Origin of the sequence: Micromonospora sp. NPDC047527 (assembly GCF_040643015.1) — a bacterium.
GTDB lineage: Bacteria > Actinomycetota > Actinomycetes > Mycobacteriales > Micromonosporaceae > Micromonospora.
The window spans coordinates 1-227,395 of the sequence record NZ_JBEYTK010000005.1 but is presented as its reverse complement, the minus strand read 5'-3'; the positions used below and the strand labels follow the sequence as shown (position 1 = coordinate 227,395).

The 227,395-nt window shown below is 71.3% G+C and carries 213 protein-coding genes, 4 tRNA genes, 1 other RNA gene and 2 pseudogenes (1 of these 220 cut by a window edge); 139 read left to right on the top strand and 81 right to left on the bottom strand.

Annotated elements, in window-relative coordinates; all coding sequences use genetic code 11:
• The 3 genes from ABZ808_RS20745 to ABZ808_RS20735 all read right to left on the bottom strand — a co-directional run.
• A protein-coding gene (locus tag ABZ808_RS20745; protein WP_357008842.1) for an FAD-dependent oxidoreductase crosses the window boundary here: on the bottom strand, window positions 1–1,166 show its 5' portion. Its footprint begins 241 nt before the window's first position; 1,166 of the gene's 1,407 nt are visible here — the first part of the coding sequence; it begins with the start codon at window positions 1,164–1,166; the stop codon falls past the left edge of the window.
• Entirely contained in the window at window positions 1,151–2,497 is a 1,347-nt protein-coding gene (locus tag ABZ808_RS20740; protein WP_357008840.1) for an aspartate aminotransferase family protein, read from the bottom strand. The genes ABZ808_RS20745 and ABZ808_RS20740 overlap by 16 nt, the downstream gene beginning before the upstream one ends.
• A gap of 1,691 nt (window positions 2,498–4,188) precedes the next feature.
• Window positions 4,189–4,701 (bottom strand): Lrp/AsnC family transcriptional regulator, encoded by a 513-nt coding sequence (locus tag ABZ808_RS20735; protein ID WP_357008837.1) that lies wholly within the window; start codon window positions 4,699–4,701, stop codon window positions 4,189–4,191.
• Between the two features lie 216 nt (window positions 4,702–4,917).
• On the opposite strand from ABZ808_RS20735, the gene ABZ808_RS20730 reads away from it, so the two are divergent.
• From ABZ808_RS20730 to ABZ808_RS20695, 8 genes are all read left to right on the top strand, one after another.
• A complete protein-coding gene (locus ABZ808_RS20730) occupies window positions 4,918–6,102 on the top strand; it encodes a spermidine/putrescine ABC transporter substrate-binding protein (RefSeq protein WP_357008834.1) in 1,185 nt (394 codons plus the stop codon).
• A gap of 5 nt (window positions 6,103–6,107) precedes the next feature.
• Window positions 6,108–7,259 carry an ABC transporter ATP-binding protein gene (locus ABZ808_RS20725; protein ID WP_357008832.1) on the top strand — a complete coding sequence of 384 codons (1,152 nt, stop codon included), beginning with the start codon at window positions 6,108–6,110 and terminating at the stop codon, window positions 7,257–7,259.
• Window positions 7,256–8,164: an ABC transporter permease gene (locus ABZ808_RS20720; protein WP_357008830.1), complete on the top strand. Its 909-nt coding sequence runs from the start codon at window positions 7,256–7,258 to the stop codon at window positions 8,162–8,164. Before ABZ808_RS20725 ends, ABZ808_RS20720 begins: the two co-directional genes overlap by 4 nt.
• The gene (locus ABZ808_RS20715; protein WP_357008827.1) at window positions 8,165–9,001 is read left to right on the top strand and encodes an ABC transporter permease; all 837 of its coding nucleotides are present in this window, start codon (window positions 8,165–8,167) and stop codon (window positions 8,999–9,001) included.
• Window positions 9,002–9,035: 34 nt separating this feature from the next.
• A complete protein-coding gene (locus ABZ808_RS20710; protein ID WP_357008825.1) occupies window positions 9,036–10,457 on the top strand; it encodes an FAD-dependent oxidoreductase in 1,422 nt (473 codons plus the stop codon).
• Window positions 10,457–11,638 (top strand): saccharopine dehydrogenase C-terminal domain-containing protein, encoded by a 1,182-nt coding sequence (locus ABZ808_RS20705; RefSeq protein ID WP_357008823.1) that lies wholly within the window; start codon window positions 10,457–10,459, stop codon window positions 11,636–11,638. Before ABZ808_RS20710 ends, ABZ808_RS20705 begins: the two co-directional genes overlap by 1 nt.
• Entirely contained in the window at window positions 11,635–12,687 is a 1,053-nt protein-coding gene (gene speB, locus ABZ808_RS20700; RefSeq protein WP_357008821.1) for an agmatinase, read from the top strand. Before ABZ808_RS20705 ends, speB begins: the two co-directional genes overlap by 4 nt.
• Window positions 12,688–12,822: 135 nt before the next feature.
• A complete protein-coding gene (locus ABZ808_RS20695) occupies window positions 12,823–13,635 on the top strand; it encodes a DUF559 domain-containing protein (RefSeq protein WP_357008818.1) in 813 nt (270 codons plus the stop codon).
• A gap of 156 nt (window positions 13,636–13,791) precedes the next feature.
• Here ABZ808_RS20695 and ABZ808_RS20690 read toward each other — a convergent pair whose 3' ends face one another.
• The 3 genes from ABZ808_RS20690 to ABZ808_RS20680 are packed head-to-tail and all read right to left on the bottom strand — an operon-like array spanning window position 13,792 to window position 16,967.
• Entirely contained in the window at window positions 13,792–14,139 is a 348-nt protein-coding gene (locus tag ABZ808_RS20690) for a DUF779 domain-containing protein (protein ID WP_357009545.1), read from the bottom strand.
• On the bottom strand, window positions 14,136–15,641 hold the full coding sequence (gene adh / locus ABZ808_RS20685; RefSeq protein WP_357008815.1) for an aldehyde dehydrogenase: 1,506 nt from the start codon (window positions 15,639–15,641) through the stop codon (window positions 14,136–14,138). The genes ABZ808_RS20690 and adh overlap by 4 nt, the downstream gene beginning before the upstream one ends.
• Before the next feature lie 48 nt (window positions 15,642–15,689).
• The gene (locus ABZ808_RS20680) at window positions 15,690–16,967 is read right to left on the bottom strand and encodes a transcriptional regulator (protein WP_357008812.1); all 1,278 of its coding nucleotides are present in this window, start codon (window positions 16,965–16,967) and stop codon (window positions 15,690–15,692) included.
• A 153-nt stretch (window positions 16,968–17,120) separates the two neighbouring features.
• Between ABZ808_RS20680 and ABZ808_RS20675 the strand changes: the two genes are divergently transcribed.
• The 6 genes from ABZ808_RS20675 to ABZ808_RS20650 all read left to right on the top strand — a co-directional run bounded on the left by ABZ808_RS20675 (window position 17,121) and on the right by ABZ808_RS20650 (window position 22,478).
• The gene (locus ABZ808_RS20675; RefSeq protein WP_357008809.1) at window positions 17,121–17,786 is read left to right on the top strand and encodes a response regulator transcription factor; all 666 of its coding nucleotides are present in this window, start codon (window positions 17,121–17,123) and stop codon (window positions 17,784–17,786) included.
• Entirely contained in the window at window positions 17,783–18,847 is a 1,065-nt protein-coding gene (locus ABZ808_RS20670) for a HAMP domain-containing sensor histidine kinase (protein ID WP_357008806.1), read from the top strand. The genes ABZ808_RS20675 and ABZ808_RS20670 overlap by 4 nt, the downstream gene beginning before the upstream one ends.
• 102 nt (window positions 18,848–18,949) lie before the next feature.
• A complete protein-coding gene (locus ABZ808_RS20665; protein ID WP_357008803.1) occupies window positions 18,950–19,948 on the top strand; it encodes a pyridoxal-phosphate dependent enzyme in 999 nt (332 codons plus the stop codon).
• A complete protein-coding gene (locus ABZ808_RS20660) occupies window positions 19,945–21,072 on the top strand; it encodes a D-alanine--D-alanine ligase family protein (RefSeq protein ID WP_357008800.1) in 1,128 nt (375 codons plus the stop codon). The genes ABZ808_RS20665 and ABZ808_RS20660 overlap by 4 nt, the downstream gene beginning before the upstream one ends.
• Window positions 21,069–21,746, top strand: coding sequence for a M15 family metallopeptidase (locus ABZ808_RS20655; protein ID WP_357008798.1), 678 nt, complete (start codon window positions 21,069–21,071; stop codon window positions 21,744–21,746). Before ABZ808_RS20660 ends, ABZ808_RS20655 begins: the two co-directional genes overlap by 4 nt.
• A 57-nt stretch (window positions 21,747–21,803) precedes the next feature.
• Complete coding sequence (locus ABZ808_RS20650; protein ID WP_357009542.1) at window positions 21,804–22,478, top strand: hypothetical protein; 675 nt, start codon at window positions 21,804–21,806, stop codon at window positions 22,476–22,478.
• Window positions 22,479–22,502: 24 nt separating this feature from the next.
• Here ABZ808_RS20650 and gabT read toward each other — a convergent pair whose 3' ends face one another.
• A complete protein-coding gene (gene gabT, locus ABZ808_RS20645; protein WP_357008795.1) occupies window positions 22,503–23,774 on the bottom strand; it encodes a 4-aminobutyrate--2-oxoglutarate transaminase in 1,272 nt (423 codons plus the stop codon).
• Window positions 23,775–23,777: 3 nt separating this feature from the next.
• Window positions 23,778–25,214 (bottom strand): gamma-aminobutyraldehyde dehydrogenase, encoded by a 1,437-nt coding sequence (locus ABZ808_RS20640; protein WP_357008792.1) that lies wholly within the window; start codon window positions 25,212–25,214, stop codon window positions 23,778–23,780.
• A gap of 141 nt (window positions 25,215–25,355) precedes the next feature.
• Between ABZ808_RS20640 and ABZ808_RS20635 the strand changes: the two genes are divergently transcribed.
• Entirely contained in the window at window positions 25,356–26,795 is a 1,440-nt protein-coding gene (locus ABZ808_RS20635; RefSeq protein WP_357008790.1) for an aldehyde dehydrogenase family protein, read from the top strand.
• 1 nt (window position 26,796) lies between these two features.
• Here ABZ808_RS20635 and ABZ808_RS20630 read toward each other — a convergent pair whose 3' ends face one another.
• On the bottom strand, window positions 26,797–28,029 hold the full coding sequence (locus ABZ808_RS20630) for an SUKH-3 domain-containing protein (RefSeq protein WP_357008788.1): 1,233 nt from the start codon (window positions 28,027–28,029) through the stop codon (window positions 26,797–26,799).
• A gap of 79 nt (window positions 28,030–28,108) precedes the next feature.
• Between ABZ808_RS20630 and ABZ808_RS20625 the strand changes: the two genes are divergently transcribed.
• From ABZ808_RS20625 to ahcY, 11 genes are all read left to right on the top strand, one after another.
• Window positions 28,109–28,531, top strand: a complete 423-nt coding sequence (locus tag ABZ808_RS20625; protein WP_357008786.1) for a YbaB/EbfC family nucleoid-associated protein — start codon at window positions 28,109–28,111, stop codon at window positions 28,529–28,531.
• Window positions 28,528–28,860 (top strand): hypothetical protein, encoded by a 333-nt coding sequence (locus ABZ808_RS20620; protein WP_357008783.1) that lies wholly within the window; start codon window positions 28,528–28,530, stop codon window positions 28,858–28,860. Before ABZ808_RS20625 ends, ABZ808_RS20620 begins: the two co-directional genes overlap by 4 nt.
• Before the next feature lie 15 nt (window positions 28,861–28,875).
• The gene (locus ABZ808_RS20615; RefSeq protein ID WP_357008780.1) at window positions 28,876–32,904 is read left to right on the top strand and encodes a toxin glutamine deamidase domain-containing protein; all 4,029 of its coding nucleotides are present in this window, start codon (window positions 28,876–28,878) and stop codon (window positions 32,902–32,904) included.
• On the top strand, window positions 32,876–33,172 hold the full coding sequence (locus tag ABZ808_RS20610; RefSeq protein ID WP_357008777.1) for a hypothetical protein: 297 nt from the start codon (window positions 32,876–32,878) through the stop codon (window positions 33,170–33,172). The genes ABZ808_RS20615 and ABZ808_RS20610 overlap by 29 nt, the downstream gene beginning before the upstream one ends.
• A 279-nt stretch (window positions 33,173–33,451) precedes the next feature.
• Complete coding sequence (locus tag ABZ808_RS20605) at window positions 33,452–34,516, top strand: hypothetical protein (protein WP_357008775.1); 1,065 nt, start codon at window positions 33,452–33,454, stop codon at window positions 34,514–34,516.
• 69 nt (window positions 34,517–34,585) lie between these two features.
• Entirely contained in the window at window positions 34,586–35,971 is a 1,386-nt protein-coding gene (locus ABZ808_RS20600) for a phosphomannomutase/phosphoglucomutase (RefSeq protein WP_357008772.1), read from the top strand.
• A 61-nt stretch (window positions 35,972–36,032) separates the two neighbouring features.
• Window positions 36,033–36,218, top strand: coding sequence for a Trm112 family protein (locus ABZ808_RS20595; RefSeq protein ID WP_357008769.1), 186 nt, complete (start codon window positions 36,033–36,035; stop codon window positions 36,216–36,218).
• Window positions 36,215–37,411, top strand: a complete 1,197-nt coding sequence (locus ABZ808_RS20590; RefSeq protein ID WP_357008767.1) for an SIS domain-containing protein — start codon at window positions 36,215–36,217, stop codon at window positions 37,409–37,411. Before ABZ808_RS20595 ends, ABZ808_RS20590 begins: the two co-directional genes overlap by 4 nt.
• Before the next feature lie 49 nt (window positions 37,412–37,460).
• A complete protein-coding gene (locus tag ABZ808_RS20585; protein ID WP_357008764.1) occupies window positions 37,461–38,468 on the top strand; it encodes a cation diffusion facilitator family transporter in 1,008 nt (335 codons plus the stop codon).
• A gap of 3 nt (window positions 38,469–38,471) precedes the next feature.
• Window positions 38,472–39,635, top strand: a complete 1,164-nt coding sequence (gene manA / locus ABZ808_RS20580) for a mannose-6-phosphate isomerase, class I (RefSeq protein WP_357008761.1) — start codon at window positions 38,472–38,474, stop codon at window positions 39,633–39,635.
• A 275-nt stretch (window positions 39,636–39,910) separates the two neighbouring features.
• Window positions 39,911–41,410 (top strand): adenosylhomocysteinase, encoded by a 1,500-nt coding sequence (gene ahcY / locus ABZ808_RS20575; RefSeq protein ID WP_357008758.1) that lies wholly within the window; start codon window positions 39,911–39,913, stop codon window positions 41,408–41,410.
• Between the two features lie 67 nt (window positions 41,411–41,477).
• Here ahcY and ABZ808_RS20570 read toward each other — a convergent pair whose 3' ends face one another.
• Window positions 41,478–41,636, bottom strand: coding sequence for a hypothetical protein (locus ABZ808_RS20570; protein WP_357008755.1), 159 nt, complete (start codon window positions 41,634–41,636; stop codon window positions 41,478–41,480).
• A 345-nt stretch (window positions 41,637–41,981) separates the two neighbouring features.
• On the opposite strand from ABZ808_RS20570, the gene mtrA reads away from it, so the two are divergent.
• The 5 genes from mtrA (at window position 41,982) to raiA (ending at window position 47,848) form a co-directional block, all read left to right on the top strand.
• On the top strand, window positions 41,982–42,671 hold the full coding sequence (gene mtrA / locus ABZ808_RS20565; protein ID WP_007455837.1) for an MtrAB system response regulator MtrA: 690 nt from the start codon (window positions 41,982–41,984) through the stop codon (window positions 42,669–42,671).
• Window positions 42,672–42,722: 51 nt separating this feature from the next.
• Complete coding sequence (mtrB, locus tag ABZ808_RS20560; RefSeq protein WP_357009539.1) at window positions 42,723–44,441, top strand: MtrAB system histidine kinase MtrB; 1,719 nt, start codon at window positions 42,723–42,725, stop codon at window positions 44,439–44,441.
• Window positions 44,438–46,255: an LpqB family beta-propeller domain-containing protein gene (locus ABZ808_RS20555; RefSeq protein ID WP_357008752.1), complete on the top strand. Its 1,818-nt coding sequence runs from the start codon at window positions 44,438–44,440 to the stop codon at window positions 46,253–46,255. The genes mtrB and ABZ808_RS20555 overlap by 4 nt, the downstream gene beginning before the upstream one ends.
• Before the next feature lie 4 nt (window positions 46,256–46,259).
• On the top strand, window positions 46,260–46,967 hold the full coding sequence (locus tag ABZ808_RS20550; RefSeq protein WP_357008749.1) for a ComF family protein: 708 nt from the start codon (window positions 46,260–46,262) through the stop codon (window positions 46,965–46,967).
• Window positions 46,968–47,212: 245 nt separating this feature from the next.
• Window positions 47,213–47,848 (top strand): ribosome-associated translation inhibitor RaiA, encoded by a 636-nt coding sequence (gene raiA / locus ABZ808_RS20545; RefSeq protein ID WP_357008745.1) that lies wholly within the window; start codon window positions 47,213–47,215, stop codon window positions 47,846–47,848.
• A gap of 90 nt (window positions 47,849–47,938) precedes the next feature.
• Here raiA and ABZ808_RS20540 read toward each other — a convergent pair whose 3' ends face one another.
• Both ABZ808_RS20540 and ABZ808_RS20535 read right to left on the bottom strand, forming a co-directional pair.
• Complete coding sequence (locus ABZ808_RS20540) at window positions 47,939–49,018, bottom strand: GNAT family N-acetyltransferase (protein WP_357009536.1); 1,080 nt, start codon at window positions 49,016–49,018, stop codon at window positions 47,939–47,941.
• Window positions 49,019–49,047: 29 nt separating this feature from the next.
• Entirely contained in the window at window positions 49,048–50,196 is a 1,149-nt protein-coding gene (locus ABZ808_RS20535; protein ID WP_357008742.1) for a GNAT family N-acetyltransferase, read from the bottom strand.
• A gap of 159 nt (window positions 50,197–50,355) precedes the next feature.
• Here ABZ808_RS20535 and secA point away from each other — a divergent pair, with 159 nt between their 5' ends.
• On the top strand, window positions 50,356–53,283 hold the full coding sequence (gene secA / locus ABZ808_RS20530) for a preprotein translocase subunit SecA (RefSeq protein ID WP_357008739.1): 2,928 nt from the start codon (window positions 50,356–50,358) through the stop codon (window positions 53,281–53,283).
• A 474-nt stretch (window positions 53,284–53,757) separates the two neighbouring features.
• On the opposite strand, the gene ABZ808_RS20525 is transcribed toward secA, so the two are convergent.
• Together ABZ808_RS20525 and ABZ808_RS20520 are read right to left on the bottom strand one after the other, a co-directional pair.
• Window positions 53,758–54,339 (bottom strand): Rv3235 family protein, encoded by a 582-nt coding sequence (locus ABZ808_RS20525; RefSeq protein WP_357008736.1) that lies wholly within the window; start codon window positions 54,337–54,339, stop codon window positions 53,758–53,760.
• Window positions 54,340–54,815: 476 nt separating this feature from the next.
• Window positions 54,816–55,043: a helix-turn-helix domain-containing protein gene (locus tag ABZ808_RS20520; protein ID WP_357008733.1), complete on the bottom strand. Its 228-nt coding sequence runs from the start codon at window positions 55,041–55,043 to the stop codon at window positions 54,816–54,818.
• Window positions 55,044–55,272: 229 nt separating this feature from the next.
• On the opposite strand from ABZ808_RS20520, the gene ABZ808_RS20515 reads away from it, so the two are divergent.
• Window positions 55,273–55,782 (top strand): hypothetical protein, encoded by a 510-nt coding sequence (locus ABZ808_RS20515; RefSeq protein ID WP_357008730.1) that lies wholly within the window; start codon window positions 55,273–55,275, stop codon window positions 55,780–55,782.
• Window positions 55,783–55,849: 67 nt separating this feature from the next.
• Here ABZ808_RS20515 and ABZ808_RS20510 read toward each other — a convergent pair whose 3' ends face one another.
• Window positions 55,850–56,959 (bottom strand): hypothetical protein, encoded by a 1,110-nt coding sequence (locus ABZ808_RS20510; RefSeq protein WP_357008727.1) that lies wholly within the window; start codon window positions 56,957–56,959, stop codon window positions 55,850–55,852.
• Between the two features lie 348 nt (window positions 56,960–57,307).
• On the opposite strand from ABZ808_RS20510, the gene pruA reads away from it, so the two are divergent.
• The 10 genes from pruA (at window position 57,308) to ABZ808_RS20460 (ending at window position 66,090) form a co-directional block, all read left to right on the top strand.
• A complete protein-coding gene (pruA, locus tag ABZ808_RS20505; protein ID WP_357008724.1) occupies window positions 57,308–58,936 on the top strand; it encodes an L-glutamate gamma-semialdehyde dehydrogenase in 1,629 nt (542 codons plus the stop codon).
• Window positions 58,937–59,112: 176 nt separating this feature from the next.
• Window positions 59,113–59,628 (top strand): PadR family transcriptional regulator, encoded by a 516-nt coding sequence (locus ABZ808_RS20500; RefSeq protein ID WP_357008722.1) that lies wholly within the window; start codon window positions 59,113–59,115, stop codon window positions 59,626–59,628.
• Window positions 59,629–59,692: 64 nt separating this feature from the next.
• Window positions 59,693–60,814 carry a peptide chain release factor 2 gene (gene prfB, locus ABZ808_RS20495; RefSeq protein WP_357008719.1) on the top strand — a complete coding sequence of 374 codons (1,122 nt, stop codon included), beginning with the start codon at window positions 59,693–59,695 and terminating at the stop codon, window positions 60,812–60,814.
• A 118-nt stretch (window positions 60,815–60,932) separates the two neighbouring features.
• Window positions 60,933–61,613 carry a cell division ATP-binding protein FtsE gene (gene ftsE / locus ABZ808_RS20490; RefSeq protein ID WP_357008716.1) on the top strand — a complete coding sequence of 227 codons (681 nt, stop codon included), beginning with the start codon at window positions 60,933–60,935 and terminating at the stop codon, window positions 61,611–61,613.
• 67 nt (window positions 61,614–61,680) lie between these two features.
• Window positions 61,681–62,556, top strand: coding sequence for a permease-like cell division protein FtsX (gene ftsX, locus ABZ808_RS20485; RefSeq protein ID WP_357008713.1), 876 nt, complete (start codon window positions 61,681–61,683; stop codon window positions 62,554–62,556).
• Window positions 62,557–62,707: 151 nt separating this feature from the next.
• The gene (gene smpB, locus ABZ808_RS20480; protein ID WP_357008710.1) at window positions 62,708–63,187 is read left to right on the top strand and encodes an SsrA-binding protein SmpB; all 480 of its coding nucleotides are present in this window, start codon (window positions 62,708–62,710) and stop codon (window positions 63,185–63,187) included.
• Window positions 63,188–63,291: 104 nt separating this feature from the next.
• Window positions 63,292–63,667: a transfer-messenger RNA gene (gene ssrA, locus ABZ808_RS20475) on the top strand.
• A gap of 83 nt (window positions 63,668–63,750) precedes the next feature.
• Entirely contained in the window at window positions 63,751–64,428 is a 678-nt protein-coding gene (locus tag ABZ808_RS20470) for a hypothetical protein (RefSeq protein ID WP_357008707.1), read from the top strand.
• A 227-nt stretch (window positions 64,429–64,655) separates the two neighbouring features.
• A complete protein-coding gene (locus tag ABZ808_RS20465) occupies window positions 64,656–65,096 on the top strand; it encodes a hypothetical protein (RefSeq protein ID WP_357008705.1) in 441 nt (146 codons plus the stop codon).
• A 37-nt stretch (window positions 65,097–65,133) separates the two neighbouring features.
• On the top strand, window positions 65,134–66,090 hold the full coding sequence (locus ABZ808_RS20460) for a hypothetical protein (protein ID WP_357008702.1): 957 nt from the start codon (window positions 65,134–65,136) through the stop codon (window positions 66,088–66,090).
• Window positions 66,091–66,111: 21 nt separating this feature from the next.
• Here ABZ808_RS20460 and mdlC read toward each other — a convergent pair whose 3' ends face one another.
• Complete coding sequence (mdlC, locus tag ABZ808_RS20455; protein ID WP_357008699.1) at window positions 66,112–67,707, bottom strand: benzoylformate decarboxylase; 1,596 nt, start codon at window positions 67,705–67,707, stop codon at window positions 66,112–66,114.
• 533 nt (window positions 67,708–68,240) lie between these two features.
• On the opposite strand from mdlC, the gene ABZ808_RS20450 reads away from it, so the two are divergent.
• The 3 genes from ABZ808_RS20450 (at window position 68,241) to ABZ808_RS20440 (ending at window position 70,103) form a co-directional block, all read left to right on the top strand.
• On the top strand, window positions 68,241–68,831 hold the full coding sequence (locus ABZ808_RS20450; RefSeq protein WP_357008696.1) for a YqgE/AlgH family protein: 591 nt from the start codon (window positions 68,241–68,243) through the stop codon (window positions 68,829–68,831).
• Between the two features lie 87 nt (window positions 68,832–68,918).
• Window positions 68,919–68,991 (top strand) — tRNA-Ala (locus tag ABZ808_RS20445).
• Window positions 68,992–69,278: 287 nt separating this feature from the next.
• Window positions 69,279–70,103 carry an LPXTG cell wall anchor domain-containing protein gene (locus ABZ808_RS20440; RefSeq protein ID WP_357008693.1) on the top strand — a complete coding sequence of 275 codons (825 nt, stop codon included), beginning with the start codon at window positions 69,279–69,281 and terminating at the stop codon, window positions 70,101–70,103.
• Window positions 70,104–70,189: 86 nt separating this feature from the next.
• On the opposite strand, the gene ABZ808_RS20435 is transcribed toward ABZ808_RS20440, so the two are convergent.
• On the bottom strand, window positions 70,190–70,312 hold the full coding sequence (locus ABZ808_RS20435) for a 50S ribosomal protein L36 (protein ID WP_357008690.1): 123 nt from the start codon (window positions 70,310–70,312) through the stop codon (window positions 70,190–70,192).
• A gap of 137 nt (window positions 70,313–70,449) precedes the next feature.
• Here ABZ808_RS20435 and ABZ808_RS20430 point away from each other — a divergent pair, with 137 nt between their 5' ends.
• The gene (locus tag ABZ808_RS20430) at window positions 70,450–71,349 is read left to right on the top strand and encodes a lytic polysaccharide monooxygenase (RefSeq protein WP_357008687.1); all 900 of its coding nucleotides are present in this window, start codon (window positions 70,450–70,452) and stop codon (window positions 71,347–71,349) included.
• A 64-nt stretch (window positions 71,350–71,413) separates the two neighbouring features.
• Here the strand turns inward: ABZ808_RS20430 and ABZ808_RS20425 are convergent, their stop codons facing one another.
• Both ABZ808_RS20425 and ABZ808_RS20420 read right to left on the bottom strand, forming a co-directional pair.
• Entirely contained in the window at window positions 71,414–72,298 is an 885-nt protein-coding gene (locus ABZ808_RS20425; protein WP_357008685.1) for a kelch repeat-containing protein, read from the bottom strand.
• 221 nt (window positions 72,299–72,519) lie between these two features.
• Window positions 72,520–72,948, bottom strand: coding sequence for a DoxX family protein (locus ABZ808_RS20420; protein WP_357008682.1), 429 nt, complete (start codon window positions 72,946–72,948; stop codon window positions 72,520–72,522).
• Between the two features lie 111 nt (window positions 72,949–73,059).
• Between ABZ808_RS20420 and ABZ808_RS20415 the strand changes: the two genes are divergently transcribed.
• Window positions 73,060–73,635: a TetR/AcrR family transcriptional regulator gene (locus ABZ808_RS20415; protein WP_357008679.1), complete on the top strand. Its 576-nt coding sequence runs from the start codon at window positions 73,060–73,062 to the stop codon at window positions 73,633–73,635.
• 97 nt (window positions 73,636–73,732) lie between these two features.
• Here the strand turns inward: ABZ808_RS20415 and mgrA are convergent, their stop codons facing one another.
• Window positions 73,733–74,728: an L-glyceraldehyde 3-phosphate reductase gene (gene mgrA, locus ABZ808_RS20410; RefSeq protein WP_357008676.1), complete on the bottom strand. Its 996-nt coding sequence runs from the start codon at window positions 74,726–74,728 to the stop codon at window positions 73,733–73,735.
• Window positions 74,729–74,799: 71 nt separating this feature from the next.
• On the opposite strand from mgrA, the gene ABZ808_RS20405 reads away from it, so the two are divergent.
• The 5 genes from ABZ808_RS20405 to ABZ808_RS20385 all read left to right on the top strand — a co-directional run bounded on the left by ABZ808_RS20405 (window position 74,800) and on the right by ABZ808_RS20385 (window position 80,306).
• Window positions 74,800–75,780 carry an aldo/keto reductase gene (locus ABZ808_RS20405; RefSeq protein ID WP_357008673.1) on the top strand — a complete coding sequence of 327 codons (981 nt, stop codon included), beginning with the start codon at window positions 74,800–74,802 and terminating at the stop codon, window positions 75,778–75,780.
• A 5-nt stretch (window positions 75,781–75,785) separates the two neighbouring features.
• Window positions 75,786–76,283 (top strand): hemerythrin domain-containing protein, encoded by a 498-nt coding sequence (locus ABZ808_RS20400; RefSeq protein WP_357008671.1) that lies wholly within the window; start codon window positions 75,786–75,788, stop codon window positions 76,281–76,283.
• 27 nt (window positions 76,284–76,310) lie between these two features.
• On the top strand, window positions 76,311–77,771 hold the full coding sequence (locus tag ABZ808_RS20395; RefSeq protein WP_357008668.1) for a sigma 54-interacting transcriptional regulator: 1,461 nt from the start codon (window positions 76,311–76,313) through the stop codon (window positions 77,769–77,771).
• A gap of 2 nt (window positions 77,772–77,773) precedes the next feature.
• A complete protein-coding gene (locus ABZ808_RS20390) occupies window positions 77,774–79,726 on the top strand; it encodes a VWA domain-containing protein (protein WP_357008665.1) in 1,953 nt (650 codons plus the stop codon).
• Between the two features lie 109 nt (window positions 79,727–79,835).
• Window positions 79,836–80,306 (top strand): hypothetical protein, encoded by a 471-nt coding sequence (locus tag ABZ808_RS20385; RefSeq protein WP_357008663.1) that lies wholly within the window; start codon window positions 79,836–79,838, stop codon window positions 80,304–80,306.
• A gap of 119 nt (window positions 80,307–80,425) precedes the next feature.
• Here the strand turns inward: ABZ808_RS20385 and ABZ808_RS20380 are convergent, their stop codons facing one another.
• The 3 genes from ABZ808_RS20380 to ABZ808_RS20370 are packed head-to-tail and all read right to left on the bottom strand — an operon-like array spanning window position 80,426 to window position 81,979.
• Entirely contained in the window at window positions 80,426–81,139 is a 714-nt protein-coding gene (locus ABZ808_RS20380) for an RICIN domain-containing protein (protein WP_357008660.1), read from the bottom strand.
• A gap of 45 nt (window positions 81,140–81,184) precedes the next feature.
• Window positions 81,185–81,469, bottom strand: coding sequence for a DUF427 domain-containing protein (locus tag ABZ808_RS20375; RefSeq protein ID WP_357008656.1), 285 nt, complete (start codon window positions 81,467–81,469; stop codon window positions 81,185–81,187).
• Between the two features lie 39 nt (window positions 81,470–81,508).
• Entirely contained in the window at window positions 81,509–81,979 is a 471-nt protein-coding gene (locus ABZ808_RS20370) for a YbaK/EbsC family protein (protein ID WP_357008653.1), read from the bottom strand.
• Between the two features lie 94 nt (window positions 81,980–82,073).
• Here ABZ808_RS20370 and ABZ808_RS20365 point away from each other — a divergent pair, with 94 nt between their 5' ends.
• The 10 genes from ABZ808_RS20365 (at window position 82,074) to ABZ808_RS20320 (ending at window position 92,619) form a co-directional block, all read left to right on the top strand.
• Complete coding sequence (locus ABZ808_RS20365) at window positions 82,074–83,471, top strand: FAD-binding oxidoreductase (RefSeq protein ID WP_357008650.1); 1,398 nt, start codon at window positions 82,074–82,076, stop codon at window positions 83,469–83,471.
• Window positions 83,468–84,811 carry a class I SAM-dependent methyltransferase gene (locus ABZ808_RS20360; protein ID WP_357008647.1) on the top strand — a complete coding sequence of 448 codons (1,344 nt, stop codon included), beginning with the start codon at window positions 83,468–83,470 and terminating at the stop codon, window positions 84,809–84,811. Before ABZ808_RS20365 ends, ABZ808_RS20360 begins: the two co-directional genes overlap by 4 nt.
• A 100-nt stretch (window positions 84,812–84,911) precedes the next feature.
• Window positions 84,912–85,469, top strand: coding sequence for a helix-turn-helix domain-containing protein (locus ABZ808_RS20355; RefSeq protein ID WP_357008644.1), 558 nt, complete (start codon window positions 84,912–84,914; stop codon window positions 85,467–85,469).
• Window positions 85,462–86,325: an SRPBCC domain-containing protein gene (locus tag ABZ808_RS20350; RefSeq protein ID WP_357008642.1), complete on the top strand. Its 864-nt coding sequence runs from the start codon at window positions 85,462–85,464 to the stop codon at window positions 86,323–86,325. Before ABZ808_RS20355 ends, ABZ808_RS20350 begins: the two co-directional genes overlap by 8 nt.
• 243 nt (window positions 86,326–86,568) lie before the next feature.
• Window positions 86,569–87,666 (top strand): hypothetical protein, encoded by a 1,098-nt coding sequence (locus ABZ808_RS20345; RefSeq protein WP_357008639.1) that lies wholly within the window; start codon window positions 86,569–86,571, stop codon window positions 87,664–87,666.
• Window positions 87,667–87,686: 20 nt separating this feature from the next.
• Window positions 87,687–87,965 (top strand): hypothetical protein, encoded by a 279-nt coding sequence (locus ABZ808_RS20340; protein WP_357008636.1) that lies wholly within the window; start codon window positions 87,687–87,689, stop codon window positions 87,963–87,965.
• A gap of 102 nt (window positions 87,966–88,067) precedes the next feature.
• On the top strand, window positions 88,068–88,301 hold the full coding sequence (locus tag ABZ808_RS20335) for a zinc-ribbon domain-containing protein (protein WP_357008634.1): 234 nt from the start codon (window positions 88,068–88,070) through the stop codon (window positions 88,299–88,301).
• A 360-nt stretch (window positions 88,302–88,661) separates the two neighbouring features.
• Complete coding sequence (locus tag ABZ808_RS20330; RefSeq protein WP_357008632.1) at window positions 88,662–90,917, top strand: EAL domain-containing protein; 2,256 nt, start codon at window positions 88,662–88,664, stop codon at window positions 90,915–90,917.
• A 50-nt stretch (window positions 90,918–90,967) separates the two neighbouring features.
• Complete coding sequence (locus ABZ808_RS20325) at window positions 90,968–91,726, top strand: MerR family transcriptional regulator (protein WP_357008629.1); 759 nt, start codon at window positions 90,968–90,970, stop codon at window positions 91,724–91,726.
• Window positions 91,727–91,818: 92 nt separating this feature from the next.
• Window positions 91,819–92,619 (top strand): hypothetical protein, encoded by an 801-nt coding sequence (locus ABZ808_RS20320; RefSeq protein ID WP_357008626.1) that lies wholly within the window; start codon window positions 91,819–91,821, stop codon window positions 92,617–92,619.
• 7 nt (window positions 92,620–92,626) lie between these two features.
• Here ABZ808_RS20320 and ABZ808_RS20315 read toward each other — a convergent pair whose 3' ends face one another.
• Entirely contained in the window at window positions 92,627–93,862 is a 1,236-nt protein-coding gene (locus ABZ808_RS20315; RefSeq protein ID WP_357008623.1) for a serine hydrolase, read from the bottom strand.
• Window positions 93,863–94,082: 220 nt separating this feature from the next.
• On the opposite strand from ABZ808_RS20315, the gene ABZ808_RS20310 reads away from it, so the two are divergent.
• Window positions 94,083–94,367, top strand: coding sequence for an antibiotic biosynthesis monooxygenase (locus ABZ808_RS20310; protein WP_357008620.1), 285 nt, complete (start codon window positions 94,083–94,085; stop codon window positions 94,365–94,367).
• A 48-nt stretch (window positions 94,368–94,415) separates the two neighbouring features.
• On the opposite strand, the gene ABZ808_RS20305 is transcribed toward ABZ808_RS20310, so the two are convergent.
• On the bottom strand, window positions 94,416–95,969 hold the full coding sequence (locus tag ABZ808_RS20305; RefSeq protein ID WP_357008617.1) for a gluconokinase: 1,554 nt from the start codon (window positions 95,967–95,969) through the stop codon (window positions 94,416–94,418).
• Window positions 95,970–96,184: 215 nt separating this feature from the next.
• On the opposite strand from ABZ808_RS20305, the gene ABZ808_RS20300 reads away from it, so the two are divergent.
• The 5 genes from ABZ808_RS20300 (at window position 96,185) to ABZ808_RS20280 (ending at window position 101,144) form a co-directional block, all read left to right on the top strand.
• Window positions 96,185–97,348, top strand: a complete 1,164-nt coding sequence (locus ABZ808_RS20300; protein WP_357008615.1) for a hypothetical protein — start codon at window positions 96,185–96,187, stop codon at window positions 97,346–97,348.
• A 45-nt stretch (window positions 97,349–97,393) separates the two neighbouring features.
• Window positions 97,394–97,927, top strand: coding sequence for a hypothetical protein (locus ABZ808_RS20295; RefSeq protein WP_357008612.1), 534 nt, complete (start codon window positions 97,394–97,396; stop codon window positions 97,925–97,927).
• A gap of 49 nt (window positions 97,928–97,976) precedes the next feature.
• Window positions 97,977–99,251 (top strand): RNA polymerase sigma factor, encoded by a 1,275-nt coding sequence (locus ABZ808_RS20290; RefSeq protein ID WP_357008609.1) that lies wholly within the window; start codon window positions 97,977–97,979, stop codon window positions 99,249–99,251.
• A 115-nt stretch (window positions 99,252–99,366) separates the two neighbouring features.
• Window positions 99,367–99,750 carry a YciI family protein gene (locus ABZ808_RS20285; RefSeq protein ID WP_357008606.1) on the top strand — a complete coding sequence of 128 codons (384 nt, stop codon included), beginning with the start codon at window positions 99,367–99,369 and terminating at the stop codon, window positions 99,748–99,750.
• A 155-nt stretch (window positions 99,751–99,905) separates the two neighbouring features.
• Window positions 99,906–101,144 (top strand): hypothetical protein, encoded by a 1,239-nt coding sequence (locus tag ABZ808_RS20280; RefSeq protein WP_357008604.1) that lies wholly within the window; start codon window positions 99,906–99,908, stop codon window positions 101,142–101,144.
• A 13-nt stretch (window positions 101,145–101,157) separates the two neighbouring features.
• On the opposite strand, the gene ABZ808_RS20275 is transcribed toward ABZ808_RS20280, so the two are convergent.
• Together ABZ808_RS20275 and ABZ808_RS20270 are read right to left on the bottom strand one after the other, a co-directional pair.
• Window positions 101,158–101,586: a VOC family protein gene (locus ABZ808_RS20275; RefSeq protein WP_357008601.1), complete on the bottom strand. Its 429-nt coding sequence runs from the start codon at window positions 101,584–101,586 to the stop codon at window positions 101,158–101,160.
• Window positions 101,587–101,731: 145 nt separating this feature from the next.
• Window positions 101,732–104,818 (bottom strand): DUF3427 domain-containing protein, encoded by a 3,087-nt coding sequence (locus ABZ808_RS20270; protein ID WP_357008599.1) that lies wholly within the window; start codon window positions 104,816–104,818, stop codon window positions 101,732–101,734.
• 740 nt (window positions 104,819–105,558) lie between these two features.
• Between ABZ808_RS20270 and ABZ808_RS20265 the strand changes: the two genes are divergently transcribed.
• The gene (locus tag ABZ808_RS20265; RefSeq protein ID WP_357009534.1) at window positions 105,559–108,138 is read left to right on the top strand and encodes an ATP-binding protein; all 2,580 of its coding nucleotides are present in this window, start codon (window positions 105,559–105,561) and stop codon (window positions 108,136–108,138) included.
• A 75-nt stretch (window positions 108,139–108,213) separates the two neighbouring features.
• Here ABZ808_RS20265 and ABZ808_RS20260 read toward each other — a convergent pair whose 3' ends face one another.
• Both ABZ808_RS20260 and ABZ808_RS20255 read right to left on the bottom strand, forming a co-directional pair.
• Window positions 108,214–108,753: an isochorismatase family cysteine hydrolase gene (locus tag ABZ808_RS20260; protein ID WP_357008597.1), complete on the bottom strand. Its 540-nt coding sequence runs from the start codon at window positions 108,751–108,753 to the stop codon at window positions 108,214–108,216.
• Window positions 108,750–109,910 carry a helix-turn-helix domain-containing protein gene (locus ABZ808_RS20255; RefSeq protein WP_357008595.1) on the bottom strand — a complete coding sequence of 387 codons (1,161 nt, stop codon included), beginning with the start codon at window positions 109,908–109,910 and terminating at the stop codon, window positions 108,750–108,752. Before ABZ808_RS20255 ends, ABZ808_RS20260 begins: the two co-directional genes overlap by 4 nt.
• Window positions 109,911–110,142: 232 nt before the next feature.
• On the opposite strand from ABZ808_RS20255, the gene ABZ808_RS20250 reads away from it, so the two are divergent.
• The 4 genes from ABZ808_RS20250 to ABZ808_RS20235 are packed head-to-tail and all read left to right on the top strand — an operon-like array spanning window position 110,143 to window position 111,954.
• Window positions 110,143–110,370 (top strand): hypothetical protein, encoded by a 228-nt coding sequence (locus tag ABZ808_RS20250; RefSeq protein ID WP_357008593.1) that lies wholly within the window; start codon window positions 110,143–110,145, stop codon window positions 110,368–110,370.
• A complete protein-coding gene (locus ABZ808_RS20245; RefSeq protein ID WP_357008590.1) occupies window positions 110,367–110,657 on the top strand; it encodes a hypothetical protein in 291 nt (96 codons plus the stop codon). Before ABZ808_RS20250 ends, ABZ808_RS20245 begins: the two co-directional genes overlap by 4 nt.
• Entirely contained in the window at window positions 110,654–111,709 is a 1,056-nt protein-coding gene (locus tag ABZ808_RS20240) for an FAD-binding oxidoreductase (RefSeq protein ID WP_357008587.1), read from the top strand. The genes ABZ808_RS20245 and ABZ808_RS20240 overlap by 4 nt, the downstream gene beginning before the upstream one ends.
• Window positions 111,706–111,954, top strand: a complete 249-nt coding sequence (locus ABZ808_RS20235; protein WP_357008585.1) for a DivIVA domain-containing protein — start codon at window positions 111,706–111,708, stop codon at window positions 111,952–111,954. The genes ABZ808_RS20240 and ABZ808_RS20235 overlap by 4 nt, the downstream gene beginning before the upstream one ends.
• A gap of 164 nt (window positions 111,955–112,118) precedes the next feature.
• On the opposite strand, the gene ABZ808_RS20230 is transcribed toward ABZ808_RS20235, so the two are convergent.
• On the bottom strand, window positions 112,119–112,661 hold the full coding sequence (locus ABZ808_RS20230) for a hypothetical protein (RefSeq protein ID WP_357008583.1): 543 nt from the start codon (window positions 112,659–112,661) through the stop codon (window positions 112,119–112,121).
• Window positions 112,662–112,708: 47 nt separating this feature from the next.
• Between ABZ808_RS20230 and ABZ808_RS20225 the strand changes: the two genes are divergently transcribed.
• Complete coding sequence (locus ABZ808_RS20225) at window positions 112,709–112,951, top strand: hypothetical protein (protein WP_357008580.1); 243 nt, start codon at window positions 112,709–112,711, stop codon at window positions 112,949–112,951.
• A gap of 24 nt (window positions 112,952–112,975) precedes the next feature.
• Here ABZ808_RS20225 and ABZ808_RS20220 read toward each other — a convergent pair whose 3' ends face one another.
• The 3 genes from ABZ808_RS20220 to ABZ808_RS20210 all read right to left on the bottom strand — a co-directional run bounded on the left by ABZ808_RS20220 (window position 112,976) and on the right by ABZ808_RS20210 (window position 115,672).
• Window positions 112,976–113,863, bottom strand: coding sequence for a cellulose binding domain-containing protein (locus tag ABZ808_RS20220; RefSeq protein ID WP_357008577.1), 888 nt, complete (start codon window positions 113,861–113,863; stop codon window positions 112,976–112,978).
• A gap of 103 nt (window positions 113,864–113,966) precedes the next feature.
• Entirely contained in the window at window positions 113,967–114,587 is a 621-nt protein-coding gene (locus ABZ808_RS20215) for a hypothetical protein (RefSeq protein WP_357008574.1), read from the bottom strand.
• A complete protein-coding gene (locus ABZ808_RS20210; RefSeq protein ID WP_357008571.1) occupies window positions 114,584–115,672 on the bottom strand; it encodes a helix-turn-helix domain-containing protein in 1,089 nt (362 codons plus the stop codon). Before ABZ808_RS20210 ends, ABZ808_RS20215 begins: the two co-directional genes overlap by 4 nt.
• Before the next feature lie 165 nt (window positions 115,673–115,837).
• Here ABZ808_RS20210 and ABZ808_RS20205 point away from each other — a divergent pair, with 165 nt between their 5' ends.
• A complete protein-coding gene (locus ABZ808_RS20205; RefSeq protein ID WP_357008568.1) occupies window positions 115,838–116,473 on the top strand; it encodes a hypothetical protein in 636 nt (211 codons plus the stop codon).
• A gap of 23 nt (window positions 116,474–116,496) precedes the next feature.
• Here the strand turns inward: ABZ808_RS20205 and ABZ808_RS20200 are convergent, their stop codons facing one another.
• The 4 genes from ABZ808_RS20200 to ABZ808_RS20185 all read right to left on the bottom strand — a co-directional run bounded on the left by ABZ808_RS20200 (window position 116,497) and on the right by ABZ808_RS20185 (window position 118,927).
• Window positions 116,497–117,078, bottom strand: a complete 582-nt coding sequence (locus ABZ808_RS20200) for a dihydrofolate reductase family protein (protein ID WP_357008565.1) — start codon at window positions 117,076–117,078, stop codon at window positions 116,497–116,499.
• A gap of 65 nt (window positions 117,079–117,143) precedes the next feature.
• Entirely contained in the window at window positions 117,144–117,974 is an 831-nt protein-coding gene (locus tag ABZ808_RS20195) for a helix-turn-helix domain-containing protein (protein WP_357008562.1), read from the bottom strand.
• A gap of 142 nt (window positions 117,975–118,116) precedes the next feature.
• Window positions 118,117–118,485 carry a DUF4180 domain-containing protein gene (locus tag ABZ808_RS20190; RefSeq protein ID WP_355631636.1) on the bottom strand — a complete coding sequence of 123 codons (369 nt, stop codon included), beginning with the start codon at window positions 118,483–118,485 and terminating at the stop codon, window positions 118,117–118,119.
• Window positions 118,478–118,927, bottom strand: coding sequence for a helix-turn-helix domain-containing protein (locus ABZ808_RS20185; RefSeq protein ID WP_357008559.1), 450 nt, complete (start codon window positions 118,925–118,927; stop codon window positions 118,478–118,480). Before ABZ808_RS20185 ends, ABZ808_RS20190 begins: the two co-directional genes overlap by 8 nt.
• Before the next feature lie 180 nt (window positions 118,928–119,107).
• On the opposite strand from ABZ808_RS20185, the gene ABZ808_RS20180 reads away from it, so the two are divergent.
• Window positions 119,108–122,434: an AAA family ATPase gene (locus ABZ808_RS20180; protein WP_357008555.1), complete on the top strand. Its 3,327-nt coding sequence runs from the start codon at window positions 119,108–119,110 to the stop codon at window positions 122,432–122,434.
• Between the two features lie 27 nt (window positions 122,435–122,461).
• Here ABZ808_RS20180 and ABZ808_RS20175 read toward each other — a convergent pair whose 3' ends face one another.
• Complete coding sequence (locus tag ABZ808_RS20175; protein ID WP_357008552.1) at window positions 122,462–123,415, bottom strand: alpha/beta hydrolase; 954 nt, start codon at window positions 123,413–123,415, stop codon at window positions 122,462–122,464.
• A gap of 50 nt (window positions 123,416–123,465) precedes the next feature.
• Window positions 123,466–123,771, bottom strand: coding sequence for an antibiotic biosynthesis monooxygenase (locus ABZ808_RS20170; RefSeq protein ID WP_357008549.1), 306 nt, complete (start codon window positions 123,769–123,771; stop codon window positions 123,466–123,468).
• Between the two features lie 158 nt (window positions 123,772–123,929).
• On the opposite strand from ABZ808_RS20170, the gene ABZ808_RS20165 reads away from it, so the two are divergent.
• A complete protein-coding gene (locus ABZ808_RS20165) occupies window positions 123,930–124,835 on the top strand; it encodes an AraC family transcriptional regulator (RefSeq protein ID WP_357008546.1) in 906 nt (301 codons plus the stop codon).
• A 69-nt stretch (window positions 124,836–124,904) separates the two neighbouring features.
• On the opposite strand, the gene ABZ808_RS20160 is transcribed toward ABZ808_RS20165, so the two are convergent.
• Genes ABZ808_RS20160 through ABZ808_RS20150 form a run of 3 tightly spaced genes read right to left on the bottom strand, consistent with a single transcriptional unit; the run spans window position 124,905 to window position 127,355 of the window.
• Entirely contained in the window at window positions 124,905–125,765 is an 861-nt protein-coding gene (locus ABZ808_RS20160) for an ABC transporter permease (RefSeq protein WP_357008543.1), read from the bottom strand.
• Window positions 125,762–126,775, bottom strand: coding sequence for an ATP-binding cassette domain-containing protein (locus ABZ808_RS20155; protein ID WP_357008540.1), 1,014 nt, complete (start codon window positions 126,773–126,775; stop codon window positions 125,762–125,764). The genes ABZ808_RS20160 and ABZ808_RS20155 overlap by 4 nt, the downstream gene beginning before the upstream one ends.
• Window positions 126,776–126,800: 25 nt before the next feature.
• Window positions 126,801–127,355 (bottom strand): NAD(P)H-dependent oxidoreductase, encoded by a 555-nt coding sequence (locus ABZ808_RS20150; RefSeq protein ID WP_357008537.1) that lies wholly within the window; start codon window positions 127,353–127,355, stop codon window positions 126,801–126,803.
• 132 nt (window positions 127,356–127,487) lie between these two features.
• Here ABZ808_RS20150 and ABZ808_RS20145 point away from each other — a divergent pair, with 132 nt between their 5' ends.
• Window positions 127,488–128,003, top strand: coding sequence for a GNAT family N-acetyltransferase (locus ABZ808_RS20145; RefSeq protein ID WP_357008534.1), 516 nt, complete (start codon window positions 127,488–127,490; stop codon window positions 128,001–128,003).
• A gap of 24 nt (window positions 128,004–128,027) precedes the next feature.
• Here ABZ808_RS20145 and ABZ808_RS20140 read toward each other — a convergent pair whose 3' ends face one another.
• A complete protein-coding gene (locus tag ABZ808_RS20140; RefSeq protein WP_357008531.1) occupies window positions 128,028–128,879 on the bottom strand; it encodes an aldo/keto reductase in 852 nt (283 codons plus the stop codon).
• A gap of 97 nt (window positions 128,880–128,976) precedes the next feature.
• Complete coding sequence (locus ABZ808_RS20135; protein ID WP_357008527.1) at window positions 128,977–129,945, bottom strand: LysR family transcriptional regulator; 969 nt, start codon at window positions 129,943–129,945, stop codon at window positions 128,977–128,979.
• 51 nt (window positions 129,946–129,996) lie between these two features.
• Here ABZ808_RS20135 and ABZ808_RS20130 point away from each other — a divergent pair, with 51 nt between their 5' ends.
• The gene (locus ABZ808_RS20130) at window positions 129,997–130,911 is read left to right on the top strand and encodes a serine hydrolase (RefSeq protein WP_357008524.1); all 915 of its coding nucleotides are present in this window, start codon (window positions 129,997–129,999) and stop codon (window positions 130,909–130,911) included.
• Between the two features lie 154 nt (window positions 130,912–131,065).
• Window positions 131,066–132,043 (top strand): MBL fold metallo-hydrolase, encoded by a 978-nt coding sequence (locus ABZ808_RS20125; RefSeq protein WP_357008521.1) that lies wholly within the window; start codon window positions 131,066–131,068, stop codon window positions 132,041–132,043.
• Between the two features lie 37 nt (window positions 132,044–132,080).
• Here the strand turns inward: ABZ808_RS20125 and ABZ808_RS20120 are convergent, their stop codons facing one another.
• From ABZ808_RS20120 to ABZ808_RS20100, 5 genes are all read right to left on the bottom strand, one after another.
• Window positions 132,081–132,620: a DUF1697 domain-containing protein gene (locus tag ABZ808_RS20120; protein WP_357008518.1), complete on the bottom strand. Its 540-nt coding sequence runs from the start codon at window positions 132,618–132,620 to the stop codon at window positions 132,081–132,083.
• Between the two features lie 72 nt (window positions 132,621–132,692).
• The gene (locus ABZ808_RS20115) at window positions 132,693–133,256 is read right to left on the bottom strand and encodes a heme-binding protein (RefSeq protein WP_357008515.1); all 564 of its coding nucleotides are present in this window, start codon (window positions 133,254–133,256) and stop codon (window positions 132,693–132,695) included.
• A 32-nt stretch (window positions 133,257–133,288) separates the two neighbouring features.
• Window positions 133,289–134,038 carry a hypothetical protein gene (locus ABZ808_RS20110; RefSeq protein ID WP_357008512.1) on the bottom strand — a complete coding sequence of 250 codons (750 nt, stop codon included), beginning with the start codon at window positions 134,036–134,038 and terminating at the stop codon, window positions 133,289–133,291.
• Between the two features lie 2 nt (window positions 134,039–134,040).
• A complete protein-coding gene (locus ABZ808_RS20105; RefSeq protein ID WP_357008510.1) occupies window positions 134,041–134,835 on the bottom strand; it encodes an ABC transporter permease in 795 nt (264 codons plus the stop codon).
• Window positions 134,832–135,728: an ATP-binding cassette domain-containing protein gene (locus tag ABZ808_RS20100; RefSeq protein ID WP_357008507.1), complete on the bottom strand. Its 897-nt coding sequence runs from the start codon at window positions 135,726–135,728 to the stop codon at window positions 134,832–134,834. The genes ABZ808_RS20105 and ABZ808_RS20100 overlap by 4 nt, the downstream gene beginning before the upstream one ends.
• 132 nt (window positions 135,729–135,860) lie before the next feature.
• Between ABZ808_RS20100 and ABZ808_RS20095 the strand changes: the two genes are divergently transcribed.
• From ABZ808_RS20095 to ABZ808_RS20080, 4 genes are all read left to right on the top strand, one after another.
• Window positions 135,861–137,108 carry a histidine kinase gene (locus tag ABZ808_RS20095; protein ID WP_357008504.1) on the top strand — a complete coding sequence of 416 codons (1,248 nt, stop codon included), beginning with the start codon at window positions 135,861–135,863 and terminating at the stop codon, window positions 137,106–137,108.
• A complete protein-coding gene (locus ABZ808_RS20090; RefSeq protein WP_357009531.1) occupies window positions 137,087–137,827 on the top strand; it encodes a response regulator transcription factor in 741 nt (246 codons plus the stop codon). Before ABZ808_RS20095 ends, ABZ808_RS20090 begins: the two co-directional genes overlap by 22 nt.
• Before the next feature lie 76 nt (window positions 137,828–137,903).
• Entirely contained in the window at window positions 137,904–139,328 is a 1,425-nt protein-coding gene (locus ABZ808_RS20085; RefSeq protein WP_357008501.1) for a DUF234 domain-containing protein, read from the top strand.
• A 145-nt stretch (window positions 139,329–139,473) separates the two neighbouring features.
• Complete coding sequence (locus tag ABZ808_RS20080) at window positions 139,474–139,911, top strand: hypothetical protein (protein WP_357008498.1); 438 nt, start codon at window positions 139,474–139,476, stop codon at window positions 139,909–139,911.
• A 99-nt stretch (window positions 139,912–140,010) separates the two neighbouring features.
• On the opposite strand, the gene ABZ808_RS20075 is transcribed toward ABZ808_RS20080, so the two are convergent.
• On the bottom strand, window positions 140,011–140,790 hold the full coding sequence (locus ABZ808_RS20075) for a D-Ala-D-Ala carboxypeptidase family metallohydrolase (protein ID WP_357008495.1): 780 nt from the start codon (window positions 140,788–140,790) through the stop codon (window positions 140,011–140,013).
• 304 nt (window positions 140,791–141,094) lie between these two features.
• Between ABZ808_RS20075 and ABZ808_RS20070 the strand changes: the two genes are divergently transcribed.
• Both ABZ808_RS20070 and ABZ808_RS20065 read left to right on the top strand, forming a co-directional pair.
• Complete coding sequence (locus ABZ808_RS20070; protein ID WP_357008492.1) at window positions 141,095–141,736, top strand: hypothetical protein; 642 nt, start codon at window positions 141,095–141,097, stop codon at window positions 141,734–141,736.
• 44 nt (window positions 141,737–141,780) lie between these two features.
• On the top strand, window positions 141,781–142,245 hold the full coding sequence (locus tag ABZ808_RS20065; protein WP_357008489.1) for a PPOX class F420-dependent oxidoreductase: 465 nt from the start codon (window positions 141,781–141,783) through the stop codon (window positions 142,243–142,245).
• 12 nt (window positions 142,246–142,257) lie between these two features.
• On the opposite strand, the gene ABZ808_RS20060 is transcribed toward ABZ808_RS20065, so the two are convergent.
• Complete coding sequence (locus ABZ808_RS20060) at window positions 142,258–143,490, bottom strand: serine hydrolase domain-containing protein (protein WP_357008486.1); 1,233 nt, start codon at window positions 143,488–143,490, stop codon at window positions 142,258–142,260.
• A gap of 96 nt (window positions 143,491–143,586) precedes the next feature.
• Between ABZ808_RS20060 and ABZ808_RS20055 the strand changes: the two genes are divergently transcribed.
• The 3 genes from ABZ808_RS20055 to ABZ808_RS20045 all read left to right on the top strand — a co-directional run bounded on the left by ABZ808_RS20055 (window position 143,587) and on the right by ABZ808_RS20045 (window position 145,791).
• Window positions 143,587–144,180: a pentapeptide repeat-containing protein gene (locus ABZ808_RS20055; RefSeq protein WP_357008483.1), complete on the top strand. Its 594-nt coding sequence runs from the start codon at window positions 143,587–143,589 to the stop codon at window positions 144,178–144,180.
• Window positions 144,181–144,373: 193 nt separating this feature from the next.
• Window positions 144,374–145,345, top strand: coding sequence for a hypothetical protein (locus tag ABZ808_RS20050; RefSeq protein WP_357008480.1), 972 nt, complete (start codon window positions 144,374–144,376; stop codon window positions 145,343–145,345).
• Between the two features lie 116 nt (window positions 145,346–145,461).
• Window positions 145,462–145,791 carry a hypothetical protein gene (locus ABZ808_RS20045; protein WP_357008476.1) on the top strand — a complete coding sequence of 110 codons (330 nt, stop codon included), beginning with the start codon at window positions 145,462–145,464 and terminating at the stop codon, window positions 145,789–145,791.
• A 140-nt stretch (window positions 145,792–145,931) separates the two neighbouring features.
• On the opposite strand, the gene ABZ808_RS20040 is transcribed toward ABZ808_RS20045, so the two are convergent.
• Window positions 145,932–146,663 carry an aquaporin gene (locus tag ABZ808_RS20040; RefSeq protein ID WP_357008473.1) on the bottom strand — a complete coding sequence of 244 codons (732 nt, stop codon included), beginning with the start codon at window positions 146,661–146,663 and terminating at the stop codon, window positions 145,932–145,934.
• 109 nt (window positions 146,664–146,772) lie between these two features.
• Between ABZ808_RS20040 and ABZ808_RS20035 the strand changes: the two genes are divergently transcribed.
• On the top strand, window positions 146,773–147,846 hold the full coding sequence (locus ABZ808_RS20035; protein ID WP_357008470.1) for an NAD(P)-binding domain-containing protein: 1,074 nt from the start codon (window positions 146,773–146,775) through the stop codon (window positions 147,844–147,846).
• Window positions 147,847–148,041: 195 nt separating this feature from the next.
• Window positions 148,042–148,323, top strand: a complete 282-nt coding sequence (locus ABZ808_RS20030) for an adhesin (RefSeq protein WP_357008467.1) — start codon at window positions 148,042–148,044, stop codon at window positions 148,321–148,323.
• A 5-nt stretch (window positions 148,324–148,328) separates the two neighbouring features.
• Here the strand turns inward: ABZ808_RS20030 and ABZ808_RS20025 are convergent, their stop codons facing one another.
• Window positions 148,329–149,399 (bottom strand): hypothetical protein, encoded by a 1,071-nt coding sequence (locus ABZ808_RS20025; RefSeq protein ID WP_357008463.1) that lies wholly within the window; start codon window positions 149,397–149,399, stop codon window positions 148,329–148,331.
• A gap of 91 nt (window positions 149,400–149,490) precedes the next feature.
• Between ABZ808_RS20025 and ABZ808_RS20020 the strand changes: the two genes are divergently transcribed.
• The 4 genes from ABZ808_RS20020 (at window position 149,491) to ABZ808_RS20005 (ending at window position 154,540) form a co-directional block, all read left to right on the top strand.
• A complete protein-coding gene (locus ABZ808_RS20020; RefSeq protein WP_357008460.1) occupies window positions 149,491–150,384 on the top strand; it encodes a sulfotransferase domain-containing protein in 894 nt (297 codons plus the stop codon).
• A 262-nt stretch (window positions 150,385–150,646) separates the two neighbouring features.
• Entirely contained in the window at window positions 150,647–151,039 is a 393-nt protein-coding gene (locus ABZ808_RS20015; protein ID WP_357008457.1) for a cupin domain-containing protein, read from the top strand.
• 42 nt (window positions 151,040–151,081) lie between these two features.
• Complete coding sequence (locus ABZ808_RS20010; protein WP_357008454.1) at window positions 151,082–152,878, top strand: glycoside hydrolase family 15 protein; 1,797 nt, start codon at window positions 151,082–151,084, stop codon at window positions 152,876–152,878.
• 270 nt (window positions 152,879–153,148) lie between these two features.
• Window positions 153,149–154,540 (top strand): pectate lyase, encoded by a 1,392-nt coding sequence (locus ABZ808_RS20005; RefSeq protein WP_357008452.1) that lies wholly within the window; start codon window positions 153,149–153,151, stop codon window positions 154,538–154,540.
• Between the two features lie 51 nt (window positions 154,541–154,591).
• Here the strand turns inward: ABZ808_RS20005 and ABZ808_RS20000 are convergent, their stop codons facing one another.
• Together ABZ808_RS20000 and ABZ808_RS19995 are read right to left on the bottom strand one after the other, a co-directional pair.
• Window positions 154,592–155,782 carry a threonine synthase gene (locus ABZ808_RS20000; RefSeq protein WP_357008449.1) on the bottom strand — a complete coding sequence of 397 codons (1,191 nt, stop codon included), beginning with the start codon at window positions 155,780–155,782 and terminating at the stop codon, window positions 154,592–154,594.
• A 14-nt stretch (window positions 155,783–155,796) separates the two neighbouring features.
• On the bottom strand, window positions 155,797–156,846 hold the full coding sequence (locus ABZ808_RS19995) for a DNA polymerase ligase N-terminal domain-containing protein (protein ID WP_357008447.1): 1,050 nt from the start codon (window positions 156,844–156,846) through the stop codon (window positions 155,797–155,799).
• Window positions 156,847–156,941: 95 nt separating this feature from the next.
• Here ABZ808_RS19995 and ABZ808_RS19990 point away from each other — a divergent pair, with 95 nt between their 5' ends.
• From ABZ808_RS19990 to ABZ808_RS19975, 4 genes are all read left to right on the top strand, one after another.
• The gene (locus tag ABZ808_RS19990; protein ID WP_357008445.1) at window positions 156,942–157,730 is read left to right on the top strand and encodes an aldo/keto reductase; all 789 of its coding nucleotides are present in this window, start codon (window positions 156,942–156,944) and stop codon (window positions 157,728–157,730) included.
• A 125-nt stretch (window positions 157,731–157,855) separates the two neighbouring features.
• On the top strand, window positions 157,856–158,008 hold the full coding sequence (locus tag ABZ808_RS19985; protein WP_357008442.1) for a hypothetical protein: 153 nt from the start codon (window positions 157,856–157,858) through the stop codon (window positions 158,006–158,008).
• Complete coding sequence (locus ABZ808_RS19980; RefSeq protein WP_357008439.1) at window positions 158,008–158,973, top strand: N-acetylmuramoyl-L-alanine amidase; 966 nt, start codon at window positions 158,008–158,010, stop codon at window positions 158,971–158,973. Before ABZ808_RS19985 ends, ABZ808_RS19980 begins: the two co-directional genes overlap by 1 nt.
• A gap of 85 nt (window positions 158,974–159,058) precedes the next feature.
• A complete protein-coding gene (locus ABZ808_RS19975; protein WP_357008437.1) occupies window positions 159,059–159,652 on the top strand; it encodes a hypothetical protein in 594 nt (197 codons plus the stop codon).
• 46 nt (window positions 159,653–159,698) lie between these two features.
• Here the strand turns inward: ABZ808_RS19975 and ABZ808_RS19970 are convergent, their stop codons facing one another.
• Window positions 159,699–160,565: an aldo/keto reductase family oxidoreductase gene (locus ABZ808_RS19970; RefSeq protein WP_357008434.1), complete on the bottom strand. Its 867-nt coding sequence runs from the start codon at window positions 160,563–160,565 to the stop codon at window positions 159,699–159,701.
• Between the two features lie 136 nt (window positions 160,566–160,701).
• Here ABZ808_RS19970 and ABZ808_RS19965 point away from each other — a divergent pair, with 136 nt between their 5' ends.
• Window positions 160,702–161,229, top strand: a complete 528-nt coding sequence (locus ABZ808_RS19965; RefSeq protein WP_357008431.1) for a helix-turn-helix domain-containing protein — start codon at window positions 160,702–160,704, stop codon at window positions 161,227–161,229.
• Window positions 161,230–161,267: 38 nt separating this feature from the next.
• On the opposite strand, the gene ABZ808_RS19960 is transcribed toward ABZ808_RS19965, so the two are convergent.
• On the bottom strand, window positions 161,268–162,398 hold the full coding sequence (locus tag ABZ808_RS19960) for a cellulose binding domain-containing protein (protein ID WP_357008428.1): 1,131 nt from the start codon (window positions 162,396–162,398) through the stop codon (window positions 161,268–161,270).
• Between the two features lie 300 nt (window positions 162,399–162,698).
• Between ABZ808_RS19960 and ABZ808_RS19955 the strand changes: the two genes are divergently transcribed.
• Both ABZ808_RS19955 and ctaD read left to right on the top strand, forming a co-directional pair.
• Entirely contained in the window at window positions 162,699–163,811 is a 1,113-nt protein-coding gene (locus ABZ808_RS19955) for an FAD-dependent monooxygenase (RefSeq protein WP_357008425.1), read from the top strand.
• Between the two features lie 128 nt (window positions 163,812–163,939).
• A complete protein-coding gene (ctaD, locus tag ABZ808_RS19950; RefSeq protein WP_357008422.1) occupies window positions 163,940–165,700 on the top strand; it encodes a cytochrome c oxidase subunit I in 1,761 nt (586 codons plus the stop codon).
• Window positions 165,701–166,273: 573 nt separating this feature from the next.
• Here ctaD and ABZ808_RS19945 read toward each other — a convergent pair.
• Genes ABZ808_RS19945 through ABZ808_RS19930 form a run of 4 tightly spaced genes read right to left on the bottom strand, consistent with a single transcriptional unit; the run spans window position 166,274 to window position 172,193 of the window.
• Window positions 166,274–167,539 carry an MFS transporter gene (locus ABZ808_RS19945; RefSeq protein ID WP_357008419.1) on the bottom strand — a complete coding sequence of 422 codons (1,266 nt, stop codon included), beginning with the start codon at window positions 167,537–167,539 and terminating at the stop codon, window positions 166,274–166,276.
• A gap of 40 nt (window positions 167,540–167,579) precedes the next feature.
• Window positions 167,580–168,161, bottom strand: a complete 582-nt coding sequence (locus ABZ808_RS19940; protein ID WP_357008416.1) for an isochorismatase family protein — start codon at window positions 168,159–168,161, stop codon at window positions 167,580–167,582.
• A 50-nt stretch (window positions 168,162–168,211) separates the two neighbouring features.
• On the bottom strand, window positions 168,212–169,498 hold the full coding sequence (locus ABZ808_RS19935) for a nicotinate phosphoribosyltransferase (protein WP_357008413.1): 1,287 nt from the start codon (window positions 169,496–169,498) through the stop codon (window positions 168,212–168,214).
• A gap of 16 nt (window positions 169,499–169,514) precedes the next feature.
• A complete protein-coding gene (locus ABZ808_RS19930) occupies window positions 169,515–172,193 on the bottom strand; it encodes a LuxR C-terminal-related transcriptional regulator (protein WP_357008410.1) in 2,679 nt (892 codons plus the stop codon).
• 196 nt (window positions 172,194–172,389) lie between these two features.
• Between ABZ808_RS19930 and ABZ808_RS19925 the strand changes: the two genes are divergently transcribed.
• From ABZ808_RS19925 to rdgB, 9 genes are all read left to right on the top strand, one after another.
• Entirely contained in the window at window positions 172,390–173,937 is a 1,548-nt protein-coding gene (locus ABZ808_RS19925; RefSeq protein WP_357008407.1) for a hypothetical protein, read from the top strand.
• Window positions 173,938–174,085: 148 nt separating this feature from the next.
• The gene (gene clpS, locus ABZ808_RS19920) at window positions 174,086–174,376 is read left to right on the top strand and encodes an ATP-dependent Clp protease adapter ClpS (RefSeq protein WP_357008405.1); all 291 of its coding nucleotides are present in this window, start codon (window positions 174,086–174,088) and stop codon (window positions 174,374–174,376) included.
• Window positions 174,377–174,378: 2 nt separating this feature from the next.
• Entirely contained in the window at window positions 174,379–174,873 is a 495-nt protein-coding gene (locus ABZ808_RS19915) for a DUF2017 domain-containing protein (RefSeq protein WP_357009528.1), read from the top strand.
• A 52-nt stretch (window positions 174,874–174,925) separates the two neighbouring features.
• On the top strand, window positions 174,926–175,414 hold the full coding sequence (locus ABZ808_RS19910) for a M67 family metallopeptidase (RefSeq protein ID WP_357008402.1): 489 nt from the start codon (window positions 174,926–174,928) through the stop codon (window positions 175,412–175,414).
• A 68-nt stretch (window positions 175,415–175,482) separates the two neighbouring features.
• Window positions 175,483–175,836: a MoaD/ThiS family protein gene (locus ABZ808_RS19905; protein WP_357008399.1), complete on the top strand. Its 354-nt coding sequence runs from the start codon at window positions 175,483–175,485 to the stop codon at window positions 175,834–175,836.
• 11 nt (window positions 175,837–175,847) lie between these two features.
• Entirely contained in the window at window positions 175,848–176,813 is a 966-nt protein-coding gene (locus ABZ808_RS19900) for a pyridoxal-phosphate dependent enzyme (RefSeq protein WP_357008396.1), read from the top strand.
• A 226-nt stretch (window positions 176,814–177,039) separates the two neighbouring features.
• On the top strand, window positions 177,040–177,783 hold the full coding sequence (locus tag ABZ808_RS19895; RefSeq protein WP_357008393.1) for an MBL fold metallo-hydrolase: 744 nt from the start codon (window positions 177,040–177,042) through the stop codon (window positions 177,781–177,783).
• Between the two features lie 87 nt (window positions 177,784–177,870).
• On the top strand, window positions 177,871–178,596 hold the full coding sequence (gene rph / locus ABZ808_RS19890) for a ribonuclease PH (protein WP_357008390.1): 726 nt from the start codon (window positions 177,871–177,873) through the stop codon (window positions 178,594–178,596).
• A gap of 106 nt (window positions 178,597–178,702) precedes the next feature.
• Window positions 178,703–179,320 (top strand): RdgB/HAM1 family non-canonical purine NTP pyrophosphatase, encoded by a 618-nt coding sequence (rdgB, locus tag ABZ808_RS19885; protein ID WP_357008387.1) that lies wholly within the window; start codon window positions 178,703–178,705, stop codon window positions 179,318–179,320.
• Between the two features lie 30 nt (window positions 179,321–179,350).
• Here the strand turns inward: rdgB and hutH are convergent, their stop codons facing one another.
• The 6 genes from hutH to ABZ808_RS19855 all read right to left on the bottom strand — a co-directional run bounded on the left by hutH (window position 179,351) and on the right by ABZ808_RS19855 (window position 187,365).
• On the bottom strand, window positions 179,351–180,889 hold the full coding sequence (gene hutH / locus ABZ808_RS19880; RefSeq protein WP_357008384.1) for a histidine ammonia-lyase: 1,539 nt from the start codon (window positions 180,887–180,889) through the stop codon (window positions 179,351–179,353).
• Entirely contained in the window at window positions 180,886–182,070 is a 1,185-nt protein-coding gene (hutI, locus tag ABZ808_RS19875) for an imidazolonepropionase (RefSeq protein ID WP_357008381.1), read from the bottom strand. The genes hutH and hutI overlap by 4 nt, the downstream gene beginning before the upstream one ends.
• Window positions 182,067–183,428 carry a formimidoylglutamate deiminase gene (locus tag ABZ808_RS19870; RefSeq protein ID WP_357008378.1) on the bottom strand — a complete coding sequence of 454 codons (1,362 nt, stop codon included), beginning with the start codon at window positions 183,426–183,428 and terminating at the stop codon, window positions 182,067–182,069. Before ABZ808_RS19870 ends, hutI begins: the two co-directional genes overlap by 4 nt.
• 154 nt (window positions 183,429–183,582) lie before the next feature.
• The gene (locus tag ABZ808_RS19865) at window positions 183,583–184,785 is read right to left on the bottom strand and encodes an allantoate amidohydrolase (protein ID WP_357008376.1); all 1,203 of its coding nucleotides are present in this window, start codon (window positions 184,783–184,785) and stop codon (window positions 183,583–183,585) included.
• 53 nt (window positions 184,786–184,838) lie between these two features.
• Window positions 184,839–186,497, bottom strand: a complete 1,659-nt coding sequence (hutU, locus tag ABZ808_RS19860; protein ID WP_357008374.1) for a urocanate hydratase — start codon at window positions 186,495–186,497, stop codon at window positions 184,839–184,841.
• Between the two features lie 16 nt (window positions 186,498–186,513).
• Complete coding sequence (locus tag ABZ808_RS19855) at window positions 186,514–187,365, bottom strand: MurR/RpiR family transcriptional regulator (protein WP_357008372.1); 852 nt, start codon at window positions 187,363–187,365, stop codon at window positions 186,514–186,516.
• A gap of 145 nt (window positions 187,366–187,510) precedes the next feature.
• On the opposite strand from ABZ808_RS19855, the gene ABZ808_RS19850 reads away from it, so the two are divergent.
• From ABZ808_RS19850 to ABZ808_RS19820, 7 genes are all read left to right on the top strand, one after another.
• On the top strand, window positions 187,511–188,881 hold the full coding sequence (locus ABZ808_RS19850; RefSeq protein WP_357008370.1) for a hypothetical protein: 1,371 nt from the start codon (window positions 187,511–187,513) through the stop codon (window positions 188,879–188,881).
• Window positions 188,882–188,886: 5 nt separating this feature from the next.
• Window positions 188,887–190,026 (top strand): glycosyltransferase, encoded by a 1,140-nt coding sequence (locus ABZ808_RS19845; protein ID WP_357008368.1) that lies wholly within the window; start codon window positions 188,887–188,889, stop codon window positions 190,024–190,026.
• Window positions 190,027–190,041: 15 nt separating this feature from the next.
• Complete coding sequence (locus tag ABZ808_RS19840; protein WP_357008366.1) at window positions 190,042–191,253, top strand: glycosyltransferase; 1,212 nt, start codon at window positions 190,042–190,044, stop codon at window positions 191,251–191,253.
• A 66-nt stretch (window positions 191,254–191,319) separates the two neighbouring features.
• Complete coding sequence (locus tag ABZ808_RS19835; protein WP_357008364.1) at window positions 191,320–192,474, top strand: glycosyltransferase; 1,155 nt, start codon at window positions 191,320–191,322, stop codon at window positions 192,472–192,474.
• Window positions 192,471–193,553 carry a glycosyltransferase gene (locus ABZ808_RS19830; RefSeq protein WP_357008362.1) on the top strand — a complete coding sequence of 361 codons (1,083 nt, stop codon included), beginning with the start codon at window positions 192,471–192,473 and terminating at the stop codon, window positions 193,551–193,553. Before ABZ808_RS19835 ends, ABZ808_RS19830 begins: the two co-directional genes overlap by 4 nt.
• A gap of 34 nt (window positions 193,554–193,587) precedes the next feature.
• Complete coding sequence (locus ABZ808_RS19825) at window positions 193,588–194,640, top strand: glycosyltransferase family 4 protein (RefSeq protein ID WP_357008359.1); 1,053 nt, start codon at window positions 193,588–193,590, stop codon at window positions 194,638–194,640.
• On the top strand, window positions 194,637–196,133 hold the full coding sequence (locus tag ABZ808_RS19820; protein WP_357008357.1) for a flippase: 1,497 nt from the start codon (window positions 194,637–194,639) through the stop codon (window positions 196,131–196,133). Before ABZ808_RS19825 ends, ABZ808_RS19820 begins: the two co-directional genes overlap by 4 nt.
• A gap of 27 nt (window positions 196,134–196,160) precedes the next feature.
• On the opposite strand, the gene ABZ808_RS19815 is transcribed toward ABZ808_RS19820, so the two are convergent.
• Window positions 196,161–197,867 carry a hypothetical protein gene (locus ABZ808_RS19815; RefSeq protein ID WP_357008355.1) on the bottom strand — a complete coding sequence of 569 codons (1,707 nt, stop codon included), beginning with the start codon at window positions 197,865–197,867 and terminating at the stop codon, window positions 196,161–196,163.
• A gap of 518 nt (window positions 197,868–198,385) precedes the next feature.
• Here ABZ808_RS19815 and ABZ808_RS19810 point away from each other — a divergent pair.
• Together ABZ808_RS19810 and ABZ808_RS19805 are read left to right on the top strand one after the other, a co-directional pair.
• On the top strand, window positions 198,386–200,107 hold the full coding sequence (locus ABZ808_RS19810; RefSeq protein WP_357008353.1) for a hypothetical protein: 1,722 nt from the start codon (window positions 198,386–198,388) through the stop codon (window positions 200,105–200,107).
• 148 nt (window positions 200,108–200,255) lie between these two features.
• Entirely contained in the window at window positions 200,256–201,572 is a 1,317-nt protein-coding gene (locus ABZ808_RS19805; protein ID WP_357008350.1) for a glycosyltransferase, read from the top strand.
• Window positions 201,573–201,604: 32 nt separating this feature from the next.
• Here ABZ808_RS19805 and ABZ808_RS19800 read toward each other — a convergent pair whose 3' ends face one another.
• Window positions 201,605–203,122, bottom strand: coding sequence for a sugar transferase (locus ABZ808_RS19800; RefSeq protein ID WP_357008348.1), 1,518 nt, complete (start codon window positions 203,120–203,122; stop codon window positions 201,605–201,607).
• A gap of 125 nt (window positions 203,123–203,247) precedes the next feature.
• Entirely contained in the window at window positions 203,248–204,339 is a 1,092-nt protein-coding gene (locus ABZ808_RS19795) for an LCP family protein (RefSeq protein WP_357008345.1), read from the bottom strand.
• 129 nt (window positions 204,340–204,468) lie between these two features.
• Here ABZ808_RS19795 and ABZ808_RS19790 point away from each other — a divergent pair, with 129 nt between their 5' ends.
• From ABZ808_RS19790 to ABZ808_RS19775, 4 genes are all read left to right on the top strand, one after another.
• On the top strand, window positions 204,469–205,302 hold the full coding sequence (locus ABZ808_RS19790) for a class I SAM-dependent methyltransferase (RefSeq protein ID WP_357008342.1): 834 nt from the start codon (window positions 204,469–204,471) through the stop codon (window positions 205,300–205,302).
• 4 nt (window positions 205,303–205,306) lie between these two features.
• Entirely contained in the window at window positions 205,307–206,125 is an 819-nt protein-coding gene (locus tag ABZ808_RS19785) for an MOSC N-terminal beta barrel domain-containing protein (protein WP_357008340.1), read from the top strand.
• A gap of 62 nt (window positions 206,126–206,187) precedes the next feature.
• A complete protein-coding gene (locus ABZ808_RS19780; protein ID WP_357008337.1) occupies window positions 206,188–206,520 on the top strand; it encodes a hypothetical protein in 333 nt (110 codons plus the stop codon).
• A 53-nt stretch (window positions 206,521–206,573) separates the two neighbouring features.
• A complete protein-coding gene (locus ABZ808_RS19775; protein ID WP_357008334.1) occupies window positions 206,574–207,611 on the top strand; it encodes an expansin EXLX1 family cellulose-binding protein in 1,038 nt (345 codons plus the stop codon).
• Window positions 207,612–207,640: 29 nt separating this feature from the next.
• Here ABZ808_RS19775 and ABZ808_RS19770 read toward each other — a convergent pair whose 3' ends face one another.
• From ABZ808_RS19770 to bcp, 4 genes are all read right to left on the bottom strand, one after another.
• Window positions 207,641–208,168: a GNAT family N-acetyltransferase gene (locus tag ABZ808_RS19770; RefSeq protein WP_357008331.1), complete on the bottom strand. Its 528-nt coding sequence runs from the start codon at window positions 208,166–208,168 to the stop codon at window positions 207,641–207,643.
• Window positions 208,169–208,257: 89 nt separating this feature from the next.
• Window positions 208,258–208,343 (bottom strand) — tRNA-Leu (locus ABZ808_RS19765).
• Entirely contained in the window at window positions 208,329–209,252 is a 924-nt protein-coding gene (locus ABZ808_RS19760) for a hypothetical protein (RefSeq protein WP_357008327.1), read from the bottom strand. The genes ABZ808_RS19765 and ABZ808_RS19760 overlap by 15 nt, the downstream gene beginning before the upstream one ends.
• Window positions 209,253–209,282: 30 nt before the next feature.
• Window positions 209,283–209,759 carry a thioredoxin-dependent thiol peroxidase gene (bcp, locus tag ABZ808_RS19755; RefSeq protein WP_357008325.1) on the bottom strand — a complete coding sequence of 159 codons (477 nt, stop codon included), beginning with the start codon at window positions 209,757–209,759 and terminating at the stop codon, window positions 209,283–209,285.
• Between the two features lie 165 nt (window positions 209,760–209,924).
• On the opposite strand from bcp, the gene ABZ808_RS19750 reads away from it, so the two are divergent.
• The 4 genes from ABZ808_RS19750 to ABZ808_RS19735 are packed head-to-tail and all read left to right on the top strand — an operon-like array spanning window position 209,925 to window position 212,607.
• On the top strand, window positions 209,925–210,641 hold the full coding sequence (locus tag ABZ808_RS19750; RefSeq protein WP_357008323.1) for an energy-coupling factor ABC transporter permease: 717 nt from the start codon (window positions 209,925–209,927) through the stop codon (window positions 210,639–210,641).
• Window positions 210,638–211,060, top strand: a complete 423-nt coding sequence (locus tag ABZ808_RS19745) for a PDGLE domain-containing protein (RefSeq protein ID WP_357008320.1) — start codon at window positions 210,638–210,640, stop codon at window positions 211,058–211,060. The genes ABZ808_RS19750 and ABZ808_RS19745 overlap by 4 nt, the downstream gene beginning before the upstream one ends.
• A gap of 15 nt (window positions 211,061–211,075) precedes the next feature.
• The gene (cbiQ, locus tag ABZ808_RS19740; protein ID WP_357008317.1) at window positions 211,076–211,846 is read left to right on the top strand and encodes a cobalt ECF transporter T component CbiQ; all 771 of its coding nucleotides are present in this window, start codon (window positions 211,076–211,078) and stop codon (window positions 211,844–211,846) included.
• Window positions 211,843–212,607, top strand: a complete 765-nt coding sequence (locus ABZ808_RS19735; RefSeq protein ID WP_357008315.1) for an ABC transporter ATP-binding protein — start codon at window positions 211,843–211,845, stop codon at window positions 212,605–212,607. The genes cbiQ and ABZ808_RS19735 overlap by 4 nt, the downstream gene beginning before the upstream one ends.
• Before the next feature lie 97 nt (window positions 212,608–212,704).
• Here the strand turns inward: ABZ808_RS19735 and ABZ808_RS19730 are convergent, their stop codons facing one another.
• The 4 genes from ABZ808_RS19730 to ABZ808_RS19715 are packed head-to-tail and all read right to left on the bottom strand — an operon-like array spanning window position 212,705 to window position 215,634.
• Window positions 212,705–213,793 carry a hypothetical protein gene (locus ABZ808_RS19730; protein ID WP_357008313.1) on the bottom strand — a complete coding sequence of 363 codons (1,089 nt, stop codon included), beginning with the start codon at window positions 213,791–213,793 and terminating at the stop codon, window positions 212,705–212,707.
• Window positions 213,790–214,506: a thioredoxin domain-containing protein gene (locus tag ABZ808_RS19725; protein ID WP_357008310.1), complete on the bottom strand. Its 717-nt coding sequence runs from the start codon at window positions 214,504–214,506 to the stop codon at window positions 213,790–213,792. Before ABZ808_RS19725 ends, ABZ808_RS19730 begins: the two co-directional genes overlap by 4 nt.
• Window positions 214,499–215,023 (bottom strand): MauE/DoxX family redox-associated membrane protein, encoded by a 525-nt coding sequence (locus ABZ808_RS19720; RefSeq protein ID WP_357008307.1) that lies wholly within the window; start codon window positions 215,021–215,023, stop codon window positions 214,499–214,501. The genes ABZ808_RS19725 and ABZ808_RS19720 overlap by 8 nt, the downstream gene beginning before the upstream one ends.
• Before the next feature lie 32 nt (window positions 215,024–215,055).
• On the bottom strand, window positions 215,056–215,634 hold the full coding sequence (locus ABZ808_RS19715; RefSeq protein WP_357008304.1) for a sigma-70 family RNA polymerase sigma factor: 579 nt from the start codon (window positions 215,632–215,634) through the stop codon (window positions 215,056–215,058).
• Between the two features lie 201 nt (window positions 215,635–215,835).
• Between ABZ808_RS19715 and ABZ808_RS19710 the strand changes: the two genes are divergently transcribed.
• From ABZ808_RS19710 to ABZ808_RS19700, 3 genes and pseudogenes are all read left to right on the top strand, one after another.
• A complete protein-coding gene (locus ABZ808_RS19710; protein WP_357008302.1) occupies window positions 215,836–217,500 on the top strand; it encodes a copper resistance protein CopC in 1,665 nt (554 codons plus the stop codon).
• Between the two features lie 17 nt (window positions 217,501–217,517).
• Entirely contained in the window at window positions 217,518–218,255 is a 738-nt protein-coding gene (locus tag ABZ808_RS19705) for a YcnI family protein (protein ID WP_357008299.1), read from the top strand.
• Window positions 218,256–218,936: 681 nt separating this feature from the next.
• Window positions 218,937–219,239 (top strand): annotated as a pseudogene (locus ABZ808_RS19700) (hypothetical protein); the annotation flags it as partial.
• A 259-nt stretch (window positions 219,240–219,498) separates the two neighbouring features.
• Here ABZ808_RS19700 and ABZ808_RS19695 read toward each other — a convergent pair.
• Entirely contained in the window at window positions 219,499–220,776 is a 1,278-nt protein-coding gene (locus tag ABZ808_RS19695; RefSeq protein WP_357008296.1) for a glycosyltransferase 87 family protein, read from the bottom strand.
• 72 nt (window positions 220,777–220,848) lie between these two features.
• Between ABZ808_RS19695 and orn the strand changes: the two genes are divergently transcribed.
• Window positions 220,849–221,439, top strand: a complete 591-nt coding sequence (gene orn / locus ABZ808_RS19690; RefSeq protein WP_357008293.1) for an oligoribonuclease — start codon at window positions 220,849–220,851, stop codon at window positions 221,437–221,439.
• A gap of 111 nt (window positions 221,440–221,550) precedes the next feature.
• Window positions 221,551–221,623: transfer RNA gene (locus ABZ808_RS19685), tRNA-His, on the top strand.
• Window positions 221,624–221,741: 118 nt separating this feature from the next.
• On the opposite strand, the gene ABZ808_RS19680 is transcribed toward ABZ808_RS19685, so the two are convergent.
• Window positions 221,742–223,028: an Ig-like domain-containing protein gene (locus ABZ808_RS19680; RefSeq protein WP_357008290.1), complete on the bottom strand. Its 1,287-nt coding sequence runs from the start codon at window positions 223,026–223,028 to the stop codon at window positions 221,742–221,744.
• Window positions 223,029–223,267: 239 nt separating this feature from the next.
• Window positions 223,268–224,542, bottom strand: coding sequence for an Ig-like domain-containing protein (locus ABZ808_RS19675; protein ID WP_357008287.1), 1,275 nt, complete (start codon window positions 224,540–224,542; stop codon window positions 223,268–223,270).
• Window positions 224,543–224,730: 188 nt separating this feature from the next.
• On the opposite strand from ABZ808_RS19675, the gene ABZ808_RS19670 reads away from it, so the two are divergent.
• The 5 genes and pseudogenes from ABZ808_RS19670 to ABZ808_RS19650 form a co-directional block, all read left to right on the top strand.
• A tRNA-Lys gene (locus ABZ808_RS19670) sits at window positions 224,731–224,806 on the top strand.
• A gap of 273 nt (window positions 224,807–225,079) precedes the next feature.
• Window positions 225,080–225,712 (top strand): hypothetical protein, encoded by a 633-nt coding sequence (locus ABZ808_RS19665; RefSeq protein ID WP_357008284.1) that lies wholly within the window; start codon window positions 225,080–225,082, stop codon window positions 225,710–225,712.
• A 161-nt stretch (window positions 225,713–225,873) separates the two neighbouring features.
• Window positions 225,874–226,161: pseudogene (locus ABZ808_RS19660) on the top strand (transposase); the annotation flags it as partial.
• A gap of 67 nt (window positions 226,162–226,228) precedes the next feature.
• Complete coding sequence (locus ABZ808_RS19655) at window positions 226,229–226,600, top strand: IS3 family transposase (protein WP_357008282.1); 372 nt, start codon at window positions 226,229–226,231, stop codon at window positions 226,598–226,600.
• A 369-nt stretch (window positions 226,601–226,969) separates the two neighbouring features.
• A partial coding sequence (locus ABZ808_RS19650; RefSeq protein WP_357008279.1) for a transposase family protein occupies window positions 226,970–227,395 on the top strand: 426 nt, incomplete at its 3' end.

The following is a 227,395-nucleotide window of genomic DNA, read 5'->3' as shown; positions in this document are numbered from 1 at the left end:
TCCCCGACGTAGCCGCCCGCCCAGGCCAGCCCGCTGGCCCGGTCGAAACCGACCGAGGCGTTCCAGTCCCGGGCCACGCCGAGCGGGCCACCCCAGGTGTGTGTCAACGGCACGTCCGGGCCGAGCACCGGGAAGAGCTCCCCGAGGGTCCGCCGCAGCGCGGCGAACACCCGGGGCTCCCGGTCGTAGCCGGGCAGGATCCGGGACCCGAGATGGTACGGCGCGCCGCGCCCGCCGAACGCCAACCGACCGTCGGCGGTGCGCTGGCCGTAGATGATCACGTGCCGGTAGTCGGAGAACGTCTCCCGCCGGGCCAACCCGATCTGTGCCCACGTCTCGTCGGCGAGTGGCTCGGTGGCCACCATCAGCGAGTACACCGGCGCCACGGCCCGCCGCTGACCGGGCAGCGTGGGCGTGTACCCCTCGGTGGCCCGGACCACCACCGGCGCCCGTACCGTCCCGGCCGCCGTCACCGCCGCGCCGGCCCGGATCGCGACGACCGGGGTGCCCTCGTGGATGGTCACCCCGAGCCGTTCCACCGCTCGGGCCAGGCCGCGGACCAGCTTCGCCGGGTGCACGGCCGCGCAGTGCGGGGTGTACGTCCCACCGCGTACCCCCTCGGCGGCGCACCGGACGGCGGCCTCGTCGGCGCCGAGGAGCGCCAGGTGCTCCGGGCCGAAGCCGAACGTGCGGGCCTCGTCCACGGCGGCCCGAGCACGGGCGAGCTGTGGGCCGGTGCGCGCCAGGGTGATCGTGCCACCGTCGGCCCAGTCGCAGTCGATGCCCTCGGCCACGACCACCCGGCCCACCTCGCGCACCGTCTCGTGCAGCGCCCGCTGCATGGCGACGGCAGCGTCCCGGCCGTGTCGACGGGCCAGCCCGGTCAGCGACGTGGGGAAGAGCGCAGAGCACCAGCCGCCGTTGCGGCCGGACGCGCCGTACCCGGCGATCTCCTTCTCCAGCACCGTGACGCGAAGTGCCGGGTCGGCCCGAGCCAGGTGGTACGCCGTCCACAGCCCGGTGTAGCCACCTCCCACGATCACCACGTCGGCGTCCGCGTCGCCGGGCAGCGCGGGCCGTGGGGTCAGTGGTTCGTCCAGGGTGGACAGCCAGTACGACGGGCCCCGGTAACGCCCGGCGGGATCGCCGCTCAGAGTCGCGTCCATGCCTCGGTGAGGACCGCGCGCAGGATCTGCTCGATCTCGTCGAAGTGCCGCTGCTCGGCGATCAGCGGCGGCGCGAGCTGAATGACGGGGTCGCCCCGGTCGTCGGCCCGGCAGTAGAGCCCGGCCTGGAACAGCGCGGTGGACAGGAAGCCGCGCAGCAGCCGCTCCGACTCGGCCTCGTCGAAGGTCTCCCTGGACGTCTTGTCCTTGACCAACTCGATGCCGTAGAAGTAGCCGTCACCCCGGACGTCGCCGACGATCGGCAGGTCGTGCAGCTTCTCCAGAGTGGCCCGGAACGCGTCCTCGTTGGCCCGTACGTGCCCGATGAGGTCCTCGCGGGCGAACACCTCCAGGTTGGCCAGGGCCACCGCGCAGGAGACGGGGTGGCCGCCGAACGTCACCCCGTGGGCGAACATGCCGGTCTCGGTGAGGAACGGCTCCATCAGCCGGTCGCTGGCGATCATCGCGCCGAGCGGGGCGTACCCGGAGGTGATGCCCTTGGCCGTGGTGATGATGTCGGGCTGGTAGCCGTAGCGCACCGCGCCGAAGTACTCGCCCAGCCGGCCCCAGGAGCAGATCACCTCGTCGGAGACGAGCAGCACGTCGTACGCGTCGCAGATCTCCCGGACCCGCTCGAAGTAGCCGGGAGGGGGTGGGAAGCAGCCGCCGGAGTTCTGCACGGGCTCCAGGAAGACCGCGGCAACCGTGTCCGGCCCTTCGCGCTCGATGGCCCGGCCGATCTCGTCGGCGGCCCAGCGGCCGAACGCCTCGGGGTCGTCGCCGTGCTCGGGCGCCCGGTAGAAGTTGGTGTTCGGCACCTTGATCCCGCCGGGCACCAGCGGCTCGAAGTCACTCTTGATGCCGGGCAGGCCGGTGATCGACAGCGCGCCCATCGAGGTGCCGTGGTACGCGATGTACCGGCTGACCACCTTGTACTTGTTGGGCTGGCCGGTGCGCTTGAAGTAGGCCCGAGCCAGCTTCCACGCCGCCTCGACCGCCTCCGAACCGCCGGTGGTGAAGAAGACCCGGTTCAGGTCGCCGGGGGTGAGCGAGGCGATCTTCTCGGCCAGCTCGATGGCCTTCGGGTGGGCGTACGACCAGAGCGGGAAGTAGGCCAACTCGCCGGCCTGCTTGGCGGCGGCCTCGGCCAGCTCGGTGCGGCCGTGGCCGGCGTTGACGACGAAGAGCCCGGCGAGGCCGTCCAGGTAGCGGCGGCCCTGCGCGTCCCACACGTACGCGCCCTCGCCGCGCACGATGGTCGGCACCTCACCGGCGGAGTAGCTCGCCATCCGGGTGAAGTGCATCCAGAGGTGGTCGGTGGCGTTGGCCATGTCAGCCCCATCGGTCGTCGGGCCGGTCAAAGGGGTGACACCGGCCGCTCTGCCCACGGTTATCGCACAGTCTCGGGCCTCAAGGCAAGTGTTATCGGTGGCGTGATGGCGCAGTCACGACGGATTCAGCGAACGGATGTCTGAAGCTCAACGGAATCCGCATCGGATGGGCGGGGCGGGTGGCGAGCCTGTAGCGGGCCGGTGGCGGGCGGTGGGCCTGTGGCGGGCCAGTGGCGGATGGCGGGCCGGTGGCGGGCGGTGGGCCGGTGGCGGGCCGGCGGTGGGCCGGTGGCGGGCGGCGAGGTGGTAGGGCGACTGGGCGGCATCCCCTGGAGGGCGGCGGTGCGGTGGCTGCGGCCTTTGGAGCTGAATCGTTTACGACATCACGGCTGCGTTGGGCTGCTCGCTGCTGGCCCTCCGGTGCCGGGCGCGTCGGGCTGGGGCCCATTGCGATGTGGGCCCCGTTGGTGTGGGGCGCATCGGGGTGGGCCCCGTCGGGGTGGGCCCCGTCGGGGTGTGGCCCGTCGGGGTGTGGCCCGTCGGGGTGTGGCCCGTCGGGGTGTGGCCCGTCGGGGTGTGGCCCGTCGGGGTGTGGCCCGTCGGGGTGTGGCCGGTCGGGGTGTGGCCCGTCGGGGTGTGGCCCGTCGGGGTGGGCCCCGTCGGGGTGGGCCCCGTCGGGGTGTGGCCCGTCGGGGTGTGGCCCGTCGGTGTCGGGCCCGTTCGTGTCAGGCCGTCGGTATTGGGCCCGTTGGCATTGGGGTCCGGCGGTGTCGGGCCCGTCGGTGTCGGGCCCGTTCGTGTCAGGCCGTCGGTATTGGGCCCGTTGGCATTGGGGCCCGTCGGTGTCGGGCCCGTCGGTGTCGGGTCCGGTGGCATTGGGTCCGGTGGCATTGGGTCTGGTGGCGTCGGGCCCGTCGGTATCGGGCCCATTGGCGTCGGGTCGGTGGCGGTCAGGCCCGTCGGTAGCGGGCCCGTCGGTAGCGGGCCGGTTGGCGCCGGGTCCGGTGGCGTCAGGCCCCCTTTGGCGCCCGGCCCGCTGTTGCCCACCCTGCTCTCGGCCGATTCGTTTACGACATCAGCTCCAAAGCGCCCGCAGGAGGTGGTGCCTCCCCTTGGCCGGCGTCTCGATCCACTCCAGATCGCCGATGTTGCGGTGTCGAGGCGGGGTGATACCGCCAGGTCGGCGATGTTGAGTGGATCAACTGTGTGGATCAACCGTGGGCCGCGGGGGACGCCTTTGGGGGCGATCGAGGGCGTCCTGAATGCGCGCCAAACCGTCCTATCGCAACACGCCGGTAGACGGGGGACTTCGGCACCCAGCGTGGCTGGCGTGCACCGAGCCGAGCGGCGCTTTGCACCGAGCCGGGCGGCGTTTTACACCGAGCGGAGCGGCAGTCTGCGCCGAGCGGAGCGGCAGACGGGGGACTTCGACACCGAGCCGAGCGGCAGTCTGCGCCGAGCGGAGCCGTGGTGTGCGTCCGGCTAGGCGGGAGGAGGATCCGAGGGCGAACTAGGCGTTGCGGCTGGCGATGGCCGAGGCGGGGGAGACGGTCGAGTCGCTGGCCGAGAAGGTCCGCGTCGACCCCAGGACGGCGGCGCGGACACCCCGATTTCCGGAATGCCGAGTGGATCACGCGGAGCTATCGTGCTGCGAGCGGGCGGCGCCGAGCCCCGAGTCGACCAGGGGCAGGTCAGGCCGTACCCCAGGTGTAGGTCTGCTTGCGCAGCTTGAGGTAGACGAACGCCTCGGTGGAGAGCACCCCGGGCACCGAGCGCAGCCGTTGCAGGATCTCCAGCAGGTGGTCGTCGTTGCGGCAGACCACCTCGGTGAGCAGGTCGAACGACCCGGCGGTGATGACCACGTAGTCGACCTCGTCCAACTCGGCCAGCCGGTCGGCCACGGACTCCAGGTCGCCGTCGGTACGCAGGCCGATCATCGCCTGGCGTGGGAAGCCGAGCTGAAGCGGATCGGTCACGGCGACGATCTGCATCACACCGGAGTCGAGGAGCCGCTGCACCCGCTGGCGCACGGCCGCCTCGGAGAGCCCGACCGCCTTGCCGATGGTGGCGTACGGACGGCGGCCGTCCTCCTGGAGCTGTTCGATGATTTGCTTGGCGACGTCATCGAGCAGAGCGTGATTGGCACCTTCACGGACAGCGACGCGTCGACCGCCGTTGCCGTTCTCGTGCTGCCGGTTCGTCATCGTGCGCTCCCCATGTCCCGAATCGTGATGTCGCGCGTGTATCTCCGCGTAGTCTGGCGTATTTCGTCGTGCATCGCTATTCCCGCAACGGAATCCCTTGTAAGGAAGGTCACCTCATGTCAGGATCAGTCGTCCACGACACCTGATTCTCCCGACCCTTCCGCCGGCGCGCCTCCCCCGTCCCGCCCGCCGACGATGACCCCCTTAGGAGTCGTCATGCGTACTCCCCTCCGGCCTCTCTCCCGGCGTGGACTGCTCACCGGCACTCTCGGTTCGGCCGCACTGCTCACCATGGGCGGCAGCCTCGCCGGCTGTGGCACCAAGGGCGCGCAGCAGACCGAGGCCGGCTGCGTCAGCGAGGACCTTTCCGGCACCGAGAAGAAGCTTGCCTTCTCCAACTGGCCGCAGTACATGGACGTCGACGAGAAGGACGAATCCAAGCGGCCGAGTCTGGACGAGTTCATCACGAAGACCGGCATCCAGGTCACTTACACCGAGGACATCAACGACAACAACGAGTTCTTCGGCAAGGTGCAGAACCAGCTCGCCGCCTGCCAGAGCACCGACCGGGACATCATCGTCCTGACCGACTGGATGGCGGCGCGGATGATCCGGCTCGGCTGGATCCAGAAGCTCGACCCGGCGAAGCTCCCGAACGTCCAGGCGAACCTGTTGCCGTCGCTGCTCAACCGCTCCTTCGACACCGAGAACCGGATCTCGATCCCGTGGCAGTCCGGCCTCGCCGGGTTGGCGTACAACGGCAGCGTCACCAAGGAGGTGCGGACCGTCGACGAGTTGCTGACCCGGCCCGACCTCAAGGGCAAGGTGACGGCGCTCAGCGAGATGCGCGACACCATGGGCCTGCTGCTCGGTGCGGGCGGGCACAACCCGGCGAACTTCACCGGCGCCCAGTTCGACGACGCGCTCAACAAGCTCAAGAAGGCCGTCGACTCCGGGCAGATCCGCAAGTTCACCGGCAACGACTACGCACCGGATCTGGCCAAGGGCGACATCGCCGCGTGCATCGGCTGGTCCGGCGACGTCATCCAGCTTGCCAGTGAGAACGAGAAGGTGAAGTTCGTCGCGCCCGACTCCGGTGTGATGCTCTTCAGCGACAACATGATGGTTCCCAACAAGGCCACCCACAAGGGCAACGCCGAAGCGTTGATCAACTATTACTACGAGCCGGCCGTCGCCGCGAAGCTCGCCGCGTACGTCAACTACATCTGCCCGGTCAAGGGCGCGCAGGCCGAGATGGAGAAGATCGACCCGGAGCTCGCCGCCAACCCGCTGATCTTCCCGGACGAGGCGCTGCTGTCGAAGTCCAGGGTGTTCATGTCCCTGGACGAACGGCAGGAGAAGGAGTACGAAGGCAAGTTCCAGCAGGTCATCGGGGCGTGACGGGGATGGCGCGCGAGACACCGGCCGGCGATCTGCGCCTGGCCAACCTCACCAAGCGGTTCGGCATCTTCACGGCCGTCGACGATCTGAGCCTCACCATCGAGCAGGGTTCGTTCTTCGCACTGCTCGGCGCGTCCGGCTGCGGCAAGACCACCACGCTGCGGATGATCGCCGGGCTGGAGGAGCCGACCAGCGGCCAGGTACTGCTCGGCGATCGGGACATCGCCCGGCTGCGGCCGTACAAGCGGCCCGTCAACACGGTTTTTCAGAGCTACGCGCTCTTTCCGCACCTCACGATCTTCGAGAACGTGGCCTTCGGGCTGCGTCGGCGGGGCATCCGCCCGGTCGACGACGAGGTCCTGCGGATGCTGTCGCTGGTGCAGCTCGACGGCTTCGGCAGCCGCCGCCCGGCCCAGCTCTCCGGTGGCCAGCAGCAGCGGGTCGCGCTGGCCCGTGCGCTGATCAACCAGCCGCAGGTGCTGCTGCTCGACGAGCCGTTGGGCGCGCTCGACTTGAAGCTGCGCCGGCAGATGCAGATCGAGCTGAAGCGGATCCAGACCGAGGTGGGCATCACCTTCGTGCACGTCACCCACGACCAGGAGGAGGCCATGACGATGGCCGACACCGTCGCGGTGATGAACGCCGGCCGGATCGAGCAGCTCGGTGCCCCGGCCGACATCTACGAGTTCCCCGCCACCGCGTTCGTGGCGAACTTCCTCGGCCAGTCCAACCTGCTCGCCGCCGAGGCCGCCGGCACCACCGGGGGCGACGTCGCGGTGACGGCACACGGCTCGCGCTTCTCGGTGCCCGCCGGCCGGGCACGGGCCGACCGGGGGCCGGTCCACCTGGGGGTACGCCCGGAGAAGCTGCACCTGGTCGGTTCCGCCGACCAGGTGCCCGCCGGCCACCAGCACGTCACAGGGGTCGTCACGGACGCCTCCTACGTGGGGGTCAGCACGCAGTACCTGCTGCGCACCGACTGGGGCACCGAACTGTCGGTCTTCGCGGCCAACAGCGGAGTGGGGACCCAGGTGCCGGTCGGCAGCCAGTCGGTGGCGTACTGGGATCCGCGGCACGCGTTCCTGCTGCCCCGCGACGCCGCCGACACCGACCGGACCTCGCCGGTGCTCGACGAGCCGGTGGGCGCGCCGTCATGACCCTCCTGGCTCCCACCAAACCGGGGCAGCCGCCGCCCCCGCCACCGCCCGCCCGGCCCGGGCGGTACCGGCTCCTGCCGTACCTGTTGCTGCTGCCCGGCGCGGCCTGGCTGTTGGTGTTCTTCGGCGTACCGCTGCTGCAACTCGCCGCGGCGAGCCTCTACGACCCCAGCGGCTCGCTCTCCACCGGGTACGCGATGACGTGGGCGTTCGGCAACTACCCGGACGTGGTGCAGGCGTACTGGCCGCAGTTGCTGCGCTCGTTCGGCTACGCCGGCCTGGCCCTGGTGCTGGCGCTGCTGCTCGGCTACCCACTGGCGTACGCCATCGCGCAGAAGGCCGGCCGGTGGAAGAACCTGCTGTTGGTGTGCGTGGTCGCGCCGATGTTCACCAGCTTCCTGGTCCGTACCTTGGCCTGGAAGACGATCCTGTCGGACAACGGCGCGCTGGTCGGTCTGCTGCGTGACGTGCACCTGCTCGGCCCGGACGGCCGGCTGCTGGCCACGCCGTTCGCGGTGGTGCTCGGCCTGACGTACAACTTCCTGCCGTTTCTGGTGCTGCCGCTGTACGCGAGCCTGGAGCGGCTGGACCACCGGCTGCTGGAGGCGGCGAGCGACCTGTACGCGAGCGGGTTGCAGGCGTTCCGTCGGGTGACCCTGCCGCTGTCCATGCCCGGCCTGGTCGCCGGCACGCTGCTGTTCTTCATTCCGGCCAGCGGCGACTACATCAACGCCGAACTGCTCGGCACCCCGAACGAGTACATGATCGGCAACGTCATCGATTCGGCGTTCCTGGTGCGGCTGGACTACCCGCAGGGCGCCGCGCTGTCGTTCCTGCTGATGGCGGCGATCCTCGCGGTGGTCTTCGGCTATCTGCGCAGGGCCGGCACGGAGGAGGTGCTCTAAATGAGAGTGTCCCGCTGGCTGGCTGACCGCTGGGTGATGATCGTGGCGCTACTGGTGCTCGGCTATCTGGCGCTGCCGATCCTGGTGGTGGCCGGGTTGTCGTTCAACCGCCCGTCGAGCCGCCTGTCGTACGACTTCAACGAGTTCACGCTGGACAACTGGCGTCAGCCGTGTGCCACCTCGGACATGTGTGACGCGGTCGTGCGCAGCGTGCAGATCGGTTTCATCGCCACCGTGGTCGCGACCGTGCTCGGCACCCTGATGGCGTTCGCGCTGGTCCGGCACCGCTTCCGGGGCCGGTCGGGCATCAACGTGCTGATCTTTCTGCCGATGGCCACCCCGGAACTGGTGATGGGCACGTCGCTGCTGGCCCTGTTCGTCTCCGCCGGGGTGCCGCAGGGCTTCTGGACGATCGTCATCGCGCACGTGATGTTCTGCGTGTCGTTCGTCGTGGTGACCGTGAAGGCGCGGCTGGCCGGGATGGACCGGCGGTTGGAGGAGGCCGCCATGGACCTCTACGCCAGCGAGTGGCAGACGTTCCGGCGGATCACCCTGCCGCTGGTGTTGCCCGGCATCGTGGCCGCCGCGCTGCTGGCCTTCTCGTTGAGCTTCGACGACTTCATCATCACGAACTTCAACGCCGGCACCACTGTCACCTTCCCCATGTACGTCTGGGGCGCTGCCCAGCGGGGCATCCCGCCGCAGGTCAACGTCATCGGCACCGCGATGTTCGCGATCGCGCTGCTGCTGGTCGGGCTCAGCTCGTTGCGCGGCCGGCGGGCTCGCCGTGCCAACCTGCTGGCCCGTACGGCGCCTCAACCGCGCCGGTCGTCATGACCCCGGCCGCGGGTGGTCTGACAGGTCTGCGGTCATGACCCTCTCGCAGGCCGGCAGGGCGCTCGCCGACGCGGCACCCGTGCCGTACTGGCTGGACCGCCCGGACCGCCCCGATCCGCTGCCGCCCCTCGTTGGCCCGCAGACCGCCGACCTGCTGGTGATCGGCGGCGGCTACGGTGGGCTCTGGGCCGCCCTGCTGGCCAAGCAGGCCGATCCCGACCGCGACGTGCTGCTGGTCGACGCCGGCACCTGCGGCTGGGCCGCGTCCGGGCGCAACGGCGGGTTCTGTGCCGCCTCGCTCACCCACGGGCTGGCCAACGGCGTCGACCGGTTCCCCGACGAGGTCGGCGAACTGGAACGCCTCGGCCGGGAGAACCTGGACGCCATCGCCGCCACCGTCGCCGAACACGACATCGACTGCGACTTCGAACGTACCGGCGAGCTGGCCGTCGCCGTCGAGCCGTACCAACTCGACGGGCTGGCCGCCGACGCGGAGCTGGCCCGCCGGTACGGCCACCGGGTGCGGCTGCTCGACCGGGACGAGGTGCGCGCCGAGGTCGACTCGCCGACGTACCTGGGTGGGATGTTCGATGCCGACCGGGTGGCGATGGTGGACCCGGCGAAGCTGGCGTGGGGTCTGCGCCGTGCCTGCCTCGACCTCGGCGTGCGGGTGCACGAGCACACCCGGGTCACCGGCCTGCGCGCCGACGGCGCCGCGCTGCGTGCGCGGACGGCCGGCGGGCGGGGCGCCGCACCCGGTTCGGTGCGGGCCCGGCGGGTCGTCCTGGCCACCAACGCGTTTCCGCCGCTGCTGCGTCGGCTGCGCGCGTACGTCGTGCCGGTGTACGACCACGTGCTGATGACCGAGCCGCTCACGCCGGCCCAGCGGGACGCGATCGGCTGGCGTAACCGGCAGGGGCTGGCCGACACGGCCAACCAGTTCCACTACTACCGGATCACGGCCGACGGGCGGATCCTCTTCGGCGGCTACGACGCGGTCTACCACTACGGCAACCGGGTCGCGCCGGAGCTGGAACAGCGGCCGGCCACCTTCACCACCCTCGCCAACCACTTCTTCACCACGTTTCCGCAGCTCGCCGACGTGCGTTTCAGCCACCGCTGGGGCGGCGTCATCGACACCTGCACCCGGTTCTGCCCGTTCTACGGCACCGCCTACGACGGTCGACTGGCGTACGCGGCCGGCTACACCGGCCTCGGCGTCGGTGCCACCCGCTTCTCCGCGCGGGTGCTGCTCGACCTGCTGGACGGCGGGGACACCCCGCTGACCCGGCTCGACCTGGTACGCCGCAAGCCGCTGCCGTTCCCGCCGGAACCGGTCCGCGCGCTCGGCATCAATCTCACCCGCCGGTCGATGGCCCGGGCCGACGCGCGCGAGGGTCGGCGTGACCTGTGGCTCCGTACTCTCGATCGCCTTGGTTTGGGGTTTGATTCCTGATGCGTGTCCTTCTCGTCGGCGCCGGTGGCGTCGGCTCCGCCGCTGTATCCATCGCCGCCCGACGGTCCTTCTACGAGACGATCGTGGTCGCCGACTACGACCTGGACCGGGCCCGCCGCGCGATCACCGGTCACGGTGACCGGTTCGTCGCCGCCCAGGTGGACGCCTCGTCGACCGACGCGGTCGCGGCACTCTGCCGGGAGCACCGGATCACCCACGTGCTCAACGCCGTCGACCCACGCTTCGTCATGCCGATCTTCGACGGCGCGTTCGCGGCCGGCGCGGACTACCTGGACATGGCGATGTCGCTGTCGCACGCCGCGACCGGCGTGAAGCTCGGTGACGACCAGTTCGCCCGGGCCGACGAGTGGTCCGCGGCCGGGCGGCTGGCCCTCGGCGGCATCGGCGTCGAGCCCGGCCTGTCCGACGTGTTCGCCCGGTACGCCGCCGACGAACTCTTCAGCGAGATCGACGAGATCGGCGTCCGCGACGGGGCAAACCTCACCGTCGACGGCTACGACTTCGCGCCCTCCTTCTCGATCTGGACCACGATCGAGGAGTGCCTGAACCCGCCCGTGGTCTGGGAGAAGGGCCGTGGCTGGTACACCACGTCGCCGTTCTCCGAGCCCGAGGTCTTCGACTTCCCCGAGGGCATCGGGCCGGTCGAGTGCGTCAACGTGGAACACGAAGAGGTGCTGCTCATCCCGCGCTGGATCGACGCCAAGCGGGTCACCTTCAAGTACGGCCTCGGCGACGAGTTCATCGGGGTGCTCAAGACCCTGCACAAGCTCGGGCTGGACGCGGTCACTCCGGTGCGGGTGCGTGGCGTCGACGTGTCCCCGCGCGACGTGGTGGCGGCCTGCCTGCCCGACCCGGCCACCCTCGGCGCGCGGATGCGCGGCAAGACCTGCGCCGGCACCTGGGTTCGGGGCCTCGGCCCGGACGGGCAGCCCCGGGAGGTCTACCTCTACCACGTCGTCGACAACGAGTGGTCGATGCGGGAGTACGGGCACCAGGCAGTGGTGTGGCAGACGGCGGTCAACCCGGTCGTCGCGCTGGAGCTGCTCGCCAGCGGCGTCTGGTCCGGTGTCGGGGTGCTCGGCCCGGAGGCGCTGGCCCCGACGCCCTTCCTCGACCTGCTGACCGCCTACGGCTCGCCGTGGGGAATGGAGGAGCGATGAGCCGCTACGGGGCCATGTACGGGCCGGACATCACCTTCCTCGGCGTGGACCGGTGCACGCTCGACGACCCCGCCTCGTACGCCGACGCCGACGCGGTGATCGTCGGCGCGCCCTTCGACGGCGGCACCTCGCACCGACCCGGCACCCGGTTCGGGCCGTCGGCCATCCGCCAGGCGTGCTACCTGGCCCACGACGGCTCCCGCCCGTCCCTCGCGCTGCGCGTCGACGCACTGCGCGACCTGCGGGTGTACGACGCCGGCGACGTCGAGATGTTCTCCGGCGACATCGAGAGGTCGCTGTCCGCGTTGGAGGCGGCGGTGTATGCCGTCTCGTCCTCCGGTGCGATCCCGGTCGTGCTCGGCGGGGACCACTCCATCGCGCTGCCCGACGCGACAGGCGTGGCCCGACAGCACGGACACGGCCGGGTGTCGCTGGTGCACTTCGACGCCCATGCCGACACCGGCGAGATCGAGTTCGGCTCGCTACACGGTCACGGCCAGCCGATGCGCCGGCTCATCGAGTCCGGCGCGGTACGCGGCGACCGGTTCCTCCAGATCGGGCTGCGCGGCTACTGGCCGGGCCCGGAGACCCTGTCCTGGATGGCCGAGCAGCGGATGCGGTCGTACGAGATGACCGAGCTGGTCTCGCGAGGGCTGGAAGAGTGTCTGACCGAGGCCTTCACGATCGCGGTGGACGAGTGCGAGGGCGTGTTCCTCTCCGTCGACGTGGACGTGGTCGACCCCGGAATGGCACCCGGCACCGGCACCCCGGAACCGGGCGGCCTGACCTCCCGGCAACTGCTCGACGCCGTCCGCCGGGTCTGCTACGAGCTGCCCGTGGTCGGGGTGGACGTGGTCGAGGTCGCCCCGCCGTACGACCACGCCGACATCACCGCGTACCTGGGGAACCGCGTGGTCCTGGAGGCGCTCTCGGCCATCGCCCGCCCCGCCCTCCCCCGCGATCTTGCACTTTCTGCCCCGGCTTTTCGTATCTTCCGGGCAATTCGGCGACAGGAAGCGCAAGATCGCGGGGCGGTCGGGGTGGGCTAGCAGAGAGGGCGAGGCTTTGGGACTTGTCCACACGGGATGGCGTTATCCACAGCCCGCTTTCGTGGGGTCTCGGGGGGCGGTGTGGGCCGTCAGGCTGGCGGCGTGGCTACTCAGATGTGGCGTACGGATGCGCTGATGCGAGCCCTTACCGTGCGGCGGATTCGCACCCGACTCGCCCGCGAGGAGTTGCTGCGGGTGCGTCGCGGCGTCTACGCCGACCAGCCCTGCGGCGACGGAGACCAGCTACGTGCTCTCCTGCTCCGGCTGCCCGGGGAGGCCATGCTGACCAGGCAGAGCGCGGCGCGGCGACACGGCTTTGGCGTGCTGCGGGAGGACGTGGTCCACATCCAACTGCCCGCCTCGATACCCAAGCCCCGGCTCCCCGGGTTGGTCGTACACCACTCGATTCTGCCCGTGCATCCGGTTCTCGTTGATGGCGTGCCCTGCGTTCCGGCGGCCCGTTGTGCGGTGGATCTCGCACGCGCCGTCCGGCGACTGGACGCGCTGCCCGTGCTCGACGCGGCACTGCGGACAGGCAGGGTCACCCAGGAGGATCTGCTGAGGGAGGTGTCGGCCCATCGCGCGCTGCGCGGCGTCCGGCAGGTGCGCGAACTCGTGCCGTTGGCGGACGGTCGGGCGGAGTGCCGGCAGGAGAGCCAGCTCCGCCTAACGTTAATCGATGGACGGCTGCCGCCGCCGGAGCCGCAGCTATGGGTGCACGACCGTCACGGCATCCGTCTCTATCGGCTAGACCTGGGGTACCGCGAGCGCCGGGTCGGTATCGAGTACGACGGCTCATCTCATCTGGACCGTGATCGCCTCCGGCGCGACCGGGAACGCGTCAACTGGCTCGACGCGAACGGTTGGCGCATGCGCTACTTCACCGACCGCGACCTCTACCAGCGCCCCAGTTACATAATCGCGACCGTCCGTGCAGCCCTCTCGTAACCCCACCCCACCCCGCCCACCCCGGTGCCCTTCCCGCCCCTTCTCTCACGCCGATCTTGCAGTTCCTGCCTCGACTATTGGTGCAGAAGTGGCACATCGGCGACACGAACTGCAAGATCGCGCGGGGGGTGAGGGTGAGGGTGAGGGCGGGGTGGGTTAGGGGGCTAGGTGGGAGCGGATTAGGAAGCGGACGCCGTCGGGCGCTTCCAGGGAGAAGCCACTGCCTCGGCCGGGGACCACGTCGACGGTCAGCCGCGTGTGTTTCCACAGCTCCCACTGCGACTTCGACATCCAGAACTCGACCGGCTCGGACACCCCGTCGACCGTGAGCGAGGCGAGCAGGATGTCGGACGAGCCGGTACGGAACTCGCCGGCCGGGTAGCACATCGGTGCGCTGCCGTCGCAGCAGCCGCCGGACTGGTGGAACATCAGCGGCCCGTGCCGCCCCCGCAGCGACCGGATCAACTCGGCCGCCGCGGGGGTGAGCGAGACGACGGGCATCAGAAGAAGCCGAGCTTCTTGGTGGAGTAGCTGACCAGCAGGTTCTTGGTCTGCTGGTAGTGCTCCAGCATCATCTTGTGGTTCTCCCGGCCGATGCCGGACTGCTTGTAACCGCCGAACGCGGCGTGCGCCGGGTACGCGTGGTAGCAGTTCGTCCACACTCGACCTGCCTGGATGGCTCGCCCGGCCCGGTACGCGGTGTTCATGTCCCGCGTCCACACGCCGGCGCCCAGCCCGTACAGGGTGTCGTTGGCGGTCTTGACGGCGTCGTCGAGGTCGGCGAAGGAGGTCACCGAGACCACCGGGCCGAAGATCTCCTCCTGGAAGATCCGCATCGAGTTGTCGCCCTCGAAGATGGTGGGCTGGACGTAGTACCCGCCCGACAACTCGCCGCCCAGGTCGGCGCGGGCGCCGCCGGTCAGCACGCGGGCGCCCTCCTGACGGCCGATGTCCAGGTAGGACAGGATCTTTTCCAACTGGTCGTTGGAGGCCTGCGCCCCGATCATCGTGTCGGTGTCCAGGGGATGGCCCTGCACGATCTGCTCGGTGCGGGCGACCGCGGCGGCGAGGAAGTCGCTGTAGTGGCCCTGCTGGATCAGCGCCCGCGACGGGCAGGTGCAGACCTCGCCCTGGTTGAGGGCGAACATGGTGAAGCCTTCGAGGGCCTTGTCGAAGAAATCGTCGCGAGACGCGCTGACGTCGTCGAAGAAGATGTTCGGGCTCTTGCCGCCCAACTCCAGGGTGACGGGTTTGATGTTCTCACTGGCGTACTGCATGATCAGCCGCCCGGTGGTGGTCTCGCCGGTGAACGCCACCTTCGCGACCCGGGCCGAGGACGCCAGCGGCTTGCCGGCCTCCACGCCGAAGCCGTTGACGATGTTGAGCACGCCGGGCGGCAGCAGGTCCGCCACCAGCGACAGCCAGTAGTGGATGGACGCCGGGGTCTGCTCGGCCGGTTTGAGCACCACGGCGTTGCCGGCGGCCAGCGCGGGCGCCAGCTTCCAGGTGGCCATGAGGATCGGGAAGTTCCACGGGATGATCTGCCCGACCACGCCGAGCGGCTCGTGGAAGTGGTACGCCACGGTGTCGTCGTCGAGTTCGCCGAGCGAGCCCTCCTGCGCCCGGATCGCCCCGGCGAAGTAGCGGAAGTGGTCGATGGCGAGCGGGATGTCGGCGGCGAGGGTCTCCCGGACCGGCTTGCCGTTCTCCCAGCTCTCGGCGATGGCCAGCGATTCCAGGTTCTCCTGCATGCGGTCCGCGATCCGGTTGAGGATCAGCGCCCGCTCGGCCACCGAGGTGCGCCCCCAGGCGTCGGCCGCGCCGTGGGCGGCGTCCAGTGCCTTCTCCACGTCGGGGGCGGTGCCCCGGGCGACCTCGGTGAAGGTCTGCCCGGTGACCGGGGTGGGGTTCTCGAAGTAGTCACCACCGTGCGGCTTGACGTACTCGCCGCCGATGAAGTGGTCGTAACGGGACTGCCAGTGGGTGGGCGCGTCGTAGCGCGTCATGGTTACCTCCGCCGTCGTTGTGCGGGTGTGCCGACGGCGACGGTAGTTTCAGGAACGTTGCAGCCACGTTGCGCGCGGAAGGTCGTACTCCTCGGCGAGCTGGTCGATGCGCGCGAGCGCGAGCGGCCGACGCGCCGCGCCCGCCGGCAACGCCCGCGCCAGGGCCTGCCACGCGGCCAGGTCGTCGACGCCGGCTGGTGTCGCGGTCCAGGCCGCGAGCAGCGCCGGGTCCGCGGCGGCCAGCACGGCCGCGCGGAGCTGACCGTCGATCAGCCGGCGCAGTCGCGTGACTCCCGGCGCGTCCGACCCGGGCAGCAACGGCCCGGGGTACGCGTCGAGCGCTCCCGCCGGATCGCCCTGGTCCAGCCGTGCGGCAACGGTGGTGAAGTCGGCCCGGACGGTGCCGCGTAGCCGGTACGGGCGGGAGTCGAGCAGCTCCGGCCCGAGCGCCCGGCGCAGCCGGGACAGCTCGGCGCGCAGGGTGACCGGGTGCAGCCGGTCGTCGCCGTAGAGGTCGAGGCCGAGTTGCTCGCCGGTGCGGCCCTCGGGATGGTGCAGCAGCAGCACCAACAGCTCGCTGTGCCGGCGACCGAGCCGGATGCGCCGTCCGTTGACACGCAGCTCCGCCTCGTCGCGGCCGAGCGCGGTCACGAAGGCGACGCCCGGCTCAATCGGCCAGGCGGCGGCGAGCTGCGCTTCGGCGGCCCGGGCGGTGGCCCGGACCAGCGCCAGGCTCTGCGGGTTGGCCAGGTGGTCGCCGCCGGTGATGTCGACGGCGCCGAGCAGCAGCCCGGTGGTTGGGTCGTGGATCGGCGCGGCGGCGCACGTCCAGCGCTGCACCGGCCGGCTGAAGTGCTCGGTGGCGAAGATCTGCACGCTGTGGTCGACGGCCAGCGCGGTGCCGGGAGCGTTGGTGCCGGCGTGCGTTTCGTCCCAGCGTGCGCCGGGCACGAAGTTCATCCGCTCGGCGTGCCGGAGCACCCCCGGATGCCCCTCCACCCAGAGCATCCGCCCGTACGCGTCGCAGACCGCCATCAGGTGCTCACCGTCCTGCGCGATGCCGCCGAGCAGGTCCCGGAAGAGCGGCAGCACCCGGGCCAGCGGATGCGCGGCCCGGTACGCGGCCAGCGCGTCGTCGGTCAGGTCGACCGGCGGGGTGGCCTCTGGGTCGAGCCGCGCCGAACGTTCCCAGGAGCGGCGGACCACCTCGCGGACCCGGTGCGGCGGGGCGCCGGCGGTGAGAAATGCTTCGTGGGCGGCGCCGACCTGCGCGATCCGCTCCGCCGGATCGACGCCGAACTCCAGGGCGAGCCACGGGTCAGCCATCGGCGACCTCCTAGGACCCCATCGTGACGCAGCTCACCCTCGATCGCCAACCGGCAGGTCGGGTGGAAGATGGCGCGGGTGAGGTGCTTACAAAACCCTTAACCCTGGTCTGGGACGGTATGCGGGCGAGGCGAACCACGGGGGAGCGGAATCGTGCGGGTGTTGGTGGCGGACGACGAGAGGCTGTTGGCGGACACGGTGGCCGAGGGGCTACGGCGGCTCTCGATGGCCGTCGACGTCTGTTACGACGGTGCCGGGGCGCTGGAGCGGATCGGGGTGAACCGCTACGACGTGGCGGTGCTGGATCGGGACATGCCCGGCCACACCGGCGACGAGGTGTGCCGCAGCATCGCCGGTTCCGCCGTCGGCACCCGGGTGCTGCTGCTCACGGCGGCGGCCGGCATCCGGGACCGGGTGGAGGGCCTCGACCTCGGCGCCGACGACTACCTCACCAAGCCGTTCGCCTTCGCCGAGCTGGTCGCCCGGGTGCAGGCCCTCGGGCGGCGGTCCACCCCGGCGCTTCCGCCGGTGCTCGCCCAGGATGGCGTGGTGCTGGACGTCGCCCGGCACCACGCCACCCGGGACGGCCGCCCGCTGGCGCTCAGCCCGAAGGAGTTCGCCGTGCTGCACGTGCTGCTGCGTGCCGGCGGGCAGGTGGTCAGCGCCGAGGAGTTGTTGGAGCAGGCCTGGGACGAGTTCGCCGACCCGTTCACCAACGCCGTACGGGTCACCGTCATGACGCTGCGCAAGAAGCTCGGCGACCCGCCGGTCATCCACACCGTGCCGAAGGCCGGCTACCGCATCGGAGGTCCGGCGTGAGCTGGACCCCCCGTCGCCGGGTCCTGCTGGTGGGCCTGCTGGCGCTGCTCGCCGGGCCGGTGCTGCCGACCGTCGGCAACTGGCTGGCCGGGCTGATCTGGGATCGTGGCCTGCTGCTCTGCGGCCTGCCGCTGCCCGGCGTGATGGAGTCCTGCACGCAGGCGGGCCGTGGCGCGTTCGTGCTCCCCGTGCTGTCCGTGCTGGTCGTGACGCTGGGCGCCCTGCTGGCGCTCTGGTTCGGGGCGACGTGGTGCATGCGCCCGCTGCGTAACCTCGCCGAGCCGATCCGGCACCTCGGCCCGCAGAACCTCGGCCACCGGATCCGGCCCCGGGGCAACGACGAGTTGGCCCAGTTGGCGCGGGCCATCGACGAGATGATGGAACGCGTCTCCGCCGGGTACGAGGGGCAGCGTCGGTTCGCGGCGAACGCCTCCCACGAGCTGCGTACCCCCCTCGCCGTGCAGCGGACCCTGATCGAGGTGGGCATGGCCCGGTCGCTCACCCCCGAGCAGTTGGAGCTGCTGACCGGCCAACTGCTGGAGACCAACGAGCGCAACGAGCGGCTGATCGAGGGCCTGCTGGCGCTCAGCGAAAGCGACCAGGGCCTGCGGGCGCGCATCCCGCAGCGGCTCGACCACCTGGTCGCCGGGGTGCTCGCCGGCTATCAGGACCGGGCGCGGGAGGCCGGCGTCAGCATCGAGAGCCACCTTGCGCCCCGGGTCGTCGTCGGCGAGCGGGTGCTGCTCGAACGCCTGGTCACCAACCTCGTGGAGAACGGAATCAAGTACAACCGGCGCGGCGGCTCGCTGACCGTCAGGGTCGGTCCGACGCCGGCGCTCTCCGTGGTCAACACCGGCCAGCCGGTGCCGGCGGAGGCTGTCGCCGGCCTCTTCGAACCGTTCCGTCGCCTCGCCCGGGACCGCACCTCGCACGGCGGAGGTGCCGGCCTCGGCCTGGCCATCGCCCGCTCGATCACCCAGGCACACGAAGGCACCATCGCCGCCCGACCCGCCGAGCACGGCGGCCTGCGGGTGGACGTCCAACTACCCACCTCGCCCTAGCACCCACCACCGTTCGGGGTCCCGCATCGCGGCAACCCCACCTTCGGCGTGCTCGGAGAACGACCGTCGCGGTCGTAAGCCGGGCCGTGGCAAAGGAGTCCGATGTCATCCACCGTTGGCCCCGTCCGGGCCGATGTCGAGGAGGCCGCCCGCTGGCTCAGCGGGCGGGTGATCCGTACGCCCGTGCTGCGCTCCCCGGCGATCGATTTGCTGGCCGGTGCCCGGGTCCTGCTCAAGGCGGAGAACCTGCAGACCGGCGGCTCGTACAAGATGCGTGGCGCGCTGCGGGCGGTCGGCCGGCTCGCCGCGGCCGGCCACACCGGGGTGATCGCGCAGAGCACTGGAAACCACGCGGTGGCGGTGGCGTTGGCGGCCCGCCAGCACGGGCTCACGGCCACCGTGGTGTTGCCGGTCGACGCGGCGGCGACGAAGGTCGACCGGGCCGGTGCGGCGGGGGCTCGGGTGGTGTTCGCGGGCACCAGCGTCGACGAGCGGGTGGCGGTGGCACACGCGCTCCGCGACCAGACCGGTCACCCCGTTGTCGACGCGTACGACCACCCGGATGTGATCGCCGGGCAGGGCAGCGCCAGCCTGGAGTTGATCGAGCAGGCCGAACGTGCCGGCACCCCGCTCGACGCGATAGTGGTGCCGGTCGGTGGTGGCGGTGGGGTGGCGGGCGCCTGCCTGGCCGCCGCCGGCACCGGCATCGAGGTGTACGGCGTCGAACCGGTCGGCTGCGACTCGTTGGCGCGCAGCCTGGCGGCCGGCGAGCGGGTTCCGGTCGCGCCGGCCAGCACCATCGCCGACGGGCTGCGGCCGTCCTGCGTGGGTGAGCTGCCGTTCGCGATCCTGCGGACCGCCCTGCGCGGCGTGGTCCGCGTCGACGACGAGCAGATTGCGGCGGCGTTCCGGCTGCTCCTGATGGAGCTGAAGGTGCTCGTCGAGCCGTCCGGGGCCGCTGGCCTGGCCGGCGCGCTCCGACTGCGGGAGCGGACGGTCGGCGTGGTGTTGACCGGCGGAAATGTGGAGGCGGCGTTGGTGGCCCGGTTGGCGGCGCCACGGCTCGCGGAGTTGACGACTGTGGAAGGAGCGGCGGCATGAGCGCCCCGACTCGGATCGGAATTCTGTTCGGCGGCCCGTCGGCGGAGCACGAGGTCTCCTGCGCCTCGGCGCTGGGCGTTGTCCGTGCGCTGGCCGGCGGTGGGTACCGCACGGTCGCCATCGGCGTCACCCGCACCGGGGGGTTCCGGCTGCTGCCCGACGCGCTGCTGACCGAGTTGCGCGACCGGCCCGCCGCCGATCGGGCCATCGACGACCGGCTGACGGTGACCGGGCCGGCGGTCGAGCTGCGGGCCGGCCCTCGCTCGGGCAGCGTGCAGGTGTGCGCCAGCAACGCGCCGGGCGCGGTGCACGCGGAACTCGACGTGATCTTCCCCGTGCTGCACGGCCCGTTCGGCGAGGACGGCGTGGTGCAGGGGTTGCTGGAGCAACTGGACGTGCCGTACGTCGGGTGCGGCATCCTCGCCTCCGCCGTGGGCATGAACAAGGTGGCGATGAAGCGGGCGTTGCGGGCCGAGGGCATCCCGGTGACACCGTCCGTGGCCTTCGACGCGTACACCTTCCGGGAGACCGCCGACCCGGAGAAGCTGGTGCTCGGGCTGCGCCGGCCGCTGTTCGTCAAGCCGGCCAGCATGGGATCGTCGATCGGCATCTCCCGGGTCGGCGAGGGTGACGACCTGGCCGCAGCGGTGCGGGAGGCGCTGCGACACGACCAGCACGTCATGGTCGAGCAGGGTGTCACCGGCCGGGAGTTGGAGTGCGCGGTGCTCGGCGGCTGGCGACCGGAGGCGTCCGCGGTGGGCGAGGTGCGCGTCGCCGGCGGCTGGTTCGACTACCAGCAGAAGTACTTCGGCGACAGCGATCCGATGATCGTTCCGGCGGTGCTGCCCGACGAGGTCACCGAGCGGGTCCGCGAGCTGTCGCTGCGCGCGTTCGCCGCGATCGGGGGGTGGGGTCTCGCCCGGGTGGACTTCCTCTACGACGAGACGACCGGCGACCTGTACGTCAACGAGCTGAACACGATGCCCGGCTTCACCGCGCACTCCATGTACCCGAAGGTGTGGGCGGCGGCCGGCGTCGGCTATCGCGAGGTCGTGGATCGGTTGGTGGCGCTGGCGCGTACCCGACATGCGGAACGACCGGCGACCACCGGGAGTGTCCGGTGATCCTGCTCTCCGACCCTCGGGTGGCGGCGGTGCGCAGCGCCGACGACGGCGACCCGCTGGTGGACCTGCGTGAGCTGCCGGAGCTGCGGCTGGACGGGCGGGCGGCCGACGACACAGGGGCGTACGCCCGGCTGCGCGCCGGTGTCGCGGACCGGTTGCTGGCCGCGCAGCGCGCCCTGCCCGCCGGGGTGCGCCTGCTGGTCATCGAGGGGTACCGGCCGTATCGGGCGCAGTTGTCCATCTTCACGGGCTACCGCGACGAGTTGCGCCGACGGCACCCGGACTGGTCGCCGCAACGGCTGCACCGGGAGACCACCAAGTTCGTCTCGCCGGTCGAGGTGGCCCCGCACACCACCGGCGGCGCGGTGGACCTGACCCTGTGCACCGCCGACGGCGTGGAGTTGGATCTCGGCACGGCCGTCGACGCCACCCCGGAGGACAGCGCCGACGCCTGCTTCACCGACGCACCCGCCATCGGGGCCACCGCCCGCCGGCACCGGCAGCTCATGGTGGACGCGCTCGGCGGTGCCGGGCTGGTGAACTACCCGACCGAGTGGTGGCACTGGTCGTACGGGGACCGTTACTGGGCGCTGATGACCGGGGCGTCGCACACCCGGTACGGGCCGGTTGACCTGGCCGTCGCGCGATCGATACCCGTGCCGGCTGAACGGTAGGGCGCTCCGGTCCGTACCACGCGGTGAAGGACACCACCGAGGACGGGAGTGACGACGATGAGGGTGCAGCGCAGGCACGTGCTGGCGGCGACCGTGGCGGTGCTCGCCGCGGCGGGTGTGGCGGTGGGCACCGGGTTCGGGTTCGCCGGCACCAGCCCCGCGCGGCCGTCCGTCTGCTCCGGCTCGGTCACGTTCTCGGCGGAGGCCGGCGCGCCGGCGGCGACCAGCGACCGGTTCCCGGTGGGCACCCGGCTGCGGGTGACCAACCTGGACAACAACCGGGCGGCCACTCTGACGGTGACCGGCCCGTCGGGCAGTTGTGTGCTGCTCAACGCCGCCGCCATGGAGCTGGTCCGCGAGCCGGGCAAGAACGTGATCCGCCGCAACGTGGTGGAACGGCTAGACGGTGCGGCGCCGCCGGTCGGGCAGCCCGCCCCCGGTTCGGTGCGTCCCGGTGCCGCCTCGCCCGGCGCGTCGGGTCCGGCACCCGGTTCGGCCTGCACCGGTGCGATCACCTTCTTCGCCGAGGGTGGCGTGCCGGCGGCGACCAGCGGGCAGTTCCCGATCGGCACCCGGCTGCGGGTGACCAACCTGGACAACAACCGGGCGACCACGGTGACGGTGACCGGCCCGTCGGGCAGTTGCGTGCTGCTCAACACGGCCGCCATGGACCAGATCCGCGAGCCGGGCAAGAACCTGGTCCGCCGCAACACGGTCGAGGTGCTCCGTTGAGGTCGCCAGGGGCCTCGCTCCGGTTCAGCCGAAGGCGGCGTCGAGGATGTCGGCGCCGCGGGTGAGCTGATCGTCGGAGATCACCAGCGGGGGCAGGAAGCGCAGCACGTTGCCGTAGGTGCCGCAGGTCAGGGTGAGCAGGCCTGCGGCGTGGCAGGCGGCCGAGATCGCCGTCGTGGCGGCCGGGTCGGGCACGAGTGAGCCCGGCTGGACCAGCTCGACGGCGAGCATCGCGCCCCGCCCGCGTACCTCGGCGACTCGGGGATCCCGCTCGGCGATGGCCCGTAGCCGAGGTGCCAGCACCGACTCGATCCGGCGGGCCGCGCCGGCCAGGTCCAGCTCGTGCAGGGTCTCGATGGTGGCCAGCGCGGCGGCGCAGGCGACCGGGTTGCCGCCGTACGTGCCGCCGAGCCCGCCGACGTGCACGGCGTCCATCAGCTCGGCCCGACCGGTCACCGCCGCGAGGGGCAGACCACCGGCGATGCCCTTGGCCAGGGTGATCAGGTCGGGCTCGACGCTCTCGTGCTCGCAGGCGAACCAGTCGCCGGTACGGCAGAAGCCGGTCTGGATCTCGTCGGCGACGAACACCACCCCGGCCGCCGTCGCCCAGGCTCGCAGCGCCGGCAGGAAACCGGGCGCGGGCACCACGAAACCGCCCTCACCCTGGATCGGCTCGATGAGCAGCGCGGCGACGTTCTCCGCGCCGACCTGCTTCTCGACCATCTCGATCGCCCGCGCCGCCGCCTCGGCGCCGGAGAGCCCGCCGTCGCGCAGCGGGTACGACATCGGCACCCGGTAGATCTCCCCGGCGAACGGCCCGAACCGGTGCTTGTACGGCATGTTCTTCGCGGTCAACGCCATGGTCAGGTTGGTCCGACCGTGGTACGCGTGGTCGAACACCACCACCGCTGGCCGCCCGGTTGCGTGTCGGGCGATCTTGATGGCGTTCTCCACCGCCTCGGCGCCAGAGTTGAACAGGGCCGAGCGCTTCTCGAAGCCGCCCGGCGTGAGCGCGTTGAGTTGCTCGCACACCGCCACGTACGACTCGTACGGCGCGACCATGAAGCAGGTGTGGGTGAACCGCTCGACCTGCGCGCGGACCGCCTCGACCACCCTCGGGGCCGAGTTGCCGACGCTGGTCACCGCGATGCCGGCGGCGAAGTCGATCCACTCCCGCCCGTCGACGTCGGTGAGCGTCCCGCCGCTGGCGTGCTCGACGTACGAGCCGATGACGCTGCCCACGCCCCGGGCGACCGCCGAGCCCCGGCGCTTGTTCAACTCCTCCGAAGTCGCCATGGGTCAGCCCTCGATGTTGTGCATGACGTGCTTGATCCGGGTGTAGTCCTCCAGGCTGTAGACCGAGAGGTCCTTGCCGTGGCCGGAGTGCTTGAAGCCGCCGTGCGGCATTTCCGAGACGAACGGGATGTGCGTGTTCACCCAGACGCAGCCGAAGTCGAGCCGCCGGGTCATCCGCATCGCCCGCCCGTGGTCCTTGGTCCAGACCGACGCGGACAGGCCGTAGTCGACGCCGTTGGCCCAGCGCACCGCCTCGTCCTCGTCGGAGAAGCGCTGCACGGTGATGACCGGCCCGAACACCTCGTCCTGGATGATCTCGTCGGCCTGGCGCAGCCCGGAGACCACGGTCGGCGCGTAGAAGTAGCCGCGCTCACCCTGCCGGGACCCACCGGTCTGGATCGCCGCGTGGTCCGGCAGCCGGTCCACGAAGCCACTGACCCGGGCGAGTTGGTTGGCGTTGTTCAGCGGACCGTAGAGCACGTCGGCGTCGTCCGGGGCGCCGGTCTTCGTGTTGCGGGCCTGCTCGGCGAGCGCCGCCACGAAGTCGTCGTGGATGCCCGGCCCGGCCAGCACCCGGGTCGCGGCCGTGCAGTCCTGCCCGGCGTTGAAGTAGCCGCCCATCGCGATGGCCTCGGCCGCCGCCGCCACGTCCGCGTCGTCGAAGAGCACCACCGGGGCCTTGCCGCCCAACTCCAGGTGGGTGCGCTTCAGGTCGGGCGCCGCGGCGGAGGCGACCTCCATGCCCGCGCGGGTCGAGCCGGTGATCGACACCAGCTGCGGGGTCGGGTGCGAGACGAGGGTACGACCGGTGTCCCGGTCGCCGCAGACCACGTTGAACACCCCCGGCGGGAAGAACTCGGCGGCGATCTCGGCGAGCAGCAGCGTCGACACCGGCGTGGTGTCCGACGGCTTGAGCACCACCGTGTTGCCGGCGGCGAGCGCCGGGGCGATCTTCCAGACCGCCATCATCAGCGGGTAGTTCCACGGGGTCACCTGGGCGCAGACGCCGATCGGCTCGCGCCGCACGTACGAGGTGTGCCCGGCCATGTACTCCCCGGCGGACCGACCCTCCAGGAGCCGGGCGGCGCCGGCGAAGAACCGGAACTGGTCCACCGCAGGCGGCAGCTCCTCCTCGGCGGTGAGCTGGCGCGGCTTGCCGGTGTTGCGGACCTCGGCGTCGACCAGTTCGGCCGCGCGGGCCTCCACGGCGTCGGCGAGCCTGAGCATCGCCCGCTGCCGCTCGGCCGGGGTGACGTCCCGCCAGCTCTCGAACGCGGTGGCGGCGGCGGTCATCGCCGCGTCCACGTCGGCAGGGCCGGAGACCGGGGCCTGGGCGAACACCTCACCGGTGCAGGGGTCGACCAGGTCGGCGTACCCGCCGTCGACCGTGTCGACGTAGGAGCCGTTGACGAAGTTGCGCAGCTGCTGCTGGTCACTCATGACGGGATCTCTCCGAAGGGCCGAGGGTGCGGTCTGCGGCGGTTATCGCAATCTGTCTGCCATCTTGGCTACTGAATTCGCGGCAGACAAGGCCTCTGGCGACTGTTTCCGTCGACTGCTCTCTCGTCTACGCTGCTCGGCGTGGAGCCCAGAGCCTTCTTCGTCGCCTCCCGCCCCGCCCACGGTGTGGGCGAGCTGACCGTCCACCACCCGTACGACGGTCGCCCGGTGGGGCGTACCACCCTCGCCACGGCCGACCAGGTCGAAGCCGCCGTCGCCGCCGCGGCCGGGGTGGCCGCGCAGGCCGCGGCCCTGCCCGCGCACGCCCGCGCGGCGGCCCTGGACCACGTGTCCCGACGGCTCGCCGAACGCGCCGACGAGGTCGCGGCCCTGATCACCGCCGAGAACGGCAAACCGGTGAAGTGGGCGCGGGCCGAGGTGGGGCGGGCGGTGTCGACCTTCCGGTGGGCCGCCGAGGAGGCCCGGCGCTTCTCCGGCGAGTTGCAACGCCTCGACACCGACCCGGCCGCCACCGGGCGGATCGCGCTGGTCCGGCGTGTGCCGAAGGGGCCGGTGCTCGGCATCGCGCCGTTCAACTTCCCGCTCAACCTGGTCGCGCACAAGGTCGCGCCGGCCATCGCCGTCGGCGCGCCGATCATCGTCAAGCCGGCCCCGGCGACCCCGCTGTCCGCGCTGCTGCTCGGCGAGCTGCTGGCCGAGACCGAGCTCCCGGCGGGAATGTTCTCGGTGCTGCCGCTGCCCAACGACCGGGCCGCCGAACTGGTCACCGACCCCCGGCTGCCGGTGGTGTCGTTCACCGGGTCCGGGCCGGTCGGCGCGGCCATCCGCCGCCAGGTGCCCCAGAAGCACGTGACGCTGGAACTGGGCGGGAACGCGGCGGCGGTGCTCTGCGCGGACTGGGCGTCGGACGAGGATCTGGAGTTCGCCGCGCAGCGGATCGCCACGTTCGCCAACTACCAGGCCGGCCAGTCGTGCATCGCCGTCCAGCGGGTGTACGTGCACCACACGCTCTTCGCCGACTTCCTTCCCCGGCTGGTGGCGGCGGTGCGCGGGCTGCACACCGGCGACCCGACCTCCGAGCTGACGGATGTCGGGCCGATGGTGAGCGAGGACGCCGCTCGCCGCGTCGAGACGTGGGTAGCCGAGGCCGTCGCGGCCGGCGCGACAGTCGAGGTGGGCGGCGCGCGGGACGGTGCGACGTACCCCCCGACCGTGCTCACCGGCGTGCCGGCGGACGCCAAGGTCGTCGCCGAGGAGGTGTTCGGGCCGGTGCTCGTGGTCGCCCCGGTCGCCGACGACCAGGCCGCGTTCGTCGCGGTCAACGACTCGGCGTACGGGTTGCAGGCCGGCGTGTTCACCCGACGTCTGGACGTGGCCTTCGCCGCCGCCCGGACGCTGGAGGTGGGTGGGGTGATCGTCGGCGACGTGCCGTCGTACCGGGCCGACCAGATGCCCTACGGCGGGGTGAAGGGCAGCGGGGTCGGCCGGGAGGGGCTGCGCAGCGCGATGGACGATTACACCGAACCGAGGGTCATGGTGCTGACCGGGCTCGCGCTCTGAGTTAGCCGGCCGCCTGCCAGGTGCCGTCGTCGCGGACCCGGGCGGGCGCGCGGCCGAGCAGCAGGGTGGTCAACGCCGCGTCGATGGTGTCGCCGAGGAACCACTCACCGGCCTGGTCCAGCGCGAAGACCCGGCCGCGCTCGTCGACAGCCAGGATGCTGTCCTGCTGCTCGGTGCCGATCGGAAAGAGCCGCACCCCGAGCACCGCGCCGAAGTCCGCGAGGGTGTCGGCGGTGTGCGCGATGGTGTGCGGGCGGATGTCGAAGCGGGAGATCCACACCTGCTCGCCCCGGCCGCGCCGAGCGCCCACCAGGCTGGGGAAGGCGGTCAGCGCCTCCACGGCGGCGGGGAAGACCGTGTGCCCCGGCACGGCCGTGACGTCCCGCACGGCGGCGGCGGCCATGAGCTGGTCCCCAATATGCGGTCGCCACCCCGCCGCCACCAGCGCGTTGGCCACCTCCGGCGGAAAGCGACCGGGGTCGGGGTCGGGCTCTGCCGGCGCACGCCACGTCTCGGTGTAGCCCCGAGCCGACTCCGGCAACACGTTGGCGCGTACCAGGAAGTCGACGCACGAGTCGCAGGGCCGGTCGGCGACGCCCCCGGCGGGGTCACCCGGCTCACGGATCCGGAAGATCTCGAACCGGGCGCCGTCCAGCAGTGCCGCTGCCTCGGCCCGACCCATCGGCGCGATGCCCTCGGCGGCCCGGCGGTGGTCGTACTCGTGGAGGACGTCGGAGACCACGATCAGCTCGGCATGCGCCTCACCACCCCGGACCAACTCGCCGGGAGGCAGTTGGTCCAGGTAGGAGCGCACGAGCGGGTGATGGTTCAACGGGACGTCGCCCTTGGTGCCCTGGGCCGTCCAGATCCGCCCGTCGATGGTCAGATGAGCGGCCGTGTTCGGGGTGGGAAGTCGATGGATTTCCCGGGACAGCAGCGTGGACGGGTCGACAGTGCGGGGAGCGGTCGGGCCGGTCGGCTGACTGCGGCGATACATCTCCGCCACCACCGTGCTCGGCACCCGGGGCCAGGTGGTGACCGTGCCGGTCTGCTTGTCGATGACGGTCGTCGGCAGGTCACCGGGGATCGTCCGGACCTCGGTGGGCACGACGGACGTGATGACGTAGCCCAGGTCGAACTCGTCGACCGTCGCTGTGCACTCGTAGCCGAGGCGTTGCGAGTCGCGGCGTGCCCAGGTGGCCGCGAGCTGCTCGGCCTGCTGACGGTCGATCACACACTGAAACTACCGGACCACACGGATCGATGGCGGCCGGTATCGTCTCGCTCTACCGACGGTGACGGGAGGAGCGGCGGTGACCGAACGTGTGGACCGGGGTGCCAATCGCGAGCTGCGGGCCCGATTCGACGATGTCTACGGGCAATACCAGCAGCTCAGGTCCGATTTGGACAACCTGCGGACGCGGCTCGCCGAGCTGCGGGTGACCCGCCGGTCCGCCGACGGGCAGGTGACGGCGACCGTCGGTTCCCGGGGGGAGCTGGTCTCGCTCGACCTGACCCCGGCCATCTACCGAGACCGGGACGCCGCAGCACTGAGCCGAAAGATCTCCGAGACGATCAGCGCCGCCACGGCCGCCGCCACCGCCGCCACCCGTGACCTGGTCGCCGAGACCGTGCCGGCCGGGTCTGGCTCGGTGGACTTCCTGCGTACCGGGGATTTCGGCGCGCTGCTCGGCCGCGCCGACGCCGTTCTCGGGCGCGGCGAGGGGCCGGCATGACCGACGGGCAGCTCTGGCTCGATCCGGCCCGCACGCGACGCGGTGGCGCCGATCTGGCACTCGCCGGCGAGGCGGTGACGGCCCGCCGAGTTGTCGAAGGTGGCGCGATCGAGGCCGCCAGCGCTGCCCGACCCTGGGGTCGCGACGACATCGGCGGTGCGTTCGAGCGCAACTACCGGGGGTTCGAGCAGACCGTGCTGCGGGCCTGGGCGGGCGTCGGGCACCGGCTCACCGACCTGGGCAGCGACGTGGTTCGCGCGGTCGACGCCAGCGTGCAGACCGACGGGGCGAGCGCCGCCCGGTTCGGTCGGGCCGCCGACCAGCGCTGACGGCGGGCGAAACCGATGAGCGTGCTGCCGAGCCCCATTCCGCACCCACTCGACTACGCACCCTGGGACGTGCCGGGCTGGATCTACGAGGCCCTCGACTGGGTCGTCGGGGTGCAGTGGCCGGAGGGCAACGAGCGTGCCGTCTGGGACGTCGCCGACCAGTGGTACGCGGTCGCCACCGTGCTCGCCGGCCCGCACGCCGACGCCGCCACGGCCGCCGTCGAGGTCTGCAGCGGGTACGGCGGTGTCGGAGCCGTCGACGCCGCGTTCGAGGCGGCCTGGCGGCGGATCGCCGAGGGCGCAGACGCCCCGCTGCCCGTGCTGCTCGCGGTCACCGCCGACCTGGGCCGGCTGGTCGAGGAGTGCGGGTGCGACATCGAGGGCGCCAAAATCGAAGTCTGGATCGAGCTGGGCATCCTCGTCATCGAGCTGCTCTCGGTGGCGGTGGTGGCGGTGCTCACCGCCGGTGCCGCGACCCCGGCCGCAGGCGCGGCGATCACCGCGACCCGGCTGCTGATCCAACAGATCTTCAAGCGCCTGATGGGTCAGTTGGCCGCCAAGTCCCTCAAACACGGGCTCAAGGAGGCCGGCGAGCGTGCGGCCAAGGAGGTCGCGAAGGGCGGGGTGCGCGGGTTCGCCAAGCGCGCCACCCGGGAAGGGCTGGAAGAGGCGGCGGAGGAGGCCGGTGTCACCCTCGCCACCCAGGCGTACCAGAACTCCACCGGGCGGGCACACGGCCTGGACGTCACCGACCTCGGCGCGTCAGCGGTAGGCGGGCTCGCCGGCGGGGCGGTAGCGCCGCTCGCCGGCCTGGGCCGGCACGCGACCGGGCGAGCGGCACGGGTCGGGGAGCACCTGGGGCGCGAGATGACCGGCGAGGTGCTCGCCGACAGCGCCGCCAGCCTGGCTACCGGTCAGGGGCTGACCTCGCTGGAGGACGCGGCGCGTGCTGCCGCCTCCGGGGCGACCGGTTCGGCGACCGCCCAGACCGACCACGCGTTGCAGGCGAGGCTCCAAGCGCAGACCAACGCCCTGGCCGGGGCGCCCCTCGCCGGCCCCTTGCTCCCGCCCGTCGTCCCCGTTGCCCCTGCCGTGGATGGCCCGTCTTCGGGGTCGTCGCCGGTGGTGTCCTCGTCTCCGGGGTCGTCGCCTGTCGTGTCCTCGCCTTCGGTGTCGTCTTCGTCGGCGGCGGGTGTTCCCGCGCAGGCGGGGGTGGGTGTGTCGGCCTCGCCGGTGATGACGGCGCTCGACCACGCGACGCCGCTCGGCGCTGAGGTGACAGTGTCCGCGGCCACCGACGGTGCCGGGCCGCCGCAGCCCACCGCGTCGGACCTGAGCCGCTCGTCGTCCAGCGGTGTCGAGCTGTCCAGCATGGACGACGGGCCGGTCCGAGCGGCGCTCCCGACCGAGACCGCCGTACCGGCCGGGCCGATCGCCACCGACCCCACGCTCTCCTCGGTGGCGCCGGTGGCGCCGGTGGCGCCGGTGGCATCGGTGGGGCCGGCGGCGCCGGTGGCCGTGGACCCGGCGCTCGCTGGCAGCCCGGCCGGCGCGTCGCACGGGACCACCCCGGGTGCGGTCGCCCCGAGCAGCAACAGCCCGGCAGCCTGGCCCACGTCGGCCGGCACGAACACCTTCGCGCCGCCGGTCGCACACGCGGGCCCCACCTCGACGGCCCCGCCGTTGACGGTGACCGGCACGGCTGCCGGTGCGCCGAACGGTGCCGTCACCCGAGGGGTCGCGGCGGAGGCGGTAGGCAGCACGGTCACCGGCGCGGCCGTGGGCCACCACCCCGCGCCGTCGCGCGAGGCGTCGGCGCCGGCCCGCGTACCCCCTCATCCGGCCCGTGGTCGGGCGTCGGTCCCCGACGACGTGGTGGCGTTCGGCGAGCCGGTGGTGCCCGCACGGGACGACCACGACTGGTACGCGGCCCGCTGGGCGGCCGAGGCGGAAGCCGCCGAGCGGCGGCGCTACCAGGGCCACTACGAATCACAGCGGACCGGGTTCGAGAACAACCGCCGGCAGGCGGAGGCCACCCGACTGCGCTCCCGGGCCGCGGAGCACGATCGCAGAGCCATCGAGTACGCCACCTACGCCCGACAGTTGCACCAGGCCGGTCACCGGCAGTGGGCCGACGGCTGGCAGCGGGCCGCGAACGACGAGGCGCGGGCGTACGCCCAGTGGCGTGACCTCGCCGGCGCGGTGCTGGCCGGCACCACGGCGCCCGCGGTCGTGGACATCGACGCCGCAGGCTTCGAGCACGCCAACAGAGACGTGGGTGCCCTCGCGCTCGGCGCGGTGGAGACGGCCGGCCGGTCCGCGTTGACCGGCGACGACGGTCCGCCGCCGATCGACGACTCCCGACCGTACGGGCAGCCTGGAGGGCTGCGGCCCCCGTTGGCCCTGCACCAGGTCGACGTCGAACGTCAGATGCCCCGCGAGCGGAATGGCGCCGTCACCCGTACCGCCGACCCTCGCCGGGGCGGCTGGTTCCGGCTGTTGAACGACGGCGGCCCCCGCGCCGACGCCACCCGGGGCATCAACTGCCTGGACTGCACGCTGTCGCTGTTCGAGACGTGGGTGCACGGGCGACCCCGGGTGTCGGCGCCACGGACCTTCGACGGATATCTCAACGGTGACACCCGACGCCCGATCCGCGGCGAGGCGGGCGGCCCGGGCCGGGTGGAAGATGTGACCGGCGGACGCTTCCAGCAGGTCCTCGCCCCACCACCCGGCCAGCGGTCACACCCCGAGCAGGCGCGGCAGGCCGCCGACCGGGGTTACCGCAACCTGCACGACCAACTGCTACTGGGTGGCCACGGCAGCTACGCGTTCCTGGTCACCGAATGGCCGCACGGCGGTTCGCACGCCTGGGTGGCGCTCAACCAGAACGGCACGGTGCTCTACGTCGACCCGCAGACCGGCGCCATCCGGGACCGGCCGCTCTACCCGGACGTGGTCGGCATCGACGCGCTCGTGCTGAGCGGCGACGGCCGGCCGATGCCGCTCGGCGGTCTGCCCCGGGGCCGATTCAGCGAGCGCCCCGACCTGCCGGACCACCCACCGGCGCACGACAACGGCAGCCACGGCGACCCGTACATCAACCGCATGTACCTGCTCCTGGACGGCCCCGGCTCGGTGCCGCAACCAGTCACGCCAGAGGGTGGCGCGACCGCAGCTGATGGGCCGGATCCGCTAGGTGTTGATCTGGCGCAGCTCACGGCAGCGGAGTTGGCGACGTTGACGGACCTCCGCGATCGCGCACTCGCCGCTGCCGATCCAGTCGAAAACGTCCTGGCTCTGGTAGCGCAGAACGTGACGGAGACCGTGGGTCTGAGCGAGCCGGTGCGGCTGCGCGACCGCGAGTTTCGTGTCAAAGGGCTGGATTCGCTGGCGAGGAAGTACCTCGACGAGGCGCGCGGTGTGAACATCGGAGTCGAGGAATTCGCGGAGACGGTCAATGATGTCTTGAGATTCCTGTTGGAGATGCCGCCCGGCGTGGACTATCGGCGAGGCGTTCACCTGATACTCGCGGGCCTCGTGGAGGCGGGCTTCTCAGTCCCGCGCTCGGACGTCAAGAACTTCTGGCGGGCCGGTAACAGGTTCTACGGTTTCAACTGCACCGTCCGGACGCCCGATGGCTTCCTTCTCGAGTTGCAGCTGCACACGCGGGAGTCGCGGGATGCCTGGATGCGGACCCATGGCGACTACGAGATCCTGCGCCGAGTGTCGAGCAGGCCGGAGGAGCATGTGCAGGCGTTCCTCCGGATGCTTGCCACGAACCGCGAGGGCCGGATGTCGGAGAGCGTCCCTCCCGGCCTGGAGGAACACTTCCCGACCAAGGACGCCAGCTTTGCCAAGTGGTTGAGTCGCAACGGGGACGCCTGGCAGAAGTATCGATCGTGGCTCGACCGCCAAGGGACCAGCTTTTCGCAGGTAGTGCAAGAGTTGGGGCTCGGATCGCGCGACTTCCCGGTGGCGGAGGACGTCGCTGTCACGTTGGAGAAGGACATTGTTGACGTATTACGTGATCTACCGGAATGACGAGAGGGTGGGAGGGCCGGCCGGGCTGTTCGTGATGGACGTCGGTGTCGGTGACGCCATCCTTTGGGATCACCGCAGTCGAGGCTGGGCCTTCGATCCGAGTCTTGTGGTGCGCTTCGTGAACGATCATCGAAACGCTGACCGTTACGAAACCGTCGATCGCGCGACGGCCGAGAGCGTGGCCGAGACCGTTACCGGTGGCACCGCCCTGCCCGACGAGGCAGGGATCCGCGCCATGTTCGTGGCGGGTGACAGCGGTCAGCGGTGATTCGAGGAGCAGCCTCGTGCGGCGAGCGGGCCACCTCGCGCCGAGAATGATCGACTCCAGGTCGGCGACGTTGGGGCATCCGGGTCGTGGGATAGCGCCATTTCGGCGACATGGAGTGGATCATGGCGAGGGGCCCGACCGGCAATGGAATGGCAGGCCGGCGGGTGCGTCGTAAACCGTAACGCCGCACACATTTGGGCCGCTCTATGACCGGGGGTGGAGGTGGCCTGGTAGTAGCCTGGCCGCGGACCCCACCCGGGGAGGAACGGTGAGGTGATCATGTCGGTGCGTCGACGCGCGGCACGGCTCGCGACGGTCTGCGGTCTGGTGGGCGGCCTGGTGATGCTCGGTGCGTCGCCGGCGCTGGCCGCCGATGACTCGGTCCGGGTCGGATCTGCCAGCAGCTTCGCGGCCGGTGGGTCGGCGCAGGGGGTGAACGTCGCGGTGCGCAAGCGCTCCGACGGGTGCGTCCTGCTGCGTACCGCCCTGGGGCTTCGCCTTGAAGGTCTTGAGCCGGGCCAGGTGACGGTTCAGGTCAACGCGGGCGGGCACTGGTTCCCGGTGCCCGTGTCCGGCGGGGGCGGCAGCGTGACGACCGAGCAGACGTCGCCGACGAAGCCGACCCTGTGCAAGGGCAAGGGGATCACGGTGCGTTACCGGGTGGCGTTCGCCGCCGGTGCTCCGGGCGGTCGGCTCGTGGTGACCGGCGTGGGTGCCAGCGCGGCCGGCGAGGAGCTGGCTCGGGGCACCGACACGGCGAGGGTGGCCGGCGTGCGGGTCTCCGCGTCGCCCACGCCGTCGGAGAAGCCGACGCCCACCCCGAGCCCCACTGAGGTCACGACGCCCGCCGATGCGGTGAATCCGGCCGCGTTGGGTGCCGTCTCCGCCGCGCCCAGCACCGTGGCGGCCGCCTCCGAGTCGTCCGGTGGGGGTTCGCCGGTGATGTTCTTCGGCATCGCGATGGTGGCGGTCGGGTTGCTGCTCATCGTGCTGCTGTTCCGCCGCTCGCGGCAGGACCGGACGCCGACCGACGAGCCGGGTCCGCTGCCCGGCAACCCCGGTGGCACCACCTACCGGTCCGGGGGTGGGTCGCCGGCCGCGTCCGGTCGCCCCGGCTCGGTGTACGGCCAGCAGCAGCCGGCCGACGGCTACGGCGTGGTGCCGTCGCCCCGGCCCGCCACCGGCGGGGTCTACGGGGCCCGACCCGCCGCGCCGGCGCCGGACGCGACGCAGCCGATGCCGGGTGCCGCGGGCACTCCGGGTGGTCGGCCGCTCCCCGGTGACCCGCCTCCGCCCGAGGACGGCGGCGATCACACCGTGTTCATGCCCCGGCTCCCCGGCTGAGCGGGGTCCAGGGCGGGCGCTCCGTTACGCTCAGGTTCGTTGGAAACCTGCGGCCAAGGAGCGGAACTAGTGTCTGATCTGTCCCAGATCGTGAAGGCGTACGACGTCCGAGGGACGGTGCCGGACCAGTGGGACGAACGGGCCGCCGAGGCGCTCGGGGCCGCATTCACCCAGTTGCTCAACACCACCGACGAGCCTGGTGACGCCGTGGTCGTCGGGTACGACATGCGGGCCAGTTCGCCCGGTTTGGCCGCCGCCTTCGCCGCTGGGGTCCGGGCCGAGGGCCGCTCGGTGATCGAGATCGGGCTCGCCTCCACCGATCTGCTCTACTTCGCCTCCGGCTCCCTCGACCTGCCCGGTGCGATGTTCACGGCCAGTCACAACCCGGCGCAGTACAACGGCATCAAGATGTGCCGCTCCGGTGCCCGGCCGATCGGCCAGGACAGCGGGCTGGCGCAGATCCGTGAGCGGGCGCAGGCGCTGCTGGATTCGGGCGCGTCGCGCCCGGCGGGTGAGCCGACCCAGCCGGCCGAGCGGCGTGACCTGCTGCCCGACTACGCCTCCTACCTGCGCAAGCTGGTCGACCTCTCCGGCATTCGGCCGCTGAAGGTGGTGGTCGACGCCGGCAACGGAATGGGCGGCTTCACCGTCCCCACGGTGCTGGGCGACGCCGCTCTGTCGGCACTGCCGCTGGAGATCGTGCCGCTCTACTTCGAGCTGGACGGCACCTTCCCCAACCACGAGGCCAACCCGCTGGACCCGGCGAACCTGGTCGATCTGCAGCGCGCGGTGGTCGAGCACGGGGCCGACATCGGGCTGGCTTTCGACGGCGACGCCGACCGGTGCTTCGTGGTGGACGAGCGCGGCGAGCCGGTCTCGCCGTCGGCGATCACCGCCCTGGTCGCCGCTCGGGAGCTGGCCAAGCACCCGGGTTCCACGGTGATCCACGGTCTGATCACCTCCAGCGCGGTCGCCGAGATCATCCGTGAGCACGGTGGTGAGCCGGTGGTCGCCCGGGTCGGGCACTCCTTCATCAAGGCGGAGATGGCGCGGACCAACGCCGTCTTCGGCGGCGAGCACTCCGCGCACTACTACTTCCGGGACTTCTGGTTCGCCGACACGGGAATGCTCGCCGCGATGCACACCCTGGCCGCGCTCGGTGAGCAGTCGCTGCCGCTGTCCGTGCTGGCCGGCGAGTACGAGCGCTACATCGCCTCCGGCGAGATCAACTCGACCGTGGTCGACCAGGCCGCGGCGGTGGCCGAGGTCCGCGCCGCGTACCCGGACGCGACGGCCGACGAGATGGACGGGCTGACGCTGCGTTTTCCCGACGGCGCCTGGTTCAACCTGCGCGCCTCCAACACCGAGCCGTTGCTGCGGCTCAATGTCGAGGCGCCCACCCGCGAGCGGATGATCTCGCTGCGGGACGACGTGCTCGACCGCGTTCGCCGATAAGATCGCCTGCGCCGGTCGGCACCGCCGCCGGTGACCCCGCACTCGTGGAAGGAGCCGCGCCATGGCCCTGGATCCGCAGTTGCTTGAGATCCTTGCCTGTCCGGACACGCACCACGCCCCGCTGACCTACGATGCCGAGGCGCAGACGCTGACCTGCACCGAGTGTGGCCGGATCTTCGAGATCCGCGACGACGTGCCGGTGCTGCTGCTCGACGAGGCGCGCGGCGGCCCCGGGCAGTCCTCATGATCGACGGTACGGCGGGGGTCAGCGGGCGCCGCGACGCCGACGAGGCCCTGCTCGACAACCCGGCGGCGCTGGCCGAGCACGACCCGGGCGACATGCTGCGGCACACCGCGTCGGCGGGCGCGCAGGTTCGCGAGAGCGCGGCGCTGGCCGCCGAGGCGAACCTGGCGGTGCTGGCCGACGACGGGCGGCCGCGGGCCGTGGTCATCGCCGGCATCGGCACCGCCGGGCGGACCGGTGACGTGTTGGCCACGGTGGCTGGGCCGCGCTGCCCGGTCCCGATCATCGGACACCGCAGCGCGGGCGTACCCGGTTGGGTGGGCGCCGCCGACGTGGTGATCGCGGTGAGCGCGTCCGGTCGCAGCCCTGAGGCGCTGGGCGCGGCCGAGGCCGCGCACCGGCGGGGCGCCCGGCTGGTCGCGGTGGGCGCCCCGGATTCGCAGTTGCAGGCGGTGGCCGAGCGGGCCCGTGCGCCGTTCATTCCGGTGCCCCGGCGCGCTCCGGCGCGAGCGAGTCTCTGGGCGTTGACCGTGCCGGTCCTGCTCGCCGCCCGCGCGCTCGGGCTGGTCAAGGTCAACGAGGCGGATCTGGCGGAGACTGCGGCGCGGCTGGACGCGGACGCGGACCGCTGCCGCTCCAGCGCGGAGTCGTTCGTCAACCCGGCGAAGTCGCTGGCGCTGGGCCTGGCCGGCTCGATCCCGATCGTCTGGGGTTCGTCACCGCTGGCCACCGTGGCCGCTCGCCGGTTCGGCGACACCCTGTCCGCGAACGCCCGCTACCCGGTGGTCACCGGGGCGCTCGGCGAGGCCGGCCGGGGTCGGGTGGGGCTGCTGGACGGCGTCTTCGGCGGCCTGGCAGAGGGGGAGCGCGACATCTTCGCCGACCGGGCGGAGGACGACGGCGAGGGCACCCGGCTGCGGCTGGTGCTGCTGCGCGACGGCGGGCTCAACGCCGAGGACGACACCGACGAGCCGCTCGCGGTCGAGGAGCGGCGTGCGGACGCGGTGCAGACCCTCGCGGAGCGCCGCGGTGTGCGCTGCGACGTGGTGACGGCCGAGGGCGGGTCGGCGTTGGAGCGGCTGGCGTCGCTGATCGCTGTGCCGGACTTCGCTTCGATCTATCTTGCTCTGGCCCATGGGCTCGACCCGATGGCCGTTCCGGCCATCACCGAGATGAAGGAGCTTTCGAACCAGTGAACGAACGTAGGGCGTCTCAGGTCGCCGCGACGCGAGGCGGAGTGGTGGCGTGAGCGCGACCGGTGGGACGAAGGCAATCGTCGCCGCTCTGCTGGCAAACGTCGGCATCGCCGTCACCAAGTTCATTGCGTTCCTGCTCTCCGGCTCGTCGTCGATGCTGGCCGAGTCGGTTCACTCGGTCGCGGACTCCGGTAACCAGGCCCTGCTGCTGCTCGGCGGCAAGCGGGCGAAGCGGGCGGCCACCCCGGAGCACCCCTTCGGGTACGGCCGGGAGCGCTACATCTACGCGTTCATCGTGTCGATCGTGCTGTTCAGCATCGGTGGTCTGTTCGCCCTCTACGAGGCTTACCACAAGTGGAGCCACGAGGGCGGAATCGAGTCGTGGCACTGGCTGCCGGTGGTCGTGCTGGTGGCGGCGATCATCATGGAGTCGTTCTCCTTCCGGACGGCCATCAAGGAGTCCAACCTCGTCCGGGGCAAGCAGTCCTGGGTGCGTTTCATCCGGCGGGCCAAGGCGCCGGAGCTGCCGGTGGTGCTCCTGGAGGACTTCGGCGCGCTGGTCGGTCTGGTGTTCGCGCTCTTCGGCGTGTCGATGACGCTGATCACGGGCAACGGTCGGTGGGATGCCGCCGGCACCGCGATGATCGGCATCCTGCTGGTGCTCATCGCCGTCGTGCTGGCCATCGAGACCAAGAGTCTGCTGCTCGGTGAGGGTGCCGAACAGCAGGATCTGGACGCCATCGAGCGGGCGATCACCGACGGCCCCGAGGTGGAGCGGATCATCCACATGAAGACGCTCTACCTCGGTCCGGAGGAGCTGATGGTGGCCGCGAAGATCGGCGTACCGTCCTGGGAGAGCGCTCCCGAGCTGGCCCGTGGCATCAACGCCGTGGAGGCGCGGATCCGCGTCGCGGTGCCGATCGCCCGGGTGATCTACCTGGAGCCGGACATCTTCAGCGTCGCCGCCGAGAAGGCGGGCACCGGCGCCGCCGCGGACACCGCCGTACCGCCGCCGCAGGACGCGTCGGGCGAGGCGGCCGGGCGGCCCAGGGACTGACGAGTGGAACCGCTGTATGGACCGATCCGCGACTACGCCTGGGGTTCCCGTTCGGCCATCGCGCTGTTGCAGGGGCGGCCGGTGCCCAGCGAGGGCCCGGAGGCGGAGCTGTGGCTGGGCGCCCACCCGGGCGCCCCGGCCAGGGTCGAGCGCGCCGGCCTGCGGGTGAGCCTGTGCGACCTGGTGCGGGACGAGCCGGGGCGGTGGCTGGGCCAGCGGGTGTCCGACCGGTTCGGCACCCGACTGCCGTTCCTGCTCAAGGTCCTCGCCGCTGATGCGCCGTTGAGCCTGCAGGCCCACCCGGATGCCGAGCAGGCCCGGGTGGGCTTCGCGGCGGAGGCGGGCCGCCCCGAGGCGGAGCGCAACTACTCCGACCCGCACCACAAGCCGGAGTTGCTGGTGGCGCTCACGCCGTTCGAGGCGCTCTGCGGCTTCCGGCCCCCGGCGGAGTCCGCCGAGGCGCTCGCGGCGTTCGGCGTACCGGCGTTGGCGCCCGTGGTCGAGGCGCTGCGGGCCGGGCCGGCGGGGTTGCGGACGGCGGTGCGGACGCTGCTCGGTTGGCCGGTCGCGGAGCGTGACGGGCTGCTGCGATCCGCGCTGGCGGCCTCGATCGACGGCCCGGACGCCGACCTGGCCCGCCGGCTGGCGGTGGCCTATCCCGGCGACCCGGGTGTGCTAGTGGCGCTGCTGCTGCACCACGTGCGCCTGGTGCCGGGGGAGGGGATCTGGATGCCCGCGGGCAACCTGCACGCCTACCTGAGCGGCTGCGGTGTGGAGATCATGGCGGCCAGCGACAACGTGCTGCGCGGTGGCCTGACCCCGAAGCGGGTGGACGTCGACGAGTTGCTGCGGGTGCTGCGGTTCGAGGTGCTCCAGGATCCGGTGCGTGCCGCCCAGCCGGTTGCGCCGGGGGTGGACTGGTGGCCGGTGCCGGTGGACGACTTCGCGCTGCACCGGGTGCGGGTTGGCGCCGCCGTGCCGGAGGTCACGCTGCCGCTGCCGGGCCCCCGGGTGGTGCTGTGCGGTGCGGGCTCGGTCACGGTGGACGACGGGGCAGGTGCGCTGGCGCTCGTGTCCGGTCAGGCGGCGATCGGCACGGCGGCCGGGGAGCCGCTGCGGGTCAGCGGCGACGGCGAGGCGTACGTGGCGACGTCAGGGCTGCGCTGACGCGACCTGGCCGCGAGGCACAAGTCCGACTTTTCCGGAATAGCTTGACGCTGCGTTCTCCGAGTGTGACTCTATGAGTACGCAGCGTTATCGCGACGACGGTCCGACAACGTGCGGGGAACCAAACCGGGGGGATGCGCGGGGCGGGCGGAAGTGGGCGGCAGGACTGTCCATCACCGACCGCCCCGTGCGCTGTCCGCGTACCGTCCCCTGCGCCCGTCGCTGGCGCGCGTAAGGTGGAAGGTCGGCGTAGACATCGTTCGACAGGAGCTTTCATGACCAGCACCCTCCCGGCGTCCGCCAGCGGTACGCCGTCCGAGGCTCGGCCGAGCACGCTCGCCGAGGGCGACTTCAAGGTGGCGGATCTGTCGCTCGCCGAGTTCGGGCGGAAGGAGATCCAGCTCGCCGAGCACGAGATGCCCGGCCTGATGGCGATCCGTCGGGAGTTCGCCGAGGCGCAGCCGCTCGCTGGCGCGCGGATCACCGGCTCGCTGCACATGACCATCCAGACCGCCGTCCTGATCGAGACACTGGTCGCCCTCGGCGCGCAGGTCCGCTGGGCGTCCTGCAACATCTTCTCCACCCAGGACCACGCCGCCGCGGCCATCGTCGTCGGCCCGGACGGCACCCCCGAGGCACCCGCCGGCGTCCCGGTGTACGCCTGGAAGGGCGAGACGCTGCCGGAGTACTGGTGGTGCACCGAGCAGGTGCTCGCCTGGCCCGACGGGCAGGGCCCGAACATGATCCTCGACGACGGCGGCGACGCCACCCTGCTGGTGCACAAGGGCGCCGAGTTCGAGAAGGCCGGGGTCGTGCCGCCGGTCGAGTCCGCCGACTCCGAGGAGTACGGCGTCATTCTCGAACTGCTGCACCGCTCACTCGCCGAGGACGGCCAGCGCTGGACCCGGATCGCCGCCAGCATCAAGGGCGTCACCGAGGAGACCACCACCGGCGTGCACCGGCTCTACGAGATGCACCGCGCCGGCACCCTGCTCTTCCCGGCCATCAACGTCAACGACTCGGTGACCAAGAGCAAGTTCGACAACAAGTACGGCTGCCGGCACTCGCTGATCGACGGCATCAACCGGGCCACCGACGTGCTGATCGGCGGCAAGATGGCCGTCGTGATGGGCTACGGCGACGTGGGCAAGGGTTGCGCCGAGTCGCTGCGTGGCCAGGGCGCCCGGGTCGTGGTGACCGAGGTCGACCCGATCTGCGCGTTGCAGGCGGCGATGGACGGCTACCAGGTCGCCACCCTGGACGACGTGGTCGAGCTGGGCGACATCTTCATCACCGCCACCGGCTGCTTCGACGTCATCACCAACGAGCACATGGCCCGGATGAAGCACCAGGCCATCGTCGGCAACATCGGCCACTTCGACAACGAGATCGACATGGCCGGCCTGGCCAAGCGTTCCGACGTCGAGCGGATCAACATCAAGCCGCAGGTCGACCTGTGGCGCTTCGCCGACGGGCACGCCATCATCGTGCTCTCCGAGGGCCGCCTGCTGAACCTGGGCAACGCGACCGGTCACCCGAGCTTCGTGATGTCGAACTCGTTCGCCAACCAGACGATCGCCCAGATCGAGCTGTTCACCAAGACCGAGGAATACCCGGTCGGCGTCTACGTGCTGCCCAAGCACCTGGACGAGAAGGTGGCCCGTCTGCACCTGGGCGCGCTCGGCGCCAAGCTGAGCACGCTGACCAAGGAGCAGGCCGCGTACCTGGGTGTTTCCCAGGAGGGCCCGTTCAAGCCGGACCACTACCGCTACTGACCGACACCTTCGAACCGGGTCGGCTGTTCGCAGCCGGCCCGGTTCGTCGTCTCCGCCTCCGGCGTGCTCAGCCCGATCGGGGGCCGCGGCGGGTGGGGCGGAACCACGTCCACACGCACCAGGCCAGCCAGCCGACCGACACGACGGTGGCCAGGGCCCGCAGGCGCAGCGCGCTGAGCAGCAGCACGACGGCCAGCACCGTCAGCCACGGCAGGAATCCCCTCACGGCGGCGATCCTTCCACAGCGTCTCGAGGTGGCCTGCCGTCGGGCGGTCCAGGGAACTGTTCGCCTCCCCGCCCGGGGTGCGCGAGGGTGGGGACCACGGGGGTCGGGCGCTCGTCGGCCGACCTCCGTCGTGATCGCGACAGCGCGACCGGCCGGAGGTAGCGGTGGCGCCGGGCGGCGCCGAAGGGGGATCATGGTGGCGGCCCGGTGCGGATCTCTGCGCGCCGAGCCCCCGCACCCCGTGGCGCCGCCGCCGCGGGTCGGGATGCACGTGTTACCGGCGGCGCTATCCGTGCCGGGTGACGCCGGTCCCACCGAACTGAATGGGGATGCAATATTAATCCCATGAGAGCCCGGGTCCTGGTGGTCGACGACGACCCCGCACTCGCCGAGATGCTCGGCATCGTGCTGCGTAGCGAGGGTTTCCTGCCCTCGTTCGTGGCCGACGGCGAGCGGGCGTTGGCGGCTTTTCGCGACAGTCGTCCAGATATCGTCCTGCTCGACCTGATGTTGCCCGGAATGAGCGGCATTGACGTTGCCCGGTCGATCCGGGCCGAATCCGGCGTGCCGATCGTCATGCTGACCGCCAAGAGCGACACCGTCGACGTGGTGCTCGGCCTGGAATCCGGGGCCGACGACTACGTGGTCAAGCCGTTCAAGCCCAAGGAGCTGGTCGCCCGGATGCGTGCCCGGCTGCGCCGGGGCGAGGACGTGGCACCGGAGATGCTGACCATCGGGCCGCCCGGCAACCAGATCACCATCGACGTGCCGGCCCACACGGTCAGCCGCAACGACGAGGAGGTGAAGCTGACTCCGCTGGAGTTCGACCTGCTGGTCGCGCTCGCCCGTAAGCCGCGTCAGGTCTTCACCCGCGAGGTGCTGCTGGAGCAGGTCTGGGGCTACCGGCACGCGGCCGACACCCGTCTGGTCAACGTGCACGTGCAGCGACTGCGCGCCAAGATCGAGCCGGACCCGGAGCGGCCGGAAATCATCCTCACCGTGCGGGGCGTGGGCTACAAGGCGGGGACCGGATAGCCTGGTCACACTGTGTCGATCCCCCCGCCTACGCACCCCCAGAGCACGGCCATCCGCCCGCCCGGCGCTGGCCGGGAGCTCTGGCGTGCGGTGAGCGGGCGGGCCGCCCGGGTGGTGGCCCGGGTGCACAAGACCTGGCGCCGCTCACTCCAGGTCCGGGTGGTGACCATCACGTTGGTCGCGTCCAGCCTGCTGGTCGGCGGTTTCGCGTACCTGATCGCTGACAAGATCACCACGATCCTGCTGGACAACGCCCGCACGGACGTCCGGCAGCGGGTGGAGGGCGGCGCGAGCTACGCGGCCAAGCAGGTCTCCCTCTACGGCCAGCCGCAGGAGGCGCAGCTCCAGGAGACCATCGACAACACGGTCAACTACCTGGCCGGCGGCGACCCCCAGCAGACCAGCGGGGTGGTGGTGGCGATCACCGCCGAGGGCTACCCGGCCATCATCCAGGCCCGCACGGCGCCCGCGGCGAACGTCCAGCCGCTGATCAGCAAGGAACTGCGGGCCGCGGTCGCCAGCGGCCAGGTGGCCAGCCAGATCCGCACCGGTCGGCTCACCGGCGATCCGACCAAATACCTGGTGTACGGCTCGCCGGTGCCGACCCGCTTCGGTCAGATCGAGCTCTACTACCTCGTGCCGTTGACGCGGCAGGACGCCACCGCGGCCGATGCCCGAGCCACAGTCGTCGCCACCGGCGTCGCCCTGGTGATCCTGCTGGGCCTGCTCGCCGCCCTTGTCACCCGGCTTGTCGTAAACCCGGTCCGGGTTGCCGCGCGCACCGCCCAGCGGCTCTCCGCCGGCCTGCTCGACCAGCGGATGGTGGTCAACGGCGAGGACGACCTCGCCCTGCTCGCCGCCTCGTTCAACCAGATGGCGACCAACCTGCAACGGCAGATCCTCCGCCTGGAGGAGATGTCCCGGTTGCAGCGTCGGTTCACCTCCGACGTGTCGCACGAGCTGCGTACCCCGTTGACCACGGTCCGGATGGCGGCCGACCTGATCTTCGCTGAGCGCGACGAGTTCGACCCGGCGGTGGCCCGCAGCGCCGAGCTGCTCCAGGCCGAGCTGGACCGCTTCGAGGAACTGCTCACCGACCTGTTGGAGATCAGCCGGTTCGACGCGGGGTTCGCCATGCTGGACGCCGAACCGACCGATCTGGTGCCGGTGGTGCACCGGGTGGTCGACCGGCTGGCTGGCCTGGCCGAGCGGGTGGGTGTCCCGATCGAGTTGGACCTGCCGGGCACGCCGGTGATCGCCGAGGTCGACCCGCGCCGCGTCGAGCGGGTGTTGCGCAACCTGGTCGGCAATGCCGTCGAGCACGGCGAGGCCCGACCGGTGCTGATCACGCTCGGCATCGACGAGACCGCAGTGGCGATCACCGTCCGCGACCGCGGTGTGGGGCTCAAGGTGGGCGAGGAGAAGCTGGTGTTCAACCGGTTCTGGCGGGCGGACCCGTCCCGTGCCCGGCAGACCGGGGGCACCGGGCTGGGCCTGTCGATCAGCCTGGAGGACGCCCGTCTGCACGGCGGTTGGCTGGAGGCGTGGGGCGCACCGGGGCAGGGCGCCCAGTTCCGGCTCACCCTGCCGGCCCGTGCCGGTGACCGGCTGACCACCTCGCCGCTGCGCCTGGTGCCCGCCGACGCGGCGCTGCCGTTCGGCGGCCCTCGCGACGGCGGCCCGCTGGCCATCGGGCCCGGCACGGGCGGCGCGCTGGCGGTCGGCCCGGCACCGACCGGCGACGAGCAGCCCGCGGAGGTGCGCTCGTGAAGGCCCGGCCCCTGCTCGGCGCGTTCGGTGCGGCGCTGCTGCTCAGCGCCGGGTGTGGCATCCCGGCCCGGTCCGACGTGCGGGTGGACGGCAAGGCCGGCACCGCTACCGAGGCCGGGTCGGTCAACGGCCGACGCAGCGAGCCGCCGTCGCGTACGGCCAGCGGCAGCGACACCGAGGCGTTCGTGCGCAACTTCCTGTCCGCCGCCGCGGGTGAGCCGGACCGGGCCTACGAACGCGTCACGCAGTTCATCGCCCCGGAGCACAAGTCTCGCCTCCAGGTGAAGAAGGGCAGTGAGGTCGCGCTGACCGTGGTCCGGCTGGGGGACACGGTCTTCACCCTCAACAGCGACTCGACCACCACCGTCAAGATCGCCGTGCAGCAGATCGGCGTGCTCCGGACCAACGGCACCCTGGCTCCGCCGGTGGCGACCGAGACGGAGTACGAGTTCCGGCTGCGCAGCGCGGCGTTCGGCAGCACCGAGAACGACGAACGCGCCGGCCTGTACGTCCTGGACGCGCCGAACGTCCTGCTACTCAGTGACGTGGCGCTCCAGCAGTACTACCAGGACGAGTCGATCTACTTCTGGAGCTCCGACCGCACCCGGCTGGTGCCGGACCAGCGCTACCTGCCGCTGGCGGTGCCGGACGAGCGGCGGGTCAACGAGGTGGTGAAGTGGCTCGTCGGTGGGCCGTCCGAGTGGCTGCGCTCCGGCGTCGTCGGGCTGCCCGACGGCACCGAGTTGATCAACAACGCCACCGGTGCGAACAACCGGTGGGAGGTCAACCTGGATATGTCCGGTGACGACCAGAACAGGGTCGACCAACTGGTCACGCAGCTCGCGTGGTCGCTGGGCGACCTGCCGGGCGAGTTGGAGCTGAAGATCCGCAACAACTCGCAGCCCGTGCAGAATCTGAACGAGCGCCGGGTCGCCGTGCCGCTCTACCCGGTGACGGAGAGCCCGCAGCGGTTCGGCGTCTACGAGGGCGCGATCCGTCCGCTCGACTTCGTCGGCGAGCTCAGCGGACCCGTGCCGGTGGCGGACGAGGTCAATCGCAACATCGTCTCCGCCGACCTGGCCCGGGCCAACAGTCGGATCCTCGCCGCGATGGTGGTGACCAGCGGCAAGGATCGGCAACGACTCGCGGTGGGCGCCGGCGGCGCTCCGGTGGCCGTGGTCAACCGGAGCGGCAGCGAGTACGCCTCGATCAGCCGCCCGGTCTGGCTGCGGACGGTCGACGCCCGCCCCGCGCAGGGCCTGGTGGTGGCCGACGGTCGCCTCTACCGCTTCGACGAGGCCGCCCGGATGTACGAGGTGCCCCTCAACCTGCCCGCGGCCGGCGTCACGGCGGTGGCCGCCGCGTTGGACGGTCAGCGGATCGCGTTGATCGCGGGCGGCCAGGTCTACGTCGCGGCGGTCAACCTGGACGGCGCCGGGAGCGGGGTGTCCATCGGCCCGCCCCGGGCGCTGGTCACCTCACTGACCGGCCTGACCGCGGTCGACTGGATCAGGGAGGATCGGCTGGTGGTGGCCGGGTCGGCCGGCCAGCCGGCGATCTACGAGACCAGCGTGGACGGGGCCCTGGAGACACCGCTGCGCACCGACGTGGGTGCCAAGGTCAACCACCTGGCGGCGTACCCCTCCAACCGCAGTGTGCGAACGCCCAGCGGGGCATACATGTACGAGGCGAACCGGGTGGCCTACCGCAGCAGCCCGTTCGAGCGGATCGAGCCCAACCGCGTACGGGACATCACCCCGCCGCCGGCTGGCGTGCGCCCGAGCAACCCGTCCGCCCCGTTCTTCCTCTACTGACACCATGCGCGGGCTCTGGGCGGACCTCGCCGACCTGGTCCTGCCCGCCGACTGCGCGGGCTGTCGGCAGCGCCACCCGGGCCTGCGGCACGGAGTCTGCCCGGCCTGCGTGACGGCACTGGCCGCGTTGCGTCCCCGGTCGGTTCGTCCCACTCCCGCCCCGCCTGCCCTGCCGCCCTGCGTCGCCCTCGGCCCGTACGCCGGTCCGCTGCGCGAGGCCCTGCTGGCGTACAAGGAGCACGGCCGGCACGGGGTTGCCCGCCCGCTCGGCGGGCTGCTCGCCGAGGTGGTCGCGGCGGCGGTCGGTGAGGTCCGTCCGCTGGCGCTGGTGCCGGTGCCGGACACCGCTGCGGCGGCCCGGTCCCGCTACGGCGACCACCTGGGCCGGTTGGCCCGGCACTGTGCGGCCCGGCTGAGCAGGGGTGGTTGGCCGGTACGGGTGCACTGGCCGCTGCGTGCTCTGCCCCGCCCCGACTCGGTGACCCTGGACAGCGCCGGCCGCGCGGCGGCGGCCGAGGCGGCGTTCCGGCCCCGGCCCGGCGCGGCGCGCGGTCGCGGCGTGCCGGGCGGCGCGCCAGTCGTGGTGCTGCTCGACGACATCGTCACCACCGGGGTCACCCTCGCCGCGGCGGCCCGGGTGCTGGCCGCCACCGGGTGGGCACCGAGTGTCGCCGCAGTGCTCGCGGCGACCGAGAAGAGACACCACTCGTAACCGACCGTGTTTCCGTTTCACCCGTTGGTGTATGAGCTGCGGAAAATCCGGGGTGGTCTTGGCGACATGGGGTGACGGCCAGACGAACACGAGTTAGCGTTTCGCTGTCGGGGGTAGGAGGTCTTTCCATCCCGCCCTCGGCGGTGAGAGGAGGCGTAGCCGTACTGACCGGTCGACGCCAGCGGGTCTCCCCACGGCGCGCGACCGGGCTACCGGATCGAAGACGGCCGAACAAAGGAGGTCACGTGGACATCGTGGTCAAGGGCCGCAACGTCGAAGTGCCGGACCATTACCGGGTGCATGTAGCCGAGAAGCTCGCAAAGGTCGAACGCTACGACCACAAACTGATTCGCATCGATGTCGAGCTGTTTCACGAGCGCAATCCGCGCCAGGCCGACCACTGCCAGCGGGTGGAGATCACCTGCGTGTCACGGGGCCCGGTGATCCGGGCCGAGGCCTGCACGAACGACTTCTACAGCGCGCTCGACGCGGCCATCGCGAAGCTCGACACCCGACTGCGCCGCGCGGCCGACCGCCGTCGCGTACACCGGGGTCGGCACGCGCCGATCTCCGTCGCCGCCGCCACCGCCGGCCTGCCGGTCGCGGACCTGGTGGCCGCCCCGCTGAGCGCGCCGGGTGACGGCGCCCGTGGCGGCACCGCCGTCGCGGAGCGGGTGGAGGAGGAGCGCGACCAGCAGCCGTGGCACATCGCCCGGGAAAAGGTGCACCCGGCGGAGCCGATGACGATCGACGACGCGTTGTTCGAGATGGAACTGGTCGGCCACGACTTCTACCTGTTCCAGGACAAGGAGTCCGGCCGCCCCAGCGTCGTCTACCGGCGCCACGCCTACGACTACGGCATCATCTCCCTCGCTACCTGATCGAGGGCCTGACCCGCGTCGATCATGGAGTTGTGGTGGGCGGCTCGCACCGTTTCACGGCCTGTGTACCCCACCACAACTCCATGATCGTCAGCGGAGGTCGGCGGGTAGCAGCGCGAAGGTCAGGTCGTCGAGGCGGGTGCCGGCCAGGCCGGGAAGCCGGGCCCGTTGCAGGGCCTCGCGCTGGAACCCGACCCGCTCCAACACCCGGTGCGAGGCGATGTTCTCCGGCACTGTGCCGGCGGTGATCCGAGCCATCCCGGCCGGGCCGAACGCCCAGCCGGCGAGCAGCCGGACCGCGCGGGTTGCGTACCCGCGGCCCCGCCACTCGGGCAGCAGCGCGTAGCCGATCGACCCTTCGCCGCTGCGCACGTCCGAGTACGACAATCCGCAACTGCCCGCCGGCTCGCCGGTGGCCACGTCGGTGATCAGCAAGCGGGCGATCTCGCCGGTCAGCCACCCGCTCTCCGCGACCCGACAGCGCCGCTCGATCGCCTCCCACGTCGGCGGCACCGGCGGCGCCTGGTTCGCCACCACCTCGGGTCGGCTGTGCAGCCGGTACATCAACTCCGCCTCGTCCGGCCCGACCCGGCGCAGGGCCACCACCTGGTCGGTGAGCACCCCGTCGGGCAGGTCGGGCAGCAGGCGAGCGGTCGGGCCGGGCGGGTCCTCGGCGAGGCGTACCCAGGCCAGCAGGTCGTGCCGCCCACCGTTCCGGTGCTGGCCGGCGGACCGGCGCAGGCCTTCGTACCGGAAACCGGCGGCCAGGGCGACCCGCTGGCTGGCCGCGTTCTCTAACTCGGTCAGCAGTTCCAGCCGCAGCGTCCCGGTCGCGAAGGCGTGCTCACCCAACGCGCGGGTGGCGGCGGCGGCCACCCCACGCCCGCGTGCCGTCGGCCGTACCCAATAGCCGATCTCGGCCTGGCTCCGGCCCGGCACCGGGTTGTTCAGGCCGACCCCGCCGAGCAGCCGGTCGGTGCCCGGGTCCGCGATGGCGTACGCGGCGCCGCCCCCGGCCCAGACCGCGGGCGCCCCCGCGTCCAACCACCAACGGGCGTCGACCTCGGTGTACGGCGTCGGCAGGCTCGACACGAAACGCTGGCTGAGCGGGTCCGCGCAGCCGTCGACCACGTCCGCGACGTCGTCGGCCCGGAACGGCCGTAGTCGCACCCCGTGCGCCTCGACGACCGGCTGCCCTGTCACGTCAGATCCTCGGCGAGCAGCGCGGCCACCCAGACGTCCATCCGCTCGCCGCGGTGCTGTAGGCCACCCCGGGCGGTTCCCTCGAACGTGAATCCGGCCTTCTCGGCGACCCGGCGGGAGGACTTGTTGCCCACGTTCGCCTTCCACTCGATCCGCGCCAGGCCCAGCGTGGTGAACCCCCAGGCGCTGAGCGCGATCAGCGCCGCCGGCAGGTAACCCCGGCCGCGGAATGCCGGAGCGGTCATGAAACCCACGTCGGCGAGCAGCGGATCGGCTGGGGAGAGGCGCAGGTCGAGCGAGGCGACGTACCGGTCGGCCTGGTCCGCGATCACGAAACAGGCGGCGTCCCCCCGAGCCCAGGCATCCTGACCGAAGCCCTGGTACCACTGCGCGTCGGCGCGCTCGTACGGATCCGGAACCGTGGTCCAGCGGATCGTCTCCGGGTCCTGGCAGGTCTGCACCACGGCGTCCAGATCCTGCTCCTCCATCGGCCGGATTCGCAGCTCGCCGACCGGGGCCGTGGCGAACAGGGTCGGCTGGGGGCGGCCGAAGACGGCGGCCCGGCGAGCCACCAGAGTGCCCCGGCCGGCCGGACCGGCGGATCCGGGCTCGGGCACCTCGCCGGGCAGCAGCGAGCCGATCCAGGCGTCCGGGCCGCCGTCCGGCAGGTCGGCCAGCCGAACCCGACCGTCGATCCGGAACCCGGCGCGGAGCGCGACCAGCCGGGAGGCGTGATTGCCCACCTCCGCCTGCCAGATCAGCCGGCGTAGGCCGAGCGTCCGGAACGACCAGCGGGCCACCGCCCGGGTGGCCCGGACCATCACTGCCCGCCCGCGCGTCTGGGGAGTCGTCCAGTAGCCGATCGTGCCGGTGCCGTCACCGGTGATGGAGGTCAGACCGCACGAGCCGAGCAACTCCCCGGTCGCCGGGTCGCAGACCGCGAACGGCGCCCCGGTGCCCTCCGCCCAGGCCCGCCGGCTGAGTTCGGTGACGAAACCGTGTGCGTGTTCCGGTCGGTATGGGCGCGGTACGGTAGTCCAGCGCTGAATGTCGCGGTCCTGGCACGCACGGTGCACGGCGTCGGCGTCCGCCTCCTGCCAGGGCCGCAGCAGCACGCCGTCCTCGGTGATCTCCACTGGCTCCACCCGTGCATCGTGCCGGAACGTTCGCCGACGGCGTAACCGGATATCGTCGCCAGCACGCGAGTTATGTCGGGTTCGGCGGGATGGACCACCGCCACCAGTGACCATTGCGCCGAGGGAGCGCCTACGATGGTTCGAGACTGTCTAGGGGAGCGTTGATCCGTGTCGATTCTGGAAAAGGTCCTTAACGCGGGCGAGGGCCGCATGGTGCGGCGGCTCAAGGCCATCGCCAATGCCGTCAGCTCGATCGAGGACGACTACATCAACCTCACCGACGAGGAACTGGCCGGCATGACCGAACAGTTCCGGGAGCGGCTCGACGAGGGCGAGACCCTCGACGACCTGTTGCCGGAGGCGTTCGCGGTGGCCCGCGAGGCGGCCGCCAGGGTGCTCGGCCAGCGCCCGTACGACGTCCAGGTGATGGGCGGGGCGGCGCTGCACTTCGGCAACATCGCCGAGATGAAGACCGGTGAGGGTAAGACGCTGACCTCGGTCATGGCCGTCTACCTCAACGCGCTGTCCGGCAAGGGCGTCCACGTGATCACCGTCAACGACTACCTCGCCCAGCGTGACGCGGCGTGGATGGGTCGGGTGCACGAGTTCCTCGGGCTGACCGTCGGCGTGGTGCTGCCCAACCGGCCGGCCACCGAGCACAAGGCCGCCTACGAGTGCGACATCACCTACGGGACCAACAACGAGTTCGGCTTCGACTACCTGCGCGACAACATGGCCTGGTCGAAGGATGAGCTGGTCCAGCGCGGCCACAACTTCGCGGTCGTCGACGAGGTCGACTCCATCCTGATCGACGAGGCACGCACCCCGCTGATCATCTCCGGCCCGGCCGAGCACTCGGCCCGCTGGTACGGCGAGTTCGCCGGTGTGGTGGCCCGCCTCCAGCCCGGCACCGACGGCGAGGGCGACTACGAGGTCGACCACTCCAAGCGCACCATCGCGGTGACCGAGCGCGGCGTCGCCAAGGTCGAGGACCGGCTCGGCATCGACAACCTGTACGAGTCGGTGAACACTCCGCTGGTCGGCTACCTCAACAACGCCATCAAGGCCAAGGAGCTCTACAAGCGCGACAAGGACTACATCGTCAGCGACGGTGAGGTCCTGATCGTCGACGAGTTCACCGGTCGCATCCTGCACGGCCGTCGCTACAACGAGGGCATGCACCAGGCGATCGAGGCCAAGGAGGGGGTGGAGATCAAGCAGGAGAACCAGACCCTGGCCACCATCACCCTCCAGAACTACTTCCGCCTCTACGAGAAGCTGTCCGGGATGACCGGTACGGCGCAGACCGAGGCGAGCGAGTTCAACAAGGTCTACAAGGTCGGCGTCGTGACGATCCCGACCCACCGCCCGATGGTTCGCGAGGACCGGCCGGACGTCATCTACAAGACCGAGAAGGCCAAGTTCAACGCGGTAATCGAGGACATCGCCGAGCGGCACCAGATGGGCCAGCCGGTGCTGGTCGGCACCGTCTCGGTGGAAAACTCCGAGATCCTGTCCCAGTTGCTGCGCCGACGGGGCATCCCGCACAACGTGCTGAACGCCAAGTTCCACGCGCGGGAGGCCGAGATCGTCGCCCAGGCCGGGCGTAAGGGCGCGGTCACCGTGGCCACCAACATGGCCGGCCGTGGCACCGACATCCTGCTCGGCGGCAACCCCGAGTTCCTCGCGGCGAACGAGCTGCGCCAGCGCGGCCTCGACCCGCTGGAGAACGAGGAGGAGTACGCCAAGGCGATGGAGGAGGTCCTTCCCACGTGGAAGCAGGCCTGCGACGCCGAGGCGGACGAGGTCTCCGCTGCCGGCGGCCTCTACGTGCTGGGCACCGAGCGGCACGAGTCCCGACGGATCGACAACCAGCTGCGCGGTCGCGCCGGCCGGCAGGGTGACCCGGGCGAGTCCCGCTTCTACCTGTCCCTGCAGGACGAGCTGATGCGGCGCTTCCGGGCCGGTGCGGTCGAGGCGGTGATGGAGCGCTTCAACATCCCGGAGGACGTGCCCATCGAGTCCAAGATGGTCACCCGGCAGATCAAGAGCGCCCAGGCCCAGATCGAGGGCCAGAACGCCGAGATCCGCAAGAACGTGCTCAAGTACGACGAGGTGCTCAACAAGCAGCGCAAGGTCGTCTACGCCGAGCGGCTGCGGGTGCTCAACGGCGAGGACCTGTCCGAGCAGGTCCGCAACATGATCGACGAAACGGTCGAGGCGTACGTGCGGGGTGCCACCTCCGACGGTTACGGCGAGGACTGGGACCTTGAGCAGCTCTGGTCCAACCTCAAGCAGCTCTACCCGGTCGGCGTGACGATCGAGGAGATGGAGGAGGAGGCCGGCGGCTCCCGGAGCGGCATGGACGCCGACTTCCTGATCGCCCGCCTCAAGGAGGACGCGCACGCCGCGTACGACCGCCGCGAGGAGCAGCTCGGCGCCGAGGGGGTGCGTCAGCTCGAGCGGATGGTCCTGCTCCAGGTGATCGACCGCAAGTGGCGTGAGCACCTCTACGAGATGGACTACCTCCAGGAGGGCATCAACCTCCGGGCGTACGCCCAGCGCGACCCGGTGGTGGAATACCAGCGCGAGGGCTTCGACATGTTCGCCACCATGATGGACGGCATCAAGGAGGAGACTGTCGGTTTCCTCTACAACATGGATGTCCAGGTCACCGAACCGGAAGCCGCCGAGGAGTCGGACGAGGTCACGCTGCTCGACAAGCCGGTCGAGATCCGGGCCAAGGGCCTCAACCGGGCGCCGCAGCGGCAGGGCCTGCAATATTCCGCCCCGACCATCGACGGCGAGTCCAGCCCCGGCGCGGTCGCCGTCGAGCAGGCGGAGCAGCAGGCGCCGGCGCTCGGCGTGGGTCGTCCGGCACCGGGTGCCCCGGCGGCACCGGGTCGCAATGCTCCGTCCTCGCCGCAGCGGCCGGGCTCCGGGCTGCGCGGTCCGGCGGTCCCGTCGGCAGCTTCCCGTCGGGCAGCTCCCAACCAGGCCGAGGCGAGCAACGGCCCGTCCCGCAACGCGCCGTGCCCCTGTGGCTCGGGTCGCAAGTACAAGCGCTGCCACGGTGCCCCCAACGGCGGCAACTGACCGACAGCACGTCCCGACAGGCCCCGGCCCATCAGGCCGGGGCCTGTCGGCGTCTCCGGCCTTCCGAACGGCGCCGCCGGGTTCGGCGCGCACCTCGTGTGGTCGGCCACCAACGCCGGACAGTGCACCGGCGCACGTACGACGCCGCTGGGTTCGGCGCACCTCGCGTGGTCGGCCCTCAACGCCGGACGGTGCACCGGCGCACGCACGGCGCCGCTGGGTTCGGCGCACCTCGCGTGGTCGGCCCCAACGCCGCCGGCCACGCACGACGCCGCGCCTCTGCGCCGGTGTTCCCGGGTTGGGTGCCCTGCTCGATGAAGATCGTCACGGTTTCCCGGAAGTCGGTGTATCCGCCCTTGCCCGATGGCCCGACTTCCAGGAAGTCGAGGTGATCAGGGGAGCGGTATCCGGTGTTGGGGCCGCGAACAGCCCTGGCCAGGAGGCGGCTCGTAGGGCGCCGTGTGGGGGCCGCTGTCAGAGGACGTGCAGGGCGGTGCAGAGCCAGCGCCCCCGGCGGTGCTCCAGGCGCAGCGCCATGGCCCAGCTCTGACCGCCCGCGCCGGTGAGGACGGCAGCCGCCTCGACCGCAGCCTCCCGAGGCTCGCAGAGTCGCAGCCGGAGCAGTCGGACCGCTGGCCGGGCGGCACGGCGGCGGCTCGGCCCCGCCCGCCCGGTCGCCCGCGCGAGTTCGGTGAGCAGTTCGACGGCACGGCCCGGGTCGAGCAGTGGGCGGATCTGCGCCGGTGACCGGTAGCCGTTGACCACCTCCAGGCACATGCCGACGAAGCGGTGCGCGGCCCGCGTCGCCTCGGGGGCGGTCGCCGGTGGCAACGGGGCGCCGGGGTGGGTGGTGGGTCGGGTGGGCACTCGGCGGAGGACCGCGCGCCGCTCCGCGGGCCGGACCGGGTCCGGTCGGTTCGCGGCGAACAGGTCGAGGGCGAGTTGGCCGTGCGTGGGCGCCGGCCAGTACGTCTCGTCCGGGTATGGCGGGTCGATGGGCGGGACCGCGCGCAGCCGCACGGGTGGTCGGGAGGGACCGGGTCGCCGCTCGCTCATCGCTGCCCCCTATGATCTTGCGTTTGCTTTCGTTTGCCTCCGACAGTTCCGATTCTGAGCGATAGAACGGCCCCGGTCAATGCTCAAGAGGGGAATCGCCTGCCACGCGGGCGTGATCGACTCCAGATCGCCGATATTGCGGCATCCGAGCAGGTCGGACGCCCCAATGTCGGCGATCTGGAGTGGATCACGCCAGCCCGGCACGCCAGCCAAGCGCGGCACGCCAGCGCGGCACGCCAGCGCGGCACGCCAGCCCGGCACGCCAGCCCAGCCCGGCAAGCCAGACCAGGTCAGCCCGGCACGCCAGCGCGGCGGCGGGCCGGCGGGCAGAGCAGCAGGTTGGCGGGCTGGGCTGCAGGTGGCGGGCGGGCCGGTGGAACGGCAGGTCGGGGCGGCGCCATCGCGCCGGCGAGCCGAGTCGGGCGGGACCTGACTGGGCGGGACCTGACTGGGTGGGAGTGACCTGCGGCTCGCGGCTACTCGGGCTCGCGGTCGACGAGGGGGTTGCCGCGAACCCAGTCGGCGGTCTCGGCGTACTTCTGGGCGATGTACTCCTCCAGCCGGGCGCGCTCGACCCGCCACTGCCCGCGCCCGCCGATCTTGATCGCCGGCAGCTCCCCGCTGCGGACCATGTGGTAGACCTGCGAGTCCGACACGTTCAGCTCGGTGGCCACGTCGGAGAGCAGCAGGAACCTCGGCTCCACAGACAACTCCCGGGGTTGATGTCGTTTGCCTCAGTTTGCCACCGACAAGCCCCACCGCCCAACACCGGCCGGCCGAATGCAGGCCAAACAGCGGCGGACACACCGGCGGACACACCGGTGGAAAACTTCCTCCGACCGCAGGCGAGGTGTATGACGGTCACGGCGTGCGGCATGATCTGCGCCCGTGCCGGCGGCCGCCGGTGGAGGACTGTGAGCGGGGAGACGACCGGTGACCGACGAGCTTGTCCGGGTGTACGTGCCGGCGACCGTACCGATGCTGGCCCGCCTGCGCGAGCAGGGGCTGACCGCCGAACGGGCGCACGCCGTGACCCCGGCGCTGCGTGAATGGTACGCCGAGGGCGACGAGGAGGAGTTGGAGTACGTCGCGTTCACCCGGGCCGCCCAGGACGCGCTGCACCTGCTCCGGGCCGACCCGGCCGCGCCCCGCCGCCGAGTGGTCGTCTCGGTCGACCTACCCCCGGCCGCGCTCGGTCGGGGCGACGATGAGCTGGGCTCCAGCACGGTGATGTTGGCCGGCACTGTGCCGCAGGGCGCTGTCGCGGCGATCCATGTCGACGGCGCGGACGCCGTCGAGGAGGTCGCCGCGGCGGCCGACGTGGTTGCCGAGGCCGCAGCCGGGGACCCGGACGCGCAGTTCACCGTCGACGGCGCCGAGGACCACGAGCTGGAGTGGTACGACGTGTCGGAGCTGGACCTGCTGCTACGCGCCGCGGACTGACCCGGGGACGGGCCAGCGTGGGCCACCGGCAGACACCGTAGTGGCCGGCCAGCGCGTGCAGTAGCTGTCAGCGGGCCGGATCGACCCGGGCCGGACCGGCGTCGACGGCGTCCGGATCGGCCGCGTCCGACTCGCCCGCATCGGCCGTCTCAACCGGGCTGACGGGTGCGGTCGGGTCCGGAGCGGCGTCCGGGCCGTTGGCCGAGATGGGCTCATCGTCGGGGGTCGGCCCGAGGGTGCGGCCGAACGCGATGAGCGCGGTCAGCGCCCCCACGAACAGCACCCAGATGCCGTTGTCCACCCGTGAGGTGCCCAGCGAGGTCTGTGCCACCGCGTCGGCCTCGCTGAGCGCGCTGGCCAGGTCCAGGAGTGACCGGCCGCCGATCCGGATGATCACCTCGGCGAGCAGCAGGAGGAGCCCCGGCCCGGCGCCGGCGAGCAGGTACGCCGGCCAGCGCAGCGCCGCCGCGCTCGGGTCACGCCGCAGGGCTCGCCGCCGCGCCCAGGTGAGGTAGCCGAAGGCGAGCAGCCCGGCCAGCAGCCCAGCCACGAGCGACTCGGTGCGCGAGACCCACTTGGCGGCGTCGACCAGGGACTGCTGGGTGTCGCCCGCGCCGAAGAGGTTGAACAGCGGGTCCCGGGCGCGGCTGAACGCCACCACGAAGATCAGCGTGCCCAGCGCGGCCGTCACCACGGCCCCGACCGCCGGGGCCGTCCGCGCACCGGCGGCCGCGCCGCCGATGATCGCGGCGGCCGCCGTGGTGCCGGCGATCACGTTGGTGGTCGAGGTGTCGAAGTACGTGAGGTTGATCGCCAGCGCGGCGGCCAGCCCGACCAGCATTCCGGCGCCGATCGCGCCGACGAACCGCAGGGTGATCGAGTCGCCGTACCGGCGGGACAGCAGGTTGCCGAAGGCCAGGGCGGTGGCGGCCCCGGCCACCAACGCGGCCGAGATCACGCCGGGCAGGGCGAACGCGGACAGGCTGATCGCGGTGATCCCCTCGGCGGCCGAGGTGATGGCCTCCCGGGTCGACCAGAGCATCGCGGCCAGCCAGCCGAGCGTCAGCAGCGCGAGCACCGCCGCGCCGGGCGCGGGCGCCGACCGACCCTCGGGGGTGGCGTCGACCGCCGGCTGGTCCGACTCCGCGGCTGGGACGCGGCCGGGCTGCTTGGTCATCGTCTCCCCTTCGAGGCGGCAGGTCACCGCCATTCAGGGTACGCGGACCCGGCGGAGTGCCCGTCGACCCTGGGTACGACCAGCTTGGCGCTCGCAAGGCAGCCACCCGCCGTGCCGGCGTCCCGGGTGTACGGGTCACCCGATCGAGACCGGGCGGTAAGGGTTGAAGGGCGGACCGGTCCTTGGCGACAGGGCGGTGGTGGAGGTGAGGTGACCAGGGCCGCATGGAAGAATCAGGGGAGGTCCCGTCGCTGCCCGGCCACCCTGTGCGGCGTCCGGTGCCCGGCCGTCCGGTCGGTGCCCGTGGGTCCGATTTCGCCATCGCTGTCGACATCGCCAGGAGCGTTGATGGATGCCGTGTTCTCCGTACCCGAGCCGCGCAACGAGCCGGTTCGCAACTACGAGCCGGGCAGCGGAGACCGGGAGCGGCTCCAGCGGCGGCTGACCGAGCTGGCCGCCGAACGCATCGACCTGCCGATGACCATCGGCGGCGAGCAGCGGATGGCCGCCGGTGACCCGATCAACGTGGTGCAGCCGCACAAGCACGCCCACGTGCTCGGCGTGACCGCGCACGCCACCCACGACGACGCCCGCGCCGCGATCAAGGCGGCCAAGGACGCCGCCCCGATGTGGCGGGCGCTGCCGTTCGAGGAGCGCGCCGCGATCTTCCTGCGGGCCGCCGAGTTGCTCGCCGGCCCGTGGCGCGACACCCTCAACGCCGCCACCATGCTCGGCCAGTCGAAGACCGCGATCCAGGCGGAGATCGACGCGGCCTGCGAGTTCATCGACTTCCTCCGGTTCAACGTGCACTTCGCCCGCCGCCTGCTCGAGGAGCAGCCGGCGTCGTCGCCCGGCGTCTGGAACCGCTTCGACCACCGCCCGTTGGAGGGCTTCGTCTACGCGGTCACCCCGTTCAACTTCACGGCCATCGCCGGCAACCTGCCGTCGGCGCCGGCCCTGCTGGGCAACACCGTGATCTGGAAGCCGGGCCCGACCCAGCAGTTCGCCGCGCACTTCACCATGCGGCTGTTCGAGGCCGCCGGCCTGCCGCCCGGCGTGATCAACATGGTGACCGGCCGGGGCGAGGAGGTCTCCGACGTCGTGCTCGCCGACCCGGACCTGGCCGGGATCCACTTCACCGGCTCGACCAAGGTCTTCCAGCAGCTGTGGCGGACCGTCGGCGACAACATCGCGCGCTACCGGGGCTACCCCCGACTGGTCGGCGAGACCGGCGGCAAGGACTTCGTGGTCGCGCACACCAGCGCCGACGTGGACGCCCTGCACACCGCGCTGATCCGTGGCGCCTACGAGTACCAGGGCCAGAAGTGCTCGGCGGCCTCCCGGGCGTACGTGCCGCGCTCGCTCTGGGAGGGTGGGCTGCGGGACCGCCTGGCCGCCACCGCGGACTCGCTGACCTACGGCGACGTGGCCGACTTCGGCAACTTCGGCGGCGCGGTGATCGACGACCGGGCGTTCGCCCGGCACACCGCCGCGTTGGAGCTGATCGCCGGTGACGACTCCTGCCGGGTGCTGGCCGGCGGCACCGCCGACGACTCGGTCGGCTACTTCGTCCGGCCGACGCTCTTCGAGTGCGCCGACGCCGCCCACGAAACCTTCACCACCGAGTACTTCGGGCCGATCCTGGGCGTGCACGTGTTCGACGACGCGCGCTTCGACGATGTGGTCGCGCAGGCCGAGTCGATCGCCCCGTACGCGCTGACCGGGTCGGTCTTCGCCACCGACCGCCGGGTGATCGACGCGGTCGGCGAGCGGATGCGGTACGCGGCGGGCAACTTCTACATCAACGACAAGCCCACCGGGGCGGTCGTCGGGCAGCAGCCGTTCGGCGGCGCCCGGGCCAGTGGCACCAACGACAAGGCGGGCTCCTGGCTCAACCTGGTCCGTTGGCTGTCACCGCGGACGATCAAGGAGACCTTCGTTCCGCCGACCGACCACACGTACCCCCACATGGGCTGACCTGCCACACCCCGCCGGCGGTGCGCGCAGCGCTGTCGGCGGGCGGCCCGGTCGCCGCAATCCATCGATAGTCCTCAACGGACAGTCTGCCGCCGACAGTGCACTTAGGAAGACCTGTCGAGTGGCAAACCGCCAAATCCTGGACGCCGGCAGCGCAAAGTGGCAGCGTAACGGGCATGGCGGAATCCGGAGTCAACCCCACGGCGGCGGCCCTGCTCGGGCTGCTCCACGAGGGTCCAATGACAGGCGGCCAGTTGATGGCCGCCGCAGAGCGCCGACTGGCGCCGTACTGGTCGATGACCCGCAGTCAGGTCTACCGGGAGTTGCCGGTGCTGGCCGAGCGGGGTTACGTGCGGCTCGGCAAGCCGGGCCCGCGGATGAGCCAGCCGTACGCGCTCACCGCCAGCGGAAAACGGACATTTTCCCGCTGGTTGGCGGAGAACCCGGGGCGGGACACCATCCGCAACCCGATCGCGCTCCGGATGGCCTTCGGCAACCTGCACTCCGCCAGCCAGCTCAAGAGCCTGTACGCCTCCGCCAACGAATACCACACCGAGGCCCTGGCGCAGGTACGGGAACAGGTCAAGAACGCCAAACGGGACGGCGAGACGTACGACGCCAGCGCGCTGGAGTTCGCGGTCGCCTACCACCGAGCGGCGCTGTCGTGGCTGAAGTCCGCCCCCGTCGGGTGATGATCGGCGGGTTCCCGCATACGGAACGAGCTGCTCCGGCCGCGGCACAGTACGCTTGTCTGTTGTGACCGCTGCCGATTACGCCGAACAGCTCAAGGAACTCGACGCGACCCTGCGCAACATCGAGGCCGTCCTCAACCTGGACCGCCTGCACGAGGACAAGGCCCGCCTGGAGCAGGAGGCGTCCGCCCCTGACCTGTGGGACGACCAGGCCAAGGCGCAGCAGGTGACCTCGCAGCTGTCGTACGTCAACGGCGAGATCAGCAAGCTGGGCAGCCTGCGCTCCCAGCTCGACGACGCCCGGGTGCTGCTGGAGCTGGCCGAGGCCGAATCCGACCCGGGTGTGCTGACCGAGGTCGAGGTGGAGATCACCGGGCTGACCAAGGCCATCCAGGAGATGGAGGTCCGCACCCTGCTCTCCGGCGAGTACGACTCCCGGGAGGCGCTGATCGCCATCCGGGCCGGCGCCGGTGGCGTGGACGCGGCGGACTTCGCCGAGATGCTGCTGCGGATGTACCTGCGCTGGGCGGAGCGGCACGGCTACCCGACCGAGGTCTACGAGACCTCGTACGCCGAGGAGGCGGGCCTGAAGTCGGCCACCTTCGCGGTCAAGGTGCCCTACGCGTACGGCACCCTCAGTGTCGAGTCGGGCACCCACCGGCTGGTCCGGATCAGCCCGTTCGACAACCAGGGCCGCCGGCAGACCAGCTTCGCGGGCGTCGAGGTCCTGCCGGTGACCGAGCAGACCGACCACATCGACATCCCGGAGAACGAGGTACGGGTCGACGTCTACCGTTCCTCCGGCCCCGGTGGGCAGAGCGTCAACACCACCGACTCGGCGGTCCGGCTCACCCACATTCCGACCGGCATCGTGGTGACCTGCCAGAACGAGAAGTCCCAGCTACAGAACAAGGCCTCCGCGCTGCGGGTGCTCCAGGCCCGCCTGTTGGAGCGCAAGCGCCAGGAGGAGCAGGCCAAGCTGGAGGGTCTCAAGGAGAACGCCGCCGGTTCGTGGGGCGACCAGATGCGCTCCTACGTCCTGCACCCGTATCAGATGGTGAAGGATCTCCGAACCGAGCAGGAGACCGGCAATCCGAGCGCGGTCTTCGACGGCGACTTGGACGGTTTCATCGAGGCTGGCATCCGCTGGCGCAAGCAGCGGCAGCTCGCCGGCAACGGTGCGTGACGGCTCGCGGGCGGAGCGCGTCATCGATCTCCAGGTAGAGGCCTGAATCGACGACGCGCGCCGCTTCTGCGGGGCGTGGGGCTTGGCTAAGTTGTTACACCGCGTAGACTCACCACCCGTGATTCAGCTTGAGCAAGTGACGAAGACGTACCCGAAGGCGTCCCGGCCTTCGCTCGACAACGTGTCCGTCTCGATCGAGAAGGGCGAGTTCGTCTTCTTCATCGGTCCATCCGGCTCCGGCAAGTCCACGATCATCAAGATGCTGCTGCACGAGGTCGCCCCGAACAAGGGGCGGGTCATCGTCAACAGCAAGGACGTCACCTCGATGCGTTCCTGGAAGCGACCCCACTTCCGGCGCTCGATCGGCTGTGTCTTCCAGGACTTCCGGCTGCTGCCGAACCGCACCGCGTACGAGAACGTGGCGTTCGCCCTTGAGGTGATCGGCAAGACCAAGGCGGTTGCCCGCCGGGTCGTGCCGGAGGTGCTGGAGCTGGTCGGGCTCGGTGGCAAGGAGCACCGCTACCCGCACGAGCTCTCCGGTGGTGAGCAGCAGCGGGTCGCCGTCGCCCGGGCCTTCGTGAACCGCCCGCTGATCCTGCTGGCGGACGAGCCGACGGGAAACCTGGACCCGGACACCTCGATCGAGATCATGCGCCTGCTGGACCGGATCAACCGCACCGGCACGACCGTCGTGATGGTCACCCACGACTCCAACATCGTGAACCAGATGCGCCGCCGCGTCATCGAGATCGAGAGCGGCCGCATCGTGCGTGACCAGGCCCGCGGCGTCTACGGGTGAGCCGGCGCTCCACCCCTGCGCAGCCTGACGACGAACACTTCATGCCGGAGACCCGGAGGAAATCCCGATGCGCGTGAAATACGTCCTGTCCGAGGTACTGGTCGGACTGTGGCGCAACGTGACCATGACTGTCGCGATGATCATCACGATGGCGGTCTCGCTGACCATGCTCGGTGCCAGCGGTCTCATGTACCGCCAGGTTGACGACATGAAGGACCTCTACTACAAGAACATCGAGGTTTCGATCTTCTTGAACCAGGAGGTGAGCGAGCAGCAGCGCACCGACCTGAACGCCCAGCTGGACGGCGACCCCCTGGTCAAGGCTGTCACCTACGTCAACAAGGACGAGGCGTACAAGAAGTTCCAGGAGATGTACCAGGACGCACCGGACCTGGTGAACGCGGTCAAGCCGGACCAGCTGCCCGAGTCGTTCCGGCTGAAGCTGGTCAACCCGGAGCAGTACAAGGACATTTACGACAAGTACAAGGACACCGAGGGCGTCGACGAGATCGTCGACCAGAGTCGACTGTTGGACAAGATCTTCGACGTCCTCACCGCGATCCAGAACATCGCCCTGGCCGCCGCGATCGTGATGGCCGTCGCCGCGCTGCTCCTGGTGGCCAACACCATCCAGGTCGCCGCGTACAGCAAGCGGCGTGAGGTGGCGGTCATGAAGCTGGTCGGCGCGTCCAACTGGTTCATCCAGGCGCCGTTCGTGCTGGAGGCCGTCGTGGCCGGCCTGATCGGCTCACTGCTCGGCCTGGTGGCCCTGGTCGCGGCGAAGTATCTGCTCTTCGACGGATCGCTCAGAGCGTTGCAGGGCCTGATGTCGCCGATCAGCTGGGGTGACATCCTGTTCGTCTTCCCGCTGATGGCCGGCGTCGGTGGCCTGATCAGCGCCGCCACCGCCTGGATCACCCTCCGCTTCTACCTGCGGGTCTAGGCACCGTACGGGTCGTCCCGTCGTCTCCCGGGGACCCTCCCGCGGCCGGAAATAAACGGCGCGGGAGGGTCCTTGTCATTCAGGTAGCATGATCGGTTGTCCGGCCGGGGTGGCCCCGGCCACGGACGTCGGAGGAGAGGGGGTGGCACCGATGCCACGGGAAAAGGGGCGCAAGGTGGTCGCCTCCAACAAGAAGGCACGCCACGACTACTCGATCCTCGACACGTACGAGGCGGGCATGGCGCTCACCGGCACCGAGGTCAAGTCGCTGCGGGCCGGGCGGGCGTCGCTGGTCGACGCGTTCGCCCAGGAGCGCGACGGCGAGTTGTACCTGCACGCGATGCACATTCCGGAGTACACCCAGGGCACCTGGACCAACCACGAGCCCCGGCGTACCCGCAAGTTGCTGCTCAACCGCGGTGAGATCGACAAGCTGATCGGCAAGACCCGCGAGGGCGGGCTGACGATCGTCCCGTTGCAGGTCTACTTCTCCGACGGCTGGGCCAAGGTCGAGATCGCCCTGGCCAAGGGCAAGAAGTCGTACGACAAGCGTCAGGACCTCGCCAAGCGGGACGCGGACCGGGAGATCGCCCGGGTGTCCGGTCGGCGCGGCAAGGGCATGGGTGACTGATTCATCCCGTCTGTCCGGGTCGGCGCGTCGGCCCGGGGCTCGGGATGAAAGCTGTTGCGCCAGGCGTTAGTCTTGTCAGTGCCGCCACATCGGCGGCCTGTCGAGGGGGTGACTGGTTTCGACTTCGTACGCAGCGACAGGGGAAGCGAGCCGAGGAAGCCGACGTCGTCTCGAGAATCGGTCGTCGGAAACTTATAAGCGCCAAGAACACTCGCGCTGACTTCGCTCTCGCCGCCTGAGGCGAGTAGCTAAGTCTGTCGGCCTGGGAACGCCTTCGTCCCAGTAGCCGGCATCAGCTAGGAGGCTGGCCAATCGGACCCGGTCGCGGGGTCCGTGCGGCGAGATTAATCAGCGACTGGGCCCGTCACACCAACTTGCTCGCGTGAGCGGTGGGGCCGAGTAGAGGCACAGCGAGCTGCGCTCGGAGAAGCCCTGACAAACCGGCGAAGGACCCGGGTTCGATTCCCGGCACCTCCACCACCTCGAAGCGAAGCGCCCCGGCCACCGGCCGGGGCGCTTCGTCGTTCCGTGACGGCGGCCCTTTTTCGCCTACGCTGCCCGCTGTGACGAACCAGGAGCTGCGTCTGTCGGTCGGCGCGTCCCCCGGCCAACGCACCGTCTCGGTGGTGGCCGGTGTCTTCGCCGCCGCGGTGGGCGTCGCGTTCGTGGTGCTGCCGCTGATCGCCGACGGGCTGCTGCGCCGCCTCACCGGCACGGGCAACGGGCTCGCCTCCTACGAGGACGCCCGTGACCTGCCGCCGGGGATGCTGCCGTCCGGGCTACGGGAACCCGCCGACGGGGACCAGCCGGGTATCGGCCCGCTGGCGGGGCTGTGCGGGCTGCCACTCGTGCTGCTCGGCGTCTACCTGGTGCTGCGGGTGCTGCGAACGGCCGCCTGGCTGGACGGCAGCCGGGTGCGGGTGCGGGGACCGTTTCGCAGCCGTACCGTCGATCTCGCCGCCGCCCGCATCGACACCCCCACGGTGTCGTACCGCGCGGCGGGGGACGAGCCGCCGGCCCGCGGGCACCGGCTGTCGGTCGTCATCGCCACTGATCGGGACAGCGGGCACCGCGTCGCGGTCCCGCTGCGGGGCATGGGGCTGCCCACCCTGCCCCCTTCCGAGTTGCGGGCGCTCGCCGACGCGATCACGACGGGCCGGCCCGATGACCGGCCGGACGGCGTCGCGCACGCCGTCGCCGCCGACCTGCGCCACCTCGCGGAGCACCAGCCCGGCACGTGACGGGGTGCGCCGCTGACGCCGTGTCTAGGGGGCGTCACTGGGCCTCGATCGGGTGCGGCCGGGACGGGAGTGGCCGATGTGCCTGATGGGGCGGATGAGGCGGCCAGGGCCTCTGGACAGGCGCGTACGGGCGGGTTCACCATCGCGGTATGGGGTAGCAGCGCAGCGCGGGAGGTGCCATGGTCACCGGTCCGGTCCAGCAGCCGTCAGTCACCACCCGGTCCTCCGTGACCCAGCCATACCCGGCCGGGCTGCCCGGTCAGCCGCGCCCCGCCGGGCTCGCCGGTGACGTGCACGCACTTGCCCGGGCCGTCGCCAACGCCACGACCGAGCCGCGCTGGCGGGAGAACGTGCTGCTCCGGCTGCGTCCGGTCGGGCAGGGCTTCGCCGAGCACGTCCGGGTCACCGAGGGGCCTGGCGGCCTCTACCGGGAGTTGCTCACCCACTCGCCCCGGCTGGACCACCGGGTTCGGCTGCTGACCCGGGAGCACTCCGCGATCGTCGCCGCGATGGTGGCCGTGCAGCGGGTCGCCGAGCGGCCCGAGGCCAGCCTCGACGAGTTACGACACCGGGCGAGCCACCTGTTGCGGGTGTTGACCCGGCATCGGCGGCGGGGTGCCGACCTGCTGTGGCAGGCGTACCAGATGGATCTGGGGGGCGAGACCTGACGGGAACCGGGGTGCCGGCGGACACGTCGAACCTGGCATGCGTCGAGAGGCCCTACTGCTCGTACTCCCGCTGCTCTGCACGCTGGGCTGCGCCGCGACCGGCGTCGACCCGGCCGAGCGGCCCGCCGGCCCGGAGCACCGCGCGGAGGCGTTCGACCGGCGGGCCACCGAGGTCGCCGAGGCGTGGCGACCCGGCCCCGACTGGCGCACCGGGTACGTCCCGTTGCAGGGGCCGACCGTGCTCCCCGGCGACCCGCGCTTCACTCCCGACACCGAGTCGGCCTTCCGCGCCGGTTGGTACCGCGCCCAGATCCCCATCCCGTCGGCCGGTGTGGGTGACGGGGAGATCCGATTCCCGGACGGCCGGTTGACCCTGCCGCTGGTCAGCGCGTCCGAGGCGTACCGGCAGCTCGACCAGGGTGACCCGCTGCCCTGCCCGGGGCGGCCCAAGCGGCCCGGCCTACCCACCCCGGGCGGCCCCACCGTCGAACCAGGACCGGATGGTTGGTCCACCAGCGCGACACAGACCGCCTGCCTCGCGTTGACCGTCACCGGTGTCACGCTCGGCGCCGTGCCGGTGCGTACCAGTCGGGGTGAGGCTCAGGTCCCGGCCTGGCTGTTCGCGGTCGAGGAGTTGGCCACCCCGGTGGCCCGGCTCGCGGTCGCGCCGACGGCGGTCGCCCCGGCCCCCGAGCCCACCGCGCCGGCACAGCCGCTGGCGGACGGGCTGGTGGCCGCCCAGGACCTGGTGGCGGTCGACGGGGCACGGCTGACCGTCCGGCTCGGCGTCGGCGCGTGCGACACCGGGATCACCCCGCTGGTGCGGGAACGACCGGACGTGGTGGTGGTCGGCGGTGGAGTCACCCGGCCCACTGGCGAATGCATCGACCTGCTCAAGTCCGAGCCGGTCACCGTCACCCTGACCGCCCCGCTGGGGGCGCGGCCGGTGCTGGACGTCTTCACCGGCGCTCCACTGTCGATCGCGGCCCGGTGATCCGGCGCCGGCGCGCCAGGATCAGAGGATCTTGGGTACGTCGGTGCTGATCGGCACCGGCAGCACGGTGGGACCGTCGGCGCGCAGGCCGGTCGCGAGCGCCGCGCCGAGATCGTCGGGAGTCTGCACCACCTCGGTGGTGCAGCCGTAGCCGGCCGCTATCGCGGTGACGTCCAACCCCGGCAGGTCCAGCCCAGGCACCCCGGGCGTGTCCTTCAACTCGGCGAACGCCTTGAGGATCGCGTACTGCTGGTTGACCGGGACGATGACCACCACGGGCAGTGACAGTCGCGCGGCGGTCCACAGCGCCTGCACCGAGTAGTGGAACGAGCCGTCGCCGATCACCGCCACCACCGGGCGTCCGCGCCCGGTGTCCCGCTCGGCCAGCGCCACCCCGACCGCCGCCGGCAGGCCGTAGCCGAGGCCACCGCTGGCCATCGTGAAGTACGACGCCGGTTGGGTGATCCGCAGCCGGCGGCGCAGCGCGGACAGGTTGGACGGCGACTCCTGGACCAGCACGCCGTCCTCCGGCCAGTGCGTCGCCAGCGCGGCGAACAGGGCGTCGGCGCTCAGCGGCGCGGTGATCTCCGGGGGTGCCGGAGCGGCCCGGGGCGTCGGGGGCTGTCGGTCGGCTGGAGGAACCAGGTCGAGCAGTGCGGTCAGGGTCAGCCCGGGATCGCCGAGCAGGCTGTCCCCGACCGGAGCCCGCGCGGCCTCGTCCGGGTCGTCCGTGACGTGCAGCAGCCGGGCGCCCTCGGGCAGGTGGCCGCCCGGCACGTACGGGTAGTAGCGGAACACCGGGGCGCCGATGACCAGGACGGTGTCGTGCCCGCCCAGTGCCTCGGCCAACGGGCCGATCGCGAACGGCAACACCCCACGGAAGCTCGGGTGGTCCTCCGGAAAGACGGCCCGCTCCGGTGCGGGAGCGGACCAGACCGGCGCGGCCAGCCGTTCCGCCAGCGCGACCGCCGCCGACCAACTGCCGGAGCGGTCCACCCCGGGACCGAACACCAGCGCGGGGTTGCGGCTGTCGGCCAGCACCCGGGCGAACTCGGCCAACCGCTGGGGGTCCGGCCCGAACCGGGTGGCCACCGAGCGCGACGCGGGTGCCGCCTCGGCCGGCTGCGCCCAGTCGTCCATCGGCAGCGAGAGGAAGACCGGCCCGGCCGGCGGCTGCACGGCGGTCGCGTACGCCCGCAGCAGCGCCGCCGGGATGTCCTGCGCGCGGACCGGTTCGTAGCTCCACTTGACGTACGGCTCGGGCAGCTCGACGGCCCGACGGCTGGTCAGCCGGGGTTCGAGCAGCAGCATCTCCCGGGTCTGCTGGCCGGCGGTGACGATCAGTGGGGTCTTGTTGTGCCAGGCGGTGACGAGGTTGCCCATGCCGTTGCCGGTGCCGGGGGCGGTGTGCAGGTTGACGTGCGCGGGCGCACCCGTGGCCTGGGCGTACCCGTCGGCCATCGCGACGGCCGTGGCCTCGTGCAGGGCGTGGACGTAGTGGAAGTCGTCCGGGAAGTCCCGCAGGAACGGCTCCTCGGTGGAACCGGGATTGCCGAAGACGGTGGTCATGCCGAGGCTGCGGAGCACGTCGTACGTCGCGTCCCGGACCGTTGCCATCGCCACCTGCCTCCGTGTCGCGTGCGCGCAGGGACGATCGCGGTCGCCCTCTCGACCAGCCGAATCTATCGGGATGTGCCGGACCTTTCGGTCGTTTCTCCGGCGTCGGTGGTGCCGCTCGTCCGGTGAACCGGGGCCGGGTCGCGCACGGGCCGGCCCAGGGCGGTGCGAAAGGCAGGGAAAGTCGCCGGGGATCAACGCAATCGACAAGTAGCCAGCATCGCCGACGCACGTCCCGCGAAAGCGGCGCTCCGGAGCCCTCGACGGCCGCTCGTACGGAGTTTCCAGGTCATGCGGGGTGACGTCGAGGAGGGCGTGCGGGCCGGATCCGTCGATCATCGCGACTCGGCCGTCCGTGCCACCGAACCTTCGTCTTAACTGTCTGATCACCCGCCGGTCAGACCTTAGCCAGCGCCCGGGACGCAAGCTATGGTGCCAGGCATGGCGTTGACAGCGCGGCTGAAGCTGGCGCACCGTGCGGATCCCCCGGGTGGCGGGTCCCCGGTCCGGGCTCACGATTGACGGTAGGTGGGATGCAGGGAGAGGGCCAGGCGATCGGCGGACGGGCGATGGAGTCGATGACCGGGCGGCTGCTGGTCGCGACTCCGGCGCTCAAGGACCCGAACTTCGACCGTACGGTGGTGCTGCTGGTGGCCCACGAGCCGGGCGGCGCGCTCGGCGTGGTGCTGAACCGGGCCACCGAGGTGCCGGTCGCCGAGGTGCTGGGCGACTGGAGCGACCTGGCCCGCGACCCGGCGGTCCTCTTCGAGGGCGGGCCGGTGCAGCCCGACTCGGCCATCTGCCTGGCCCGCATGCGGCAGCCGCTGCGCCGGCTCAAGGGCTTCCATCAGGTCTCCGGGGCGGTCGGCACGATCGACCTCTCGATCGACCCGGAGAAGCTGCGGGAGAGCATCGGCGGCATCCGGGTGTTCGCCGGCTACTCCGGCTGGGGCAGCGGGCAGTTGGAGCAGGAGATCGCCGACGGCTCCTGGTTCCTCCTGGACGCCCTGCCCGGTGACGCCTTCGTCGACCGCCCGGACGACCTGTGGCCGATGGTGCTGCGCCGGCAGGGCGGCATGATGGCCGCCGTGGCCCACTTCCCGCCGGACGTGGCGCTCAACTGACCCCGGCCCGCCGGGGACCCCGCGAGATGACCATGCCCGCCGGTCTGTGTATAGTTTCCCAGTGCCCGGGCGACCGGGTGACAGCAAGGGGCCGTGGCGCAGCTGGTAGCGCACCACACTGGCAGTGTGGGGGTCAGGGGTTCGAGTCCCCTCGGCTCCACCCTTGGAGATCAGGGCGTTCGTCAGACATGACGGGCGCCCTGACTCGTTTCCAAACGGCGACCGTGGCCGACAGGCAAGCGCTGCCGCCGGCCCCGCCCCAGCCTTCCTGGCATCGAGAACCACGTGCCGCGCATCCCCCACGATGCGTCGATGTTGTCCCACCTGGCCCGGCTTTGCCCGATAGATGGGGACAGGGCGCGGAAGGTAGCAGCTGTACCGTGTCGCGGTCGTCTTCATTCATGCACGGGGGTTTCTATGACGATCCGCCGATACACCGGGTTTGCCGTGAGCGCCACGATCCTTGCGCTCGGTCTCGCCGCCGCACCAGCCGCCGCCGCTGCTCCGAATCAACCCGACCCGGCGAAGCTCGCCGCCGGCGGGGAGAAGGACCCGCAGACGGGTAAGAACCGCAAGTATCTGGTCGGTCAGGGCGCGGACGTGCCCGCTGTGCTGGGCGTGACGAACGCGGGCGACGCCCCGGTCGAAGGCCTCGTCGTCCAGGTGCGGATCCTCAACGATCTGGATTACACCAAGAAGTACGAGAACTGCTGGTACGCGGTCGACAGCAACCAGGAGACGGCCTGGTGCGCGTTCGACCAGAAGCTCGCGCCGGGCGAGAGTCTGGCCGTCACCGGGGTGGGGATCTCCACCAAGACGGACGCTCGGGCTGAGAAGATCTCCTCGATCATCCACCAGTGGTTCAGCAAGGAGTACGCCGACGCGCGCGGCGGCGTACAAGCGCTGGCCGACCAGTGGGCTGGCCAGGGCACGAAGGCGGTCCGCGGCACCGACGCCGCGCTGACGTTGGCGGCTCCCGCCGGGCAACTCGGAGGGCTGAACGGCCCGATCGGTTTTGTCGGCGTCGAGCTGGTGACGCCGAGCCCGACCGCCAGCCCCACGCCGACCGCGACGCCGACCGTCGCGCCGACCGCCTCGCCGTCCGTCACGCCGTCCGTCACGCCCTCGGCCAGTTCGAGCGGTGAGGGCGGTGGGCTGCCCGTGACCGGTGCCGGCACCACGACCGTCGCCGGCGTGGGGGGAGCGCTCCTGCTCCTCGGCGGTGCCGGCTACCTGATCGCCCGCCGCCGCCGTACGCGTTTCGTGGCGTAGCCGGAAACGACGGAGACGCGACAACGCCCCGACCGGAAAGTTACCCGGTCGGGGCGTTGTCGACTGTATGTCCGCTAAGGGCGTTGTCAGCCCTGGCGGCTCTTCCACTGCGGGTTCGCGCGGTTCACCACGACCACCCGGCCGTGCCGGCGGACCACCACTGAGCCCGGCTTCTGCTTGAGCGCGCGCAACGAGGTGCGTACCTTCATGTCTGCCTCCTCGGCCTGGGGTCTGGCCTCGATCCGTACCGTCTATCGGAACGCCCTGGCCGCACCCACGATTCCCGGCCACGCGGCGTCGAACCTTTGCCTCCCCGCGCTCGTACCACTGGCGGGAGGTCAACGTCATGACCGTACGCCGGCTGCTCGCCACGGTGCTTGTCGCTGCCGCGACCGTGCCACTGGCCGCCACGCCCGCAGCCGCGCACGGCGCACCGACCGACCCGATCAGTCGGGCGGCGGCCTGCGGCCCCGAGGGCCGGTACGCGGCCACCAGTGCCTGCCGGGCGGCGGTCGCGGCGGGAGCCGCCGTGCGGGAGTGGGACAACGTGCGGGTGGCCGCGATCAACGGCCGGGACCGGCAGCGGATCCCGGACGGTGAGTTGTGCAGCGGTGGGCTGTCCGCGTACCGGGGACTGGACCTGCCCCGGACCGACTGGCCGAGCACCGAGCTGACCGCCGGAGCGACGTTCACCTTCCGGTACCGGACCACGATCGAGCACCGGGGAACCTTCCGGCTCTACGTCACCCGGCCCGACTACGACCCTCGTAGACCGCTGACCTGGTCGGATCTGGAGTCGCGCCCGTTTCTGACGGTGACCGACCCGCCGGTGCGGGCCAGGGCGTACCAACTGGCGGGCCGGCTGCCGGCGGGCCGCAGCGGCCGGCACCTGATCTACACGATCTGGCAGAACTCCAACACCCCGGACACCTACTACTCCTGCTCCGACGTGGTGTTCCGGGCGGCGCGGAGCGGCACGGCGAAGAGCGCGCCGGCTGTCCCGCGTACCACGGCGAGTCGGCCGGCCGCCGCCGCGTCGACGGTGGCGGCGGCGGCCGACCCGGGCGTGCCCGTGGCGTCGGTACGCGACCTCGGCGCGCGGTGGCCGGTGCTGGCCGGCGCGGCCACCGTGCTGGTCCTCGCGTTGCTGATCGGCGTCGGCCGGCGTCGGCGCGGAGCCGTCGCGCCGGTCGGGCGGCAGTGCGAGGTACGCAACCACCGGGCCGGGCGGCGCCGGATCTGGTGACCCGACCCGCCCGACACCCGGCGGCGCTCAGCCCAGGTGCCGGTCGAACGGCACCTGGCCGGTCTCACCTGAGGTTCAGCTCCAACGTGTCGGCGCTTGCCCCGCCGCCGCAGGTGAGCGCCCCCGCCACGAAGTAGCCGCGATCGCCGACCCGGGCGGCGCCCAATCCGTGCCGGCCCTGCGGCAACGGCGACAGCGTGGTCCAGCGGTCCTTGCGGGGGTCGTACGCCGTCACGTCGTCGTAGGTGGTCTCGTCCGGCCTGCACTCGCCGCCGGCGTACACGATCCGGCCGTTGAGCACGACTGCGGCTCCGGCGGAGCGGGGCGTCGGCAAGGGGGCTGCCCTGCTCCACCGTCGGGTCCGGGTGTCGTAGACGTCATGGCGTGCGAGGCTGTCCTCCCCGTCGGCGACCCGGCCGCCGAACACGTGCACGCGATCGCCGAGGACGGCGACTCCCGCGTGGTCGCGCGGCTCGACCGGCAGTGGCTCGGCCGTGGACCAGCTGCGCCGCGCCGGATCGTACGTCAGGTGGGTCCGGACAGTGCCGTACCCCATGGAGATCGGCGGATCCGGCAGGGTCACGACCGTGTGGGAGTCCCGTCCGCCGAGCAGGTGCAGCTTTCCGTTCACCGCCGCGACGCCGACCGAGCCCAGCTTCTGGGGCATGTCCGGCAGCCGGCTCCAGGCGTTGCGCAGCGGGTCGTAGGCGTAGGCCACCTGCTGCGGATGCATGTGCACGATGTCGGTGAAGCCGCCGAAGGCGTACAACTTTCCGTTCAGCCCGGCCACGCCGACGTGCGTGAGGGGGCGCGGCAGGGGCGCGTGCTGCCGCCACCGGTCGGTACGCGGGTCGTAGCTGGTGACCAGGGTCGTCGCCCACGTTGGCTGCTCGTCGCCGTCCTGCACGGTGCCACCGACGACATAGACGCGGCCGTCGAGCGCGGCCACCCCTACCTCCGCCCGTGCCGTGTTCATTGGCGCCCTGTCGCTCCACACAGCTCGATCATGGCCGGCGGGTGATTTTGCCTGCGCGCTGTCGGCCGACGTCACCTGCCCGAGGCCGGCGACGGACAACGCCGCTGCCGCCAACGTCGCCGCGACGATGCGATAGTTCCTCTTCAACTCTGCTCCAAGATGGGTAGTGGTCGACGGCTCGGTGGTGCGGTGTGTCATGCCCGAGGCGCGATCGGGGCCTTCGAGCGACGCCCCCAGGCGACGAAGAGCGCGAGCACGATGAACAGGACGTTGACGGGCGTGTCCGCGGCCTCTCCCCGGGAGAGGTGGAAGACGATCGCGGAGGCTTGCAGCGCGACGCACCCGAGAGCCGCGAGCACTGTCACTTCGGGCCTGATTCGGGTGAGCGAGGGCAGGAGCACGCCGATCCCGCCGAGGATGTCGAGTGCGGCGGTCGCGTAGAACAGGCCCGGTGGGACCTCGCCTGCCCAGGCGAACGCCTCGGCGACCCGCTCGATGGGCGTGACGATTTTCCAGACGCCGCCGCCCGCGAAGATCAGCGCGAGGGCTCCCTGGGCGGTCCACAGGCCGATGGTGAGTGCGCTGACGGGCGGTGTCCGCAGCGTTTGTGCAGGGTCGGTCATCACGAGTTCCTCTCGGGGAAGCATGCCTCCGAACCTAGCCTAGTTGTTCAGTAATAGACAAGGTGTTCAGAAGTTGTCGGATGGTTTGGCTGTTCGGTAGGGTCGGTGGTCGTGGAGCAGGAAGCCGACAGCGTCGATCCGAGGGTTCAGCGGACCCGGCGGGATGTCGTCGACGCGGCCACGGCGCTGTTCCTGGAGCAGGGTTGGGCGGCGGTGACTCACGCCGAGGTCGCGCACCGGGCGGGCTACTCCAAGGCGACCATCTATGCGCACTGGCCAACGCGCCTGGACCTGGTTCGGGCGTCGGTCGATCAGATGTGTGCCGCAGTCGGGCACCCCCAGTTGACCGGCGACCTACGCCACGACCTGATAGCCGGCTTGCTCGACTTCGGGCAGGACCTCGCCGACGGGCACCTGGTCAGGGTTTTCGGCGGGCTCCTTGAGCGGGCCGGCAGTGACCCCATCGTCGATGAACTGCGCGAGCGGCTCTACGCGGCCGGGACCCGGTCACTGGACTCGGCCCTCCGCTCTCACCTGCGGGCCGAGGATGTCGAGCCTTCGCTGGCGCTCCTGGTGGGCGGGGTGCTCGTGCGCGCGGGTTTCCAGGTTCAACCGGCGGATCGGCCCTTCGTCGAAGACCTCGTCGATCGGGTCCTGGCCGCGGCGAGGCGGGACGACGCGCGATAATCGTCCGGCCGTTGCCGGGACGTCCTGCCCAACAACCGTGTTGGCCGGCACCCCGGGAAGGGTGCCGGCCAACGTCGTATCGCGGTATCGCGGGCGCTCAGCCCAGCAGTCGGTCGATCTCGGCCAGTTCGTCGGCGGTGAAGTCGAGGTTGCCGACGGCGGCGACGTTGGCCTCCAACTGCTCGACGCTGCTCGCCCCGATGATCAGGCTGGTCATCCGCGGGTCGCGCAGCGCCCAGGCCAGCGCGAGTTGGGCCAGTGACTGGCCGCGCCGCTCGGCGACCGCGCCGAGCCCTCGGATGGTGGCCATCTTCTCGTCGCTGAGGTCGCTCTCGTTGAGGAAGACGCTGGTGCGCACCCGCGAGTCGGCCGGGATGCCGCCCAGGTAGCGGTCCGTCAGCAGGCCCTGGGCCAGAGGGCTGTACGCGATGCAGCCGGCACCGACCTCCTCCAGCGTGTCGAGCAGGCCGTCGGACTCGGTCCAGCGGTTGAGCATCGAGTACGACGGCTGGTTGATCAGCAGCGGCGTGCCGAGGTCGCGCAGGATCGCGGCGGCGCGGGCGGTCTGCTCCGAGTTGTAGTTCGAGATGCCGACGTAGAGCGCCTTGCCGGAGCGGACGATGGCGTCCAACGCGCCCATCGTCTCCTCCAGCGGGGTGTCCGGGTCGAACCGGTGCGAGTAGAAGATGTCGACGTAGTCCAGGCCCATCCGGCTCAGCGACTGGTCCAGCGACGAGATCAGGTACTTGCGCGAGCCCCACTCGCCGTACGGGCCGGGCCACATGAGGTAGCCGGCCTTGCTGGAGATGACCAGCTCGTCCCGGTACGGCTTCAGGTCGGTGGCGAGCATCCGGCCGAAGTTCTCCTCGGCAGAGCCGGGCGGCGGGCCGTAGTTGTTGGCCAGGTCGAAGTGGGTGACACCCAGGTCGAACGCGCGCCGGACAATGTCGCGCTGCCGGTCGAACGGGCGGTCCGGGCCGAAGTTGTGCCACAGCCCGAGGGAGACGACGGGCAGCCGCAGGCCACTGCGTCCGCTGCGCCGGTAGGTCATGCTGTCGTAGCGGTCATCCGCGGCGAGGTAGGTCACGATCATGAGCGTAGACCCGGTCCCGGGTACGCGGGATCGCGCGTTAGAACCCGGACAACGGGGGTAGTTTCGACACCATGCGGTTCATCCCCCTCGACACCCCCAAACCGCTTTCCAAGATCGGACTGGGCACCTGGCAGTTCGGCTCCCGGGAGTGGGGTTACGGCCCCGACTACGAGCAGCGGGCCGCGCAGATCGTCCGACGCGCCGTCGAGCTGGGCGTGACCGTCTTCGACTCCGCCGAGGTCTACGGGTTCGGGCGCAGCGAGCGGATCCTCGGCGCGGCCCTCGGCGACGACCGGCCCAAGGTCACCGTCGCCACCAAGATCTTCCCGGTGCTGCCGGTGGCCGCCGTGGTGCAGCAGCGAGCCGTCGCCTCGGCGGCCCGGCTCGGCGTCACCACCCTCGACCTCTACCAGGTGCACCAGCCCAACCCGCTCGTCGCCGACCACTCCACCATGCGCGGCATGCGGGCGTTGCAGGACGTCGGGCTGGTCGCCGAGGTCGGCGTCAGCAACTACGGGCTGCGTCGCTGGCAGGTCGCCGAGGCCGCGCTCGGCCGGCGGGTGCTCAGCAACCAGGTCCGCTACAGCATGCTGGACCGCGCGCCCGAACAGGACCTGCTGCCGTACGCCCAGCAGACCGGCCGGGTGGTCATCGCGTACAGCCCGCTGGCCCAGGGCTTTCTCTCCGGCCGGTACGACGCCAAGAACCCGCCGACCGGCGCGATCCGGCGGGCCAACGCCTACTTCCTGCCCGAGAACCTGGAACGGGGCGCTGCCCTCATCGACACCCTGCGCCAGGTCGCCGACGCCCACGACGCCACCCCCAGCCAGATCGCCCTCGCGTACCTGCTGCGCCACCCCAACGTGCTTGCCATCCCCGGCGCGTCCGGCGTGGAGCAGATGGAACGCAACGCCGCAGCCGCCGACATCGACCTCGCCGACGACGAGTACGCGGCGCTGGCCGAGGCCGCCAAACGGTTCCGTCCGGTCACCGGGCTCGCCGCAGTGCCCCGGATGCTGCGCGCCCGGTTCGCCGACCCATCGGGAAAGTGAGCACAGTGGACGACATCACCGCGCTGATCCTGGACGACCACGCCTCCTTCCGGCGTGGCTTCGCCCGACTCGACGACGCCCGCGACGAGCAGGAACTCCTCGCCGTCTGGGACGCCCTCGCCCTGCACCTGGACATCCACGCCGAGGCCGAGGAGGCGATCCTCTATCCCCACCTGGTCAAGCACGGCGACGACGGCGAGGACGAGACCACCGACGCGATCGGCGACCACAACAAGATCCGGGATGCCATCGCCGAGGCCAAGCTGCACCCGGTCGGCTCGAAGCCCTGGTGGGAAGCCGTCGGCACGGCCCGCCGGGAGAACAGCGAGCACCTGGCCGAGGAGGAGGACGAGGCGCTGCCCGACTTCCGCCGCAACGCCAGCGTCGAGCTGCGTGCCGAACTCGGCCAACGGTGGCTGACCTTCTACGGCGAGCACAAGAACGGGCGCAACCTGCCCTTCCGGGACAAGGACCCGCAGGCGTATGTGGCCGACCACCGCTGAGCGTCGTGGTGCCGCGCCTGAGCTAGCGTGGGTCGGGTGACTGCGCCTACCCCGGTAATCCCGGTTCCACCGGCCGACCTGCCCAGCACGCTCGGCGCGCTGCGGGCGGCCGGTCACCAGTACCGCACCGTCAAGCAGGAACTCCGTGCCAACCTCCTCGCCCGGATGCGCTCCGGCGAGGCCCGCTTCCCCGGCATCGTCGGCTACGACGACAGCGTGCTGCCCGAGGTCGAGCGGGCGCTGCTCGCCGGGCACGACATGGTGCTGCTCGGCGAGCGGGGCCAGGGTAAGACCCGCCTGATCCGCTCGCTGGGCGCGCTCCTCGACGAGTGGACCCCGGTCATTCCGGGCTCGGTGCTCAACGAGCACCCGATGCACCCGCTCACCGCCGCGTCCCGCGCCCAGGTCGCCGAGGCCGGCGACGACCAGCCGGTCGGCTGGCTGCACCGCTCGATGCGGTACGGCGAGAAGCTCGCCACCCCGGACACCAGCGTCGGTGACCTGATCGGTGACGTCGACCCGATCCGGATCGCACAGGGCCGCACCCTCGGTGACCCGGAAACGATCCACTTCGGGTTGGTACCCCGTACCAACCGGGGCATCTTCGCCGTCAACGAGCTGCCCGACCTGGCCGAGCGGATCCAGGTGGCGCTGCTCAACGTGCTGGAGGAGCGGGACATCCAGGTTCGTGGCTACCAACTGCGGCTGCCGCTGGACCTGCTCCTGGTGGCCAGCGCCAACCCGGAGGACTACACCAACCGGGGCCGGATCATCACGCCGCTCAAGGACCGGTTCGGCGCGGAGATCCGTACCCACTACCCGATCGACCTGGAGTTGGAGCTGGCGCTGATCCGGCAGGAGGCCGACCTGGTCGCCGAGGTGCCGGAGCACGTGCTGGAGGTCCTGGCCCGGTTCGCCCGCGCGGTGCGGGAGTCGCCGTCGGTGGACCCGCGCTCGGGCGTCTCGGCCCGGTTCGCGATCGCCGCCGCCGAGACGGTCGCCGGTGCCGCGCTGCGCCGCGCCGGCCTGCTCGCCGCCGCCGACACCCCGGAGGGTCGCCCCGAGGCCGCCGTGGCCCGTGTCGGTGACGCCGTGTCGGTGACCAGCACCCTGCGCGGCAAGGTGGAGTTCGAGAGCGGTGAGGAGGGGCGGGAGATCGAGATCCTCGCCCACCTGCTGCGTACCGCGACCGCCGAGACGTTCCGGGCGCACCTCGCCGGGCTGGACCTGTCCGGCTTCACGGCACTCGTCGAGGAGGGCGCGGCGATCGAAACCGGCGAACTGGTCGGCGCCGGCGAGCTGCTGCGCCAGGTGGGCACCGTGCCCGGCCTGGCCAAGGTGCTGGACCGGCTCGGCCTGGGTGACGCACCCACCCCGGAGGAGGCCGCCGCCGCCGTCGAGTTCGTGCTGGAAGGGCTGCACCTGACCCGCCGGCTCGGCAAGGACGTCACCGACTCGGGGCGCACCGTCTACGGCGGCCGGGGCTGACCGTGGCCGGCAACCGGTTCCGGTACGGGCAGTGGCGCGGCGGACCCGATCCGCTCGCACCCCCGTACGACGTGCAAGAGGCGGTGGACGCGGTCGGCGCCGAGGTGCTGGCCGGCGGCAGCCTGCGCGAGGCGCTGCGCAACCTGCTGCGTCGTGGCCCACAGGGACGTGGCGGGCTGGACGACCTGGCCGCCCGGGCGCGGCGGCTGCGCCGGGAGGCGCTTCGTCGTGGCGACCTGGACGGCGCGGTGACCCGTGCGCAGGCACTGCTCGACCAGGCCCTCGCCGCCGAGCGGGACGAACTGCGGGGCCGCGACGACGATGACGCGCGGTTCGCCGAGTCGGTGCTGGACAACCTGCCCCGGTCCACCGCGCGGGCGGTCGAGGAGCTGTCCGGCTACCAGTGGGCCAGCGAGGACGCCCGTCGCTCGTACCAGCAGATCCTCGACCAGCTCCGTGACGACGTGCTCGGTCAGCGGTTCGCCGGGCTGCGCGACGCGGCACGCGCCTCCGCCGACCCGGCCGTTCAGCAGCGGCTCGCCGACATGATGCGGGACCTGAACGACCTGCTGGCCCGGCACGGGCGCGCGGAGGACACCACCGACGCGTTCGCCGAGTTCATGCGCCGGCACGGTGACTTCTTCCCGGAGCGGCCGGAGACCGTCGACGAGCTGATCGACGTGCTGGCCCGCCGTTCGGCGGCCGGCGAGCGGCTGATGAACTCGCTCTCCGACCGGCAGCGCGCCGAGCTGGCCGGTCTGATGCAGCAGTCGCTGGGGGACCGTCTCGCCGGGGAGTTGTCCGCGCTCGACGCGAACCTGCGGGCGTTGCGGCCCGATCTGCGGTGGGGACGCGGGGAGCGGGTCCGGGGCGAGCAGCCGTTGGGCTACGCCGACGCGGCCGGGGCGCTCGGAGAGATCGGCGAGCTGGACGACCTGCTGGACCAGCTCGACCAGGACCACCCCGGGGCCACTCTGGACGACGTGGACGTCGACGCGGTGGCTCGCACGCTGGGCCGGGACGCCGCGGATGACGTCCGCCGGCTGCGCGAGCTGGAGCGGGAGCTGCGCCGGCAGGGCTGGGTGAGCCGGGACGCGGACGGGCTCACGCTCAGCCCGAAGGCACTGCGCCGGCTCGGCGGGACCGCGCTGCGGCGGGTCTTCGCCGAGTTGACCGCCGGGCCGCGCGGGCAGCACGACCTGCGCTCGGCCGGTGCCGCCGGCGAGGTCAGCGGCGCGTCCCGACCCTGGGAGTACGGCGACGAGCAGCCCCTGGACGTCGTCCGCACCCTGACCCGGGCGGTCACCCGGACCGGGCCGACCGTTCCGGTGCAGCTCGCGGCGGACGACTTCGAGGTGGTGGAGACCGAGAAGAGGGCCTCCGCGGCGGTGGTGCTCTGCGTCGACCTGTCGTACTCGATGATCTCGCAGGGTCGTTGGGGGCCGATGAAGCAGACGGCGCTGGCGCTGGCGCACCTGATGGAGACGCGTTTCCCGCAGGACGCCCTGCAGATCGTGGGCTTCGGCCGGGAGGCGATGACGCTCACCCAGCAGGAGTTGGCCGCCGTGGAGCCGGACCTGGAACAGGGCACCAACCTCCAGCACGCGCTGCGACTGGCGGGTCGGCACCTGCGCCGGCACCCGGACGCCGAGCCGGTGGTGTTGGTCGTCACCGACGGCGAGCCGACCGCCCACCTGGACCCGGATGACGGGGAGGCGCTGTTCCACTGGCCGCCGCTGCCGGAGACGATCGAGGCGACCGTCCGCGAGGTGGACCGGCTCAGCCGTTACGGCGCCACGCTCAACCTGTTCATGCTCGGCGACGACCCGGGCCTGCGCCGCTTCGTCGACGCGGTGGCCCGCCGCAGCCGAGGCCGCATGTTCACCCCGGACACCGACGACCTGGGCGAGTACGTGGTGTCCGACTACCTCCGCTCCCGCCAGTCCCGCCGCTAACCGCCCTCCTTGTCGATGGAGTTGTGGTGGGTGACAAATGGCTCTCGTCCGGGTGAACCGGGCACCACAACTCCATGATCGACGGGGTGGGGGCGGGTTGACTGGGGGGATGGAGAGCGGGGGGTTGCGGCGGGCTTATGGCGCGGTCTTCGCCGAGCTTGACGCGGGGGAGTTCGGGGCGGCGCCGTCAGGGCAGCTCAGTGCTGAGCAGATCGTGGCGCATCTCGTCGCCAACGACGAGCTGATGATCCAGGCCACCGAGGCACTGCTGGCCGGGTCGCCGTTCGCCTACTACGAGCTGGAGGAGGACGTGCACCGTCCGCAGCTCGACGCGTTGGCCGCCGAGCAGGGCGGCCTGCGTGGTCTGACCGCGCTGCTGCACGGCACCAGTGAACGGCTCTGCGCGTTGGTGGATCAGCTCGGCCTGGAGGCGGAAACCCCGGTCGAGACCCACCTGCGGGAGGGCTTCGACCTCAACGTCGACGAGTCGCTGCCCTGGTCCCGCACCCTGGACCTGCACACCCGTGTCCACCTCCCCAAACACCAGGCCCAGCTACACGTGCTCCGCACCAACCCCTAACCCTCGCCGATCTTGCACTTCCTGCCTGGATAAAGAGGGCATATGGGGCAAGTCGCCGACCGAAAGTGCAAGATCGCGGGGAGAGGTGGGGCGGGGGTGGAAGGCGCGACGCCGATGCGTCAGCCGAGGGTCCACTGCTGGACGGGCCGACCGTCGCAGGGCCGCTGCCGGACCTCGTCCCCGGCCTCGGCGCCGTCGTCGTCGGCCTGCGCGCACTTGCCGCTGTGTGCGGCCACCAGCAGCACCGGGCCGGTGCCGGTGGCGGTCAGTCGCCACTGCTGGTTGGGCCTGCCGTGGCAGGGGAACTGCATCATCCGGGCGCCGTCGTCCCCGCTGCCGCCCTCCACGTCGAGGCACTGCCCGTAGGCGGCGTTGGTCAGCGTCACGACGTCCGCGGCGGCCGGGTTGACCACCCACTGCTGCTCCGGGCCGCCGGTGCAGGCCGCCAGCTCCGCCTCGGCCTTCTCGCCGTCGCCGTCGAGCGCGAGGCAGAGCCCGGAGGCGGCCCGCACCATCGTCGGCCCGGTGGGCGGGCCGGCCGGGGTGGTGGGCGACGGGGTCGGCGACGGCTCGACCGAGGCGGTCGGGCTCGGCTCGGCCGCCGGGGTGGTGGGCGCCGGCACGCTGGACGGCGCGCCGACCGTCGCCGGCACCACCGGCTCGTCGTCACCGCCGAACAGCCCGGTGGCGAAGACCACCCCCACGAGTACGCCGATCAGCCCGACCGCCAACGCCAGCCGCAGCAGCGGGTCGCTCAACAGGCCGGAGTTTGGCGCCCGGCGACCGCCGTAGACGGTGCCGGCGGGCGCGGGGCGTTCCTCGGGCGCGGACATGGGGCCATCCTCACCCACGGCGGCGCGCCGGAGCCAACCCAGCGGTCAGTCGACGACCCGGACGTCCTTCCAGAACGCCACCCGGTCGCGCACCATCTCGGCGTCCGGCTTGGGCTCCGGGTAGTACCAGACCGCGTCCTGGCTGGTGCTGCCCTCGTGTTCGAGGGTGTAGTAGGAGGCGGTGCCCTTCCACGGGCAGACGGTGTGCGTCGCGGACTCGCGGATCAGGTCGTCGCGCAGGGCGGAGCGGGGGAAGTAGTGGTTGCCCTCGACCAGCACGGTGTCGTCGCTCTCGGCAATGACCAGGTCGTTCCACACGGCTTTCGGCATGTCCCCAACAGTAGGCCGCCCCACCGACGACGACAGGGTTCAGCGGGTGGGCTGTGGGTCGGTGACGTCGGCCACGGTGGCGCCGAGCGTGGTGATCGCGGCGTCGGCGTCGACCGCGATGGCGAGACCACGTTCGCCTGCGCCCAGGGTGATCTCCCGACCGCGCAGCCGCTCGTCGGCGATCACCGGCCAGGCCGTGCTCGCGCCGAACGGGGTGATGGTGCCGCGCTCGTAGCCGGTGGCGGCCAAAGCGCCCGCCGCGTCCGGCATGGAGAGACGGTGCACCCCCAGCAGGGCCCGCAGCTTGGGCCAGGAGACGACCCGGTCGCCGGGGGTGAGCACGAACAAATGGTCGTCCGCACCCCGGCGCACCACGATCGTCTTGACCACGTCCGGTACGGCCACGCCCCGGGCGGCGGCGGCCTCCGCCAGGCTGCCGACCGCGCCGTGGCTGACCAACCGGTACGGGAGCCCGGCGGAGTCCAGGGCGGTGATCGCGGGCGACGGCATGACCGCCACGGTAGCGGCCGGACCTGGCACGGGACGAGAAATGGCCGCCGCTGACATCCCCACGAATTTCCGGGTGCGGGCGTAAGGTGATCACATGCGCGCTGAGCGTGTGGATCACCCCATTGACCATGATCAAGCGGTGGACACGTTGCGGCGGTCGTACGCCGCGGTGCCCACGGGCGAGCCTGTCCGGCTGGCCAAACGCACCTCCAACCTGTTCCGCCCCCGGTCCGCTCCCCGGACCCCGGGCCTCGACGTAAGTGGCCTCAACCGTGTGCTGTCGGTCGACGCGACCGCCCGGACCGCCGACGTGCAGGGCATGTGCACGTACGAGGATCTGGTCGACGCGACGTTGCCGCACGGGCTGATGCCGTTGGTGGTGCCGCAGCTGCGCACCATCACCCTGGGCGGGGCGGTGACCGGCCTCGGGATCGAGTCGACGTCGTTCCGCAACGGCCTGCCGCACGAGTCGGTACGGGAGCTGGACATCCTCACCGGCTCCGGCGAGATCGTCACGGCCCGGCCCGACGGCGAGCACGCCGACCTGTTCACCGCGTTCCCCAACTCGCTGGGCAGTCTCGGCTACGCCACCCGGCTGCGCATCGAGCTGCAACCGGTCGGCCGGTACGTGGCGTTGCGCAACGTCCGGTTCACCCGGCTGGAGGCGCTCACCGACGCGATCGCCGAGGTGACCGCCAGCCGGTCCTGGGCCGGCGAGCCGGTCGACACGCTGGACGGGGTGATGTTCAGCCCCGGCGAGGCGTACCTGGTGCTGGGCACCTTCACCGACACGGCCGACCCGCCCAGCGACTACACCGGCCAGGCGATCTACTACCGGTCGCTGCGCCGGCGGACCCGGGACGTGCTCACCGCGTACGACTATCTCTGGCGCTGGGACACCGACTGGTTCTGGTGCTCGGCGGCGTTCGGCGCGCAGCACCCGGTGGTGCGGCGGCTCTGGCCGGCGCGTTACCGGCGCAGCGACGTCTATCACCGGCTGGTCCGGCTGGAGCACCGGCACCAGGTGGCGGCCCGGGTCGACCGGTTGCGCGGCCAGCCGGCCCGGGAGCGGGTCGTGCAGGACGTGGAGATCCCGCTGGACCGTATGGCTGACTTCCTGCGTTGGTTCGCCGGCGCGGTGGGGATGACCCCGGTGTGGCTCTGTCCGTTGCGATTGCGCGAGCCGGCGGGTCCCGGTTCCGCGCGCTCCTGGCCGTTGTATCCGCTCCGGCCGGGGCAGGACTACGTCAACATTGGGTTCTGGGGGAGCGTGCCGATCGCGTCGGGCGCCGCTGACGGCGACGTCAACCGCACGATCGAACGCAGGGTGTCGGAGTCGGGCGGTCACAAGTCGCTCTACTCCGACGCGTACTACGACCGGGACGCGTTCGACCGCCTCTACGGCGGCGACACGTGGCGCGCGGTGAAGGACCGCTACGACCCGGACCACCGGCTGACGGGACTGTACGAAAAGGCGGTAGCACGAGCATGAGCCTGACCGACAGAGATCAGGGGGCGGCCAGCGCCCCTGCCACCCCGCCGGCGGGGGGCCGGCCCACGGGTCCGACCGTGGCGGACGTCATCCGCGCGGTCACCGCCGGGCCGCTGCCGGTGCGGATCACCGGGTACGACGGCAGCGCCGTCGGCCCGGCCGACGCCGGCATCACCCTGGCGATCCGTTCCGAGCGGGGGCTGTCGTACCTGCTCACCGCACCTGGCGATCTGGGCATGGCCCGGGCGTACGTCAGCGGCGACCTGGCGTTGCAGGGGGTGCACCCGGGCGACCCGTACGAGGCGTTGCGGGTGCTCAAGGACGAGCTGCGGCTGCGCCCGCCGTCGCTCACCGACGGGCTGGCGATGGTCCGTGGGCTGGGCTGGGAGCGGCTGATGCCGCCGCCGGCCCCGCCGCAGGAGGCGCTGCCGCGGTGGAAGCGGGTGATGAACGGGCTGGTCCACTCGCGGGTCCGCGACAGCACTGCCATCTCGCACCACTACGACGTCTCGAACGCCTTCTACGAGAAGGTGCTCGGCCCGTCCATGACGTACACCTGCGCGGTTTTCCGGTCTCCGGACGACACGTTGGAGCAGGCCCAGGCGGCGAAGTACGACCTGGTCGCGGGCAAGCTGGCGTTGCAGAAGGGGATGCGGCTGCTGGATGTGGGCTGCGGCTGGGGCGGCATGGTCCGGCACGCCGCACGCGAGTACGGCGTCAAGGCGCTGGGGGTGACCCTGTCGAAGGCGCAGGCGCAGTGGGCGCAGGCCGCGATCGAGCGGGAGGGGCTGACCGGGCTGGCCGAGGTGCGGCACATGGATTACCGGGACGCGCCGGCGGAGCAGTTCGACGCGGTCTCCTCGATCGGGTTGACCGAGCACATCGGGGTGCGCAACTACCCGGCCTACTTCGGGGCGCTGCGGTCCCGGCTGCGTGCGGGTGGGCGGTTGCTCAACCACTGCATCACGCGGGCGGACAATCGGGCGCCACACCGCTCGGGCGCGTTCATCGACCGGTACGTCTTCCCGGACGGTGAGCTGGCCGGCCCGGGTCGGCTGATCAGCGAGGTGCACGACGCCGGGCTGGAGGTGCACCACGAGGAGAACCTGCGCCAGCACTACGCGCTGACGCTGGCCGCCTGGTGTCGCAACCTGGTGGAGCACTGGGATTTCTGCGTCTCGGAGGTGGGCGCGGGCACCGCCCGGGTGTGGGGGCTGTACATGGCCGGGTCGCGGATGGCGTTCGAGCGCAACGGCATCCAGTTGCACCAGGTGCTGGCCACCCACAACGGCCCGGACGGCGTGAATGGCTATCCGCTGCGGCCGGACTGGCTGGCCTGACCGGGGCTTGACCGTCGCCTGAAGCCGCGCCGAGAAAATCGGCGCGGCTTCTCGCGAAGCGATTGACAAACAAATTTTGTACGTACAAACTGGTTTTGCCATGAGAGATGTCCTGTACCTGGAGCAGATTGAGCAGGCCGAAGTCCTGCTCAAACCGCAGCGCGTCGAGGTGCTGCGGCAACTGGCCGAACCGCGCACCTGCACCGAGGTCGCGGCCCGACTCGACCAGACGCCACAGCGCGTCTACTACCACGTCAAACAGCTCGTCGCTGCCGGCCTGGTCGAGCTGGTCAACGAGCGCAAGGTCCGCGGCATCACCGAGGGCATCTACCAGGCCGCCGCCCGGTCCTACTGGCTCTCGCCTCGGCTGGTCGGCCGGATCGGGCTGCGCCGTGCCCGCGACGAGCTGAGCCTGGGCTTCCTGCTCGACCTGATGGAGGACGTCCAGGCCGACATCGCCGCCCTGGACCGGACGGCGCCCGAGCTGCCCTCGATCGGGGTCTCCGGCGAGATCCGGGTGCCGGCCGAGCAGCGCCAGCAGTTCCTGCACGACCTGCAAACCGCACTTCAGGACCTGTTCACCCGCTACGGCGGCAGCGAAGGAGATGCCTTCAAGATCGCCGTCGCCTGCTATCCGAAAGGGAACGACAATGAGTGAACCGTTGAAGGTGCAGGCCCGCCTCTTCGCGCCCGTCGGGCGCGTCCGCCAGGCCCTGACCGACCCGGCCGAGCTGCGAATCTGGCTGGCCGAGCACGCCGAGGTCGAGCTGCCCCGGCGGTACGAGTTCTGGGGCCGCTACACGCCCGAGGGTGACGCCCCGCATCAGCGCCTGCTGCACGCCGACGACGACACACTGCGCTTCGGCTGGCTGCTCGACGGGGTGGAGACCACCACCGAGTTCCAGTTGACCGCCGAGGGCGCCGACAGCACCGTGCTGACGTTGACGCAGAGCCACTTCGACTTCGCCGAGGCGATGAGCGGCTCCAGCATCCGTGGTGTCCTCCAGACGTACTGGGCGCTGGCCATCGCCAACCTGGCCTCCCACCTGGAGGGCCGGTCGCTCCTGCCGCGCACCGACTTCACCTCCGCCGACCTGCGCGGCGAGCTGGTCATCGCCGCCCCCGCCGACAAGGTGTGGGAGTCGTTGACCGACTCCGAGCAGGCCAGCGCCTGGTTCGGCTACCCGATCGGGATCGAGCCGTGGGTCGGCGGCCGGTATGCGATGGGCGGCTTCGAAACCGGGTACGCGGCCAAGATCGTCGACCTGGAGCCCGGCCGCAAGATGTCGGTCGACTGGGGACCGACCGGCGTCACGCACTGGGAGCTGGCCGAGTCCGGCGGTCGGACCACGCTGACCTTCGTGCAGAGCGGCTTCGACGAGGGCAACCCCCCGTACGCGGCCTGGAGCGGGTCGGTGGCCGGGCTGGCCGAGCTGCGCCGCTTCCACGAGGTGCCGGCCTGGCAGCCGATCTGGCTCGACACCGAGGTGCCCGGCCTGGAGCCCGCCAACTGATTCACCCGTCAACGACGCCTCCACCCTGGATAGTTTGTGCCGTCGGCCGGATGTCCAGGGTGGAGCGTCGGGTGATAGGGCTCGTTGACTGTCTGCCCGGCCGGTAAGATCCGCGGAGTTTCTGCAGGACGGCGGCCAAGGCGGTGTGGGTGGCACATCCAGAGCGTGCGGACCGGGCCCCCGAGGGCGGCGACGAGGCCGGGACGGTGTGTGGGCTGACCGACCCGGGACTGGAGCTGCCCGGTGGGCCTGCAGCTGCCTTCTGAGCTCGCCGAAGCCCTCAACTGGGTAGGTTTCACCTGGCCGGAGGCCGACGAGGAGCTACTGTTCGAGGCCGCCCAGGCGTGGATGTCCTTCGCCGGCAAGCTGCGCACGACGGCTGCCCAGGCGAACGCCGGAGCGAGCGCCGTGAGCGCGACCAATCGGGGGCGTGATATCGACGCCTTCGAGGCGCGGTGGCGCGACGAGGAGGGTCCACCCCGCCGTATCGAGGACGGCGCCGAGGCCGCGGAACTCATCGCCGCCGCGCTGCTCGTGATGGCCGTGATCACGTTGGCCCAGAAGATCCTCACGATCGTTCAGCTGGCGATCCTGGTAATCCAGGTTGCCATGGCCCTGGCGGCAGCCGCCCCCACCCTCGGTGGCTCGCTGGCACAGATCCCGATCGCGATCGGCGTGGCCCGGGTCGCGATCCGCCGGATCATCAAGGAGGTCGTGGAACGGGTCGTCAAGGAGATCATTCCGCGAATGCTCCGCCGCGCCAAGACGTTGCTGCGCCGGTTCGACCGCAAGGGCCCCAAACGTCGGCCGGAGCGACCCGGCGTGCCCGGGCCACTGCAGGAGGTCCGTTACCAGGGGCGACCGATGCGGGATGACTACCGGTACGAGACCATGGGCGACCACCCGGGGAATCCCTTCCGACCCAAGTCGGTGCGTCGACTCAGCGAGGCGGAACTGGAAGATCACCGGGTGTACGTCGACTCGGACGGCGTCCTGCGCCAAGCACTGGACGGCCAGCCTTTCGACACCCGTGCCGCGTCCACGCACTGGAGCCAGGACGGCGGCCGGGCCATCTTCGTCATGGACGAACGGGGCAACATCTACGCCTCGAACTACCAGGAGGTCGGTAACTTCCACCACTCGACCCTGGGCAACGGCCGCCCGGTCGCGGCAGCCGGCGAGATCGCGGTCGTCGACGGTAGAGTGCAGTACGTGACCTCCGCCAGCGGGCACTATCGACCCGATCCTCAACAGATGCGGCAGGTCACCGACGAGTTGAGCCGTAACGGCGTCAACGACATCCCGCTCTTCGGCTTCGACGGCCGTACCCGGTTGAATTGACCCGTCGGAAAGGGTGCGGAATGAGCGACCATGACTGGAAGGGCGTCACCAACCAGATCCTGTACGGGGTGATGTTCACCCCGCAGTTGGACGACGCCGCCGCCAGCCAGATGGCCGCGGCGATGATGGAGCGGCGCTACTTCGGTGACGGCCCGGACGTGTACGCGGACGCGATCGCCCAGGCACAGCGATACACCGGCCTGCTGACCGACGACATCGAGACGCCGCACAGCGAGCAGGGGTTCCGCGATTTCCTGCGCAGGCTCGCGGGCGAGTTGAACGAACGACGAGGGCAGTAGACCAGCCGCCGCGCCAGCCGTGAGGCAGGCGTCAGCGGCGGTCGTTCTGATCCGCCGGCTGGATCCGGTGACTTTTCGCGGTGCAGTGGGTATTGGCGTTCGATGTTCTTCATCTTCGGTCTGCGGACCAAGGTCGACCGGTCCGGGGTCGTGCAGCAGGTCTGCCGCCACTGCGGCAACCACGCCGCTCAGGTGATCAGCCGCCGATCGACCAAATTCTCCCTCTTCTTCGTTCCCCTCATCCCGATCCGCACCCGGTACGCGTCGCAGTGCACGTTCTGCGGAGCGCAGTACGAGATCTCCAAGTCCGACGCCGAGCGCCTCCCGGTCGGCTGACCCGTCGATGGAACGCTTCCTCTGCTGGTTGATCCGCCGGCCACCGCCCCCGGCCGGCGCTGCGGTGCACACCGCCTCGCGCCCGCCCTGCACCCCCGGCCGGCGGAAACGCCGCCGCGCCCGCCGCCCGCTGGCCGGCACCAGGCTGCCCCGCTCACCCTGGAACCGTTCCACCGGCCGCTGACCGGACCCGCCGGGCGCGCACCGGCTGTCCGGAGACCCTGACTGGACGGCCGCTCGTGGCTGGACCGGCGTCAACCTTCGGCCCTGGCGGCGTACTCGGGCGGTGGTTAGGCTTTCGGGGTTTGCCGTGGACCGGTCCTCCCGAGGGTGCACGCACGACGACGAGCCGGAGCGACCGTGTCCCGACAGGACGTGCAGCAGGCTGCGAGGGCGCGTAGCCCCGCCGGTGCGTTCGTCGCGGCTGCGGTCATCGTCCTGGAGGCGTGCTGGCTGCTCGCCGCGCTGCCCGGCGCCGCGCTGGTCAGTGACCTCGGCGGGATGCTGGTGGCCGGCTGGGCGACGGCCGCGTGCGTCGGGGTGGCCCGTCGACATCCGGCACCGCTGCGCCGGTTCTGGACACTGCTGGCGGTCACCATGGCGCTCGCCGCGCTCGGCCGGGCGATCTGGACGGTGCAGCGGCTCGTCGGTGGCGACCTGCCGCACACCCCGCTGGTCGGGGCGGTCTTCGTCGCCGGCATCTTCACCGGCACGGCCGCGCTGCTCAGCTCGCCGTCCGCGCCTCGGAGCGCCGTCGGGCGGGCCCGTACGTTGCTGGACGGGGTCATCGTCGCGCTGGCCCTGGTGCCGATCGCCTGGGTGCTGGTGTTCCGCGGGGTCGCCGCCGCGGAGTTGGCCGACCCGGCGCGCACACTGGGGCTGCTCTACCCGATGTTCGACCTGATGCAGCTCACCATCCTGGTCGCGGTCTCCGGCCCGGTCCGGCCGATGTGGCGGCCGATGAGCGTGCTCGCGGCGAGCCTCACCCTGCGCGTGGTCGCCGACATTGTCTACGTGTCGCTGGTCGCCCGCGGCGACTACGCCGCCGGGCATCCGATCGACCTGTGCTGGCCGCTGAGCTACCTGCTGATCGGCCTGGCAACCAGGAACCCGCCGCCGCCGGACTGCGACGGCACCGACGACACCGCCGAGTCGCCGCTGCCGCCCTGGTGGCGGGTGGCGTTGCCGTACCTGCCGGTCGGCGGGGCGATCATCGCGGTGGTGCTGGCCCGGCGGCCCACCGGCCAGACCCCACAACTGATCTTCGTGACGATGATGGTGCTGCTCGCCGCCCTCGCCGTACGACAGGGGTTGGCGGCCAACGAGAACCTGCGGCTGGTGGTCCGGCTGCGCCGGCTCGCGTACGGCGACCAGCTCACCGGGCTGCCCAACCGGCTGCTGTTCAACCGGCGGCTGCGCCTGGCCCTGCGCGACGGGCGACCGGTGGCCGTGCTGCTGCTCGACCTGGACGGGTTCAAGCAGGTCAACGACCGGTTCGGGCACGCCACCGGTGACACCCTGCTGACCGGCCTGGCGGCCCGGATGCGCGTGGCGGTCGGCGATGACGGCACCATTGCCCGGCTCGGCGGGGACGAGTTCGCCGTGCTGGTCGACGGTGACCGGCCGGTGCCCCCGGAACGCCTCGCCGAACGGCTGCTGGACGCCCTGCGGCCGTCCGACGGTGAGGAGGACGTCGGCGTGCACCCGTCGGCGAGCATCGGCATCGCCGAGTACGGGCCGCAGCACACCTCCCACACCGATCTGCTGCGCGACGCCGACATCGCCATGTACGCGGCCAAGGCGGCCGGCAAGTCCGCGTACCGGACGTGCACCCCGGCGCTGCGCGAGTCGGCCGTCTCCCGGGCCGAGCTGATCGCCGACCTGCGCCGCGCGGTCGACGAGGACCAGTTGCACCTGGAGTTCCAGCCCATCGTCGACCTGTCCACCGGCGCGGTACGCAGTGCCGAGGCGCTGGTGCGCTGGCGGCATCCCCGGCTGGGAATGCTGCCGCCGGCGAAGTTCCTGCCGCTGGCCGAGGAGACCGGGCTGATCCTGCCGATCGACCGCTGGGTGATCCACGAGGCGTGCCGGGCGGCGGCGACCTGGCGGGGCCGCGCGCCGGAGGCGACAGTCGCGGTGAACATCTCCGCCGCGCACCTGCGCCGGCCGGATCTGATCGCCACGGTCACGGCGGCCACCAGCGCCGCCGGGCTGGCCCCGCGCGCGTTGACCCTGGAGCTGACCGAGTCGGCGTTGATCGAGGGCACCGACGCGGTGCTGGAGCGGCTGCACCAGCTTCGGGATCTGGGCATCAGGATCGCCATCGACGACTTCGGCACCGGCTACTCGTCGCTGAGCTACCTGCACCGCATCCCGGCCACCGAGCTGAAGATCGACCGGTCGTTCGTGGCCCGGCTCGGGTCGGACGACCGGGCGTACGCCACCGTGGAGATGGTCACCCGGCTGGCCGGCGCGTTCGACCTGGCGGTGGTCGCCGAGGGGGTCGAGACCGAACGCCAGCACGAGGCGGTCGCCGCGATCGGTTGCCCACGCGGGCAGGGCTATCTGTACGGGCGGCCGGACGCCGCCGCCACGGTGGGTCAGAATCGGGCTTGACCCTCACGTAGCGGCAGGCGGGAGCCTGGTTTCCGGAAGGGAGGGGAACCATGGCGTACACGGTGGGTCAGGTGGCGAGGGTCGCCGGCGTGACGGTCCGGACGTTGCATCACTACGACGAGATCGGTCTGCTCTCGCCGAGCGGGCGGACGGCGGCCGGCTACCGCCGCTACGACGACGCGGACCTGCAACGGTTGCAGCTCGTCCTGTACTACCGCGAGCTGGGTTTCCCGCTGGAGCAGATCGCGGCGATCATCGACGACCCGGCGGCCGACCCGGCCGCGCACCTGCGTCGCCAGCACGAGCTGCTGACGGTACGGATCAAGCGGTTGCAGGAGATGGTCGCGGCGATCGAGTTCGCGATGGAGGCGAGCAAGTTGAACATCCACCTCACCCCCGAGGAGCGCTTCGAGGTCTTCGGGGACTTCAAGCCGGAGGAGCACGAGGCCGAGGCCGAGCGGCGCTGGGGTGACACCGACGCGTACCGGGAGTCGAACCGGCGGGCCTCGGGCCACAGCAAGGACGACTGGCTGCGGATCAAGGCGGAGAACGAGGACTGGGGTCGGCGAATCGTCGCCGTGCTGGCCTCGGGCGCGCCGGCCGACAGCCCGGAGGCGATGGACCTGGCCGAGGAGCACCGGCAGATCATCGGCCGCTGGTTCTACGAGTGCTCGTACGAGATACACACCGGGCTGGCCGACATGTACCTGGCCGACGAGCGGTTCACCGCGCACTACGAGACCATCGCGCCGGGGCTGGCGGCGTACCTGAACGAGGCGATCCACGCCAACGCGATCAGCCGCGCGTGAGTCGGTGCGGTCCGGCTAGTCTGGCCGGGCCGCACCGCGGTGAACGTCGATCGGCGGCCGGCCGGCGGCGTGCCCGATCGGGGGAGATGACCGTGCAGAAGCCCAAGCTGGTCGCCGCCGGCGTCGTCCTCGCCGTGGCGGTGGCCGGCGGGGTGTGGGCCCTGGTCGCCGCCGGTGACGAGCCGGACGCCAATCGCCCGTCGGCCGGCGCGTCGACCGCCCCGACCTCACCCGCGCCGGTCCCGACCGACCCGGTCGGCGCGTTGAAGGCCGCCGCCGTGAAGGCCGACGAGCAGTCGTACAGGCTGACGGTGGGCACCGGCGGGGCGGCAGGTGGGGACAGCACGGTGTTGCTCTGGGACCCGAAGGCGAAGCGCGGGCTGGAGACCACCTCGCTCAAGGTGCCGAACGGTGAGGTGAAGATCGAGCGGCTGACCACCGGGGCCGACGTCTACGTGCGGGTCAGCGCCCCGGACCGTCGCGTGCCGGTCTGGGACGGCAAGACCTGGTGGCACGTCGGCGCCCCGGGCGCTCCGGGGTCCAAGCAGGGCCTGGACAACACCCGGCTGGCCAGCACGCTCACCGCGCCGGCCAACGTCCGGCAGACCGGTGCGCGGGAGTACGCGGGCACGCTGGACCTGCGCGACAGCGCCGCCGTGCTGGGCAGCGGGGTCGGCGGGGTGCTCGGCGACCGGGCCGCGGCGGTGCCGTTCACCGCCACCGTGGACGAGCAGGGTCGGCTGGTCCGCTACCGGATCGAGCTGGCCACCGAGCAGTCGAAGACCGCGCAGCTCGACCTGACGTACTCGGATTTCGGTCTTCCGGTGTCGGCCGACCCGCCGGCGGCCGATCTGGTGGGCGAGGACCCGCCGGCGAACATCCCCGGCGCGTGACGTCGGTTCACTCCTCGACCGCGCCGTCGGTCGGGGTGACGAGGAAGTCGTAGACGGTGCGGGCCATCCGGCGGACGGTCTCGTCGCCGGTGGCCATCGGCCCGGCGGTGAGGAACGCGACGGCGGTCTCCGTGCCGGGGATCAGGTAGTAGCCGACGTCGTGTGAGGCGTCCGGCAGGTCGCCGGTCTTGTGTGCCACCGGCACGCCGGGTGGCAGCGCCGCCGGAATCTTGGTGTTGAGGGTCTGTTCCCGCATGAAGCCGATCATCAGGTCGCGGGAGTCCGGACTGAGGATGTCGCCGTCCCAGACCGCGCCGAGCAGCGACACCACGTCGTCGGGGCTGGTGTAGTTCTCCTCGCCACGCTGGGCGGCCGCGCTGTCGAGCATCCGGCGGGCCAGGATGGTGGACCGCTGGTTCATCGAGTCGATCAGCGCGTTGACCGGTGCGAACCCGCCCAGGTAGGTGATCAGCACGTTCGCGGCGATGTTGTCGCTGTACTTGATCAGGTACTGGGCGAGCCGGTGCAGGGTGACCACCTGCGGGAACGTCTCGAACTGGAGCTGGCCGGTGCCGCCGACCACGTCGTCCGGGGTCACCAGCACACCGTCGTCGAGCGAGACCTGTCCACAGTCGACCCTGCGGAGCAGCTCGACGAGGATCCACAGCTTGATGACGCTGGCGGCCTTGGGGCGCAGCGCGCCGTTGACGGCGATCTGCTGGTCGCCGTACCGGCCGGACAGGTCGCGGACGGTGACCCCGGCCGGGTTGAGGCTGGCGTCGGCCACGACGCGGGCGAGCTGCCCGCTGAGCGGGAACAACCGCGCTCCCGCGACCGGGTCGGTGGGCGGCTGCGGGCTGGTGACGACCACGCCGGGCAGCTCGATTGGCGGGCGGTGCCGGCGGATCACCTCAAGCGTGCCCTCGCTCCGCCCGACCAGCGGCACCCGGTAGCGGTATCCGGTGCCCCCGACGATGACCTCACCGCTGGCCACCCCGGCGGCCACCCGCATGTCCGGGTCGGCGACCCGGCCGGTGTCGCCGTCACAGGCGCGGTAGCGCACGGTGTGCCCGAGCGAGTCCACCGCGAACACTCCGCCCGGGAACGACAACCAGGACACCTCGCTGGTCGGCGCCCGCTCCGGCGTCGGCTCCGCGACGGGCGCGCGGCCCGGACCGTCCGCGGTGGCCGGCCCGGTCGTCGCGACGACCGCGAGCGCGACCGCCGCCGTCAGCCATTTCATGGGTACGCGGACAGGCATCGCCAGCAGGGAAGATGAGCGCCTCTTGTCGCTTTTTCTCACGTTTGCACGATATGAAGCGCCGGGGGCCAGTGGTGTCGCCGGGTCTGGTGTCACCCGTCCGGGCGGCGGTGTCGCCGATAGCCTGATGTCTCACAGACATCAAAATGTCTCACAGGCATCACGCTCATCAGCACTCCCGACCCCCCGGAAGAGGCACCCAATGTTGATCATCGCTGGCAGCTTGCAGGTCGAGCCGGATGCGCGCGACGGCTATCTCGCCGACTGTGCCCCGGTCATCGCGCAGGCCCGCGCCGCCGCCGGCTGTCTCGACTTCCTGCTCGCGGCCGACCCGCTGGAGCCGGGGCGGATCCACGTCTACGAACGCTGGGAGTCCGAGGAGCAGTTGGCGGCGTTCCGCGACTCCGGGCCGAGCGAGGAGCAGACAGTGGCCATCCTCGACGCCGACGTGCACCGCTATTTGATCTCCGGCGTCGAGGCGCCCTGACCAGGCCCGCGCCCGCCGGGGTCGGCCCTGTTGCGGCCGGCCGAAGGGCTACATCGGTGGCCCTGCGGGAGTGACGGGCTGGGCGGGCAGGCCGGGTGCCAGCCGGCGCATCGAGGTGAAGGCGGGCACCAACGCGTCGTACAGCTCGGCGAAGAGCGGCAGCAGGGACGCGTACGTGGCGGCGGCGGCCGGGTTGGGGCGGACGGTCTCCTCGATCCGCACCAGGTCGGCGGCGACGTCGATGCTGGGGATCAGCCCCAACGCCTGCATGCCGAGCAGCGCGGCGCCGAAGCTCGACCCCTCGTGCGCGGCCGGGAAGCTCACCGGCAGACCGAGCACGTCGGCGAGCATCTGCCGCCACAGGCCGCTGCCGGCGAAGCCGCCACCGGCGCGGATCTCACGGACCTCGTTGCCGGCGGCGCGCACCGAGCTGAGCACCAGCGCGAGCTGCTGGCAGACGCCCTCCAACGCGGCCCGGACGAGGTGTTCGCGGCGGTGCCCGTGGGTCAGCCCCACGTACGCGCCGCGCGGTAACGCACTCCAGTGTGGAGCGCGTTCACTGTGCAGGTACGGCAGCATGATGAGCCCGCCCGAGCCGACCGGCGCCCGCGCGGCGATGGCGACGAGTTCCTCCTCGGCGTGCTCGCCCAGCTCGGGGGCGAGTGCCGTGCCGGCCCACTTGAGCACGATGCCGCCGTTGTTGATCGCGCCGCCGACCGTCCAGCGGTCCTCGGTGAGCGCGTAGCAGAACACCCCGCCCAGCGGGTCGACGCCGGGCCGTTCGACCATCACCCGCATCGCGCCGCTGGTGCCGATCGAGCAGGCCACCATGCCGGGGTGCACCGCGCCCAGGCCCAGGTTGGCCAGCGGCCCGTCACCGGCGCCGACCACCACGGGGGTGCGCTTCGGCAGGCCGGTCGCGGCGGCGGCCTGCGGGGTGAGCCCGGGCAGGACGGCCGTGGTGGCGACCAGTCGGGGCAGTTGCTCCTCGGTGATGCCGGCGATGGTCAGGGCCTCGGTGTCCCACTCCAGCCGGTGGATGTCCATCAGCCCGGTGCCGGAGGCGATCGAGTGGTCGATGACCAGTGCGTCGCAGAGTCGCAGCAGCACCCACTCCTTGATGCCGACCCAGTGCGCGACCCGCTCGAAGAGCTTCGGCTCCTGCTCGGCGTACCAGAGCAGCCTGGGCAGTGGCGACATCGGGTGCATCGGTGTCCCGGTGCGCCGGTGCAGAGCCAGCCCGGACGGCACCGCCCGCAACCGCTCGGCCTGCCGGGTGGCCCGCGCGTCGGCCCAGGTCACCGACGGGGTGAGGGGGTTGCCGTCCCGGTCCAGCCCGATGAGGCTGTGCATGGCGGAGCCGAACGACAGCCCGGCCACCGGCGCGGCCAGTTCGGCCACCACCGCGCGGATCGACCCGACGACCGCGGCGAGGATCACCTCCGGGTTCTGCTCGGCGTACCCGGGCTGCGGGTCGTCGAGGGGATAGCCGGCCGCGTGGCTGGCGAGCAGCCGCCCGTCGGTGTCGTACGCGACGGCCTTGGTGCTGGTGGTGCCGAGGTCGACCCCGATCACCACTCCGGGCAGGGTGCCTGTCGGCATGACCTCACCCCTCCCGTCACGAACGCTGCGGTGGCGTCGTCGCCACCCGGCTGGCACACGCCGAACCGCATGAACCTCCGCAGCAGTATCGCCCTATCGTGTGGGTTACTCCGCCGATCGGATATTTCGCCCATTCTGGCGTGTCCGCTCCGCGCGGCGGGGCTGTTAACCCAGTGACACCCCAGATTGGTGGCCTGCGCGGCGAAGGAGTCGGCGTGGCAAAGACTGAATCGACGGGTTCCACGTGGCGGTACCGGTGGGCGCACCGGCAGAACGTGCGGCGGGTCAGCACGTTCCGTGGCGCCGAGGCGGCATGGCGGCGTCGCGACGACGAGTTACGGCGGCTCCGCGCCCTGGCCGCCGACTTCCACGGCTCCGCGGCGGCCGGTGTTGGCCTGCCACTGGAGTTGGCCGACGGCGAGGTGGTGCTGTGGGCCCTGCCCGCCGCGCAACTGGTCGAGGTGCGACACACGACCGTGCTGCCCGCGCCGGACCTCACGGTCGCCCCGCCGGCCGGGCCACTGCGCCAACGCCGCCCGGACGGCGTCCGCGTCGCCGACGCCGGCATGGCCGTGATCACGAGCCGTCGACTGGTGCTGCTCGGTGGGCGTGGCCGGCGCGACTGGGCGTACGGCCGGATGACCGGCCTGGCCCACGACCCGGCAGCGCCGGTCACCCTGATCCAGGTGTTGGACCGGCGGCGTACCTCCGGGTTGCTGCTGCCCGCCGACGCGGCGGCGGACTTCCGGTTCAAGCTCACGCTGGCCTTCGCCGACGCGATCGAGCAGCGTCCGGCGGTGCTCGCCCAACTCGACGAGCTGATCGCCGAGCACGACCAGCTCAAACCGTTCCGGCCGGCCGCGGCCACGCCCGCGCAGGCTCGGCTCCTGTCGTTCGTGCCCGGTGGTCGGCGCACGGTCGCGGTCGCGGCGGGCATCGCGCTGCTGGTGCCGGCGGCGCTGATCGACTCGAACCCGTCCGACCCGGCCGGCGGCGCGGAGGTCGCCGTCGCGGCCACCCCGGCGCCCAGCCCCAGCACGGTCCCCGCGCTGGTCCGCCCGGCGCTCCCGCCGCCCACCCAGAGCGCCAAGCCGAAGCCGTCGAAGTCGACGAAACCGACGCCGCCACGCCCGTCGGCGACCGCGTCGCGCGATCCGCGCTGCGGTGCCCCGGAAAACCCGCTGGGGTACGACTTCTGCGGCGGCACCCGGATCCGCCGGCCGGCCGCCGAGGTGTGCGACTGGTTCGAGTGCGTGCCGCAGTTCTGGGCCGGTCGGGGTTATCTGGTGCAGTGCCGGGACGGCTCGGTCAGCCTGACCGGTGGTCGGTCGGATGCCTGCGCCGAGCATCGGGGCGTACGGCGGACCATCACCAAGTGACCGATTTAGGGTTTAAAGTCTGCTTCGGTCGGCCAGAATGATCGAGTGGAGATCCGGTCCGACGATGGCGCACGGGTGCGGATCCGTCCGATCGGCTACCAGCCCGGCATCGACCCGCCCGACGACCCCGATCGGTCCGCGCCCGGTTGGCACGACTGGTTGCTCATCGAGGTGGACGCCCGCACCGCCGACGGTCAGATGTGGTCGCACCACTACCCGAGCCTGATGGCCGAGGAGGCCCGCGCGCTGGGCAGTTGGCTGCACGGCCAGGCGCGAGCCGCCGCCGAGCCGAACCCGCCACCGGCGACGGTCCGCTTCACCGAACCCAACCTGGCGCTGCGAACGCGGGTGCTCCGCCGCCGCCGGCTGGAGCTGATCGTGGAATTCTCCGCCGAGTCGCTGCCCCCGTGGATGCGTCGCCCGACCACCGCGATCTACCCGCTGATCCTCACCGTCTCCGCAGACGCCCTCACGGTCGCCGCCGAACAGTGGGGCGGGCACTGCGAGGCGTACCCACCGCGTACCCGGTCGCGGTTTCCGGCCCGGGGCCCGCTGACCCACCCGCGCCGTGCCGACTGAACCGTGCGGTCCTTGTGGAGCCTGAGCCGCCCTGCTCTGATGTGCGGTCATGGAGGTTGAGCAGGTGCACCGCACGGTGGAGGCGGTGTGGCGAATCGAGGCCGGGCGGGTCGTCGCCGCCCTGGCCGGGCTGGTACGCGATGTCGGCTGGGCCGAGGAACTCGCCCAGGACGCCCTGGTCGCCGCGCTGGAGCAGTGGCCGCGGGACGGCGTACCGGCCAACCCGGGCGCGTGGCTCACCACGGTCGGCAAGCGGCGGGCGATCGACGCGCTACGCCGTCGCAAACTGCTGGAGCGCTCGGTCGCCGAACTCGGGCAGGATCTCGACGACGACGGGTTCACCCCGGACTTCGACGCGGCCTTCGAGGAGCGAATCGACGACGACCTGCTGCGGCTGGTCTTCACCGCCTGCCACCCCGTCCTCTCGCCGCAGGCGCGTGCGGCGCTGACCCTGCGCGTGCTGGGCGGGCTGAAGACCGAGGAGATCGCGCGGGCGTTCCTGGTGCCCGAGACCACCGTCGCGCAGCGGATCACCCGGGCCAAGAAGACCCTCGCCGAGGCGCGGGTGCCGTTCGAGGTGCCCGGCGTGGCCGCGCGTGCCGAACGGCTCGCCTCCGTGCTGGAAGTCATCTACCTGATCTTCAATGAGGGCTACTCCGCGACCGCCGGCGACGACTGGATGCGCCCGGCGCTCTGCGCGGACGCGCTGCGGCTGGCCCGCCTCCTCCAGGAGTTGATGCCCGAGGAGCCGGAGGTGCACGGGCTCGCCGCGTTGCTGGAGATCCAGGCGTCGCGTACCGCCGCCCGGGTCGACGCCGACGGCGAGCCGGTCCTGCTGCTGGAGCAGGACCGGGGGCGCTGGGACCGGCTGCTGATCCGCCGCGGCCTGGCCGCCCTGGACCGCGCGCGGGCGGCGAGTGGCCCGCCCGGCGCGTACACCCTCCAGGCGGAGATCGCCGCCTGCCACGCCCGTGCGGCGACCCCGCAGGACACCGACTGGGCGCGCATCGCCGCCGGCTACGCGGAGCTGGCCCGGGTCGTACCGTCGCCGGTCGTGGAGCTGAACCGGGCCGTCGCGGTCTCCTTCGCGCACGGCCCGGCCGCCGGTCTGGAACTGGCCCGGGCGCTGGTCGAGGAGCCGGCGCTGGCCCACTATCACCTGCTGCCCAGCGTGCTCGGTGACCTGCTGGCCAAGCTGGGCCGCCACGACGAGGCGCGTGCCGAGTTCGAGCGGGCCGCCGAGCTGACCGGCAACGAACGCGAACGCGCGCTGCTGCGCGCCCGTGCCGCCGACTGCGCCCGAGGTGTCGCGCCGACCCGCTGAGAATTTCTTCGCCCGCCATGTCGTATCCCGGTCCGGCCGCTCGACGCGTCAGTGAAAGCCGGCCCGGCCGCGCTCAGCGGCCGACAGCGTTCGTCAACAACGAGAGGACCAGCCGATGCGCTACATGATGATGCACAAGCTCGACGAGAACCTGCCGGGGGCGTTCAACCCGAGCCCGGAGTTCATGGCCCGGATGGAGTCCTTCATGAAGGAGGCCGGGCAGTCCGGCATCCTGCTCGCCGCCGAGGGGCTCTGCAAGAGCTCCAAGGCTGACGCCACCCGGATCACCGTGAGCGGTGGCAAGACCACCGTCACCGACGGGCCGTTCACCGAGACCAAGGAGCTGATCGCCGGGTTCGCGCTGGTGGACGTGCGCTCCCACGAGGAGGCCGTGGAGTGGGGGCGACGGTTCTCCGACGTCTTCGCCGAGACGATCGGTGAGGTGGAGGTGGACATCCGCCGGGTCTACGAGGGGCCCGAGCACGGCCAGTCGGCCTGACCAGGCCCGCGTCGCGCCGCCGTCCGGATCGCCTGGGCGGCGGCGCGAGCCGGAATATGCCGGCCCGTCAAATCTCTCCTTTCAGGACCAAAGGGAAGCATCGATCCTTGGTGCGTTCCCTGTCCCGCGCATGAGCGGTTGTACCGCGTGTGACCGTGACCTCACTGGCTCGTTCCCCGTGGCGCACCGCCTGGGTCGAGCGCGAGAACGAGCGGCGCCAGCACGCGTACCGCGCCGCGGTCGACACCTGGCGGCGACACGGCGAGCACCTGCGCCGGCTGCGGATCGAGGCCGCCGAGTTCCTCGGGTGCACGCAACCGCGTACCGGCCTGCCCGTGGACCTGGACGACGACGAACTCGTCTTCCGGGTCGTACCCCTCGCGGAGCTGGTCGAGGCCGAGGCGCGGCACGTCCCCGGCCTACCCGCGCCCGGTCCACTCACCTGCGCCGCGCCGATCAGCGACACCCTGCCGGCGGGCCTGCGGGTCGTCGACGCCGGCATGGCCGTCGTCACCAGCCGCCGGGTGGCCTTCGCCGGCCGCGAACACCGGCGCGAATGGCGGTACGCCGACCTCACCGACCCCGCGCACCACCCCGACGTGCCGGTCACGCTGCTGCCGGACCACGGGTCGCTGGGCGGGCTGCGCGTGCCGGCCAACGCCGCGGTGAACTTCCGCTTCTACCTGGCCCTCGCTGTCGCTGCCGTCGCCGGGGAACGCGCCACCGTCATCGACCAGCTCGACGACCTGCTGGCCACCCACCGACGCGAGCGGCCGACACCGCCACCGTCGGCTGAGCCGGACGAAGCGCCACTGCTCGCGGTACGCCCCGACCGCCGGGCGCTCGTCGCCGCAGCCGTCGCGACGGCGGTGGTCGCGACGCTCGGGCCCGCCGTCGAGCCACCGCAGGCCAGCCCGGAGCGGCGGGCGGCGTCCGCCGTCGTCACTGTCGGCCCCCCGCGTGCGGGCGGGCCGGTGGCACTCCAGACGGGTACGACCAGCCTGGGAACTCCGGCAACGCCGGGGCCGGGCACCGGTGCTGCCCCGGTCGGGCCGTCGAGTCCTTCTCAGCCCGTCCGGCCGGCGGTCCCGTCGCATGTCCCTGCTCCACCGGCCACCGCTGCTGATCCGGTTCTGTCAGCTGCTCCGGCCCCGACCGCTGTTCCGGAGCGGCCCACCGCTCCGGTCGCGTCCACCGCGCCGGCTCCGCCTACCGCTCCGGCCCCAACCGCCAGTTCGCCGCCGACACCGGACCCGTCCACACCATCACCGTCGCCCACCGTGACGGGCGTGGCCACCACGCCGACGCCGGAGGACCCCACGCTGCTGACGGCCTGCCTGGGCCGGCTGTTGCCGCTGGTGGACCTGCTGCTCTGCCCGCCGGCCGAGTCGTGACCTGTTGCTCGCGTCAGCCCGTGGCGCCGAAGTCGGGGACGGTGAGGGTGCCGTCGGGGCCGAGCAGGAAGCCAGGGTTCCAGGCGATCTCCCAGATGTGGCCGTCCGGGTCGGCGAAGTAGCCGGCGTAGCCGCCGTAGAACGTCTCCCGCGCCGGCTTGGTCACCTCGCCACCGGCCTTGATCGCGGTGGTGATCACCTCGTCGACCTCCGCCCGGGAGCGGACATTCTGGGCCAGGGTCATCGCGCCGGTGCCCGGATTGGAGATGCCGGCGTCGGCGGCGAGCTTGTCGCGGCCCCACAGGACGAGGGCCAGGCCGCCGGCCTGGAAGAAGACCGTCTCCTCGACCTCCTGGTCACGCCAGCCGAGCTGCTCGTAGAAGGCCTTCGCGCGTGCCACGTCCGTGACTCCGAGAGTGACGAGGCTGATCCGCTGTTCCATCGGTAGATCCAATCACTCAGAGGAGCGGCAGGTGGCCTGGACGCTGCCGCCGTGCTCGGGGACCGAGGTCACGCTAACGGTGGGGTGTGACTCGCGGCTTGCGTTCGTTCATCGCCGAACGCGGACGCCGCTTGACCGGGTGGGGCTATGCGGCGATCGTCCGGGCGGTGGCGTAGACGTCGGCGGGCAGTGCGTGGTGGAGCTGCCACAGGATTCGCATGGGTCGGTCGCCGGTGTGCGACTCGTACGTCATGGTGCCGGCGTAGAGGTACGGCGGCGCGCCCAGGTCGCGGTCGGCGATCCGGGTTTCCCGAACGAAGAGGTGCACGGCCGAGCCGCCCGAGGTATAGCGCTGCCCGGTCGCGGAGGCCGACGAGGTGGTGCTCTGCGACTCCCACTGAAACAGCGTGTCGGTGATGGCCCGGTCGGCGTACATGGTGGTGGGGGAGTAGTGCGCCTCGGACTTGACCAGGGTGACGAAGAACAGGTCGGCCTGGGCGTCGGGCAGCCACTTCACCCCCTCGCGGAGTGAGCCCGGGTTGGTCATCCCGAAGGCGGCGCACGCCTCGTTGCGGCTGTAGCGGGCGTGCGTCCGCAACGGCGCTGCCCCAGGGGTGGCGGCCGGCGTGACCCGGTGGATGCGATCCCGCAGCACGTCGGCGACCTGCCGCAGCTCGGTGCAGCGGGCCGGCTCCTTCCATAGGCGCCCCAGCCGCTCGTCCCGTGCCGCCAGAGGTGCGTTCGGCCCCCAGAGGCTGAAGTGCAGCATGTCCAGCAGGCGGCTGTTCCCCGCGTACACCTGCTGACCTGGCGCGGGCGGTCCGGCCGCGACGTGGGTCAGCAGCTCCAGCCGGTCGGGGTCGTCGGTGTGCAGCATGCGGCCGATGGCCCGACCCAGCTCCCGGTCGTCCGGGCCGGCGGCGGACGTCTCGATGCCGGCGAGCCGGCGTAGCCCAGCCCAGCCGCCGACGCTGGCCGACCGGTACACATCTTCGATCTCCAGGCCGGTCTCCCGCAGGAACGTCGCCAGGCTGACGTCGCCAAGTTGCCGCAGCTCAGCCACCAGGCCGGCCTTCGAGGTGGGCAGCGCCGACTTCAGGTTGGCGAGCACCACCTCCTTCGCCACTCGGTCCAACTCGACGTGGCAGCCACTGGGCAGGCTCGGGAAATCGTCCCGAACCGCTTCGGTGATGGCCCGCCGGGTCACCCCGGTCAGGGCCCGCCAGCGCAGGTCGAAGCGGAAGTTGGCATTCTGCCCGCCGATGAAGTCGAGCACGGTCAGGCACGGCTTGTCGTCGTCCAGGCGCAGGCCACGGCCGAGCTGTTGCAGGAAGATCGTGGCGCTCTCGGTGGGCCGCAGCATCAGGATCGTGTCGACCATGGGCAGGTCGACGCCCTCGTTGAACAGGTCCACGGTGAAGAGCACGCGCAGCTTGCCGGCCTTGAAGTCCTGCAACATCCCCGCCCGGCCGGCGCGGTCCGCCCGCGATGTCACCGCCGCCGCCGGCACGCCGTGCTGGTTGAACCAGTCGGCCATGAACTCCGCGTGCCCGATGCTCACGCAGAACCCGAGCGCCCGCATCCGCCCGACGTCCACCTTGTCGCGAACCGCCCGCAGCACCGACCGCGCCCGAGCGTGGTTGCCGGTGTAGAGGCCGTCCAGTTCCGTCGGGTCGTAGCCCTGCCCACGCTTCCAGGCGACCTGCGACAGGTCCACGTCGTCGTGCAGCCCGAAATACTGGAACGGCGCCAGCAACTGCCGCTCCAACGCGTCCCACAGATGCAGCTCAACGGCCGCCCGGCCGTCGAACCACCGGCGCACGTCGCCGCCGTCGGCCCGGTCGGGGGTCGCCGTCAGTCCCAGGAGTACGCGGGGACGCAGCCGCTCCAACAGCCGCGCGTACGTCGGTGCCTCCGCATGGTGGAACTCGTCGACGATCACCATGTCGTACGCCTCGGGGTCGACCTCGCGGCGGTGCAGCGACTGGATGGAGGCGAAGACGTGCTTCCAGCCGTTCGGCTTCTCGCCCGCGACAAGCGTCTCGCCGAAACTGCCGTCCCCCATCATCTGCCGGAACGTCGACAGGCTCTGCCGCAGGATCTGCTCCTGATGAGCGACGAAGAGCAGCGAATCTGCTCGGCCTGCCTTATGCAGCCGGCGGTAGTCGAGGGCAGCGACGACGGTCTTGCCGGTGCCGGTCGCCATCACCACGAGATTGCGCCAGCGCCCGTGCACCAGCCGTTCGGCGTCCAGGTCGGCCAGGATCTCCGCCTGGTACGGGTACGGGCGCACGTCCAGGTTCGAAATTTCGGTGGGTGCCTCGTCGCGCCGCTCGCCGCTCAGCGCGTGCCGCAGCCGCTCAGCGTCCCTGGTCGCGTCGTACGCCTCGAACGCCGGATCGTTCCAGTAGTCCTCGAACGTCGCCGTGAACGTGTCGATGACGTGCGGCTGCTCCATGTTCGAGATGCGGACGTTCCACTCCACGCCGTCCACCAGCGCGGTCTTCGACAGGTTCGACGAGCCGACGTACGCGGTCGTGGTGCCGTTGGACCGGCGGAACAGCCACGCCTTGGCGTGCAGGCGAGTGGTCCGCGTTTCGTACGACACCTTGACCTCAGCGCCCAGCTCGGCGAGCCGATCCAGCGCTCGCTGATCGGTGGCACCCAGGTAGGTCGTGGTGATGACGCGGACTCGGCCGCCGCGGGCGATCAACTCGCGGATGGCCGGCTCGACGATGCGCAGGCCGTACCACTTGATGAACGCGCACAGCAGATCCACGCTCTCGGCCGACGCCATCTCGTGGTTGACTTCGTGGCCGATACGGGGCTGGTGGCGGCCGTTGACCAGCAGCGCGCCGGTGGAGAGTGGGGTGGTGGGGCGCTGCGGGAAGGCTGGTAGCGCGGGAGGGGTTGGCGGGGCCGCGATGGCGTGGAGCAGGTGCTTGGCGTCGGTTACCTGGTCCTGTTGTGTCGCCGCCTTCGGGCTCAGGGTGGCGATGGCTTCGGCGATGCGATTTGCCATCTCGACCTGGTGGTGGAGCTTGTCGTCGCCGTTGGGGAGGGCTTGCAGGGCGCGGGCGGCCAGGGTGGCGATGTGCCGGGCGAGGGTGTGGTGGGCGTCGGCGGGGTCGAGTTTGTGGCGTTGGATCTGATCGGGGTCGACGTGCTGGAGCCGCTCGGCCAGCTCACGGGTGATCAGGTGCTCGTAAACACCCCGCTCAAGATCCGTCATCCGGGCAACCTAGCCGGTCGTGGCGCCACGATGTTGTCCTGACTGGCCGTCGAGTTTCCGGTGTCGGGTCGCCGACAGATGTATTCCCTTAGCAGGGGCTTTCCAGGCTGGCGCCATCATTCCGCAAACACTGCATTGTCTGCCGTCATCTTGGCGCGGTCCTATCCGCTGGACGCCTCCTTTAGAGCATTCGGTCCAAGATTGAAGAATTTGACTCGGTCGGCAGTTGACAAGAGAAACAGTCGGATCGGCCTGCCTGAACAGTTGAGTACAAGGGCTCCCGCTGGCGAGACTCGGACCGGTAGTATCCACGGCACGCTTCGTGGGGAGATGAACGAGGGTGCTTGCTGGGCTGGAGATCTCATCTACAAGTGCAGCAGAGCCGGTGGTGGCGGCCATATCAGCAGGCAGGTGCATCAGCAGTCGCCTCGTGGTCCTGATCCATGCACCCTTTGGCACCGACGAGGCAACCCTGGCAATGGTGCTGAATCACCCACTCTTTAAGATGAGAAGTGGACGTGCAGCAGTCGGCCAGTGGCTTCGAATCACTCCGGGGCATCAACGCAGGCGTCCACTGTCGCGACGAGCTTGCGTGTTCTCGATGAGTGGTCCATGCATGACGAATGCAGCTCAACGTTCAGCCCTAAACAGTCGGCTTGTCTCGACTGCAAGAAATCGGTGATGGTTAATGAGAAACTGGAGGGCGACCGGTGGTTTCGGAATTCGTGCCCATCGTCAGGATGGTAGAACGAGCGAACAGGGCCAAGGAAGACTCTGACACATCCTACTTCTTCGACCTCCTGTACATGGGTGAATGTTTAGTTAAGCTACTGACACTAGAACTGTTGGCAGCCCTGCAAGACGATCGTCAACAGCATCGATATTCTCTTGAGTACCGTCTGGTTCGTGCTAACGGTATTGGCGAGTGGGCAGACGTGCTGGATGAGGCTCTCACGGGCCCCGCAAGCCAGCTGCTGGTACCGGCTGCGAGAGACTCGCAAAGAGCTCTCAGCGTTCAAGTGGGTCCATCCGAGACTTGCTGGCAAAGGAACGCGGTGAGTTTACTTAATGAAGCGTGCCGTTCCCTTGACCCGTCAATACTAGAATTAAGCCGACAAAAAGTAAGTTTTCGCCAGTGGGTTCGCCAATTTGTGTGGTTGAGAAATCGAACTAGAGGGCATGGGGCGCCAACGGCTTCTGCCTTGTCGAAGGTTTGCCCTAAGCTGGAGGACTCCCTACTGCAAGTCATCGAATCTGCTCCAGCATTCTCTCGACCTTGGGCGTATGTTCGTAGGAACTTGTCGGGCAAGTATCGGGTCAGCGGGTTTGGGGGAGATCGAGGGCCCTTCTCTAGTCTCACCAAAGAAAGTAACCATGGCTTGATTGACGGAAGTTACGTATACCTGGACGGATATCGTCACGTAAGGCTTTTGTTTACCGATCCCGACCTTACCGACTTCTTTCTGCCGAATGGCAACTTCCAAAAGCTCTCGTTTGAAGTGTTGTCGTATATCTCCGATGAGACAAGGTCTCAGGATGGTAGCAAGTACATCTTGCCTGTCCAGGCGCAGGTTACGAGCGAGACGACAGCTAGGCCTAAGCTGGACGTAATCGGCAACTCATTCTCTAATATGCCCCCGCGGCGCCCGTCTTATGTACAGAGAGGAGAGTTGGAGCGCGAGCTCTCTGGTCTTCTGCGCGATAGCAGGCACCCCGTTGTCACCCTCCATGGGCGAGGCGGGGTAGGAAAGACCTCTTTGGCACTCGAAGTCCTTCATAGCCTAGCGAACGACAACAATTTCTTCGCAATCGTTTGGTTTAGTGCAAGGGATATCGACCTGTTGCCTGAAGGGCCGCGTGTGGTGAAGGCAGATGTTGTGTCGACTGAGGATGTCGCGAAAGACTTCGCACAGTTGATGACGTCAGAATTGGCCCCTAAGCTACCTGAGGCTCGGGATTACCTGACAAACTGCCTTTCTGGGCAGGATAAAGACGGTCCATTCCTGTTCGTTCTGGATAATTTCGAGACGATCCGAGAGCAGGCTGAGCTATACAGCTACCTGAGCAACGCCGTCAGGCTCCCCAACAAGGTTCTTATCACTACGCGGAGTCGCGATTTCAAGGCTGATTATCCTGTCGAAGTTGAAGGAATGACCCGAGCGGAATTTTCGGTGCTGGTCTCCGAGGTCAGCACTCGCTTGAATATAGAGAAGTTAGTAGATGCCGCTTTTGAGGAAGAGCTATTTGAGGAGTCGGACGGGCACCCGTATATAACCAAGGTGCTGCTCGGTGAAGTGGCGAGTATGGGCAGAAAGGCGTCATTAAAGAGGGTCATTGCTGGCAAGGACGCCATGTTGGACGCGCTATTCGACCGGTCCTTCGCGGCGCTTTCGCCGGCAGGTCAGCGCGTTTTTCTGACCCTCTGTAGTTGGCGTTCTCTTGTTCCTCGTATTGGCCTAGAGGCGGTACTTCTCCGGCCCGGAAATGAGCGCCTTGATGTACAGAGGGCCTTGTCAGAACTTCAACAACTCTCACTGGTTGAGACCACTTTCGAGGAAGCAACTAAAGCGGATTATCTCTCTGTGCCGCTAGCTGCTGCGCTCTTCGGCCGGCGGAAGTTGGTAACGAGCCCGTTGAAGATCGCCATTGAAGCCGACCTGGAGCTAATTCGCGGCTTCGGTGCGACATCCACGGTTGATCTGGCCCGGGGTCTGGGCCCTCGGGTAGACCGGCTAGTCCGTGCGATTGCTAGTCGTGAACGCCGGGGAGTTGACCTTGAGCAGGAGTTCGCGGTTATTGAATATATCGCCAGCTCCTACCCTCCCGCGTGGTTAAACCTGGCCGACTTGTACCAAGACCTTGGACTTTCCAGCGAGAAGGTGATTACCACAATCAACCGTTATCTAGAGGCTAGGCCGGCCGATCAGGATGCGTGGAAGCGGCTAATCGATTGCTATCGTGCAGCGGGAAATCATTTGGCTGAGATGCACGCACGTCTACAGCTTGCCGAAATCGCTATGCCACCTTATCATGATTTGAGCGAGTCCGCATCTCGATTGAATGGGCTACTGTCTCGAAAAGAGATCGATTTGAACGGAGATGAGCGCAGGCTGATAATTCGTAGCTTCCGCCGTCTCATGGAATTGAGGGCGGATGAAGCTGACGCGACTGACCTTTCTAGGTTGGCCTGGCTGTGCATGCACGATCAGGATGCCGACGCGGCGGGAGGGTGGGTGGCTGAAGGGCTCGCGCGAGAGCCTGCTAACCAGCACTGTGAGAGCCTGAGGCGACGTTTAGGAGATTCAGTAGGAAAGCATTGACGACCGAGGTGACTCTTTTTCCATGTCCCAGATCTGATGGGTTCATTTGGTGGGCGCTATGCCGTGTCTTATCGTTCAGAACATGACACGCAGTTCGTCAGTACCGACGAGTTGCCCGCCACCGATGAACCGGCGAGCAACTAGAAGGCCGGCGTCGTGTGCAAGTTGGCCCCCATGGCTGGCGGACGCGTCTGTTGCAAGCCACGGTGTCAGGTTGCGTTCGAAGGCATCAACCGCTGACTTCAGCACGCAACTCTCCGTCGCAATGCCACAGAAAACAAGGTCGGTCCACCCCTCCTTTTCGGTCAAGTCGGAACCAGCCGAAGAGAAGTAGGAGTAGATCGTCTTGTCGATCACGGCTTTGGCGCGGCTGGCATGCTGCGCCAGCTCGGGCACGATTTCCGTCTCGGGTGGGCGCTGCACTGAAGACCAGTGAATCAACCGTTCGAATGGGCTGCCGGGGTAGTTGTGGTAGCGGGTGAACACCACCGGCCGCCCAGTCGCCTCCCAGCTCTCCACTAGCTCGACGACCTTGGGGATGACGCCTCGGCTTCGGTCGTTGATGAAGCCGTTCTGCATGTCGATCACGATCAGGGCGGCGCGCTTCTCGCTCATGTGTCGACTCTGCCACTCAACGACGCAGTCTCGCGAAGGGCAGTCTGGGCCTGCACGAGTCGTGCCGGAAGGCCGCTCGTCGAGAGCGTCGCTTCGCGCATCATGCAATGCTGCGCCGTCTCGCGTGCCCTCGCCGTAGTCAATCGTGAGTGAGCTGCTCGGAGGAAGCGCCAGCCGAACTCGGGCGGCATGGCCGGATCCCGTCCGTCTTCGACCTGACGCTGGATGTGGCGGCAGTAGGCCCAGAGCATCTGCACGTCGACCTCACAGGACACCAGGTCGTCGACCCTGAGAGCCCGCTCGGGGGACAGGGCGTGGTAGGCGACGCCGGCCCAACTGGCGTAGCCGAGGGAGACTCCATGGACGCCGAAGGGCTGAACTGAAGGTTGATCGAAGCCTTGGGCTAGTAACCGACGTTCGACGTGGTCGTCCACAGGCTCGGGATACGGCGTCGCGTGACGGTTGACCAGTACAGACGGCAGGCTCATGAGACGCAGGGCGTTCTCAAGTTCGCCATCGCCCCATGCCGACTCCTGCAAGACATACATCGACAGGACGTATTCAGGAGCCACGTGATCGGTGGATGGAGTAGGCGAAAGGAGCCCCATAACCTGATCGGCTGCCCAGGGCACGTCCTCCTCGTAGGTGGTGTATCGCCACGTAGCCAGTGCGGCCAAGGTGCGGAAGTGCAACTCCTGCACGACGTGCAGCACCACGACACCGCACGCAAAGACGTGAGCGGTGCACGTTCCCTCCGCGTGTGGCAGCTCCACGATTGAGACGTCCAGCCATTCATGCGGGCGTCGATGGAAGCCATCTCGGGCGGCCAGCCCCGGGGTTGTCGGCGCGCTAACGTAGGCCGGTATGAACTTGTGGGATTGGACACGAAAGCCAGTCGCGACAGGGCTATGCTGGGGCGCTGTCCGGCTAGTGGCAGCGACGAAACGGTCCACCACCTCACTGCCGGCTCTGCTCAGCACGGTGTCCAGTGCGGCCTGCATCTCTGGCCGAGGATGCACCGCGTCTCGACCGGCCTCCCATTTGGAGACGGTGCGCTCACTCACCCCGAGGTTCTCCGCGAACTCGCGAATGCTCATGCGAAGCGCTTGTCGCAGCGCGCGGGTCTCGCAACCTGTCCACGCCTGGACCGTCGGCAAAGCTCTCGCCTCCCATCGCGCCGTGACCGCCTCGGGCAGCTCATCGGCTTTCTGTGCAGCCTAGGTACAGCGTAGATACAGGGTGTAGTCATACCGCGATATCGATCGCATGGCGAGTGTGGACGCATGGCCCGGGGCGGGTGCTGGCTCCGGGGTTGCGCCGACCCGAACGGCGCAGCTCCGCTCCCGCCCGCCCCGGCGCCGCCTCATCCGTCAACGTCTCGGAGCCGGCATGCCCACCCTGATCGACGACTTCCCGGTCCTCACACCCGTCACCGACGAGGACCTGTGTACCGCGCTGCGGGCGGTCACCGTCCACGTCCCAGAGAGCTGGCCGCAGGGCGAGTTGTGCCGCAGTGAACGTGTCCCGTTCCCGTGCCGGCTCGCCCGCTGGGGGAGGGCGACCCTGGAAGCCGCCGGTTTCACCGAGGCGCAGCTCGGTCAGGGGCCGGCGGCATGACGCCGGGGGAGGCGGTCGGCCAGTGGCTGCGGCTGGTGGTGGCGGACGCGGAGCTGTCGCCGTACCTCATCGGGGTTGACCTGGGTCGACTCGCCGCGCACCTCACCGCGGGCCTGGCCAACGCGCTCGCCGGAGGAGCAACGCCGAGCGACGGTTGGCGCGGCCTGGGGTTGTCGGAGGCGCAGCATCGGAGGGTCGTCGACTACCTGGTGGGGGTGCTCTGGGCGGCCGATCTGCCGGACGACCAGATCGCCCAGGTGCGGCGGACGTTCGAGGTGGACGCGTGAACCTCGCCGCAGCCTGGGCGTCGGTCGACGATCGGGCCGCCGGCGACTTCTGGTGCACCGTGGAGGACCGCCGTCCCGGGTTGCTCCCCAACCGTGAGGCGCCGCTGCTCTTCCACGCGCTGGGTCAGCTCACGCTCGGCGGCGACGACCGGGCAGGCCGGGCGGCGCTGCTGACGGTGCTCGGCCGCGCGTACCGTCGCTATGACCTGCTCCCACACGCCCCCACCCTCGGTGACGCGCTGCTCGCGACGGTGGCCCGGCACGCGCATCCACCATGGACGCCTTCGCTGACCTTCGCCGGTGAGCGCGCCATGGACCGCGCCACGCACGCCGTGCGTCGCGCCGCCGCCCGCGTCGGCGACGGCCCAGCCTGGTGGCCCGCCCAGGTGATCGGCCACGAACGGCCGTCGCCCGACATCGCCATCCTGACGGTACGTCCCTGGCGACGCCTGCCCCACCAGCCTGGCCAGGCCGTCCCGGTCTGCACACCACGCCTGCCCGGACGTTGGCGTTGGCTCTGCCCGGCCAACGCCCCACGCGCCGACGGCACCGTCGAGCTGCACGTCCGCGCCGTACCCGCCGGCACCGTCTCCCACCACCTGACCCATGAGGTACGCCCCGGCGAGCTGATCTGGCTCGGCCCACCCGCCAACACCGGGCTGTGCCTGCGTGGCGGTGATCTGCTGCTCGTCGCCGGCGGCACCGGCCTGGCACCCCTGCGCGCCCTGGTCGAACACGTCGCCGCCGCACCCGACGGTCGGCGGGTGACGCTGGTCGTCGGAGCGCGCACCTTCACCGACCTGTACGACGCCATCACCCTCGACAAGCTGCAACGCGCCCACGACTGGCTGACCGTCGTACCGGCCTTCTCGCACGATCCCAGCGCCGAGCCGGCCGAACAGGGCGACGCCCTCACCATCGCCCTCCAGCACCACGCCGCCTCGCAGACCGTGTACGTCTGCGGGCCGCCGCTGATGCTCGCCGGTGCTCGGCTGCGCCTGCTCGCCGCCGGCGTGCCCGCCGACCGCATCAACCTGCCCGTGATGCTGTGACGGTCTACCGCAGCCTCGGGCCGCTGACCGGCCCGCTCACCCCGAGCTGCCTCCGCGACGTGACGCTTCCCCTTACCCGGTACGGGCAGCGGGGCTACCGGCCCGACGACGTGCATGCGCTCCTGGACCGGCTCGCCTTCGAGCTGGGAGAACGGTCCCGTCAACTCGACCAGGCGCACGCCGAGAACGAGCGGATCAAAAATGCCCTACGCGCCTGGCAGACCGACCGCGCCGCAGGCGGTTAGACGGCCACCTGCCCCGAATGGATCAGCGACGGGCTCCTTCTCGATGGGCGCGTAGCTTCTCTGTGTCCGGCGAGTCAGTGTTCCCACAGCTCCGCCGGCAGCTCCCGGCCCTGCGAGTCGGCCGCCGGTTGGGCGGGTGGCACTTTGGGTGGCGGTGCTCAGTCTCAGTCTGCGGCCGGGCGCGTGGTCGTCTTCCGCTCGGGCACGCGGATGACGTCCGTGTCGATACCCTCCCGCCGAAGGACGTAGAACCAGCCCTCCTCGGTGTCCGGGTCGTAGTGCAGGACAGCGTTCTCTCGGGCGAGGCGCCTGAGCCAAGCGTCCAGCTTTGCCCTCTCGTCATCGCGCAACTGCTTGCCAGAGCGACGGCGTGCCTCGGCACGAAGCATCTGGATCGGAAAGAGCCAGCGGTGCTCATCCTTGAGGAGCCACGGGATCAGTTCGTCGTTGCGGATGGTCCGCCGCTGAAGCCCTCGCCGTCGGCGGAAGTTTCCCCACAGCGACGGTACGGTTTCGACGCCGTACTTGCGGCGGTACTCCTCAACCATCCACTGGTAGGTCCGCCCCTCCTCGAACCACCGGATGGCCTCCTGCTCATTCTGGATCTTCTTTGCGGGCATCGGATCAGTTCGACCTTCCTCGCGGCTGGCGAGCCAGCCACTGCGACTCCCATGAGTGAACCTCCGGATGATCATCACGTCAACCACTGTCAGTAAGCTGCAATGCAGGGTCGGCGACGGGAACAGGAGCCGTTGTGAAGGTCAGCTTGACTGTGTGTGACGTGTGCCAGGACAGGCGGCGCGAGGCCAAGACGTACGGGGTTGTCTCGGAGGGGCGGACCGCAGAGACCGACCGCTGCGAGGAGCATGCGGCGCCGTTCGAGGCGCTGTTCGCGGTGAAAGAGCCGCGTCCCGCGCGCCGCCGGTATCAGGTCACGACGATGGAAGAAATCGAGGCGAGCAAGGCAAAGCAGGCCAATCCCCGCTCGCGGCCCTGATTGAGCGGCGCACTCACGGGCGCGTCAGGTGTTCAGGTCGCCGAATTCGCGTAGCCCGTCGACGTCGAGGGTGATCCGCCCGTTCTCGGTCCACTGCGCAGTGGCGGCGAGCCAGCTCGGGTCGTCGCGTTCGTTGATGTCGCTCCAACTGTGCCGGTGGTGGCGGAGCTGTATCGGCCCGGTCGACGCGCCCGGAGCGAGCGTCCCGCTGGCGAAGGTCAGCTCGACCCAGCCGATGGCGGGGGTGCCCGGGATCGGATACTGCGTCGGCGTCGGTGTCGGCGTACCACCGGGCGACCCGCCCGGCGGTATGAAGACCTGCACCGTCTGCCGGATCCGGTCGCAGCCCAGCACGGCCCAGTCGCAGTTCGTCACAAGCGAGGTGTTGCCGCCCTCGAAGCGCAGGTGGTAGCGCACCCGCACGGTGGCGAGATCGAGCGGACCGCTGCCGGTATTGGTGACCTGGAGGCTGTATTGGATCTGGTTGTTCGTCGGAGCCCAGTCGAGGTTGAGATAGCTGAGCGTCGCGCGGCCGGTGGCGGTGCGGACGGCCGTGGGAGGCGAGCTGTCCGAGTAGCCGCCGAGTGCGCGGGCGGCGATCGCGATCCGGTACGTCGTGCTGGGCGCCAGGTCGGTCACCGTGATGGTGGTGTCGGTGGTGGTGCCCAGGAGGCGGTAGGTGTTGTGGGTCAGCGGCACCTGCACCTCGTAGCCGATCGGGCCGTCGCCGGCCGGCTCACCGACCCAGGCGGACGGCGTCCAGGTCAGGGTGAGCCGGTGTGGCTCGTTGGCCACCACGGTTGGGCTGCCGGGGGTGCTGATTGCCGGGCCGTCGGCACGGGCGGCGTGGACGGTGAGCAGGCTCGCCAACGCGGCGAGGGCGATGGTAGCGGTGACGCGGCGAGCACGCATGCTCCGAATGTTAGGGCCGCCCCGCCGAATTCAATAGCCGACTGTCAATATCTGGGCTTGGCTTCGTGGAGTTGGTCCGCTACATGACGTAGCCGGCCCGGTGCTAGTCATGAGCCTGGGCGGGCGTTCCAGTCGAGGGTCGAGTCGGGCTCGGTACCCGTGCAGGCGAGAGCTGGAGCAGCCCGGCCTTTCGTGCGTACGAGGGGAACTCGGCCCCGGTGCACGGCAGCCGATGCTGTGTCCCCCGCAGCGCGTCGATAATCGCACCCGCGTTGACCTCGGTAAGTCTGCCGGCCTGGCAGCTATCGGCGAGTAGCCAGATCGTGCCGTGAACCGCTAGGCCGTACTTACGGCCTACCTTCGTGGCTTTGCGGTCATCCGTGACTGCCGTACCTCCGTGAATCTCCGCCGCAGCGAAGACGCTAGCCTCGCCCAGGTCTCGTCTGCCGGCGCCGACGCGGCGGACCCAAGTCGAGAATCGATGGAGCTCGGCGATCGTGTCGAGTGCATTGACCTCGACCCACGCAAGGTTCAGCGCCGCGGTGAGCGCGGGCATCCCCTCGGCGCTGGTGCGAAGTTCGTCGAGCACGACGGCGGTGGTGGCCACCCGCCGCCCCGTAACCAGGTCCGCCAGCACGTCGAGCCGGTCGGCGAGCGCGAAATGGTGTAGCACGGTGGCGTCGAAGACGAGTAAGGCGTCGTGAGTCGAAGCTGCGACGGTCACGGTGCCAGATCTGTCTCGTCGCGCGCTGGTAGGTCGCCCAGGCTGATCTGGCCATGCAGGAGTTCGACGGCACGGGCATCCGTTATGAAGTCTCGGCGCCAGGCTTCCATGACGGCGTGCGAATAACCCGGCGGTACGCGAATCGCGTCGAGATCCGGCTGAGGGGCCCAGCCAACCGCGTCCATGATCTCCGCGCGCGTGGGCGTGGCTCGGCTCCAGCGCGTCGATGATGCGTCGAGCCACCCGGCCTGTTCCGCCTGCCGTAGCGCCAACGACCACGACGTGCGGTAGTGCGCGGTGAGCCGGATCATCTCGTCGCGGGATGCTGTGCTGCGGCTGACGTCCCCAAACGCGGCGACCGGGAGGAGGAGTTCGGCCGCGAAGGCGTTGATCAGACTCTCCCGGCCAGAGCGCGACAGGTGCACCGCCAGGTCTCTGGAGTATTCGTCGCCCAGCACCAGATGGCCCAGCTCGTGGGCTGCGGTGGCTCGACGCCGACCCGGATCGCCCTCAATGCTCACCACCGACACCGCGACGTCTCCGTCCACCATCGAGGCACCCTCGCCGGGCACGTCACTGACGAGGACGTACTGGCCGCTGCGTTCACAGAAGTCCATGAGGGTGGCGATGGGCTCTGTGCCGACACCATGAATGCTCCGCAGCCACCGGGCCGCCGCACGGGCGTCGTCTTCCGAGGCGAGATTGCCGTCGTACCGAACGGGGTTGACAAGAGTGAGTGCGCCGGCGTCGAGAAGCTGGCGGACGTCCCTGAGCCAGGAGGCGAGCGCGATCTCCAGTCGTTGAGATCGCCGCGCGACGTCCGTGTCGTTCTCGGCGAGGAGTTCCGAGCGGCGCGAGATCACCGTGGGTCTTGGTTCAAGCAAATGATCGATTGGTACGTCGAGCGCGGCCGCGAGCCGAATCAGCTCCAACGCGTCCACCCGTCGAACACCCGACTCGATCTTGGCGATCATGGTGCGATCGAGGCCGAGCTGAGCGCCCAGTTCAGCCTGGGAGAGGCCAGCCCCGAGGCGGGCCTGGCGTACCTGCTCGCCGACCGTCGTCCAGTCGCCGGTTTCGGTCATGGTGCGATAATCGCACGCCGTCGTGCCGAATGTCTCGACCAACGCCTATCAACCTGACTGGTGGCGCGTTCCCCTTCGATACCGCGATATGGCGTTAGCGGGCGATGGGTGGAAGCGCCTCGGCCGTAGCGTCCGGGCAGTCGGCGCGATTCTGAGGGGGCAACCATGCGGGCAGTCGAGGATGGGGTGTTACCGGGTGAGCGGGCTCCGGTAACCGTCAACATCGACCGGTGGCGGGCAGGGCTGCCGCCGGACGCGTGGCCCGACAGCCTTCCGGCGAACGGCGAGATCTGGCGGCGCGATGTCTTCGCGGTGGCCGACGCGTACCGGGCCGGGTCCGCGAGTCCGCGGCAATTGCTGACCGCCGTGTTGGCCTGGGGTTACGGACCCATCGGGTACGGCCCGTGGCGCACCGCCAAGTCGCTCGCCGCCGACCCGGACGGCAAGCGCCTGGCGTACGCGCTGGAGGCGATGTCCGAGCCAGCGCCGGACGAGGATGCGCTGCGCACGGCGTACCGCCGATTGTCCGACCCCGACCATGCACGCCTGCCGTGGTTGGGGCCGGGTTTGTTCACGAAGGTCCTCTACTTCGTCGGTTACCGGCGCGGCGTGGGCGGTGTGCAGCCGTTGATCCTCGACCGTGTCGTGGCCAGCCACCTTCCGGCCGAAGCCGGCGTCAGTCGCCGCAACGGGTGGCCATCTGAGGAGTGGCTGGCCTATCTGCGGTGGGCAGGCGCGCAGGCCCAGGCAAGGGGGATCGAGCCGGAGGCGGTGACGATGGCGGTCGCGAACGACTGGTGAGGCGGTGGGGACGCTCAGATCGATCAGCGGCGCACCTGATAGCGCAGGTGAAGCACCCGGTTGCCCTGAATCACCACGTCAGGGTCCTCCAGCAGGTGCTGCGCGTCGACCGACCCGAAGTAGCGCTTGCCGGACCCGAACACGACGGGTACGACGTCCATGCGTACCTCGTCGATCAGGCCCGCGGCAAGCACCTGACCACCGACGTCGCCAGCGGCGACCTCGACTATGCGGTCACCCGCAAGCTCCTGCGCCTTGGCCACGGCTGCCTCGACGCCGTCGACGAAGTGAAACGGTGCCTTGGGGTCCCAGCCCTCGGGCTCCGGCCGGTGCGTCACGACGACCACGTGGTCGATCCCGCCTGGAGGCTTCCCGTCCCAGCCGTCCGTCATGTCGAAGACGTGGCGGCCGACGACTGTCACCCCGATCTGGTCCCAGTACGGGCGGGTGTAGTCGTAGGACGTCTGCGACACCTTCAGCGCGCCGCTCTCGTCCAACGGGACGTCACCGCTGGACAACCAGTCGAACAGCGGTCCAGGCTGGTCATTCTCGTCCGCGACGAAGCCGTCCGTCGACACCGAGCTGTACATGACCACCTTGCCCACGGGGCTCTCCTCTGCTCTGGGATACCCCAAATTAGCGTGCCGTGAGCTGCCGCTCTTGTAAGAAATCAATCCGTCGGCAGCGGCCAGCTGTCCAGCACGTGGCCGGGATGTTCGCGCAGGAACCGCCGCCGGACTTCGACGTACCGGGTCGGGGTGAGCCCGGTGAACGCCCGGAACTCGTGGCCGAAGTGGGCCTGGTCGAAGTAGCCCGCGCCACCGGCGAGGTCGGCCCAGTCGATCGGTTCGGCGGGGTTGATCGCGAGCACGGTGGCGGTGAAGCGGTAGGTGCGGGCCAGGCGCTTCGGCGTGACGCCGATGAGTTCCTTGAACCGCTGTGCCAGATGAGTGCTGCTGACACCGGTCGCCACGCTCAGGTCGCCGATCGCCACCGCCCCGCTGGTCGCCGCGATGACCCTGCTCGTATGGCGGACCAGCCCCAGGCCGGCGGTCTCGCACAGCCGTCGCATCAGCTCCTCCTCGAGCAGCGTCAGCATCTCGTGCGGTCCGTCCGCCGTGGCCAGCCGGTCTCGCAACTCAGCAACGGCGGGCCGGCCCCAAACCTGCTCTACCGTCACCGGCCGGTCACACAGCTCGGCCGCGGGCATCGGCAGGAACGGCGCCAGCCCCCACGGTTTGAAGTGCACGCCGACGGACCGCGTCGGGCGTGGGTAGCCGAACTCGAACGCGCGGGTGGGCGTGGTGACCACGCAGCCGTCGGCGTAGTCGGCCGTCTCGATGTCGGTGCCGGCGCGGATGCGGAACGGCGCCCCGAGGTTGACGATGAGCAGTGCCGCCGGACTTGCCGGCAGCGTCAGTCGGGCGTACGGCGGCGCACCCTCCAGGTAGTAGAGGTCGTCGATCAGCCCGTCCAGCGGCGGTCGCGACACTCTGGACACGTACTCCACGCTCACAGCATCGCCGATATCGCGCGCCGGGATGGTCCAGCCCGCGCTGCCGCCAGCATCGAGCCGGCGCCGATCCCGGACGCCTCGCCTCCGCTCGCAGCCGCCGGGGGAATTACGTGAGCGCTGACAGCGGCTACGCCGCGGCGCGGAGACGGTCGTCGAGCGCGTCGAGGTCGGGGACGAACCAGACGTGCCCGCCCTGGTTCGACTCGTGCACCAGGGCACGCAGCGCCGAACTCTCCGCGAGCTGTGCGGAGATGTCACCGACGACGACCAGGCGTAGCCGGTAGTTGACGAACTTCTGCATCACGTCACCGGCGAAGCGGGTGCCCAGCGAGAAGAAGCGCTCGTCGAGTCGGTTGGCGGGCACGGCCACCACCTGGGCGCCGACGAAGGCCGCTCCGATCAGGTCCAGCGCGTCCTGCTCGGTGGCGACCGGCGGGCCGGCCGGGTCGCAGACGAGCACCTGCACCCCGGCGCGTTCCTGGATCTGGTCAGGCATCGTGGACCTCCCGGTCGATCAGGCCGTTGTCAGCGTTGAGGACGGCGTCGAGCAGGTGCAGCAGCTCGGCGGTGGCGGCGGGGTCACCCAGAATGATGATCTTCAAGCGGCGTCGCGCCTCGTCGTGCACGGTCTGCACCCGCAGCGGATTGGCCTGGTCGTGGCCGGTGTTGGCGCTGGCGAGCACGAGCGTGCCGAGTCGGTCGGCGGAAGCCCGGTCGACGCCGTCGATCTGCACGATGCTCGACACCTCGGCCGGCCCGGGGGCCACAGCGGGCGGCGTCTGCCCGGTGAGCGCATCGAGGTCGGTGGCGGCGATCCGGTACTGCTTGCCGATCCGCACCGCCCTCAGCCGACCGGACCGGATGTAACCGCGCACTGTCCGCACGTGCAGCCCGAGTCGGTCGGCGACCTGCTCCACCGAGTACATGTCTTCCTTCATCACTCCCTAACCTACCTTAACCGAGGATGTTAGGGAGTGATGGGGAGTGGTGGCCACCGTGAATCATCTACGGCATCAGCTCCAAAGGGCCCGGGGGCACCAGCGCCCCCAGCGGCGGTGTCACCCTGAGTAGATAAGCGGGCGACCGGTGTCGGACGGTTCCAGTACCGTCTGGAAACCATGGACGCGCACCTCGGCGACGCCATCATCGGGCGGGATCATCCCGCGGCCCTTCTGCGCGCCGAGCTGGACCGGGCCGCCACCAGCCACGGCGGCCTCGCCCTCGTCACCGGCGAGCCGGGCATCGGCAAGACCACCCTGGTCACGGCGGCTGCCCGGGAGGCTCGGCAGCGCGGCGCGCTGGTGCTCGGCGCAGCCTGCTGGGATTCCGACAGCGCTCCCGGCTACTGGCCATGGGTGCAGGTGCTGCGCGGCCTGCGGCGCTCCGCCGACGACTGGGCGGCGGCGCGGCAGTCCGCCGAGCCGGCCCTCGCGGCTCTGCTCGGCGAGACCGGCGGCGAGGCCGACCAGGCCGGCCGCACCGCCAGTTGGGCCGGCGTCGACACGGGTGGCGACATCGCGGACCGTGAGGCGTTCGCCCTGTACGACGCGGTGACCGCCGCGCTGGTCGCCGTCTCCCAGCACCGGCCGGTAGTGGTCGTCCTCGACGATCTGCACTGGGCCGACCCTGCCTCGCTGCGGCTGCTGGAGTTCGCCGCCCAGCACACCTGGTTCGAACGGTTGTTGCTGATCGGCACCTACCGTGACGCCGAGGTCGAGTCGGGCGACCATCCGTTGCGCCCGCTGCTGATGCCGCTGGTCGCCAAGGCCACCACGATCACCCTCACCGGCCTGACCCGCGACGAGGTGGCCGCGCTGATCACACGCACCGCCGGGCGGGAGCCCGAAGCCGACCTGGTCGACGAGGTCCACCGGCGTACCGGCGGCAACCCGTTCTTCGTCGAGCAGACCGCGCGGCTGTGGCACGCCGACGGTGCGGCCGGCACCATCGCACCCGGGGTACGGGAAGCGGTCCGACGACGCCTGGCCCAGTTGCCCCCGGCCGTGGTCGAGGCGCTCACCGTCGCCGCCGTGCTGGGTCGCGAGTTCCACCGTCAGGTCCTCGCGGCCTGCGCGGCCGCCCCGGTGGCACAGGTCGACCGGCTCCTCGACCGGGCGGTCACCGCCCGGCTGGTGGTCGCCCGGGGCGGAGGCCGGTTCGCCTTCGCCCACGACCTGGTCCGGGAGACCCTCTACGACGGGTTGACCGACGACGACCGGCAGGCCCGGCACGGCGCGGTCGTGCGAGCGGTCGACGATCTGCGGGAGCTCACCGACCGGCTGATCCCGGCCGACCTCGCCCGGCACGCTTACCTCGCCGGCCCCGCGCTCGAACGGGCCCGGGTGGCCACGCTGCTGGTCGCCGCCGGGCGGGACGCGTTCGGCCGGCTGGCCGCCGACGAGGGGGCGGTGCACTTCCGCCGGGCGCTGGAGGTCGTCGACGACCGGGCGCAACGGGTGCGGATGCTCATCGAGTTCGGTGAGGCGCAATATCACCACGCCGGCCGTGACGAGGCCGCAACACTGCTCACCGAGGCCGGGGCGCTGGCCCGCACCCTCGATGACCCGGTGTTGCTGGCTCGCGTCGCCCTCATCGTCAACCGCTCCCGCCAGGTGGAGACCATCCACTCGGTCGAGGCGGCGGAGCTGGTGCGGGAGGCGTACCGACGGCTGATCGGCGAGCCGGACGCCACCGCGCCGGTCAGCGCGCTGGTCGCCGACCTGATCACCGCGACCGAGACGATCGCTCGTCGAGGGCAGGACGACGAGGCGCTCACCTTCAGCCTGTGGGCCCGCCATGACACCACCTGGGGTCTGGGCACGGCCGCGGCCCGGGCGGCGCTCACCGCCGAAATTCGGGACGTGGCCCGCCGCTCGGGCGACCGGGAGACGGAGCTGTGGGCCACCTCGCTGCGCTGGGTGGCACTGCTGGAGTTGGGCAACCCCGGCTTCGTCGAGGAGTTCACCGCCTTCGTCAACGCGGACCGACACGGCGACCTCACCCGGCACCAGATTTCGGCGATCGTCGACAGCGGGATCATCGCGGCTTTCCGGGGTGACTTCGCGGAGGCCGACGAGCGGTTCGTCTTTCTCACCGACCTCTCCGACCCGGGCCACGCCCAGTTTGGGTTCATGGGCCATCACCTGCGCTGGTCCCGGCTGGTGCTCCAGGGTCGGTTCGCCGAGGCCGAGACCCTGCTCGACGAGCTGGCACCGATCGACTACCCCTATCAGGAGTTGCTGCGGGCGATCACTGCCGCTGAGCGTGGCGACGGTGTGACGACGATCCGGCTGACCGCCGGCATCGAGGCCGCCAACATCCGGTACCCGCGTCCCGTGTCGCCGCTCTGGCTACGACTGCGTGCGCAGGCCGCCGCCGCGTCCCGCGACCCGCAGCGCTGCGACGACGCGCGGGCCGCGCTGACCCCACATCGTGGAGAGTGGATGGTCGGGCTCTTCGGCTGCGACATCAGCGGTCCCGTCGACCACTGGCTCGCGGTGGTCGACGCCGCGCAGGAGCGCTGGGACGACGCCATCGACGGGTTCACGGCGGCCCGCGACTCCGCCGACCGGCTGGGCTCCCGAACCTGGTCGCTCATCGCCCGCGTCGGGCTGGTGAACGCCCTGGCCGCCCGCGGCCACGCGGGCGACGCCGCGGCCCTGGCCGAGCTACGCGCCACCACCGCCCGCGACGCCACCGCCCTCGGCATGCTCCAGGTCCTGCACCGACTCGGCACCCCGGCGCCAGCCACCACCACCGCCCATCCCGCCAGCCCAAACCAGAGCGCCCTGCCGGGCCAGACCGCCGTGCCAGGCCAGAGCGCCATGCCGGGCCAGACTGCCGTCTTAGGTCAGACCGCCGTGCCGGGTCAGGCCGCGTCGGTCGTGGCGGCAGTTCAGGGGTACGAGTTTCGGCGCGACGGGCCCGTCTGGCAGCTCGCCTACGCGGGCGTCGTCGTCCAACTGCCCGACGCCAAGGGCCTGCACGACCTGCACCTGCTGCTGAGTCGGCCGGGCGGTGACGTGCCCGCCGTGGAGCTGCTCGACCCAGCCGCCGGGCCGGAGCTGGTCGCGGCCCGTCGGATGGGCGGTGACCCGGTCCTGGACGACGAGGCTAAGGCCCGCTACCGACGGCACCTGGAGCGCCTCGACGAGGAGATCGACCGGGCCGCCGCACGCGACGACGACCGGAAGGTAGCCGCGCTGGACGCCGAGCGCGGCGCGCTGCTCGACGAGCTGCGCGCCGCGGCGGGGTTGGCTGGCCGGAGCCGCCGGCTGGGTGACGAGGCGGAACGGGCCCGCAAGACGGTGACCGCGCGGATCAGGGACACCTTGCGCAAACTCGACGAGCGGCATCCGGCGCTCGCCGGCCACCTGCGCGAAGCCGTCTCGACCGGCAACACCTGCCGCTACCTGCCGCCCGAGACGGTGCCCTGGCGGCTCTGAGCACCGCGACGCCGGCCGTCGGTCGGCTCAGTCCTTGAGCTCGGGGTTCAGGACTCGGGCGAGCCAGTCGGCCTGGGTACGCCGGGCTGCGGCTGAGACGCGGACCTGCGGGAACAGCGCCGAGAACCCGTGGAAGCCACCGGACCACAGATGCAGCTCCGCCTCTCCGCCAGCGGCCCAGATCCGGGTCGCGTAGCTGACGTCCTCGTCGCGGAACACCTCGGCCGTCCCGGCGTCGATGTAGGTCGTCGGCAGGCCGGACAGGTCGTCGGCCAGAGCGGGTGAGACGTACGCGGAGGGGGTCTGCTCGCCGAGGACGCTGCGCCAGCCGAACTCGTTCATCTCCCGGGTCCACACGCCGTCCGGGCCGCTGTACTGACGGCTGGACGTGGTGTCGTTGCGGTGGTCGAGCATGGGGCACGACAGCAACTGCGCGGCGATGAGCGGGGTGCCGCGGTCACGGGCCATGAGCGTCACCCCGGCGGCCAGGCCACCTCCGGCGCTGGCGCCAGCCACGACGATGCGGGTCGGGTCGATGCCCAGGTCCGCGGCGTTCTCGGCCACCCAGAGCAGGCCCTGGTAACAGTCGTCGACGAGGGTTTCGCCGGTTGCCTCCGGGGCCAGCCGGTAGTCCACGGTGATCACGACGGCACCGAACAGGTCGAGCCATTCCAGCGGAACGTCGATGTTGGAGAAGCGGTCACCCCACATCATTCCGCCGCCGTGGATCCAGTAGACGCAGGGCGCCCCGGCGGCACGGTTGGTGGGGCTGAGGACGGACAGCGGGATCGGAGTTCCGTCAGAGGCGGGGACGGTGACCTCGCGCCGTTGCACCGAGCGACCCTCCAGGTGCGTCTCGATCGGCGGCTGGGGGAACTGGCGCAGCTGGTTGATCACCTCGGGACCGAGGGGCGGCAGGGACGGCAGGTCGGCCAGGGGCACGAGCAGTTCGGGGTCGATGGCCGGTCGAGGGATGTTCATCGGGGTCCTTCCGTTGGTGTCAGGTCGGGGTGCCGGGTGTGGTCGCCGGTTCAGAAGGTCGCCTTGCCGCCGACCGGCACCGCATCGGTGTACGCGGACTCGCCGGCCAGCAGCGGCTGAAGCTTTGCGACCAGGGCCTGCGCCTGCTCGCCGCCGAAGAACGCGCTGTGGGCCTCGGCGCTGGTCCAGCCCTCGACGACGTGCACGACGTCAGGGTTGGAGGCCGAGCGGGACACCAGGAAGACGAGGCAGTCGTCGTGGGGCAGCGACGGCGCGTCGAGCAGCAGTTCGATCAGCTCGTCGGCCTTTCCCGGCTGCGCGGTCATGGTGGCCTGGAACCCGTGGTGGACGGTCATCGGTGAGACTCCTCATCGTCGAGCTGTGCTGCGCTCTCGGGAAAACTGACACTCCAATGGAATCAGCTACACCAGCAGAAACGTTAGAAGAATGCTCGCTGGCACTTGCCTTATTCTCTCGTTGTGGCGAGGATCGGTCTCGTGCTTCAATCGAGGTCGTGAACCTTGACGAGCTGAGGGCGTTGCTGGCCCGCCACGCCCGGCCCGACATGAGCACCGCCATCGACGGGGTCCTGATCTCGAAGGTCGAGCAGCGGACCCCGCCCACCACGTCGATGTCGGGCACCGTGCTGGCGCTCATCGCCCAAGGCGCGAAGCAGATGGCGCTGGGCGACCGTGTGTACGAGTACCGCGCGGGGCAGTACCTTGTCGCGTCGGTCGATCTGCCGGTCACCGGCTGCTTCACCCAGGCCAGCGCGGACGCTCCGGCTCTGGGGTTCGGGCTGGTGCTACACCCGGCCATGGTGGCGGAGTTGCTGTTGCAGGCGGCGCCGGGCGACCTACCGCCGCTGGCCGGGCCGCCGCCGTCGGGGATGGTGGTCAGTGACGCGCCCGACGAGCTCGGCGACGCGGTGATCCGACTGCTCCGGCTGCTGGACCGGCCCCGGGACGTCACGGTGCTCGCGCCCCTGATCAAGCGGGAGATTCTGTGGCTGTTGCTCACCGGTGAGCAGGGGGCGGCCGTGCGGCAACTCGGCCTGGCCGACAGCAGCCTCAGCCACGTCGCCCGGGCGGTCCGCTGGATCCGCGACCATTTCGCGCAGTCGTTCCGGGTGGAGGATCTGGCCCGGCTGTCCGGGATGAGCGTGTCGGCGTTCTACCGCAACTTCCAGGCCGTGACCGCGATGAGCCCGATCCAGTTCCAGAAGCAGATCCGGTTGCAGGAGGCGCGGCTCCTCCTCGCGACCCACCCCAACGACGTCACCGGGGTGAGCATCCGCGTCGGCTACGAGAGCCCGTCGCAGTTCAGCCGCGAATATCGTCGTCAGTTCGGCGCGCCGCCCAGCCAGGACGCCACCCGCCTGCGCGGCACCACCCGAGCCGAGGTGCCGGCGGTCGTCTGACCGTAGCCAGACAAGCGACGGGCGCCGCCACAGTCGTGGCGACGCCCGTCGGTCAGGGCCGAGGCAGGGTCAGCGGCGGTTGTACCTGTACATGGTCAGCGAGCCGAAGACCAGCACGAAGCCGGCGCTCCACACCAGCAGCCACATCGTGGCCGACGGGTCCGACTCGCCGCCCATCACTCCACGGATCGCGGCCACGAGCTGCGTCACCGGGTTGACCTTCACGAACGCCTGGAGCCAGCCGGGCATGGTGCTCGGCTCGACGAAGACGTTGCTCAGGAACGTCAGCGGGAACAGCACCATCATGCTGACCCCCATCACCGACTTCTCGCTGCGCAGGATCAGCCCGAAGAACGTCCACACCCAGGAGAACGCGAACGAGAAGATCACCAGCAGCCCGATCCCGGCGGCCACGCCGACCACCCCGCCGGCGGGCCGGAACCCGAGCACCAGCCCCAGGCTCAGGATCACCAGGGCGGCGAGGATGTAGCGCAGCACGTCGCCGAAGATCATGCCGACCAGGGCGGCTGGCCGCCAGACGGGCAGCGTCCGGAACCGGTCGAAGATGCCCTTCTCGATGTCGGTGTTCAGGCCGACACCGGTGTACATCGTGATCATCACGACGCTTGTCACCATGATGCCGGGCAGGAAGAACTGCAGATAGTCACGCGGGCTGCCGGCGAGAGCGCCACCGAACAGGTACGTGAACATCAGCACCATGATGATCGGGAACGCTGTCACGTCGAAGAGCTGCTCCGGCACGTGCTTGATCTTCAGCAGGGCGCGCCAGCCGAAGGTGAGCGACGCCCCCAGCGCGGTGGGTCGGGGCGGTCGCGCCCCGGGCGCGAGGACGGTTGCCAGCGCGTCGGCGGACGGCACGTAGACCGTCGGCGCCCGTTCGGTCGTGGTGGTTGTGGTGGCGTCTCTCATCGGGCTGCCTCCAGCTCGTCGTCGCGCTCGTCGGCGGGCACGGCGGGATGATCGGTCAGGGCCAGGAAGACCTCGTCCAGGCTGGGCTGGCCGAGGGAGAAGTTGTCGACGACGATGCCGGCGCGGGCCAGGTCGCTCAGCGCGCGGGCGGCCTGCGCGCTGGCGTCGAGGTCGGTGCCGGCCTCACCGACGCGGGCCGTCAACGCCACCGGGTCGGCGGCGAGCTGCACCGGAACGTTGAGCGCCTCCCGGAGCACCTTCTCCGCCTCGGGCCGCTGGGCGGGGTCGCGCAGTCGCAGGTGGACGGTGCCGGAGCCGATCGACGACTTCAGCTCGCCCGGGGTGCCCTCCGCGATCACCCGGCCGTGGTCGACGACCGCGATCCGCCCGGCGAGCTGGTCGGCCTCGTCCAGGTACTGCGTGGTCAGCAGCACCGTGGTGCCGTGCGACACCACCGCCCGCACGATCTCCCACACCTGGTTGCGGCTGCGCGGGTCGAGGCCCGTCGTCGGCTCGTCGAGGAAGAGCAGGTCAGGGGTGTTGAGGATGCTGGCGGCGATGTCGATGCGCCGCCGCATCCCGCCCGAGTACTTCTTCACCTGGCGGTCACTGGCCTCGGTGAGCCCGAACGCGGCCAGCAGGGCCCCCGCGCGCTCACGGGCGGCCGGCTTGGGCAGGCCGAGCAGCCGGGCGAGGAGCACCAGGTTCTCGGTGCCGGTCAGGTCCTCGTCGACGGAGGCGTACTGGCCGGTCAGGCTGACCCGGCTGCGGACCGCGTCAGCCTCGGTGACCACGTCGTGCCCGAAGACCCGCGCTGAGCCGCCGTCGGGCCGCAGCAGTGTCGCGAGCACCCGGACCGCCGTGGTCTTGCCCGCCCCGTTCGGGCCGAGCAGGCCGTAGACGGTGCCGGCGGGCACCTGTAGGTCGATGCCGGCCAGCGCCTTGGTGTCCCCGAACGAGCGGGTGAGCCCTTCGGCCTCGATGGCCAGGCCGGTGGTGCGTCTACTCATGACGTAAACCTTTCGTCGAACGTGTTCAGGAGACGTAGGGCCGTGCCGCCCGGCCGTCACGCAGCGCCAGACCCCACCAGCGGAGCTGGTCGAGCAGAGCGCGGGTGTCGTGGCGCAGCTCGTCGGTGCAGAGCGGCGTCGGCTCACCGGCGAGCAGGTCGATCCCCACGACGTCGCGCACCGTCATGGCGTGCAACGCGGTGAAGACGGTGCGCAGTTGGTCGACGGCGTGCAGACCGGTGGACCGGCAGCCGTACGACACGAAGCCGACCGGCTTGGCCTGCCACTCGTCGTACGCATAGTCGATCGCCTGTTTCAGGGGGGCCGGGAAGCTGTGGTTGTACTCGGGGGTGACCACGACGAACGCGTCCGCCCGACCCACCTCGCGGACGAACGCCCGGATGGGGGCGGTCGGCTCCGCGGGGTAGCTGGCCGGAAAGTCGTACTCGTTGAGGTCAACGACCGTCACGGTGAGGTCGTCGTGCCGCGCGGTCTGATCGATGAACCAGCGGGCGACCCGGTCACCCGCCCGCCCTTCCCGGGTGCTGCCGATGATTACGGCGAGCGCTAACGGTGTCATTGTTACCCCCCTTCCATCCTCAAGGCGCGAGGCGACCACCGCGCGCCCGCTAGATCGGATCTAGCGGGCGGCGTTTCGGTGCGGGATGTCGGTGGGGTCGGCTTGACTGGGGCCGACGAACGGGGGAGTGCGATGGCACAGGTACGCATCCAGCCGTGGCAGGAGGACGACCTCGACCTGCTGCGGCAGCTCAACTCACCGGACACCCGCAGACACACCGGTGGCCCGGAGACCGACGAGCAGGTGCTCGCCCGGCACCACCGTTACGTGCACTTCGCCGAGGGCGGGCAGGGCTGCATGTTCACCCTGGTGCTGCCGGACGGCGCACGGGTGGGCAGTGTCGGTTACTGGGGTCGGGAGTGGCGCGACCAGCCGGTGTACGAGTTGGGCTGGGCGGTGCTGCCCGCGTACCGGGGGCAGGGGTTGGCGACCGTCGCGGTGCGCGCGGCGGTCGACGTGGTCCGCGCCCGGCGGGACCGGCGCCACGCGCACGCCTACCCCTCGGTCGACAACCCCGCCTCGAACGCGGTCTGCCGCAAGGCCGGCTTCACGCTGCTGGGCGAGACGGGCTTCGAATATCCGCCGGGGCGGATGATGCGCGCCAACGACTGGCGGCTCGACCTGACCACCCCGCCGACCGAGGGCTGAGGTCGGCGCGGCGGTCAGCTCGGCTCAGCGGGGGACGTAGGCGAAGGTGTCCGGGTTCGGGCCCTGCCGGCCGGCCTCGCCCTTGTCCAACTCGGTGATCCGCTCCATCGCCGCGTCGTCAAGCTCGAAGTCGAAGATCCGGGTGTTCTCCTCGATCCGCTTCGGGGTGGTCGACTTCGGGAAGATGATGTCGCCGCGCTGCACGTGCCAGCGGAGCACCACCTGCGCCGGGGTCCGGCCGAACTGCTCGGCGATGTCGACGACCGTCGGATCGGCCAGCACCTTGCCCTGCGCGATCGGCGACCACGCCTCGGTGAGGATGTTGTGCTCGCGGTCGTACGCGCGGACCTCCTCGTTACCGAAGTACGGGTGCGCCTCGACCTGGTTGACCGCCGGCACCACGCTCGCCTCGGCGGCCAGTCGCTCCAGGTGCGGCACCTGGAAGTTCGACACCCCGACCGAGCGGGCCCGGCCGTCGTGCTGGAACTCCTCCAGCACCTTCCAGGTGGAGACGAAGTCGCCGTCGTAGAGCGTCGGCAGCGGCCAGTGGATCAGGAACAGGTCGACGTAGTCCATCTTCAGGGCGTCGAGCGTCGAGTCGAACGCCCTGCGGGCGTCGTCCGGGCGGTGGAACCCGTTGTTCAGCTTGCTGGTGACGTAGACCTCGGCACGGTTCAGCCCGGACGTTCGCACCGCCTCGCCCACCTCGGCCTCGTTGCCGTACATCTCGGCGGTGTCGATGTGCCGGTAGCCCACCTCCAGCGCCTTGCTCACCGCCGCGGCGGTGTCCTTCGGCTCGATCTGGAACACCCCGAAGCCGAGCTGCGGAATGGTGTTGCCGTCGTTCAGGCTGATGTCGGGAATCGTGATGGCCACTGCGGCTCCTTCGCGTCTTCGTGTCGATGCCCCCATACCCGGACGGGACGCCGATTCACCGTCCGGGGCGGGGGCGACGAGCGCAACGCCGGGTCGTTCACCCGGTCGTGTCGAACAACACCGGCCAGGGCCGCGCCGCCGGCACCGACGGCGGGTCGGCCGACGCGGGTGGTGCCGGCTCGGCGTCGGCCAGCACCTCGGCGGCGAGCTGCGCGAACATCGGCGCCGCCGGATGCGCGGACCGGTCCGGCCAGGCCGCCGAGGTGCGCTTCGCCAGCGGCGCGTCGGCGATCGGCCGCCAGGCGATCCGGGGCTCCCGCCGGGCCACCGTGGCCGGCTCCACGGCCACCCCGCCGCCGGCCAGCACCAACCCGAAGAGGAACTCCGGGTTGCGCGCCGGCCGGACCCGCGCCGGCCGCCAGCCGTACCGTCGGCACACCCCCAGCAGGTGGTCGTGCCAGCCGGGCGCGGTGGCCCGGGGTGCGGCCACCAGGTCCAGGTCGGCAAGCGACGCGAGCGGCACCTCCCGGCCGCGGGCCAGCGGCGAGGTCCGCGGCAGCAACACCCCCAGCGGTACGTCGACAGCGGCGCCGAAGCGCAGCCCGTCCGCCTCGACCGGGTGGTGCACCAGCCCCACGTCGAGGTTGCGTTCGGTGAGCATCCGGGTTTGCTCGGCGGTGGTCAGCTCGTGCAGCTCCACGTCCAGGCCGGGTGCTCGGGTGGTGAGCCCGTCGAGCAGCGCGCGCAGGGTCACCGCGGGGGTTTCCGGCGGCACACCGGCCCGGAGTACGCCCAGCTCACCCGCGCGGACCTGCCCCATCAGGCTGCGCAGCCGGCCCTCACCCGCGAGCAGTTCCTCCGCCTCGCCGAGCAGCAGCTCACCGGCGGTGGTGAGGCGTACCTGACGGCGGGACCGGTCGAACAGCTCGACGGTCAGCTCCCGTTCCAGCCGCTGGATGGACTGGCTCAGCGGCGGCTGGGCCATCCCGAGCAGCTCGGCCGCCCGTCCGAAGTGCAGCTCGTTGGCGACCACCACGAAGTGCCGCAGGTGTCGGAGCAGGTCCACGGCCGGACCCTACGCCAGCGGCGGCGGGCCGCCGGTGGATACCGTGCGGGCGTGGACGTGGGGGAACGCATCGAGGCCATCTTCGCCGGCGCCGGGGTGACCGCCAGCCTGCACGCCGTCGACCTGGACGCCGTGGACCTGTCCCTCGACCGCGTGGCCGGCGCCGGGCCGGAGGTCGGGGTGCGGGCCGACGAGCAGGTGGTGATCGCCTCGATCTTCAAGATCCTGCTGGTGCTGGAGTTCGCCCGGCAGGTCGAGGCCGGTCAGCTCGACCCGACCGAGCGGATCCTGGTCACCGCCGACGACCGGCTCGGCGGTTGGGGTGTGGCCGGCTGCACCGACGACGTCGAGGTGTCGCTGCGCGACCTCGCGTACTTCGCCATGTCGGTCAGCGACAACACGGCCGCCGACCTGCTGCTGCGGCGGGTCGGCCCGGACCTGCTGCCGATGCTCGCCGCCGAGCTGGGGCTGACCCGTACCCGCGTCCTCGGCGGTCCCCGGGAACTGGTCGAGGTGATGCTCGCCGACGTGGGCGCCCGGACCGAGGCGGAGTTCGCCCGGATCTTCCCCACCCTGCCGGACGACCGGGTCCGGGCCATGCGCGTCTTCGACCCGGCGCGTACGACCTCCAGCACGGCGCGGGAGATCACCCGGCTGCTCACGCTGATCTGGCGGGACGAGGCCGGGCCGGCGGCGGCCTGCGCGATGGTCCGCACCTGGATGGCCCGGCAGATCTTCTGGACCCGGCTGGCCGCCGGGTTCCCGCCCGGCGTCCGGGTGTCCGGCAAGACCGGCACCCTGCCCGGTCTGCACCTGGAGGCCGGTGTCGCCGAATACCCCGACGGCGGCCGGTACGCCATCGCCATCTTCGCCCGCGCCGACCAGCTGACCCCGCGCCGGATCGACGTGGACCTGGCGATGGGGGAGGCGGCCCGGACCGCCGTCGAGGCGCTGCGCGGCGGCTGACTTTCCGCCCCGTCCCAGCCGTGGAGCGCGGCCTCTGGCCAGGCCCGATATGCGGCGACGTATCGGAGCCGGCGGTGTTGGATCTTGGACCTGGGCCGGTGCGCGCTGGTTGGCTCGTGTCGACCAACCGCCCGACCACGGGGAGTAGATCCGTATGCCCAACCTCGACCGCCGCCGCTTCCTCCGCGACGCCGCAGCCACCACCGCCCTGGTCTCCGCCGGCGGCCTCGCCGCCACCTCCGCGACCCCGGCACAGGCCGCGCCGCCGGCCGCCGCCCCCGCGCCGACCACCCGCCGCAGCGGTGCGGTGAGCTTCCGCTGGTGGGGCACGGCCGGCTGGCGCGTCGACATCGGGAACCGGACCGTCCTGGTCGACCCGTACCTCAGCCGGATCGACACCGGCCTGTTCACCGGGCCGTTCAACCAGGCGGCCAAGCTGACCGTGCGCGCCGACGTGATCGACCCGCGCGTCGACCGGGCCACGACCGTGCTGGTCACCCACACGCACTGGGACCACTTCATGGACGTGCCGTACATCGCCGGTCGCACCGGCGCGCGGGTGTTCGGCACGCTTACCGCGTACCACCTGGGGTTGGCCTACGGGGTGCCCTCGGGGCAGCTCAGCGCCGTCAAGGGCGGCGAGGTGCTGGACTTCGGCGACCACACCATCGAGGTGGTCGGCTCGCTGCACAGCCGCAACGCCTCGTACTCGGTGGCCTTCCCCGGGGTGCGGGTGAGCCCGCCGCCGCTGCCGGCGACCATCGCCGACCTGCCGGAGGGCGACACGCTGGGTTACCTGCTGCGTGTCGACGGTGGGCCGTCGGTCTACTTCACCGGGGCCAGTGACGTCGCCGAGCGCAACCTCACCGGCCTCGCGCCGGACGTCGCCATGGTGGCCATGCAGAGCGCCACCACCACCGGCGACTACCTGCCCCGGCTGCTCGCCGGCCTGGGCTACCCGAAGGTCGTGGTGCCGGTGCACTACGACAACTTCGAGACCCCGTTGCAGAACCCTCCGGTCGTCGCCCCCGCCGACCGGACCCGGTTGAACGAGATGATCGCGGCGATCCGCCGGATCTCGCCGCGCAGCCGGGTGCTGGTGCCCGAGTACGAGACCGCGTACCGCTTCTGACGGCCTCGGTGGGGGCCGGCGTGCGGCCCCCACCGAGTCAGCCGGCGGCCATCTCGGCCAGGGCGCGCACCGACTTCCAGTTGCGGGTGGTGGCCACCACGGCGAGCTTCTTCTCCAGGTACGCGTTGGTGAACTTCGACCGCCCGTAGCCGCCGTCGGGGAAGTGCAGGAAGATCTCCCGGCCGGTCACCGTGAACGCCACGTTCTCGCTGCCGGGCACGGTCAGCGCGTCCACGCTGGACTGCTTCGGCGCGGTCGCGAGGAAGGCCACCAGCAATCTCGTCGGGTCGTCCTCCCGCTCGGCGTACGGGTTGCCGCCGGCCACCGCCGCCAGTTCCCGGCCGCTGCGCACCAGCACCGGAACCGTCAACCCCAGCTCGTCGGCGAGCGCCCGCTCGATCCCGGCGGCCAGCTTCTCGGCGTCACGCACGCTGCTGCCGAAGGCCACGTTGCCGCTCTGCAGGTACGTCTGCGCGTCGTCATGCCCGAGGTCGGTGACGATCCGGCGCAGGTCAGCCATCGCGAGCCGGACGCCGCCGACGTTGACCCCGCGCAGCAGGGCGACGTACCGGGTCATGGGGTCCTCCTCGGGCTGCCGGGCAGACCCGCTCAGCCTAGGTCCACCGACGGGCCATCGACGACCGCCAGCTCACTCCACCACCGGCAGCACGACCTCGTTGCGGCGCAGGAACCACGGCTTCCACGGCGGGTCGAAGCGCGCGTACCGGATGGCTCCGGTGGGTTGCAGCCCGGCCGCGGTGACCGACCGGCCGAGCATGGTGGCCCGCTGGCTGAACGCCTTCTCCGTCCACCGCCCGGAGAAGCGCATCGCCGCAGCCAGCTGCGCCGGAACCTCGCGTATCTGCACCCGGGCATCCACCGGCTCGGGCAGGGTGGCAGTGGTGCAGGCGGCCGGCATGACGAACTGGATCAGGTACGCGCCCGGCCACTCGCCCTCCACCTGGACCACCGGCACGGTCATCGCGATCTTCTGCGAGCCGCCGTCCGTCGACGGCGCTGGCGTGGCCGCTCCGATCGGGTGCCGGGCACGGTTGGCGCCCCCGAGGTAGGCGGTCAGCGGCCGGAACGCCTCGATCGGCGCCCGGGTGAACGACGTCTGGACCCGCATCTCGGCCACCAGGTGGGCCGGGTACCGACGCAGCTCGAAGCCGGGATGCCGGGCCACCACCCGGTACCGCTGCCGCTCGGTCATCGCGCGCTCCCAGTGATCTCCTGGGAGAGACGCTACCGCCCATCCGGCCTGGGCTCGGCAGAAGTCGTCTCCTGCTGCCCAGGCGTGATCGCCCGCCCGGTCAGCCGCCAGTGCTGCCGCTTCTCCTCGTCGCGCAGCACCACCCCGAGCCGGCCCAACTCCCGGCGCAGCTCGCGGGCGTCGTCGCGGCGATCCTTGCGGACCGCCTGCTCGCGGGCCCGCAGCAGGGCGTCCGCCCCGGTGGGCAGGCCGGGCAGGTCGGGCACCCACAGCCGGTACGCCGAGCGGTGCGGGTCGCCGTCGGCCCAGCCCCAGCCGTGCGCGCGGAACGCAGCCGCCAGCCGGTCGGCCGGCAGGTCCGTCGACTCCCGGGCCAGCTCGGCGCCGTCGGAGTCGAGCAGCACCAGGTGCCCGTCGTCCACGAAGACCAGCCGGGTCTCGGCCCGACCGACGTGCCGGTCCTTGCCGTCGCGGCGGAGCTGGACCTGCGCCGCGTCGACGGTGACGATCAGCCGTTCGGCGGTGCCGATCCCGGCGATGACCAGACCGGCCAGCGCGCCCACCGCCGCGGCGCCGGCGAGGGCCTGCGCGTCGGGCAGCCGGTCCAGCAGCCCGAAGAGCCACTGCACGGGTGCCCACGGCAGCCCGGCGACCCAGCCCGCCGCCAGGGCGAGCAGGCCGCCGGCGCCCGCGCCGAGCAGCGGGAAGCCGCCCCACATGACAGCCAGCTCCAGCGGGCCACCGCTGACCACGGTGTGCGGACGGGTGCCGGCGACGTCCACGGTCAGGACACCTCCCGGCGGAGCGTTCGGAACAGGCCGACGGCCAGCGGGAGGAGCAGCCAGACCAGCAGCGACACCACGAAGCGCCCCCACTGCTCGCCTGTCACGTGGCTGGTGAACAACGGCTCCATGGTCCGGCTAGTGTCCAGCCACTCGGACGGACCGCGCAAGGGCCGGACCAGTTGGCCGAGCACGGTCCAGAGGGTCGGCAGCAGCAGGTAGCCGACGATGGCCAGCGGCGGGTTGAGCAGCACCAGACCGAAGACGGCACCCATCAGGACGCAGGCGACCTGAGCGATCGCCGCGTGCAGGATCAGCGACCCCTCGATCTGCCAGGTGCCCGCGCCGCCCGTGGCCGACGCCACGAGCGTCCCGACGGCGGCGACGGCCAGGGTGACCAGCACCGAGGCGAGCGCGGCCAGCACCACCGCGATCAGCTTCGCGGCCACCACCCGCTCCCGGCGGGGCACCAGCGCGTACGTGGTGAGGGCGGTGCGCTGGGACCACTCGCTGGTGATCGACAGAATGCCCAGCACCGGCAGGAGCGCGCTGACCGGCAGCAGCGACGGAACGAAGAAGGTGACGAGGGTCTGTTCGTCCTTCTCGCCGTAGATCAGCAGGAGGGTGACGATCGCGACGGTGACCAGGCCGATGGTGATCAGCAGCCACCGGCCGGCCCGGGTGTCGGCGAGCTTGCGCAGTTCGACGGTGGTGAGCCGGAGCAGCGACGGGCGGCGTACCGGGGCATGGTGCGAGGGTGCGACGGCTCTGGCGGGGGGCGCGGTGGTGGTGGTCATCGGACGGCCTCCTTGGTGGTTTCGCCGGCGGTCAGCGTGAGGAAGAGTTGTTCGAGGCCGCCGCCGTCGGCGGGGCGCAGCTCGGCGAGCGCGACGCCGGCATCGGCGGCGGCCTGGCCGACCGCCTCGGCGTCGGCCTGCACCAGCAGGCCGTCGGCGCTGTCGGCGGCGGTCAGGTCGGCAGCGGCAAGCGCCCGGCGCAGTGCCGCGCCGTCGCGGGCCCGGACCATCGTTCCGCCGCCAGCCAGCAGCTCGTTCTTGTCGCCCTGGGCCACGATCCGGCCGCCCCCGATAACTACCAGCCGGTCCGCGACCGCCTCCACCTCGCGCAGCAGGTGGGAGGAGAGCAGCACAGTGCCGCCCCGGTCGGCGAAGTCGCGCAGCAGGCCGCGCATCCAGAAGATCCCCTCCGGGTCCAGGCCGTTCGCCGGCTCGTCGAGGATCAGCACCCGGGGGTCACCGAGCAGCGCATGCGCCAGGCCGAGCCGCTGACGCATGCCCAACGAGTACGCCTTCACCCGCCGCTTGGCGGCCACCGCGTTCAACCCGACCAGGTCGAGCTTCGCGGCGACCTCCCGCCGGTCCAAACCCATGGTGTACGCGGACAGCGTCAACGCCTCGCGGCCGGTGCGCCCGGCGTGCTGGGCGGAGGCGTCCAGCAGGACCCCGACCTCCCGCCCTGGGTTGGGCAGCTCCCGGTAGGGCCGCCCGGAGACGGTGGCGCGGCCGGCCGTCGGCGCGGTGAGCCCGCAGATCATCCGCATGGTGGTGGACTTGCCGGCGCCGTTCGGTCCGAGGAAGCCGGTGACGGTGCCCGGCTCGCACTGGAACGACACGTCGTCCACGGCCGGATGCGGCCCGTATCGCTTGGTGAGGTTCTCCACACTGATCATGTCGTCGAGCCTGCCCGCGCCGCCCGGCCATCCGCTGCGGCCACCGGTCGGTGCCGCGTCGACCTTGGTCGACCTACGGGTCTCGACTTTGGTAGCTGGTTGCCGGCGCCTGTTGCTGCCTAGCATGGGCGCGTGACCAGCATCGCCGTCCCGGAGCACCCCTGGCTGCTGCCAGGGGAGCTGGTGGTGCCGGCCGAGCCCGACCGTGCGCGTCCGCGCCGCACGACCCGCGACTGGGTGGTGGACAGCCTTGCGTTCCTGCTCGGGCTGGTCTGGGTGCTGTACGCCACCGGGGACGCGCTGTCGCCCGACCCGCAGACGGCGGTCGCGCTGCCGCACGACTGGATGGTCGGCGTGGACGCGCTGGTCGGGCTGGTCTGCTGCGGGCTGCTCTGGCTGCGTCGGCGGTGGCCGCTCGGGTTGGCGGTGGCGACCCTGCCGTTGAACCTGTTCTCGATGGCCGCCTCCATCCCGCTATTGATCTTCTATTTCACCCTCGTGGTGCACCGGCGGACCGCCGTCGCGGTGGCGGTGACCGGGGTCGGTCTCCTCACCAACCTGGTGTTCAGTTGGTCTCGTCCGGATCCGAACATGTCGTACTGGGCCACCGTGAGCTGGGGCGTGGTGATCACCCTCGCCGTGCTGGCCTGGGGAATGTTCGTCCGCGCCCGGCGGCAGTTGATCGTGTCGCTGCGCGACCGGGCCGAGCGGGCCGAGGCCGAGCAGCAGCTCCGCGTCGCCCAGGCCCGTCACCTCGAACGCACCCGGATCGCCCGGGAGATGCACGACGTGCTGGCGCACCGGATCTCCCTGCTCAGCCTGCACGCCGGCGCGCTGGAGTTCCGCCCCGACGCGCCCCCGGACGAGGTGGCCCGGGCGGCCGGGGTGATCCGGGGCAGCGCGCACGCCGCCCTCCAGGACCTCCGCGAGGTCATCGGGGTGCTCCGCGCGGACAGCGGCAGCGACGCTCCGGAGCCGCCGCAGCCCACCCTCGCCGACCTGCCGGCCCTGATCGCCGAGTCGCGTTCGGCCGGGGTGCGGGTGAACGTCAGCGACAGCGTCGCCAACCCGGGGGAGGTGCCGGCGGCGCTCGGTCGGGCGGCGTACCGGATCGTGCAGGAGGGGCTGACCAACGCTCGCAAGCACGCGGCCGGCGCGTCGATCAACGTGGACGTGGCCGGCGGGCCGGGCACCGGGCTGACCGTGGTGATCTCCAACCGGTGGCCGGTGGGCTTGCCCATCGGGAGCGAGTTGCCGGGCGCCGGCACCGGGCTGGTCGGCATCACCGAGCGGGTCACCCTGGCCGGCGGCCGAGTGGAGTACGGGCGGGACGAGACGGGCGACTTCCGTCTGGCCGCCTGGCTGCCGTGGCCGGCGTGACCGCGCCGTCGGGCGGGGCCGGGTCGTCGGGCGGGGCCGATTCGGCCGCCGCTGCGGTGCGGGTGCTGATCGTGGACGACGACGCGCTGGTCCGGGCCGGGCTCTCGATGATCCTCGGCGGTCTGCCGGACCTGATCGTGGTGGGCGAGGCGGCCGACGGCGGCGAGGTGCCGGCCGCGGTGGCCGCGTACGCCCCGGACGTGGTGCTGATGGACATCCGGATGCCACGGGTGGACGGCCTGACCGCCACCGAGCTGCTGCGCGCCCAGCCACACCCGCCGGAGGTGCTGGTGCTGACCACCTTCGACGCCGACGAGCAGGTGCTCCGGGCGCTCCGCGCCGGGGCGGCCGGTTTCCTGCTCAAGGACACCCCGCCAGCGGAGATCGTGCACGCCGTACGCCGGGTGGCGGCCGGGGAGGCGACGCTCTCCCCGACGGTGACCCGGAGGCTGATCGACCACGTGACCGCCGCCGCCCCCGGCCCGGTCGGCCCAGACCCGCGCCGGGAGCGGGCGCTGCGGCTGCTCACCGGCCTCAGCGAACGGGAGCGGCAGGTCGCGGTCGCGCTGGGCCGGGGCCGGACCAACGCGGAGATCGCGGGGGAGTTGTTCATGAGCGTGGCGACGGTGAAGGCGTACGTCTCCCGCCTGCTGACCCGGCTCGACCTCAACAACCGGGTCCAGGTGGCACTGCTGGTCCACGACGCCGGCCTGGTCTGAGCGTCCCCATCCGTGTTGCTCCGCTGATACGCTCATCCGTGAGTGTTCCAAACTTGGAAGTGTCAGAGGTGACCGCATGGGCGGCTTTGTCGGACGAGAACGCGAACTGGCCCTTCTCAACGACATGCTCGCCCGGGTCGAACGCGGCGGCCGGGCGGGACGGCCAGGCCGTGCCGTGCTGATGCGCGGTCGCCGCCGGGTGGGCAAATCGCGGCTGGTGGAGGAGTTCGTCGAACGAGCCGAGGTGCCGTACCTGTTCTTCACCGCCTCGGCGCAGCCAACTGTGGCCGCTGACCTCGCACTGTTCGTGGAAGCGGCGGCTGCCTCCACGCTGCCAGGCGCAGAACTGTTGTCCGAGCAGCAACCACGGACCTGGGACGCGGCGCTCACCCTGCTTGTCGCCGCGCTGCCGACCGACCGACCGAGTGTCGTCGTCCTGGACGAGATGCCGTACCTCATCGCGACCGACCCGGGCTTCGAGGGAACGCTGCAGAAGGTTTTCGACCGTGCGCTGTCCCGGCAGCCGGTCCTGCTGATCTGTGTCGGGTCGGACCTGGCGATGATGGAGGCCCTGAACGACTACGGTCGACCGTTCCACCAGCGGGCCACCGAGATGGTCATTCCGCCGTTGAGCCCGGCCGACGTCCGCGACATGCTTGACCTGCCCGCCGCCGACGCGTTCGACGCCTACCTGGTGTCCGGCGGCCTGCCGTTGATCCTCGACGAGTGGCCGGTCGGTGCATCGGTGCACGAATATCTGGCCGACGCGGTCCGGGATCCAACCTCGGCCCTGCTGGTCAGTGGCGAGCGGGCTCTGGCCGCCGAGTTCCCGCCGCAGTCCCAGGCGGGTCTGGTGCTCCGGGCGATCGGCTCCGGTGAGCGGACCTTCTCGCTGATCTCCCGTGCTGCGGGGGATCTTCCACAGGCGTCGCTGAGTCGCGCCTTGCGCCTGCTGATCCAGAAGCGGGCGGTGGAGGGCCTCCTTCCGCTGTCGACCAGGCCGTCGCGGGAAACTCGGTACGTGGTGGCCGATCCGTACCTGCGCTTCTGGCTGTCGTTCCTTGGCGCCCACCTTTCCGAGATTGAGCGAGGTCGAGGCGACCTGACCCTGGACCGGATCGTCACGTCGTGGGCGTCCTGGCGGGGTCGGGTCATCGAACCTGTCGTCCGGGAGGCGTTGCGCCGGCTTCCTGGGGACCATCTGCCTGCGGAAGCGGCGGTGATCGGCGGCTTCTGGACGCGGACCAACGACCCCGAGATCGACATAGTTGGCGCCGATCGGGAGCCCGTCGCTCGGCGCATCAGCTTCGTCGGGTCGATCAAGTGGCAGGAGAACCGGCCGTTCGATGCCCATGACCTGGGCCGACTGCTCCTGCATCGGTCCCAGTTGCCCGGCGCCGACGAATCGGTCCCACTCCTTGCCGTGTCGCGCAGCGGCACCGCCACCGACGGGTTACGCGTGCTGTCGCCGGAGGATCTGCTTACCGCGTACCGGATTTGAACTTTCGTCCGGTGCCGGCCGTACCAATTCCCGAGGATGTCGGTGCGGTAGGTCCGCCGCACCGCTGCCGAACTGCGGGAGGCCTACCGTGCGAGTTGGTGAGCAGTCGACGGATCCCATCGATCAGGTACTGGGTGAGGTGCCGATGCCGGCGCCCCTGACCCCGGAGGATGTCCGGCTCGCGGTCCGGGCGGTGGTCGTGCACACCGCCGAGGAGTGGCCGACCGGGCCGCTGTGCCGCAACGACGGCGCCTCCTACCCCTGCCGGTTGCACCGTTGGGGGCGGCGGGTGCTGGAGGCTCATGGTCTCAACGAGCGGCAGATCGAGGCGCTCATCCAACACGGCAACCCGTTCGTGCACGTACCCTTCCCGTTCACCGCGACCGGGCCGTCGCCCTCGCGCCCCGCCGGCACCCGGCCGGCGACGGCGAGCACCGGGTACCCGGCCCCGACCGCCGGGCGCGCCGGCCTGCCGGCGCGACACCAGGCCGCGCGGGTCGTTCCCCCCGGGGTGCGACCCACCGCCGCTGGCCGGCCGGTGACTCCCCCCGTCACCGCGCCGCGCTGGCCTCGGGCGAGCTGAGCGGCGCTACCCCCGCCCGCCCAGCCCGGGGCGACACGACGCCGGCCCGACGCGGAGGTTCCCCACCGCGCCGGGCCGGCGTCGCTCCGGCCGGTCTGCTCAGTTGTTGACTCCGCAGTCGGGGGCGGACCAGCTCGTGGTGTTCGAGCTGCGGTCGCTGTTGTTCTCCCGCCGCGAGTCGAGGTGCACGTGGTCGTCGTGGTCGGGGTAGCCCGGCCCGTAGATCCCGCTGAAGCCGTGGTTGCGGGCGTTGCGGGCGATCTGGCACAGCGACGACGTCCGCGAGGTGACGTCGGCGGCGTTGCCGTAGAGGTGCTGGCTGTCCGACGCGCCGCCGACCCGGTCGTTGCAGGCCCGACTGCGGAACCCGCTGGACACGTAGAGCGGCTTGTCACCGAGGCTCTTGCGCAGCGCCTCCAGCTTCCACATCGTGCGCAGCGCGTTCTGCTTGGTCTGCGCCGCCGACACGGGGCCGCCGCTCCACCCGCTGCCACCACAGCCGTTGTCCAGCTCGTTGTAGGTGAAGTGCGCGGGCGTGCAGTCGTTGTCCTGGAGTTGGTACAGCTTGGCGTAGGTCTGCGGGCCGGCGACGCCGTCGGCGCGCAGCCCGTACGCCTGCTGGAACCGCTTGACGGCGGCGGCGGTCTTCGGGCCGTAGCGGCCGTCGTTCTCCACGATGTCCCGGTTGCCAGCCCAGCCCGCGACCCGGATCTGCAACTGGCGGACGTCGTCGCCCGAGCGCCCCTGGTAAAGGTTGCGGTTCCAGGTGTAGCAGGCGTCCGCGTGCGCCGCTGGCGCGGCGATCACCGTGGCGATCGCTGCCCCGGGCAGAGCCAGGGCGAAAGCGACAGCAGCTCGCTTCAAGGTGTTTACGCGCACAGAAGTCCTCCCGATAGGAGAGCGAATGGGGTGGCTCCCGGGACATCGACCGGGACGTCCCGTGATTTCCACCCTCGCACCGATCAGGGCGGTTGGCGGCAATTAACGAGAATTGTCCTCACGATTCGTGGTTCCTGGGTACCGCCTGGGAATTCGCCCATTTACGAAACAGCCATTCACCCCGGATCACCCCGGGTGTACGTCAACATCACCGAACGTCGCAATCAGTCACACCCGGGGCGATGTTCCGAGGTCGGTGGTGGCCGGTAACGTCAGCGCGAGCGGCGGACTGGCGGAGGTGCGAGTGGCACGCGGTGGTGGCGTCTTCTGTGTCGAGGGTCAGTGGCACCGCGACCTCAATGACCGGGGTTCCGTGCTGCCGACCCTCGAACTCCTCGAACGGCTGGGCAAGATCCGCTTCATCCACAAGGGCGCGGCCACCCGGGACGAGCTGTTCTACTTCCTGGACCGCTGGCTGCTCAAGCAGTACGCCGACCACCGCGTCGGCTTCTTCGCCATGCACGGCGAGCCGAGCCGGCTCTGCCTCACCGACCGGCAGTCGGTGGGGTTGAACGAGGTGGCCGAGCTGATGGCCGGTCGCTGCGAGGGCCGGCGACTCTATTTCGGCAGCTGCTCCGTCCTGCGCGCCTCCGACGCGGTGCTGCGCGAGTTCCTGGAAGTCACCGGTGCGGCTCTGATCTGCGGTTTTACCCGAGAAGTCGACTGGGTCGAATCGGCGGCCTTCGAAACCGTCCTGCTGGACATATTGGTCAATGGGCAGCGGCACAATGCCGCCGAACTACGGATGGGCTCGGCGCACTGGGCACCGCTCGCCTCGTACCTCGGCTTTCGGGTGATCTACGCCAACGGCCGGGCCTGGCGGCCGGCGGGCCGGCCCCGCGTGCCCACCCAGGCAGTGCCCCGCGCCGCAGCCCGCCCTCGCTGACCCGCCGCGACCGGCCCGCCCCGACCCTGGTAGGAACGAGAGTCATGGCACGCAGCATCGCGACGAACACCCGGGCCGACCGGGACACCCTGCTCGACTTCCTCCGCCCACGGCACCGCGTCGTGCTGATGACCACCCGGGCCGACGGTCGCCCGCAGTCGTCCCCGGTCTCCGCCGGCATCGACGGTCAGGGCCGACTGGTCATCTCCACCTACCCGGAGCGGGCCAAGGTGGCCAACATCCGCCGTGACCCCCGGGTGTCGGCCTGCGTGCTCTCCGACGACTGGAACGGGCCCTGGGTGCAGGTCGACGGCACCGCCGAGGTGCTGGACCTGCCCGAGGCGCTGGAACCGCTTGTCGAGTATTTCCGCAGCATCTCCGGCGAGCACCCGGACTGGGACGACTACCGGGCGGCGATGGTGCGCCAGGGCAAGTCGCTGATCCGGGTCACCATCGACGCCTGGGGGCCGATCGCCACCGGCGGGTTCCCGGCCCGGCTCGCCGACTGACCACCGGCCCGGTCAGTCGACCAGCGCGGCGTAGACCAGTTGGCGCAGCTGGGAGCGCAGCGGGTACGTGCTCGACGGCATCAGCTGGGTGAAGAGGAGCGCGGTGATCTCCTCGGCCGGGTCCACCCAGAACGCGGTGCTGGCCACTCCACCCCAGTAATATTCGCCGACGTTGCTCGGCACCCGGCTCGGGATCGGGTCGTCGACCACCGCGAAGCCGAGGCCGAACCCGATCCCGTCGAGGGTGGTCTCGGCGAAGCCGCCGGTGGACAGTGTGCCCAGGTCCTGCCCGCCGGGCAGGTGGTTGCGGGTCATGAAACGCACCGTGCGCGGCCCGAGCAGGCGTACGCCGTCCAACTCGCCGCCGCGCAGCAGGAACTGGGTGAACCGGTGGTAGTCGGCGGCGCTGGAGATCAGGCCCCCGCCACCGGAGTGCAGCACGGGCTTGTAGTGCGCGATCGAGCCGAGCCGGTCGTACCGGGCCGCCCGGCCGTTGCGCGGGTCCGGCGCGTAGAGCGTGGCCAGCCGGTCGGCCACATCGGCGTCGACCCACCAGCGGGCGTCGGTCATGCCCAACGGGCCGAAGATCCGGTCGGCGAAGAACGCGTCGAGGCTCTGCCCGGAGACCACCTCGATCAGCCGGCCGAGCACGTCGGTGGCGACCGAGTAGCCCCAGGCGGTGCCGGGCTGAAAGAGCAGCGGCAGCTCGCCGAACGCCGCGCAGGCGCCGGCCAGGTCGACCTCCGTCGGCGGGTACAGGTCGTAGCCGGCCGCCCGGTAGAGCCCGTCGACCACGGAGGTCTGCATGAAGCCGTACGTCAGGCCGGAGGTGTGGGTGAGCAGGTGCCAGATCCGGATCGGCTCGGTCGCCGGCACGGTGTACGGCTTGAGCGTCGAGCCCTTCGAATAGACCCGCAGGTCGGCGAACTCGGGCAGCCAGCGGCTGATCTCGTCGGTCAGCTCGAAGCGGCCCTCCTCCCACAGCATCATGGCCGCGACCGAGGTGACCGGCTTGGTCATCGAATAGATCCGCCAGAGTGTGTCGGCCTCGACCGGGGCACCCGACTCCCGGTCCCGCAGCCCGTACGTCGAGGAGTGCGCCACCTCGCCGCGCCGGGTGACCACCACCTGCCAGCCGGCGAGCCGGCCGTCGTCGACGTACGCGCCGAAGTGCTCGTCGATCCGCGCGAGCCGCGCCGGGTCGAAGCCGATCTGGTCCGGGTCCGTGCTTCGAGCCACACTCACGCCGCCGAACCTACTTGGCGGTACCACGATGTCGGAAGGGGGTGTCCGGGGGCTGGTCGACGGGCTGCCGTCGGTGGGTGGCACTAGCCTGGTCGGATGCCGGAGTTGACCGAGGGTGTGACCTTCCGCCACGAAGACTGGTACGGCGAGGAGTTGACCGACCGGCACTTCGTCGGCTGTGAGTTCTTCGAGGTGGACCTGACCGAGGCGGTCACGCGCGGCGCGGTCTTCACCGGGTGCACGTTCGGCAACGTGTTGTTCAACGCGTCCCGGCACCTGGATTCGGCCTTCACCCGCTGCGTCTTCAAGCGGTGCAACTTCTTCGAGGCGGAGTTCACCGGCTGCAAGCTGGTCGGCAGCACCTTCGTCGAGTGTCAGCTTCGTCCGCTGCGGGTCGACGGTGGCGACTGGTCGTTCGTCGCGCTACCCGGCGCGGACCTGCGTGGCGCCTGGTTGAGTGACGTGCGGATGCGCGAGGCCGACCTGGGCGGCGCCAACCTGACCGGTGCCACGGTGGCCGGTGTCGACCTCTCCGGCGCGCAGTTGCAGAAGTGCCGTCTCGGGGGCGCTGACCTGCGGCGCAGCGACCTGACCGCGCTGGACCCGACGACCGTGGAACGGGCCGGCGCGATCGTGGACGTCGAGCAGGCGGTCGTCATCGCGCAGGCGCTCGGTTTCCGGATCGGCTGACGCGGGGCGCTCGCCCTCGACCGGCCGTTCACGCCCGGGTCCGCCTGTCCGATACCGTCCGGTTCCGGACTGGACACACCCACCCGTCCGGATCTAGCGTGTCGACCACGCCGGTGCAAACGTGAGACGGCCCACAGTGGACGGTGCGGTCCGCCGCAGCCGATTTCGGTCAGGCGGCGGAGTGGAGGGGTCGGTGGCGGACGAGGACCGCACGCGGGCGCAGTCACGGGCCGGGAGCGAGCCGACCACCCGACCGGCGTCGCACCGGCCACACGCCGTCGACGCCGCGCAGACCCGCAGCGCGCTGCGCAGGCTCGCCCGCGCCCGCCGGCGGCGGCGCTGGGCGCTGGAGGGGATCGCCGCGCTCGTCTGCCTGATCGTCCTGGGTTCGTACCTCGGCACGCGTGCCGCCCCCGAGCCGGGGGACGACCCGGGCGGGGGGCCGGATGGCGTGCCCGCCGGAGCCGCCCGCCCCACCGGCCTTCCCGCTGCCGAAGGGCGTACCAACGAGGCCGGGCCGGCGACGCCGGGCCTGCGCCCCCGGGAGCGCCCGCCCTCGCCCGAGCCTTCGTCGGTCAGCGCGCCCGCTCCGCCCGCCCCACCAGCCGGGTCGCCGGCCGCAGCGACGCTCTCGGTGAGCAGGGCGGAGGCACCCGCCGAGATCGACCTCAGCGCCGTGGGCACGCGGGACTGGATGCACTGGGGGCTGCGCGGCGGCAACTCGACCGTCCGCAAGCGCTCCGGCTCGGGAGAGATCGTCGACGCGGGCGGCAAGGGCGACCGGGTCGGCTGGGACGGCAACCAGGAGGTCGTCCGCTGGTCCGACGGCGCGCCCGAGCGGTCCGCCGGCGGCAGCCCGGACGGCGTCTACACCTGCGGCGTCGGCAACGGTTTCAGCCTCGCGATCGCCGGCAGCGGTGAGCCGCGCACCGTCCAGCTCTACGCCGGGATCTGGATGGCACGCGGTCGACTGGACGCCCGGCTGTCCACCGGGGGGCCGGTCAGTACGGTGCGGCTGGAGGACCCGTACACCAGCCAGAGCGCCCAGTTCACCATCCGGTTCGACCTGCCCAGGGGTGCCCGGCTGGTGTTGACGTGGACCGTCGAGAAGGTCTTCACCCCGCACTGCGGCAACGTCGGCCTCCAGGCCGTCGCGCTGCGCTGACGGTGCCGGTCGCGCGTCGCGTCCACGAGTCGGGACAGTTTGTCCGTCGCCCTCGGTCGATGCTGCCGTAACTTTCTGCTGTCCCCGTCCAGCCATCCACTGTGGAGGCAGCGCAGATGAGCAGCAGCACCGCCCACCGCGTCCGTCCCGCCGCTACCTCCGGCGCCGATGAGGTGCCCGGGGAGGTGCTCCGCGACATCCCCCTGCCGCCGTACGTGACGGGCGAGGACGCCCAGTTCGCGGTGCGAGCGGTGGTGGTCCACGCGCCTCGGCGGTGGTCCGGCGGGGTGATCTGCCGCAACGACGCCAACCCGCACCCGTGTCGGCTGCACCGCTGGGGCACCCAGGTGCTGGCGCTGCGCGGGCTGCGGGCCGCCGAGATCGCCGCGCTCATCGAGCGCGGCGACCCCGCGGCGGTGCCCCCCACACCGGACCGCCCGGCCTGAACGGTGGCGGGGGCACGTGCCCCCGCCACCGTTCAGCAGGTGATCGGCTTGACCCAGGAGCACTCCACGCCCTCCGGGGTGCGCGGCGTCTCCGGCACCGAGGGCGGTGCCACCCGGCCGATCTCCTTGGTGGGCGGAGGTTATTGCCGTTCGGGTTCCGGTGGCCCGCCGACCGACCTCTTGTGCCCGCCCCAGTAGTGCCGCTGCGCCCCCATGGCCAGCGGTGCCACCAGCGCGGCGAGTGCCCCGCCGAGCAGCGGGAAGACGATGAAAACCCAGAGTTGGCGCAAGGCCACGCCACCCTCGAAGACGGCCGGACCGAAGGCGCGGGCCGGGTTGACCGCAGCTCCGGTCAGCGTCACGCCGACCAGTTGCGTCGCGGCCAGGGCCAGCCCGATGGCCACCCCGGCGGTGCCCGGAATCTCGCTGCGGCTGGTCACCACCAGGACGACCAGCACGAAGAGGAAGGTCAACACGATCTCCAGGACGGCCGCGCCGCCCCGGTTGATGTGCGCGCCGTACCCGTTCGAGCCCAGCGCTCCGGTCTGGTCCGCCACGTCACCCCAGCGGGTCAGCGCCCAGAGGATGAAGGCGGCCACGGTCGCCCCGGCGAACTGCGCGATCCAGTAGGCCACCGCGCCGAGCAGCGAGATCTTTCCGGAGAGCAGCACGCCGAGCGTCACCGCAGGGTTGACGTGGCTGCCGGACAGCGGGCCGATCATGTAGACCAGGGCGAGCATGGCGAACCCGAAGGCCAGCGCGACCACCACCACGCCACCCTGGACCCTCGCGGCGACGGCGGCGCCCACGCCGAAGAAGACCAGCAGTAGCGTGCCGAGGAACTCGGCTGCGGCGCGACGGGCATCGTCCATTCCCTGAGCCTAGGGACAATTTAGGTGTTTTGGTGCAGGAATCGGCGCTGTGACCGGCGCGACGGGCAGCTGCGGGCACAGCGGAGGCGGCCCTGACGTTGCACAACGCGTGGGCACCCATTCCGTCGACGTCGTGGTGATCGGGGCTGGTCAGGCCGGCCTGAGCGCCGCCTACCACCTGCGCCGCACCGGCTTCGCTCCCGGCAGCGGCTTCGTCGTCCTCGACGGCGACGACGGCCCGGGTGGAGCCTGGCAGCACCGCTGGCCGACGCTGCGCCTGGAGCGGGTGCACGGCTTTCACGACCTTCCCGGGATGCCCTTCCCGCCGGCCGACCCGCAACGCCCGGCCGCCGAGGCGGTCCGCGCCTACTTCGCCCGCTACGAACGGGCCTTCGACCTGCCGATCCGGCGACCGGTACGGGTGCGCGAGGTGCGCTCCCGCCCGGACGGGCGGCTGGACGTCCACAGCGACCACGACCGGTGGACGGCGCGGGCACTGATCAACGCGACCGGCACCTGGACCCGTCCGTTCTGGCCGCACTACCCGGGCCGTTCCTCGTTCCGGGGTCGGCAGCTGCACACGGCCGACTACCAGGGGCCGGCGGAGTTCGTCGGCCGTCGTGTCGTGGTGGTCGGCGGCGGCACCTCGGCCGTGCAACTGCTCGCCGAGATCTCTCCGGTGGCGGCCTCCACCACCTGGGTGACCCGCCGCCCGCCGCAGTTCACCGACGGCGAATTCGGCCCGGAGCGGGGTCGGGCCGCGGTTGCCCTGGTGGACGCCGCGGTACGCGCCGGACGCCCGCCGGGCAGCGTGGTGGGCGTGACCGGGCTGCCGGTCAACCCCGAGATCCGCCAGCTCCGGGAGCACGGCGTCCTCGACCGGCTACCCGTCTTCGATCGGATCACGCCCGACGGGGTGACCTGGGAAGACGGGCGGTTCGTCCCGGCCGACGTGATCCTCTGGTGCACCGGCTTCCGTGCCGCACTGGACCATCTCGCCCCGCTGGCTCTGCGTGCGCCGGGCGGTGGAATCGTCATGGACGGCACCCGAGTCGTCGCCGACGACCGGATCCATCTGATCGGTTACGGCCCCTCGGCGAGCACGATCGGCGCCAACCGGGCGGGCCGCGCGGCGGTCAACGAGATCCGCGCGTTGCTCGCCCCTGCCCCCGCTCTCGACTGACGCGGCTCTATTTGACGGATCGCCCGACAGCGGGCACCGTGGGCAGGGAAGGGGCCTGTCAGCTGCCCCGATTCGACGCGACGGCGATGCCCGTCCGCCTCTCCTGCCGCCTCCCACGTGTGTTCGTGCGGGGGGCCGACTGCCCGGTCTGCGCGAAAGCGACCGCGAGCCGAGAATCCACGAGGAGTTCCGCAAATGCTCACCATGACCGACAACGCCGTGCTCGTCATCCGCGACCTCGCCAACCAGCAGGACGTGGCCCAGGACGGTGGGGTGCGGATCGCCGCCGACGCCGATGCCGGGTCGCTCACCGTGGAGTTGGTGCCCGAGCCGGAGCAGGGCGACCACGTGGTCGACAACCAGGGCGCTCGGATCTTCCTCGACGCGGACGCCGTCGAGTTGCTCGGCGACGCCTCGGTGGACGCCACCGTCGACGACGAGGGCATCATCCAGTTCGGGTTCACCGAGCAGCAGTAGCACTCCTACCTCGGCGGTCGTCCCCGCTGCGGCGGGGCCGGCCTGGGGTGCCAGCCGGGCAGGGTGTCGTCGAGCGGGCGGGACAGCGTGGCGAGCACGTGCGCCAGGTGGTGCGACGTGCTCCACGCCGTCCAGTTGGCGGCCGATCCGGCTCCGGCGCCACGGCGTGCCCGGCGCAGCAGCTCATGGTCGCCCCAGGAGAACGCCGCGCCGGTGTTCGGCCAGTGCGGCGCCGACACCAGCGCGCGGCACAGGTCGGCGAACCGGTCGTCGCCCCGCCCACCCCGCCGGGACCAGCGGTAGACCCACCAGCTGCCCTCGGCGGTGTACCGCACGGTGGGCAGCCGGTCGCCGGGATCACTGGAATCGGCCACGGCCGGCCCGACGCCGTAGTCGCCGTAGTCGACCCCGGTGTCGCTCAGCCGCTGCCAGAGCTGCCAGTCCCAGCGGTCCAACCGGACGGGCTCGTCGCTGGGCAGCCGGGACAGTGTCGGCGGCATCCCGCCGGCGGCCACCGTGACCGAGCGCCAGGCGTGGCGGCGGGCCCAGGCCAGCAGCCGCCGTACCCGCGGCTCGGCCACCCGCACGTCCGCCGGGCAGCACACGTCCCCGGCGTCCACCAGCAGGTCACACTCCTCCGGCGCCAGCGCCGTGAACCGCCAGATCCGTTCGACGGCGGTGGTGCTCGCGTCCGGCCCCGCCCGGTCCCGGGCGGCGCGCAGCCGGACCAGCGCCCGCCCGGCGTACGCCCGGGCCGCCGCGCCGTGCGCGGCCAGCCGCCGGTCACTCTCCGCGAGCCCGACGACGGGCATCAGGGGTACGCCCCAACGGGCCAGCTCCGGGTCGGCGGCGTCGGGCAGGGCCGTGACATCGACGGCCGGCAGCAGCCCGACCGGCAGGCGGCGGAGAGCATCCATCGTGGATCGGTCGACGGCGTCGATCTCCAGGATCGGGGCGAGCAGTGGGGTGACCGCGGGGTCGACATGGTGCAACGCCTCCAGCTCGCCGCGTCGGCGGCTGGCGAGGATGGGGCGGTAGACCGGTTCCGCCGCCCGGCCCCCGTGGGCGGGCACCATAATTCAATCTAGCCAGGCATTCGCATGCCTTCCCAGCCGCCGAGGCGAAAATCCGGTCCCTGACTGTCGGTTCGGCGACTACGCTCGCCCGATGCCCGCACCAGCGCGCCGCTACCGCAGCGAGGACGAGGACAGCGCACGCTGGGTCGGGTTCCCGTTCCGCGACGGTGACATCGTGATCAGCACGCGGTCCAAGAGCGGCACCACCTGGATGCAGATGATCTGCGCGCTGCTGGTGTTGGGCACTCCGGAGCTGCCAGCGCCGCTGATCGAGCTGTCACCCTGGCTGGACTGGCGGGTCGAGCCGCGGGACGCGGTGTACCGCCGGCTGGCCGCCCAGCCGCACCGGCGGTTCATCAAGACGCACACCCCGCTGGACGGAGTGCCGCTCGACCCCCGGGTGCACTACGTGGTGGTGGCCCGGCACCCGCTGGACATGGCGGTCTCCCTCTACCACCAGGCCGGCAACCTGGACAAGGTTCGTCTCCGCGAGCTGACCGGTGATCCTGCTCCGGCGGGACCGCCACGAGCGCGCCTGCCGCTGGAGCAGTGGTTGCCGAGCTGGGTCGACCGCGAGGTGGACCCGCGTGCCGAGTTGGACTCGCTGCCGGGGGTGCTGTGGCACCTGGGCGACGCCTGGGCTCGCCGGAACGCGCCGAACGTCGAGCTGGTGCACTACGACGACCTCCGGGCCGACCTGGGCGGGCAGATGCGCCGGCTGGCCGACCGGTGGGGCCTTTCGGTGCCCGCCGAGCGCTGGCCAGACCTGGTCGAGGCGGCCACCTTCGGCCGGATGCGGGAGCGCGCCGACCAGCTCGCTCCGGACGCGCTCGGTGTGCTGCGGGACCGCCGGGCGTTCTTCCGCCAGGGCCGCTCGGGTCAGGGCCGGGACCTGCTGGACGCGGCCGAGCTGGCCCGCTATCGCTCGCGTACGGCCGCTCTCGCGCCGCCCGACCTGCTCGCCTGGCTGCACCGCGACTCCTGACCGGTGGAGTCTCGCGAGCCGGCCGGACAGACGAGCGCACGGCGCCGTTCGACCCATGGTCGGAACGTCGCCGCGCTCTGGCCGTCTCCCACCGTCGCAGCCGTTCGGCGGTACGCCAGCGGGGACCTGGCTCGACCGGCCGTTCGCTCCGGTCAGAGTGCTCGATCCCCCTTGCGCGCGAATCCAAACCCGCCGACCGTGGGGAATTCCACCATTTGCCAGTCCCGGCGTGACGCGTCGCCGAACGGGGTATGAGCGGAGCATGGAGCATTTCACTATCGCAACCGTCGCCGAGAAGAGCCCGGACTTCCGGCGGGTGCTGTGGACCGGGGAGCACACCCAGCTGGTGATCATGACGATCCCCCCGGGTGGCGAGATCGGCGAGGAGGTGCACGAGGGCATCGACCAGATCCTGACTTTCGTCAGCGGCACCGGCGAGGCCCGGGTCGCCGGCGCGAAGCGGGAGGTCGTCGCGGGTGACCTCGTTGTCGTCCCGTCGGGCACGAAGCACAATTTCGTCAACACCGGCCCGAACCCGCTGGTGCTCTACACGGTCTACGGGCCGCCGGAGCACGCCGACCAGGCCGTGCACCACACCAAGGAGGAGGCCGACGAGGCCGAGGCCGCCGGCAAGGACGAGCCGCCGACGGCGTGAGCGCGGCGGCCTGATCCGGGCTCATCCGGGTACCCCGCGCGGGTGCAGCAGCCGCCGATCTCCGACTACGGATTCCTCTCGGATTCCCGCTCCGGCGCGCTCGTCGGCAGGGACGGTTCGGTCGACTGGTGGTGCCCGAGCCGGTTCGACGGCGCCTCGGTGTTCGGCCGGCTGCTCGACCCGAGCGCCGGGCACTTTCGGGTGGCCCCGGTCGGCGCGGGTGGCCCCGGCCACCGCGTGGAGCGGGCCTACCGGCCGGACACCCTGGTGCTGCGGACGGTGCACCACACGCCGCACGGCAGCGTGGCGGTCACCGACGCGCTGGCCGCCGAGATCGGCGCACGCGCCCACGAGTTGGGGATGCACTCTCCCGCCGTGCTGATCCGGGTGGTCGAGGGGCTGTCCGGGCGGGTACGGATGGCGTTGGACTTCGCGCCCCGCCCCGAGTACGGCCTGCTCACGCCGTACCTGCACGAGCAGCCGGACGGCGGGGTGCTGGCCGGCGCCGGCCCGGTGGTGCTGGTGCTGCACGTCGGTGGCCTGTCGCTGCGGGCCGACCGGGACCGGGTGACCCAGGAGTTCGAGGTCTCCGCCGGCCAGGTGGTCGGAATGGACGTGGCGTTCGGTGACACCTACGGCGACCCGCCGGCCCGGCTCGACCCGGTGGCCACGCTCGCCGAGACGACGCGGGCGTGGGAGGCGTACCGGGAGACGCACACGTACTCCGGCCGGTACCCCGACCTGGTGCGGCACAGCGCGACGGTGCTGACCGGCCTCACCTACGCCCGCAGCGGCGCGGTCGCCGCGGCGCTGACGACGTCCTTGCCGGAACGGATCGGCGGGGACCGCAACTACGACTACCGCTTCTCCTGGCTGCGGGACTTCTCGCTCACCATGCGTGCGCTCTGGGTGGCGGCCTGCCCGGACGAGACGTCGCGGCTGTTCGCGTGGGCCGCCCGGTCGATCGGGCGGATCGGCGACGAGCCGGTGCCGGTGCTCTTCGGGGTGGAGGGCGAACGTGACCTGTCCGAGCACAACTGCACCCACCTGCGCGGATACCACGGCAGCCAGCCGGTCCGGATCGGCAACGACGCGTGGCGGCAGCGGCAGCTCGACGTGCCGGGTGAGGTCGTCTCGGCGGTGTGGCGGCTGCGCGACTACCTCGGCACGACGTTCGAGGAGGAGTTGCGTGAGATGGTGCTCGGGCTGACCGAGCAGGTCGCCGGGACGTGGCACCTGCCGGACCGGGGCATGTGGGAGACCCGCGACGAGGAGCGGCACTACCTGTCGTCCAAAGTGCTCTGCTGGCTGACGATGGACCGGGCCGTGGGGCTCGCCGACCGGCTCGGTGAGCGGGCCGACCCGCGGCGCTGGGCCGCCGTCCGCGACGAGATCCGCGACGCGGTGCTGCGCGACGGGTGGAACGACCGGATCGGGGCGTTCACCGGCGCGTTCGGCTCGGCGGAGCTGGACGCCTCGGCTCTGATCCTGCCGGTGGCGCAATTCCTGCCGGCCACCGATCCGCGGATGCGGTCGACGATCGCGATGGTCGAACGGGAGTTGGGCACCGAGGACGGACTGATCCGCCGGTGGACGACCGATCCGGCGGGTTTTCTGCTCTGCTCGTTCTGGCTGGTGGAGTGCCTGGTGATGACGGGGGAGCCGACGCGGGCCGAGGAGTTGTTCGAGCGGGTGGTCGGGTACGCCAACGACGTGGGCCTGTTCAGCGAGCAGATCGACCTGGCCACCGGGGCGCAGCTCGGCAACACACCGCAGGCGCTGTCGCACGTCGGTCTGATCAACGCGGCCTGGCGGCTGACCGAGCCGGAAAGCTACTGACCGGCCCGCAGCGCCTGACCGGCCCGCGTGCGCTCGAATCCTGCAACAGACCTGCAAGCGCCAGGCATTGACGCTGATGGTTGAGCGGTCCTAGCCTCGAAGGGGCGGGAAAGCCCTTTCCCCACGGCTTTGATCCCGCTTTCACCCCGCTCCGGAGCAGGGCATCCGGCGGGGCACACCGATCCCAGGCCAGGGCAGTTCACCATGCCGGTACGTCCCCCGCACGCCACGGCCGTCGGATCGCCACCACACGCGTCAAGGAGGACACCTGTGCAGAAGAGACGACACCCCGGCCGACGACCACTGCTGCTGGCCGTCGGCGCGGGCGTGACCACCGCGGCCCTCGCCGCCGGCATGACCTCGGCCTTCGCGGCCACCGTCTTCAGCGACAACTTCAACGACGGCGACACCTCTGGCTGGTCCAAGTCCGGCGGCACCTGGGCCGTCGACGGCTCCGGCGTGCTCAACCAGACCAACGCCGGCAGCGAGCTGGCCCGGCAGTTCGCCGGCGACACCAGCTGGACCAACTACTCCGTGCAGGCGCGGGTCCGGCCGGCGAGCTTCGGCTCGTCCAGCGCCCTGGTCGGGTTGGCCGCCCGGTCGACAAGCAGCACGAAGATGTACCGGCTGGCCCTGCTCGGCTCCGGCCGCGCCGAGTTGCAGGCCGTCAACGGCAGCAGCATCACCGCGATCGGCTCCGCGTCGCTGGGCATCGGCACCGGCAGTTGGTACACCCTGCGCATCGAGGCCAGCGGCAGCACCATCCGCGGCTTCGTCAACGGCACCCAGATCGCCTCCGGCAGTAACAGCCTGGCCGGCGCGGGTCGGATCGGCCTGGTCACCGCGTACGCCAGCGGCGGCTTCGACGACGTGACGGTCGACTCGTCCGGCGGTGGCACCCCGACCACCCCGCCGGCCACCACCGCACCACCGACCACGCCGCCCCCCACCACGCCGCCCCCCACCACGCCGGGCCCGACCACCCCGCCGCCGGCAGGCTGGCCGACGCCCACCGGCAGCCAGAAGGTGAACGCCACCATCGGAGTCTCCGGCACCTTCGACGGCGGGCTGAAGCGCTACTACGGCATCGGCGACGGCGGGCAGAGCGAGAGCCAGGACCCGATGTTCGAGCTGGCCGCCGGTGCCACCCTGCGCAACGTGATCATCGGGGCGCCGGCCGGTGACGGCGTGCACTGCGAGGGCAACTGCACCCTGATCAACGTCTGGTGGGAGGACGTGGGCGAGGACGCCGCCACCTTCCGCGGCGGCACCACGTACACCGTCGACGGTGGCGGCGCCCGGTCCGCCAGCGACAAGGTCTTCCAGCACAACGGCTCAGGCACCGTCTACATCAAGAACTTCCGGGCCGAGAACGCCGGGAAGCTCTATCGGGCCTGCGGCAACTGCTCCACGTCGTACCAGCGGCACGTGGTGATCGACAACGTGGTCGTCCGGGACACCGACGCGATCGCCGGCATCAACACCAACTGGGGCGACACCGCCCGGTTCAGCCGGATCACGATCGTCGACGACTCGGGCCGGGACACGTCGATCTGCGTCAAGTACAAGGGTGTGCCGAAGGGCAGCGAACCGACCAAGATCGGTGAAGGTGCCGACGGCGTCAACTGCTTCTACTCATCGTCCGACATCACCTACCAGTAGGCAGGCACGGTGGCACCGGCGCGGCCCACACGGCCCGCCGGTGCTGCCGGCTCAGGTCAGCACGGGTACGCCGGAGACATCCACCGTCTCCGGATACTTCAGACCCGCGCCGGTGTTGAGCACGACCACCCGCTCCCCGGCCCGGATCCAGCCGCCGGCGCGCAGGTGCCGGGCCGCCGTCAGGCAGGCGGCACCCTCCGGGCAGAGCAGCAGCCCCTCGCGGGCGGCGAAATCGCGCAGGTCGGCCAGGATCTCGGCGTCGTCGACGGCGACCGCGGTGCCGGCGGACTCCCGCAGCGCGGCCAGGATCAGCTCGTCGCCCAGCGGCGCCGGCACGGTGATGCCGAACGCCACGGTGTGCGCGTCCTCCCACGGCCGAGCCCGATCCTCGCCAGCGGCGAACGCCCGCACGATCGGCGCGCAGCCGGTCGACTGCACCGCCACCAGCCGGGGCAGCTTGTCGCCCACCCAGCCCAGCTCCCGCATCTCGTGCAGCGCCTTGTGGATGCCGATCAGACCGACCCCGCCACCCGTCGGATAGATGATCACATCCGGTACCTGCCAGCCGAGCTGTTCGACGATCTCGTACCCCATCGTCTTCTTGCCCTCCAGGCGGTAGGGCTCGCGCAGCGTGCCGGCGTCGAAGATCGCCCCGCCCGACTCCGCGATCAGCTCGGCCACCCGCCGGCCCGCGTCGCTGATCAGCCCGTCAACCAGGCGCAGGTCGGCACCGGCAGCCACGCACTCGCGCCGGCAGATGCTCGGCGCCGCCAGCGGCATCACGATGGTGGCGCCCATCCCCGCCCGCGCCGCGTACGTCGCCCAGGCCGAGCCGGCGTTGCCGTTGGTGGGCATCGCGATCCGCTCGACGCCCAGCTCACGCGCCCGGCTCACACCCACCGCCGCGCCGCGCGCCTTGAACGAGCCGGTCGGGATCAACCCCTCGTCCTTGACCATCAGGTCCGCGATGCCGATCTCGGCGCCGTACGCGGGGGCACGCAGCAGCGGCGTCCACCCCTCGCCCAGCGTGGTGACGTGCCGGGGGTCAGCGACCGGCAGCAGCTCCCGGTAGCGCCACAGGTCGGCCGGGCGCAGCGGAAAGCGCTCCGGGCTGACCGCCTTCGCCACCGCAGGCAGGTCGTAGCGCGCCAGCAGCGGAGAGCCGCACTCGCACAGATTCTGCAACTGGTCGGCGGCGTGCTCCCGGCCGCAGCGTGGGCAGTCCAGGTGGGTCAGGTACACGTCGCTCCTCGCCATCAGACGGCGTCGATGCTCTGCCAGCGTCGGCTGCGCCGGCCCGGCTCGTAGACCGAATCCAGGCGCTTGGCGACCACACCGGGCAGGCCCTGCTCGCGGCCGGTACGCAGCGCCTCGTCGCCGGCAACGGGAAACCACGGCGGAGTCTGCCAGTGCGTACCGGTCAACGCCAGCCCATCGAGCAGTTCCCGGCGTTGCGCGTACGGCACGTCGACGCTGCTCACGCCCTCCAGCCACAGCAGGTCCACGAGCAGGTACGCCGCACCGGCCGGGACCCGGCTGCCGCCGGCTGGGCGGATCGGGCGTACCCGACCGGCGCTGTCGATGCGGACCAGCACGCCGTCGAGCACCGCCTCGGTCGGCGCCAGCGCCTCGGCCATCGCGCGCAGCCACGGGTACCCGCCGGTGATCTCCTCGTCGGTCTCGGAGAGCAGCCGCAGCCGCCCGCCGGAGACGTACGCCATCGCCCGGACGCCGTCCCAGCGCAGCTCGTACCCCCATTCGGCGCGGTCGCGGGGCAGCCTGGCGGCCGGCGTGGCGTGCATCGGGCGGATCAGTTCGGGCATCGGCGTCCACCCGGGCGGCGCCGGATCGGTGCGCCGGACCATCCAGTCCTTGCCGCCGGTGGCGAACAGCACGTAGCGGCCGGCGGTCCGTTCACCCGAGAGGGTCACGATCACCTCGTCGTCGCGCCACTTCTCGCGGCGGTAGGTGCCCCGGTCGTGGATGACCATCCGGCCGCCCCCGTACTCGCCGGCGGGGATCTCGCCGGAGAAGTCCAGGTATTCCATCGGGTGGTCCTCGGTGTGTACGGCGAGGTGGTTGCGACCGGGGTCGCGGGGCAGGCCGCGCGGCACCGCCCAGGACGCGAGCACGCCCTCGTGCTCCAGGCGCAGATCCCAGTGCAGGCTGCGGGCGTGGTGCTGCTGGATGACGAAGCGGCCCTCGCCCGCACCGTGCTCGGCCGACGTCGGGCTGCGCGCCGGCACCGGCTCGGGCGTGCGGGTCGCGTCCCGCCGGCGCCGGTACTCATCCAGCCGGTCCGTCACACCCCGCATTCTCCGGCAAAGCGGACCGTCGCGCTGCCTGCCCGAGTGTCCGGTTCGCTCGGCGGCTGGGGTCGCGGCGGGGTAGAACGGTCCTCATGGACCACATCGACCAGCCCACCGCCCTGCTCCCCGGCGACGTGCGGATGCCCCTGCTCGGCTTCGGCACCTGGCAGGCCACCGGCCAGGCGGGCTACGAAGCGGTGTTGGCGGCGCTGGACACCGGCTACCGGCACCTCGACACGGCCACCATGTACGGCAACGAGCGGGAGGTCGGCCGGGCGGTCCGGGAGAGTGGGCTGCGCCGGGAGGACATCTTCATCACCACCAAGCTCCCGCCGGACCGGGTGGGCCGGGAACGAGAAACGCTGGAGGCCAGCCTGGAGGCGCTCGGCGTCGACCAGGTGGACCTCTGGTTGATCCACTGGCCGCCGTCGTCGCCGGGGGACAGCATCCCGATGTGGCGGGAGTTGCTGGCAGCCCGGGACGAGAACCTCGCCCGTGCGGTCGGGGTGAGCAACTACAGCACCGCGCAGATCGACGAGCTGATCCAGTCGACCGAGGAGAATCCGGCGGTCAACCAGATCCGCTGGGGTCCGATGCTGTACGACCGGCAGCGGCACGCCGAGCACCGGGACCGGGGTGTGGTGCTGGAGGGGTACAGCCCGTTCAAGACCACCGACCTCAGCGACCCGGTGTTGACCCGGATCGCCGGCGCGCACGGCGTCTCGCCGGCCCAGGTGGTGCTGCGCTGGCACATCGACCACGAGATCGTGGTGATCCCGAAGTCGGTGACGCCCGAGCGGATCAGCGCCAACTTCGACGTCTCCCACTTCTCGCTGACGGCGGAGGAGATGCGCGACATCGACGCGCTCGGCGGCGCCTGATACGGCGGATTCCTTCAGTCGATGGATGATGATTGAAGGGTATCGACATAGACGTTCGTGACGGTATAGCGTGCCGTCATCGCGTTCGTCGATGCGCCCGAACCCGCCGTCGCTGGAGGATCGCCATGGCCCGATCACCATCCATCCGTCTGCGCCGCCGCGGGGTGCTCGGCATCCCCGCCCTGGTGGCCGCCGCCCTGACCGTCGTCGCCCGGCCCACCCCGGCGAGCGCCGCACCGAAGGCCGAGTGCCTGGCCGACCTGCTCGGTGAGTCCTGATGGCCACCGTGGGATGGCTCGTGGACGTGCTGCGCGCCGCCGGGGTCCAGGTCGTCGTCGAGGGAGACTGGCTCAACCGCATGCGGCCGGGCTCCTTCGACCCCATCGGGGTGCTCTGGCACCACACCGCCTCGACCTCCAGCGCCAGCAACCCGCACCCGGCGCTCGGCATCTGCATCAACGGCCGGTCCGACCTGCCCGGCCCGCTCTGCCAGGCGCTCGTCGACTACAACGGCGTCTTCCACGTCATCTCGGCCGGCCGGTGCAACCACGCCGGAGTCAGCGGCGGCAGCGGGCCGATCCCCGCCGGGGACGGCAACACCCTCATGATCGGCTGGGAGATCGACTACAACGGCGTCAGCCAGGAGATGACCGCCGCGCAGTACAACGCGTCGATCGCCGCCACCGCCGCCGTGCTCAAACGGCTGGGCCGGGACAGCAGCTACGCCCGGGGTCACCGGGAAACCAGCACCACCGGCAAGATCGACCCGTCCTTCATCGACCTCAACGTCATGCGGGCCGACGTGGCGGCGAAGATGGCCGGCGGCGGCACCGCCTGGTCGTCCATCGCCGACAACACCACCGCCGGCCGGTTCACCGCCAGCGCCAACTGGGGTGTGTCGACGTACTCCGGGCAGCGGTACGGCGCCGACTACCGGTACGCGGACCCCGTCGCGAGCAGCGACGTCGCGTGGTACCGGTTCAACGTCCCGGCCACCGCCAGTTACCGCGTCGAGGCGTGGTGGCCGGCGAACTCCGGCTACAACAGCGCCACCCCGTACATCGTCGCCACCAGCAGTGGCAACCGGACGGTCACCGTCGACCAGCGGGCCACCGGCGGCCAGTGGCGCGTCCTCGGCACGTTCACGCTGCCGGCCGGCGACGCCAACCGGGTCGGCGTGAGCCGGTGGAGCAGCGCCACCGGCCTGGTCATCGCCGACGCCGTCCGGCTCACCCGGGTCTGACCGCGTCCGCCGCCCGACCCAAACCGGGCAGCGGACGGCGGCGTAGACATTTAAGGTCATTGCTTCGTACGAACGAAGGAGCATTGTGATCCGCTTCCGCGACATCCTGGCCGTCGGCGTCATCACCGCCGCCACGGTCGCGCTGGCCGCCGCTCCGGCGCAGGCCGACAGCGTCAGCCGGTATGCCCATGCCCACTTCGACGGCGAAGGCGGCAGCATGTTCGTCGACGTGACGCGGCCAGCTGTCGGAGCCACCGTGGTGGACGTCGAGTGGCAGAGGAGTGTCTGTGGCACCACCGATGGCGTATACGCCTGTGACAGCGTCCACCGCGTGGCTTACGACGTGCCGGTCACCCGCTTCTCGTTCTCGTTGACCGGTGCCAAGCTCACCGCGACGGTGCCGTACCAGGAGCGTCAGCGACACTGCGAGGTGATCAACGAGGACGAGATCTGCGGCGCGTGGCAGGAGAGCACGGGCAGCACCACCCTCAAGGTCACCTGGGCGGCACTCGACGAGCCGCTTCGGCGCGAGCGGTGGACGGGCGAGGACGGCACCGTCCACATCACCACGTCGGCGTGGACAACTGTCTCGGGCAGCGGTTTTGGCAGCTCGTACGACGATCCGGCCAGCAGCTTCGGCCAGTTGTCCCGGTCGCGGTCCATTCCGCCAGCCGCCTGAGCGAGCCTCGAACTGTGGGGGCGTGACCTGACGGTCACGCCCCCCCTCAGCTGCCGATCTTGTCCAGTTCGGCAAGATCCTCCTCGGAGAGCGTGAGCGCCGCGCCCGCGACGTTCTCACGCAGGTGCGCGGTCGACGACGTACCCGGGATGAGCAGGATGTTCGGCGAGCGTTGCAGCAGCCAGGCCAGGGCGACGGACATCGGCGTCGCGGCCAACCGGGTGGCCACGGACTCCAGCGCGGAGGACTGCAGTGGGCTGAAGCCGCCGAGGGGGAAGTAGGGCACGTAGGCGATGCCCTGCTCGGCGAGTACGTCGATCAGCTTGTCGTCGTTGCGGTGCGCGAGGTTGTACATGTTCTGCACGCAGACGATCGGCGCGATGGCCTGTGCCTCGGCGACCTGCTCAGCGGTCGCTGTGCTCACACCGAGGTGCCGGATCAGGCCCTGCTGTTGGAGTTCGACGAGCGTCTCGAACGGCTCGGCGAGCGAGCCGGGCTGGGGTCCCGCAGCGTTTCCGAGCCGGAGGTTGACCAGGTGGAGCACCTCGACTCCGAGGTGTTCCAGGTTCTCGTGCACGGCCCGGCGTAGGTCCTCGGGCTTGCGGGCCGGCGGCCAGCCGCCCTGCGGGTCGCGGGTCGCGCCGACCTTGGTCACGATGTGCAGCGAGTCGGGGTAGGGGTGCAGCGCCTCGCGGATCAGGTGGTTGGTGATGTGTGGGCCGTAGGCGTCGCTGGTGTCGATGTGGGTGATGCCGAGATCGACGACCTCCTTGAGCACGGCGAGTGCGCCGTCGTGGTCGGCGGGCGGCCCCATGACCCCGGGGCCGGCGAGCTGCATGGCGCCGTAGCCGAACCGGGTGACGGTCAGGTCGCCCAGCGTCCAGGTGCCGCCGGGAAGGGAGGTGGAGAGCATTGCGTACCTCAGGTTTCGTCGTGGTCCAGGCGCCGCTCGCGCCTGGCGGTTCCTCCTCCACGATGGGGGTGTAACTTTCCGATGGGAAGTAGGCACCTGAAAGTGCGTAGCGCACCTACGGTCACAGGAGCGGTCGATGGCAACGATGACGGCGGCGCAGAAGAGGGCCCAGGCCAGAGCGGAATATGACGCCTTCCTGGCGGAATGCCCCAGCCGCCAGCTGCTGGACCGTCTCTCCGACAAGTGGGTCGCGTTGATCCTGGCCGCGCTGGGCAACGACGGCTCGCACCGGTTCGGCGCCGACTGCGCCGGCGAGCCCCGGGCGTTGCGCTACTCGGAACTGTCCCGCCTGCTGGCCGGCGTCAGTCAGAAGATGCTCACTCAGACGCTGCGCGCCCTGGAACGGGACGGTCTGATCACCCGCACCGCGACGCCGACCGTGCCCGTCACGGTCTCCTATGAGCTGACCGAGCTGGGCCGCTCACTGCACCAGACGATGCGCGGCCTCAAGATCTGGGCCCAGGCGCACATGGACGACGTGTTCGCCAACCGCGAGACGTACGACACCCGCGCCAGCGGAGAGCGCACGCCGAGGGCTGCGGGGGCGGGAGCGCCGGGTACGAATCGGCCCCGCCAAGCTGTGCCTGGCGGGGCCGACAGTTGAACAACTCGCTGGGCGTCACCGGTCACGCCCGGTCGTGCTCAGGTGCGCGAGCAGGTTGACCCGTTGAGCGAGAAGCTGGTCGGGGACGAGTACGACCCGTTCAGGGTGCCCTGGTAGCCGAAGCTGGCCGTGCCGCCGGGTGCGATCGACCCGTTGTGGCCGACGTTGCGGGCGGTCACCGCGGAGCCGCTCTGGTTGACCGTGGCGTTCCACGCGTTGGTGACGGTCTGGCCGCTAGGCAGCGTGTAGTTGAGCGTCCAGCCGTTGATCGCGCTGGACCCGGTGTTGGTGATCTGCACGTCGGCGGTGAAGCCGTTGTTCCACGAGTTCGGCGTGTACTTCACCGCGCAGCCCGAGCTACCGCCCGGCGGCGGCGTGGTCCCCGGGGGCGGGGTGGTGGGGTTGGTGCCGCCGCCGTTGACGTTCGCGGAGAACGAGGTCACCGCGAGGCCGGCGCCGCCCTGCCAGGGCTCGAAGCCGGCCTGGATGCTGGTCAGGTACCAGCTGTTGGTGATCGCGCCCCGGTTGCGGACGTCGTTGATGAACTCCAGCACGCTGAAGTTCAGGCTGGAGATCGCCGACGGCGCGACGTACGAGATGACGTTGTTCCCACCGTTGTTGCCCTGCCAGACCTCCCAGGTGCGGCCGGCGAGGGTGGTGTTGCCGACCCGGGAGCCGATGGGCTGGATCGAGCCCTGCCGGTTGAGCCAGATCATGATCTCCATCTGGTTCACGCCGTCGCGCTTGGGTGACGGGTCCAGCCAGATGTCGTACGACGCGTTGTAGATGGCGCCGCTGACGTACCGGTAGTTGATGCTGCTGGTGGCGCTGCTGATCTGGCTCACCTGGATCGGCAGGTTCGTGCCGGGGGAGCAGTTGGTGTAGTGACAACCGAAGAACACCGAGGGGTACGCCGTGGGCGCGCCGTTGGTGGGGTTGCTGCCGTTCTGCGTGGTGATCTCGAAGCCGGTGCTGGTGACGTTGATGCACTGCTGGGCGGTGGTGCCCCAACGGTTGTTCTGCGCCACGTACCGGCCCTGGATGGTGGTGGAGCCGTACTGCTCGCAGATCTGCGTGTCGGCGGAGGCGGTGCCGCCGAGGGCCACGGCGACGAGCGAGCTCGTGAGTAGCAGCCCGGCGACGGCCAGGGCCCGAAGTTGACGTTTCATGACGCTCCTTGACTCGGCGCGTGCCGGGCGCCGGATGTGGTGGGGCGGTGCGGGAGCGCTCCCACGCTCAATGACACATTTACATGCCTGAAATTCTGGCGCAACCGCATGTACCAAACTGGTGAATTGTGAGGATTGCCACCCCGCGCCGGACGGCTGCCACGGGACGGCCAGCTAAGCGACTCGAGCCGCCGACGAGCGCCGCCGGGCCGGCCGATTGGGGCCTGGTGTGCACCGATAGCTCCGAGTAGCGTGTTGCCTCCAACGCGTGCCGTAACCCCTCCGGAGGCGTACACCACCATGGGTGGCTCCCCCCTGCGCATCCTCGTCGTCGGCGCGGGCATCGCCGGCCTGGCCGTGGCCCGGGCGCTACGCCTGGCGGGCTTCCGGCCCGACGTCACCGACAAGCTGCCGCCGGGTGAGTCCACCGTGACCGGGCTCTACCTGCCCGGCAACGCCGCCCGCGCGCTGCACCAGCTCGACCTGCACGACCCGGTCCGCCCACTCGGGCAGGTCATCCACCGGCAACGCTTCTTCGACGCGACAGGCGCGCCGCTGTGTGAGGTGGACCTCGACACCCTCTGGGCCGGCGTCGGCGAATGTCGGGCGCTGCCCCGGGCGGACCTGCACCAGGTGCTGCTCAGCGGCGCAGGCGGCGCCGTCCGCCACGGCGCCGAGGTCCGCACCCTGGACCTGCTCCCGCGCGCGGTCGGCGTCACCTTCACCGACGGCACCACCACCGAGTACGACCTGGTCATCGGCGCCGACGGGCCACGTTCCTCGGTCCGTTCGCTGGCCGCGCTCGGCGGACCGCCCCGCCCCGTCGGGCAGGTCGTCTACCGGGCCGTGCTGCGCGACGGCCCACCCGTGAGTGAGTGGACCGCACTGCTCGGGCAGCGCTCCGGTCTGCTGTTGGTGCCGATCGGCGAGGGCCGGCTGCACTGCTATGCCGACGAGGCCGGCACCGAGCCGCCCGTCGACCCGCTGGCCCGGCTCCGCGAACTCTTCGGCGACTACCGGGGCCCCGTGCCCGAGGTACTGGAGATGCTGACGCCGGACCAGGTCCACGTAGGGCTCACCGACGAGGTGGAGTTGGGTCGCTGGTACCGGGGCCGGGTGCTGCTGGTCGGTGACGCCGCGCACGCCACCGCGCCGACCCTGTCGCAGGGTGCCGCCATGGCGCTGGAGGACGCCGTGGTGCTGGCCGAATCGCTGCGCGCCGCCGGCAGTGTCGAGGCGGCGCTGGTGGCGTACGAGAGTCGTCGCCGACCGCGTACCCGATGGGTGCGGGACCGGACCCGCGACCGCAACCGGACCCGGGACGTGCCGCCGGCGCTGCGCGACCCGCTGCTGCGCGGACGCGGCGGTCGGATCTTCGGGGAGCACTACCGGCTACTGGTCGGCCCGCTGTAGGCCCGTAGTAGATCGTGTCACGCCACCCCACGCGGCGCTGCGACCTGCCGGGGACTATCCTCCCTACGGATGACGGCCCGCAGATAACCAGCGTGTGCCGAGCGACAACCGAGAACCGGAGGCCACTCGTGACCACCGTCGCACCCAAGCCGGTCGTGACCCGGCCCTGGCCGGTCCGAGAGCCGGTCAAGGGGTCGGCCATCGCCCGGCTGCTGCGGACCACGGACGCGAAGCAAATCGGGATCATGTACATGGTCACCGCGTTCGTGTTCTTCATGATCGGTGGCCTGATGGCCCTGGTCATGCGGGCTGAGCTGGCTCGACCCGGGCTGCAGTTCCTGTCGCCCGAGCAGTACAACCAGCTCTTCACGATGCACGGCACGATCATGCTGCTGTTCTTCGCGACGCCGATCGTGTTCGCCTTCGCGAACTACATCGTGCCGATCCAGATCGGCGCGCCCGACGTTTCCTTCCCCCGCCTGAACAGCTTCGCCTACTGGCTGTACCTGTTCGGCGGCACGATGGCGACCGCCGGCTTCATCACCCCGGGTGGCGCCGCCGACTTCGGCTGGTTCGCGTACGCGCCGCTGAGCAGCGTCGAGCACTCGCCCGGCGTCGGCGCCAACATGTGGGTCATGGGCCTGGCCATCTCCGGCCTGGGCACCATCCTCGGCGCGGTGAACATGATCACCACGATCCTTACCCTGCGTGCGCCCGGCATGACCATGTTCCGGATGCCGATCTTCACGTGGAACATCCTGGTCACCAGCCTTCTGGTGATCCTGGTCTTCCCGCTGCTGGCCGCCGCGCTCTTCGCGCTCGCCGCGGACCGCATCCTCGGCGCCCACGTGTACGACCCGGCGACCGGTGGGCCGATGCTCTGGCAGCATCTGTTCTGGTTCTTCGGCCACCCCGAGGTGTACATCGTCGCGCTGCCGTTCTTCGGCATCATCAGCGAGGTCATCCCGGTCTTCTCCCGCAAGCCGATCTTCGGCTACAAGGGTCTGGTCGCCGCGACCATCGCGATCGCCGCGCTCTCCATGAGCGTCTGGGCGCACCACATGTTCGCCACCGGTCAGGTGCTGCTGCCGTTCTTCAGCTTCCTGAGCTACCTGATCGCCGTGCCGACCGGTATGAAGTTCTTCAACTGGATCGGCACCATGTGGCGGGGCCAGATCAGCTTCGAGACGCCCATGCTCTGGGCGGTCGGCTTCCTGGTCACGTTCCTCTTCGGTGGTCTCACCGGTGTGCTGCTGGCCAGCCCGCCACTGGACTTCCACGTGTCGGACTCGTACTTCGTGGTGGCCCACTTCCACTACGTGCTCTTCGGCACCATCGTGTTCGCGGTCTTCGCCGGCATCTACTTCTGGTTCCCGAAGATGTTCGGCCGGATGCTCGACGAGCGCCTGGGCAAGGTGCACTTCTGGCTCACCATGATCGGCTTCCACACCACCTTCCTGGTGCAGCACTGGCTCGGCAACGAGGGCATGCCCCGTCGGTACGCCGACTACCTGCCCAGCGACGGCTTCACCACGCTGAACATGATCTCGACGGTCGGCGCGTTCATCACCGGTATCTCCACGCTGCCGTTCATCTACAACTGCTGGAAGTCGTACAAGACCGGCCCGGTCGTCGAGGTGAACGACCCCTGGGGTCACGGCAACTCGCTGGAGTGGGCGACCAGCAGCCCGCCCCCGCTGCGCAACTTCGACCGGATGCCCCGGATCCGCTCCGAGCGGCCGGCGTTCGACGCGAAGTTCCCGGAGCTGGCCGCTGGCGGCCAGAGCCTGGCCGGCCCGCCGGAGGGTGGCTCCAAGCCGCTCACCAGCGAGTCGGACGGCGGTGCCAGCTACCGCGAGGACACCGCCAGCGACATCGACCGGCACTGACGCTCAGCTGAGCCCTACGACGGGCGCCGCCCCCGGATCCACGGGAGCGGCGCCCGTCGCCATGTCCGGGCACCACCGCGCGCATACCGAACCGGCGACCCGCAGCGCCCCCGCACGTCGCGGCCTGCGCTGCCCTGTCCGTGCTGGTGTGCCCGCGGTTCTGTGGCCGCGCTGCTCGGGTCGTGCTGCTCCGGCCCGACATCGGCGGGCCGTTCGCCGTCTCGACCGGGCGACAGCGGCGGGCCAGGTCGACGGCGGCGGGCCCGGGGGGCAAGTGCCAAACGAGCGTGATGTCTGTGAGACATTTTGATGTCTCACAGACATCACGCTCGTTGGCGGGCTTACCCCCTGGTGGCGCGTGGGCTCGCTCCCTGGTGGCGCGTGGGCTCGCCCCGACGGTCACGGCGCAGAACGGGCGGCCAGAGGGCGGTTAGCGGGTGGGCGGTTAGCGGGGGCGACCAGCGTGGGCGGTCGGCGTGGGCGGTCGGCGTATTGGTGGTCGGTGTGGGCGGTCGGCGTGCGGTCCGTCAGCGTGGGCGGTCGTGCGTGCGGGCCTGTCGGCGCGGGCGGTGGTCAGCGGGTGGCGGGAGTGAGGTCTGGTTCGGGTTGCGGTAGGGGTACCGCGCTGGCGTCGGTGCTGGCGGCGGCGTTGCGGCGGCGGCGCAGCTCGATCGGGAGCACGACCAGGGTGACCAGCGCACCCAGCGCGCCGGTCACCACGAAGCCCCAGAGCGGCGAGCTGGCGTCGATCACCGCGCCGGCGAGCGGTGCGCCCATCGCGATGCCGACGGTGACGGCGGAGCCGTGCAGGCCCATGGCCTCGCCGCGTACCTCGGCCGGGGCCAGTCGGCTGACGGCGTCGGAGGAGGCCGCGATGGTCGGTGCGCAGAGCGCCCCGGCGGGGATCAGTGCCAGGCAGAGCAGCCACCAGTGCCCGCCGCCCAGCCCGACCGGGATGGTGCACAGGGCCAACGCCCCGGTCAACGCCAGCGGGGAGATCGAGCGGTGCACAGCCCCGTAGGTGAATCCGCCGGCCAGCGAGGCTACCGCCCAGACGGCCAGCACCGCGCCGGTCCAGCCGACCTCGTCGCTGGCACGCAGGACGGCGACCACTGCCACGTCCGTGCCGCCGAGCACCAGGGTCGCGGCGGCGCTGAGCGCCAGGACAGCGAGCAGTTGGGGCGTCAACCACTCCTGGTACGGCACCCGGCGGCGCGGGCCGACCGGCTCGGCCGCGCCGCGAATCGGCGGGTTGAGCAGCCATAAGGCGATCCCGGCGGCAACGATCCCACCGCCGACGAGGTACATGGTGGTCTGCGCCGAGATCGCGGTAACCAGGGCGACGGCCAGCGCCGGGCCGATCATGAAGGACAGCTCGACCGACATGGAGTCCAACGCGTACGCCGGTCGCCGTTGATCTTCCGGGACCAGCGCGGCGATCGACTGGCGGACCACCGAGAAGATGGGCAGGGCCAGCGAGCCGGCTACGAAGGCGGTCGGCAGCAACAGCGCGTACGGCAGCGACGGCGCGGTGCTCCAGAACGCGGCCTCGGCGATCGCCGTGAGCACCAGCACCGGGCGCAGACCGCGTCGGTCCACCAGCCGGCCGAGCAGCGGGCCGCCGATCGCCGCGCCGACGGTGATGGCCGCGCCCACCAGGCCCGCGGCCCCGTAGCCCCGGTCGAGGTCCAGAACCACGTGAAAGGTCAGGGTGACCCCGGTCGCGGTGAGCGGGATGCGGGCGAGGACGGCGATCAGCAACAGCGACCGCAGGCCGGGCAGGGCGAGCGCTGTCCGGTAAGGCTTCATGTTCACGTCGGTCCGTACCTCCGGCGACATCTTCGACCGGCGGCGGACCGATGGCCAGCCAATTACCGCGTCATGCGGCCCTGATCACAGGCGCGCCGTGCAGGGTCACTCCGGCGCCGTCCATCGCCCGCAGCGCCACGTCGGTGGTCGCCGGAGCGACCGCGGCGGTCAGTTCCAGCAGCACGGTGGTGGCGAAGCCCTCCCGGGCGGCGTCCAGCGCGGTGGCCCGGACGCAGTGGTCGGTGGCGATTCCGACCACGTCGACCCGGTCCACGTCGTGCCGGCGCAGCCAGTCGGCCAGGCACTCGCCGTCGTCGGCGTGCCCCTCGAAACCGGAGTACGCCGCCGCGTGCTCGCCCTTGTGGAAGATCGCCTCGACGCGCCCGGTCGCCAGGTCGGGGTGGAACTCCGACCCGCTGGTGCCGACCACACAGTGCCGGGGCCAGGACTCCACGAAATCCGGTGGGTCGCCGAAGTGCGCGCCCGGGTCGACGTGGTAGTCCTTCGTGGCGACCACGTGGTCCCACCGGTCCGGCTCGCTGGCGAGCAGCCGGGAGATGCCGGCGGCCACCCCGGCGCCCCCCGCGACGGCCAGTGAGCCGCCCTCGCAGAAATCGTTCTGTACGTCCACGATGATCAGCGCGTTGGCCATCGGGGTCCCTCTCCTCTTGCTCGGGTCAGCGGCAGCGGTCCTGGACGAACTCAGGCGGCGGGTAGGACGGTGACCGGCACGGCCGGGTCGCCGGCCGACAGCTTCAGCCCCTCCCACGGGATGGAGATGAGACATTCCCGCAGGTGCGCCCGCGACTCGTCGAGGGTGGGCAGGGTCACCGGCTCGCCGTCGACCACGTACGACCGCTGGAGCATCCGGTCGTTGGCCTGCCGATCCGGCACGCCCTGCGGGACGATGATCTCCTCGGTGGCGGTGCCGGTCGGCTTGTGTCGGCGGACCGCGACCTTCCGGCCGCCGATGGTCGCCTTGTGTTCGGAGCGCTTCACCACGGGCCGGCCCTCGACCTCGACGAGCTTGTAGACCAGCCCGGCGGTCGGTGCCCCGGAGCCGGTGACCACGGCGGTGCCCGCGCCGTACATGTCGACCGGCTCGGCGGCCAGCGCGGCGATGGCGTACTCGTCCAGGTCACCCGAAACGATGATCTTGGTTTCGGTGGCGCCCAACGAGTCGAGCAGCTCGCGGGACTGCTGGGCGATCACCGCCAGGTCACCCGAGTCGATTCGTACCGCCCGCAGGTCCGGCCCGGCCACCGCGATGGCGTTGCGGATGCCCTGGCTGATGTCGTACGTGTCGACCAGCAGTGTGGTGTCCTTGCCCAGCGTGGCCACCTGCGAGGCGAACGCCGCCCGCTCGTCGTCGTGCAGCAGGGTGAACGCGTGCGCCGCAGTGCCGGCCGTGGGGATGCCGTAGCGCGCACCGGCGGCGAGGTTGGAGGTGAACCGGAACCCGGCCAGGTAGGCGGACCGCGCCGCGGCCACCGCCGCCTCCTCGTGTGCCCGACGCGACCCCATCTCGATCAGCGCCCGGCCCCGGGCCGCGGTCACCATCCGGGCCGCCGCTGCCGCCACCGCGCAGTCGTGGTTGAGCACGGAGAGCGCCAGCGTCTCCAGCACCACGCACTCGGCGAAGCCACCGGAGACGGTGAGAATCGGCGAGCCGGGGAAGAACAGCTCACCCTCGGCGTACCCGTCGATGTCGCCGGTGAAGCGGTAGTCGGTGAGCCAGGCCGCCGCCGCGTCGTCGACCACGCCCGTCCGGCGCAGGAAGTCGACCTCGGCCGGGTCGAACCGGAAGTCGCGGATCAGGTCGATCAGCCGGGCGGTGCCGGCGACCACGCCGTACCGCCGGCCGGTCGGCAGCCGGCGGCTGAACACCTCGAAGACGCATCGGCGGTCGGCGGTGCCGTCCTTCAGCGCGGCGCTGACCATGGTCAGCTCGTAGTGGTCGGTCAACAGCGCGGGGCGGAGGTTGCTCACCGCCCCAGCCTAAGGTTCAGCCCGCGTCGCCGCCCTCGTGGCCCGGGATCGACCGCAGTGCGGCCCACAACTCGGCACGGCCGGTCACGCCGAGCTTGGTGTAGATCCGCTGAAGGTGGTTCTCCACCGTGCGTGCGGAGAGGTAGAGGCGCTCGGCGATGGCCTTGCTGGCCGCGCCGTGCGCGGCCAGGCGGGCCACCTGCCACTCGCGTTCGGTCAGCACCGGCGCCCCGGCGCGCAACGCCGGCGTGCGGATCAGGTCACAGCGGCCGAGCAGCCCGGCCAGCCGCTCCCGGGCCTCGCCGGCCGCCACCGAATGCTGCTGGCGCAGCAGGTGCAGAGCCTGAGCGGTGGCCTCGGCGGCGTACACGGTCAGCTCCAGCGCGGCGTAGTCGTCGGCGGCCGCGAGCAGACCCGTGGCGGAGTTGGTCACCGCGGCCCGGGCGTGCCGGGCCAGCAGTGGCGGAAGCACCCCGTCCACCCGCTCGGAGAGCTCCGCGAGGCGCTGCGCCACGGTGCGCCGGCTGCCGTCGGAGCAGGTGGGCCCGGTCGGTGCGCCGGCCTGGTCCAGCCGGACCAGGTCGTGCAGGACGTGCACCTCGTGCCCGGCGAAACCGTCCGCCCGCAGCCTCTCGGCCAGGTCGCTGAACTGCTTGACCGCGCCCGGCAGGTCACCCGACGCGGCGAGCATCGCGCCCCGGGCCTGCTCCAGCCACGGGTAGAGCACCGCCATGCCCGGTGCGTGGGTGCGGTCGGCCTCGGCCATCGCCTCGGCGGCCTGCGCCGCGTCACCGCGCAACGCCGCCGCCTGGGCCCGTTCGGCCTGGGCCAGACCGGCGTAGACCCGGCTGGTCGCGAGCACCGCGCAGGCGCCCAGCGAGGTGCGCATCGCCGCGTCGCTCTGCCCGCGCAGCCGCGCCGCGTACGCCTGGAGGATGGCCAGGTAGCCGGTGCCGAGCCGGAAGTCGCCGGCGCCCGCGAGGTCGGCGAACTCGTCGGCCACGATCGCGTCGATCCCGACCAGGTCGCCGGTGAGCATCAGCCGGGTGCCCCGGGCCAGCTCCAGGGCCAGTTGCAGGTACGGCATGTCGGTGCGCCAACTGGCCGCCGAGGAGTGCACCTGGGCGATCGCCGCGCCGCTGCGGGACAGCTCGCCCTGCGCGGCCTGGACGTGCGCGATGGTGCTGCGGGCCAGCTCGCGGGCGGCGACGCTGGCCGCCGGCCGGTCCAGCACGCGCTGGCTCAGCCGCACGGCGGTGGCCGTGTCCAGCCGGTGCAGGCGCATGATCGCCTCGAAGGCGTGCACGCGCGCCCGGTCGGCGGAGTCGCCGAGCTGCTCGACCCGGCTCGCGATCTCCTCCACCGTGGACTGCCGGCTCAGCCCCCAGTAGCTGACCATTCCGCGGACGGTCAGCCACCGGCAGAGCCGGCGCTCGTCGCCGGGTTCGAGGGTCACCGCGTCGAGGACGGTGATCGCCTCGTCCGGCCGGTCGGCGAACATCAGGATGGTGGCCAGCAGCTCCGCGGCGTCCGAGCCGCCGTCGGCGTCCAACGCGGCGCGGGCCAGCCGAGTCGCCAACGGCACGTCGTAGCGGGTGAACGCCTGCACCGCGGCGTCCACCAGCAGGGTGGCGTCCTGTGCGGTGCCCGAGTCGAGTCGCCACACCGCCACCCGCAGCAGGTCGTCGCGGCGACGCTTGCCGACCCGCTCCAGCAGCTCGGCGAGGTGCGCCTGTAGTCGGCGGGTGCGGCTGACCGGGCAACGGCGGCGCATCACCTCGCCGTAGAGCGGATGGGCCAGCCGTACGTTGGTGCGCCGGTCGTGCTGCACGACGGTGATCAGACCGCGTTCCTCGGCGGTCTCCACATCGGACGGATTGGCGGCCTGGTTGAGCAGGTGCAGGCCGAGTGGTTCGCCGAAGGCGACCAGTTCGACGACGGTGCGGACGCCGTCGGTGAGCTGCCCGACGCGGGTGTCGATCAGCTCGGTCAGGCTGGGCGCCAGCTCCAGCCGGCCAGTCCACTTCCAGATGCCGTAGGTGCGCTTCAACTCCTCGCTGCCGTTGGCGGCGTGCACCAACTCGCGTAGCAGCAGTGGGTTGCCGGCGGACAGGCGGCCGAGCCGGTCGGCGGAGCCGGCGTCGACCGGGCCGCCCAGGATCGCCGCCAGCAGGCCGGCGGTCTCCGACGGTGGCATCGGGGTCAGCTCGACATGCTCGACCAGGTCGTCCGTCCAGAGTGCGCGGATCGGCAGCGGGATCTGTTCGCCGTCGCGCAGGGTGCCGACGACTGTCGCGTTGTCGGTGCGGGCGACCAGGTGCACCAGCGCCGCCGAGGGCGGGTCGAGCAGGTGCGCGTCGTCGATCGCGAGCACGATCCGTCGGCCGGCGGCCTGCTGCTGCAGAACGCTGAGCGCCCAGCGCAGAATGCCGGCGGGGGAGAGGCCCTGGGGCTGCTCCGCGGGGAGGACCTGCACGAGCCCACCGAAGGGCAGCGCGGCCGTGGTGGCGCTTGCCGCGATGGACCAGATCGCATACCGGTCGGTGGGCAGCGCGTTGACACCCTCGCGCAGCAGCCGGCTCTTGCCGATGCCCGCGCTGCCGCTGAAGAAGAGCCCTCGGCCGGCCTCGCCGGTCACCGCCGCCAACAGGCGGTTGAGTTCATCGGTCCGGCCGACGAACTTCCATCGACTCATCCGCGCAGCATATCCATCGAATTCCGTCCGCGCTCGTACCGTCACGCACCGAAGTTGAGTAGTGGCACAATTACCCATGAGTATCCGAGTGTTCTGCCTGGTCGGCGGGCCGCCCGTAGTCTTCCGGCATCCGGGTACCGTCACCGGAGTTTCCACCCGACCGGCCCGACCGGTCGCCTGCCCCGGGAGGCACCTGATGCAGCAGGGCCCTCTCCCCTCGGTCGATTCGTCGGCCAACCTGGCCAGCCCAGCCAACCTGCCGACCTGCGGCCCGTTGCCCGACGAGGTCGGTGTGACAGGCCCCGGCTCCCAGGAGCCGCTCGGCGTTGTCGCCGTCGGTCCGGCCGGCGCCGACCGGCGCGCGGTCCTCGCCACCCTCGTCGGGCTCGACCCGGTGATGCTCACCGTGCCGGCGGGCAGCTGGCTGGTGGTGCGGCACGCCAAGGTGCCCACCCGGGCGGCGTTCGTGCCCGGCTACCGGCAGCCGCATTCGTACGGCGCGGACCGCGACGCCGCCGGCCCGGCCCTGGCCCGCCCGCCGCGACGGGTCGAGTTGAGCGTGCCCGAGCCGCTGCTGCGGCACTTCACCCTGATCGACACACCCGACACGGGCACTCTCGGTGTCGCCGGCGTGCGGGTGTTGCTCGACGCCGTCGGCCGGGCCGGCGCGCTGCTCTTCGTGATCGCGGCCGACCAGGCGTTCACCGCCCCGGAGCTGAACCTGCTCGCCGAGGTGGCCGCGTCCCCCGTGGAGGTCGTCTTCGCGGTGACTCCCGGCGCGGCGGGTTGGGCCCCGCCGACCGACAGCGCGGTGACGACCCAGGACGCGGGGTTGTCCGCCCCGCCGGCCGGCGGGCCCCCTGGCGAGGTGGACTCGATCGCGGTGACGGTGGCGGCGCACCGGGCGGCGCTGCTGGCTGCCGTGCCATCCCTGGCCGGCGCGCGGTGGTTCCCGATCGACGGCGTGGACTCCGCCGACCTGCGCCGGGCGCTGGTGGGTTGGTCGGCGGGCGAGGGGCTGCAGCGGGCCAGCACCGATCCGCCGGTGTTGCCGGGCCAGCACGACCGGGTGCCGGTGGTCGCCGACCCGGGGGACTGGTCCGGGCAGCTCGACCGGCGGAGCCGTTCCTGCGCCCAGCGGATCCGCCAGCACCTCGCCCTGGAGTTGGCGAACATCCACCTGCGGGCCGTCCAGGAGATCGTCTTCGGGGTCGGCTGCGCCGGCCTGCCGGATCTGCTGGACCGGGAGATGGCGGCCCTGTCGCTGCTGGCCACCGCGCAGTGCGATCAGGCGGTGCGGCGCATCCTGGACGACGCCGCCACCCAGGTGCTCGGCGCGCCGCCGGTCGAGGGCGTACGCCGCCGGATCGCCACAGCCGTGCAGTACGGCCTGGTGGACCACCGACCCGGCCGTGACCTGGACCGGGTCCTGCTGATCACCAGTACGGCCGGTGTGGCCAGGCTGACCGGCGCCGAGGCGATCGACGCGCTGGCCGGCTACCCGACGGCGTACCGCGACGAGGTGCTGCCGCCGGTCGCGGTGGCGCTCTCCGGTGGTTGCTGGCAGCAGTGGCGTGCCCCGGGCAACGACGACCACAGCGCCGCGCGGGCGTGGTCCCAGCGGGCGCTGCGGGAGGTCGAGTTGGAACTTTCCCGGGAGATCTCCCGACGGTTCGAGGTGATCCGCCTCTCGCTGGGCGTGGTGCTCTCCGATGCGGTCGACCACGGCCTTCTGCTCGCCTGATGCCGTGGTTGTCCGCTGTCGCGGGTGCTCACCATGCCTCGTTTCCGACGGTGGCCGGGGTGGTTCCGGGGCGGCCGGGACGGGCGATCCGCGACGAGCCGGCGTTCCGGTTCCTCGGTTCCGGGAAACCGGTGGCACGATGGGGGGCATGGCGGCTCCGCAGGTTGCACCGGTCGAGACGTCGGCCACCGACGAGGTGCCGGCGGCGGACCAGCAATGGGTGACGATCGTGTGGGACGACCCGGTCAACCTGATGACGTACGTGACCTGGGTGTTCCAGAAGCTGTTCGGCTACAGCCGGGAGAGAGCGGAGCAGCTCATGCTGGACGTGCATCACAAGGGTCGTGCCGTGGTCTCCACGGGCGCCCGGGAGCGGATGGAGCACGACGCGTCGCAGTTGCACGCGTACGGGCTGTGGGCGACGGTGGACAAGTCGTGAGCATGTTCCGCCGCCAGGCCGGCCGTTACGTCGCCACCTTCGCGGTCGACGAGGTGCGGGTGCTGCGCAAGGTCGCCTCCGAGGTGGTGGGTCTGCTCACCGACGGGTTCGACCACACTGACCCGGTCGTGGGCCGGCTCTTTCCGGCGGTCTACCCCCAAGACGCGCCCGGCACCGCCGAGTTCCGCCGCTACACCGAGGGCGACCTGAAGACCGCCAAGATCGACCAGGCGGGGGCCATCCTGGCCGCGCTGCCCGACGAGGCGGGCGGCGAGGTGCGGTTGGACGCCGAGGCGGCCGAGGCGTGGCTGCGGGCGTTGAACGACGCCCGGCTGGCGATGGGCGTCCGGCTGGAGATCAAGGACGGCACCGACCTGGGCGAGGAGTTGGACGACGCGGTGGCCGAGGACCCGGCGTCCAGCCGGGTGTTCCAACTGTCGGTCTACGCGTACCTCGGATATCTACAGGAGTCGCTGCTCAACGCCTTGATCGACTAGGCGTGACCGGCACCACTTCAGGCCCCGCCCAGCACGGGTTAGGCTGGTACACGTGCTGAGCATCGAGCGGTCGATCATCGACGCGATCGTCGCCCACGCGCGCCGGGACCACCCCGACGAGGCGTGCGGCGTCGTCGCCGGCGCCATCGGCAGCGACACCCCGACCCGGCACATCCCGATGGACAACGCGGCGCGGTCGATGACCTTCTACGAGTTCGACTCGATGGAGCAGCTGCGGGTGTGGCGGGAGATGGACGACCGGGACGAGGAGCCCGTGGTCATCTACCACTCGCACACCGCCACCGAGGCCTACCCGTCCCGCACGGACGTCTCCTTCGCCGGTGAGCCGGGGGCGCACTACCTGCTCGTCACGACCCGTGAGCCCGACTCGGAGGAGATCCGGTCGTTCCGGATCGTCGACGGCGTGGTGACCGAGGAGCCGGTCCGGATCGTGGAGGCCGGGGTCGACCCGCACGCCGTGCAGTCCTACATGTTCGGGCAGAGCCCGGCGACGGTCGACTACGAGTGTTCCGACCGCTGACCCGTCAGCGTCCGCACCCGTCTCACGTCCCGTCACCGTTGGCACACCCGAATGAGGAGCACGACATCATGGCCATCGAGGTTCGCATCCCCACCATCCTGCGCAGCTACACCGGCGGCGCGAAGGTCGTCGAAGGGGCTGGCGACACCCTGGGCGACCTGCTCAGCGACCTGGACTCCCGGCACGCCGGGCTGCGCGGCCGGCTGATCACCGACGCCGGCGCGCTGCACCGCTTCGTGAACGTCTACATCAACGACGAGGACGTCCGCTTCCTCGGCGCGCTCGACGCCAAGCTCGCCGACGGCGACAGCGTCACCATCCTGCCGGCCGTGGCCGGCGGCGCGTTCGGCTTCGCCGCCGCTGCGGCGATCAGCCAGCACAGCGGCACGGCAGCGGCCCGCGCCGCCGTCGCCGCCCGCTGAGGTCGGTAGCCATGGCGCGGTACGACAGCCTGCTCGACGCCTGTGGGGGCACGCCGCTGGTCGGCCTGCCCCGGCTCTCCCCGACGGTTCCCGACGGCGCACCACCGGTGCGGCTCTGGGCCAAGTTGGAGGACCGGAACCCGACGGGCAGCATCAAGGACCGCGCGGCGCTGTTCATGGTTCGCGCGGCCGAGGAGGCGGGCCGGCTCCGCGCAGGTGACACGATCCTGGAGCCGACCAGCGGCAACACCGGCATCTCGCTGGCGATGGTGGCCAAGCTGCGGGGGTACCGGCTGGTCTGCGTGATGCCCGAGAACGTCTCCACCGAGCGGATCCAACTGCTCCGGATGTACGGGGCCGAGATCATCTTCTCGTCGGCGGCGGGCGGTTCCAACCAGGCTGTCGCGACCGCCAAGCAGATTTCCGCCGAGCATCCCGACTGGGTGATGCTCTACCAGTACGGCAACGAGGCGAACGCGCGGGCGCACTACGAGACGACCGGGCCGGAGCTGCTGCACGACCTGCCCACCATCACGCACTTCGTGGCCGGGCTGGGCACCACCGGCACCCTGATGGGCACCGGGCGTTACCTGCGGGAAAAGGTCGAGGGCATCCAGGTCGTGGCGGCCGAGCCGCGTTACGGCGAGCTGGTCTACGGGCTGCGCAACATCGACGAGGGGTACGTGCCGGAGCTCTACGACGCGTCGGTATTGTCGCGGCGGTTCTCGGTCGGCACCCGGGACGCGGTGCTGCGCACCCGTCAGCTCGTCGAGGTGGAGGGCATCTTCGCCGGCTTCTCCACGGGCGCCATCCTGCACGCCGCGCTCGCGGTGGCGCACGAGGCGGTCCGTGACGGTCGCCGCGCCGACGTGGCCTTCGTGGTGTGCGACGGCGGCTGGAAATACCTGTCCACCGGCGCGTACGGCGGCACGCTGGCCGATGCCGAGGACGCCCTGGAGGGTCAGCTCTGGGCCTGACCGCTGTGGTCTGCCCGTACGGGCCGTCGGCGTGCGCGTCGGCGGCCCGTCACGCTACCCCGCCTTGCTGTGAGCAGGTGTCACGTTCGTGACAAGTTCGAGTGGATGATTCTGGTCGTCGGGCACCCCGGCGTAGGCTGCGCAGCGTGGCGCACGCGTCGGTAGAGATCATCACCGAGGGTGCCGCTGCCACAGTTACTACTGACAGTGACAGCGAGAATACTCGATGCGACTGACCGTCCTGGGATGCGCCGGCAGCTTTCCCGGCCCCGAGTCCCCGTGCTCGGCGTACCTCGTCGAGGCCGACGGATTCCGACTCCTGGTCGACTTCGGTTCCGGGTCGCTGTCCAGCCTCCAGCGGTACGCGGGGCTGCACGCCCCCGACGCGATCCTGCTGACCCACCTGCACTGCGACCACATCCTCGACGCCGTGACGTACGTGGTGGTCCGCCGCTACGCCCCGGAGGGCCCCTATCCGGCCCTGCCGGTATACGCGCCCGCTGGTGCTCCGGACCGGCTCAGCGCCGCGTACCACGACGACGGCACAGTGGAGGACGTCTACCAGTTCTACGCGCTGGAGCCGGGCACCTTTCCGATCGGCCCGTTCACGGTCACCGTCGACCAGGTCAACCATCCGGTCGAGACGTACGGGGTGCGGCTGGAGCACGGCGGCCGCTCGCTGTGCTACTCGTCGGACACCGCGCCCTGTGACGCGCTGCTGCGGCTGGCGCAGAACGTCGACGTGTTCCTCTGCGAGGCGAGCTTCCTCGACGGGGTGGACAATCCGCCGGATCTGCACCTGACCGGCCGGGAGGCCGGCGAGACGGCCACCAAGGCCATGGTGGGTCGGCTGCTGCTCACCCACCTGGTGGCGGCGTGGGGCAGCGAGGCGCACACGTTGGAGTCGGCCGCCGCCGCGTACACCGGGCCGCTTGAGGTGGTCCGGGCCGGCGCCAGCTACGACGTCTGACCCGCCGCACCCCTCCGGGTGTACGGCGCGCGGACCGGTCGGGACACCCCGGGGAAGGTGGATCTCCGCACCGCATAGGGTGCAGGGATGGCGCGACCTGACGGGCGAGGGCCCTCTCAACTTCGACCGGTGACTCTGACCCGGAGCTGGAGCACCCATCCGGAGGGTTCGGTGCTCGTCGAGTTCGGCGGCACCCGGGTGCTCTGCACGGCGAGCGTCACCGAGGGGGTGCCCCGCTGGCGCAAGGGTTCCGGGCTCGGCTGGGTGACCGCCGAGTACGCGATGCTGCCCCGGGCCACCAACACCCGCTCCGACCGGGAGAGCATCAAGGGCCGCGTCGGCGGCCGGACGCACGAGATCTCCCGGCTGATCGGCCGGAGCCTGCGGGCCAGCATCGACCTGAAGGCGCTGGGCGAGAACTCGGTCGTCCTCGACTGCGACGTGCTCCAGGCCGACGGTGGCACCCGGACCGCGGCGATCACCGGCGCGTACGTGGCGCTGCACGACGCCGTGGGCTGGTTGGCCGCCCGCAAGGCGCTGGCCGGTAAGCCGGAGAAGGTGATGCACCGCTCGGTCGCCGCCGTCAGCGTGGGGATCATCGCCGGTGAGGCGCGCCTGGACCTCTGCTACGAGGAGGACGTCGCCGCCGAGGTGGACATGAACGTGGTCTGCACCGGCGCGGGCGAATTCGTCGAGGTGCAGGGCACCGGCGAGGCGGGCGTGTTCGCCCGCGACCAGCTCGACAGCCTGCTCGACCTGGCCGTCGCGGGCTGCAACGAATTGGCCGAAGCCCAGCGCAAGGCGCTCGCGTGAGCGCGAGGAGTGAGCTTGCGAGCCCCGCAGTCGCGAACGAAGGTGATTTGGTGAGCGCGAGGAGTGAGCTTGCGGGCCCCGCAGTCGCGAACGAAGGTGACTCAGCATGAACAAGGTTCTGCTTGCCACGCGTAACCGGAAGAAGCTGGTGGAGCTTCAGCGGATCCTGGACGGGGCGCTGGGCGCACACCGGATCGCCCTGCTCGGGCTCGACGACGTACCGGAATATCCGGAGCTGCCGGAGACCGGCCTGACCTTCGGTGAGAACGCGCTGATCAAGGCGCGGGAGGGCTGCCGGCGGACCGAGCTGCCGACGATCGCCGACGACTCGGGGCTCGCCGTGGACGCGTTGAACGGGATGCCGGGCGTGTTCAGCGCCCGCTGGTCCGGCCAGCACGGCGACGACCGGGCCAACCTCCAGTTGGTGCTGGACCAGATCGCCGATGTGCCGGACGAGCAGCGGGCCGCCTCCTTCGTCTGCACGGTGGCGCTGGTGCTGCCCGGTGGCAAGGAGCACCTGGTCGACGGCCGGCAGTCCGGGCGGGTGTTGCGTGCGCCGCGCGGCGACGGTGGGTTCGGCTACGACCCGATCTTCCTGGGCGACGGGCAGGACCGGACCAACGCCGAGCTGACCCCGCAGGAGAAGGACGCGGTCAGCCACCGTGGCAAGGCGCTGCGCGAGCTGGCGAAGCTGGTGGCGAAGGTGCTGCCGCCCGCCGCCTGACCCGCGGCGGACGACAGCTACCCGCGCGGGTCAGCCCAGCGGGCCGACCCGCCGTTCGATGGCGGCGCGTAGCTCCGGGCCGGCCAGCACCGCGCGGGCGGCCTCCAGCACCGGGGCGAGGAACACGTCCGGGCCGGGCTCGCCGGCCGCCTCGCCGAGTGCGGCGACGGCGGCCTGGCCGGCCGGCGACGGCACCAGTGGCGCGCGCAGTTGCAGGCCGCGTACGCCGGCCAGCAACTCGACGGCGAGCAGGCTGGTGAGGTTGTCCAGCACGGTGCGCAGCTTCTTTGTCGCCGCCCAGCCCATCGAGACGTGGTCCTCCTGCATGCCGCTGGTGGGCAGCGAGTCCACCGACGCGGGAGCGGCCAGGCGCCGGTTCTCGGCGACGATGCCGGCAGCCGTGTACTGGGCGATCATCAGACCGGAGTTCACGCCGGCGTCGGGGGAGAGGAACGCGGGCAGTTCCCGGGAGCGGGTGACGTCCAGCAGCCGGTCCACCCGCCGCTCGGCGATCGCGCCCACCTCGGCGGCGGCGATGGCGAGGAAGTCCGCGGCGAAGCCGAGCGGAGCGCCGTGGAAGTTGCCTGTCGACTCGACCCGGCCGTCCGGCAGCACCACCGGGTTGTCCACCACGGACACCAGCTCCCGGCCCGCCACCGTGCGGACGAAGTCCAGGGTGTCGCGGGCCGCGCCGGCCACCTGCGGCGCGCAGCGCATCGAGTACGCGTCCTGCACGGCGTGCGCCAGGTCGTCGCGGTGCGAGTCCATCACCCGGGAGTCCTGGAGCAGCCGGTGGATGTTCGCCGCCGATGCCGCCTGACCGGGGTGCGGCCGGATGGCGTGCAGCTCGGGCAGGAACGGCCGTTCCGATCCGAGCATCGCCTCGATGGCGAGCGCGGCCGTCACGTCCGCCATGGCGAACAGGTGTGCCGCGTCGTGGATGGCCAGCAGCAGCATGCCGAGCATGCCGTCGGTGCCGTTGATCAGCGCCAGCCCCTCCTTGGCGGCCAGCTCGATCGGCTTGAGCCCGGCGGCGGTCAGCGCGTCGGCCGCGTCCTGCCGTTCGCCGGCCGGGCCGAGCACCCAACCCTCGCCGAGCAGCACGAGCGCGCAGTGCGCCAGCGGCGCCAGATCACCGGAGGCGCCCAGTGAGCCGTGCTCCGGCACCCACGGGGTGATGTCGCGGTTGAGCAGGTCGACCAGCGCCTCGGCGACCAGCGGGCGGACCCCGGAGCGGCCCAGGGCCAGCGAGCGTACCCGTAGCAGCATCATGGCCCGGACCACCTCGCGCGGCATCGGGGCACCCACCCCGGCGGCGTGCGAGCGGATCAGCGCGTGTTGCAGCTCGGCCCGCCGCTCGGGGGCGATGAAGGTGTTGGCCAGCGCGCCGAAGCCGGTGGAGACGCCATAGACGGGGCGGCCGGACGACTCGATGCCGTCCACGATGGCCCGGCTGGTCGCCATCGCGTCGACGGTGGCCGGGTCGAGGACGACCGTGGCGGTGCCGCGGGCCACGGCGAGCACGTCGTCGGCGGAGATTCCGGTGGGGTGGATGGTCACGGTCGTCATTGCGGCACTCCGTTGAGCAGGACCTGGCGGATCAGTGGAACACCGGGCCGGTAGGCCAGGTGCAGGTAGGACGGCGCGTCCAGGACGACCAGGTCGGCCCGGGCGCCGGGGGTGAGCACACCGATGTCGTCGCGGCGCAGCGCCCGCGCCCCACCGGCGGTCGCGGCCCAGACGGCCTCCGCCGGGGTCATGCCCATCTCGCGGACCGCGAGGGCCACGCAGAACGGCATCGACGAGGTGTACGACGTACCGGGGTTGCAGTCGGTGGCCAGGGCGACGGTGACACCGGCGTCGAGCAACCGGCGGGCGTCCGGGTAGGGCGAGCGGGTGGAGAACTCCGCGCCGGGCAGCAGAGTGGCCACCGTGGTGGTCCCCGACCCGTCGTCGCGGGCGGTGCCGGCCAGCGCGTCCACGTCGGCGTCGCTCAGGTGGGTGCAGTGGTCGACGCTTGCCGCGCCCAACTCCACACCGAGCTGCACGCCCGGGCCGGGGCCGAGCTGGTTGGCGTGCACCCGCACGCCCAGCCCGGCGGCCTGCCCGCAGGCCAGGATGGCGCGGGCGTGGTCGACGTCGAAGGCGCCCCGCTCGCAGAACACGTCGATCCACTTCGCGTGTGGTGCGGCGGCGGCCAGCATCGGCCCGCAGACCAGCCCGACATAGTCGTCGGGACGGTCGGCGTACTCGGCGGGCACCACGTGGGCACCGAGGAACGTGGTCTCGGTGCTGGTCTCGGCGGCGATCCGCAGCGAGCGGGCCTCGTCGGCGACGGTCAGCCCGTACCCACTCTTGATCTCCATGGTGGTGGTGCCCTGGCGCAGCGCCTCCCCGCGCAGCCGGCGCACGGTGGCGCGCAGCTCGTCGTCGCTGGCGGCCCGGGTCGCGCCGACCGTGGTCCGGATGCCGCCGCCGGTGTAGCGCTCGCCGGCCATCCGCGCGGCGAACTCGGCGGCCCGGTCACCGGCGAAGACCAGATGCGCGTGGCTGTCCACGAAGCCGGGCAGCACGGCGGCCCCACCGGCGTCGACCCGCCGGTCGGCGGCCGGCGCGTACGCGGCCGGCCCGACCCAGGCCACCCGGCCCTCCTCGATCAGCACGGCCGCCTTACGGCGGATGCCCAGCGGGCCCGCACCGGTGCCGTTGGTGACCAGCTCCCCGATGTTGTCGACCAGCAGGCTGCTCACGCGGGGGTCACCGCCTCGATCGACGCCGCCAGCTCGGTCGGTACGTCCACGGTCAGGTGCCGGCCGTCGGCCACCACCACCCGGCCGTCCACGAGCACCTGGTCGACGTCCGCCGCCGACGCCGCGAAGAACGCGCCCACCGGCGGCACCCCGGCGGTGCGGGCGCTGTCGAGTCGTACCGTGACCAGGTCGGCGCGGGCGCCGACGGCGATCCGCCCGGCGTCGGCCCAGCCCAGCGCGGCGTGGCCGGTGGCGGTCGCCGCCGTCAGCAGCTCGGCCGGGGTGAAGTGGCCCCGACGGCGTGTGCGCAGCCGTTCGTCCAGCTCCACCGCGCGGGCCTCCTCGAACAGGTCGATCACCGCGTGACTGTCGCTGCCCAGGCTCAGCCGGATCCCCGCGTCGGCCATCCGCCGGGCCGGGCCGATCCCGTCGGCGAGGTCCCGCTCGGTGGTCGGGCAGAGGCACACCCCAGTCCGGCTGTCGGCGAGCAGCGTCAGGTCACCGCTGGTCGGGTGGGTGGTGTGCACGGCGGTGGTGTCCGGCCCGAGCACGCCGTGCTCGGCGAGCAGCGCGGTGGGCGTGCGCCCGTGCACGGCCCGGCACTCGTCGTTCTCGGCGGGCTGCTCGGAGAGGTGCACGTGCAGTGGCGCCTGCCGGCCCCGCGCCCAGTCGGCGACAGTGCGGAGCTGGTCGGCGGGGACCGCCCGCACCGAGTGCACGGCCGCGCCGAGGCGGGCGTGGGAGTCCGTCAGCGGGAACGCCGAGGCCCGTTCGGCCCACCGGGACGCGTCACCGTCGCCGAAGCGCCGCTGCGGCCCGGTGAGAGCCCTGCCGTCCACTCCGGCGGTCAGATAACAGGTGTCCAGCAGGGTGAGCCGGATTCCGGCGTGCGCGGCGGCCTCGACCAGTGCCGCGCCCATCGCGTTCGGGTCGTCGTAGGCGCCGCCGTCGGGCCGGTGGTGCAGGTAGTGGAACTCGCCCACGCAGGTGATCCCGGCCAGGGCCATCTCGGCGTAGACCGCGCGGGCCAGCGCCAGGTAGGTGTCCGGGTCCAGCCGGTCAGCGATGGCGTACATCCGGTCGCGCCAGCTCCAGAAGTCGCCCCGGCCGCCGTGGGTGCGCCCGCGCAGCGCCCGGTGGAAGGCGTGCGAGTGCACATTGGACAGGCCGGGCAGGGTGAGCCCGGGCAGCTGGGTGGCGTCCCGCAGCACGTCGACCCCGGCGGCCGGACCCGCGGCCCCGACGAGCGGCGTGAGGGCGGTGATCCGGCCGTCCTCGATCTCGATCAGCACGTCGGGCGTGGGTTCGGCGTGCTCGGGCAGCCAGGCGTACTCGGCGAGCCAGCGGGTGGCGGTCATACTGCTCGCCTCCTTTGGAGCTGAATCGTTTGCGACATCAGCGGCTGGGACGATGCCGGGGCCTGGGGCGGTCCGGCTGATTCGTTTGCGACATCAGCTCCAAAGGACGGCCGGAGATACCGAACCCCGTCCCGCCGCGGACCCTCCACGTCGTTCACCGGCACGTCAGCTCCTCCAGCACGCGGGCCAGCGCACGCACCCCGGCGGCGCAGTCGTCGTCGGTGGCCGCCTCGGCGGGGGAGTGCGACACCCCGGTCGGGTTGCGCACGAAGAGCATCGCGGTGGGCAGGTGCGCGGCGAGCACCCCGGCGTCGTGCCCCGCGCCGGTGGGCAGCACCGGCGCGTCGAGCAGCGTCGCCAGCCGGCCCGCCAACCCGCCGTCGAAGGAGACCAGCGGGGTGGCCGACTCCTCGGTGACGGTCGCCTCCGTACCGTCGCGGCGGGCTCGCTCGGCGAGCTTGCCCCGCACCGCCTCGACCAGGTCGGCGAGGGTCTGCGGGTCGGCGGCGCGGGCGTCCAGCCAGCCGGTCACCTTCGACGGGATGGCGTTTGTGGCGTTCGGTTCGACTGCCACCCGGCCCACCGTGGCGTGCGCGCCGCGCAGCCGGGCCTCCTTGTTGGCCGCCAGCACCGTGAACGCGTAGGTGAGCATCGGGTCGCGGCGGTCGGCCATCCGGGTCGTACCCGCGTGGTTGCCCTCGCCTGTCACGTCGAAACGCCAGCGGCCGTGCGGCCAGATCGCGCTGGCCACCGCGACCGGCGCGTCCGTCTCGACCAGCGCGCGGCCCTGCTCGACGTGCAGCTCCACGAACGCGCCGAACCGGCCCAGCAACTCCGGGCGGGCGCCCGCCGGCCGGTCGCCGAGCGCCTCGGCGAAGCTCACCCCGGCCGCGTCGCGCAGCCCGGCCGCGCGATCCGCCGGCAGCGCCCCGGTGAGCAGACGCGACCCCAGACACGGTACGCCGAAGCGCGCCCCCTCCTCCTCGACGAACGCGGCCAGCACCAGCGGCCGGACCGGGGTGACACCGGCGGCGCGCAGCTCGTCCACGGCGAGGAACGCGCTGACGATGCCGAGCGGCCCGTCGTACGCCCCGCCGTGCGGCACCGAGTCGAAGTGGCTGCCGGTGAGCACCGCGTCGCCGGCCTCCGGGTCACCCCAGTGCGCGAAGAGGTTGCCGTTGCCGTCCTCGGTGACCGGCATCGCGCGGCGCTGTGCCTGCGACCGGAACCAGACCCGCAGCTCGACCTCGGGTTCGGTAAGCGCGTAGCGCAGGTAGCCGCCGCTGTCGGCGTCCCGCCCGACCGGCGCGATCTCGTCCCACAGCGCCCGGAAGCGGGCGGACAGGTCGTCGCTCACGGCACCTCTTTTGTTCGCGACTGCGGGGCTCCGCTGCGCTGCACTCCTCGCGCTCACGCGGGGTCGCCCTCGGTCATGGGGACGCGGAGGCCGGTGCGGTCGGCGACGTCGTGGGCGATGTCGTAGCCGGCGTCGACGTGCCGGATGACGCCCATCGCCGGGTCGTTGGTGAGCACCCGTTCGATCTTCTGCCCGGCCAGGGCCGTACCGTCGGCGACGCAGACCTGACCGGCGTGGATCGACCGGCCGATGCCCACGCCGCCGCCGTGGTGGATGGACACCCAGGAAGCGCCGCTGGCCGTGTTGACCAGGGCGTTGAGCAGCGGCCAGTCGGCGATCGCGTCGGAGCCGTCGGCCATCGCCTCGGTCTCCCGGTACGGGCTGGCCACGCTGCCCGCGTCCAGGTGGTCCCGACCGATGACGAGCGGGGCGGAGAGTTCGCCGGAGGCGACCATCTCGTTGAACCGCACGCCCGCCTTGTCCCGTTCGCCGTAACCGAGCCAGCAGATTCGCGCGGGCAGGCCCTGGAAGGCGACCCGCTCGCCGGCCAGCCGGATCCACCGGGCCAGCGACTCGTTCTCCGGGAACAACTCCAGCATGGCCCGATCGGTGGCGGCGATGTCGGCCGGATCGCCGGAGAGCGCCGCCCACCGGAACGGGCCCTTGCCCTCGGAGAACAACGGCCGGATGTACGCCGGCACGAAGCCGGGGAAGTCGAAGGCACGCTGGTAGCCGGCGAGCTGCGCCTCGCCCCGGATCGAGTTGCCGTAGTCGAAGACCTCGGCGCCGGCGTCGAGGAAACCGACCATCGCCGCCACGTGCCGTGCCATCGACGCCCGCGCCCGGTCGGTGAACTCGGCCGGCTTCGCCGCCGCGTACTCCCGGGCGTCGGCCAACTCCACCCCCACCGGCAGGTACGACAGCGGATCGTGGGCGCTGGTCTGGTCGGTCACGATGTCGATCTCGACGCCCCGCACCAGGAGCTCGGGGAAGACCACCGCCGCGTTGCCGACCACGCCGACGCTCAGCGCGCGTCGGTCCCGCTTGGCGGCCAGCACCCGCCGTACCGCGTCGTCCAGCGAGTCGGCCACCTCGTCCAGGTAGCGGTCGTGCACGCGGCGGTCGAGCCGGGTGCGGTCCACGTCCACGATCAGGCACACGCCGCCGTTCATGGTGACCGCGAGCGGCTGCGCTCCGCCCATTCCGCCGCAGCCGGCAGTGAGCGTCAGCGTGCCCGCGAGGGTGTCGTTGAACCGCTTGGCGGCCACGGCGGCGAACGTCTCGTAGGTGCCCTGGAGGATGCCCTGGGTGCCGATGTAGATCCACGAGCCGGCGGTCATCTGCCCGTACATGGTGAGGCCGAGCTGTTCGAGTCGGCGGAACTCCGGCCACGTCGCCCAGTCGCCGACCAGGTTGGAGTTGGCCAGCAGCACCCGGGGCGCCCACTCGTGGGTGCGCAGCACGCCGACCGGCCGGCCCGACTGGACCAGCATCGTCTCGTCCTCGCGCAGGTCGGTGAGCGTGCGGACCAACGCGTGGTAGGACGGCCAGTCCCGCGCCGCCTTGCCGGTGCCGCCGTACACCACCAGGTCGTCGGGGCGTTCGGCCACCTCGGGGTCGAGGTTGTTCATCAGCATCCGCAGGGCGGCCTCCTGCTGCCACCCACGGGCGGTCAGCTGGCTGCCCCGTGCGGCACGGATCGGCTGGGTCATCTCTGGTCTCCTCCGGTCATCCGAGGAACAACTGGCGGCGGGCCGCCGAGGCTTCGAACGCTTCGAGTCGGCGTTGCGTGTCGGCCGGCGCGGCGTCGCAGATCGCCTGCAACACCACCATGGCCAGGGTCATCGGTGCGGTGTGCAGGTCGAAGACGAGCTGGGCGCCGACGGCGGCGGGCAGCACCACGTCGGCGTGCTCGGTGGCCGGGCTGACCGGCGAGTCGGTGATCGCGACGACGGTCAGACCGGCGGCGCGGGCGTCGCGCAGCGCGTCCAGGGTCTCGCGGGGGTAGCGGGGCAGCACGAAGGCCAGCACCGCCGTCGCGCCGGCCTCGGCCGCCTGTTCGAGGCGGTCGGTGAGCAGGCTGCCGCCGTCGTCGAGCACCCGCACGTCCGGGTGCACCTTGGCGGCGAAGAAGGCGAAGTACGCGGCCAGCGGGGCGGCGGCGCGCAGGCCGAGCACCGGCAGTGGGCGGCTGGCCGCGAGCACCCGCCCCGTCTCGGCGATCCGGTCCCGGTCGGCGAGTTGACCGGCCAGCCGGTCCAGGTTGCCCATTTCGGCGCGTACCGCCTGCTGGAGTTCGTTGCCCGCGTCCGCCGGACCACCGGGCGTGGCGGTGGTGAGGTCGCGCAACCGGCGGCGCAGCGCCGGGTAACCGTCGTGGCCAAGCGCGACGGCGAACCGGGTGACCGACGGCTGGCTGACCCCGGCCAGCTCGGCCACCTCGGCCGCCGACAGGTACGCCACGGTCGGGGCGTGCTGCACGAGACAGTGCGCGATCCGGCGCTGGGTCGGGGTGAGCCGCACCCCGTCGAACAGGTCCAGCACCTGCTTCACCGACGCCTCGGCAGTACCTTTATTCACGACACGACTCTATGCATGAAAACTTTCAGAGGGCAAGAGCGGGCCGGACCACCCGCTTCACCGAGCTGTCGCACCGCTGACCGGTGGGGCGCTGCGATGGCGGCACATCTGTAGGATCCGCACGGCGGTTGAGCGGAGGAGTGGCATGCAGCCGGAGAGCCCGTACAGGTACACCCACATGTTGGGCGCGTGCCAGGTCGGCAAGGCCTGGGCCGCAGTCGACGGGCAGGGCCAGTTCGCCACCGTGGCCGTGCTGGACGGGGTCGCCGCGTCCGACGAGCGCTGGCGGGTGGCCTTCGGCAACGCCGCCAACGCACTGGCGCAGGCCGCCGGCGGTCACCGCTACGCGCACGCCGACCTGACCGCCGCGCACCCGTGGGTGGCGTACCGGGCCGAGGAGGGGCACGCGCCGCAGCGCCTCTTCCAGAGCCTCGGCATGGACTACCAGCCGGTGCCCGACCTGCCGGTCTCCGCCCCGCCCGTGTCGGCCCCACCCACGTCGGCGCCGCCCACCTCCGCGCCGCCCGCCTCGGCCCCGCCGGTGTCCGGTGTGCCGCGGCAGGCCAGCGGGCCGCCGGTCTCCGGTGCGCCCGAGTTGGTGGCGCACATGCCGCAACTCCCCTGGGCGGTGCATACCAACCCGGTCTCCGGTCAGCCGGTGTCCGCGTCCCCGCAGCCGGTCTCGGGCGCGCCGACATCACCCTCCACTCCGGACCTGGCCACGGGCGTACCCACCGATGCCTCGGGGTCGCCGATCGCGCAGACCCGCCCGGTGGTGCCGCCGGCCGACCCGTTCGTCGCACCCGTGCGCCGCATCAAGCCCTCCGAGCCTCGCCCACGGCGTACCGGCCTCTGGGTGGGTGCCGGCGCGCTGGTCCTGGTGGTGCTCGCCGCGGCGGGTGGCCTGGTGATCTGGGGCGGATCGGACGACCCCGTGACGCCGCAGACCGCGCCCACCACCAGCATCCTGTCGCCGGCGATCCCGACGACACCGCCGCAGTCGCCCGGCATCGAGCCGCCCAAGCCGGGAGCATGGCCGACGCAGTGGCCACGGTTCACCGAGCGGGACACCGTACGCACGCTCACCGACCTCGACGGCCTGGGCTTCCCGGTGAAGATGCCCACGAACTGGCAGTGCACGCTCGCCGCCCGGGCGGAGGGGATCGTCAAGTACGAGTGCGGCACCACCGCCTCGGGCAACCAGGCGCTCGGCGGCGAGGTGATCGTGCGCGAGTGCCCCCAGCCGTGCACCGACCAGTGGCAGAACGCCATGCGCTCGGTCGAGGAGGCGTGGGGCGCGCAGTGGATCCGCAGCGGCCTGTACGCGAGCTACGCCGAGCAGATCATCGAGGTCGACGGTGCGCAGCGGCACGGCCTGGTCGTCGTCGCCTACTTCCGCAGTGGACAGGATGGCGCCGTCAACCGGCAGTTGGTGATCCGGATGACCTCGCCCGTGCCCGAGGCGTACCAGCTGCGGCGGTTCGCCAGCTACCTCCGCGACGTGGTCGTCTTTTGAGCGGGTTGAGCGGTGAATCGACGGAGACGGCGTCGTCCACACCGGACGTCGACCTGCGGCCTCTCGCTGACCGCTCCGTCGCGCTGATCCACGAGTGGTTCGGTGCCACCGGTGGCTCCGAGCAGGTTTTCCTCAAGATGGCCGAGATCGTGCCGCACGCCGACCGTTTCGTCCTCTGGAAGGACCACGACGCGACGGTCGACCAGGAGATCTACGAATCCTGGCTGGCGAAGACCCCGCTGCGGCACAGCAAGGCCCTCGCGCTGCCGCTCATGCCACTCACCTGGCGAACGTTGACCCGCAAGAAGTACGACGTCGTTCTCTCGTCCAGCCACGCCTTCGCGCACACCGCGAAGATCGGCGATCCGGACCACACCCGCCACCTGAGCTACGTGCACTCGCCCGCGCGCTACGTCTGGAGCCCCGACCTGGACCAGCGGGGCGCCAGCGCCGCGCTCGCGCCGGTGCGTGCGGTCCTCCAAGCCGGCGACAAGCGGCTGAGCAGACATGTCCACGGCTACGCGGCGAACTCGCTGGAGGTGCGGGCCCGCATCCGCCGCTACTGGGGTCGTGACGCCAGGGTGATCAACCCGCCGGTGGAGGTGGACTACTTCGCCGCGGCCCCACCGGCGGTCCGCGACCAGGAACGCCGCTACCTGCTCGGCGTCGGCCGCTGGATTCCGTACAAGAACTTCGACCTGATGATCGAGATCGCCGCGGCGGCCCGGCTGCCGCTGGTGCTCGCCGGCAGCGGCCCGGAGGAGGAGAACCTGCGCCGGCTCGCCGCCCGCGTCGACGTGCCTGTCGAGTTCGAGGTCAGACCGACCACCGAGCGGCTCCGCGAGCTGTACTGGGGTGCGTCCGCGTTGCTGTACCCGGCGCTGGAGGACTTCGGCATGATCCCGGTGGAGGCACAGGCGTGTGGCACACCGGTGGTGGGCTGGGCGCGTGGCGGGCTGCTCGAGACGGTGGTGACCGGCGAGACCGGCTTCCTCCTCGACTCCACCGACCCGAGCGCGTACGTGGACCCGATCCGTCGGGCGTCACAGCTGTCCGCGCAGGCGGCGGTGACCAACGCCCAACGGTTCACACCGCGGGCCTTTCAGGCGAACATGGCTCGGTGGCTGGCCGAGCAGGGACGGTGAGCGAGGGATGACGTCATGGTGACGATGCCCGTGCCGGAGCACGCGCGAGCGGGCGGGGCATCCGTGGCCAACGTGCTGATGTTGGGCACCGCCGAGTGGGACTCTCCGATCGCGACCAACCAGCACTACGTGGCGCGGGAGCTCGCCCAGACGGCGAACGTGACGTTCGTCGAGTCGCTGGGTCTGCGCCGACCCACGCTCCGGCGCGACGACGTCGTCCGGATGGCGTCCCGGGTCCGTCGGGCCGTGGGCGACCGGCAGACCCCGGCGCAGCGGCCCCGGCCGGCGGGGGCGCGGATCGTGTCGCCGCTCGTGCTGCCGGTGCACCGTACGCCCACCTACCCGGTCAACCGTGCCCTGCTCCGGCGCGCCACCGGCGACTGGCTCAACAGCGCACGCCCACGGGTGCTCTGGACGTTCACACCCGTCACCTACGGCCTGGAACAATCCGCGGACCTCGTCATCTACCACTGCGTCGACCTGCTGGCGACCTTTCCCGGCGTGGACGCCGTCGCGGTGGGCCGCGGTGAACGGTCACTGTCGTCGCGCACCGCCGTCGCCATCGCCACCAGCACGGCGGTGCGGGACCACCTCGCCGCCACCGGCTTCCCCCGCGTCGAACTCCTGCCCAACGTCGCGGACGTGTCGGTCTTCACGGCGGCGAGCAGGCCGGCAGGGGAGCGCCGTCCCAACGTCCTCTTCTCCGGCAACCTCACCCCGCACAAACTCGACCTGCCGCTGCTCGAATCGATCGCCCGCGCCGTACGCGGCCGCGGCGAGTTGCTTCTGGCGGGTCCGCTCGCCGCCGGCGGGGGCAGTTTCGACGCGCAGTTGCGGCAGTTGGAGGACCTCGGCGCCCGCCACCTCGGCGTCCTCACCCCCGACCAACTCGCCGAGGCGGCCGGCACCTGCGCCGTGGGGGTCATCCCGTACGCGATAAACGACTACACCCGTGGGGTCAGCCCGCTCAAGTGCTTCGAGTACCTGTCGTCCGGGCTGGCCGTGCTGAGCAGCCCTCTGCCGGCGGTCGCCGAGCTCGCGCGCACCAACCCGCACGTGACCGTGGCGGAGGCGGGCGACCTGCCCGCCCACCTGCCCGACCTGCTGCAACCGGTCGACGACGCGGTCGTGCGCGCCCGGATGGCGAGCGCGGCGGAGCACGGCTGGGAGGGGCGCGGCGCGCTACTGCGCGACCTGTTGGTGACCGAGTTGGCCGACGGGCGGTAACGGGGCCATGACAATCGCCGATCGTGAGCCACACCGGGGTTCCGCCTGCCGCCGGGCGGTCGCGGCGTGACACGCGTGCTGGTCGTCACCGTCGAACCGCCCTGGCCGGCGCAACACGGTGGCCGGATCCGTACCGCCCGGGTCGCCGAGGCGCTGGGGCGTGACGCCGAGGTGCTGGTCGCCTTCCCCGATCACGGCGATCGACAGCCGGATGCCCCGGTGGCGACCCGTGCGCTGCCCTGGTCGCCGCCGTCGGCCATGCGTACCCGGGCATCGGGCCGACCCCACCTGGGCGGGCATTACATGGTGCCGGTCGCCGACTCCCTCAGGGCGCTGTGCGACGAGTTCCGGCCCGACGCCGTGTACTGGTCGCACTCCTACCTGGCCGCCTGGGCGCCCCCCACGTCACGACAGGTGCCGCAGGTCGTCGAGTTCGCCAACATCGAGAGCCGACGCCTCGCGACGTTGGTGACGTCGGCCCACGGGTGGCAGCGAATGGCCCGCCGCGCCGAGGCCGCCAAGGCCGCCCTCTGGGAACCCCGGGTGGCCGCCCGCGCGGCCCTCTGCGTCGCGCTCTCCGAGCCGGATCGGGACGTGCTGCGCGGATGGGCCAGCGACGTCGTCATCGCGCCGAACGGCGTGGACATCTGGCCGTACCAGCCCTCGCCACCCGACGGGTACGTTCTCGCGCTGGCGTCCTACGACTACGAACCCAACGTGCGGGCGCTGCGCGCGTTCGTGCGCGACACCTGGCCACTCGTGCGCGCGGACATTCCCTCGGCCCGCCTGACGGTGGCGGGCCGCCGGAGCGAGAGCCTGGCACCGGAGTTCGCCGACGTACCCGGGGTGACGGTCCTCGGCACGCTCGACGACGTGGCCGCGGCCTACGCCGGTGCCGCGCTGACCGTCGCTCCCGCCACCACCGGCGGAGGCGCGCAGCTCAAGCTGACCGAGTCGATGTCGAGGGGGCGTTGCGTCGTCATGAGCTCGTTCGCGGCGCGGGGCCTCCCGGCCGCCGTACGCGACGCCGACGCCCACCGGGTGGCCGACGACCCGCGCTCCTTCGCCGCTGCGGTCGTCGACACCGTGCGGGGTCCGTCCGAGCGGCACGTGCGGGAGTTGGCAGGCTGGCAGCGGTGCGCGGCGCTCGGCTGGCCCGAAGCGGTCCGCGAGCTGGTCGACGCCACCTCGGCGCTCGCCGGCCGGACGGCGGCATCGTGATCCGCCGCGTCCACATGATCGAGTCAGGTGGTCGGGGTGGCGTCTTCAACCACGCCGTCGAGGTCGCCGCCGGCCTGGGGGAGCTCGGCGTCGACGTGGTCGTGCACACCGCCGACGACTGCGACGCCGCACCGCCCTCGGTGCGCCTCTGTCGATGCGTCACCTGGCACCGCGCCTCGACCAACCGCCGCGTCCGACAGGCCCGCACGTCGTCGCGCTACCTGCTTCGTACGCTGCCGCACCTGCACCGGGTGATCGGTCCACAGGACGTCGTGCACATCCAGGGCCTGTTCGCGCTCACGCCGGAACTCATCTCGATTGCCCGCCTGCGCCACGCGACAGTCGTCGCCAGCCCGCACAACACCTTCGTCCGGTCGAACGCCCCGGGTGGCGGCCGGGCGCTACGGAGCGCCCTTCGCGACGCCGACCGGGTGTTGGTCTACTCGGACGCCGACCGGCGCGACCTCCACGACCGGGGGGTGGCGAACGTCGACCGGGTGCCCCTGGCCCAGTGGGCTCCGCCCGCGCAACCGGAACTGGTCGAACGGTGGCGCACCGCGCTGAGTCCGACCGGCGCCCGGCTCGCCCTGCTGCCGGGTCAGGTCCGGGCAGACAAGAATCCCGAGCTGTTCGTCCGCGCCGTCGCGCAGTTGCCCGGCTGGCGGGGCGCCGTGGTCGGTGAGGACCTCGGGCCGGGGCAGCAGGTAGACAGCCTGATCGAGCAGACTGGGGCGGCCGTGACGACCGCGTACCGCTACCTGGACGTGGACGAGTTCACGGCACTGGTCGCGGCCGCCGATGTCGTCGTCGCGCCGTACGCCGTCGCCAGCCAGTCCGGCGTTCTCGCCGTCGCGGCCCGGCTGGGCGTGCCGACCGCGGTGGCGCCCTGCGGTGGTCTGGGTGAACTCGCCACCGTCGTCGCCCGGGACACCAGCGTCGAGGCTGTCCGGGACGCCATCGCGCTCGCGGGCGAACGCGGCGCGACGCCGGTCGACACGGCGGACGCGGCCGGGCAGTTCCTTGCCGCGTACACCACTGCCGCGCAGAGCCGGACCACCGGCCGGGCCGGCGTCCGCTGAGGGAAGGACCGCATTGGCCCCCATGATCGTCACGATGGTCTCCGTCTCCGACACCGCCGGTGGTGCCGAGGCGCACACCGTCGCGCTCGGTCGAGGGCTGCGGGACCGCGGCCATGACGTCGCCCTGTACGGCCGGTGCCCGGGCTGGGAGGAGCACGGCCTCAGCCGCAGCGACATCGGCCTCGGCCCGAAGTGGTCCCGCAGGACGATGGCGGCCGGGCTGCTGAGGGTGCCCATCGAGCGGCACCGGATCCAGGCCGTCACCGACTCGTCGATCTACTACCTGCAGTTCAAGCGGGAACAGATCGCGCTTACCGCGCCACTGTCCCGCCGGGCACCGGTCGTGTGGACCGAACACGGCCGGTGGATGGGAGGCCCGGTCGGCCGCCTGCTTCTCGCCGGCTACGCCCGTGCCGCCGAGCACGTCTCACGCGTGGTCTGCGTCAGCGAGGCGGTGGCCGACGACCTGGAACCCGTCGTCGGCCGGGACAAGCTGGTGGTGGTGCCCAACGCGATCGACACCCACCGCTACGTTGCGCCACCGGCCGCGACCCGGGCGGCCCTGCGCCAGGAGTTGCTCCCGAGCCGCTTCCGCGATCGCCGGGTCGCCGTGCTCGCGGCGCGGCTGCACGCCGCGAAGCGGCACGACCGGGCCATCGCGGCGGCGCTGGCCAGCGGCAGCGCCCTGGTCGTCGTCGGTGACGGCCCGGACCGCGAGCGGCTGGAGCGGCTCGGCGCCGGCACCGACGACGTGCACTTCACCGGCCACCGCGACGACGTGCCCGACCTGCTCGCGGCCAGCGACTTCTACATCTACTGCGGCGCGGAGACCGACGGCACGCCGACCTGCGTCCTGGAAGCCGCCGCCTGCGGACTGCCGATCGTGGCGTTCCACGACGATCCCGGCACCGAACTGGTTCCGCACTGCGGGGGCCTCGTCATCGACAGCCCGTCCGAGCTGACGGCCGAGGCGGTGTCGGCGATGCTGGAACGACGCGGCGTCGGCGTCGCCTACGTCGAGCAGCGGCACGGCCGGGAGAGCTGGCTCGACGCGTACGAACGCACCTTCGGGGAGTGCCTGCGATGACCTCACCGGGACCGACGGCGACCGAGCCCACCGACCGGGATGCCGGCCCGGCGGACGCCGCGCCGGGCATCCCCGCCGACGCCACGCGATCGGTACGCGGGCTCAGCACCGCAACCGCCGTCTCCCTCGGCCTCCGGCTGCTGGGCATGGTCGTGGGCATGGCCACCACCTCCGTGCTCGCCCGGTACCTGAACCCCAGCGGCTACGGCGTTTTCGCCCTCGCACTCACCCTCGGCACGGCGGCGGCGCAGGTCGCCGACATGGGCACCACGATCACCGTGAGTTCCCGGATCGCGCGCGAGAGGGTGGCGGCCGGCCGCATCCTGACGACCGGCCTGCTCATCCGTACGTCGGTGGCGCTGCTGGCGACCGTGGGCCTGCTCCTCGCCGCCAGCGGCGGGCTCTTCGGAGACTCCAGCGCGGTCGTCAGTGTGGTCGCCATCGCGACACCGCTGTCCGCGGCGTCCATCCTCACCGCGGGAGCCACCGCCCGGTTCCGTCCCGAGGTGTCGGCCGTGCTCGCTCTCGTCCAGGGCGTGCTCTGGCTGGTGGCGGTCGTCTTCATCGCTCGGACCGGCGGCGACGTCGTCCTGCTGGCCTGGTTCTTCGTCGCCGTCGTGGCGGTGCAGACCTGCATCGGCGTCGCCATCAACCGGAGGTTGGTGCCACTGGGCCGGCCGTCCTGGGCCGAGGCGGGCCGGATCTTCGCGCTCAGCTGGCCGCTCGCCATCAGTTCGCTCGCGGTGATGGCCTACTACCGCCTGGGTTCGGTGATCCTGTTCCATCTCCAGGGCGCCGCCGAGCTGGGCTACTACTCGGCCGCCTACAAGTTCCTCGACGTCGCCCAGCTCGGGCCGGCCATGCTGGTGGCCCCGCTGCTGCCGATCGTGGCGACGAGCCTGACCATGAACGCACACCGTCGGAACCTCATCTTCAGCCTGGCGACCCGCACCGGCACCGTCATCGGTGTGGGTACGGCGGTGCTGTTGATCGCGCTGGCCCCGGCCCTCGTCGCGTACCTCTACGGCGACGACTTCGGCCCCGCGGTCACACCCCTGCTCCTGCTGGCGGTGGCTTTCGTCGGCGTCACCCTGGGGTACGTCGGCACGACGATCTGTTCCGCACTGGGCCTGGTGCGGCCGATCGCGGTGCTGACGGTCTCGGTGGCGGTGGTCAACCTCGGGGCGCAGTTCTGGGCCTGCGCCAGGTGGGGAGCCACGGGTGCGGCAGGCGTCGCGGCGGCGACGGAACTCGTCATCGGCGCCGCCACCTGCCTGCTGGCCGCCCGGGCGATGACCTCGCGTCTGCCCGTACGCGAGATGGCCAGCGTCCTCGCGGTCGGCGCCGTCGCCATTCTGGCGCTGTGGCTGGTCCGTCTTCCGTGGCAGGTCGAGGGAGCGCTGGCCGCCGGCCTGTTCGGGGTGGCCGTGCTGGCCACGCGGGCGATCACCGTGGCGGACCTCAGGCGGGTGCTGTCCCGCAAGGCCCTCTGAGCACACTGCCGGCCCGGCGGTCGCGCCTCAGTAGGTCGCGCCGGTCCGAAGGTGTTGCCAGGTCAGACCTGTGCACTCGACCGGTCCGATTCCGCAGGACAGTCGGGCGTTCGTGTTCGTCGCCCGGCTGCCGTCCGCCCGGACGAGCTCGCTGACGTCGGCGGCCAGTTCCAGCGCGTACGAGACCAGCGATCCTCCGGCGGACACCGCGACCCCCCGGGAGTCGCTTGCCGAGCGCAGCCCGTCGCCACGGACCACCGCCGCACCCGACCGGCGCACCCGTGCCACGCCGCCGGTCGTGTCGTCGATTGTCACGTCCGACACCACGAGCTCGGTCCTGGTGTTGAGGTCGACCAGCCAGGCCGTCCCCACCGTCCGAGTCTGGCTGACGGCCAGCCGGGGCAGGACGTGCGTGGCCGCCGGGGCGGTGACCAGGGCGCCGCCCCGGCCAGCGACCCGCACGTCGGAGAGGTTCGCCCGCCGTATCGCTGCGTGCGTCGCCCACGCGGGCAACTCGACCAGGTAACTGTCGCCGCTCGTGGCCAGGCTGACCGACCGAACGGTCAGGTCGTCCACCACCCCCGCGATCTGGGTGACGGCGGTGCCCGCGGACGTGCCCGCGACGGTGACCCCGTCGACCAGCAGGCGGCCGATCGTCACCGTCCGGGCCACGGCGAGCAGAGGCGCGGCATCGAGTTGCTCAACGTCGACATCCTCCACGGTGAGAGCGTCGAGGACCGCCGCCCGAAGGGGTGTCACCCGCACCAACGGCTCGTTCCCGCGAGGCCCCCGAGCCCGCAACTCGCGAAGGTGCACGTGCCCCACGAAGGAGCCGTTGATGTGCACCATGCCGCCCCGGCTGGGCAGGGTGGTGGCGGAGACCTGCTCCACGACCAACTCGTCGACCCGGCCGCCGGTGGTGCGCCAGTCGGCGGTGTCGTCACCGATCCAGACGACGTTGTTGCCGGCGATGCCCGTGACGCCCCGGACGGTCGTGCGCAAGGCGGCGGTCTCCGGCGACCCACCGAGCACCTTGACCAGGGCCGCGAGGGAGGCCGCGCTGACGTTCTCGATGACGGTGTCGGTCACCGGCCCGAACACGTCGTCGTACGCCTGCCAGTCGCGGGGGGTGATGGCGACGGTGTCGTCACCCGTCGAACCGTGGATCCCGGAGATCCGGGTCCGCGTCGCCGGCCCCTGAAGGTGTACGCCGTCGGAGTGCACCGCGAACCTGATCTCGGTGACCGAGGTGTCGACGACGTCGCCCAGGGAGATGGCGTACTTGTCGCTCGCGGTCCGCACCGTCAGCCCCTTGAGGGTCAGGCCGTCGACCCGTCGCCAGCGCAGGGTGTGCAGGTCGGGGCCGGTGCCACCGACCCCACCCGCGCGCACCCAGGTGCCGCCGATGACGGTGATGTCCCGGTCCCGGCCACCTCCGGCGACCGCCGTGTTGGTGAGCAGGTTGCAGGCGCTGCCGGTCGCCAGGGTGACCGTGCACCCCGACATGATCAGCGTCGTGCCGCTGGACACCACGAGAGGGGCGCTGACCTGGTAGTGCGCGCCGGGGGAACCGCGTACGACGCCCCCGGACCCTCGGCCGAGGGCGGCATTGAGCGCGCCGGTGTCGTCGCCCCCGGACGGGGGCGGCAGCAGCACGGTGCCCTCCTGGGGTGGGGCGTCACCGGCGAGGACCATGCCGCTGGCGGCGGCGAGAAGGGTGCGGCGGGTGATCATCTGCGGCTCCGGGGGGTGATCCCGGGCGACCATACCGGGTGGCGGCCATCGATTACGCGTACGCCAAGTCAACAGTCCGACCGAAAACGATAAGCATCCTACTGATGTCCGGGCAATTGCTCGACCATCGATCCGGGACCACCCCCGGTCGGGGTTGTCGGGCGCACTTCCGGCGGCACTCGTCATCATCCTTACTGATACTGTGTGCCGCGGCGGCCGTGGGGCCGTGATGCTCGACCCACCACATTGCACGGCCGCGCTGGTCACCGGGCTGCCTGGGCTGTGGTCGTCCCCCGATTATCACGGCAGCCGGCTCGGCGTTGTTGTCAGCAGGGTTCTGTGTCAGCGAAGGCCGGCCGGAGCCCGATCACGGGGCAAAGGCAGCGATGGGTTCCAGAGGAACTGCGACTGATTCCGGCACGGACGACGTGGGCATCGGTCCAGTCGAACAGGTCACCGATCGAGGCGCCGACGGTGACACGCCTCCCGGGTCTCCGCTGACCCGCGTCCTCGACCGGGTGCTCGATCCCCGTCTGCCCGCCGCTGCCGGCGCACGGCGGATCTGGTGGGCGTCCTGGGCGTTCGCCGCGTTGTCGGCGCTGTATGTCGCCTGGACCATGCCGTCCTTCGTCGGCATCGTCCTGGCCATCGCGCTGCCGTTGCTCGTGCATCGGCTTCCCGTGACCGGGATCGTGCTCGTGGCGGTGCTCGCCCAGGAGATCAAACCGAATGGTCGCTTCGGTGAGCTGACCACGCTCGGCTACCAGGCCTTCATCAGCACCGGCAAGGCCCCGATCATCCTGCCCCTCGCGGTGACGGCGGTGCTCGCGGCCGCCGCGCGGTGGTGGCCGCGGGAGCGTCCCCACCTGCGCTCGGTCGGCGCGGCGCTGCTCGGCCCGGCCGTCGGCCTCGTCGTGCTGGCCGTCGTCAGCGGCCTGATCCACGGGCAGTCGCTCTTCTCCGCGGTCAACCAGAACGCGCGGCCCTTCGTCCTGCTGGTGCTGGGCCTCGTCATCGGCATGAGCCTGCGGTGGCTCCGCGACGACCAGCGATCGGTCCGGATGACGGTCTGGGCCGCGCTGACCGGCCTGCTGGTCGCGGCGGCCATCGCCATTCCGCTCGGTGAGACCGCCGACGATCGGCTCAGCGCGTACTTCATCTACTACGACTCGGCGCTGCCGGCGATCGCCGCGGCGGTGTTCATCGGCGTGCTCGGGGACAACCGGTGGCGCTGGGACTGGCGGTACATGACCCTGGCAGCCGCCACGCCACTGCTGATCCTGATCAGTTTCCGCCGCAGCGTGTGGGTCGCGGCGGTGGCCGCACTCGTCGCCGTCGTCGTCTTCACCTGGCAGCGGTGGCGACCGATGATCCGGCAGTTCGGGTTCGCGGTCCTGGTGGCGGCGGTGGTGGTGCTGGCCGCGCCGGGCTTCGCCGGGGATCTCGGCCTTCGCAGCGTGGGCAGCTTCGACCTTGCCCACGGCCAGTCGAGCGCGAGCAGCCAGCCGAGCGCGAACAGCCAGCCGAGCGCGACCGATCGGCCGAGCGCGGCGGGGACACCGAGCCCGACGGCAACCTCGGGCAGCACTGCCCGGCCGAGCGCGACCAACGGGCCGAGCGGCGCGCAGGGCGCCCCGGGCGGAACCAGCAAGCCCACCGCGACCAGCAAGCCGAGCGTGACCCCGCGCCCGGCCGGCGGTGCGAGCGCGAGTGCCAGCCCCAGTGCCAGCCCGAGCCGGTCCACCAGCGCGTCGGTGGCGCCCAGCCGACCGGTGCAGACCCCGCCAGCGCAGGAGAGCGCGATGCACCAGGCGGCCTCCACCAGCGGGCACCTCAACGACCTCCGCCTCGGCTGGGAGTACGTGCGCGCCAACTTCTGGACCGGAATCGGCCCGCTCGCCCCCCAACTCGTCGGGTTGGCTGCCAACAACTCCGAGCGGGTCTACGTCCACAACGAGCTGCTACAGGACTGGCTGCGGTACGGCCCACTGGCGCCGCTGCTCGTCATCCTCTTCCTCGCCGCCGCCGCGCTGGCCGCGCTGAAGGCCATCCGCGACCCCGAAAGCGACGGAATCGTCCGGTCCGCGGCCGCGTTCTGCCTGATCGCGCCGCTGTGTCTGATGACCGCGCCGTTCCTGTCCGAGACGAGTCGATGGCCGCTGCTGCTGGGCATCGCAGCGGGAATCGTGGTCCCGTTCTTCCTCGGTCGAGGCCAGCACGAGAGGCAGCCGAATGAGTGACCAGTCGTCACGGGCGCTACGACTCGCCCTGTGGGCCCAGCGCCAGGCCCACGTCGTGCCGGCACCGCTGCGCCGACTGGGCGGACGTACCCTCCGACGGTTAGCGAACCCGGGTGAGCGGACGTCGGGCCCCAGCGAGGACTGGTCGGTGCCCCTCGTACCCGGCAGGGGTGTGGGCGACCTGGAGGCACTCCGGCCGGTGGTGGCCGACCCGCGTCCGTCGACCCCACCCGCTGCCGTCGACGTCACCGGATCCCGGCCGGTGCGGTGCGCCATCGCCACGGGGGTGCTCGATGTCGGCGGTGCCGAGGAGGTCGCCGCGTTCCTCGCCAGGCGGCTCCCGGCCCACCGTTTCGAGACCGCGGTCATCCACACCGGTACGCGCCTGCCCGGCCAGGAGGGTGCCGGTGGCCGGCTCGCCCGCGCGCTCGCCGACGAGGGGGTCCCGACCCACCTCGTGACACCGGACGACGCCGTCGCCTGGCTGCGCTCCTGGCGGCCCGATGTGATCAGCGGGCACAACGCTGACGACTGGTTGCTCGACGCGGCCACCGAGGTCGGCGTCCCGTGGGTGGAGACGCTGCACGACATGCACCGCTTCTACCACCCCGACTCCTGGGTGCCAGAGGGCCGGCGGGCGCAGGGGATCGCCGCGCAGGTCGCGGTGAGTGACCTCGTCCGGCAGCAGTATCTCGTGCGCAACCCCGGCTATCCCGGCGATCGGCTGGTCACCGTGCCGAACGGCGTCGACGCTTCGCGCGTCCGGCGCGTGGACCGCGCGAGTGCCCGCGCCGCGCTGGGGCTGACCGACGAGTTCCTCTTCGTCTCGCTCGCGCGGTACTGCCTGCAGAAGAACACGTTCGGCCTGGTGACGGCCTTTTCCGACGTGGCCGCCGCGCACCCGGACGCCCACCTGCTGGTGGCGGGTCGAGCCAACGACGACCTGCTCTACTACGAGCAGACCCGGCAGGCGGCCGCATCGCTGCCCGGCGCCGACCGCATCCACCTTCGGGGGCACTGCGCCAACCCGTTGGCCCTGCTGGCGGCGGCGGACGCGTTCGTCCTCGACTCCTTCTTCGAAGGGTGGTCGTTGGCGTCGATGGAAGCGCTGGCGGCCGGCGTGCCGGTCGTGCTCACCGACGTCGGTGGTGCCCGTGAGCAGTTGGCGAACGGCCGGCGAGGTCACCTGGTCAGCAACCCGGCCGGCGACGCCGAGTTGGTCGACTGGCAGGTGATCAACGACCTTCGGTACCGCCCACAGGGCAATCGTTCCGACCTGGTCGAGGCGATGTCGTCGATGGTCCGCGAACGCGCGGCGTGGGCGGCCAGCCGCGAGCGCCTCCGCGAAGAGGCGCTCGGGCTGTTCTCCCCGGACGGGTCACTGGCCGGGCACGCACGGGTGCTACGTGCCGTGGCGCTCGGAAACCCCCTGCTCGCCGACGGCCGGCGCGGCACCGACGGCTGAACCCACCGACGTCCTGCACCGGACGGTGATGGTCACCGACCACCACCGCGCAGAACCTCCGCGATCGTACGCAGCACGACCTTGATGTCGAGCCAGAGCGACCAGTTCTCGATGTAGTAGTTGTCGAACCTCGCCCGGTCCGAGATCGGGGTGTCGCCGCGCAGGCCACTGACCTGAGCGAGCCCGGTGAGCCCGACGGGAACCCGGTGCCGCATCGCGTAGGTGGGGTACTCGACCGAGAACTTCTCCACGAAGTGCGGGCGTTCCGGACGAGGGCCGACCACACTCATCTCGCCGCGCAGGATGTTCCAGAGCTGCGGCAGTTCGTCCAGTGACGTCCGGCGCATGAAACGGCCGACCGGGCCCACTCGCTTGTCGTGGGCGATGGACCAGTTCGTCTCCGACTCACGCTCGTCGGCGGGCCCCATCGAACGGAACTTGATGACCTTGAATGGCTTGCCGTGCCGGCCGATCCGCTCCTGGTAGAAGAAGATGCCCCGCCCGCCGTCCAGGAACGTCGCCAGGGCGCAGAGCAGAAGCAGCGGGCTCAGCACGATCAACGCCACCGCGGCGAAGAGCACGTCCGAAGCCCGCTTGATGGCCCAGCGCGGGCCGGAAAGCCTGGTGTCACCGATCTTGACGATCGGTATCGCTCCGATGTGGTCGGGGTATCCGCCCAGTGACCGGGAACCCCACAGGCGCGGCACCGCCCACAGGTCCGAACGCGAATTGACGGACTGCAGCAGGATCTCCATCAGGGCGGACTCTGAACAATCCGGGTCGGCGATGATCAGGACGTCGCATTCCAGCATGTCGGTGAGCTTTTCGAGGTCGGCGAGAGTGCCGATCAACGGAACCCCACCGACACCCTCGTCGCGCGAGATGTCGACGCAACCGACAAAGCGCAGGCCGTACTGTGGGTAGCGGCGCAACAGCCGGGCGAGTTCCAGGCCGACCGGGCCGCTGCCGATGATGATCGTGTTGTGCTCCACCCACCGGCGCTTGCGGGCGGTGATGGTGAGCGCCCTGCTGAACGCCCGGCCGACGATCACCAGGCCGGCGGAGAGCGCGACACCTCGCATGAACCCGCCCACGTAGTGCACCGAGTCGTGGCGTTCCGCCGCGATGATGGCGACCACCGCGGCGGACGCCAGCAACCGCCCGCAGATGCTGGGCAGTTCGTCGAGGATGCCGACGTGCCGGCGGGCACGGTAGAGCCCTCCGTTCGCGAAGATGGCCACCGTGAGCGCCGCGTTGGCCAGCGTCCCACGCCAGTAGTTCTGGCTGACCAACAGAGGCACGAGCAGCCCGACGACGTCGATGGGCGCCGTGAGCATCCAGGCGCGGAGCTGACGCGTACGCTTCGAGGCCCGAGAGCCGGCGTACGGCAGAACGGTGGTCGTGTCCAGGCCGGCGCGGGCTGTCGTCGCAGCCCTCCTCGGCTCGGGGATCGCCGCAGTTGCCCTCTCGTCGCCGTCCGCGTCGTGCTGTGCCATCGCCGACGGCGCTGCCGCGCCGACCTCCGTCCGTTTCGTATCCGGATAACTCATGACCGGTTGGCTCGACATGGTGGTCCTCCCCCGTGAGCCCTCCGGCGGAATTGACAGCCAGGGGGCGATCGCAGGTTACGGCCGCGTCAGTTGTGCCACCAGAGCCGGCACGGCAATCCTGTCTCCTACTTTGCGGCGGACGCGATGTCGGCAACCGAATCGCGACGGACCGCGTCGAATACGCGCTGTGCCTTGGGCTTGTCCACGAGCACGACGCTTTCCGTGCCGATTCGGCCCGTTCCCTTGGTGGGGCAGGTGTAGAACCCGAGGTTGCCGCCACGGAGATGACGGAGCTCCATCGCGAGGTCCACCAGGGACAGCGAGCGGTCGACCGCGACCGAATTGGCCGTGGCCTTCACGAACGAGTTCAGCTTGCCGGGATTGCTGAGGGTGCCGCCGGACGCCGCCTTGTCCAGAATGGCCTTGATCACTTGCTGTTGGTGCTGGATGCGGGTGAAGTCGCCGTTGGCGAAGGCGTAACGCTCGCGGGCGTAGTCCAGAGCGGCCGCCCCGTCCATCGTCTGCCGCCCCTTGGGGAACTCCCGGCGACCGCCGGGGTTGAGCGAGTGGGTCGAGGTGAAGCCCTGCGCGACGTCGATCTCCACCCCGCCCAGCGCGTCGACGATCTCCTTGAAGCCGGCGAAGTCGACCATCGTCACGTGATCGATGCGGACGTTGGTGAACTCCTCCACCGTCTGGACCATCAGGGGGATGCCACCCCACGCGTACGCGGCGTTGATTTTGGCGTCGGTGCCGCCGCGGCCCTCCTTGGACCGGGGCACGTGCACCCAGGAGTCCCGGGGAATGGAGATCAGCTGAGCGCTCGCCCGATCCTTCGGGAGGTGGGCCAGGATGATGGTGTCCGACCGGGAGCCCGAGGTGTTCTCGGTGTCGCGGGAGTCGCTGCCCAGGATCATGATGTTCATGGCGCCGGCCGCCACGGGCTGGGGGCGCGTGTCCTCGGGAACGCCGTCGAAGGCGTCGACCCGTTCGATGTCGGACGTGATGGAACGGACGTACAGGCCGCTCGCGACCAGGCCGCCGCCAGCGAGCACCGCCAGGACCACGAAGGTGATCAGGGCGATTCGCTTCCACCGGCGCCGGGGCCGGTGCGACCGGGAAGGGGTCTGCTCGCCGCCGTCTGATTGCCCACGGCCGTCGGCCGGCTCCGAGTTCGTCGAGAGGTTGAGTTCTGCGGTCTGATCTGCGCGCGGCATAGCGGCGATGCTACTGATTCAGCTTTCGGCCCGCGTACCCTCGTCCGGCCAGGAACGTACGATGATCGTCGAAGATCTATCGGTGACATTCCCCGCCATCGTTCGCCTGGACCTGGTATGAACGCAGCCGTGGACGCAACGAAGCTCCGACGGGCCATCGCCCGCACGCCCCTCGCCCCGGTCGCCGCATTCCCCAAGCGGCTCGCCCGGGTCGCCCGTCACGACGCCAAGGTGCTGCGCGTCTCGGCCCGGTGGCTGGTCACCTCCCGTGAACATCACAACTACACGTACGAGCTGACCAAGCTCAGCCGCAACCACCTCGCATGGTTCGTCAGCAACGTCTGCGACGTCCCGGTCAAGCAGGTCCGCGGCTACTTCGCCGAAATCGAGTCCGACGACCTGCTGCGGCGCCATATCGAGCAGGCCACCGCCGGGGCCGCCCGCCGTGGCCTCGCCGACAAGCAGGTCCGCTACGCCCGCCGGATCGGCTGGTACGCGATCGTCCGCGCCACCCGCCCCGCGCACGTGGTCGAGACGGGCGTCGACAAGGGACTCGGCACCTGCGTGCTGGCCGCCGCCCTGCTGCGCAACGCGCAGGAGGGCCACCCGGGTCGGGTCACCTCGCTGGACATCAACCCCGAGGCCGGCTACCTGGCCCGCAGCGAGCCCTGGTCCGAGGTCGTCGACCTGGTCATCGGCGACTCGATCGCGTCGATCGGCGCGCTGGCCAGCCCGGTCGACCTGTTCCTGCACGACAGCGACCACAGCCGCGCCCACGAGAAGCGCGAGTTCGACGCGATCGAACCGAAACTCGCCCCCGGCGCGATCCTGCTCACCGACAACGTCACAAGCACCAACGTGCTCGCCGACCACGCCGAGCGCACCGGTCGACGGTTCCTCGCCTACCGGGAGAGCCCCGCCAACCACTGGTACCCCGGCGACGGAATCGGCGTGGCATGGTAGCCGGGTGCGGCTGATCTCGATCCACACGTACCCCGTCAAGGGCTGTCACCGCCTCGACCACGACGGCGCGTTCGTGCAGCCGTGGGGCCTGGCCGGCGACCGGCGTTGGATGGTGGTGGACGCCGACGGCGTCGGCGTCACCCAGCGGGAGACGACCCGCCTGGTCGGTCTGCGCGCCACCGTGCGCCCGGGCGGCCTGACGCTGCGCGCCGACGGGCAGCCCGACCTCGACGTGCCCGAGCCGGCCGGCGGCGACCCGGTCCCGGTGCGTACCTTCCGCAGCCGGAAGGTCCCGGTGTCCGCGCTAACCGCCGGGCCGGCGGCCGACGCCTGGCTCGGCGCGCTGCTCGGCCGGCCGGTCCGGCTCGTCTGGCTGGCCCGGCCGGCCCGGCACCTGGCCGCCGACGAGCGCGACCACGACACCGGCGACCAGGTCAGCTTCGCCGACGCCTACCCGCTGCTGCTGGCGAACGCCGCCTCCCTCGACGCCCTCAACGGGTGGCTCGCCGAGGCCGGCGAGCCAGCCGTGCCGATGGCCCGGTTCCGGCCCAACCTGGTGGTCGACGGGGCGCCGGCCTGGGCCGAGGACGACTGGGCCGGCCGGTCGCTGCGCATCGGCGACCTGCGGTTGCGCGCCGCCGGGCCGTGCGACCGATGCGTGGTCACCACCACCGACCAGGAGACCGGGGTACGCACGAAGGAGCCGCTGCGCACACTCGGCCGCCACCGCAACATCCGGCAGAAGCTCCTCTTCGGACTGCACCTGGTGCCAATCGGCAGCGGCCCCCTGCACGTCGGCGATCCCATCGTCATCGAACCCTGACCGGCCAGGCCTTGCCGTGGTCGCGACGCCGATCGATGATGGTCGAATCTGGAGGTGACGCCATGGTGGCCCTGCATCAGCCCCGGGTGGCATGGGACGCGGCCCGGGTGCTCGTCGGCGCGACGCGCGACGACGACCTGTTCGACTGGCTCAGCGTTCAGGTGGGCGACCTGCTCGGGCCGACCTGTCAGGAGTCGCTGGACCGCACCCGGGAGCAGCTCCGGCACGACCCCGACAGCGCCCGCGCGTCGGTCGAGACAGGGCTGTGGCGGGCCCGCCTGGAGGACATGCTGCGAGCCCGACCAGGGCTGGCGGGCGAGCTGCAGAGCCTGACCACACTGACCGCCGGTCTGCTGCGGGAACGCGCCGGTCACCGTCCGTCGACGCTGTCTTAGCTTTGCCTTAGCGGGCTTGTCCGGCCGTCCACGGTTCCGGCAGCATCGCCGACGTGACGGACGGAAGCGCTCCCGGCGGTGTCGACATCACCGACGTCGACATCGAACTCGACCTGGACCGTGCCCCGGACAACCGGCCCGCGTCCCCGTCCGGCCCGCTGCCCTGGCTGGTCGCCACCGGCGTCACCGTGCTCGCGGCGGCGCTCGGGCTCACCCTGGCCCTGCGCTCCGGCTCCACCCCGGCCTGCGCGGCCGGCCGGACCCTCGCCGCCGCACCGCCCACCGGCACCGCCACGCACAGCGGCAAGGCGACCTTCTACGACTCCAAGGGTGCCGGCGGCAACTGCTCGAACCCGGCCGCCCCGGCCAACCGGCTCTACGTCGCGCTCGGCCCGACCGAGTACGCCGCCGGCGCCGCCTGCGGCGGCTTCCTCGACGTCACCGGCCCCAAGGGCACCGTCCGCGTCCTGATCATGGATCAGTGCCCGGAGTGCGAGCCCGGCCACCTCGACCTGTCCCGGGAGGCCTTCACCCGGATCGCCGACCCCGTCCAGGGTCTCGTGCCGGTCACCTACCGCGCCGTGGTCAACCCGCCGCTGCCCGGCCCACTCACCTTCCGCATCAAGGAGGGCGCGTCGCAGTGGTGGTTCGCCGTCCGGGTCGGCAACCACGGCAACCCGCTGCGCGCCGTCGAGGTGCGGCAGGGCACGAGCGGTCCGTGGCGCGCGACCGCCCGGCAGGACTACAACTACTGGCTGCTGGCCTCCGGCGCCGGTCCCGGCCCGTACAGCGTGCGCGTGAGCGACGTGTACGGGCACCAGGTCACCGTGTCCGGCATCCGGATGACACCTGGCCAGGTGCAGACCAGCGTCGTGCGGATGTACGAGCCCGGCACCGCGCGCGCGACCTCGCGCCCGCCGACGTCGGCCCGCCCGGCCGCCACCCGACCCGCCGGTACGCCGACACCCGCCGGTACGCCGACACCCGCCGGTCGCCCGGCCGAGGTGGCGCAGGCGAACGCGTCGGCCACGCCGCCCGCCGAGACACCGTCCACCCGCCCGACGAGGGCCACCGCCCGCTGGTGTGGCTGACCGGTGGGTCGCCTTGTGTGGCTGACCGGTCAGTCGGCCGACGTCAGGTCGAGCCACATGAGGATCTCGTCCCGATCGTCACCGGCCGCCACCCGCAGCGCGCCCGGCAACCGGCCGACTTCCCGGTAGCCCAGGCGGCGGTAGAACCCGTCCAACCCCAGCCCGTCCCGCACCGTCAGGTGCAGCGCCTCGTGACCCAACTCCCGACCCAGCCGGGCGGCCTCGCGCATCAGCGCCGATCCGTAGCCCGCGCCCTGGGTGTCCGGGTGGACCATCACCCGCTTCAGCACACACCAGTGCGCCTTCAGCGGGAACCGGTTGTCGCAGAAGACCAGCACCGCCACCAGTCGGTCGCCGTCGTAGCCGACCAGCAGCCGGTCCGGCCCGTCGGCGATGCCGGCGAAGGTCGGATCGGCGATCGTGCGGACGTCGGTGGCGGTGACCGGGGGTACGAAGCCGACAGCTCCACCGGCATTGCTGACATCCACCCAGAGGGTGAGAATCTCGGCGCGCAACTGCGGGGTCAGGTCGGGGTCGAGGACGAAACGCAGACTCACGGCGCCCATCCTGGCTGCTCAAGGGCCTGCCCGGCTCGAGGTTGTGACCCGGCTGACAGCGTGCGCGGCACGTGAGCACACCGGCCAAGTGGTGCGGGAGAGGGGATTCGAACCCCCACATCCTTCCGGATACAGGTTCCTAAGACCTGCGCGGCTGCCGTTACGCCACTCCCGCCGACTCGCTGAGTCTAGAGCGTCTGGCTTCGACAGTGTTGAGCCCGGCCTCCTTGAGGATGGCCGAGATCGTGCCATGACTCACCCTGCATTTGCCGTCGGGCAGGTCGCGGAGGATCCCCGACAACCGTTTCGGCCCGACGTCCGGATTCGCCAGCGCCTGCTCGATCACCGTGGCGCGATGAGCCCTCGAACGCCAGCTGCGGTCCGGGCGCGGTGTCAACAAGCCCTCCTGCTCGAGGCGCCGCCGAACCTTGTACAGATATGCCGTGCGACAACCCAGGTGCTGAGCCGCCTCCAGGGCCGTGATCTGCTGCGCGTCGACCCGGCCGAACAGGTCGACGAGTTCCTCCCGGCTCGCCGGTCGACGACCGGAACCAGCTGTTTCGGGGGAGGCGCCGCCGCCGGTCGCCGCTCGCGCGGGAATGGTGAGAGCACCCGCCCGCTTCCCTCGGCCGGCGTAGGTCGCGGTCTGACTGTGACAGTTCGGGCAGAGGAGCCGCAGGTTCGGTGGTCGGTTGTCGAGGAAGTCCCCGTTGATGTGGTCGACGTGCAGGGTCAGTGGAGCGCCTCGCCAGACTGGCCCTGTCCCGCACTCTTCGCACTCCTGCGGCACGCCGAGCGTGCCCAGGGCCCACTTCAACCGCACACCCGGCGTCCGGCGGGACCCTTCGGGCAGCTCAACCAGGAGCTGGGATGATGTGGTGCGCCGTTGGCCTCGACCGCCCCGGTTGTGCGCCTGCCCGGTGAAGTGAGACGTGTCGATGCCGAAGCGCTTGAGCTGACGACTGATGTGCGCGTGCGAGCCGCCGCTGACGCGTACGCCGAGCAGCCGCATCACCTCGGTGATGTTGCGCGCGGCGGCGGCTGCGGTGGCGAGCGCTTCGGGCGTGTACTTGTACCGAACCACTGACGGACCGTAGCGGCCCGGTGTGACAGGTCAGTCCAGGCCGAGGTCGCGGCGGAGCTTGGCGACGTGCCCGGTGGCCTTGACGTTGTAGAGCGCGCGTTCGATCTTGCCGTCGGCGTCGATGACGAAGGTCGAGCGGATCACGCCGGTCACGGTCTTGCCATACAGCTGCTTCTCGCCGTACGCGCCGTACGCGATGAGCACGGCCTTGTCCTCGTCCGACACCAGCGGGAAGGTGATGGCGTCGCGCTCGCGGAACTTCGCCAGCTTCGCCGGCTTGTCCGGGGAGATGCCCACCACCTCGTAGCCGGCGGCCTGGAGGGAGGCGAGCGAGTCGCGGAAGTCGCAGGCCTGCTTGGTGCAGCCGGGGGTCATCGCCGCCGGGTAGGCGTACAGGACCACCTTGCGGCCTCGCAGGTCGGCCAGGGAGAGCTGGTCGCCGGTGTCGGTGGGGAGGGTGAACTCGGGTGCGGGGTCACCGGGGGAGAGGCGGTCGGGCGCGGTCATGGCCCGACCCTACCGCCGGCTACTCGATCGTCGCCGCCACCGCCGCGCGGCGACGGGAGGGTGAACAAAAGCATGCGTTGTTGCCAGAGTATGGCAACAACAACTCCCAGGAAATAGGCTGAGCCCGCCGGCCCAGGACGGGCCCGCTGACGCGTGGGAGGTCGCGTGGAAACGCTGGCGATGCACATCTCGAACGGGATCATCAATGGTCCCGTCGCGGCGGTCTTCGCGGCACTGGCGCTCGCCGGGCTCACCGTCTGCGTCCTGCGCGGTCGGCGGGACCTGGACGATCGGCTCGCCCCGATGGCCGGCCTGGTGGCGGCGTTCATCTTCGCCGTCCAGATGCTCAACTTTCCGATCTTCACGGCCGGTGTGAGTGGTCACCTGCTCGGTGGCGCGCTCGCCGCGATGCTTGTCGGGCCGTGGGTCGGCGCGCTCTGCGTGGCAGTGGTGCTCGTCGTCCAGGCGCTGATCTTCGGTGACGGCGGCGTGGCGATGCTCGGCCTCAACATCACCAACATGGCGCTGCTCGGCACGGCCGCGGCGTACCTGCTGATCGCGCTGCTGCTGCGGGTGCTGCCCCGCACGCGGGCCGGCCTGGCCGTGACCGCGTTCGTCGCGGCGCTGGTCAGCGTGGTGGTCGCGTCGCAGGGCTTCGTCCTGCAGTACTGGTTGGGCGGCACCACCGACCTGGGCGGCAACCTTGCCGGGCTGGCCGGCACGATGGCCGGCGCCCACGTGCTGATCGGCGTCGGCGAGGGCCTGATCACCGCGACCACGGTGCTCACCGTTGCGAAGGTGCGCCCCGACCTGGTGTACGCGCTGCGCTCACGGCGCGCCCCCGTCACCCCCACCGTCCCGGTCGCCGGAGGTGTCCGATGAAGAACCGGTCCTGGGCCTTTCTGGCCGGCGGCCTGCTGGTCGCCCTGCTGCTCGCCGGGGTCGTGAGCAACTACGCCTCGTCCCACCCGGACGGGTTGGACTCCTCCCTGCTCAAGGGCTGCACCGTCGACGCCGACGACAACATCGTCGGCGGCAGTTGCCCGGCGCAGCAGGCCCAGGATCACGAGTTGGCCGACAGCCCGCTCGCCGACTACGGCGTGCGGGGTGTGGAGAACAGCTTCGTCTCGACCGGCCTGTCCGGGGTGCTCGGGGTGCTGATCACGTTCGCGATCGGCGCCGGCGGTTTCTGGCTGCTGCGTCGCCGGGGCACCACGCCGGCCGAGGGTGACGCGACCACGCCCGTCGAGGGCGACGCCGGGTCCGCCGACGACCGGCGCCACGTCGGCACCGCCGGCTGATCAGGAGGTACGCGGATGGGTGCCGGTCACGGGCACGTGCTGTACCGCGAGTCGGACTCGCCGGTGCACCGGCTCCCGCCCGAGGTCAAGATCGTGGCGATGGTGGTCTTCACGATCGCCGTGGTGGCCACCCCGCGGGAGGCGTTTTGGGCGTTCGGCGCGTACGCCGTGCTGGTGGTGGCGGTGGCCGCGCTGGCCCGGGTGGGGCCGCGCTGGCTGCTGAGCCGGGCGTTGATCGAGGTGCCGTTCGTGCTGTTCGCTGTGGCGCTGCCGTTCCTCGGTGCCGGTGAGCGGGTCGAGGTGCTGGGGCTGCGGCTGTCCGAGGACGGGCTGTACGGGGCGTGGAACATCCTGGCCAAGGGCACGCTGGGTGTCCTCGTCTCGCTGTTGCTCGCCGCGACCACCACCACCCGGGACCTGATCGTGGGGTTGGACCGGCTGCACTGCCCGCAGGTGTTCACCCAGATCGCCACGTTCATGCTGCGGTATCTGGACGTGCTGGTCGGTGAGGCGCGGCGGATGCGGGTGGCCCGCATCTCGCGGGGTGACGACCCGCGTTTCCTGTGGCAGCTGCGCGGCTTCGCCGCCGGGATCGGGGCGCTGTTCCTGCGCGCCTTCGAACGTGGTGAGCGGGTCTACCTGGCGATGCTGTCCCGGGGCTACACCGGGCGGATGCCTGCCGTGTGGCAGGGCGACGGCGCGGCGACCGCTGGCCAGTGGCTGGTCGCGGCGACCGTGCCGGTGGTGGCGGCCTCCGTCGCCGCCGTCGCCGTCGTGCTGACATGATCGGAGTTGTGCAGACCGCTGTCTCGCTGGACGTTCGTGGCGTCCGCTTCGCGTACCCGGATGGGCACGTGGCCCTGCACGGGGTGGACCTGACGGTGCCGCGCGGTGACCGGGTGGCGTTGTTGGGGCCCAACGGCGCTGGCAAGACCACGCTGGTGCTGCACCTCAACGGCATCCTCACCCCGACGCAGGGCAGCGTGAGCGTCGGCGGGCTGACCGTCACACCGGACCGGGCGACCCTGTCCGAGGTACGCCGTCGGGTGGGCATCGTCTTCCAGGACCCGGACGACCAGCTCTTCTTGCCGACGGTGGCGGAGGATGTGGCGTTCGGGCCGGCCAACCTGGGCCTGCGCGGGGCGGAGTTGGCCGCCCGGGTGGACGAGGCGCTCGCCGCGGTGGGGATGAGCGAGCACCGGGACCGATCCCCGCAGCACCTGTCGTTCGGGCAGCGCCGCCGGGTGGCGGTGGCGACCGTGCTCGCCATGCACCCGGAGATCCTGGTGCTGGACGAGCCGTCGTCGAACCTGGACCCTGCCGCCCGACGCGAGCTGGCCGAGATCCTGCGCGGCCTGCCGGTGACTCTGCTGATGGTCACCCACGACCTGCCCTACGCGGCGGAACTGTGCGAACGCTCAGTGATCCTGGACGGCGGTCGGATCGTCGCCGACGCGCCCACCCTGGACCTGCTGACCGACCCGGCCCTGCTGGCCCGCCACCGCCTCGAACTCCCGCACGGCTTCACCCCCACCCCCCACCCCTGACGCCCCCCACCCGCACGCCGCGCCGATCTTGCACTTGCTGTCCCCGCATCAGCCACGAAAGCCGCGAATCGGCGACCCAAAGTGCAAGATCGCGGGGCTAGGTTCGGGTCGGGCTCGGGGTCTGGGCTGGGGTTCGGGAGGCGGCGTGTAGGCGCAGGACGCCGGCGGCGGTTGCTCCGGCGCCGGTCAGCAGCGTTACGGCGATCATGATTCGGGCGATCTCGGCGGGCCAGGGGACCGGGGCGATCGAGCGGGCGAACACGGCCGCGTTCGTCACCCCGGCGAAGAGGGCCAGGCAGGCGCCGGCCAGCGCCACCGCGAAGTCGGCGGCCGGGCGGCGGGCCAGCGCGTACGCTCCGGCGGCGAACGCCCCGAGGCCGGTGAGCAGCGACCAGAGCTGCCCGCCCAGCAGCCCGACGAGCACCCCGCCCACGCCCTGGGCGCCGGCGTCCAACTCCCGGCCCACCGGGTACACCACGGCGACGGCGCCGCCGACGACCAGGAGCCCGCCCAGCGCGGCCAGCGCTCGGGCGCCGGCCGGCGCGGCGGCGGCGAGTAGGCCGAGCGCCCCCACCGCGAGCATCCCCACGATGCTCACCGCCCACCAGGTGTACGCGTCCGGCGGCGGCACCCAGTCCAGCGTGCCGCCGATCACCGCGGGGTCGGCGCCGTCGCGCAGCGGGACCGTCCAGTCCCGAACCCGGTGCTCGCGGTCGGGTGCGGCGCGTACCGCCGCCGGTGGCGCCGACTCCTGCCAGAGCGCCCGCTGGTCGTGCCAGCGCACGGTGGTCCCGTCGTCGATGCGCCGCCAGGACGGCGGGGCGGCCGGGTCCGCGTCGGCCGGCAGGGTGGTGTCCCCGGCGATGGTGCGGTTGAGGTACGTGGCGGGGGAGCGGCTGTTCTCGTAGACGCCGTCCGGGCCGACCCGCAGGTACGGCTCACCGGAGTAGCCGATCACCTCGATCGGGCGGCCGGTGCGGTTGGTCAACTCCAGCCGGGCGCCCGCCTCGATCACCCGTACCTCCAGGCCGGGCCGGGCGGGCGTGACGCCTGTGACGCGGGTGCGGTAGTCGGTGCCGTTCGGGGCGTCCGCGCCGTGCGCGGCGGCGGGCGCCGCCGTGAGCAGGGTCACCGCGCAGGCGGCGGTGGCGACCAGGCCGGCGCGGGCCAGCAGGGTACGGATCACTTGCCGGCCGCCGCCACGGCTGCGGTGATGCCCTGCGGGCTGCGGTCGGCGAGCGGCTGACCGTTGACCAGGATGGTCGGCGTGCCGGTGATGTTGCTGCGGCTGGCCTCCTCGGTGACGTGCTCGGTCCACGTCTTGTACGTGCCGTCCTTGACGCAGCCGCCGAACGAGGCCCGGTCGAGGCCCACATCGGCGCCGATGTCGACCAGTTCGTCGTCGCTGAGCCCGGCGCCGCCCTCCGGTGGCTGCTTGGCGAAGAGCGCCTTGGCGTACTCGTGGAACTTGCCGCCGGCGGCGGCGCAGCCGGAGGCGGCCGACGAGCGGGTGGAGTAGCCGGTGGTGGAGAAGCGGTTGAGGTACGCGACGGGGTGGTAGACCACCTTCGCCTTGTTCTCGGCGGCCAACTGCTCCAGCGTCGACCCGCTGGTCTGCTCGAACTGGTTGCAGGCCGGGCAGAGGAAGTCCTCGTAGACGTCGACGGTGACCGGCCCGCCGCCGGTGACGATGCCGGTGCCGTCGGCGTTGGCGCCGGGCGGCGTGGTGAAGTCGTCCGACTGCTGGCTGGACAGGGCGGCCCAACCGATCAGACCGGCGATGACCAGCACGGCGACGGCGGCGGCGGAGACCCAGATGGTGCGGCGGCGTCGTCGTTCCCGGGCCAGTTGCTGGCGGACGACCCGGGCCGCGTCCCGCTGTCCCTTGCGACTACTCATCCTCGTCCTCCACGGCCGGTTCGGCGGACAGCCACCCGTCCACCGAGACGGGCGTACGCGGCCAGATCAGCAGAAATCCGGCCAGTACCAAGAATCCCAGGTCCCGCAGGATCTCCGGGAGGTAACTGGGTGCCTGTCCCTCGGCGAGCTGCCCACCGCTGCCGAAGCAGCCGCAGTCGATGGCCAGGCCCCGCGTCCACGCCGAGGCGATGCCCACGATGAAGACCACCAGCAGTGCGGCGGAGACCGCCGCGCTGAGCCGGGTGGCCAGCCCGAGCAGCAGCAGCACACCCAGGGCCAGCTCGACGAAGGGCAGTGCGGCGCCGATTACGGTCGCCACGTCGTACGGCATCACCTGATAGGCGTTCACGGCTCGGCCGGAGGCGGCCAGGTCGCCGACCTTCGACGCGCCGGCGACCAACCAGACGGCGGCGAGGCCGAGCCGGGCCGCGATGCCGAGCCAGGGCCGCACGAGCGCCCAGCGGCCGACCCGGGTGGTGGGTGCTGTCACGGTCATTTGTCGTCCTGTCCCCGCCGGAAGTTCCGGGCTCAGCCGGTGAGGGCGTCGCCGACCGCCTGGATGAGCTCGTCACGGGCCCGGGCGACCCGGGAGCGGATGGTGCCCACCGGCACCCCTTCGACGGCGGCGGCCTCGGCGTACGACAGGCCGTGCAGTTGGGTGAGGACGAACGCCGCGCGTCGGTCGGGGCTCAACCGGCGCACGAGGTCGGTGGCGCCGAACTGCCCGGCCGGGTCCGGATGCGGTTGGTCGGTGTGCGCGTTGACGGCCAGCCGCTCGTCGAGGCGGCGGCGACGGATCACCGTGCGGAGGTGGTCGGCGCAGGCCCGCCGGGCGATGCCGAGCAGCCAGGTGCGGGCGCTGGAGCGACCCTCGAACGCCGGTAGGGCCCGGAACGCCCGCAGGTACGTCTCCTGGGTGAGGTCGTCGGCGGTGTCCGGGCTCACCAGGGCGGCGGCGAACCGCCAGACCTCGGCCTGGGTCAGGCGGACGAACGCGGCCTGGGCGGCCGGGTCGCCGTCGCGGGCGGTCAGCGCCCACTCGGTGGCCTCGTCCCGGGCGGGGTCACCGGCCGGATCGACACCGAAGTCACGCGGGACGGGGATCACGAAAAACCAGGTTACGCGGCGCCGGGCGTACCGTCAGGGTCCTTCGGCCCGTGATGGTATGCGCCACGTCGGGAACTTTTCCCCACCGGGTGCCGACTACCTCCGCATGACACGCGATGCCGTCCGCGCGGCGCTGGCGGCTGAGCGCAATTGAGCCGCCTGACCTACTCGGGTCGCCGACAGCCCGGTCCGTCGGCGACCATGGCCGGCATGACTGTCGCCCCCCGCCGCTGGATCGCCCGGCTGGCCGCCGCCGCCGGCCTCCTGGTTACCGTCGTCGCCCTGTTGATCGCGCCAGCCACCCCGGCCAGCGCCCACGCGGTGCTGTCCCGCACCAGCCCGGCCGCCTCGGCGGTGGTGCCGAGCGGGCCGGCCGAGGTGGTGCTCACGTTCAGCGAGTCGGTCCGCAAGGTCCCCGGCAAGATCCGGGTCATCGCGCCGGACGGCTCCCGGGCCGACCGGGGTGAGCCGTCCTTCGACGGCGGGGTGGTGACGATCCCGGTGGATCCGAGCGGTGAGCGCGGCACCTACCTGGTGAGTTTCCGGGTGATCTCCGCCGACAGCCACCCGGTCTCCGGCGCCTTCACCTACTCGGTGGGCGCGCCGTCGGCGGCGCCGGTCGACTCCGGGGCCGACAGCCGCGCCGATCCGGTCGTGGGCACCGCCGTGAAGGTGGCCCGTTTCCTCGGCTACGCCGGTCTGGTGCTGCTGGTCGGGCCGGTGCTGGTGCTCGCCGCGCTGTGGCCGCGCCGGCTGTCCCGGCGGGGGCCGGCCCGGCTGGCCTGGACCGGTCTCGGCCTGGTCGCCGTGGCCACCCTCGCCGACCTGTGGTTGCAGGTGCCCTACACCGCCGGTGGCGGTCTGTTCGAGGTGACTGGCGAGGGGTTCGGCAGCGTGTTCGGCAGTACCTTCGGCGCCGCCCACCTGGTGCGGCTCGGGCTGCTGGCGGCGTCGGTGTTCCTGCTGCGGCCGCTGCTGGCCGGGCCGGTCGGCCGGGCCGACGCGATCATCCTGGCGGTCCTCGGCGGTGCCGCGCTGCTGACCTGGCCGCTGGCCGGGCACGCGGCGGCCTCCCCGGCGCCGGCGGTCTCCGTGGTGGTCGACGCGGTGCACCTGGGCAGCATGGCGGTGTGGCTGGGCGGCCTGCTGATGCTCGCCGTCTTCCTGCTGCGCCAGGCCGACGAGCGGGAGTTGGGCGCGATCCTGCCGATCTGGTCGCGCTGGGCAGCCCTCGCCGTCTCGGCCCTGCTGCTGGGCGGCGTCGTCCAGGCGCTGATCGAGGTGGGCAACCTGGATGCCCTGTTCTCCACCACGTACGGGTGGCTGCTGCTCGCCAAGATCGGGCTGTTCGCCGTGGTGATCGCCGTGGCCGCGTACTCCCGGCAGTTGGTGCGCCGGCGCACCGCGGCGCAGCGACCGGTGCCGGTGCGCCGGGCGGTCCTGGCGGAGCTGGCCGTCACCGTGGTGGTGCTGGGCCTCTCGGCGACCCTGGTGCAGACCACGCCCGCCCGGACCGCCGTGGCCGAGCCGTCCGGCACCCAGACCGGGCTCTTCACCGCCACGCTGTCCAGCTCGCTGTTCACCCTCCAGGTCGAGCTGGACCCGGCCGAGCGGGGCAACAACTCGATGCACCTGTACGCCTACACCAAGGACAACCAGCCGCAGAAGGTCGAGGAGTGGCGGGCGACCGCCGCGCTGCCCTCGGCCGGGATCGAGCCGATCGAGGTCCCGCTGCTGCCGCTGACCGACAACCACTCCTACGGCGACATCAGCATGCCGTCCTCCGGCGAATGGCAACTGAAGATCACCGTCCGCACGTCCGACATCGACCAGGCCACGGTGACCGCCACCGTGCCCATCCGTTAGAGAGGTCCACCAAGCCCATGACCCGTCTCCGGCGTACCGCATCCGCCGCTACCGCCCTGGCGTTCGCCGCCGTCGCCACCGCCGTGCTCGGCTTCGCCGGACCGGCGTCCGCCCACGTCACGGTCAACCCGAAGGAGGCGACCCAGGGCGGCTACGCCCGGGTGGCGTTCCGGGTGCCCAACGAGAGCGACACCGCGTCGACGACCAAGCTGGAGGTCGTACTTCCGGAGAACGCGCCGGTCGGCTCGGTGTCGACCATGCCGGTGCCGGGCTGGACGGTGGCCGTGGAGAAGCGCAAGGTGGACCCGCCGATCGAGGTGCACGGCAGCCCGATCACCGAGGCGGTGTCCAAGCTGACCTGGACGGCCACCGGCGACGCGGGGATCAAGCCGGGCCAGTTCCAGGAGTTCGGAGTCTCGATGGGGCCGCTGCCGCAGGTCGAGTCGATGGTCTTCAAGACCCTGCAGACGTACTCGGACGGCAACATCTCGCGCTGGATCGACGAGCCAGTGGCGGGCGGCGAGGAGCCGGACCACCCGGCGCCGGTGCTCACGCTGGCCGCCGCCTCGGCGCCGGCAGGTTCGGCCGCACCGACCGCTCCCGCCGTCGCGTTGCCCGACGACGATGACGACGAAGACGGTAACGGGCTCGCGGTCGGCCTCGGCGTGGCCGGGCTCGTCGCCGGCCTGGCCGGCCTGGTGCTGGGCGGGTTGGCGTTCACCCGGACCCGCCGGGAGCCGGCCGCCAAGTCCTGACCCGCCGCTCATCCGCTGGCCCGCCGGAGTTCGTTTCCGGCGGGCCAGCGCGCTTCCTGCCGGACCGGAACCGGCCGTGCCGTGGATATCCCCTGATCAGAGGCCGTACGTCGGTAAGGTCGGCCGGGTATCTGGCTACGGAGGGGGACAACGCGAATGCGTTTCGTGCGGGCGGTCGCCGGAGTGCTGCTGTTGGTCATCGGGATTCCGACGCTGTTCGTCGGTGGCGGGCTCTGGCTGGTGACCCGGCACGCCGACCCCGGCGGGGCCTTCGCCGCCCGGTTCGAGACGGTCCGTACGCCTGGGCACGCCGTCGTGGTCACCGACCTGGAACGGCTGCTGCGCCAGGAGGCGCCGTTTGTGCGGGGCGCGCAGACCCAGCTTCAGCTCGACGCCCGTACACCGGACGGCCCGGCCTTCGTGGGGCTGGCGCCCACCGCCGAGGTGCGCCGGTGGTTGGAGCCGGTGCCGTACGCCTCGGTCCGCCGGGTGGCGTTGGCCCGGGGGCCGCTCCCGGTCCGCACAGACCCTGCCGGCGCTGCTGCCACCGCGACGGCGTCGCCGGTGGTCGCACCGCTGGGCCGCCCCTTCTGGGTACGCGAGGGCATCGGCTCGCTCCAGTGGAGCGCCGACGACCTGGCCGGCGAGCCGATGAGTCTGGTGGTGATGCGCCCGGACGGTGGCGCCGACCTGACCCTTGACCTGCGCGCCGAACTGCGGGCGGGGTGGGTCGGGCCGACCACCTGGGGTCTGCTGGCGGCGGGGGTGCTGCTGGTGGTGTTCGCGGTGCTGCTCCTGCTGCGTCCACTGCGTCCGCGTGAGGTGGTCTTCGTGGTCGAACCTGACCAGGTGCCGGTGCTCGCCGGCCGGCTCGGGGTCAGCTCGTTGAGCGGCCTGGGTGCCACCGGGCCGGTCGACCCACCGCCGTTGCCGACCGTTCGGCAACTCGCCCCGGTCGGGTCCGGCCCGGCCGAGCGCCCCCGGTCCGCGATCGGCGCCGAACCGGCCCGACCGGCGACCCTCGCCGACCTGGATCCGCCCGCCCGGTCGCCCCGCCCGCCGGAGGTGACGTTGAGTCTGGCCTGGCCGCCGGCCACCGTGGAGCCGCCTGCCCGGCCGGTGCCGATGGACTGACAACGAGCGGCCCTCCACGCTGCCGACGCGGAGGGCCACCCTCACCGGGGGATCGGTGCTACCTGAGCGACGCTTGAGGTAGGTGAGACCAGATTAGCGGCGATGGTGGCTAGTGGGGAGTTCTGTCCATTTGGTGCGACTTTTCCACGGGGCGGGTCGGTCGGACCGCGCGCACCGGCAGGGCCACCAGCAGCAGCAGGCTGAGCAGCACGTAGGTGTTCTGCGTGACGAAGTCCACCGGGTCATGGGTGCGGACCGGGTCCGTGCCCCACTTCTGGAACGTCACCACGCCGTAGACGATCACGGCGGTGGTACCCAGCGCGAGCGCGGCCAACCACCGGCGCCGGCGTGCCTCGTCCGGGCGGTCGGCACTCAACGCCGCGTCGGCGAGCAGCACCACCGCCGGCAGGAACCAGTAGATGTGGTGGGTCCACGTGATCGGGCTGACCAGGGCGCCAACCAGGCCGGTCATCGTCAGGCCCGTCAGCAGGTCACCGGCCCGAGCCGCGCGGGCCGCCCGCCACAGTCCGTAGGCGGCGATCGCGGCGACCACCAGCAGCCAGAGCAGCCGATCCGGCTTCTCCGGCGCGGTGAACCGGCTGAGCAGGCCGAAGAGCGACTGGTTGCCGACGTAGTCGGTGCGACCCACCCGGTCGTTGTCCCACAGCTCCTGCGTCCAGAACCGCCACGAGTCCACCGGCGCGATGGCCGCCGCCAGCAGGGTCGCCGCCGCCGCGGTGGCGCTCGCCACGGCAGCCGCCCGCCACTTCCGAGTGGCGAGCAGGTACACGATGAAGATGCCGGGGAAGAGCTTGAGCGCCGTCGCCAGCCCCACGCCGACCCCGGCCCAGCGCCGGGCCTGCGGCACGGCGAACAGCAGGTCGGCCAGGATCAGCACGACCAGCAGCATGTTGATCTGCCCGAAGGTGATCGTCTCGCGGGTGCTCTCCACCGCCAGCACCAGCAGCACGGCGACGACCAGGGTGAACGTCCGTGGCAGGTCGTGCCGGGCGATCACCGGCATGACCAGCCAGCGGGTGGTCACCACCACGGCCAGAACCGTGAGCACCGTGAAGATCGTCACGGTGACGCCGAGCCTCAGCAGACCGAACGGCCAGAGCAGCAGCGCGCTGAACGGTGGGTACGTGAAGTACAGCTCGCCCTGCACCCGATCCGGCTGGACGTAGTCGTAGAGCGGGTGACCCGCCGTCCACCAGTCCATCGCGGACATGTAGATCTTCAGGTCGAAGAAGTTGTGCACCAGGCCGGGCAGGTAGAGCGCCGGCAGCACGGCCGCCAGCCCCACCACCGCGACCAGCCGACGCACCGCGCGGCCGCCGGGGTCGTCCTCGGTGACGGCGGGTGGTGCTACAGGATCGGCTGGCACCCCGAAACCCTAGCGGTCCGCCCGGCCGAGAGCGCGCAGCCGCGGGGTGTGGGCTGCGCGTAGGCTGTCCCGGTGGCTGAACTCCTCGTCTGGATCGACTGTGAGATGACCGGGTTGGACCTCGGCAGGGACAAACTGATCGAGGTTGCGGCACTTGTCACCGATCCCGACCTCAACGTGCTGGGTGACGGTGTCGACGTGGTTATCCACGCCGACGAGGCCGCGTTGGAGGGGATGCCGGAGATCGTCCAGACGATGCACGCCAAGTCCGGCCTCACCGAGGAGGTCCGCCGCTCGGTGGTGACCCTCGCCGAGGCCGAGGACCGGGTGCTGGAGTACGTCACCAGCTTCGTCAAGGACCCGCGTACCGCGCCGCTGTGCGGCAACTCGATCGCCACCGACCGCGGCTTCATCGCCCGGGACATGCCCCGCCTCGACGCGCACCTGCACTACCGCATGATCGACGTCTCGTCGATCAAGGAACTGTGTCGCCGCTGGTACCCCCGGGTGTACTTCGGCCAGCCGCAGAAGGGCCTGGCGCACCGGGCGCTCGCCGACGTCCGGGAGAGCATCCGGGAGTTGGAGTACTACCGGCGCACCCTCTTCGTGCCGCTGCCCGGCCCCGACGTCGACACCGCCAAGGCGATCGCCGCCGACCTCTGACCCGTACCGTCTCCCGGGGGAGCGGGCAACCCAGTGGACGCGGTTGGTGGAGGTGTGGCTATTATTGGTCCGCACCCCGCCCGGGGCGATCGACCGGGTGGCGGCGGCATGGTGGCTGTAGCTCAGTTGGCAGAGCACCGGGTTGTGGTCCCGGTTGTCGTGGGTTCAATTCCCATCAGTCACCCAGCTAGCTTCACGACTCAGGCCCCCTCTCACGAGGGGGCCTGAGTCGTTTTGGGGGCGAGCTAGGGGCAGCACACGAGAGCCCCCTCCGTGGAGAGGGCTCTCGTCGTCTCGGTCGCTCAGGGCGTGGGCGACGGGGTGCCGGCACCATCCGGGGTCGCGGTGGCATCCGGGTCGGCCGGCGGCTCGTACGGCAGGGCGCTGCCCTTGACGTACTCGTCCCAGCTCATGTTCCAGTCCGTCCAGCCGTTGCCGTTCTGGAGCTTGCGTTCGGTGCCCTTGACCGTGATCGGATCGCCGACCTGGGTGTTCTTGAACAGCCACTCGCCGTTGGCCATCGACACGTTCACGCAGCCGTGCGACACGTTGACGCTGCCCTGCTGGCCCTCGGACCAGGGGGCCGCGTGGATGAACTCGCCGCCCCAGGTGAGGCGCTGCGCGAAGTCGATCTTCGTGCGGTAGCCGTCCTCCGGGCCCAACTCCTCGAACGTGTCGAAGACCGTCTTGCGCAGCTTCTCGATCACGATCATCGTGCCGCTGGACGAGGGGGTGCTCTTCTTGCCCAGGCTCACCGGGATGGTCTTGATCGCCGAGCCGTTGCGGGTCACCGTCATCCGCTTGGTCTTGTTGTCGACCGTCATGATCACCGACGCGCCGATCTTGACGTCCACGTTGAGATCGGCGCGGCCGTACCAACCGTCACCCATCGGCAGGCCACCGGCCTGCACCCGGTAGGAGACCTTGCTGTCGGCCTTCCAGAACTCCTTCGGCCGGTACCGGATCTCGGTGGGGCTGACCCAGTGCCAGATGCCCTCCTGGGCCGGCGTCGAGGTCACCGTCATCCGGCGCTGCACGTCGTCGCGGTAGTCCTCCGGAATGCCCCGGCTGAACTTCACGATCAGCGGCATCCCGACGCCAACGACCTGGTTGTCGCCGAGGAAGCTGCTCACGCGAATCTGGTTGTTCGGCTTGGCCATCGTCGTGAAGGTGCTGGTCGCGGTGGCCGGACGGCCGTCGTCGCCGGTGGCCGTCACCGTGGCCGTGTAGCTCGTGCCGTACGCCAGGGCGCCGGCCGGCAGCCAGGTCTTGCCGTCCGAGGACAGGGAGCCCTCGACCGCCTTGCCGGCCGCGTCCTTCAACTCGACGGCGGTCTCCACGGCGTCCTTCGTGGTGAAGGCGATGCCGGTGGACGCCGGCACGTCCTTCGCGTCGGTCGCTGGCTCGCTGATCGTCGCCGCAGCCTTCGGCGCCGTGCTCTCGCCGCCGCCCTGCCAGGACGACGGTTTGCCGCCGCCGCCACCGTCCGTGCAGGCGGAGGTCAAGGCCAGCGCCGCGGCGAGAAGCCCCGCCGCGAACACGCGGCGTCGCCCACCGGGCCGGATCAGCTGGTGCTGGCTAGCTCGCATGATTCCCTCACAGTCGTGGTCCCTGCCCCATCGTCTCCTACTGACGCGCCAGAACCGGCCCCGGTTGCAGACGGTGAACCGGAACACGCCGATGATGATGTCGGAATCTTGCTATTATCGGCGATTCGTGATTCTGGCTCGTCTCCATGTCGGGACGGAGGGCCGTCGCGCAACGGGCACCGCAAGGGTACGCGCCGGCCCCCGCCTCGGGCGGGGGCCGGCGCGTACCCTCGGATCGCTCAGAGCGCCGGGCCGAACCCACCCTCGGGCACAGGCAGCGCGCTGCCCTTGACGAAGTCCGACCAGCCCTGACTCCACGCCGTCCAGCCGTTGCCGGCGGCCAGCTTGCGCTCGGTGCCCTTGATCGTGATCGGGTCACCGACCCGCGTCTTCTCGAACAACCAGCGGGCGTTCGCCATCGACACGTTCACGCAGCCGTGCGAGACGTTCTGCCGCCCCTGCACGTGCTCCGACCAGGGCGCGGCGTGGATGTACTCGCCACCCCAGGTGATCCGCTGGGCGAATTCGATATCGGTGACGTATCGGTTCGCCGGGTTCGGGTCGTTGCGGGTGTCGAAGACCGTGGCCTCCTTCTTCTCCATCACCACCATCGTGCCGCTCGACGACGGGGTGCTCTTCTTGCCCAGGCTCACCGGGATGGTGCGGACCACCGCGCCGTCCTCGTACACCGTCATCTTCTTGGTCGCGTTGTCGACCTTCATCTCCAGCGACCGCCCGATCTTGGCGGTGGCCTTGCGGTCGATGTCGCCGTACCGGCCGTTGCTCAGCGGCACGCCGGCCAGCGCGATCCGCACGGTGATGGTGGTGCCCGGCTTCCAGTACTCCGGCGCGCGGTAGTACGCCTGCGTGCCGTTGTCGACCCAGTGCCACGCCCCCGGCTGCGGCGGGTCGGTCTTGACGAACATCCGCTTCTGCACCGCCGCCCGGTCCTTCTTCGGAATGCCCGGGTGGAACTCGGCGACCACCGGCATGGCCACCCCGTAGCTCTTGTCGTCGAAGAGGTACAGACCCGAACCGATGGTCGACTTCGGCTTGGCCATCGTGGTGAAGTTGCTGGTGCCCTGGCTGGTCGTGCCGTCAGACCCGCTCGCCGTCACCGTGGCGGTGTAGCTCGTGCCGTACTTCAGCGGAGCGTTCGGCACCCAGGCGGAGCCGTCCGTGCGCAGTTTGCCCTCCACCGACTTGCCGTCCGCGGCGGCCAGGGTCACCGAGGACACCTTCCCGCCGTCCGGGAGCTTGGCGCTGATCTCCGTGCTCACGGGCTTGTTCTTTGTGCCGTCGGCCGGACTCAACGTCAGCGCCGGCCCGCTCGGCGCCGCCGGCGTCGAGGGCTCCGCCGTACCGGGATCGGCGCCGGCGCTCGCCGGGGCACTCGCCTCGATCCCACCAACGAATTCCGGCTCCTTCTGCTCGCCGCCGCACCCGGTCAGTGCCAGCGACGCAGCCAGGGTCAGAGCGCCCACCACCGCCCCGGCTCGCGTGAACCGTGCCATCCCCACCTCTGTTCTCGCGTACCTGGCGGACATCGTGCCGTATCAACGCCCTCACCCACGCACCCGTCTCAATCGTGCTGGAGGATTTAGGGTCTTTTGACCGGTAAGCTCGACCGAAGGGGGGACCCTGGTAACCGGATTGGAGCGCGGTTCAGCGGGGTGCTAATGTTCTCTCCGTTGCCGAACGAGCGCCGCTAGCTCAACTGGCAGAGCAGCGGACTCTTAATCCGCGGGTTCGGGGTTCGAGTCCCTGGCGGCGCACCAACGATCAAGGCTCTGACCTGGTGTTTCTCACTGGGTCAGGGCCTTTTTCGCGTACGGCGGTGGTGGATGGTCGCTCGGTGGGTGCTCGGGAGCCGTTGGACCGGTCGCCGTTTGCCGGGATGCGGTGCGGTGATCGTGGACATCGGCGGCTGCCACGCGGTGCATCTGTTGAGGGATCGTGGAGGTCCGTGGGCGGCGGGCGTTGGGTGAAGGGCCCGCCCCGGCTTTGTTCGTCTGGTGTCGATGCTTGCGGCCCGGTCGTAGGATGCGCGCGTGTTGGCGATCGACAGGAAGCAGTTCGCTGCCGGCGTCCGGTGGTGGCAGACGAAGACGAATTGGCCGAACGACTTCCACAACAGCGACTATGAGGTGCTGGCCGCCCAGAACCCCGATGGAGATTTCCGGGACAGTTGGTGGGTGGGATTCCTGCCCCGTTTGACCACGTGGAAGGCGTTGCGGCCGCTTTCCCAAGCCGACGTGACCAGTAAATTCAACGAAAACCGGGACTACCTGGCCCGGACCTGGCACGAAGCGTGCGCGCCGGTAAAGGACCTGGACATCACCGACGTGACGTGGGATCAAGTGCGGATGTTCCCCGGGGTGGTTGCGTGGCTCAAGCCGACGAAGTCGGGGTCTGCGGTGTTCCCGTCGAAGTTCTGCCACTTCCTTCTTCCCCGGGTCTTCCCAGTTTTCGACAACGCGGCGGTCGGCGGTTCTTGCACCTACGAGACGTACTTCGGTTTGATCAAGCGCGTCTGGGAGGCCACTCCCGCTGGTCTTCAAGCCGAACTGGTCGCGGAGCTGTCCCAGCTCATCGAAGACGACGGCCGGGGCCCTCTGTACGAGGACTTCCCGATGGCAACGAAGATCAGCGAGTTGGCGCTCATCGGACGTCGCCACCCTTGACATCTGAGAGCCGTGTGCATGGATGCCGTCAGGGCATCGAGGTAGGCGCAATGTTTAAGGACCTTGTGGTCGACTGTGCTGACCTGGCCGTATTCGTCGAGTGGGCCTGACCCGGTTTGACGGACATCCCAGCTCAGAGGGGCTGTGTGCTCCTCGGGAGGATGTTCATCATGGAAGGCATGGGCAAGAAACCACGCCGGCCGCGTCGGGCGTTCACGCCGGAGATCGTCGAGGTGTGTCGGCGGGGTGACCGGACGGTCGCGCAGGTCGCGAGGGACTTCGACCTGACCGAGACCGCGGTACGTGAGTGGGTCAAGCAGGCCGACGTCGACGCCGGCACCCGCACCGACGGGTTGACCAGCGACGAGCGGGATGAGTTGGCGCGGCTGCGGCGGGAGAACCGCCGGCTGCGGGAGGACGTCGACATCCTCAAACGGGCCACGGCTTTCTTCGCGACGGAGACCCGGTGAACGTGTACCCGTTCATCGAGGCTGAGAAGGCACGCCCGACGGGAACGTGAAGCGTTCCTGCGAGCTGTTGGAGGTCTCCCGATCCGCCTACTACCAACACCGCACCGGCCCGTCGTGGCGGGAGCGTGACGACGTCGACCTGACCGCCCGCATCGTCGACATCCACACCGGCTCGGCCGGCGCGCCTCGGGTCCACGCCGAGTTGGCCGCGCAGGGACGGCGGCACTCCCGCAAACGGATAGCCAGGCTGATGCGGGGCGCCGGGCATTGCGGACGGACACCGAAGCGGTGGCGCACCACCACCGTGCCCGACGCGGAGGCGGCCCTGGCCGCCGATCGGATCCGCCGGGACTTCACCACCTCCGCGAGTGAGGTCGACACCTGCTGGTGCGGCGACCTCACCTACATCCCCACATGAGAGGGCTGGCTGTACCTGGCCACCGTCATCGACATCGCCTCACGTCGGCTGGGCCACCGCCGACCACCTACGCACCGACCTACCCGCCCAGGCCCCGTCCAACGCCATCGCCACCCGCCGCCCGTCCGGACCGGTGATCTTCCACAGCGACAGGCAGTACACCTCGACGCAGTACGCCCGCCTCGCCCGCCAGCACCGGGTGCTGCTGTCAGTCGGTTCCCGGGGCCAGTGCCAGGGCCCCGGCAAAGATGCTCCTATAGATGTCAAGCTGGGGAGTGTGTCGATTTCGGCTCTGTCTCACATTCGGTGGTGACCGAAGGTAGTCGATGTCGTTGAGATCATGTGTGCAAGATCGGTGATCTTACGAAGATGGTCTTCTCGGGGCTGCTGCCGCTGGTGATCGAGGACGTGACGGACGAGGGCGGTCGGATCCTGGTGCGGGCGCGGACTCCCGAGGGGCCGGTGGCCTGTCCGGGCTGCGCGGCGGTGACGGGCCGGGTGCACGGGTATCACCAGCGGACCCTCGCGGACGTGCCGGTCGATGCCCGGCCGGTGGTGGTCCGGGTGCGCGTACGTCGGCTGGTGTGCCCGACGCGGGGCTGCCGTCGAACGTTGCGGGAACAACTGCCCGGGGTCCTGAACCGCTACCAGCGCCGCACCTGCCGGCTGATCTCCCAGGTCGGTGTGGTGGTGCGTCAGCTGGCCGGCCGCGCCGGGGCGCGGATGTTGTCGGCGCTGGCGGTGGTCGTGTCCCGGCACACCGCCCTGCGGGCGCTGCTACGCCTGCCGTTGCCT

Bases quoted from the DNA above. Each gene is read 5' to 3' on its own strand.
- ABZ808_RS20740 (WP_357008840.1), bottom strand. From the start codon at position 2,497: ATGGCCAACGCCACCGACCACCTCTGGATGCACTTCACCCGGATGGCG.
- ABZ808_RS20735 (WP_357008837.1), bottom strand. From the start codon at position 4,701: ATGACGAACCGGCAGCACGAGAACGGCAACGGCGGTCGACGCGTCGCT.
- ABZ808_RS20730 (WP_357008834.1), top strand. From the start codon at position 4,918: ATGCGTACTCCCCTCCGGCCTCTCTCCCGGCGTGGACTGCTCACCGGC.
- ABZ808_RS20725 (WP_357008832.1), top strand. From the start codon at position 6,108: ATGGCGCGCGAGACACCGGCCGGCGATCTGCGCCTGGCCAACCTCACC.
- ABZ808_RS20720 (WP_357008830.1), top strand. From the start codon at position 7,256: ATGACCCTCCTGGCTCCCACCAAACCGGGGCAGCCGCCGCCCCCGCCA.
- ABZ808_RS20715 (WP_357008827.1), top strand. From the start codon at position 8,165: ATGAGAGTGTCCCGCTGGCTGGCTGACCGCTGGGTGATGATCGTGGCG.
- ABZ808_RS20710 (WP_357008825.1), top strand. From the start codon at position 9,036: ATGACCCTCTCGCAGGCCGGCAGGGCGCTCGCCGACGCGGCACCCGTG.
- ABZ808_RS20705 (WP_357008823.1), top strand. From the start codon at position 10,457: ATGCGTGTCCTTCTCGTCGGCGCCGGTGGCGTCGGCTCCGCCGCTGTA.
- speB (WP_357008821.1), top strand. From the start codon at position 11,635: ATGAGCCGCTACGGGGCCATGTACGGGCCGGACATCACCTTCCTCGGC.
- ABZ808_RS20695 (WP_357008818.1), top strand. From the start codon at position 12,823: ATGCGAGCCCTTACCGTGCGGCGGATTCGCACCCGACTCGCCCGCGAG.
- adh (WP_357008815.1), bottom strand. From the start codon at position 15,641: ATGACGCGCTACGACGCGCCCACCCACTGGCAGTCCCGTTACGACCAC.
- ABZ808_RS20680 (WP_357008812.1), bottom strand. From the start codon at position 16,967: ATGGCTGACCCGTGGCTCGCCCTGGAGTTCGGCGTCGATCCGGCGGAG.
- ABZ808_RS20665 (WP_357008803.1), top strand. From the start codon at position 18,950: ATGTCATCCACCGTTGGCCCCGTCCGGGCCGATGTCGAGGAGGCCGCC.
- ABZ808_RS20660 (WP_357008800.1), top strand. From the start codon at position 19,945: ATGAGCGCCCCGACTCGGATCGGAATTCTGTTCGGCGGCCCGTCGGCG.
- ABZ808_RS20650 (WP_357009542.1), top strand. From the start codon at position 21,804: ATGAGGGTGCAGCGCAGGCACGTGCTGGCGGCGACCGTGGCGGTGCTC.
- gabT (WP_357008795.1), bottom strand. From the start codon at position 23,774: ATGGCGACTTCGGAGGAGTTGAACAAGCGCCGGGGCTCGGCGGTCGCC.
- ABZ808_RS20640 (WP_357008792.1), bottom strand. From the start codon at position 25,214: ATGAGTGACCAGCAGCAGCTGCGCAACTTCGTCAACGGCTCCTACGTC.
- ABZ808_RS20620 (WP_357008783.1), top strand. From the start codon at position 28,528: ATGACCGACGGGCAGCTCTGGCTCGATCCGGCCCGCACGCGACGCGGT.
- ABZ808_RS20615 (WP_357008780.1), top strand. From the start codon at position 28,876: ATGAGCGTGCTGCCGAGCCCCATTCCGCACCCACTCGACTACGCACCC.
- ABZ808_RS20605 (WP_357008775.1), top strand. From the start codon at position 33,452: ATGTCGGTGCGTCGACGCGCGGCACGGCTCGCGACGGTCTGCGGTCTG.
- ABZ808_RS20595 (WP_357008769.1), top strand. From the start codon at position 36,033: ATGGCCCTGGATCCGCAGTTGCTTGAGATCCTTGCCTGTCCGGACACG.
- ABZ808_RS20590 (WP_357008767.1), top strand. From the start codon at position 36,215: ATGATCGACGGTACGGCGGGGGTCAGCGGGCGCCGCGACGCCGACGAG.
- ahcY (WP_357008758.1), top strand. From the start codon at position 39,911: ATGACCAGCACCCTCCCGGCGTCCGCCAGCGGTACGCCGTCCGAGGCT.
- mtrA (WP_007455837.1), top strand. From the start codon at position 41,982: ATGAGAGCCCGGGTCCTGGTGGTCGACGACGACCCCGCACTCGCCGAG.
- ABZ808_RS20550 (WP_357008749.1), top strand. From the start codon at position 46,260: ATGCGCGGGCTCTGGGCGGACCTCGCCGACCTGGTCCTGCCCGCCGAC.
- ABZ808_RS20525 (WP_357008736.1), bottom strand. From the start codon at position 54,339: ATGAGCGAGCGGCGACCCGGTCCCTCCCGACCACCCGTGCGGCTGCGC.
- ABZ808_RS20510 (WP_357008727.1), bottom strand. From the start codon at position 56,959: ATGACCAAGCAGCCCGGCCGCGTCCCAGCCGCGGAGTCGGACCAGCCG.
- pruA (WP_357008724.1), top strand. From the start codon at position 57,308: ATGGATGCCGTGTTCTCCGTACCCGAGCCGCGCAACGAGCCGGTTCGC.
- ABZ808_RS20500 (WP_357008722.1), top strand. From the start codon at position 59,113: ATGGCGGAATCCGGAGTCAACCCCACGGCGGCGGCCCTGCTCGGGCTG.
- ftsX (WP_357008713.1), top strand. From the start codon at position 61,681: ATGCGCGTGAAATACGTCCTGTCCGAGGTACTGGTCGGACTGTGGCGC.
- smpB (WP_357008710.1), top strand. From the start codon at position 62,708: ATGCCACGGGAAAAGGGGCGCAAGGTGGTCGCCTCCAACAAGAAGGCA.
- ABZ808_RS20460 (WP_357008702.1), top strand. From the start codon at position 65,134: ATGCGTCGAGAGGCCCTACTGCTCGTACTCCCGCTGCTCTGCACGCTG.
- mdlC (WP_357008699.1), bottom strand. From the start codon at position 67,707: ATGGCAACGGTCCGGGACGCGACGTACGACGTGCTCCGCAGCCTCGGC.
- ABZ808_RS20450 (WP_357008696.1), top strand. From the start codon at position 68,241: ATGCAGGGAGAGGGCCAGGCGATCGGCGGACGGGCGATGGAGTCGATG.
- ABZ808_RS20435 (WP_357008690.1), bottom strand. From the start codon at position 70,312: ATGAAGGTACGCACCTCGTTGCGCGCGCTCAAGCAGAAGCCGGGCTCA.
- ABZ808_RS20430 (WP_357008687.1), top strand. From the start codon at position 70,450: ATGACCGTACGCCGGCTGCTCGCCACGGTGCTTGTCGCTGCCGCGACC.
- ABZ808_RS20420 (WP_357008682.1), bottom strand. From the start codon at position 72,948: ATGACCGACCCTGCACAAACGCTGCGGACACCGCCCGTCAGCGCACTC.
- mgrA (WP_357008676.1), bottom strand. From the start codon at position 74,728: ATGATCGTGACCTACCTCGCCGCGGATGACCGCTACGACAGCATGACC.
- ABZ808_RS20405 (WP_357008673.1), top strand. From the start codon at position 74,800: ATGCGGTTCATCCCCCTCGACACCCCCAAACCGCTTTCCAAGATCGGA.
- ABZ808_RS20385 (WP_357008663.1), top strand. From the start codon at position 79,836: ATGGAGAGCGGGGGGTTGCGGCGGGCTTATGGCGCGGTCTTCGCCGAG.
- ABZ808_RS20380 (WP_357008660.1), bottom strand. From the start codon at position 81,139: ATGTCCGCGCCCGAGGAACGCCCCGCGCCCGCCGGCACCGTCTACGGC.
- ABZ808_RS20375 (WP_357008656.1), bottom strand. From the start codon at position 81,469: ATGCCGAAAGCCGTGTGGAACGACCTGGTCATTGCCGAGAGCGACGAC.
- ABZ808_RS20370 (WP_357008653.1), bottom strand. From the start codon at position 81,979: ATGCCGTCGCCCGCGATCACCGCCCTGGACTCCGCCGGGCTCCCGTAC.
- ABZ808_RS20365 (WP_357008650.1), top strand. From the start codon at position 82,074: ATGCGCGCTGAGCGTGTGGATCACCCCATTGACCATGATCAAGCGGTG.
- ABZ808_RS20360 (WP_357008647.1), top strand. From the start codon at position 83,468: ATGAGCCTGACCGACAGAGATCAGGGGGCGGCCAGCGCCCCTGCCACC.
- ABZ808_RS20355 (WP_357008644.1), top strand. From the start codon at position 84,912: ATGAGAGATGTCCTGTACCTGGAGCAGATTGAGCAGGCCGAAGTCCTG.
- ABZ808_RS20350 (WP_357008642.1), top strand. From the start codon at position 85,462: ATGAGTGAACCGTTGAAGGTGCAGGCCCGCCTCTTCGCGCCCGTCGGG.
- ABZ808_RS20340 (WP_357008636.1), top strand. From the start codon at position 87,687: ATGAGCGACCATGACTGGAAGGGCGTCACCAACCAGATCCTGTACGGG.
- ABZ808_RS20335 (WP_357008634.1), top strand. From the start codon at position 88,068: ATGTTCTTCATCTTCGGTCTGCGGACCAAGGTCGACCGGTCCGGGGTC.
- ABZ808_RS20325 (WP_357008629.1), top strand. From the start codon at position 90,968: ATGGCGTACACGGTGGGTCAGGTGGCGAGGGTCGCCGGCGTGACGGTC.
- ABZ808_RS20315 (WP_357008623.1), bottom strand. From the start codon at position 93,862: ATGAAATGGCTGACGGCGGCGGTCGCGCTCGCGGTCGTCGCGACGACC.
- ABZ808_RS20310 (WP_357008620.1), top strand. From the start codon at position 94,083: ATGTTGATCATCGCTGGCAGCTTGCAGGTCGAGCCGGATGCGCGCGAC.
- ABZ808_RS20305 (WP_357008617.1), bottom strand. From the start codon at position 95,969: ATGCCGACAGGCACCCTGCCCGGAGTGGTGATCGGGGTCGACCTCGGC.
- ABZ808_RS20290 (WP_357008609.1), top strand. From the start codon at position 97,977: ATGGAGGTTGAGCAGGTGCACCGCACGGTGGAGGCGGTGTGGCGAATC.
- ABZ808_RS20285 (WP_357008606.1), top strand. From the start codon at position 99,367: ATGCGCTACATGATGATGCACAAGCTCGACGAGAACCTGCCGGGGGCG.
- ABZ808_RS20275 (WP_357008601.1), bottom strand. From the start codon at position 101,586: ATGGAACAGCGGATCAGCCTCGTCACTCTCGGAGTCACGGACGTGGCA.
- ABZ808_RS20270 (WP_357008599.1), bottom strand. From the start codon at position 104,818: ATGACGGATCTTGAGCGGGGTGTTTACGAGCACCTGATCACCCGTGAG.
- ABZ808_RS20265 (WP_357009534.1), top strand. From the start codon at position 105,559: ATGGTAGAACGAGCGAACAGGGCCAAGGAAGACTCTGACACATCCTAC.
- ABZ808_RS20260 (WP_357008597.1), bottom strand. From the start codon at position 108,753: ATGAGCGAGAAGCGCGCCGCCCTGATCGTGATCGACATGCAGAACGGC.
- ABZ808_RS20250 (WP_357008593.1), top strand. From the start codon at position 110,143: ATGCCCACCCTGATCGACGACTTCCCGGTCCTCACACCCGTCACCGAC.
- ABZ808_RS20245 (WP_357008590.1), top strand. From the start codon at position 110,367: ATGACGCCGGGGGAGGCGGTCGGCCAGTGGCTGCGGCTGGTGGTGGCG.
- ABZ808_RS20220 (WP_357008577.1), bottom strand. From the start codon at position 113,863: ATGCGTGCTCGCCGCGTCACCGCTACCATCGCCCTCGCCGCGTTGGCG.
- ABZ808_RS20210 (WP_357008571.1), bottom strand. From the start codon at position 115,672: ATGACCGAAACCGGCGACTGGACGACGGTCGGCGAGCAGGTACGCCAG.
- ABZ808_RS20205 (WP_357008568.1), top strand. From the start codon at position 115,838: ATGCGGGCAGTCGAGGATGGGGTGTTACCGGGTGAGCGGGCTCCGGTA.
- ABZ808_RS20190 (WP_355631636.1), bottom strand. From the start codon at position 118,485: ATGCCTGACCAGATCCAGGAACGCGCCGGGGTGCAGGTGCTCGTCTGC.
- ABZ808_RS20185 (WP_357008559.1), bottom strand. From the start codon at position 118,927: ATGAAGGAAGACATGTACTCGGTGGAGCAGGTCGCCGACCGACTCGGG.
- ABZ808_RS20180 (WP_357008555.1), top strand. From the start codon at position 119,108: ATGGACGCGCACCTCGGCGACGCCATCATCGGGCGGGATCATCCCGCG.
- ABZ808_RS20175 (WP_357008552.1), bottom strand. From the start codon at position 123,415: ATGAACATCCCTCGACCGGCCATCGACCCCGAACTGCTCGTGCCCCTG.
- ABZ808_RS20170 (WP_357008549.1), bottom strand. From the start codon at position 123,771: ATGACCGTCCACCACGGGTTCCAGGCCACCATGACCGCGCAGCCGGGA.
- ABZ808_RS20160 (WP_357008543.1), bottom strand. From the start codon at position 125,765: ATGAGAGACGCCACCACAACCACCACGACCGAACGGGCGCCGACGGTC.
- ABZ808_RS20155 (WP_357008540.1), bottom strand. From the start codon at position 126,775: ATGAGTAGACGCACCACCGGCCTGGCCATCGAGGCCGAAGGGCTCACC.
- ABZ808_RS20150 (WP_357008537.1), bottom strand. From the start codon at position 127,355: ATGACACCGTTAGCGCTCGCCGTAATCATCGGCAGCACCCGGGAAGGG.
- ABZ808_RS20145 (WP_357008534.1), top strand. From the start codon at position 127,488: ATGGCACAGGTACGCATCCAGCCGTGGCAGGAGGACGACCTCGACCTG.
- ABZ808_RS20125 (WP_357008521.1), top strand. From the start codon at position 131,066: ATGCCCAACCTCGACCGCCGCCGCTTCCTCCGCGACGCCGCAGCCACC.
- ABZ808_RS20120 (WP_357008518.1), bottom strand. From the start codon at position 132,620: ATGACCCGGTACGTCGCCCTGCTGCGCGGGGTCAACGTCGGCGGCGTC.
- ABZ808_RS20115 (WP_357008515.1), bottom strand. From the start codon at position 133,256: ATGACCGAGCGGCAGCGGTACCGGGTGGTGGCCCGGCATCCCGGCTTC.
- ABZ808_RS20105 (WP_357008510.1), bottom strand. From the start codon at position 134,835: ATGACCACCACCACCGCGCCCCCCGCCAGAGCCGTCGCACCCTCGCAC.
- ABZ808_RS20100 (WP_357008507.1), bottom strand. From the start codon at position 135,728: ATGATCAGTGTGGAGAACCTCACCAAGCGATACGGGCCGCATCCGGCC.
- ABZ808_RS20085 (WP_357008501.1), top strand. From the start codon at position 137,904: ATGGGCGGCTTTGTCGGACGAGAACGCGAACTGGCCCTTCTCAACGAC.
- ABZ808_RS20080 (WP_357008498.1), top strand. From the start codon at position 139,474: ATGCCGGCGCCCCTGACCCCGGAGGATGTCCGGCTCGCGGTCCGGGCG.
- ABZ808_RS20065 (WP_357008489.1), top strand. From the start codon at position 141,781: ATGGCACGCAGCATCGCGACGAACACCCGGGCCGACCGGGACACCCTG.
- ABZ808_RS20055 (WP_357008483.1), top strand. From the start codon at position 143,587: ATGCCGGAGTTGACCGAGGGTGTGACCTTCCGCCACGAAGACTGGTAC.
- ABZ808_RS20045 (WP_357008476.1), top strand. From the start codon at position 145,462: ATGAGCAGCAGCACCGCCCACCGCGTCCGTCCCGCCGCTACCTCCGGC.
- ABZ808_RS20040 (WP_357008473.1), bottom strand. From the start codon at position 146,663: ATGGACGATGCCCGTCGCGCCGCAGCCGAGTTCCTCGGCACGCTACTG.
- ABZ808_RS20030 (WP_357008467.1), top strand. From the start codon at position 148,042: ATGCTCACCATGACCGACAACGCCGTGCTCGTCATCCGCGACCTCGCC.
- ABZ808_RS20025 (WP_357008463.1), bottom strand. From the start codon at position 149,399: ATGGTGCCCGCCCACGGGGGCCGGGCGGCGGAACCGGTCTACCGCCCC.
- ABZ808_RS20020 (WP_357008460.1), top strand. From the start codon at position 149,491: ATGCCCGCACCAGCGCGCCGCTACCGCAGCGAGGACGAGGACAGCGCA.
- ABZ808_RS20015 (WP_357008457.1), top strand. From the start codon at position 150,647: ATGGAGCATTTCACTATCGCAACCGTCGCCGAGAAGAGCCCGGACTTC.
- ABZ808_RS19990 (WP_357008445.1), top strand. From the start codon at position 156,942: ATGGACCACATCGACCAGCCCACCGCCCTGCTCCCCGGCGACGTGCGG.
- ABZ808_RS19985 (WP_357008442.1), top strand. From the start codon at position 157,856: ATGGCCCGATCACCATCCATCCGTCTGCGCCGCCGCGGGGTGCTCGGC.
- ABZ808_RS19980 (WP_357008439.1), top strand. From the start codon at position 158,008: ATGGCCACCGTGGGATGGCTCGTGGACGTGCTGCGCGCCGCCGGGGTC.
- ABZ808_RS19970 (WP_357008434.1), bottom strand. From the start codon at position 160,565: ATGCTCTCCACCTCCCTTCCCGGCGGCACCTGGACGCTGGGCGACCTG.
- ABZ808_RS19965 (WP_357008431.1), top strand. From the start codon at position 160,702: ATGGCAACGATGACGGCGGCGCAGAAGAGGGCCCAGGCCAGAGCGGAA.
- ABZ808_RS19960 (WP_357008428.1), bottom strand. From the start codon at position 162,398: ATGAAACGTCAACTTCGGGCCCTGGCCGTCGCCGGGCTGCTACTCACG.
- ABZ808_RS19955 (WP_357008425.1), top strand. From the start codon at position 162,699: ATGGGTGGCTCCCCCCTGCGCATCCTCGTCGTCGGCGCGGGCATCGCC.
- ABZ808_RS19945 (WP_357008419.1), bottom strand. From the start codon at position 167,539: ATGTCGCCGGAGGTACGGACCGACGTGAACATGAAGCCTTACCGGACA.
- ABZ808_RS19940 (WP_357008416.1), bottom strand. From the start codon at position 168,161: ATGGCCAACGCGCTGATCATCGTGGACGTACAGAACGATTTCTGCGAG.
- ABZ808_RS19930 (WP_357008410.1), bottom strand. From the start codon at position 172,193: ATGAGTCGATGGAAGTTCGTCGGCCGGACCGATGAACTCAACCGCCTG.
- ABZ808_RS19925 (WP_357008407.1), top strand. From the start codon at position 172,390: ATGCAGCAGGGCCCTCTCCCCTCGGTCGATTCGTCGGCCAACCTGGCC.
- clpS (WP_357008405.1), top strand. From the start codon at position 174,086: ATGGCGGCTCCGCAGGTTGCACCGGTCGAGACGTCGGCCACCGACGAG.
- ABZ808_RS19915 (WP_357009528.1), top strand. From the start codon at position 174,379: ATGTTCCGCCGCCAGGCCGGCCGTTACGTCGCCACCTTCGCGGTCGAC.
- ABZ808_RS19905 (WP_357008399.1), top strand. From the start codon at position 175,483: ATGGCCATCGAGGTTCGCATCCCCACCATCCTGCGCAGCTACACCGGC.
- ABZ808_RS19900 (WP_357008396.1), top strand. From the start codon at position 175,848: ATGGCGCGGTACGACAGCCTGCTCGACGCCTGTGGGGGCACGCCGCTG.
- ABZ808_RS19895 (WP_357008393.1), top strand. From the start codon at position 177,040: ATGCGACTGACCGTCCTGGGATGCGCCGGCAGCTTTCCCGGCCCCGAG.
- rph (WP_357008390.1), top strand. From the start codon at position 177,871: ATGGCGCGACCTGACGGGCGAGGGCCCTCTCAACTTCGACCGGTGACT.
- rdgB (WP_357008387.1), top strand. From the start codon at position 178,703: ATGAACAAGGTTCTGCTTGCCACGCGTAACCGGAAGAAGCTGGTGGAG.
- hutH (WP_357008384.1), bottom strand. From the start codon at position 180,889: ATGACGACCGTGACCATCCACCCCACCGGAATCTCCGCCGACGACGTG.
- ABZ808_RS19870 (WP_357008378.1), bottom strand. From the start codon at position 183,428: ATGACCGCCACCCGCTGGCTCGCCGAGTACGCCTGGCTGCCCGAGCAC.
- hutU (WP_357008374.1), bottom strand. From the start codon at position 186,497: ATGACCCAGCCGATCCGTGCCGCACGGGGCAGCCAGCTGACCGCCCGT.
- ABZ808_RS19850 (WP_357008370.1), top strand. From the start codon at position 187,511: ATGCAGCCGGAGAGCCCGTACAGGTACACCCACATGTTGGGCGCGTGC.
- ABZ808_RS19840 (WP_357008366.1), top strand. From the start codon at position 190,042: ATGGTGACGATGCCCGTGCCGGAGCACGCGCGAGCGGGCGGGGCATCC.
- ABZ808_RS19825 (WP_357008359.1), top strand. From the start codon at position 193,588: ATGGTCTCCGTCTCCGACACCGCCGGTGGTGCCGAGGCGCACACCGTC.
- ABZ808_RS19820 (WP_357008357.1), top strand. From the start codon at position 194,637: ATGACCTCACCGGGACCGACGGCGACCGAGCCCACCGACCGGGATGCC.
- ABZ808_RS19815 (WP_357008355.1), bottom strand. From the start codon at position 197,867: ATGATCACCCGCCGCACCCTTCTCGCCGCCGCCAGCGGCATGGTCCTC.
- ABZ808_RS19800 (WP_357008348.1), bottom strand. From the start codon at position 203,122: ATGAGTTATCCGGATACGAAACGGACGGAGGTCGGCGCGGCAGCGCCG.
- ABZ808_RS19795 (WP_357008345.1), bottom strand. From the start codon at position 204,339: ATGCCGCGCGCAGATCAGACCGCAGAACTCAACCTCTCGACGAACTCG.
- ABZ808_RS19780 (WP_357008337.1), top strand. From the start codon at position 206,188: ATGGTGGCCCTGCATCAGCCCCGGGTGGCATGGGACGCGGCCCGGGTG.
- bcp (WP_357008325.1), bottom strand. From the start codon at position 209,759: ATGACCGCGCCCGACCGCCTCTCCCCCGGTGACCCCGCACCCGAGTTC.
- ABZ808_RS19745 (WP_357008320.1), top strand. From the start codon at position 210,638: ATGAAGAACCGGTCCTGGGCCTTTCTGGCCGGCGGCCTGCTGGTCGCC.
- cbiQ (WP_357008317.1), top strand. From the start codon at position 211,076: ATGGGTGCCGGTCACGGGCACGTGCTGTACCGCGAGTCGGACTCGCCG.
- ABZ808_RS19735 (WP_357008315.1), top strand. From the start codon at position 211,843: ATGATCGGAGTTGTGCAGACCGCTGTCTCGCTGGACGTTCGTGGCGTC.
- ABZ808_RS19725 (WP_357008310.1), bottom strand. From the start codon at position 214,506: ATGAGTAGTCGCAAGGGACAGCGGGACGCGGCCCGGGTCGTCCGCCAG.
- ABZ808_RS19720 (WP_357008307.1), bottom strand. From the start codon at position 215,023: ATGACCGTGACAGCACCCACCACCCGGGTCGGCCGCTGGGCGCTCGTG.
- ABZ808_RS19710 (WP_357008302.1), top strand. From the start codon at position 215,836: ATGGCCGGCATGACTGTCGCCCCCCGCCGCTGGATCGCCCGGCTGGCC.
- ABZ808_RS19705 (WP_357008299.1), top strand. From the start codon at position 217,518: ATGACCCGTCTCCGGCGTACCGCATCCGCCGCTACCGCCCTGGCGTTC.
- ABZ808_RS19680 (WP_357008290.1), bottom strand. From the start codon at position 223,028: ATGCGAGCTAGCCAGCACCAGCTGATCCGGCCCGGTGGGCGACGCCGC.
- ABZ808_RS19675 (WP_357008287.1), bottom strand. From the start codon at position 224,542: ATGGCACGGTTCACGCGAGCCGGGGCGGTGGTGGGCGCTCTGACCCTG.